The sequence below is a fragment of the Rhodococcus sp. IC4_135 genome, assembly GCF_011602025.1.
Classification (GTDB): Bacteria; Actinomycetota; Actinomycetes; order Mycobacteriales; family Mycobacteriaceae; genus Rhodococcus_F; species Rhodococcus_F baikonurensis.
This window is the reverse complement of sequence record NZ_JAAOLG010000002.1, coordinates 401288-631973: the sequence shown is the minus strand read 5'-3', so window position 1 is coordinate 631973 and position 230686 is coordinate 401288. Positions and strand designations below refer to the sequence as shown.

Annotated in this window: 212 protein-coding genes, 4 tRNA genes, 1 other RNA gene and 2 pseudogenes (2 of these 219 cut by a window edge); 145 read left to right on the top strand and 74 right to left on the bottom strand. The window is 63.2% G+C overall.

The window, feature by feature from the left end; translation table 11 throughout:
* Together raiA and secA are read left to right on the top strand one after the other, a co-directional pair.
* Window positions 1-72: the final stretch of a ribosome-associated translation inhibitor RaiA gene (gene raiA / locus G8767_RS07785; protein ID WP_003940893.1), read on the top strand. 609 nt of this gene lie to the left of the window's left edge; only the last 72 of its 681 coding nucleotides appear in the window; its start codon lies off the left edge, out of view; the stop codon is at window positions 70-72.
* A gap of 131 nt (window positions 73-203) precedes the next feature.
* Window positions 204-3047, top strand: a complete 2844-nt coding sequence (secA, locus tag G8767_RS07780; RefSeq protein WP_166809765.1) for a preprotein translocase subunit SecA — start codon at window positions 204-206, stop codon at window positions 3045-3047.
* Window positions 3048-3083: 36 nt separating this feature from the next.
* Here the strand turns inward: secA and G8767_RS07775 are convergent, their stop codons facing one another.
* Window positions 3084-3677 (bottom strand): Rv3235 family protein, encoded by a 594-nt coding sequence (locus tag G8767_RS07775; RefSeq protein WP_240951957.1) that lies wholly within the window; start codon window positions 3675-3677, stop codon window positions 3084-3086.
* A gap of 55 nt (window positions 3678-3732) precedes the next feature.
* Here G8767_RS07775 and G8767_RS07770 point away from each other — a divergent pair, with 55 nt between their 5' ends.
* From G8767_RS07770 to G8767_RS07745, 6 genes are all read left to right on the top strand, one after another.
* Window positions 3733-4158 carry an HAD-IA family hydrolase gene (locus G8767_RS07770; protein ID WP_166809763.1) on the top strand — a complete coding sequence of 142 codons (426 nt, stop codon included), beginning with the start codon at window positions 3733-3735 and terminating at the stop codon, window positions 4156-4158.
* Window positions 4152-5561, top strand: a complete 1410-nt coding sequence (locus G8767_RS07765) for a wax ester/triacylglycerol synthase family O-acyltransferase (protein WP_095969099.1) — start codon at window positions 4152-4154, stop codon at window positions 5559-5561. The genes G8767_RS07770 and G8767_RS07765 overlap by 7 nt, the downstream gene beginning before the upstream one ends.
* Window positions 5562-5584: 23 nt before the next feature.
* Window positions 5585-6085 carry a hypothetical protein gene (locus G8767_RS07760; RefSeq protein WP_020969223.1) on the top strand — a complete coding sequence of 167 codons (501 nt, stop codon included), beginning with the start codon at window positions 5585-5587 and terminating at the stop codon, window positions 6083-6085.
* Window positions 6086-6177: 92 nt separating this feature from the next.
* Window positions 6178-7296, top strand: coding sequence for a ferredoxin reductase (locus G8767_RS07755; RefSeq protein WP_003940928.1), 1119 nt, complete (start codon window positions 6178-6180; stop codon window positions 7294-7296).
* Between the two features lie 24 nt (window positions 7297-7320).
* The gene (locus G8767_RS07750; RefSeq protein WP_020907111.1) at window positions 7321-8583 is read left to right on the top strand and encodes an acyl-CoA desaturase; all 1263 of its coding nucleotides are present in this window, start codon (window positions 7321-7323) and stop codon (window positions 8581-8583) included.
* Window positions 8584-8721: 138 nt separating this feature from the next.
* Window positions 8722-9963: a fatty acid desaturase gene (locus G8767_RS07745; RefSeq protein WP_003940700.1), complete on the top strand. Its 1242-nt coding sequence runs from the start codon at window positions 8722-8724 to the stop codon at window positions 9961-9963.
* A 101-nt stretch (window positions 9964-10064) separates the two neighbouring features.
* On the opposite strand, the gene rsgA is transcribed toward G8767_RS07745, so the two are convergent.
* Window positions 10065-11102, bottom strand: a complete 1038-nt coding sequence (gene rsgA, locus G8767_RS07740) for a ribosome small subunit-dependent GTPase A (RefSeq protein ID WP_124566400.1) — start codon at window positions 11100-11102, stop codon at window positions 10065-10067.
* Window positions 11051-12364 (bottom strand): 3-phosphoshikimate 1-carboxyvinyltransferase, encoded by a 1314-nt coding sequence (gene aroA / locus G8767_RS07735; protein WP_166809762.1) that lies wholly within the window; start codon window positions 12362-12364, stop codon window positions 11051-11053. The genes rsgA and aroA overlap by 52 nt, the downstream gene beginning before the upstream one ends.
* Window positions 12365-12413: 49 nt before the next feature.
* Between aroA and G8767_RS07730 the strand changes: the two genes are divergently transcribed.
* Window positions 12414-13166, top strand: coding sequence for an SOS response-associated peptidase (locus tag G8767_RS07730; RefSeq protein WP_020969226.1), 753 nt, complete (start codon window positions 12414-12416; stop codon window positions 13164-13166).
* A gap of 3 nt (window positions 13167-13169) precedes the next feature.
* Here G8767_RS07730 and G8767_RS07725 read toward each other — a convergent pair whose 3' ends face one another.
* Both G8767_RS07725 and ybaK read right to left on the bottom strand, forming a co-directional pair.
* On the bottom strand, window positions 13170-13883 hold the full coding sequence (locus G8767_RS07725; protein WP_166809761.1) for an SIMPL domain-containing protein: 714 nt from the start codon (window positions 13881-13883) through the stop codon (window positions 13170-13172).
* A 24-nt stretch (window positions 13884-13907) separates the two neighbouring features.
* A complete protein-coding gene (ybaK, locus tag G8767_RS07720; RefSeq protein WP_166809760.1) occupies window positions 13908-14402 on the bottom strand; it encodes a Cys-tRNA(Pro) deacylase in 495 nt (164 codons plus the stop codon).
* Window positions 14403-14671: 269 nt separating this feature from the next.
* Between ybaK and G8767_RS07715 the strand changes: the two genes are divergently transcribed.
* From G8767_RS07715 to G8767_RS07700, 4 genes are all read left to right on the top strand, one after another.
* Window positions 14672-15307 carry a sigma-70 family RNA polymerase sigma factor gene (locus tag G8767_RS07715; RefSeq protein ID WP_021343724.1) on the top strand — a complete coding sequence of 212 codons (636 nt, stop codon included), beginning with the start codon at window positions 14672-14674 and terminating at the stop codon, window positions 15305-15307.
* Window positions 15304-15585, top strand: a complete 282-nt coding sequence (rsrA, locus tag G8767_RS07710; RefSeq protein ID WP_003940722.1) for a mycothiol system anti-sigma-R factor — start codon at window positions 15304-15306, stop codon at window positions 15583-15585. Before G8767_RS07715 ends, rsrA begins: the two co-directional genes overlap by 4 nt.
* Before the next feature lie 312 nt (window positions 15586-15897).
* Complete coding sequence (locus G8767_RS07705) at window positions 15898-16113, top strand: biotin/lipoyl-binding carrier protein (protein ID WP_007731208.1); 216 nt, start codon at window positions 15898-15900, stop codon at window positions 16111-16113.
* Window positions 16114-16121: 8 nt separating this feature from the next.
* Window positions 16122-17624, top strand: coding sequence for a sensor histidine kinase (locus G8767_RS07700; protein ID WP_166809759.1), 1503 nt, complete (start codon window positions 16122-16124; stop codon window positions 17622-17624).
* Window positions 17625-17743: 119 nt separating this feature from the next.
* Here the strand turns inward: G8767_RS07700 and G8767_RS07695 are convergent, their stop codons facing one another.
* Entirely contained in the window at window positions 17744-17998 is a 255-nt protein-coding gene (locus tag G8767_RS07695; RefSeq protein ID WP_003940950.1) for a WhiB family transcriptional regulator, read from the bottom strand.
* A 255-nt stretch (window positions 17999-18253) separates the two neighbouring features.
* Window positions 18254-19210, bottom strand: coding sequence for a diacylglycerol kinase family protein (locus G8767_RS07690; RefSeq protein WP_166809758.1), 957 nt, complete (start codon window positions 19208-19210; stop codon window positions 18254-18256).
* A gap of 41 nt (window positions 19211-19251) precedes the next feature.
* Here G8767_RS07690 and G8767_RS07685 point away from each other — a divergent pair, with 41 nt between their 5' ends.
* Complete coding sequence (locus G8767_RS07685; protein ID WP_124566395.1) at window positions 19252-19734, top strand: hypothetical protein; 483 nt, start codon at window positions 19252-19254, stop codon at window positions 19732-19734.
* A 4-nt stretch (window positions 19735-19738) separates the two neighbouring features.
* Here the strand turns inward: G8767_RS07685 and G8767_RS07680 are convergent, their stop codons facing one another.
* Window positions 19739-20218, bottom strand: coding sequence for a GNAT family N-acetyltransferase (locus G8767_RS07680; RefSeq protein WP_003940724.1), 480 nt, complete (start codon window positions 20216-20218; stop codon window positions 19739-19741).
* 17 nt (window positions 20219-20235) lie between these two features.
* Window positions 20236-20859, bottom strand: coding sequence for an acid phosphatase (locus tag G8767_RS07675; RefSeq protein WP_095969282.1), 624 nt, complete (start codon window positions 20857-20859; stop codon window positions 20236-20238).
* Between the two features lie 71 nt (window positions 20860-20930).
* Between G8767_RS07675 and G8767_RS07670 the strand changes: the two genes are divergently transcribed.
* Window positions 20931-21728 (top strand): AAA family ATPase, encoded by a 798-nt coding sequence (locus G8767_RS07670; protein WP_095969281.1) that lies wholly within the window; start codon window positions 20931-20933, stop codon window positions 21726-21728.
* Window positions 21729-21741: 13 nt separating this feature from the next.
* Here G8767_RS07670 and G8767_RS07665 read toward each other — a convergent pair whose 3' ends face one another.
* Both G8767_RS07665 and G8767_RS07660 read right to left on the bottom strand, forming a co-directional pair.
* Complete coding sequence (locus G8767_RS07665; RefSeq protein WP_166809757.1) at window positions 21742-22944, bottom strand: PQQ-binding-like beta-propeller repeat protein; 1203 nt, start codon at window positions 22942-22944, stop codon at window positions 21742-21744.
* A gap of 9 nt (window positions 22945-22953) precedes the next feature.
* On the bottom strand, window positions 22954-24558 hold the full coding sequence (locus G8767_RS07660; protein WP_166809818.1) for a DEAD/DEAH box helicase: 1605 nt from the start codon (window positions 24556-24558) through the stop codon (window positions 22954-22956).
* Window positions 24559-24935: 377 nt separating this feature from the next.
* On the opposite strand from G8767_RS07660, the gene G8767_RS07655 reads away from it, so the two are divergent.
* Both G8767_RS07655 and G8767_RS07650 read left to right on the top strand, forming a co-directional pair.
* Window positions 24936-25631 carry a ferritin-like fold-containing protein gene (locus G8767_RS07655; protein ID WP_166809817.1) on the top strand — a complete coding sequence of 232 codons (696 nt, stop codon included), beginning with the start codon at window positions 24936-24938 and terminating at the stop codon, window positions 25629-25631.
* Window positions 25632-25739: 108 nt separating this feature from the next.
* Window positions 25740-25970 (top strand): DUF3107 domain-containing protein, encoded by a 231-nt coding sequence (locus G8767_RS07650; RefSeq protein ID WP_003942312.1) that lies wholly within the window; start codon window positions 25740-25742, stop codon window positions 25968-25970.
* Between the two features lie 72 nt (window positions 25971-26042).
* Here G8767_RS07650 and G8767_RS07645 read toward each other — a convergent pair whose 3' ends face one another.
* Complete coding sequence (locus G8767_RS07645; protein ID WP_095969111.1) at window positions 26043-26714, bottom strand: TetR/AcrR family transcriptional regulator; 672 nt, start codon at window positions 26712-26714, stop codon at window positions 26043-26045.
* Window positions 26715-27087: 373 nt separating this feature from the next.
* On the opposite strand from G8767_RS07645, the gene G8767_RS07640 reads away from it, so the two are divergent.
* Genes G8767_RS07640 through G8767_RS07630 form a run of 3 tightly spaced genes read left to right on the top strand, consistent with a single transcriptional unit; the run spans window position 27088 to window position 30224 of the window.
* Window positions 27088-28089: a DUF3152 domain-containing protein gene (locus G8767_RS07640; RefSeq protein WP_095969112.1), complete on the top strand. Its 1002-nt coding sequence runs from the start codon at window positions 27088-27090 to the stop codon at window positions 28087-28089.
* Window positions 28090-28136: 47 nt separating this feature from the next.
* Window positions 28137-29324, top strand: a complete 1188-nt coding sequence (gene moeZ / locus G8767_RS07635) for an adenylyltransferase/sulfurtransferase MoeZ (protein ID WP_166809756.1) — start codon at window positions 28137-28139, stop codon at window positions 29322-29324.
* A gap of 45 nt (window positions 29325-29369) precedes the next feature.
* Window positions 29370-30224 (top strand): TIGR02569 family protein, encoded by an 855-nt coding sequence (locus G8767_RS07630; protein ID WP_007731227.1) that lies wholly within the window; start codon window positions 29370-29372, stop codon window positions 30222-30224.
* On the opposite strand, the gene G8767_RS07625 is transcribed toward G8767_RS07630, so the two are convergent.
* Window positions 30221-30901: a FadR/GntR family transcriptional regulator gene (locus G8767_RS07625; RefSeq protein WP_095969114.1), complete on the bottom strand. Its 681-nt coding sequence runs from the start codon at window positions 30899-30901 to the stop codon at window positions 30221-30223. The two genes, G8767_RS07630 and G8767_RS07625, sit on opposite strands and share 4 nt — an antisense overlap.
* 93 nt (window positions 30902-30994) lie before the next feature.
* On the opposite strand from G8767_RS07625, the gene G8767_RS07620 reads away from it, so the two are divergent.
* The 7 genes from G8767_RS07620 (at window position 30995) to G8767_RS07590 (ending at window position 39311) form a co-directional block, all read left to right on the top strand.
* On the top strand, window positions 30995-32257 hold the full coding sequence (locus tag G8767_RS07620) for an MFS transporter (protein WP_166809755.1): 1263 nt from the start codon (window positions 30995-30997) through the stop codon (window positions 32255-32257).
* A gap of 113 nt (window positions 32258-32370) precedes the next feature.
* A complete protein-coding gene (locus tag G8767_RS07615) occupies window positions 32371-33771 on the top strand; it encodes a nitrate/nitrite transporter (RefSeq protein WP_085989607.1) in 1401 nt (466 codons plus the stop codon).
* 46 nt (window positions 33772-33817) lie between these two features.
* A complete protein-coding gene (nirB, locus tag G8767_RS07610; RefSeq protein ID WP_166809754.1) occupies window positions 33818-36322 on the top strand; it encodes a nitrite reductase large subunit NirB in 2505 nt (834 codons plus the stop codon).
* 90 nt (window positions 36323-36412) lie between these two features.
* Entirely contained in the window at window positions 36413-36826 is a 414-nt protein-coding gene (gene nirD / locus G8767_RS07605; protein WP_166809753.1) for a nitrite reductase small subunit NirD, read from the top strand.
* Entirely contained in the window at window positions 36823-37983 is a 1161-nt protein-coding gene (locus G8767_RS07600) for a uroporphyrinogen-III synthase (protein WP_166809752.1), read from the top strand. The genes nirD and G8767_RS07600 overlap by 4 nt, the downstream gene beginning before the upstream one ends.
* Entirely contained in the window at window positions 37970-38719 is a 750-nt protein-coding gene (locus G8767_RS07595) for a sirohydrochlorin chelatase (protein ID WP_166809815.1), read from the top strand. The genes G8767_RS07600 and G8767_RS07595 overlap by 14 nt, the downstream gene beginning before the upstream one ends.
* Window positions 38664-39311, top strand: coding sequence for a maleylpyruvate isomerase family mycothiol-dependent enzyme (locus G8767_RS07590; RefSeq protein WP_095969120.1), 648 nt, complete (start codon window positions 38664-38666; stop codon window positions 39309-39311). The genes G8767_RS07595 and G8767_RS07590 overlap by 56 nt, the downstream gene beginning before the upstream one ends.
* A 31-nt stretch (window positions 39312-39342) precedes the next feature.
* Here G8767_RS07590 and G8767_RS07585 read toward each other — a convergent pair whose 3' ends face one another.
* A complete protein-coding gene (locus tag G8767_RS07585; RefSeq protein ID WP_095969121.1) occupies window positions 39343-40110 on the bottom strand; it encodes a hypothetical protein in 768 nt (255 codons plus the stop codon).
* 89 nt (window positions 40111-40199) lie between these two features.
* On the opposite strand from G8767_RS07585, the gene G8767_RS07580 reads away from it, so the two are divergent.
* Together G8767_RS07580 and G8767_RS07575 are read left to right on the top strand one after the other, a co-directional pair.
* A complete protein-coding gene (locus G8767_RS07580; RefSeq protein WP_124566388.1) occupies window positions 40200-40778 on the top strand; it encodes a hypothetical protein in 579 nt (192 codons plus the stop codon).
* Window positions 40775-41128 (top strand): hypothetical protein, encoded by a 354-nt coding sequence (locus tag G8767_RS07575; protein WP_095969123.1) that lies wholly within the window; start codon window positions 40775-40777, stop codon window positions 41126-41128. Before G8767_RS07580 ends, G8767_RS07575 begins: the two co-directional genes overlap by 4 nt.
* A gap of 5 nt (window positions 41129-41133) precedes the next feature.
* On the opposite strand, the gene G8767_RS07570 is transcribed toward G8767_RS07575, so the two are convergent.
* The 3 genes from G8767_RS07570 to G8767_RS07560 are packed head-to-tail and all read right to left on the bottom strand — an operon-like array spanning window position 41134 to window position 44024.
* Window positions 41134-42879, bottom strand: coding sequence for an NTP transferase domain-containing protein (locus G8767_RS07570; RefSeq protein ID WP_166809751.1), 1746 nt, complete (start codon window positions 42877-42879; stop codon window positions 41134-41136).
* Between the two features lie 49 nt (window positions 42880-42928).
* Window positions 42929-43225 (bottom strand): MGMT family protein, encoded by a 297-nt coding sequence (locus G8767_RS07565; protein ID WP_095969124.1) that lies wholly within the window; start codon window positions 43223-43225, stop codon window positions 42929-42931.
* Window positions 43226-43235: 10 nt separating this feature from the next.
* Entirely contained in the window at window positions 43236-44024 is a 789-nt protein-coding gene (locus tag G8767_RS07560; RefSeq protein ID WP_166809750.1) for an alpha/beta hydrolase, read from the bottom strand.
* Window positions 44025-44076: 52 nt separating this feature from the next.
* On the opposite strand from G8767_RS07560, the gene G8767_RS07555 reads away from it, so the two are divergent.
* Together G8767_RS07555 and G8767_RS07550 are read left to right on the top strand one after the other, a co-directional pair.
* On the top strand, window positions 44077-47439 hold the full coding sequence (locus G8767_RS07555) for an ATP-dependent DNA helicase (protein ID WP_166809749.1): 3363 nt from the start codon (window positions 44077-44079) through the stop codon (window positions 47437-47439).
* Complete coding sequence (locus G8767_RS07550; RefSeq protein WP_166809748.1) at window positions 47440-50832, top strand: ATP-dependent DNA helicase; 3393 nt, start codon at window positions 47440-47442, stop codon at window positions 50830-50832.
* Here G8767_RS07550 and G8767_RS07545 read toward each other — a convergent pair.
* Window positions 50829-51230 (bottom strand): hypothetical protein, encoded by a 402-nt coding sequence (locus tag G8767_RS07545; protein ID WP_095969128.1) that lies wholly within the window; start codon window positions 51228-51230, stop codon window positions 50829-50831. The two genes, G8767_RS07550 and G8767_RS07545, sit on opposite strands and share 4 nt — an antisense overlap.
* Before the next feature lie 157 nt (window positions 51231-51387).
* Here G8767_RS07545 and G8767_RS07540 point away from each other — a divergent pair, with 157 nt between their 5' ends.
* The gene (locus G8767_RS07540; protein WP_095969129.1) at window positions 51388-52455 is read left to right on the top strand and encodes a potassium channel family protein; all 1068 of its coding nucleotides are present in this window, start codon (window positions 51388-51390) and stop codon (window positions 52453-52455) included.
* 38 nt (window positions 52456-52493) lie between these two features.
* Window positions 52494-53393: an NAD(+) diphosphatase gene (gene nudC, locus G8767_RS07535; RefSeq protein ID WP_166809747.1), complete on the top strand. Its 900-nt coding sequence runs from the start codon at window positions 52494-52496 to the stop codon at window positions 53391-53393.
* Window positions 53394-53423: 30 nt separating this feature from the next.
* Here the strand turns inward: nudC and G8767_RS07530 are convergent, their stop codons facing one another.
* Complete coding sequence (locus tag G8767_RS07530; protein ID WP_003942350.1) at window positions 53424-53681, bottom strand: mycoredoxin; 258 nt, start codon at window positions 53679-53681, stop codon at window positions 53424-53426.
* Window positions 53682-53784: 103 nt separating this feature from the next.
* Here G8767_RS07530 and G8767_RS07525 point away from each other — a divergent pair, with 103 nt between their 5' ends.
* Complete coding sequence (locus tag G8767_RS07525; RefSeq protein WP_124566383.1) at window positions 53785-55923, top strand: ATP-dependent DNA helicase UvrD2; 2139 nt, start codon at window positions 53785-53787, stop codon at window positions 55921-55923.
* A gap of 513 nt (window positions 55924-56436) precedes the next feature.
* The gene (locus tag G8767_RS07520) at window positions 56437-56760 is read left to right on the top strand and encodes a WhiB family transcriptional regulator (RefSeq protein WP_095969131.1); all 324 of its coding nucleotides are present in this window, start codon (window positions 56437-56439) and stop codon (window positions 56758-56760) included.
* A gap of 68 nt (window positions 56761-56828) precedes the next feature.
* Here G8767_RS07520 and G8767_RS07515 read toward each other — a convergent pair whose 3' ends face one another.
* From G8767_RS07515 to G8767_RS07505, 3 genes are all read right to left on the bottom strand, one after another.
* The gene (locus G8767_RS07515; protein WP_166809746.1) at window positions 56829-58169 is read right to left on the bottom strand and encodes an AarF/UbiB family protein; all 1341 of its coding nucleotides are present in this window, start codon (window positions 58167-58169) and stop codon (window positions 56829-56831) included.
* 7 nt (window positions 58170-58176) lie between these two features.
* Window positions 58177-59115 carry a hypothetical protein gene (locus G8767_RS07510; RefSeq protein WP_095969132.1) on the bottom strand — a complete coding sequence of 313 codons (939 nt, stop codon included), beginning with the start codon at window positions 59113-59115 and terminating at the stop codon, window positions 58177-58179.
* 101 nt (window positions 59116-59216) lie between these two features.
* The gene (locus tag G8767_RS07505; protein WP_166809745.1) at window positions 59217-60617 is read right to left on the bottom strand and encodes a zinc-dependent metalloprotease; all 1401 of its coding nucleotides are present in this window, start codon (window positions 60615-60617) and stop codon (window positions 59217-59219) included.
* Window positions 60618-60740: 123 nt separating this feature from the next.
* Between G8767_RS07505 and G8767_RS07500 the strand changes: the two genes are divergently transcribed.
* Window positions 60741-61763 (top strand): PDZ domain-containing protein, encoded by a 1023-nt coding sequence (locus G8767_RS07500; RefSeq protein ID WP_185564396.1) that lies wholly within the window; start codon window positions 60741-60743, stop codon window positions 61761-61763.
* A 25-nt stretch (window positions 61764-61788) separates the two neighbouring features.
* Here G8767_RS07500 and G8767_RS07495 read toward each other — a convergent pair whose 3' ends face one another.
* On the bottom strand, window positions 61789-62376 hold the full coding sequence (locus G8767_RS07495; RefSeq protein WP_166809813.1) for a PPA1309 family protein: 588 nt from the start codon (window positions 62374-62376) through the stop codon (window positions 61789-61791).
* A 183-nt stretch (window positions 62377-62559) separates the two neighbouring features.
* Here G8767_RS07495 and G8767_RS07490 point away from each other — a divergent pair, with 183 nt between their 5' ends.
* Window positions 62560-65535 carry a UPF0182 family protein gene (locus G8767_RS07490; RefSeq protein ID WP_166809744.1) on the top strand — a complete coding sequence of 992 codons (2976 nt, stop codon included), beginning with the start codon at window positions 62560-62562 and terminating at the stop codon, window positions 65533-65535.
* A gap of 89 nt (window positions 65536-65624) precedes the next feature.
* Here the strand turns inward: G8767_RS07490 and G8767_RS07485 are convergent, their stop codons facing one another.
* A complete protein-coding gene (locus tag G8767_RS07485) occupies window positions 65625-66179 on the bottom strand; it encodes a transglycosylase family protein (protein WP_166809743.1) in 555 nt (184 codons plus the stop codon).
* Window positions 66180-66627: 448 nt separating this feature from the next.
* On the opposite strand from G8767_RS07485, the gene G8767_RS07480 reads away from it, so the two are divergent.
* Window positions 66628-66701, top strand: a tRNA-Met gene (locus G8767_RS07480).
* 73 nt (window positions 66702-66774) lie between these two features.
* Window positions 66775-67551: a lipase gene (locus tag G8767_RS07475; protein WP_166809742.1), complete on the top strand. Its 777-nt coding sequence runs from the start codon at window positions 66775-66777 to the stop codon at window positions 67549-67551.
* Between the two features lie 4 nt (window positions 67552-67555).
* Here G8767_RS07475 and G8767_RS07470 read toward each other — a convergent pair whose 3' ends face one another.
* Genes G8767_RS07470 through G8767_RS07455 form a run of 4 tightly spaced genes read right to left on the bottom strand, consistent with a single transcriptional unit; the run spans window position 67556 to window position 71000 of the window.
* Entirely contained in the window at window positions 67556-68200 is a 645-nt protein-coding gene (locus G8767_RS07470) for a GntR family transcriptional regulator (RefSeq protein ID WP_166809741.1), read from the bottom strand.
* A gap of 48 nt (window positions 68201-68248) precedes the next feature.
* Window positions 68249-69319 (bottom strand): isopenicillin N synthase family oxygenase, encoded by a 1071-nt coding sequence (locus G8767_RS07465; RefSeq protein ID WP_166809740.1) that lies wholly within the window; start codon window positions 69317-69319, stop codon window positions 68249-68251.
* Window positions 69316-70221 carry an ABC transporter permease gene (locus G8767_RS07460; protein ID WP_166809739.1) on the bottom strand — a complete coding sequence of 302 codons (906 nt, stop codon included), beginning with the start codon at window positions 70219-70221 and terminating at the stop codon, window positions 69316-69318. The genes G8767_RS07465 and G8767_RS07460 overlap by 4 nt, the downstream gene beginning before the upstream one ends.
* A complete protein-coding gene (locus G8767_RS07455) occupies window positions 70218-71000 on the bottom strand; it encodes an ABC transporter ATP-binding protein (protein ID WP_166809738.1) in 783 nt (260 codons plus the stop codon). Before G8767_RS07455 ends, G8767_RS07460 begins: the two co-directional genes overlap by 4 nt.
* A gap of 269 nt (window positions 71001-71269) precedes the next feature.
* On the opposite strand from G8767_RS07455, the gene G8767_RS07450 reads away from it, so the two are divergent.
* From G8767_RS07450 to G8767_RS07440, 3 genes are read left to right on the top strand one after another with little or no spacing between them, the layout of a single operon-like run.
* Window positions 71270-72442: an ABC transporter substrate-binding protein gene (locus G8767_RS07450; protein ID WP_095969141.1), complete on the top strand. Its 1173-nt coding sequence runs from the start codon at window positions 71270-71272 to the stop codon at window positions 72440-72442.
* Between the two features lie 15 nt (window positions 72443-72457).
* A complete protein-coding gene (locus tag G8767_RS07445) occupies window positions 72458-73435 on the top strand; it encodes a 2-oxoglutarate and iron-dependent oxygenase domain-containing protein (RefSeq protein WP_003942293.1) in 978 nt (325 codons plus the stop codon).
* A gap of 40 nt (window positions 73436-73475) precedes the next feature.
* Complete coding sequence (locus G8767_RS07440) at window positions 73476-74804, top strand: amidohydrolase family protein (protein WP_166809737.1); 1329 nt, start codon at window positions 73476-73478, stop codon at window positions 74802-74804.
* A 6-nt stretch (window positions 74805-74810) separates the two neighbouring features.
* On the opposite strand, the gene G8767_RS07435 is transcribed toward G8767_RS07440, so the two are convergent.
* From G8767_RS07435 to G8767_RS07425, 3 genes are all read right to left on the bottom strand, one after another.
* Complete coding sequence (locus tag G8767_RS07435) at window positions 74811-76445, bottom strand: acyl-CoA synthetase (RefSeq protein ID WP_095969144.1); 1635 nt, start codon at window positions 76443-76445, stop codon at window positions 74811-74813.
* Between the two features lie 173 nt (window positions 76446-76618).
* Entirely contained in the window at window positions 76619-77824 is a 1206-nt protein-coding gene (locus G8767_RS07430; protein WP_003942363.1) for an acyl-CoA dehydrogenase family protein, read from the bottom strand.
* Window positions 77825-77851: 27 nt separating this feature from the next.
* On the bottom strand, window positions 77852-79300 hold the full coding sequence (locus G8767_RS07425) for an acyl-CoA dehydrogenase family protein (RefSeq protein ID WP_124566575.1): 1449 nt from the start codon (window positions 79298-79300) through the stop codon (window positions 77852-77854).
* Between the two features lie 130 nt (window positions 79301-79430).
* Here G8767_RS07425 and G8767_RS07420 point away from each other — a divergent pair, with 130 nt between their 5' ends.
* Together G8767_RS07420 and G8767_RS07415 are read left to right on the top strand one after the other, a co-directional pair.
* The gene (locus G8767_RS07420; protein WP_206029085.1) at window positions 79431-80549 is read left to right on the top strand and encodes a histidine kinase; all 1119 of its coding nucleotides are present in this window, start codon (window positions 79431-79433) and stop codon (window positions 80547-80549) included.
* A complete protein-coding gene (locus tag G8767_RS07415) occupies window positions 80546-81184 on the top strand; it encodes a response regulator transcription factor (RefSeq protein ID WP_166809736.1) in 639 nt (212 codons plus the stop codon). Before G8767_RS07420 ends, G8767_RS07415 begins: the two co-directional genes overlap by 4 nt.
* Here G8767_RS07415 and G8767_RS07410 read toward each other — a convergent pair.
* The 3 genes from G8767_RS07410 to G8767_RS07400 all read right to left on the bottom strand — a co-directional run bounded on the left by G8767_RS07410 (window position 81178) and on the right by G8767_RS07400 (window position 84150).
* On the bottom strand, window positions 81178-82716 hold the full coding sequence (locus G8767_RS07410) for a multicopper oxidase domain-containing protein (RefSeq protein WP_166809735.1): 1539 nt from the start codon (window positions 82714-82716) through the stop codon (window positions 81178-81180). The two genes, G8767_RS07415 and G8767_RS07410, sit on opposite strands and share 7 nt — an antisense overlap.
* A 137-nt stretch (window positions 82717-82853) precedes the next feature.
* Window positions 82854-83636 carry a histidinol-phosphatase gene (gene hisN / locus G8767_RS07405; protein WP_166809734.1) on the bottom strand — a complete coding sequence of 261 codons (783 nt, stop codon included), beginning with the start codon at window positions 83634-83636 and terminating at the stop codon, window positions 82854-82856.
* A gap of 19 nt (window positions 83637-83655) precedes the next feature.
* The gene (locus tag G8767_RS07400) at window positions 83656-84150 is read right to left on the bottom strand and encodes a carbonic anhydrase (RefSeq protein ID WP_166809733.1); all 495 of its coding nucleotides are present in this window, start codon (window positions 84148-84150) and stop codon (window positions 83656-83658) included.
* A gap of 134 nt (window positions 84151-84284) precedes the next feature.
* Between G8767_RS07400 and prfB the strand changes: the two genes are divergently transcribed.
* From prfB to G8767_RS07365, 7 genes are all read left to right on the top strand, one after another.
* Window positions 84285-85391, top strand: coding sequence for a peptide chain release factor 2 (prfB, locus tag G8767_RS07395; protein ID WP_003942364.1), 1107 nt, complete (start codon window positions 84285-84287; stop codon window positions 85389-85391).
* 22 nt (window positions 85392-85413) lie between these two features.
* Window positions 85414-86298: a mechanosensitive ion channel family protein gene (locus tag G8767_RS07390; RefSeq protein WP_019747849.1), complete on the top strand. Its 885-nt coding sequence runs from the start codon at window positions 85414-85416 to the stop codon at window positions 86296-86298.
* Window positions 86295-86780 carry a hypothetical protein gene (locus G8767_RS07385; RefSeq protein WP_124566371.1) on the top strand — a complete coding sequence of 162 codons (486 nt, stop codon included), beginning with the start codon at window positions 86295-86297 and terminating at the stop codon, window positions 86778-86780. The genes G8767_RS07390 and G8767_RS07385 overlap by 4 nt, the downstream gene beginning before the upstream one ends.
* 62 nt (window positions 86781-86842) lie before the next feature.
* Window positions 86843-87532, top strand: a complete 690-nt coding sequence (ftsE, locus tag G8767_RS07380) for a cell division ATP-binding protein FtsE (protein ID WP_003942294.1) — start codon at window positions 86843-86845, stop codon at window positions 87530-87532.
* 81 nt (window positions 87533-87613) lie between these two features.
* The gene (gene ftsX / locus G8767_RS07375; protein ID WP_003942367.1) at window positions 87614-88519 is read left to right on the top strand and encodes a permease-like cell division protein FtsX; all 906 of its coding nucleotides are present in this window, start codon (window positions 87614-87616) and stop codon (window positions 88517-88519) included.
* Window positions 88520-88606: 87 nt separating this feature from the next.
* Window positions 88607-89080: an SsrA-binding protein SmpB gene (smpB, locus tag G8767_RS07370; RefSeq protein WP_003942330.1), complete on the top strand. Its 474-nt coding sequence runs from the start codon at window positions 88607-88609 to the stop codon at window positions 89078-89080.
* Window positions 89081-89088: 8 nt separating this feature from the next.
* Window positions 89089-89946 (top strand): DMT family transporter, encoded by an 858-nt coding sequence (locus tag G8767_RS07365; RefSeq protein ID WP_166809811.1) that lies wholly within the window; start codon window positions 89089-89091, stop codon window positions 89944-89946.
* A 15-nt stretch (window positions 89947-89961) separates the two neighbouring features.
* On the opposite strand, the gene G8767_RS07360 is transcribed toward G8767_RS07365, so the two are convergent.
* Window positions 89962-90546, bottom strand: coding sequence for an XRE family transcriptional regulator (locus G8767_RS07360; RefSeq protein ID WP_166809732.1), 585 nt, complete (start codon window positions 90544-90546; stop codon window positions 89962-89964).
* 65 nt (window positions 90547-90611) lie between these two features.
* Here G8767_RS07360 and G8767_RS07355 point away from each other — a divergent pair, with 65 nt between their 5' ends.
* The 3 genes from G8767_RS07355 (at window position 90612) to ssrA (ending at window position 93585) form a co-directional block, all read left to right on the top strand.
* Window positions 90612-91571, top strand: coding sequence for an NAD(P)/FAD-dependent oxidoreductase (locus G8767_RS07355; RefSeq protein WP_166809731.1), 960 nt, complete (start codon window positions 90612-90614; stop codon window positions 91569-91571).
* A gap of 20 nt (window positions 91572-91591) precedes the next feature.
* Window positions 91592-93148: an SDR family oxidoreductase gene (locus tag G8767_RS07350; RefSeq protein ID WP_166809730.1), complete on the top strand. Its 1557-nt coding sequence runs from the start codon at window positions 91592-91594 to the stop codon at window positions 93146-93148.
* Window positions 93149-93214: 66 nt separating this feature from the next.
* Window positions 93215-93585, top strand: a transfer-messenger RNA (tmRNA) gene (gene ssrA, locus G8767_RS07345).
* Between the two features lie 89 nt (window positions 93586-93674).
* Here ssrA and G8767_RS36510 read toward each other — a convergent pair.
* The 3 genes from G8767_RS36510 to G8767_RS07330 form a co-directional block, all read right to left on the bottom strand.
* Window positions 93675-94655, bottom strand: coding sequence for an alkaline phosphatase family protein (locus tag G8767_RS36510; protein WP_166809729.1), 981 nt, complete (start codon window positions 94653-94655; stop codon window positions 93675-93677).
* A gap of 101 nt (window positions 94656-94756) precedes the next feature.
* Window positions 94757-96022 (bottom strand): HNH endonuclease signature motif containing protein, encoded by a 1266-nt coding sequence (locus tag G8767_RS07335; RefSeq protein WP_166809728.1) that lies wholly within the window; start codon window positions 96020-96022, stop codon window positions 94757-94759.
* 111 nt (window positions 96023-96133) lie between these two features.
* On the bottom strand, window positions 96134-96949 hold the full coding sequence (locus tag G8767_RS07330) for a GNAT family N-acetyltransferase (RefSeq protein ID WP_346842963.1): 816 nt from the start codon (window positions 96947-96949) through the stop codon (window positions 96134-96136).
* A 53-nt stretch (window positions 96950-97002) separates the two neighbouring features.
* Between G8767_RS07330 and G8767_RS07325 the strand changes: the two genes are divergently transcribed.
* The 14 genes from G8767_RS07325 (at window position 97003) to G8767_RS07260 (ending at window position 109595) form a co-directional block, all read left to right on the top strand.
* Window positions 97003-97635 carry an alpha/beta fold hydrolase gene (locus tag G8767_RS07325; protein WP_166809727.1) on the top strand — a complete coding sequence of 211 codons (633 nt, stop codon included), beginning with the start codon at window positions 97003-97005 and terminating at the stop codon, window positions 97633-97635.
* On the top strand, window positions 97632-98912 hold the full coding sequence (locus G8767_RS07320) for an FAD-dependent oxidoreductase (protein ID WP_166809726.1): 1281 nt from the start codon (window positions 97632-97634) through the stop codon (window positions 98910-98912). The genes G8767_RS07325 and G8767_RS07320 overlap by 4 nt, the downstream gene beginning before the upstream one ends.
* Window positions 98909-99664, top strand: a complete 756-nt coding sequence (locus G8767_RS07315; RefSeq protein ID WP_346842962.1) for a DUF1365 domain-containing protein — start codon at window positions 98909-98911, stop codon at window positions 99662-99664. The genes G8767_RS07320 and G8767_RS07315 overlap by 4 nt, the downstream gene beginning before the upstream one ends.
* A complete protein-coding gene (locus G8767_RS07310) occupies window positions 99661-100950 on the top strand; it encodes a cyclopropane-fatty-acyl-phospholipid synthase family protein (protein WP_166809725.1) in 1290 nt (429 codons plus the stop codon). The genes G8767_RS07315 and G8767_RS07310 overlap by 4 nt, the downstream gene beginning before the upstream one ends.
* Entirely contained in the window at window positions 100947-102263 is a 1317-nt protein-coding gene (locus G8767_RS07305; protein ID WP_166809724.1) for a cyclopropane-fatty-acyl-phospholipid synthase family protein, read from the top strand. The genes G8767_RS07310 and G8767_RS07305 overlap by 4 nt, the downstream gene beginning before the upstream one ends.
* Entirely contained in the window at window positions 102260-103063 is an 804-nt protein-coding gene (locus G8767_RS07300) for a DUF1295 domain-containing protein (protein ID WP_166809723.1), read from the top strand. The genes G8767_RS07305 and G8767_RS07300 overlap by 4 nt, the downstream gene beginning before the upstream one ends.
* 23 nt (window positions 103064-103086) lie before the next feature.
* Window positions 103087-103464 (top strand): CrcB family protein, encoded by a 378-nt coding sequence (locus tag G8767_RS07295; protein ID WP_166809722.1) that lies wholly within the window; start codon window positions 103087-103089, stop codon window positions 103462-103464.
* Window positions 103461-103805 (top strand): fluoride efflux transporter CrcB, encoded by a 345-nt coding sequence (gene crcB, locus G8767_RS07290; protein WP_095969159.1) that lies wholly within the window; start codon window positions 103461-103463, stop codon window positions 103803-103805. Before G8767_RS07295 ends, crcB begins: the two co-directional genes overlap by 4 nt.
* 97 nt (window positions 103806-103902) lie before the next feature.
* Complete coding sequence (gene pgm, locus G8767_RS07285) at window positions 103903-105540, top strand: phosphoglucomutase (alpha-D-glucose-1,6-bisphosphate-dependent) (protein WP_095969160.1); 1638 nt, start codon at window positions 103903-103905, stop codon at window positions 105538-105540.
* A gap of 42 nt (window positions 105541-105582) precedes the next feature.
* Window positions 105583-106836 (top strand): MFS transporter, encoded by a 1254-nt coding sequence (locus G8767_RS07280; protein ID WP_124566358.1) that lies wholly within the window; start codon window positions 105583-105585, stop codon window positions 106834-106836.
* Between the two features lie 25 nt (window positions 106837-106861).
* Entirely contained in the window at window positions 106862-107350 is a 489-nt protein-coding gene (locus tag G8767_RS07275; RefSeq protein WP_095969162.1) for a MauE/DoxX family redox-associated membrane protein, read from the top strand.
* A 42-nt stretch (window positions 107351-107392) separates the two neighbouring features.
* Window positions 107393-108136: a DsbA family protein gene (locus G8767_RS07270; RefSeq protein ID WP_166809721.1), complete on the top strand. Its 744-nt coding sequence runs from the start codon at window positions 107393-107395 to the stop codon at window positions 108134-108136.
* A gap of 145 nt (window positions 108137-108281) precedes the next feature.
* Window positions 108282-108354 (top strand) — tRNA-Ala (locus tag G8767_RS07265).
* A gap of 125 nt (window positions 108355-108479) precedes the next feature.
* Complete coding sequence (locus tag G8767_RS07260; protein ID WP_166809720.1) at window positions 108480-109595, top strand: FAD-dependent oxidoreductase; 1116 nt, start codon at window positions 108480-108482, stop codon at window positions 109593-109595.
* Window positions 109596-109605: 10 nt separating this feature from the next.
* On the opposite strand, the gene G8767_RS07255 is transcribed toward G8767_RS07260, so the two are convergent.
* The gene (locus G8767_RS07255) at window positions 109606-112140 is read right to left on the bottom strand and encodes an alpha/beta fold hydrolase (RefSeq protein ID WP_166809719.1); all 2535 of its coding nucleotides are present in this window, start codon (window positions 112138-112140) and stop codon (window positions 109606-109608) included.
* Between the two features lie 178 nt (window positions 112141-112318).
* Between G8767_RS07255 and G8767_RS07250 the strand changes: the two genes are divergently transcribed.
* The 3 genes from G8767_RS07250 (at window position 112319) to bluB (ending at window position 114687) form a co-directional block, all read left to right on the top strand.
* Entirely contained in the window at window positions 112319-112921 is a 603-nt protein-coding gene (locus G8767_RS07250; RefSeq protein WP_095969166.1) for a lipocalin family protein, read from the top strand.
* 81 nt (window positions 112922-113002) lie between these two features.
* A complete protein-coding gene (locus G8767_RS07245) occupies window positions 113003-114061 on the top strand; it encodes a GTP-binding protein (RefSeq protein WP_166809718.1) in 1059 nt (352 codons plus the stop codon).
* Window positions 114058-114687, top strand: a complete 630-nt coding sequence (gene bluB / locus G8767_RS07240; RefSeq protein ID WP_166809717.1) for a 5,6-dimethylbenzimidazole synthase — start codon at window positions 114058-114060, stop codon at window positions 114685-114687. The genes G8767_RS07245 and bluB overlap by 4 nt, the downstream gene beginning before the upstream one ends.
* Before the next feature lie 15 nt (window positions 114688-114702).
* On the opposite strand, the gene G8767_RS07235 is transcribed toward bluB, so the two are convergent.
* From G8767_RS07235 to glp, 4 genes are all read right to left on the bottom strand, one after another.
* Complete coding sequence (locus tag G8767_RS07235) at window positions 114703-116142, bottom strand: DEAD/DEAH box helicase (RefSeq protein ID WP_042450056.1); 1440 nt, start codon at window positions 116140-116142, stop codon at window positions 114703-114705.
* A 228-nt stretch (window positions 116143-116370) separates the two neighbouring features.
* Window positions 116371-116784 carry a molybdenum cofactor biosynthesis protein MoaE gene (locus G8767_RS07230; protein ID WP_166809716.1) on the bottom strand — a complete coding sequence of 138 codons (414 nt, stop codon included), beginning with the start codon at window positions 116782-116784 and terminating at the stop codon, window positions 116371-116373.
* Window positions 116777-117763: a bifunctional molybdenum cofactor biosynthesis protein MoaC/MoaB gene (gene moaCB, locus G8767_RS07225; protein ID WP_166809715.1), complete on the bottom strand. Its 987-nt coding sequence runs from the start codon at window positions 117761-117763 to the stop codon at window positions 116777-116779. Before moaCB ends, G8767_RS07230 begins: the two co-directional genes overlap by 8 nt.
* Window positions 117764-117791: 28 nt before the next feature.
* The gene (gene glp, locus G8767_RS07220; RefSeq protein ID WP_166809714.1) at window positions 117792-118994 is read right to left on the bottom strand and encodes a gephyrin-like molybdotransferase Glp; all 1203 of its coding nucleotides are present in this window, start codon (window positions 118992-118994) and stop codon (window positions 117792-117794) included.
* A gap of 111 nt (window positions 118995-119105) precedes the next feature.
* On the opposite strand from glp, the gene moaA reads away from it, so the two are divergent.
* From moaA to G8767_RS07205, 3 genes are all read left to right on the top strand, one after another.
* A complete protein-coding gene (gene moaA / locus G8767_RS07215; RefSeq protein ID WP_020969279.1) occupies window positions 119106-120164 on the top strand; it encodes a GTP 3',8-cyclase MoaA in 1059 nt (352 codons plus the stop codon).
* On the top strand, window positions 120157-120414 hold the full coding sequence (locus G8767_RS07210; protein WP_003944706.1) for a MoaD/ThiS family protein: 258 nt from the start codon (window positions 120157-120159) through the stop codon (window positions 120412-120414). Before moaA ends, G8767_RS07210 begins: the two co-directional genes overlap by 8 nt.
* Before the next feature lie 314 nt (window positions 120415-120728).
* Window positions 120729-121484 carry a hypothetical protein gene (locus tag G8767_RS07205; protein ID WP_166809713.1) on the top strand — a complete coding sequence of 252 codons (756 nt, stop codon included), beginning with the start codon at window positions 120729-120731 and terminating at the stop codon, window positions 121482-121484.
* A 25-nt stretch (window positions 121485-121509) separates the two neighbouring features.
* Here G8767_RS07205 and nadE read toward each other — a convergent pair whose 3' ends face one another.
* Complete coding sequence (gene nadE / locus G8767_RS07200; RefSeq protein ID WP_166809712.1) at window positions 121510-122334, bottom strand: ammonia-dependent NAD(+) synthetase; 825 nt, start codon at window positions 122332-122334, stop codon at window positions 121510-121512.
* Between the two features lie 68 nt (window positions 122335-122402).
* Here nadE and G8767_RS07195 point away from each other — a divergent pair, with 68 nt between their 5' ends.
* Window positions 122403-122957 (top strand): nucleosidase, encoded by a 555-nt coding sequence (locus G8767_RS07195; protein ID WP_095969294.1) that lies wholly within the window; start codon window positions 122403-122405, stop codon window positions 122955-122957.
* A gap of 18 nt (window positions 122958-122975) precedes the next feature.
* On the opposite strand, the gene G8767_RS07190 is transcribed toward G8767_RS07195, so the two are convergent.
* A complete protein-coding gene (locus G8767_RS07190; protein WP_166809711.1) occupies window positions 122976-123755 on the bottom strand; it encodes an META domain-containing protein in 780 nt (259 codons plus the stop codon).
* Between the two features lie 35 nt (window positions 123756-123790).
* Window positions 123791-124390: a TetR/AcrR family transcriptional regulator gene (locus G8767_RS07185; RefSeq protein WP_166809710.1), complete on the bottom strand. Its 600-nt coding sequence runs from the start codon at window positions 124388-124390 to the stop codon at window positions 123791-123793.
* Between the two features lie 106 nt (window positions 124391-124496).
* On the opposite strand from G8767_RS07185, the gene G8767_RS07180 reads away from it, so the two are divergent.
* Window positions 124497-125063: an NAD(P)H-dependent oxidoreductase gene (locus G8767_RS07180; protein WP_166809709.1), complete on the top strand. Its 567-nt coding sequence runs from the start codon at window positions 124497-124499 to the stop codon at window positions 125061-125063.
* 72 nt (window positions 125064-125135) lie between these two features.
* On the opposite strand, the gene G8767_RS07175 is transcribed toward G8767_RS07180, so the two are convergent.
* Window positions 125136-125963: a siderophore-interacting protein gene (locus G8767_RS07175; protein ID WP_166809708.1), complete on the bottom strand. Its 828-nt coding sequence runs from the start codon at window positions 125961-125963 to the stop codon at window positions 125136-125138.
* A gap of 291 nt (window positions 125964-126254) precedes the next feature.
* Here G8767_RS07175 and nrdH point away from each other — a divergent pair, with 291 nt between their 5' ends.
* The 3 genes from nrdH (at window position 126255) to nrdE (ending at window position 129188) form a co-directional block, all read left to right on the top strand.
* Window positions 126255-126485 (top strand): glutaredoxin-like protein NrdH, encoded by a 231-nt coding sequence (gene nrdH / locus G8767_RS07170; RefSeq protein WP_003944717.1) that lies wholly within the window; start codon window positions 126255-126257, stop codon window positions 126483-126485.
* Window positions 126486-126567: 82 nt separating this feature from the next.
* On the top strand, window positions 126568-127047 hold the full coding sequence (nrdI, locus tag G8767_RS07165; RefSeq protein WP_166809707.1) for a class Ib ribonucleoside-diphosphate reductase assembly flavoprotein NrdI: 480 nt from the start codon (window positions 126568-126570) through the stop codon (window positions 127045-127047).
* Window positions 127048-127106: 59 nt separating this feature from the next.
* Window positions 127107-129188: a class 1b ribonucleoside-diphosphate reductase subunit alpha gene (gene nrdE / locus G8767_RS07160; RefSeq protein WP_228118113.1), complete on the top strand. Its 2082-nt coding sequence runs from the start codon at window positions 127107-127109 to the stop codon at window positions 129186-129188.
* An 82-nt stretch (window positions 129189-129270) separates the two neighbouring features.
* Here the strand turns inward: nrdE and G8767_RS07155 are convergent, their stop codons facing one another.
* Both G8767_RS07155 and G8767_RS07150 read right to left on the bottom strand, forming a co-directional pair.
* Window positions 129271-129483, bottom strand: a complete 213-nt coding sequence (locus G8767_RS07155) for a hypothetical protein (RefSeq protein ID WP_166809706.1) — start codon at window positions 129481-129483, stop codon at window positions 129271-129273.
* A 12-nt stretch (window positions 129484-129495) separates the two neighbouring features.
* Complete coding sequence (locus G8767_RS07150) at window positions 129496-130413, bottom strand: SPFH domain-containing protein (protein WP_172436491.1); 918 nt, start codon at window positions 130411-130413, stop codon at window positions 129496-129498.
* Between the two features lie 170 nt (window positions 130414-130583).
* Between G8767_RS07150 and nrdF the strand changes: the two genes are divergently transcribed.
* Window positions 130584-131549, top strand: coding sequence for a class 1b ribonucleoside-diphosphate reductase subunit beta (gene nrdF, locus G8767_RS07145; protein ID WP_003944744.1), 966 nt, complete (start codon window positions 130584-130586; stop codon window positions 131547-131549).
* Window positions 131550-131630: 81 nt separating this feature from the next.
* On the opposite strand, the gene G8767_RS07140 is transcribed toward nrdF, so the two are convergent.
* The 3 genes from G8767_RS07140 to G8767_RS07130 all read right to left on the bottom strand — a co-directional run bounded on the left by G8767_RS07140 (window position 131631) and on the right by G8767_RS07130 (window position 134310).
* Window positions 131631-132104, bottom strand: coding sequence for an NUDIX domain-containing protein (locus G8767_RS07140; protein ID WP_166809705.1), 474 nt, complete (start codon window positions 132102-132104; stop codon window positions 131631-131633).
* Window positions 132105-132170: 66 nt separating this feature from the next.
* On the bottom strand, window positions 132171-133265 hold the full coding sequence (locus G8767_RS07135; RefSeq protein ID WP_166809704.1) for an iron-siderophore ABC transporter substrate-binding protein: 1095 nt from the start codon (window positions 133263-133265) through the stop codon (window positions 132171-132173).
* Window positions 133266-133314: 49 nt separating this feature from the next.
* Complete coding sequence (locus G8767_RS07130; RefSeq protein ID WP_166809703.1) at window positions 133315-134310, bottom strand: iron-siderophore ABC transporter substrate-binding protein; 996 nt, start codon at window positions 134308-134310, stop codon at window positions 133315-133317.
* A gap of 350 nt (window positions 134311-134660) precedes the next feature.
* Here G8767_RS07130 and ctaD point away from each other — a divergent pair, with 350 nt between their 5' ends.
* The 4 genes from ctaD to G8767_RS35710 all read left to right on the top strand — a co-directional run bounded on the left by ctaD (window position 134661) and on the right by G8767_RS35710 (window position 139421).
* Complete coding sequence (gene ctaD, locus G8767_RS07125) at window positions 134661-136451, top strand: cytochrome c oxidase subunit I (protein WP_020907234.1); 1791 nt, start codon at window positions 134661-134663, stop codon at window positions 136449-136451.
* A gap of 116 nt (window positions 136452-136567) precedes the next feature.
* The gene (gene serB, locus G8767_RS07120) at window positions 136568-137788 is read left to right on the top strand and encodes a phosphoserine phosphatase SerB (RefSeq protein WP_020969288.1); all 1221 of its coding nucleotides are present in this window, start codon (window positions 136568-136570) and stop codon (window positions 137786-137788) included.
* A 53-nt stretch (window positions 137789-137841) separates the two neighbouring features.
* On the top strand, window positions 137842-138588 hold the full coding sequence (locus tag G8767_RS07115; protein WP_166809808.1) for a peptidyl-tRNA hydrolase: 747 nt from the start codon (window positions 137842-137844) through the stop codon (window positions 138586-138588).
* A gap of 38 nt (window positions 138589-138626) precedes the next feature.
* Window positions 138627-139421, top strand: coding sequence for a membrane protein (locus tag G8767_RS35710; protein ID WP_240952001.1), 795 nt, complete (start codon window positions 138627-138629; stop codon window positions 139419-139421).
* Here the strand turns inward: G8767_RS35710 and glgX are convergent.
* Window positions 139334-141376 (bottom strand): annotated as a pseudogene (gene glgX / locus G8767_RS07105) (glycogen debranching protein GlgX); the annotation flags it as partial. The gene G8767_RS35710 and the pseudogene glgX sit on opposite strands and share 88 nt — an antisense overlap.
* Before the next feature lie 51 nt (window positions 141377-141427).
* Between glgX and G8767_RS07100 the strand changes: the two are divergent.
* From G8767_RS07100 to G8767_RS07080, 5 genes are read left to right on the top strand one after another with little or no spacing between them, the layout of a single operon-like run.
* Window positions 141428-142249 (top strand): ABC transporter ATP-binding protein, encoded by an 822-nt coding sequence (locus tag G8767_RS07100; RefSeq protein ID WP_003944728.1) that lies wholly within the window; start codon window positions 141428-141430, stop codon window positions 142247-142249.
* Between the two features lie 56 nt (window positions 142250-142305).
* Window positions 142306-143124 (top strand): NUDIX domain-containing protein, encoded by an 819-nt coding sequence (locus G8767_RS07095; protein ID WP_095969181.1) that lies wholly within the window; start codon window positions 142306-142308, stop codon window positions 143122-143124.
* A 10-nt stretch (window positions 143125-143134) separates the two neighbouring features.
* Window positions 143135-143914 carry an enoyl-CoA hydratase-related protein gene (locus G8767_RS07090; protein ID WP_095969182.1) on the top strand — a complete coding sequence of 260 codons (780 nt, stop codon included), beginning with the start codon at window positions 143135-143137 and terminating at the stop codon, window positions 143912-143914.
* Between the two features lie 53 nt (window positions 143915-143967).
* A complete protein-coding gene (locus tag G8767_RS07085; protein WP_003944733.1) occupies window positions 143968-144984 on the top strand; it encodes a class I SAM-dependent methyltransferase in 1017 nt (338 codons plus the stop codon).
* 1 nt (window position 144985) lies between these two features.
* Complete coding sequence (locus G8767_RS07080) at window positions 144986-146143, top strand: class I SAM-dependent methyltransferase (protein ID WP_124566337.1); 1158 nt, start codon at window positions 144986-144988, stop codon at window positions 146141-146143.
* Window position 146144: 1 nt separating this feature from the next.
* Here the strand turns inward: G8767_RS07080 and G8767_RS07075 are convergent, their stop codons facing one another.
* Window positions 146145-147452: a PQQ-binding-like beta-propeller repeat protein gene (locus G8767_RS07075; protein WP_166809701.1), complete on the bottom strand. Its 1308-nt coding sequence runs from the start codon at window positions 147450-147452 to the stop codon at window positions 146145-146147.
* A 137-nt stretch (window positions 147453-147589) separates the two neighbouring features.
* On the opposite strand from G8767_RS07075, the gene G8767_RS07070 reads away from it, so the two are divergent.
* Together G8767_RS07070 and G8767_RS07065 are read left to right on the top strand one after the other, a co-directional pair.
* Window positions 147590-148354 (top strand): acyltransferase, encoded by a 765-nt coding sequence (locus G8767_RS07070; protein ID WP_166809700.1) that lies wholly within the window; start codon window positions 147590-147592, stop codon window positions 148352-148354.
* Window positions 148355-148451: 97 nt separating this feature from the next.
* The gene (locus G8767_RS07065; RefSeq protein WP_166809699.1) at window positions 148452-149087 is read left to right on the top strand and encodes a maleylpyruvate isomerase family mycothiol-dependent enzyme; all 636 of its coding nucleotides are present in this window, start codon (window positions 148452-148454) and stop codon (window positions 149085-149087) included.
* Window positions 149088-149097: 10 nt separating this feature from the next.
* Here the strand turns inward: G8767_RS07065 and G8767_RS07060 are convergent, their stop codons facing one another.
* Genes G8767_RS07060 through G8767_RS07050 form a run of 3 tightly spaced genes read right to left on the bottom strand, consistent with a single transcriptional unit; the run spans window position 149098 to window position 152743 of the window.
* Window positions 149098-150342: a glycosyltransferase family 4 protein gene (locus G8767_RS07060; RefSeq protein WP_020907242.1), complete on the bottom strand. Its 1245-nt coding sequence runs from the start codon at window positions 150340-150342 to the stop codon at window positions 149098-149100.
* Window positions 150339-151874 carry a glycoside hydrolase family 57 protein gene (locus G8767_RS07055; RefSeq protein WP_095969298.1) on the bottom strand — a complete coding sequence of 512 codons (1536 nt, stop codon included), beginning with the start codon at window positions 151872-151874 and terminating at the stop codon, window positions 150339-150341. The genes G8767_RS07060 and G8767_RS07055 overlap by 4 nt, the downstream gene beginning before the upstream one ends.
* Window positions 151875-151903: 29 nt before the next feature.
* Window positions 151904-152743, bottom strand: a complete 840-nt coding sequence (locus G8767_RS07050; protein ID WP_166809698.1) for a class I SAM-dependent methyltransferase — start codon at window positions 152741-152743, stop codon at window positions 151904-151906.
* Window positions 152744-153014: 271 nt separating this feature from the next.
* Between G8767_RS07050 and G8767_RS07045 the strand changes: the two genes are divergently transcribed.
* From G8767_RS07045 to G8767_RS07005, 9 genes are all read left to right on the top strand, one after another.
* Window positions 153015-153815 carry an electron transfer flavoprotein subunit beta/FixA family protein gene (locus G8767_RS07045; protein WP_003944754.1) on the top strand — a complete coding sequence of 267 codons (801 nt, stop codon included), beginning with the start codon at window positions 153015-153017 and terminating at the stop codon, window positions 153813-153815.
* Window positions 153816-153863: 48 nt separating this feature from the next.
* On the top strand, window positions 153864-154820 hold the full coding sequence (locus G8767_RS07040) for an electron transfer flavoprotein subunit alpha/FixB family protein (protein ID WP_003944698.1): 957 nt from the start codon (window positions 153864-153866) through the stop codon (window positions 154818-154820).
* A gap of 135 nt (window positions 154821-154955) precedes the next feature.
* Complete coding sequence (locus G8767_RS07035) at window positions 154956-155792, top strand: GNAT family N-acyltransferase (protein WP_095969188.1); 837 nt, start codon at window positions 154956-154958, stop codon at window positions 155790-155792.
* The gene (locus tag G8767_RS07030) at window positions 155792-156691 is read left to right on the top strand and encodes a lysophospholipid acyltransferase family protein (protein ID WP_166809697.1); all 900 of its coding nucleotides are present in this window, start codon (window positions 155792-155794) and stop codon (window positions 156689-156691) included. Before G8767_RS07035 ends, G8767_RS07030 begins: the two co-directional genes overlap by 1 nt.
* Window positions 156692-156743: 52 nt before the next feature.
* Window positions 156744-157973, top strand: a complete 1230-nt coding sequence (locus G8767_RS07025; protein ID WP_095969190.1) for a cysteine desulfurase family protein — start codon at window positions 156744-156746, stop codon at window positions 157971-157973.
* Complete coding sequence (gene mnmA, locus G8767_RS07020; protein ID WP_166809696.1) at window positions 157973-159085, top strand: tRNA 2-thiouridine(34) synthase MnmA; 1113 nt, start codon at window positions 157973-157975, stop codon at window positions 159083-159085. Before G8767_RS07025 ends, mnmA begins: the two co-directional genes overlap by 1 nt.
* The gene (locus tag G8767_RS07015) at window positions 159082-160104 is read left to right on the top strand and encodes a methionine synthase (RefSeq protein ID WP_166809695.1); all 1023 of its coding nucleotides are present in this window, start codon (window positions 159082-159084) and stop codon (window positions 160102-160104) included. The genes mnmA and G8767_RS07015 overlap by 4 nt, the downstream gene beginning before the upstream one ends.
* A gap of 48 nt (window positions 160105-160152) precedes the next feature.
* Window positions 160153-162255: an NAD-dependent DNA ligase LigA gene (gene ligA / locus G8767_RS07010; RefSeq protein WP_166809694.1), complete on the top strand. Its 2103-nt coding sequence runs from the start codon at window positions 160153-160155 to the stop codon at window positions 162253-162255.
* Between the two features lie 47 nt (window positions 162256-162302).
* Window positions 162303-162791: a GNAT family N-acetyltransferase gene (locus G8767_RS07005; protein WP_095969194.1), complete on the top strand. Its 489-nt coding sequence runs from the start codon at window positions 162303-162305 to the stop codon at window positions 162789-162791.
* Between the two features lie 13 nt (window positions 162792-162804).
* On the opposite strand, the gene G8767_RS07000 is transcribed toward G8767_RS07005, so the two are convergent.
* The gene (locus G8767_RS07000; protein WP_003944719.1) at window positions 162805-163455 is read right to left on the bottom strand and encodes an amino acid-binding protein; all 651 of its coding nucleotides are present in this window, start codon (window positions 163453-163455) and stop codon (window positions 162805-162807) included.
* Window positions 163456-163735: 280 nt separating this feature from the next.
* Here G8767_RS07000 and gatC point away from each other — a divergent pair, with 280 nt between their 5' ends.
* Together gatC and gatA are read left to right on the top strand one after the other, a co-directional pair.
* Window positions 163736-164035 carry an Asp-tRNA(Asn)/Glu-tRNA(Gln) amidotransferase subunit GatC gene (gatC, locus tag G8767_RS06995; protein ID WP_003944747.1) on the top strand — a complete coding sequence of 100 codons (300 nt, stop codon included), beginning with the start codon at window positions 163736-163738 and terminating at the stop codon, window positions 164033-164035.
* Window positions 164032-165510: an Asp-tRNA(Asn)/Glu-tRNA(Gln) amidotransferase subunit GatA gene (gatA, locus tag G8767_RS06990; RefSeq protein WP_166809693.1), complete on the top strand. Its 1479-nt coding sequence runs from the start codon at window positions 164032-164034 to the stop codon at window positions 165508-165510. The genes gatC and gatA overlap by 4 nt, the downstream gene beginning before the upstream one ends.
* A 57-nt stretch (window positions 165511-165567) precedes the next feature.
* Here gatA and G8767_RS06985 read toward each other — a convergent pair whose 3' ends face one another.
* Both G8767_RS06985 and G8767_RS06980 read right to left on the bottom strand, forming a co-directional pair.
* Window positions 165568-166968 carry an alpha/beta-hydrolase family protein gene (locus G8767_RS06985; protein WP_166809692.1) on the bottom strand — a complete coding sequence of 467 codons (1401 nt, stop codon included), beginning with the start codon at window positions 166966-166968 and terminating at the stop codon, window positions 165568-165570.
* Entirely contained in the window at window positions 166965-167639 is a 675-nt protein-coding gene (locus G8767_RS06980; protein WP_166809691.1) for a hypothetical protein, read from the bottom strand. Before G8767_RS06980 ends, G8767_RS06985 begins: the two co-directional genes overlap by 4 nt.
* A 164-nt stretch (window positions 167640-167803) precedes the next feature.
* On the opposite strand from G8767_RS06980, the gene G8767_RS06975 reads away from it, so the two are divergent.
* The 4 genes from G8767_RS06975 (at window position 167804) to gatB (ending at window position 172434) form a co-directional block, all read left to right on the top strand.
* The gene (locus G8767_RS06975; RefSeq protein WP_166809690.1) at window positions 167804-169078 is read left to right on the top strand and encodes a histidine kinase; all 1275 of its coding nucleotides are present in this window, start codon (window positions 167804-167806) and stop codon (window positions 169076-169078) included.
* A gap of 9 nt (window positions 169079-169087) precedes the next feature.
* Window positions 169088-169750 carry a response regulator transcription factor gene (locus G8767_RS06970; protein WP_007729374.1) on the top strand — a complete coding sequence of 221 codons (663 nt, stop codon included), beginning with the start codon at window positions 169088-169090 and terminating at the stop codon, window positions 169748-169750.
* 115 nt (window positions 169751-169865) lie between these two features.
* The gene (locus G8767_RS06965) at window positions 169866-170897 is read left to right on the top strand and encodes an ATP-dependent 6-phosphofructokinase (RefSeq protein WP_166809689.1); all 1032 of its coding nucleotides are present in this window, start codon (window positions 169866-169868) and stop codon (window positions 170895-170897) included.
* A 25-nt stretch (window positions 170898-170922) separates the two neighbouring features.
* The gene (gene gatB / locus G8767_RS06960; RefSeq protein ID WP_095969199.1) at window positions 170923-172434 is read left to right on the top strand and encodes an Asp-tRNA(Asn)/Glu-tRNA(Gln) amidotransferase subunit GatB; all 1512 of its coding nucleotides are present in this window, start codon (window positions 170923-170925) and stop codon (window positions 172432-172434) included.
* A 119-nt stretch (window positions 172435-172553) separates the two neighbouring features.
* Here gatB and G8767_RS06955 read toward each other — a convergent pair whose 3' ends face one another.
* Window positions 172554-173600 (bottom strand): NAD(P)-dependent alcohol dehydrogenase, encoded by a 1047-nt coding sequence (locus G8767_RS06955; protein WP_095969200.1) that lies wholly within the window; start codon window positions 173598-173600, stop codon window positions 172554-172556.
* Between the two features lie 139 nt (window positions 173601-173739).
* Window positions 173740-174870, bottom strand: coding sequence for a PQQ-dependent sugar dehydrogenase (locus G8767_RS06950; protein WP_095969201.1), 1131 nt, complete (start codon window positions 174868-174870; stop codon window positions 173740-173742).
* Between the two features lie 90 nt (window positions 174871-174960).
* Here G8767_RS06950 and G8767_RS06945 point away from each other — a divergent pair, with 90 nt between their 5' ends.
* Complete coding sequence (locus tag G8767_RS06945; RefSeq protein ID WP_095969202.1) at window positions 174961-175788, top strand: DoxX family protein; 828 nt, start codon at window positions 174961-174963, stop codon at window positions 175786-175788.
* Between the two features lie 68 nt (window positions 175789-175856).
* Here G8767_RS06945 and G8767_RS06940 read toward each other — a convergent pair whose 3' ends face one another.
* The 3 genes from G8767_RS06940 to G8767_RS06930 all read right to left on the bottom strand — a co-directional run bounded on the left by G8767_RS06940 (window position 175857) and on the right by G8767_RS06930 (window position 180460).
* Complete coding sequence (locus G8767_RS06940) at window positions 175857-177392, bottom strand: amino acid permease (protein ID WP_058038609.1); 1536 nt, start codon at window positions 177390-177392, stop codon at window positions 175857-175859.
* A gap of 623 nt (window positions 177393-178015) precedes the next feature.
* On the bottom strand, window positions 178016-179857 hold the full coding sequence (gene ilvD, locus G8767_RS06935) for a dihydroxy-acid dehydratase (protein ID WP_095969203.1): 1842 nt from the start codon (window positions 179855-179857) through the stop codon (window positions 178016-178018).
* Window positions 179858-179929: 72 nt separating this feature from the next.
* Window positions 179930-180460, bottom strand: coding sequence for a PH domain-containing protein (locus tag G8767_RS06930; RefSeq protein WP_095969204.1), 531 nt, complete (start codon window positions 180458-180460; stop codon window positions 179930-179932).
* A gap of 266 nt (window positions 180461-180726) precedes the next feature.
* Between G8767_RS06930 and G8767_RS06925 the strand changes: the two genes are divergently transcribed.
* The 15 genes and pseudogenes from G8767_RS06925 (at window position 180727) to G8767_RS06860 (ending at window position 198401) form a co-directional block, all read left to right on the top strand.
* A complete protein-coding gene (locus G8767_RS06925) occupies window positions 180727-182667 on the top strand; it encodes an acetolactate synthase large subunit (protein WP_030535411.1) in 1941 nt (646 codons plus the stop codon).
* Window positions 182664-183167, top strand: coding sequence for an acetolactate synthase small subunit (gene ilvN, locus G8767_RS06920; protein ID WP_003944718.1), 504 nt, complete (start codon window positions 182664-182666; stop codon window positions 183165-183167). The genes G8767_RS06925 and ilvN overlap by 4 nt, the downstream gene beginning before the upstream one ends.
* A 53-nt stretch (window positions 183168-183220) precedes the next feature.
* Window positions 183221-184222, top strand: coding sequence for a ketol-acid reductoisomerase (gene ilvC, locus G8767_RS06915; RefSeq protein ID WP_206029073.1), 1002 nt, complete (start codon window positions 183221-183223; stop codon window positions 184220-184222).
* A gap of 190 nt (window positions 184223-184412) precedes the next feature.
* On the top strand, window positions 184413-185945 hold the full coding sequence (locus tag G8767_RS06910; RefSeq protein ID WP_166809687.1) for an ATP-binding protein: 1533 nt from the start codon (window positions 184413-184415) through the stop codon (window positions 185943-185945).
* A complete protein-coding gene (locus G8767_RS06905) occupies window positions 185938-186918 on the top strand; it encodes a PD-(D/E)XK motif protein (RefSeq protein WP_166809686.1) in 981 nt (326 codons plus the stop codon). The genes G8767_RS06910 and G8767_RS06905 overlap by 8 nt, the downstream gene beginning before the upstream one ends.
* 17 nt (window positions 186919-186935) lie before the next feature.
* Window positions 186936-189899 (top strand): Z1 domain-containing protein, encoded by a 2964-nt coding sequence (locus G8767_RS06900; protein WP_166809685.1) that lies wholly within the window; start codon window positions 186936-186938, stop codon window positions 189897-189899.
* A 128-nt stretch (window positions 189900-190027) separates the two neighbouring features.
* Window positions 190028-190291 (top strand): annotated as a pseudogene (locus tag G8767_RS35705) (DNA cytosine methyltransferase); the annotation flags it as partial.
* Between the two features lie 219 nt (window positions 190292-190510).
* Window positions 190511-191122 (top strand): DNA cytosine methyltransferase, encoded by a 612-nt coding sequence (locus tag G8767_RS35700; RefSeq protein WP_240951996.1) that lies wholly within the window; start codon window positions 190511-190513, stop codon window positions 191120-191122.
* A 244-nt stretch (window positions 191123-191366) separates the two neighbouring features.
* Window positions 191367-192959, top strand: coding sequence for a phosphoglycerate dehydrogenase (gene serA / locus G8767_RS06890; RefSeq protein WP_124566328.1), 1593 nt, complete (start codon window positions 191367-191369; stop codon window positions 192957-192959).
* 74 nt (window positions 192960-193033) lie between these two features.
* The gene (locus G8767_RS06885; protein WP_166809683.1) at window positions 193034-194047 is read left to right on the top strand and encodes a 3-isopropylmalate dehydrogenase; all 1014 of its coding nucleotides are present in this window, start codon (window positions 193034-193036) and stop codon (window positions 194045-194047) included.
* An 84-nt stretch (window positions 194048-194131) separates the two neighbouring features.
* Window positions 194132-194905 (top strand): fumarylacetoacetate hydrolase family protein, encoded by a 774-nt coding sequence (locus tag G8767_RS06880; protein WP_095969206.1) that lies wholly within the window; start codon window positions 194132-194134, stop codon window positions 194903-194905.
* A gap of 390 nt (window positions 194906-195295) precedes the next feature.
* A complete protein-coding gene (locus G8767_RS06875) occupies window positions 195296-196456 on the top strand; it encodes an alkane 1-monooxygenase (RefSeq protein ID WP_095969207.1) in 1161 nt (386 codons plus the stop codon).
* Between the two features lie 73 nt (window positions 196457-196529).
* Entirely contained in the window at window positions 196530-198005 is a 1476-nt protein-coding gene (gene gltX, locus G8767_RS06870) for a glutamate--tRNA ligase (protein WP_095969208.1), read from the top strand.
* Between the two features lie 156 nt (window positions 198006-198161).
* Window positions 198162-198233, top strand: a tRNA-Gln gene (locus G8767_RS06865).
* A gap of 95 nt (window positions 198234-198328) precedes the next feature.
* Window positions 198329-198401: transfer RNA gene (locus G8767_RS06860), tRNA-Glu, on the top strand.
* Between the two features lie 139 nt (window positions 198402-198540).
* Here the strand turns inward: G8767_RS06860 and G8767_RS06855 are convergent.
* The 3 genes from G8767_RS06855 to G8767_RS06845 form a co-directional block, all read right to left on the bottom strand.
* Window positions 198541-198738 carry a DUF5302 domain-containing protein gene (locus G8767_RS06855; RefSeq protein WP_095969209.1) on the bottom strand — a complete coding sequence of 66 codons (198 nt, stop codon included), beginning with the start codon at window positions 198736-198738 and terminating at the stop codon, window positions 198541-198543.
* A 90-nt stretch (window positions 198739-198828) separates the two neighbouring features.
* Window positions 198829-199326 carry a PPOX class F420-dependent oxidoreductase gene (locus G8767_RS06850; RefSeq protein ID WP_166809682.1) on the bottom strand — a complete coding sequence of 166 codons (498 nt, stop codon included), beginning with the start codon at window positions 199324-199326 and terminating at the stop codon, window positions 198829-198831.
* A gap of 55 nt (window positions 199327-199381) precedes the next feature.
* Window positions 199382-200083: an IclR family transcriptional regulator gene (locus G8767_RS06845; protein ID WP_007729342.1), complete on the bottom strand. Its 702-nt coding sequence runs from the start codon at window positions 200081-200083 to the stop codon at window positions 199382-199384.
* 200 nt (window positions 200084-200283) lie between these two features.
* On the opposite strand from G8767_RS06845, the gene leuC reads away from it, so the two are divergent.
* The 3 genes from leuC (at window position 200284) to G8767_RS06830 (ending at window position 203186) form a co-directional block, all read left to right on the top strand.
* Window positions 200284-201705 (top strand): 3-isopropylmalate dehydratase large subunit, encoded by a 1422-nt coding sequence (gene leuC / locus G8767_RS06840; protein ID WP_124566326.1) that lies wholly within the window; start codon window positions 200284-200286, stop codon window positions 201703-201705.
* Window positions 201706-201733: 28 nt separating this feature from the next.
* Window positions 201734-202342, top strand: a complete 609-nt coding sequence (gene leuD / locus G8767_RS06835) for a 3-isopropylmalate dehydratase small subunit (RefSeq protein ID WP_095969213.1) — start codon at window positions 201734-201736, stop codon at window positions 202340-202342.
* Between the two features lie 157 nt (window positions 202343-202499).
* Complete coding sequence (locus G8767_RS06830; RefSeq protein WP_047271271.1) at window positions 202500-203186, top strand: HU family DNA-binding protein; 687 nt, start codon at window positions 202500-202502, stop codon at window positions 203184-203186.
* 167 nt (window positions 203187-203353) lie between these two features.
* On the opposite strand, the gene G8767_RS06825 is transcribed toward G8767_RS06830, so the two are convergent.
* Genes G8767_RS06825 through cofC form a run of 3 tightly spaced genes read right to left on the bottom strand, consistent with a single transcriptional unit; the run spans window position 203354 to window position 207342 of the window.
* Window positions 203354-204280, bottom strand: a complete 927-nt coding sequence (locus G8767_RS06825; RefSeq protein ID WP_166809681.1) for an NUDIX hydrolase — start codon at window positions 204278-204280, stop codon at window positions 203354-203356.
* Window positions 204281-204297: 17 nt separating this feature from the next.
* Complete coding sequence (locus tag G8767_RS06820) at window positions 204298-206541, bottom strand: RNA degradosome polyphosphate kinase (protein ID WP_095969215.1); 2244 nt, start codon at window positions 206539-206541, stop codon at window positions 204298-204300.
* A gap of 51 nt (window positions 206542-206592) precedes the next feature.
* A complete protein-coding gene (cofC, locus tag G8767_RS06815; RefSeq protein WP_095969216.1) occupies window positions 206593-207342 on the bottom strand; it encodes a 2-phospho-L-lactate guanylyltransferase in 750 nt (249 codons plus the stop codon).
* A 126-nt stretch (window positions 207343-207468) separates the two neighbouring features.
* Here cofC and G8767_RS06810 point away from each other — a divergent pair, with 126 nt between their 5' ends.
* From G8767_RS06810 to G8767_RS06800, 3 genes are all read left to right on the top strand, one after another.
* Window positions 207469-208467 (top strand): NAD(P)H-dependent glycerol-3-phosphate dehydrogenase, encoded by a 999-nt coding sequence (locus G8767_RS06810; protein ID WP_019747941.1) that lies wholly within the window; start codon window positions 207469-207471, stop codon window positions 208465-208467.
* A complete protein-coding gene (locus tag G8767_RS06805; RefSeq protein WP_166809680.1) occupies window positions 208464-209615 on the top strand; it encodes a cystathionine gamma-lyase in 1152 nt (383 codons plus the stop codon). The genes G8767_RS06810 and G8767_RS06805 overlap by 4 nt, the downstream gene beginning before the upstream one ends.
* Before the next feature lie 72 nt (window positions 209616-209687).
* A complete protein-coding gene (locus G8767_RS06800) occupies window positions 209688-210794 on the top strand; it encodes a D-alanine--D-alanine ligase family protein (RefSeq protein ID WP_039973089.1) in 1107 nt (368 codons plus the stop codon).
* Here G8767_RS06800 and G8767_RS06795 read toward each other — a convergent pair whose 3' ends face one another.
* Entirely contained in the window at window positions 210795-211487 is a 693-nt protein-coding gene (locus G8767_RS06795; protein ID WP_095969219.1) for a DUF3515 domain-containing protein, read from the bottom strand. It lies immediately after the preceding gene.
* Window positions 211488-211564: 77 nt separating this feature from the next.
* Here G8767_RS06795 and G8767_RS06790 point away from each other — a divergent pair, with 77 nt between their 5' ends.
* From G8767_RS06790 to G8767_RS06780, 3 genes are read left to right on the top strand one after another with little or no spacing between them, the layout of a single operon-like run.
* A complete protein-coding gene (locus G8767_RS06790; protein ID WP_166809679.1) occupies window positions 211565-212614 on the top strand; it encodes a thiamine-phosphate kinase in 1050 nt (349 codons plus the stop codon).
* A gap of 9 nt (window positions 212615-212623) precedes the next feature.
* Window positions 212624-213145 (top strand): gamma carbonic anhydrase family protein, encoded by a 522-nt coding sequence (locus G8767_RS06785; RefSeq protein WP_007729328.1) that lies wholly within the window; start codon window positions 212624-212626, stop codon window positions 213143-213145.
* Window positions 213145-213816, top strand: a complete 672-nt coding sequence (locus tag G8767_RS06780) for a uracil-DNA glycosylase (protein WP_095969221.1) — start codon at window positions 213145-213147, stop codon at window positions 213814-213816. Before G8767_RS06785 ends, G8767_RS06780 begins: the two co-directional genes overlap by 1 nt.
* Window positions 213817-213882: 66 nt before the next feature.
* Here the strand turns inward: G8767_RS06780 and G8767_RS06775 are convergent, their stop codons facing one another.
* Both G8767_RS06775 and rpmB read right to left on the bottom strand, forming a co-directional pair.
* Window positions 213883-214677, bottom strand: coding sequence for an enoyl-CoA hydratase-related protein (locus G8767_RS06775; protein WP_166809678.1), 795 nt, complete (start codon window positions 214675-214677; stop codon window positions 213883-213885).
* A 117-nt stretch (window positions 214678-214794) separates the two neighbouring features.
* Complete coding sequence (rpmB, locus tag G8767_RS06770; protein ID WP_003942669.1) at window positions 214795-214986, bottom strand: 50S ribosomal protein L28; 192 nt, start codon at window positions 214984-214986, stop codon at window positions 214795-214797.
* A 347-nt stretch (window positions 214987-215333) separates the two neighbouring features.
* On the opposite strand from rpmB, the gene G8767_RS06765 reads away from it, so the two are divergent.
* The 14 genes from G8767_RS06765 to smc form a co-directional block, all read left to right on the top strand.
* Window positions 215334-217043, top strand: coding sequence for a DAK2 domain-containing protein (locus G8767_RS06765; RefSeq protein ID WP_124566321.1), 1710 nt, complete (start codon window positions 215334-215336; stop codon window positions 217041-217043).
* Between the two features lie 73 nt (window positions 217044-217116).
* On the top strand, window positions 217117-219378 hold the full coding sequence (recG, locus tag G8767_RS06760; protein ID WP_166809807.1) for an ATP-dependent DNA helicase RecG: 2262 nt from the start codon (window positions 217117-217119) through the stop codon (window positions 219376-219378).
* A gap of 120 nt (window positions 219379-219498) precedes the next feature.
* Complete coding sequence (locus G8767_RS06755) at window positions 219499-222903, top strand: pyruvate carboxylase (RefSeq protein ID WP_095969223.1); 3405 nt, start codon at window positions 219499-219501, stop codon at window positions 222901-222903.
* Window positions 222900-223466 (top strand): 16S rRNA (guanine(966)-N(2))-methyltransferase RsmD, encoded by a 567-nt coding sequence (gene rsmD, locus G8767_RS06750; RefSeq protein WP_095969224.1) that lies wholly within the window; start codon window positions 222900-222902, stop codon window positions 223464-223466. Before G8767_RS06755 ends, rsmD begins: the two co-directional genes overlap by 4 nt.
* Complete coding sequence (gene coaD, locus G8767_RS06745) at window positions 223463-223957, top strand: pantetheine-phosphate adenylyltransferase (RefSeq protein WP_003942776.1); 495 nt, start codon at window positions 223463-223465, stop codon at window positions 223955-223957. Before rsmD ends, coaD begins: the two co-directional genes overlap by 4 nt.
* A 131-nt stretch (window positions 223958-224088) precedes the next feature.
* Window positions 224089-224850 carry a DivIVA domain-containing protein gene (locus tag G8767_RS06740; protein WP_166809806.1) on the top strand — a complete coding sequence of 254 codons (762 nt, stop codon included), beginning with the start codon at window positions 224089-224091 and terminating at the stop codon, window positions 224848-224850.
* Between the two features lie 189 nt (window positions 224851-225039).
* On the top strand, window positions 225040-225600 hold the full coding sequence (locus G8767_RS06735) for a YceD family protein (RefSeq protein WP_007729319.1): 561 nt from the start codon (window positions 225040-225042) through the stop codon (window positions 225598-225600).
* A 2-nt stretch (window positions 225601-225602) separates the two neighbouring features.
* Window positions 225603-225785: a 50S ribosomal protein L32 gene (gene rpmF, locus G8767_RS06730; RefSeq protein WP_007729318.1), complete on the top strand. Its 183-nt coding sequence runs from the start codon at window positions 225603-225605 to the stop codon at window positions 225783-225785.
* 19 nt (window positions 225786-225804) lie between these two features.
* Complete coding sequence (gene rnc / locus G8767_RS06725) at window positions 225805-226578, top strand: ribonuclease III (RefSeq protein ID WP_124566320.1); 774 nt, start codon at window positions 225805-225807, stop codon at window positions 226576-226578.
* Window positions 226579-226586: 8 nt separating this feature from the next.
* On the top strand, window positions 226587-227456 hold the full coding sequence (gene mutM / locus G8767_RS06720; RefSeq protein ID WP_095969227.1) for a bifunctional DNA-formamidopyrimidine glycosylase/DNA-(apurinic or apyrimidinic site) lyase: 870 nt from the start codon (window positions 226587-226589) through the stop codon (window positions 227454-227456).
* Window positions 227457-227498: 42 nt separating this feature from the next.
* On the top strand, window positions 227499-227951 hold the full coding sequence (locus tag G8767_RS06715) for an OsmC family protein (protein ID WP_095969228.1): 453 nt from the start codon (window positions 227499-227501) through the stop codon (window positions 227949-227951).
* Window positions 227951-228874: an SMP-30/gluconolactonase/LRE family protein gene (locus tag G8767_RS06710; RefSeq protein ID WP_166809677.1), complete on the top strand. Its 924-nt coding sequence runs from the start codon at window positions 227951-227953 to the stop codon at window positions 228872-228874. Before G8767_RS06715 ends, G8767_RS06710 begins: the two co-directional genes overlap by 1 nt.
* A gap of 5 nt (window positions 228875-228879) precedes the next feature.
* On the top strand, window positions 228880-229164 hold the full coding sequence (locus G8767_RS06705; RefSeq protein ID WP_019747956.1) for an acylphosphatase: 285 nt from the start codon (window positions 228880-228882) through the stop codon (window positions 229162-229164).
* 26 nt (window positions 229165-229190) lie between these two features.
* Window positions 229191-230686 carry the 5' portion of a chromosome segregation protein SMC gene (gene smc, locus G8767_RS06700; protein ID WP_166809676.1) on the top strand. It continues 2092 nt past the right edge of the window, so 1496 of the gene's 3588 nt are visible here — the first part of the coding sequence; it begins with the start codon at window positions 229191-229193; the stop codon falls past the right edge of the window.

The following is a 230686-nucleotide window of genomic DNA, read 5'->3' as shown; positions in this document are numbered from 1 at the left end:
AAGGAGTCGGACAAGCCGTCCGTCGTCTACCGTCGTCACGCTTTCGACTACGGATTGATCCGCCTGACATGACCCAATCGGTGGTGGGTTTGCTCGCTCGCCGCCGGTAGCGCCTACCATGGAATCCGGCCGGAGTTTTCGGACCCCGGCCGGATTTTCAGTGTGTGACCCCCTGTCGCCGAAGATTGAGGACGAAGAAGACTGTGCCGTCGCTGTCGCTATCGAAGCTGCTCCGTGTTGGTGAAGGTCGCATGGTCAAGCGGCTCAAGCACATCGCCGAGCATGTCGAATCTCTGTCGCCCGATGTCGAAGGCCTGACAGACGAGCAACTCAAAGCCAAGACCACCGAGTTCCGTGAGCGCTACGCCGCCGGGGAATCCCTCGACGAGCTGCTGCCCGAGGCATTCTCCGTGGCCCGCGAGGCGTCGTGGCGCGTGATCGACCAGAAGCACTTCCACGTGCAGATCATGGGTGGTGCGGCCCTGCACTTCGGCAACGTCGCCGAGATGAAGACCGGTGAGGGCAAGACCCTGACCTGCGTTCTTCCGGCATACCTCAACGCGATCGCCGGCGACGGCGTCCACGTGGTCACAGTCAACGACTACCTCGCCAAGCGTGACTCGGAGTGGATGGGCCGCGTTCACCGCGCCCTCGGCCTCGAGACCAGCGTGATTCTCTCGGGCATGACGCCGGCCGAGCGTCGCGTCGCCTACGCAGCGGACATCACCTACGGAACCAACAACGAGTTCGGTTTCGACTACTTGCGTGACAACATGACGCATTCGTTGGACGACCTGGTCCAGCGTGGCCATGCGTTCGCCATCGTGGACGAGGTCGACTCGATCCTCATCGACGAAGCCCGAACCCCGCTCATCATCTCGGGCCCGGCTGACGGCTCCAGCAAGTGGTACAGCGAATTCGCGCGCATCGCCCCGCTGCTGAAGAAGGACGTTCACTACGAGGTCGACATCCGCAAGCGCACCATCGGTGTGCACGAGGCGGGCGTCGAACTGGTCGAGGACCAGCTCGGTATCGACAACCTGTACGAAGCCGCGAATTCGCCGCTGGTGAGCTACCTGAACAACGCGATCAAGGCCAAAGAGCTCTACACCAAGGACAAGGACTACATCGTCCGTGACGGTGAGGTCATCATCGTCGACGAGTTCACCGGCCGCGTGCTGGTCGGCCGCCGCTACAACGAGGGCATGCACCAGGCGATCGAGGCCAAGGAGAAGGTGGAGATCAAGGCGGAGAATCAGACCCTCGCCACGATCACCTTGCAGAACTACTTCCGTCTGTACGACAAGTTGTCGGGCATGACGGGTACCGCCGAGACGGAAGCTGCCGAGCTTCATCAGACCTACACCCTCGGCGTGATTCCGATCCCGACCAACCGTCCGATGGTTCGAGTCGACAACGGCGACCTCATCTACAAGACCGAGGAAGCCAAATTCGACGCGGTGGTCGACGACGTCGTCGAGCGCCACGAGAACGGACAGCCCGTCCTCATCGGTACCACCAGCGTCGAGCGCTCGGAGTACTTGTCGAAGCAGTTCACCAAGCGCGGTGTCGCCCACAACGTCCTGAACGCGAAGTTCCACGAGAAGGAAGCGACCATCATCGCCGAGGCCGGTCGCTCCGGTGCGGTCACTGTCGCGACCAACATGGCCGGCCGCGGTACCGACGTCGTGCTCGGTGGTAACCCGGACATCATCGCCGACATCGCGCTGCGCAAGAAGGGCCTCGATCCGGTTACGACGCCGGACGAGTACGAGGCAGCGTGGGACGCAGTTCTGGACGAGGTCAAGGCCGAGGTCAAGGCCGACGCCGAGAAGGTCCGCGATGCCGGCGGCCTGTACGTCCTGGGCACCGAGCGTCACGAATCGCGTCGTATCGACAACCAGTTGCGTGGTCGTTCCGGACGTCAGGGTGATCCCGGCGAATCGCGGTTCTACCTCTCGCTCGGTGACGAGCTCATGCGCCGCTTCAACGGTTCGGCACTCGAGTCGATCATGACGCGCCTGAACCTGCCCGACGACGTCCCGATCGAAGCCAAGATGGTCTCGAAGGCCATCAAGAGTGCTCAGACCCAGGTGGAGCAGCAGAACTTCGAGATTCGCAAGAATGTCCTCAAGTACGACGAGGTCATGAACCAGCAGCGAACGGTCATCTACAAGGAGCGCCGCCAGATCCTCGAGGGTGAGGACATGGAAGGCCAGGTCGAGCAGATGATCACCGACGTGGTCACCGCTTACGTCGACGGCGCCACCGCTGAGGGATACGTCGAGGACTGGGATCTCGAGCAGCTGTGGACCGCGCTCAAGACGCTGTACCCGGTCGGTATCGATCACAAGACGTTGGCGGGGGAGGACGGCGCAGGCATCAACAGTGACCTGAGTCGTGACGACCTGCGAACCGCTTTGCTCGAAGACGCCCACGCGGCGTACAAGAAGCGTGAGGCCGAGATCGATGCGATCGCCGGCGAAAACGGTATGCGCGAACTCGAGCGTCGTGTCTTCCTCTCGGTCTTGGACCGCAAGTGGCGTGAGCATCTCTACGAGATGGATTACCTCAAGGAGGGAATCGGTCTGCGTGCGATGGCCCAGCGCGATCCATTGGTCGAGTACCAGCGCGAGGGTTACGACATGTTCATCGGCATGCTCGACGGATTGAAGGAAGAGTCCGTCGGATTCCTCTTCAATCTCCAGGTCGAGGCAGCGCCGGCTCAGCCCGCGAGCGGAATTTCCGTCACCGCAGGCTCGGCCGCCGCGGCGTCGGCCACGGCGCCCAAGCCGCTCCCGACGCAGGAAGCTGCGGCCAGGACTGTCGGAACTGCTGCCCCGACGGCGTTGCGCGCCAAGGGACTTGACGACGAAGGTCCGTCACGACTGACGTACACCGGCCCGGACGAGGACGGCAAGGCGAAGGCAACTCGCGGCTCGGCCGCCGACTCCGGTGACGGCGCCGCCTCGCGTCGCGAACGTCGTGAAGCAGCGCGGACGCAGTCGAAGAGCAATCGGGCTCCGAAGTCCAAGCGCAAGCGCTGAGCAACCAGCGCAGGTAGTACTCGGCAGGCTGGACGGTCACACCACGTGTAGTGCGGTGACCGTCCAGCCTGTTCCGTCTGTGCGGTCGATCCGACCCGCGACGGCAAACGTCTGCGTGCCTCGTGTGTACGTCGCACAGACTTCGGCGGTACTCTCCGACACTGCTTGAACGTGGGTGCGGTGAACAGCCGCGCCGCCCAGCTTTCGGGCCGAAAACTCCGAAGTGTAAAGTCGTGCAACAACTTCCAGGACGGACGGCGTCAACACGCCCTTGAGCTGTCGCGGATTTCGTCGTCGGTCGACGGTTTCGAGAACCAGGCGAAGCGATCGATTCCAGAAGATGTCGGCACCTGCCAAGCGCGGTGCCGGAGTGTGAGTGAACCCGGCACTGGGCGACGTTCCGTTGTGCGGCGACTTTCGCGGGCGATGCAGCATCCGGTCTGTTCGACACTGCATTCGGTCTGGCCGACACTGTGGCCGCACCAGCACGACGGTGTGTGCGTGCGGCTCGAAGTGCGGCGCCGGCTCGAGAATGATTGCGCAGTCCTGCTCCATGACATCCCCCCGGATGATCGTGCGTCCGAGATGGTCGTCTCGGACTTCGCTCCCCCGAGCGATGGTGAGAAGCATGACACGAAACGCTCGAGATGTCGCCGTGATCACCATCGCGACTTAGGGTGATGGCGTGCGGGGACTTCTGTTGGATGTCGGTGGCGTGCTGTTCGGTCCGGGATCGGATCTCGACGGTTTGAGCGCGGTCGTGCGCGCGGTGAGGGCCCGCGGAATCGTGACGGGAATCGTCAGCAACGATCCCGGCGGTGCCAATGCTCAGTGGTTGCGGGATCTCGGTGACGGGGTCTTGGTCGACGACGTGATCTTGTCCGGTGACGTCGAGATGGCGAAGCCCGGCGCCGAGATCTATCTGTTGGCGGCGAGTCGGTTAGGCGTCGATCCGGGGGAGTTCGTCTTCGTGGACGATCTCGAGGTGAACGTTCGCGCGGCGGTGGCCGTCGGGATGGTCGGGGTCCATCACGTCGGCTCGGAATCGACCATCGAGGAGTTGTCGATTCTGTTCGAGCTCGGCGAAGGAGGGGACACGAAGCCATGGTGAACAGACTGACCACTCAGGACGCGGCCTTCTACTTCCTCGAAGCCGGGACGACGCCGATGCATGTCGGCTCGTTGGGGATTTTCCGGCAATTGCGAAACGGGATCGATCACGAGGAATTGCTTCGCCTGGTCGAAGATCGGCTCGGATCGGTTCCGCGGTACCGCCAGAGAGTTCGTGAGGTGGCGTTCGGGCTGGCCCGCCCGGTGTGGGTGGACGACTCGGATTTCGACATCACGTATCACGTCCGTCGATCGGCTCTGCCCAAGCCGGGGTCCGACGAACAGCTGATGGATCTGATCGCGCGGCTGACGTCGAGACCTCTCGACAGCACGAGACCGTTGTGGGAGATGTACCTGGTCGAGGGTCTGAGCAGAAACAGATTTGCCATCTTCACGAAGTCCCATTCGTCGTTGGTGGACGGCGAGGCGGCTCCCGAGATCAGTCAGGTGATCTTCGATCCGGAGAAGAATCGAGCGCCCGGCCCCGAAGAATTGTGGATGCCCGCCAGGCCGCCGAGCGATACCAGCTTGTTGGTCAGTGCGCTGGCGGATCTCGTGACGAGTCCGGGGGAGGGGATCGCGCGGGCGCGTGCAGCGTTCAACGACGTGACCACGTCCGTCACCGAGGCGGTGAGCGCACTCGGAAAGCTCGCAGAAGTCGTTCGAACGGCGACGCAGGTTGCCCCGTCGAGCCCGCTCAACGCCACAATCTCGCGCAATCGACGCCTCGCGGTGGCCAAGACGTCACTCGAGGACTATCGACGCATTCGCGCGCGGTACGGGTGCGAGATCAACGACGTGATTCTGACCGTCATCGCTGGAGCGATGCGGAACTGGTTGCTCTCGCGTGGCGAGCCGGTGACCGAGGCGACCATCGTGCGGGCGATGGTGCCCATGTCGGTCTACACGGATGGCCCCGAGAGTCCCGACGTCGACGATCCGCAGGCGCCGGGACATGTTTCCTCGTTCCTCATCGACCTGCCTGTCGGTGAACCCAACGCTGTGGTTCGGCTCTCGCACGTGGCGCATGCGACGGAGGCATTCGCGCGTCAGGGTCGGCGAGTCACCGCGCAGACGATGGTGCGAATGTCCGGGTTTGCGCCGGCGACGCTGCATGCGATGAGCTCCCGGGCGGCCAGCAGTCTGTCGCAGCGAATGTTCAACTTGATGATCACCAATGCGCCAGGGCCGCAGTTCCCGCTCTACCTCGGCGGAGCTCGGATGCTGGAGATGTATCCGGTGTCGCCACTGCTCAAGAATCAGACACTCAGCATTGCCCTGACGTCGTACGACGGAAATGTCTACTACGGTTTGAATGCCGACCGTGACGCGATGTCGGACGTCGACGTCGTTCGTTCGCTGATCTTCGAGTCACTCGAGGAATTGACGGATGCGAGTCGGTGACGAACGAGCATGAAGGTGGTCTCATGAGGGTGTACGTACCGGCGACGGTCGAGATTTTGCAGAAGTTGGTCGCAGATCAGGAGTTCGACCCGATGAGCCGGACGGCTTTTGCGGTCACCCCGACGTTGCGTGAGTCGTACGCGGCGGGGGACGACGACGAGTTGGCCGAGGTCGCCATGGGTGAGGCTGCGCGTGCGTCGCTGCGGCTGATCGCCGGAACCGAGGGCGACGTCACCTTCCGGCGTGCTGTCGTTGCCGCCGACGTCGACGATGCCGATGTGAAGTTGCGGCCCGATCTCGACGATTCGGTAGTCCGATTGGCAGGTCCTGTCACGATGGCTCAGGTTGCATCTGTGCATGTCGACCTCGAACAGGCAGAATCGGACATCGAGCGCGCTGCTGGCATAGTCGACGCGGCGGATCTCGGTGATGCCGATGCCGAGTTCACGCTCGGCGACGCGGAGGACCACGAGTTGGCGTGGTACGCCGCGCAGGAGTTGCCGTTCTTGCTCGACCTGCTGTAAATGTGCTTACCGTCAAGTAACCTACGGTACCGTAACCTGATAACCTACGGTACCGTAGGCAGTGGGTTCGGAAGGTGAGAGGTGGAGGTCTGATGGGTCTGAAGGACTGGATCGAGGCACCGGCGGCGTCGGTAGTTCCGGCAGCGCGGTCGAAGCTCAATCTGCTTCGCGGTGCGGCGGCTCGGCTGACCACACCATTGCTTCCCGACGACTATCTGCACCTCGCAAATCCGTTGTGGTCCGCCCGCGAGCTGCGTGGTCAGATCGTCGAAGTCCGGCCCGAGACCACGGATTCGGCGACCATCGTCATCAAGCCGGGTTGGGGATTCGACTTCAACTACCAGCCGGGGCAGTACATCGGCATCGGCCTGCATATCGACGGCCGGTGGCACTGGCGGTCGTACTCACTCACTTCTCCTCCCAACTGGGAGAACAAGCGCATCTCCATCGCGGTCAAGGCCATGCCCGAGGGCTTCCTCTCGAGCCACCTCGTCAGCGGCGCGGTGCCGTCGGGAACCATCGTTCGACTGGCCACGCCGTCGGGCAACTTCGCGTTGCCTGATCCGCCGCCGGAGAAGATCCTGTTCATCACCGCGGGCAGTGGCATCACTCCGGTCATGGGCATGCTGCGGACGATGAACCGGCGCGGTCAATTGCCCGACGTCATGCACATCCACTCGGCTCCGACGGAATCCGACGTGATGTTCGCCGACGAACTCACGGCACTGCACGCAGAGCACGAGGACTTCGTGAGCCACGTTCAACTCACGCGCCGTGACGGAAAGTTCAAACTCAGTTCACTCGACACGGTCTGCCCCGACTGGCGTGAGCGCCATACCTGGGCGTGTGGACCACTTCCGTTGCTCGACGAGCTCGAAGACGTCTGGAAGGCGGAAGGCATCGAGGATCGACTCCACATGGAGCGGTTCGCGGTGTCGCGCATCGACGCTTCGGCGGACGGCGGCACGGTCACGTTCGAGAAATCGGGTAAGACGATCACCGTCGACGGCGCGACGACCCTTCTGGAGGCCGGCGAGCAGTCCGGTGCCTTGATGCCCTTCGGTTGCCGTATGGGCATCTGCCAGACGTGTGTCGTACCTCTCGTTGCCGGCCACGCGATCGATCTACGTTCGGGTAAACAGCACGCGGAGGGTGAGCGCATTCAGACGTGCATCTCCGCTGCCGCCGGCGACTGTACGCTGGACGCATAGCTTCTAGGCACACGGAGGACCACGGTGGCCATCACCGATATCAAAGAGTTTTCGCACCTCACCGAGGCCGATGTCGAAGCTCTCGGACGTGAACTCGATCAGATTCGACTCGACATCGAAGACTCTCGTGGAATCCGGGACGCCCGCTACATTCGTCGCGTCATTCGCGTCCAGCGGGCGTTGGAGCTCGGCGGGCGTATCGCGCTGTTCGGCAGTCGGTACCGACCGGCATGGCTGGTCGGTACGACCCTGCTGAGCCTGTCGAAAATCATCGAGAACATGGAACTCGGGCATAACGTCATGCACGGGCAATGGGACTGGATGAACGATCCCGAGATTCACTCCGTCTCGTGGGAGTGGGACCAGACCGGTCCTTCCGAGCACTGGAAGCGCGCCCACAACTACCAGCACCACACGTACACCAACGTCGTCGGGATGGACGAGGATCTCGGTTTCGGGATTCTGCGTATGACGCGTGACGAGCCGTGGAAGCCGATCAACCTGTTCCAGCCGATCGCCAACGTGATCTTGGCGGCCACGTTCGAGTGGGGCATCGCGCTGCACGACCTCACGGCGGCAGCCGAGTTGGAGGGCGCGGAAAAGGGACAACTGAACTCGCAGGCGAACAAAGACTTCGCGCGCAAGATCTTTCGTCAGGTGGGCAAGGACTTCATCTTGTTCCCGGCTCTGACGGGGCCGGCGTGGAAGTCGACCATGACGGCCAATGCCACCGCGAATCTCGTGCGCAACCTGTGGGCGTACGTCGTCATCTTCTGTGGCCACTTCCCGGACGGTGCCGAGAAGTTCACGGTTGCCGAATTCGAGCAGGAGACTCGTCACGAGTGGTACCTGCGCCAGATGCTCGGTAGTGCGAACTTCAATTCGGGCAAGCTCATGGGACTCATGAGCGGCAATCTGAGTTACCAGATCGAGCATCACGTGTTCCCTGATCTGCCGAGTAACCGCTATCCCGAAATCGCTGTGAAGATGCGTGCATTGTGCGAGAAGTTCGATCTCCCGTACACCACCGGTTCGCTCTTCAAGCAGTATCTTCTGGCTCTGCGCACGATCCACAAGTTGGCTTTGCCGGACAAGTGGCTGACCGCAACCTCGGACAATGCTCCGGAAACCTCTTCGGAACTACGGTTCCGCGACTCGGGATTCCGGGATGCAGCCATGGCGATGGTCGAGGACCTTCGTACGGATCCGGTCACCGGTAAGCGTCTCGGTTTGTTGACCGCACTCAAGTCACAGGCCCGTTCCCGCATGCCGAAGCGCCGGAAGTGATATAGGTTACATCGGGAAAAACCTAACCTACGGTGCCGTAAGTTACGCTACAGTAGGTGCAGTTGATCTGAACGATTCGCATTCATGATCGTTCTGCACTTACTACTTTGCGCCTAACTCACTGCTAGGAGGCTTTCCATGGCGATTGCAGATGTCAAGGAATACGCACATCTCACGGACGCCGACATCGAGGCGCTCGGCCGCGAACTCGACGCGATCCGTCGCGACATCGAGGAGTCGCGCGGCGAGAAGGACGCGCGCTACGTGCGCAACGTCATTCGCCTGCAGCGTTCGCTCGAAATCGGGGGCCGCGCAGTGCTTTTCGCCAGCCGTCGTCGTCCGGCGTGGCTTGCCGGAGTTGGACTGCTGACGCTCTCGAAGATCATCGAGAACATGGAACTCGGGCACAACGTGATGCACGGGCAGTGGGACTGGATGAACGACCCGGAGATCCACTCCACCTCGTGGGAGTGGGACGTCACCGGCCCGTCTGCACACTGGAAGCAGACCCACAACTACCTGCATCACAAGTACACCAACGTCCTCGGAATGGACGACGACGTCGGATACGGCCTCCTTCGCGTCACCCGCGATCAGCGCTGGAAGCCCTTCAATGCCGGCAACCTGGTCTACAACACGCTGCTCGCTCTGTTCTTCGAGTACGGCATCGCCGCTCAGCACCTCGAGCTGGGCAAGGTGGCCAAGGGCCGCGCCGACAAGGAAGAGACGCAGCGCAAGCTTCGCGAGGTCGGCGAGAAGATCGGCAAGCAGGTCCTGCGCGACTACGTCATCTACCCGGCCATCACCGGACCGGCGTGGAAGAGCACGTTGTCGGCCAACTTCACCGCCAACACCCTGCGGAACGTGTGGACCAACGCGGTCATCTTCTGCGGTCACTTCCCGGACGGTGCCGAGAAGTTCACCAAGGAAGACATCGACAAGGAAACACAGGCTCAGTGGTACCTGCGTCAGATGCTCGGCAGCGCCAACATCGAGGGCAGCGCGCTCATGGACTTCATGACTGGCAACCTGAGCTACCAGATCGAGCATCACCTGTTCCCCGATCTGCCCAGCAACCGCTACAAGGACATCGCGGTCACGGTGCGTCAGCTCGCGGACAAGTACGACTTGCCGTACACGACGGGCCCGCTTGCCGTGCAGTACGCCAAGTCCTGGCGCACCATCGCCAAGCTGTCGCTGCCGAACAAGTACCTCAAGGACACCGTCGACAATGCGCCCGAGACGGCGTCGGAGCGGATGTTCGACGGCGAACTGACGTCGACCGTCGATCCCGTGACCGGGCGTCGCAGCGGCCTCAAGAGCGCCATCGCACGCAAGCGTAAGAGCGGCAAGCTGCGCAGCCTCCTGGGCCTTCGCTGATTTCCCGCCTGCGCTGACCAGAACAGAAGCGGCCCGACACCATTCGATGGTGTCGGGCCGCTTTGCTGTTCTCGCGCTGGGGCGTCGTGCAGGGGTGTCGCTCAGTACTGATCGTTGGACTTGATCGCTTCCAGCAGTTGTCGCACCGCGACGACGCGTCGAGCTGATTTGCCCTCCAGCAGGTCGAGCTTGCATTCGGGATCCGCCGGCGGCCCCAGGTGTGTGCATCCGCGCGGGCAATCCTCGATCGCCGCGGCAAGGTCCGAGAATGCCGCCACCACATTCTCGGGTGAGATATGTGCAAGGCCGAACGAACGGATGCCGGGAGTGTCGATGACCCAGCCGCCGCCGGCGAGGGGGAGCGCCACCGATTGTGTCGACGTGTGCCGGCCCTTGCCGACGCCGGACACGATGCCGACCGCTCGATTGGCATCGGGGACAAGACGATTGACCAGTGTCGACTTTCCGACGCCGGAATGCCCGATCAGGGCGGTCAGCTTGTGCTCGAGGATCTGCGTCAGTTCGTCCAGTGGATCGTCGCGACCGGCGACGACCACTTGGATGTCGAGGTCGGCGAAAGTGCTCGCGAATTCCTCGGGTGGTTCGAGGTCGCTCTTGGTCAGGCAGACGATCGGTGTCAGGCCGCCCACGTAGGCGGCGACCAGTGCCCGCTCGACGAAGCCGGTGCGCGGTGGGGGATCGGCGAGTGCCACGACGATGAGTAACTGCTGGGCGTTCGCGACGACGATGCGTTCGAAGGGATCGGTGTCGTCCGCGGTTCGGCGCAGAACCGTCGAACGCTCGGAGACCCGGACGATGCGAGCCAGAGTATCGGTTTTACCCGACAGGTCGCCGACAATGTCCACCTGATCGCCGACGACGATCGGGGTGCGGCCCAACTCGCGGGCGCGCATCGTGACGATCAGCCGGTCGGGATCACCGCCGAGGACGCAACCCCAACGGCCACGATCCTTCGACACCACCATCCCCGATTCAGCCGAGAGATGTTCGGGCCGAGTTTTCGTACGGGGGCGGGATCCGCGTCCGGGGCGTACCCGGACGTCGGACTCGTCGTACTGCCGCGGACTCAGAAGCTTGCCTTCGGCGTCGCAGTCGAACTCTCGAGCATGTCGACCCACATGTTCTCGAAGCCGGGCAGTGTCTTGGCGGTGGTTCCTACATCGTCGACCTCGACGCCGTCGACGACCAGGCCGATGATCGCGCCGGCTGTTGCCATGCGGTGGTCGGCATACGAGAGCCATTGTCCGCCATGGAGTTCCGCGGGAACGATCGTCAGGCCGTCATCGGTTTCGGTGACGGAGCCGCCGAGCTTGTTGATCTCGTCGGCGAGGGCGGCCAGACGGTCGGTCTCGTGCCCGCGCAGGTGTGCAATACCTCGTAGATGCGAGGTGCCCTCGGCGAGAGCAGCCAGGGCCGCGACGGTGGGGGTCAGCTCTCCCACGTCGTGGAGATCGATGTCGATGCCGCGCAGTTTCTCCGGGCCGCGAACGGTCAGCACGCCGTCGGCAAGAGCGACGTCGGCGCCCATCGAGGCGAGGATCCCGCGGATCGCGTCGCCGGGTTGCGTGGTCGACGACGGCCACATCGGAACGCTGACGGTTCCGCCGATCACTGCGGCAGCGGCCAGGAACGGTGTGGCGTTGGAGAGATCGGGTTCGATCGCCCAGTCCACGGCGCGCACCGGCCCCGGTGCCACACGCCAGGTGTCCGCGTCACCGCCCGTGGCTGGTGTCGTCACGGAAACTCCGGCTTCGCGGAGCATCTCGACGGTCATGTCGATGTGCGGCATGGACGGGACGGGCTTGCCGTCGTGGTGGACGGTGACACCCTCGTCGAAGGCAGCAGCCGAGAGGAGGAGACCGGAGACGAACTGCGACGAACCGGATGCGTCGATGGTGACCGTCCCGCCGCGTAGGGATCCGGTTCCGGTGACGGTGAACGGGAGTGCGTCACCCTCGATGTGTGCGCCGAGACCGCGGAGGGCTTCCAAGATGGTGCCGAGCGGTCGTGTGCGTGCCTGCTCGTCGCCGTCGAAGCGAACGATGCCGTCGGCCATCGCGGCGAGCGGCGGCAGGAAGCGCATCACGGTGCCTGCCAGGCCGCAGTCGACCTCGCCGCCGCGCAGGGGCCCAGGGGTGATGCGAAGCGTGGTCGGATCGCCGGCTTCCTCGACGCCGATGCCGAGGTCACGCAGAGCTGCGATCATCAGGTCGGCGTCACGGCTGCGGAGTGCACCGGTGATCGTGGACGGGCCATCCGCAAGTGCGGCAAGAATCAGAGCTCGATTGGTGATGGACTTGGATCCGGGCAGCGTCACCACTGCATCGACGGGTGCTTGGGCCCTCGGGGCGCTCCACAGACTCAGACTCACATGGTCCATCTTCTCTCATCGGTGGGGGAATGGTCGAAACCGTGCCACCCTGGGTGTCATGTGCGGAAGGTATGCGACCACAGCGGACCCGGCCACCCTGGCGGTGGAACTCGATGCGCTCGACGAGACGGACCACTCGGCGCCCGTCGAAGCCGACTACAACGTGGCCCCCACGACCGAGGTGTTGACCGTCGTCGAACGCCACGATCGAGAGAACCCCGACAGCGATCCGACCAAGAGGATTCGGCGGATGCGGTGGGGATTGGTGCCGTCGTGGACCAAGGAGCTGGGCAAAGGCCCGGTCCTGTTCAACGCCCGCGCCGACTCGCTGGCGGAGAAGCCGGCGTTTCGGACCGCCTTCAAGTTCAAGCGTTGCCTGGTCCCCATGGACGGGTGGTACGAGTGGCAGACCGAGGCCACCGGCGGGAAGAAGGCCGCGAAGATTCCCTACTACATGCACCCCGACGACGGATCGCGGCTGTTCATGGCGGGCGTGTGGTCTGCCTGGCGGGACCCGAGGGTCGAGAACGCGAGCCCCGTCCTGAGCTGCTCGATCGTCACAGTCGACTCTCTCGGTCACCTCGAGCAGGTTCACGACCGCATGCCCCTCGCCCTGCCTCGTGACCGCTGGGAGGCGTGGCTCGATCCCGACAACACCGTCGATTCGGCCCTGCTCGAGCCGGTACCGGATCTCTTCGAACGAATCGACGTCGATCGAGTCCGGCCGCTGGTCAACAGTGTCAAGAACAACGGACACGAGTTGATCGAGCCGGACGTCGACCGTGCCGGCGAGCAGATCAGCCTGCTCTAGCAGTCAGCCGAGAGCCCAGGTAACGGTCACTTCGAACGAGACCTGCTGGGTTCCCGGGGCGAGAACCATGTCGGACATCGAGGCGTCGGGAGCGCGCATGGTCTGACCGCCACTCGTGTCGTGCGCCTCGGTGATGTTCACGACGTTCTCGAGCGAAGTGCCGGACAGATCCGCGTACTGCTCGGCACGGTTCTTCGCGTCCTCGAAAGCTCGGGTGCGGGCGTCGGCCAGAAGCTGAGAGTCGTCGTCGATGGCGAAGGCGACGTTGCCGAGCCGTGCCGCGTTTCCGCCCGCCGCGATGCCGGCGTCCAAGACAGAAGAGGCCTTGTCGAGATCGCGGACGACGATCCGTACCGAGTTGGTTGCCCGGTAGCCGGTCACGTTGCCGCCGATGAACGGTCCACCACTGGCGTCGTACTGCGGCTGGACGGACAGATCGCTTGTCTGCACGTCCTCGGGGGCCACGCCGGCGGCGACTATCGCGTCGATCATCTGACGGGCCTTGTCATTCGACTCGGAGACCGCTCCCGATACATCCGGGGCAACAACCTCGATGCCGATGTCGGCATTGAGGATGTCCGGCGCTCCGCGGACCTGCCCTGATCCGACTACCGTGACTTCCTTGGCGGCATTGTCCGAACTCCCGCAGGCCGTCAGCGAGACGGTGAGGGCTGCCGCTGCAGCGGTCAGTGCAAGAGTTTTCAGGTGTGGTCGCATGGTGAGACCGTAGCGACCGGATACTCAGCCCGCCGTGATTTGCGCCGTGACCGCGCCACTCAACTGCACGAGGTCCGTCGGAGCCAGCTCGATCTCGAGCCCGCGTCGACCGGCGCTGCAGAGAACGCGGTCCCAGTCGAGCGCCGACGCATCGATCACGGTCGGCAGTTTCTTGCGCTGGCCGAGCGGTGAGATGCCGCCGAAGACGTAGCCGCTCGAGCGCTCGGCTTCGGCGCGATCGGCCATGACTGCTTTGCTCGCACCGAGGGCAGCGGCCGCAGCCTTGAGTGAGAGCTTGTCCGGGACCGGCAGAACCGCGACGGCGAGCTTGCCGGTGTCGAGTTTGACTACCAGGGTCTTGAAGATCTGGGCAGCCTCGACGCCTGTCGACTCGGCCAGCGCGTCCACGGCTTCGTCGCCGAACGATTCGGCGCGAGGATCGTGGTCGTAGCTGTGGACTCGGTGCGGTGTCTTCGACTTGTCGAGAAGTACGGTCGCAGGGGTCGCTGTTCCGGCCATGAGGACACCCTATGCGGATCGACGGCAGGTGCATCCGACCAGGCCGGGAACAGAGTCGCAGACTCCCGTGTTGGTACCAGTTGATGAAACTTGTCCCGAGAAGCGAAGGAGCGACCGTGCTGGCTGTGTGTGAGCCACCACCGGCCCGTGGGTCGGATCTTCAGTTGGCGGTAACCTTGATCCCTACGGCTAGTGAAGGGATCAGAGTGCTGGAACACGACCGGCCCAAGGACGAACCGTCAGGGGTTAGCGAACCTGCCGACGGCGCAGTGTCCGAAACGCCCGAAACTGCGGATGAGTTGATTGCCCGGTTCGAGCGCGACGCGCTCCCGCTGCTCGACCAGTTGTACGGCGCTGCCTTGCGTATGACTCGGAATCCGGCTGATGCCGAGGATCTCGTGCAGGAGACGTACGTCAAGGCGTACACCGCTTTCCGCTCGTTCCGTGCCGGTACCAACCTGAAAGCCTGGCTGTACCGGATTCTCACCAACACCTACATCAACTCGTACCGTAAGAAGCAGCGCCAACCCGCGCAGTATCCGACGGACGAGATCACCGACTGGCAGTTGGCCGCGACCGCTGAGCACACGTCCACAGGTCTGCGTTCGGCCGAGGTGGAGGCGCTCGACGCGTTGCCCGACGACGACATCAAGGCGGCGCTGCAGTCGCTTCCCGAGGAATTCCGGATGGCGGTGTACTACGCCGATGTCGAAGGATTCCCGTACAAGGAGATCGCGGAGATCATGGGCACACCCATCGGAACGGTGATGTCGCGACTGCACCGTGGTCGCAAGCAATTGCGTGGTCTTCTGGCCGATGTCGCAAAGGACCGGGGATTCAATCGGGACGGCGCAGTCGACACAGCCACAGTCGCAGCCACCGAGACGGAAGGTGTCACACGATGAGTGAGCAGGACGAATTCGAAAGGCTCGACTGCTCGGCAGTCATCGCCGACGTCTGGTTGATGCTCGACGGTGAATGTGACGATTCCAGTCGTGCTCGCCTGCAACGTCATATCGACGATTGCGGATCGTGCCTCGAGGCCTACGGGATCGAAGAGAAGGTCAAGAGCCTGATCAACCGTAAGTGCGGCGGAGACCACGCGCCGGAAAGTCTGCGTCAGCGGCTCACCGTCGAGTTGCGTCGGACCATCGTCATAACGACTACCGAAACCGACAGCTAGCCCGTCAGCGACGATCTGAGCGGTAGTAGCGTAAGGCAGTAACGCCGAGGGGCGGGGAAGCAATGCTTCCCCGCCCCTCGGACGTTTTGTTGCGCTACATGTCAGGCGTTTGGACGCTTGCCATGGTTAGCGGCGTTGCCCTTACGGCTGCGCTTCTTACGACCACGCTTACCCATGATTGGTATCCCTTCTGTTTCTTTCGCGTCATTGTTTCACGCCGATGCCGGTGTGGTTCCATTGGCAGGTCGATCGAGTGATCCGTCGACGTATTTTCGTGGTCAGAGTGCAGTTCCGACAGAAGTGAGGTTCACGATGGCAGAAGACGTCCGCGCCGAGATGGTTTCGACGGTCTACCAGGTGGTCGTGAGCGAGGGAGACGTCGTTGCGGACGGCGACACCCTGGTCATCCTCGAATCCATGAAGATGGAGATTCCGGTCCTGGCCGAGGTTCCGGGAACGGTGACGACGGTGGGCGTCAAGGTCGGCGATGTCATTCAGCAAGGCGATCTGATCGCCGTGATCTCCTAAGTCGGACGATGTCCACTCTCAGTGACCTCCTCGCCGAACACACCGATCTCCCGGGTGCGGCGGTCGACCACCTCCAGCGCGTAGTGGGCGAGTGGCAACTGCTCGCCGACCTCTCCTTTGCCGATGTTCTTCTGTGGGTGGGCACCGAATCGGAGAAGACCCGTTCGGAGGGGTCGGTCATCTGCGTCGCGCACTGCCGGCCGACAACGGCATCGACGGCTTTTCCGGAGGACGCGGTCGGGACGGTCGTTTCCGAGTCCGAGCACCCGCAGGTTCTCCGCGCTCTCGTGGAGGGCCGCGTCGTTCGCGGCGAAGACGAGACGTGGCGTGAAGGAATGCCGCCACGTAAGGAAGCCGTTCCCGTGCGTCTGGACGGGCGCGTCATCGCGGTTCTGAGCCGCGACACCAACCTGTCGCACCAGCGAGCGCAGAGTCCGCTCGAGCTCGCGTATCTCGATTGCGCCGAAGACCTGTGTCAGATGATCAGCGACGGAACCTTCCCGATCCGAGAATCGCGCTCGGACACGAACTCGAGCCCACGTGCGGGCGACGGGTTCATCCGTCTCGACACCGAAGGCACCGTCGTCTACGCCAGCCCGAACGCGCTCTCGGCCTATCACCGGATGGGCTTGAGTTCGGATCTGGTGGGCCAAGATCTCGCGGCGTTGACCCGTTCGTTGGTCACCGACCCGTTCGAGTCTTCGGAAGCTGCGGGATACATCCGGGATACGTTGGCGGACAAGCCCGGTCGCCGTATGGAGATCGAGGCGCGCGGGGCGACCGTTCTGCTGCGAGCCCTGGTCCTCAAGCCGGGCGGTCGGCACGTCGGTGCTGCGGTCGTCGTCCGCGACGTCACCGAGGTCAAGCGTCGTGATCGCGCGCTCCTGAGCAAGGACGCGACCATCCGCGAGATTCACCACCGAGTGAAGAACAACCTGCAAACCGTCGCGGCGCTTCTGCGTCTACAGGCCAGACGAACCGGCAACGACGAAGCGCGACAAGCGTTGACAGAATCGGTGAGGCGCGTGACGTCCATCGCCCTCGTTCACGACACCTTGTCGATGTCGGTGGACGAAGAGGTGGATCTCGACGAGGTGATCGACCGGTTGGTTCCCATGCTCTCCGATGTCGCGGGAGTAGGTGTGCCGGTGACGATTCGGCGTGAGGGAAGTTTCGGAGTGTTCTCCGCCGAGCGTGCCACCCCGTTGGTCATGGTGCTGACGGAGTTGGTGCAGAACGCCATCGAGCACGCTTTCGATCCAGGTATTACCGGCACGGTCACATTGAGCGCCGAGCGTTCTGCACGCTGGTTGGACGTGATCATCCACGACAACGGGCGCGGGCTCCCGGAAAATTTCGACCTCGAGAAATCCGATCGCCTCGGACTGCAGATCGTTCGGACTTTGCTGGGCGCCGAACTCGGCGGCTCACTCGGACTGCACCCGGGGAGCGGCGGTGGCACCGACGCGGTTCTGCGTGTGCCGCTCGGTAGGCGTACTGCGCGTTACTGATTCGCGCATCGTTACTGATTCGAGCAGACAAAAAGCCCGGCACCATGTGGTGCCGGGCTGTCGTCTTCGACTGTGCGGAGGGGCTGTTCTCCGTCGCGAGTCGAACGTCTCGGTTCTACCTAGACGGAAGTGCGTGCACGGGTACGTGCGTTACGACGCTTGAGTGCGCGACGCTCGTCTTCGCTCATTCCGCCCCAGACGCCTGCATCCTGACCGGACTCGAGAGCCCAGGACAGGCACTCGGCGGTGACGGGGCAGCGGTTGCAGACAACCTTGGCATCAGCGATCTGAGCGAGGGCCGGTCCGCTGTTTCCCACCGGGAAGAACAGTTCGGGATCCTCGTCGCGACAGATTGCGTTGTGGCGCCAGTCCATCTTTTTTCGCTCCTTAATTGGGTGTGTATTCACACCATTTGGTACCAATGAGTTTGTGTGTGCGTCATCAATGTTTCCGCACTGTTACTTGTGAATGCTTTCACGAACTCGCGGTATGTCAATAGGTTTGAACGGGTTCGTGGGCCAACTCACTAATTTGTGACACACCTGACGGCCACCTGGGCGTCACCGGCATTTTACCCGATTTCGGCTATTCGGCACCAGAGTTTTTGCAGGTCAAACGTGTTGCCTGACTCACGTCGCAATCGGCGCGAACACTTCCAGTGCATCCGGGACCGAGGTGAATTCGACCTTTTCGCGAAGTCCGATGTAGTCGCCGTCCATCTGCAGTCCGATCGGTCGCGACGATTCGATGGTGATTGACGGGACGTCGTCGGTGCGGAGAAGAACCTTCGATTTCGGCTCGGCGCCGCGTGCGAGGAGCTGTCGCACAACCCGCAAGGACGGTAGGACTTTGGTGCTCGTCATGGCGAAGATGCCGAGTCCGCTGTCGAAAGTCGTTCCCGGATTGGTGTGTACGGGGCGCTCTTCCAGATATGTCCACGGGCTCGAGTTCGACACGAACGCGTAGTGGACTCCGGAGACGGGATCCTGTTCGGGAAGGTGGACGGTCAGTGCTGGTTCGGCTCGCTTGGCACGGAAGAACGCCGCGATTGCGGTTCGGACGTACCGGGCGGGTGTGGCGGCGTCACCGTTTTTGCGGCTGGCGTCGACGGCCTCGCAGACATCGGCGTCGAGGCCCATTCCGGCGTTGAACGTGAACCAACGGTTGTCGCAGTGTGCGAGTCCGATTCGGCGTCGCGTGCGCTCGGAGAGGAGGTCGACGAGTTGGTTCGTGGCATCGATCGGGTCGGCGGCGATACCGAGCGAGCGCGCGAAAACGTTTGCCGAGCCTCCGGGGACGACTGCGATCGTCGGGATCGGACCGACCGGAACCGATTTCATGGACGTGGGATGCGGTGACCCGAGCAGTCCGTTGACCACTTCGTTGACCGTGCCGTCGCCGCCGTGGACGATCACCGAGCCGAACCCGTCTTCGTGGGCTTCGCGCGCCAGTTCGGCAGCGTGTCCCCGATGTGTGGTGTGCGCCACAGTAAGTCGCACCCGACTCTCGAGGGCGTGTGCCAACAGGTCACGACCGGCAGCGGTGGTGGAGGTGGCATTGGGGTTGACGATCAGCAGTGCGCGCACGGGGCATGAGCCTATCCGGTGTCGTGTTCTAGGCTGGCCTCGTGCCGAATACCGCCAGTCCGAACGCCCTGCCCAAGACAGTCACATGGGCAGGTGCCCTCGTGACGCTGCAAGGGCTCGTTGCCGCCGGGTTCGCGATCGTCGCAGTGATTCGCGGTGCAACCGGCCACGATCAGAGCGTCACCAACGGATACGGATTTGCCGCCTGGGTCGCGATCCTCGGCGGCGCGGTGTTGGCTGCCGGTATAGCGCTGTTGACCGGTCGCCGGTGGGGCCGGGCCATCGCCGTCGTCGCCCAGCTGCTGCTCCTGCCGGTTGCCTGGTCGCTGCTGACCGATTCACATCAGGTTCCGCTCGGCATCGTTCTGGGTGTCGTCGTTCTCGGTGCCCTCGGCTGCCTGTTCTCGGCGCCGACGTCTCGGTGGATGGCAGCGGAGTACGGAGCCTATGCCGACGAGGCGTCATCGGACGAGGAACGTCCGGACGCCGAAGGAACCGGCGACACCGGGCGCAAGAAAGACTGAACTCCTACTCGGCCTCGGCCGCGAGCGCCCCGAGGTGGGTGCCGGTCAGGCGATACGTGGTCCACTCCGTCTTCGCGTCGGCACCGAGTGACTCGTAGAACTTGATCGAGGGGGTGTTCCAGTTGAGCACCGACCAGGACAGCCTGGTGTAGTCGTTGTCGGTGCACTCCTTGGCGAGCGCGGCCAGAAGAGCCTTCCCGTGCCCTGATCCGCGCTGGCTGGGCTTGACGTACAGGTCTTCGAGGTAGATGCCGTGCGCGCCGTCCCACGTGGAGAAATTGCGAAACCACAGCGCCATGCCGACGACGTCGTCGGCGGAATTCACAGCGACGTGCGCGAAGGCCGTCGCGGCCGGTCCGAACAAAGCCTCGCCGATCTGTTCCGCCTTCACGGTGCACTCGTCGAGGGCCTTCTGGTAGTCCGCCAACTCGTAGATCATGTCGGTGATCGGCTGGACGTCTGCGGGCGTGGCGCGTCGGATCATGCAGAGGATCTTAAGCCTCACGCCTCCACGAGCGGTGGCACGTTGTGGTGGAGGAGGTGAGTAGCCCCGTGCTCGTAACCGAGAACCGTGTATGCGCCGGGGGACAACGCGAAGCGCTTTCCTTCCGTCACGGGGAGCTCGAGCCAGCGAGCGATGAGTGCGCGTGAGAAGTGGCCGTGCCCGATCAGGATCACGTCCCGCTCGGGTAGCTGCGAACGCACCATCGACAGCACCATGTCGGTGCGGGCATGGATCTGGTCGGCCTGCTCGCCGCCGGGGCACGGGTGTGTCCAGACGGTCCAATCGGGCACCGTTGCCCGGATCTCGGGTGTCGTGAGGCCCTCGTAGTCCCCGTAGTCCCATTCCGACAGTGCATCCCAGGTTCGCTCCTCCGGCAGGCCGGCAAGATCACCCGTCAGCTGTGCGCGCAAACGCGGACTCGTCAGAATCATGGGATTGCGGAGGTCGAGTGTCCGCAGTCGGTTTCCGGTCGCGGTGGCCTGCATTTCGCCGAGCGGAGTCAGTGGAACCTCGGTCCGTCCGGTGTGTTTTCCGGTCCGTGCCCACTCGGTTTCACCGTGGCGCATCAGTACGACGCGAGCACCGAGAGGGATCGACGAGGGGGTGGACTGGGAGGTCATGTCGACCATCATTGCAGGCTGCCTCGCGTGTGTAGCTCGCCTCCTGGCGCGAAGTGCGCAAGGATCTACGTGTGACGACGGTTCTCGCAGTGGCGAATCAAAAGGGCGGCGTGGCTAAAACCACTACCGTCGCCTCTCTCGGTGCGGCTTTGTCCGCGCTCGGACAACGAGTCCTGGTGGTGGATCTCGACCCGCAGGGCTGCCTGACGTTCTCGCTCGGCCACAACCCGGATCGCCTCGAGCGTTCGGTCAACGAGGTCCTGGCGGGTGATCTCGACGCGGTCGACGCCGTGCTGAAGACGGACGACGGCATGGACCTGCTGCCGGCCACGATCGATCTCGCGGGCGCTGAAGCGTTGCTTCTGATGCGACCCGGCCGCGAGTTCGCGCTCAAGCGGGCGCTGTCTCCGCTCCTGGGTTCCTACGACGTCGTCATCATCGACTGCCCACCGTCGTTGGGTGTGCTCACACTCAACGGATTGACTGCGGCGCAGTCGGTTCTGGTTCCACTGCAATGCGAGACCCTGGCACACCGCGGCGTCGGACAGCTGCTGCGTACGGTTCGTGAAGTCCAAGCCATCACCAACCCGGATCTTGTTCTGCTCGGCGCACTTCCGACTCTGTACGACGCTCGAACCACGCATAGTCGCGACGTGCTCGCCGACGTCAGCGACCGTTACTCCCTCGCCGTTCTGGCGCCGCCGATCCCACGCACCGTCAAGTTCGCCGAGGCGTCCGCGTCGGGCGCGACGGTCCTCGCCGGACGAAAGAACAAGGGCGCGGATGCTTATCGCGAACTCGCCGACAATCTCGTAAAGCATTGGGCTGGAAACGAAGTCGTGACTTTCGCGCCGGAACTGGCGCTCTGAGGAAGGCGAGCTTCTAGCGCAGCGCGAACAAGGTATCGCCGCGCTGTTCCAGAATCGTCTCGCCCGCACTGGCGAGCACGATCGGTGTCGCCGTCTCACCGCGGTCGACGGCGATCATGCGCTGCACCGCTCCGTCCGACGGGCTGACGGCTGCAATGCCGCCCGGAACGGGGATGAGCATCTGACCGGCGACCATGCTTCCGGGCCCGGACGTTCCGTTGACGATCCACGTCGGAGCCAGATCGCTCAGTCGGAGGTTGACCGTCTGCGACCCGGTCCACCACGTGATCGAAGCCTTGTCGGCGTGGGTGCGAGCATCTTCGGTCACCGCTCCCTCGATCGGATAGTCGACGATCGGGCTGCCGGATCCGTCGAAAATGCTGATGCGAGAAACAGTTCCGTTGGCGGCGGGGAGGTAGACCGCCGTTTTCTCGCCGGCCACGGCCAGCAGGCGGGCGCCCTCGGAGTCGAGGAGAATCGAGGATCCGTACTCCTCGGGTTCCTGGGCGTCCTTGGGAGCGGGATTCATCACCGTCAACCTGTTGGAGGCTTCACCGGGGCAGCGTTCGAGTACCGAGACACGGTTGGCGCTCGACGCGGCGTCGAGCAGCGTGCATCCGGTGCGAGGTTGCTTGTTGGGATTGACCTTCGCGTCGACCCGGCCGTACTCGAGGGTTCGGACAAGGTCCGAGCGCCACAGTTCCATTCGCTCACTGCCGCGTGAGATCAGGTAGGTGCCGTCCGCCGACAAACTGACCGCGGAATCGGCGTCGCTGTTGCGCTGGTCTTTTCGGGCGCCGGTGTCCGCGACCAGTGACGTGACCTGGGAGCAACCGCGATCGTCCTGATAGACGCTGACGACGCGATCCCATGAACCGATCGCACCGCACAGGGGGATGTTGCGCGCGTAACGCCACACTTCTTCACCCGTTGCCGGATCGCGGCCGATCACTTCGGAGCCGTCGGCGGTGACGACGGCATTGCCGACGGTGATCGGCGACGACGAATCGGCACTGGGGGATTCCCACGTCTGCTTCAGGATGTCGGGCAACAACACCGACGTCGAGAGAGGCGGGAGTGACGTGTCTGCGGTGACCGAGGTGGTTCCGTGCGCATCACTGCGCAACCACACCACGGTCACCGCTACGACTACGGCCAGCGCGAGAGCCAGCGCACCGATCAGATCTGAGCGAGTACGCCTTTCGGGAGCCAGCACATCGGCAGCTTACTCTGCGGCGCCTGCCGTCGCGGTAGCCGCGGGGCGACGACGCCGACGGCGACGCGGCTTGGCTGCTCCGTCGTCGTCCGTGTTCTCGGCACCGGTTGCGGCGGGTGCCGAGGGGGGAGCGGTGGTCGCGGTAGCGGTGGCGGACGTCGCGGCGTCGGCCGAAGCGCCGGCGCGGGTGCGGCGACGGGTCCGGTTGCGGCGGGGAGCGGCCTTCTCTTCGTTGCCGTCGGAGTCGGTCGTCTTCGGCGCGTCGGCCTTGTCCGTTGCGGCTTTGTCGGTTGCAGCCTTCTCAGGCGCAGCCTTGGCCTTGCGAACAGTGCCCTTGGCGTCGGCCGGGATCGACAGCTCCTCGTAGAGGTGCGGCGAGCTCGAGTACGTCTCGACCGGATCGGGGATTCCGAGGCTCAGTGCCTTGTCGATGAGCTGCCAACGAGGGATGTCGTCCCAGTCGACCAGCGTGACGGCGATGCCGGTGCGTCCGGCGCGGCCGGTACGACCGATGCGGTGGACGTAGGTCTTCTCGTCTTCGGGGCACTGGTAGTTGATGACGTGAGTGACGTCGTCGATGTCGATACCGCGTGCAGCGACGTCGGTGGCGACGAGAACGTCGACCTTGCCGTTGCGGAAGCCCTTCAGTGCCTTTTCACGGGCGATCTGTCCGAGGTCGCCGTGGACCGCGCCGACGGAGAAACCACGCTCGGCGAGATCGTCGGCGACTTTCTGGGCGGTGCGCTTGGTACGGGTGAAGATCATCGTCGCGCCGCGGCCTTCGGCCTGCAGTACGCGGGCAACCATCTCGGCTTTGTCGAGAGCGTGCGCACGGTAGATGTGCTGGCTCGTGCGGTCGTGCACTGCGGAGGATTCGGCTTCCTCGGCGCGGATGTGCGTCGGCTGCGTCAGGAAGGTGCGGGCCAGAGTGATGATCGGGCCGGGCATCGTGGCCGAGAAGAGCATTGTCTGACGCTTGTCGGGGACCATGCCCATGAGGCGTTCGATGTCGGGGAGGAAGCCGAGGTCGAGCATTTCGTCGGCCTCGTCGAGGACGAGAACGCCGACCTTGCCCAGGATCAGGTGCGACTGGTTGGCGAGGTCGAGCAGGCGACCCGGGGTGCCGACGACAACGTCGACGCCCTTCTGGAGTGCCGAGATCTGCGCCTCGTACGGCCGGCCGCCGTAGATGGGCAGAACCTGCAGACCACGATCGCCGACTCGGAGGTACTTGCTGGCGTTCTCGAGGTCGCGGGCGACCTGGATGCACAGTTCGCGGGTGGGAACGATGATCAGCGCGCGGGGAGTGCCGTCGAGGACCGCCGTGCCGTTCTCGGCGGTGACGATGCGGTGCAGGAGCGGGACGCCGAAACCGAATGTCTTGCCCATACCGGTTCGTGCCTGACCGATGAGGTCGTCACCGGCGAGAGCCAACGGGAGGGTGAGTTCCTGGATGGCGAAGGTGCGCTCGATGCCGATCTCGTTCAGTGCGCGGACGATTTCGTCGCGGACACCGAGTTCGGCGAAGGTCGGGGGTACATGGGTGTCGTCGAGCTGGACGGAAACGGTGTTCTCGGTTGCTTCGTCTTCGTGGTCGACAGTGATCTTGCTCAGGGGACTAGCCTTTCCTCGTGGCGGTACGCACGCACAAGGTAAGGGGCCAGGCCGTAAGTCGGCCGATGTCGATGCCCTCTTTTTCTTCGGTCATGCCTACGCCTCAGCACTGAATTCCACTCGGACGAATTCGAACCGTCCGGCGATCTCGGCGAAGCGGGCAACAACCGTCGATGCAGGTGCGCGCACATTATCGGTGGGGTTCGTGTGAAGACAGCCGTCCCGGCTAACCAAATGGCCCGGGGGAACTGGCGAACTCCCAAGACCATTGTAGCTGCACGTTGTCCGTCCCTCGCGATGACATGTCGAAGATCACCGAATCGGACATGCGGTCCTCGGCAGTCGCGTCGGCCGTCGAAGCACTACAGTTCGTAGTCATGGGCGCACACGATCTTGATGCTTCGACGGACGCTGGAACCGGAGGCCGAGTCGCTTCCGATCACCCGGGCGTGATCGATTTGTTTGCCGTTCTCGCGTATGGCGAGATTTCGGCGTTCTACCGTTTGGCGGAAGACGCACAAATGGCTCCGGACCTGCGCGGCAAGGTGGCGTTTGCCAGCATGGCCGCCGCCGAGATGGACCACTTCGAGACTCTGGAAACGGCCCTGACGGAACGTGGCCACGAGATCTTTGCCGTCATGGATCCGTTCGTGCGCGCGCTCGACAACTATCACGCGTCGACGACGCCGTCGACGTGGCTGGAATCGCTCGTGAAGGCATATGTCGGAGACGGAATCGCTGCCGATTTCTATCGCGAGATCGGTCACTCCCTCCCGGCGGACGTCGCCGAGATCGTGGAGGACGTGCTCTCGCAGACGGGCCATTCGGAGTTCGTGGTGCTCGAGGTGAAGGCCGCGGTAGAGGCCAGCACCCGCGCCAAGGACCGGTTGATGCTGTGGGGACGCCGACTCCTCGGTGAGGCGATCACCCAGGCACAGTTCGTGCTGGCGCAGCGTGAGGACCTCACGGATCTGGTGATCTCGGCCTCCGGCGACCTCAACGGAGTTGTCGCGTTGTTCGACGGTATGCAGGCAAAGCACGCCGAGCGGATGGCGGTTCTCGGACTCGTCTAGGTGACGTGTTCGCTCTGGGCACAGCGTGCGGAGGAGCGTGGGCGGTCTCTGCTGCATTAGCCTTGCGTCGACAACGGATGTAATTCACGAACAGTTCGGAGGTTGACCGTGGAGGTCAAGATCGGTGTAATCGACAGCCCGCGTGAGCTCATCGTCAACAGCGAACAGACCCCTGACGAGGTCGAGACACTGGTCGCGGCCGTCCTCGGTGGCCGTGAGCCGGTTCTGGCACTGGTCGACGACAAGGGCCGCAAGTTCCTGGTGCAGGCTTCCCGTGTCGCGTACGTGGAGATCGGTCCGTCCGATATCCGCAAGGTCGGATTCGCGCCTACCGTCTGACGCGTAGCTGTAACAGCAGAAAGGGCGGGCAGTCGTGAGACTGCCCGCCCTTTCGCGTGTGAGTGTGGCCGATTACTTGGTTTCGGCTTGCAGTGGCACATGGGAGAGACCGCCCCACGCCAGGGTCACCGTGATTTCCACGGCCTCTTCCTTCGGGATCGGCCGCGCAGCTTCGAGCCAGTATCGAGCGGTGAACTGGCTGGCACCGACAAGACCGACCGCAAGAATGCGCGCGCGGTACGGATCGAGTCCGGAATCCTGGCTGACCAGGTCGAACACGGCGTCGACGCAGGCTTCGGTGGCTTGTTCGACGCGTGTCTGGACCTGAGGTTCGCCCATGATGTCGGACTCGAACACCAGGCGGAAGCCCTGGGAGTCGTTGTCGACGAAGTCGAAGAACGCCTGCACTGCGGCGCGGACACGCTGTTTGTTGTCCGTCGTCGATCGCAGGGCCTGGCGTACACCCGAGATGAGGCTGTCGACGTAACTCTGCAGGACTGCGACATACAGTTCGAGTTTGCCTGGGAAATGTTGGTACAGGACTGGCTTGCTGACACCCGCACATTCGGCGATCTCGTCCATGCCGGCCGAGTGGTACCCGTTCGCGACGAATACCTCGCTTGCAGCTGCGAGGAGCTGGAGGCGGCGCGCATCGCGGGGGAGTCGGGTGCTGCGACGTGTTCCGGCAGGCTTGCCAGCCGATGTACCGCGATCGGAGTCTGTCCGATCCGCGAGTTCTGTCATGTCGCTTCCAATCTGAGCAAAAGTAATTCGGTCGGCGCGCGGATCCGCGAGTCGCGTGTGCGTACCCGCCAGTATCCTCCGTCACACCGGTCGTAGCCGAATGAACGATACCGTGTGTCGGCCGGGCGAGTCGCGCGCGCCTCGGTGAGCGAGACCAGCAGTCTTTCTCGTTACAGGACGGGTTGCCATGACACGCCAGGACCAGCGGGTTTCGGTCAGCCCGGGCGAGCGACTTGCCGTGTGTGAGATTCTGGACGACGTGACTGACCCAGGGGGACCGCGCATGCGTGGACGAACTACGCAGAACCCTGAACGTGAGGAACGTCGAATGCGTAGCGGAACTGGAGCGCCTCGCGACGAACGTCGGCCAGAGGTGCCGGATGATCGTGCCTACGGCGAACGCGACTATCGCGGCATTTCTTCCCATCAGCCCTTGCGTGCCCAGTGGGATCCGACCAAACGAGAAGTGGGCCGAACCCCGCGTAACCCGCGGCCGGACCGGGCAGCGCGAAAGCAGAGCAAGCTCGGGCGCTTCGTCTCGACCTACGGCTGGCGTGCGTACGCGATTCCGGTTCTCGTGGTGCTCACCATCCTCGTCATCGTCGACGCCGTACGTCCGGACACCACCGACTCCGCGAGCAAGACGTCGGCCACCGCCGACCTCGCACACAGCACGGACGGAACCGACGTCATCGGCGCGCCGCCGGCCGGGGACGGAACTTTTGCGTCGTCGATACCGTCCGGCGCACTTCCCGACGGTGGTCCGTTCACCGTCGCGGGCGGCGGAACGTGGCACGTCGTACCGGGTACGACGGGCAAGGTGGGTCAGGGAACCGAACGCGAGTTCACGTACACGGTCGAGATCGAGGACGGCGTCGACACGACCGGCTTCGGCGGTGACGAATCGTACGGACGCATGGTCGATCAGACCCTGGCCAATCCGAAGAGTTGGACCAACGATCCCAAGGTCGCGTTCCGGCGTGTCGACGCGGGCGAGCCGGACTTCCGTATCTCCCTGACCTCGCAGATGACTATCCGCGAAGGCTGCGGATACGAAATCGAACTCGAAGGATCCTGCTACAACCCGAGCATGGACCGAGTCCTGCTCAACGAACCGCGATGGGTGCGAGGCGCCATTTCGTTCCAGGGTGACATCGGCTCGTATCGGCAGTATCAGATCAATCACGAGGTCGGCCATGCCATCGGATACGCCGCTCACCAGCCGTGCGAGACCGAAGGTGGGCTCGCACCGATCATGATGCAGCAGACCTTCGGAACTGCGAACAACGACATCGCTAGGCTTGATCCCGAGGGCGTCGTTCCGATGAACGGACTCACGTGCCGCTTCAATCCGTGGCCGTACCCCCGAGCGTGACCGGATCGAGAATCCCTGATCTCGTCTTGAACTAGGAGTGTTTCGCGGTGTCTGCAACACCCGTCGTATTGCCACCACTGGTGGAGCCGGCAGCCGAGTTGAGCCGGGAGGAAGTTGCCCGGTACAGCAGGCACCTGATCATCCCGAACGTCGGTATGACCGGCCAGAAGCGTCTCAAGAATGCACGGGTTCTGTTCATCGGCGCCGGTGGATTGGGTTCGCCTGCACTGCTCTATCTCGCGGCCGCGGGAGTGGGCACCATCGGGATCGTCGAGTTCGACGAGGTCGACATGTCGAACCTGCAGCGTCAGGTGATTCACGGACGCTCGGACGTCGGACGCCCCAAGGCGGTCAGCGCCCGCGAGTCGATTCTCGAGATCAACGAGCACGTCGACGTCCGATTGCACGAGTTCCGTCTGGACAACTCCAACGCGGTCCAGCTGTTTTCCGAGTACGACCTGATTCTCGACGGCACGGACAACTTCGCGACGCGGTACCTCGTCAACGATGCCGCAGTCATCGCCGGAAAGCCGTACGTGTGGGGCTCGATCTACCGCTTCGAGGGGCAGGTGTCGGTCTTCTGGGAAGACGCCCCGGACGGCGCGGGACTGAACTATCGCGACCTCTACCCGGAGGCCCCGCCGCCGGGCATGGTCCCCTCCTGTGCCGAGGGCGGTGTTCTCGGAGTCCTGCCCGCGACCGTCGGTTCGATCATGGCGACCGAGGCGGTCAAGCTCATCACCGGAATCGGTGAACCGCTTCTCGGACGCCTGATGATCTACGACGCACTGGCGATGACCTTCCGGACGATCCGCCTTCAGCGTGATCCGACCCGCGTGCCCGTCACCGCCTTGATCGACTACGACGCGTTCTGCGGTGTCGTGTCCGAAGAGGCGAGCGCTGCTGCCGTCGGTTCGACGATCACGGCGCCCGAACTGGAGGCCATGATCGGCGAGGGACGATCGATCGAGCTGGTCGACGTACGAGAACCGGTTGAATGGGACATCATGCATCTGCCGGGGGCAGTGCTGATCCCGAAGGACCGCATCCTTTCCGGTGAAGCTCTGGCGACGTTGCCGCAGAACAAGCAGATAGTGCTGTACTGCAAAACCGGCATCCGTTCGGCCGAGGCACTGGCCTTTCTCAAGAAAGCCGGTTTCTCCGACGCAGTTCATGTTCAAGGCGGCGCGATCGCCTGGGCGAACCAGGTGGATGCGAGTCTGCCGGTCTACTAGGCGCGCCTCGCGGGAGGCGGCGCCGCGCACCGGTAGCGTTGGGGTGTGAGCACAGGCCAACCTCCCCAGCACGTGTGCTCCACCTTCGGCCTCCGCGAAGTCGATCCCATCCCACTCGGTGCGGATTGGGACGGCGGGTGGCTGTGTGGAGACGTCGTCCTTTCAGCAGTTGCGGATCATGCCCGCGCAGCGTGGTCGGCGAAGGTGCGAGAGAACCTCGAAGTCGACGGCGTCCGGCTCGCTCGACCGGTCCGTTCGACCGACGGTCGTTACGTCGTCTCGGGCTGGCGCGCCGACACATTCATCGTCGGATCGCCGGAACCGCGTCACGACGAAGTGGTCTCGATGTCGTGCCGACTGCATGCGGCGACGGCCTCGCTCGAGCGCCCGCGCTTCCTTGCACAACCGCCGGTGCCGCCGTGGGCCGAGGTCGACGTATTCGTAGCCGCTGATCGCGCGGCGTGGGAAACGGTTCCACTGAGGATCGCGAAGGGTGTCGAGCAACTCGAGACGCCTACTCCGGACGGTCGCAAGAGTCTGGAACTGATTGCCGGACTCGCCACGTTGCGTAAGCCGGTGCAGAGCCCGGACCAGCTCGTGCACGGCGATCTGTTCGGAACAGTCTTGTTCTCGGGCAGTATGGCGCCCGGAATCACCGACATCACGCCGTACTGGCGGCCGGCTGCGTGGGCCGCCGCCGTCGCCGTGGTCGACGCGATATCGTGGGGCGGTGCCGACGAGGCACTGGTCGGCCGGTGGGAAGATCTCCCCGAGTGGCCGCAGATGCTTCTACGTGCGGTGATGTTCCGCTTGGCAGTTCATGTTCTGCATCCCCGCTCGACGGCGGACGCGTTCCCGGGGTTGGCCCGAACGTCCGACATCGTGCGCTTGCTGCTCTAGATCGGGGCGCCGGTACCGAAGTCCGAGACCAGGCCCTCGAACAATTCGCGTGCGGCGTTCGAGGCGGCCACGGTGTTCCCGTCGACGACAGCGTTGACGAGGTTCGCGTGCTGCGAGTGAAATCCCTCACCGGTCGCGTCGATGTGCTGTTGGATCGTGGTTTCGATGACCGGGAGCAGGGAGTCGTAGAACTCCAGGTAGACCTCGTTGTGGCTGGCCGCGACGATCGCTCGGTGCAGGGCGACGTCAGCAGTGGTGGCGGCGTCGACGTCCTGACCCTCCCACGAAGCGGTGCGAAGCGCGAGTAACCGCGTCAGTTCGGCGATGTCGTCTTCGGTTCGCCGTGCGGCGGCGAGGGTGGCCGCGGTGATGTCGAGTGCGCGCCGAAGTTCGAGTACATCCCGCTGGTGGGCGCCGGCAAAGTAGTTCCCCAGAGTGCCGCCGAGGTCGGAGACAGCAACGACGTAGGTGCCCGATCCCTGACGACGTTCCAGCATTCCGGCGTGAACGAGCGCCTGGACCGCCTCGCGCACGGTATTGCGACCGGTGCCGGTCAGCTCCGACAGTTCCGGTTCGGTGGGGATCTTGGAACCGATCGGCCAGGTTCCGCTTCGGATCTCGTTGCGGAGTTGTTCGGTGACCTGCGAGATGAGACTTGCGCGTCGAACGGGTTGCACGTGGTTGTTTCCTCGGGTCCGGGTTAGTGGTGTGAATGTGACGTTAGATTACCGCGCTTGTGCGAGTTCGTCCGGTCATCCTATGATTTGCCGGTGACTGCTCAACTGGAGAGAACCGAAACCCGCTCGTTGATACAAGGCCGTGTGCTCGTCTTCGCAGCGATTGCGATGTCTGCGCTCGTACTTCGACTTGCGGTGACCTCGTTCTCGCCCTTGGCGGCCGAGATTCGCGACGAGATCGGCTTCTCCGCCTCGATCGTCGGTGTCTTCGGCATGGTTCCGACCGCAATGTTCGCCATCTTCGGTCTCATCACTCCCGCCATCGCGAAACGTATCGGGCTCGAGCGAACGGCCCTCGTCGCGATGCTCATGGCCGGCGTCGGAATGCTGTTGCGTGCCATGATGTCTCAGACGTGGTCGTTGTTGGCCCTCTCGGCTCTGGCACTCGCAGGCATGGGAATCGGCAATGTCGTCATCCCGCCGTTGGTCAAGCGGTACTTCTCGGATCGCCTCGCCACCATGAGTTCGGTCTACATCGTGGCCGTGCAGATCGGCACCATCGTCCCGGCGTTCGTCGCAGTCCCGGTTGCCGACGCCTTCGGTTGGCGGTTCTCGATCGGCTGGTGGTCCGCCTTCGGATTCGCCGCAGCAGTGCCGTGGTTGATCACCCTCGCTCGCTCGCGCAAGGCACGCGCGAATGAAGCCGGGACCACCGACAATGCATCGGATTCGGTTGCAGCAGTAGCAGAACAGCCACGTGGTCAGGTCTGGCGTTCGCCCGTGGCCTGGGGTATGGCCGGTATGTTCGGCATGACCTCACTGATCACGTATTCGATGTTCACGTGGATTCCCTCGATCCTTCGTGATGCCGGCGCCAGTGACGCCTTCGGCGGAACGATGGTCGGCATGTTCTCGGTGATCGGACTCGTCGCAGCTTTCGGCGCACCGACGCTGTGCGCCCGCATGGCCAACCCGTTCCCCGTCGTGATCGCGTGCGCCGTCTGTTACCTCGTCGGAATGGGTGGACTCTACTTCGCCCCCATGGCCGCGCCGATCGTGTGGGTTGTGGTCCTGGGCCTCGGTCCGAGCACGTTCCCGATGTCGCTCACGCTGATCAATCTGCGGACGCGTTCGCATATCGGTTCCTCCGCGCTGTCCGGCTTCACCCAGGGCATCGGTTACTCCGTTGCCTGCCTCGGCCCGCTCCTGTTCGGCGTTTTTCACGACGTGTCCGGTGGATACGCTGCGCCGTTCGGCCTGCTCGTCGTTGCTGTGATCGTGGTGCTTCTGGGCGCCTACCAGGCATGTAAGCCTCGGATGCTCGAGGATTCCTGGCACGCACCGGCGAAGAACTAGCTCACACCCGGGTTCGTCACCGGGTGAGGATCAATTGACTTCGCGGTCATCGCGCGCAGCACCGGCGCAATAACCGTTTTCTACCTTTGGGTCTCCAACATATTCAGGAGGCCCTGGTGAGTCATTACATCGAGCATTGGGATGCAGAGGACGTCGACGCCTGGGAATCCGGCGGCAAGGACATCGCGAAGCGGAACCTGATCTGGTCAGTGGTAGCCGAACACGTCGGCTTCTCGATCTGGTCGATCTGGTCCGTGATGGTGTTGTTCATGCCGACGGATATCTACGGCATCGACGCGGCCGGAAAGTTCTTCCTCGTCGCAGTTCCCACACTTGTCGGGTCGGTCCTCCGTATTCCCTACACGGTTGCCACCGCACGGTTCGGCGGTCGTAACTGGACCGTCATGAGTGCGCTGTTCCTCTTCGTACCAACACTTCTCACGCTCTACCTGATGATGAACCCGGGTGCTTCGTACACCACGTTCATGTTGGTAGCGGCCACTGCCGGTATCGGCGGCGGCAACTTCGCGTCGTCGATGACCAACATCAATGCCTTCTACCCGCAGCGACTCAAGGGCTGGGCGCTCGGTCTCAACGCCGGCGGCGGCAACATCGGTGTGCCGATGATCCAGCTGATCGGTCTGCTGGTGATCGCCACCGTCGGTAACCGCGCTCCGTGGATCGTCTGCGCCGTCTATCTCGTGTTCATCGCGGCCGCTGCCGTCGGTGCCGCGCTGTTCATGGACAACCTGGGCAACCAGAAGTCGGACCTGCGCTCGATGGCCAAGGCGCTGAAGTTCTCCGAGTCGTGGGTGATCAGCTTCCTGTACATCGGTACGTTCGGTTCCTTCATCGGATTCAGCTTCGCCTTCGGTCAGGTTCTGCAGATCAACTTCCTCGCCGGTGGTGCAACTCCGGCCGCAGCGGCGCTGCATGCAGCACAGATCGCCTTCATCGGACCGCTCCTCGGTTCGATCGCTCGGCCCCTCGGCGGCAAACTGGCAGACCGCATCGGCGGCGGCAAGATCACGATGTGGACGTTTGTCGCCATGGCATTCGCTGCATCGATCCTCGTGACGGCCGGAACGATGGACGACAACACCGCGGGCGTCGCCAGTGCCGGAATCATGGTGACGTTCGTTCTCGGATTCATCGCCCTGTTCCTGCTCTCCGGCATCGGAAACGGATCCGTCTACAAGATGATCCCGGCGATCTTCGAGGCGAAGGCTCAGAGCTTCGACCACATGGATCGAAGCGAAAAGGCAACGTGGTCGCGCAGTATCTCCGGCGCTCTCATCGGATTTGCCGGTGCGGTAGGCGGTTTGGGTGGCGTCGGCATCAACCTGGTGCTGCGCGCGTCGTACAGCAGCCCCGCGAAGTCGGCGACCATGGCCTTCTGGGTCTTCCTGGCCTTCTACATCGCCTGCATCGCAGTCACCTGGTTCGTCTTCCTGCGTAAGCCGTCGACGCTGACCACAGACGTCGACGAGGCGAAGGTCGCAGTCACGGCGTGAGCGGTCCGCGGAATCTCAGAACTATCTCGTACCTCAGGAAGTAGGCGTGATGAGCAAGTCGGTTGTTGTCATCGGACACGGAATGGTCGGACACCGATTCGTCGAGGCACTGCGTTCGCGCGACGAAGCGAACACCTGGTCGGTGACCGTACTCTGCGACGAGCAGTACGCAGCGTACGACCGAGTCGGGCTGTCCTCGTACGTCGGAGCGTGGGACCCCAAGGAATTGGCACTGGCCGGCAACGATTACGTCGGTGACGGCCTGGTCGATCTTCGGGTGGGGGAAGGCGCGCTCTCGATCGACACAGATGCACGCACGGTCACGACGACCACCGGCGACACGATCTCCTACGACGCTCTGGTGATGGCGACCGGTTCGTATCCGTTCGTGCCTCCCGTGCCGGGGCACGACGGCGACGGATGTTTCGTCTACCGCACCCTCGACGACCTCGACGGTATCCGGGCCGCCGCCGAGAAGGCAGGTCCTGGCGCTGTCGGCGTCGTGGTCGGCGGTGGTCTTCTCGGACTCGAGGCCGCAAATGCTCTCTCGCTCATGGGAATGACGGCACACGTCGTCGAGCACAATGCGCGTCTGATGCCGATGCAGGTCGACGAGGGCGGCGGCGCACTGCTCGCTCGGCTCGTCACCGAACTCGGGCTCACTGTTCACACCGGAGTCGGGACGGCGGGAATTTCGCAGGCCGACAACGGAATCGTGGTCGAGCTGTCCGACGGCTCCACCATTGACGCGTCGCTGCTCGTCTTCTCGGCCGGAGTACGTCCGCGTGATCAGCTGGCTCGCGACGCCGGTATCGCTGTGGGTGAGCGCGGCGGCATCCTGACCGACCTCGGCTGTGTGACGTCGGACGAGAACGTCTATGCCGTCGGCGAATGTGCTGCGGTGGAAGGCCGTTGCTACGGTCTGGTCGCTCCCGGTTACACGACGGCCGAGATCGTGGCCGATCGTCTGCTCGGCGGCGCCGCGGATTTCCCGGGCGCCGACATGTCCACCAAACTCAAGCTCATGGGCGTGGACGTCGCCAGTTTCGGTGACGCGATGGCGACCTCACCGGGCGCTCTCGAAGTTGTCCTCAGCGACGCGTCCAAGGGGACGTACGCGAAGCTCGTGGTCTCCGATGACGCGAAGATCCTGCTAGGCGGCATTCTTGTCGGTGACGCATCGGCCTACGCGTCACTGCGCCCGCTGGTCGGTCGCGAACTACCCGGTGACCCGGCGACATTGATCTCGCCCGCGGGGGAGAAGCCGGGTGCAGGCTCGCTGCCCGACGACGCCGAGGTGTGCTCGTGCAACGCGGTGACGAAGGGCGCCATCTGCGGCGCAATCGCGGCCGGTGCCTGCGACATCGCTTCGGTGAAGGCGTGCACCAGTGCCGGAACCACCTGTGGCGGTTGCCTTCCCACCGTCAAGCAGCTGCTGGCTGATTCCGGCGTCGTGATGTCGAAGGCACTGTGCGAGCACTTCGCGCAGTCGAGGGCCGAGTTGTTCCAGATCGTGCAGTCGACGCAGACCAGAACCTTCTCGGCGCTGATCGCCAAGTACGGCAAGGGCGCAGGCTGCGACATCTGCAAGCCCGTAGTCGCTTCGATTCTGGCATCGACGGACTCCGATCACATCCTGCACCGCCAGCAGGCGTCGTTGCAGGACACCAACGATCACTTCCTCGCGAACATCCAGAAGAACGGTACGTACTCCGTGGTGCCTCGGATGCCTGGCGGCGAGGTGACGGGTGAGCAGCTCATCGTCATCGGCGAGGTGGCGCGTGACTTCGGCTTGTACACGAAGGTGACCGGCGGTCAGCGCATCGACTTGTTCGGTGCTCGCGTCGAACAGTTGCCCGCGATCTGGAAGCGTCTTGTCGACGCCGGGATGGAATCGGGTCAGGCATACGGCAAATCGCTCCGGACGGTCAAGAGCTGTGTGGGTTCGAGTTGGTGCCGCTACGGTGTCCAGGATTCCGTGGGTATGGCTGTCGACCTCGAGAACCGCTACCGCGGTCTGCGCTCGCCGCACAAGATCAAGTTCGGCGTCTCGGGTTGCGCGCGTGAATGCGCCGAAGCGCGAGGCAAGGACGTCGGCGTCATCGCGACGGAGAACGGTTGGAATCTGTATGTGGGCGGCAACGGCGGACAGTCGCCCAAACACGCTCAGCTGCTTGCCGGAGGCCTCGACGACGCGACGTTGGTCAAGTACATCGACCGCTACCTCATGTTCTACATCCGAACCGCCGATCGCCTCCAGCGCACGGCGCCGTGGGTCGAATCACTCGAAGGCGGACTCGATCATCTCAAGGCCGTGATTTGTGAAGACAGCCTGGGAATCGGTGAGGAACTCGAGGCGCTGATGGCCAAGCACGTCGAGGGGTACCAGGACGAATGGGCTGGTGTGCTGGGTGATCCGGAGAAACTGTCGAGGTTCGTCTCGTTCGTCAACGCACCGGAAGAAGCCGACCCGACGGTTGTGTTCGACGAGACCGGAGTGCGCAAGGTTCCGGTCCTGATGGGCATGCCGAGCATCCCCACGCGCCGGTAATAGTCGCGTAACCCGTGGGAAACACGGGATCCGTAGAAACGTAGACAAGAACCCGCGCGACGTTGTCGCCGGATCGACAGGAGGACTTCGATGAGTGTCATCGATGCGCAGATCGCCAAGCTGGATTCGGATCGACTCGAATGGACGTCGGCCTGCCCGCTGAGCCATCTGATCCCTGGGCGCGGGGTCGCCGTGCTTCTTCGCGGCGGCGAGCAGGTGGCACTGTTCCTGCTGGAGGACGGCACACTCCGGGCCGTCAGCAACTTCGATCCGTACGGCCGTGCCGCGGTGATGTCTCGCGGACTCGTCGGCGACCGGGACGGTGAATCGATCGTCGTTTCGCCGCTGCTCAAGCAGGCATTCTCACTGGTCGACGGCAGAGCGCTGGACGACTCCGCGGTCGCCCTGCCGGTTTACGGGGTTCGCGTGTGGGCCGGAGTGGTGCAGGTCCACAGCCTGCAGATGCAGGGCGTTCGCTCGACTGTTCACGATGCAGTCTCGTGAGTGACGACATGCCGTTGGCTGGATTCACGGTAGGTATCACCGCTTCGCGCCGCGCCGAGGAATTCGCGACGTTGCTGACCCGCCGGGGAGCGGATGTCGTTCACGCTCCGGCGATTCGAATCATCCCGCTCGCCGACGACCGCGAGCTTGAAAGGGTGACACAGCAGATCATCTCGGATCCTCCCGAGGTGGTCGTCGCCACCACCGGCATCGGGTTCCGTGGCTGGTTGGAAGCCGCCGACGGATGGGGCGAAGCCGAAAGTCTCGGCTCTGCGCTCGGTTCGGCTCGTCTGCTCGCGCGTGGGCCGAAGGCCAAGGGAGCAATCCGCGCGGCCGACCTTCGTGAAGAATGGTCACCGGCATCCGAGTCTTCCGCCGAAGTGCTCGAACATCTTCTTGCAGAAGGTGTCTCGGGAAAGAGAATCGCTGTGCAACTGCATGGCGCGACCACCGAGTGGGAGCCGATTCCCGACTTCTGTCAGGTGCTGCGCGAGGCCGGCGCCGAGGTCATCGCGGTTCCTGTCTATCGGTGGGAACCGCCGGAGGACCCTACGCTGCTCGACCGGATGATCGACGCCATCGCGTCAGCCGGAATCGACGCCGTCAGTTTCACGAGTGCGCCGGCCGTTGCGTCGATGCTGATGCGCGCCGACAAGACCGGGGATCTCGGCGACATGCTCGCGGCCATGCGAGGTCCGGTGGCGGCCATGTGCGTCGGCCCGGTCACCTCGGCGCCGCTCGAAGCGTTGAATGTACCGACCACAGCCCCGGCGCGGGCACGCCTGGGAGCGCTCGCGCGGCACATCGTCGACGAACTCCCGCAGCGAGCCAACAAGATTCAAGCCGGTGAACACGAAATCAGTATTCGTGGGGGGTGCGTCGTCGTGGACGGCGAAGTGAAGCAATTGCCCCCCGCTGCGATGTCGTTGATCCGCACACTCGGGGCCAGTCCCGGCCGGGTCGTCTCCCGCGACGAACTCCTTGCCTCCCTTCCCGGTGGCGGCGGAGACACTCACGCCGTCGAGACCGCCGTCGCCCGGTTGCGTGCGTGCCTCGGCGCCCCCAAAGCCGTTCAGACCGTGGTCAAGCGGGGCTATCGACTTGCCCTCGATCCCGGTGACTACATACAGAATCCAGGTGACTATGCAACCCGATGACGATGTCCTCGTACTGGTAGCGCACGGCACACGTAGTGCACGAGGCGTGGAAATGGTTGCCGCCCTGGCCGAAGCAGTCGGCAAGCGCGTCGGACGCACGCGCGTTGCCTTTGTCGATGTGCTCGGCCCGTCACCTTCGGAAGTCCTCCTTGACACTCCGGGGCGAGCGATTCTCGTACCGGCCTTCTTGGCGTCCGGCTACCACGTTCACACCGATGTTCGACGCGAAGTGGCGATCAGTGAGCACCCGACTGTGACTGTGACGCCCGCCCTCGGACCTGATCCGGCGCTTGCACGCGTGCTGCTCCGACGCTTGACCGAAGCGGGGTGGAATCCGGGTGACGCGATTGTGCTTGCGGCCGCCGGGTCCTCCGATGCGCGGGCGCTGCGAGACGTCGAGCGTGCCGCGCTGATGCTCGCCGAAGCGGCGGGGATCCGGGTGGACATCGGATACATCGCGACCGGGGAACCGAAGGTAGCCGATGTTGTTGCAGCAGCACGCGTTCGCGGCACGAAGCGAGTGTTCGTCGCCTCGTACCTCCTCGCGCACGGACTGTTCCACGAGCGGTTGCACGCGGCAGGGGCCGACGGTGTCACCGAACCACTTGGTGTCGACCAAGGAGTGGTGGACCTTGTCGTGAATCGGTATGAGAGTGCGCGAGGGGAACTAGTATCGCTGCATGACGTCTCACTCCATGACACCGACGTATGCCGACCTGGTCGCAGCAGTTCGTGAATCCGACGTCAAGGCACAGGCTCTCGTCGGTGCACTGACCGAAGAGCAAGCCCGTGAGTCGTCCGGGCTACCCGGTTGGAGTCGGGGACACGTCGTCACACACATGTCGCGCAACGCCGACGCGCTGGGCAGATTTGTTGCCGGTGTGCACAGCGGCGAGTCGGGGGAGATGTACCCCGGGGGACCCGACGCGCGCAATGCCGCAATCGAGGAAGGCGCCGATCGCCCGGCCGAGTTGTTGGCACTCGACTACCGCTTCTCGGGAACGAGGCTGGTCGACGCATTGGCTGACCTGCCGACGGATCGGCTGGACACTCCGGTTGCGTGGCGCAAACCTGTCACCGCATTCGATCTACCGATCCTGCGCTGGAACGAGATCGAGATTCACCTGATCGACCTCGACATTGGTTACACCTGCCACGACTGGCCCGCCGAATTCGTGGAATTCACTCTCGCCAGTCAATTGGGCGCATTGGAGACGGCTGTCCCGGGTGTACGAGTTCCTTCGCTGTCCGACGCGGAGACCTTGGCCTGGTTGGTCGGGAGGCCGACGAGAGTGGGGCTGCCTACCCTCCCGGCCTGGCCGTTCTGACAATCGTTCCGAGATCCAGCCGTGTCGAGGATTAGAACAGGGTGGGGGAGCTGACGTCGTTGCGTGCTTGGGCCAACCGCGCACTCCACCTTTTCACCAACCACATCTCGACGATCTCGGGTTGGGTGCCGGCCGCATAGGCCCAACTGTCGAGGAGTTCGCAGTACCGGCGGTAGCGGCGTGTCGTGAAGCCGGTGACGGAAGGATCCTCGAGCCAGCCCTCGTGGATGAGCGTCGAGACGCCGTACTGGTCGATCATCTGAGCGCGTCGGCCCTCGTCCTGCACGCCTACCGCCCACATGAAAGCGGCCATCAGCGATACCCCGACACCGGGGGTGAGCGGCCAGCCCGACCAGGTGTCGCGTCGGACTACCGGCATGGACTTGTTTTTCGAACAGTGATCGAGAATGGCTGTGATCTGGGTCAGCGGATCCTCGTCCTCGCGGTGATGCGGATTGAAGACGTTGGGGAATCTCCGCGTGAACCGTCTGCTCTCGTGCGAGCCCTGCCAGGCCGCACAGAGAAACAGCAGTCCGAGACCGTCATGCTCGGCGACGACGAGATCGCTCGACGGGCGAAGGTCGTTGCGTTGAACGATGGCTCGGCCTTCGGTGATCACTTTGCCGTCGAGATCACGCCCGCGCAGGCTGATGGTGTGGCCGGCGTCCTTCAAGTGTGCGTTCCACCAATCCAGGTCGACGGTGGCTTCGTCGTCGAGGACGTGCAGTGGAAAGGTGCGCGAGCGGCACCACTCGACCAATGCGTCCGGCGGTTCGAATCCTTCGTCGACACGATTCATGGCGCGATGATCCCACGAGTCTCCGACAGTAATTCGTGCGACGCGCAGTCCACCGGGATGGAACCGGACACTCGCGGTACGCTCCGCTCATGAAACTCGCGTCCTCGCAGGTGCGGTCGGCGCTGTGGACGGTAGCGATCGCCTTGACGGCCGCGAGTCTGAGCGGATGTATCGGTGCCGTCGATCGGATGGATTTCGACAACCAGATGCGTGAACGTGGTGGTGGGCTGACGTCGGAGTTGGTGCGGGACGGATTCGACAGCCTCGCACACAGTTACGGTGTCGGCGCAGTGTCGGTGACCAGCGTCGACATCAGCCCGATCGAGACGCTCGGGGTCACCGTTCGAGACCCCGGGAAGCCGTCACAGCTCGACCGGTTCTCTTTCGACGGCGTCATTCTCGGCGAGCCGAGTCCCGTGCAAGTCAGCGTCACCGACGACCTCGATGCTCGATCGTTCACGCTGGATCAAGTGCCGGCATTGTCGAATGTCGAGAAGTTGGTCGACGACGCGCTGGCGAGCAGCGGTGTCGACGACGGCGAAGTCACCGGGATCTCGGTCTCTCGCACCGAGGCGATACACGCTTCCGTGATGGTGGAATCCCCACGCTCGCGGGTGCTGGTGGTCTTCGAGCCTGACGGCACACCTTATCTGGTGCAGCCGCTGTGAGCCGCCGTATCGCTCCGTTGCTGATCTCCGTAGTGGTGATCGTGGTCGTGGGAATCTTTGCCGCACTGCTGTCTTCGGTGATCTGGCCCGGCCAGGTGGCTCACCTGGCGCCGATCTTCTGTGAAGATCCCACATCGAGCGCGATGGTCGTCTCCGATACCTTTACCGACGGCGACGGTACGTCCACCAATTTCACGCTGTATTGCGTCGGACCGCGTGGTCAGACCGTCGATGCCGGGTGGCTGCTGCCGTTCTTGGTGCTGTGGGGCGCGTATTCCCTGGTGCTCGCGATAGTTGTCGGCGTGATCGGGATGGCGGAGGTCAACCGGCGTAGGCGCCGAAACGACTGACCCGATCAGCGGGGGAGGACAACCACTTCGGCGAGGGCACCGTCTTGCGCGTGCGCCGGAACGAGAGCAAACGCGGAGCGCCCGATCATCCCCGCCAGGTGTGCAGTACGTACAGACGGATCGGCGCGCCAGCGGCCGTCGGTGGATTGTGTGACCGGCAACAGGCGTACCGCATCGGAACTCACCGCAGCAGCGTTCTCGATGATGCCGAGCAGTGGCGGAGGCGTCTCGCTCCCGGTCAGGGCGGCCACGACGGTAGGCAGCATCGTCAACAGGGTGGTCACCGCGGCGTACGGGTTGCCGGGGAGGCCGAGAACCACCCGGCCACTGGGCAGGACCGCCGTTATCTGAGATCCGCCCGGGCGCGAGGCGACTCGCCCGACAATCGTGCGAGCGCCGAGTCGATCGAGCGCACTGCGCATTTCGTCGGCAGCGCCGCCACCCGTCGCACCGATGACGACAAGCAGGTCCTGTTCGGTCGCATCAGCCAGTACACGCTCGAAACTGTCGGCCGTGTCGCGCAAGTGCGAATTCGACACGCACCGTACGCCGTTGCGTTCGAGCAGGTAGGGGAGAATCCCGCCCACGGAGTCGCGAGTCTGACCTTCCCGCAGTGGGCCGGTCCGGCGGATCTCGTCGCCGGTGACTACGACGCGTGCCCGGACCGGGCCACGGACGAGGGCGTCGAATACCTCGCCACTGGCAGCAGCGGAGATTACCGCCGGAGTCACCGCGGTACCGGTCGGAGCGATCGTGAATCCGGTGCTCCAGTCTTCTCCTCGTGGGCGAGCGTCGTTGCGGTGCGGCGCATCCGGTAGTCGACGCAGTGTTCGAGACGGTGCGTCGACGGACAGGTACTCGTCACGAATCACCGAGGTAGCGCCGGCAGGTAGGTGAGCTCCCGTGGCAATGCGGATCGCTTCGCCTTCGCGGAGGTCGAGTTGCCCGTCGGCGCCCGCGATGCGGATCTCGGTGCGCACCCGCCACGGACCATCGCCGGAGACGGCGTACCCGTCCATCGCCGAAACGTCTGACCTGGGGAGATCACCCAGGGCGACGAGAGGCTGCGCGAGCGTTGCTCCGAGACTGTCGGCGAGATCGGCCCGGTGCGGGGTTAGCGGAGTCAAGGCATTCGTGATGACGATGCGGGCTTGCTCGATCGTCAGGCGGGGATGGCTTCTCGCGCGATCGATGTCCGCCGGCGTGTCGCAGTCGGTGGTGCCCGCCACGCGTAGGGTCGAGAACGGCTCGGTGGCAAGCGCTTTCATCGGTTGATTCTCGAGCCCCGAACTCCGGCGCAGAGCAGCGAGGCGTTGTCGGAGTTCGCGAAGGGTCCACGCGGAGAACAGGAATTGGGTTCGGTTGTTCTCGTCCACCGCACACGTCACCGGATTGTCGGTCGATGTCGCAGCGATCAGCGCGTCGACCGATCCGGCCTCGACGTACGGCAGGTCGGATGCCAGCACCACCACCACGGCGTTCTCGGGTAACCGGGTCGCGGCCAACCCGGCCCAGATCGCCTCGACAGGGCCGGCGCCGGCCGGAGATTCCTGGGTCTGGGTGATGTGTGCAGCAAGTTCAGGTCGATGCGGGCCGACCACGACGACGGCGTCGAGATGCGCCGTCGCTGACAGCGCGATGTCGAGGAGTCTGCGGCCGTGCACGATCATGCCGGGTTTGTCGACGCCGCCCATTCGGGTCCCGCGACCACCCGCCAGAATGACGGCGGCGGTGGGCGGCGTGGTGGTCATGTCTCCATGCTGCCCCATGGCAGGGGCGACGACGACCGGTGACACGGGATCAGAAGTGATACCGAGCTTTCTTCAGGTCGATTCGACCGTCCTTGATCGGTACTCCTTCGAGTTCGAGCTTGGCGATCTGACGATGAGCCAGGTGTGCCGACGGTTTACCGGAGGCGCCGAGCACCCGGTGCCACGGCAAGTCGGCAGAGTCCGTCCGCATGATCCACCCGACCGTGCGAGCGCTGGAAAGTCCTGCGGCTTCGGCTATGTCGCCGTACGTCGCCACGAAACCGGCGGGAATCGAGGCGATGAGCCGCCTCACCTCTTCGATCTGCTCTTCCGTGGTGGTTGCCATCGTTGCCTCGTCAGAGCACTGTTCGGACGAGGTCTGCCACCTCGTCGGCCCGCACGTGCGGGACCATGTGGTCGCAGTCGAATTCGACGCTGGTGAGATTTTCACCGAGGTGTTCGGTCAAGGCTGCTCGGAACTCGTCGGTGACGTACGGCGGCTGAACCTTCATCGCCTGAACCAGCACGGTGGGCATCGACGACGGGGGCAGCACGATCGGGCGGGCAAGCTCTCCCCACGCGGTGACGACGGCCGGTGTGGACAGGCGCCAGTTGACGCGCCCGTTGCCCAGTCGGATCAGGTGCTCGGCCATCTCGACGTCGAGGTCCTGGGTGGGAACCTCACCCCACGAGCCGTGAATCTTCTCCGAGTACGCCTCGGCGGCATCGGTGTAATCCGGTGAGCCGATTGTGAGTTCGGCCACTTCCTGCATGAAATTCGGATCCAAGCCGATCGCCGGATCGAGCAGGACGAGACCACGAACGCGTTCCGGTTCGGTGGCAGCGAGGTGCAATGCCAGCATTCCGCCGAACGAATGCGCGAGAATCACCACCGGTCCGGTGGCATGTTCGTCGAGTGTCTCCAGCAAGCTCGCCACGTGGGATTCGAGGTTCCACGGGGGAGCCCAGGTCGAGCGCCCGTGACCGCGTAGATCGGGCGAGATCCAGCGTGCTTCGGGCAGTTGGTTCTCGGCCATCGACTGCCATCGTCGACCGTGACCCGTCAGGCCGTGCAGCGAGAGGATCTCAGGCGCCCCGGCGGGTCCGTAGAGATACGTATGGAGTGCAGACACACGAGCAATCATGCCGGATGCAGGCGATGTGTGAGTTGTCGGTGCGCTCTGGTGGAATGCCTGGGTGAGTGAGACGGCAACACGCAGCAAAGTGACCATTCCGCGGGCGCGGTTGGTGCACCGAACTGCGCCGTCTCGGACACCCCGAACGTGGGACGAAGGGACGGCCCGGCTGTTCGCGCCGCCGTCCGAGGATCCGTTCCAGCTCGCGTTCGGCCCTGCTTCATTCGGCTCGGCGGACGCCTGGAATCCCTGGCAGGTACTCGGCAGCCCCGGAACCGGCAAGACGTCCCTTCTCGTGGATCTGGCGGTGCAGAGGATCTCCGGTGGCGAAGACCCCGAATCGGTCCTGGTGCTGACGCAATCCCGTCGGGCTGCGACGCAGGTTCGTGAGCAGATCACAGCCGGATTGCTGGGGTACGAACAGGAACGCGGACCGCAGGCAACCCGTGAGCCGCTGGTACGCACCGTTCACTCCTACGCCTTTGCCGTGCTGCGGCTCCAAGCCGCCGCACACGGCAACGCGCCGCCACGATTGATCACCGGTGCCGAGCAGGACTCGGTACTGCGCGAGATGTTGCGTGGGGACATCGAGGACGGCGCACTGCGCTGGCCCGAGCGCCTACGTCCTGCGCTGGGTTTGAACGGTTTTGCCGTCGAACTCAGAGACTTGATGCTGCGCGCCAACGAGCGCGGGCTCGGTCCCGAAGATCTGGTCAAGCTCGGCAAGAAGCGCGGCCGCCCCGAGTGGGTGGCGGCCGGCCGGTTCGCCGAGGCTTACGAGCAGGGTGTGCTGCTGCGTGGCAGCGTGGGCGTCGAGGCCCCGGAGGCCACGGCGCCGGCACTCGACGCGGCCGAGTTGATCGGTGCGGCGTTGACGGCGTTCGCCACCGATCCCGAGCTCCTTCGCTCCGAGCGCGCCCGTATCCGGCACCTCCTGGTCGACGATGCACAGCATCTGGATCCGCAGGCGGCGCAACTGGTTCGACTGATCGGCACCGGCACTGCGGGCACGGTCGTAGCCGGCGATCCCGATCAGTCGGTCTTCGGATTCCGCGGTGCTGATTCGGCTTTTCTACTCGAACTCGCCGAGCGCGGAGACGAGCGCCAAGTCATCCTGCCCACCACGTTTCGCAACAATGCCGACGTCGCGTCGATCGCGGCCAAGATCGCTGCGCGACTGCCCGGCAACCTCGCTCACCGCATCGCGGTTCCGTCCGATCTCACCGATGAGGACCCGGGACGGGCGTCGGTGCGTGTTCTCGGTACGACGGCCAAGGAAGCGGCAGTCGTCGCAGATACCTTGCGCCGGGCGCATCTGCTGGACGGGATTGCGTGGTCCGACATGGCGGTTGTCGTGCGCTCGGTCCCACGCACCCTTGCCCCGCTACGGCGAGCTCTGCTCGCAGCGGGGGTACCCGTGACGACTGCTGCCACCGAGTTGCCGCTCGCCCGGCAACACGGAGTGTCCGGCCTGCTGCTGGTCCTCCGGGCGCTCGGCGGCGATCACTTCACCGGCGACGACGCCCTGGCCCTGATGGCCGGCCCCATCGGCGGCGCCGAACCGGTCACCCTGCGCCGGCTGCGTCGTGGTCTGCGCCGCGTCGAGTTGGCGTCGGGAAGTGATCGGGATTCGTCGGAGTTGTTGCGGCTCATCCTGATCGACGAGGATCGCGCGCAGTCCAAGCGGCTCATGGGCAAACTGACGGACGTCGAGGCTGCTGCGCTGAATCGCGTGCTGTCGGTCCTTCGCAAGGCCCGAGTACCGCTCGAGCGAGGTCTCGGGGTCGAGGAAGTTCTGTGGGCTGCCTGGCAGGCGACGGGCCTCGAACGGCGCTGGGCGGCTGCGTCGGCGCGCGGGGGACCGATCGGCTCACAAGCCGATCGCGACCTCGACGCCGTAGTCGCGCTCTTCGACGCCGCGGCCAACTACGTCGACCGGCTGCCGCGTTCGCAACTCGCCGGTTTCGTCGACTACTTGACCAGCCAGGAGATACCGACCGACTCGCGGAGCCGATCGGTCATCGCTCCCGACGCCGTCACCGTGGTCAGCGCTCACGCCGCAGCGGGGCGCGAATGGGCGGTCGTGGCGGTGGCGGGTGTGCAGGAGGGGCTCTGGCCGAGTTTGCGGGCACGCGGCTCGCTGCTGCGTACCGAAGCACTGATCGACCTGGTCAACGGAGTCTCCGACGGCAGTGACTCGGCCGCCGAACGACTCTCGCGAACCGCGCCGCTGCTGGCCGAGGAACGCCGGTTGTTCCTTGTCGCCTGTAGCCGTGCTCGTCGTCGCCTGCTGATCACCGCGGTCGAGTCGGCTTCGGGTGACACCGATCTGGTGCCTTCGCGTTTCGTGGACGAGTTGATCCGTGGCGACGCGTATTCGGATGATCCGACGTCCGATCTCGACGTCGTTGCACCCGAGACCGGGGATACCCGGGTTCTGTCGCTGCCCGCGCTGGTCGCACAGCTTCGCAGTGTGGTGTGTGATCCCGACATCGCGCATTTCGACCCAGAGAAGCATTCCCGTGCAGCTCGCCAGTTGGCGCGTCTGGCTGCCGCCGGAGTACGAGGCGCGCATCCGGATCAGTGGTACGGCACAGCAGAGCCGAGCACCGCGGCTCCCATGTGGCAACCCGAGGACGGACCGGTGTCACTCTCGCCGTCCACCATCGAGCTTCTCGAAACATGCCCGCTCCGATGGGTGTTCGAGCGTCATGGCGGCAGCGACGGAGACAATACCCACGCGATCGCCGGCACTCTCGTCCATACCCTGGTCCAGGCGCTGGCCGGTAGGATTCCGCCGGACCAGGTCGAGAAGGCGCTCGAAAATGCTTGGGAATCGATAGACCTGGGGTCGCAGTGGTATTCGCGCCGCGAGCTCAACCGAACTCGGGAGATGCTGGCGACGTTCACCGCTTGGATGAATGCAACTCGCGGTGAACTGACCGAAGTCGGCGTCGAGGTCGCGGTCGAGGGGGTCCTCGAACCGCGCGAAGAAGGAGCGCCCGCGGTCAAGCTTCGCGGCCGGATCGACCGGCTCGAGCGCGACACCGAAGGTCGTCCGGTGGTTGTCGACGTCAAGACTGCGCGAAACCCCGTCAGCAACGAGGCCGCGCAATCTCACGCGCAGTTGGCGGCGTACCAGGTCGCAGCGGCCGAAGGTGCGATTGCAGGCGAACCGGCCACACAACCCGGCGGTGCACGCCTGGTATTCGTGGCCAAGTCCAACAAGAAAGACGGTGCGGCGCAGCGAGTTCAGCCGCCGCTGACTGCCGAGGCCGTCGAGATGTGGCGAGACGTCATTCACAATGCTGCGGCAGCGACGCAGGGGCCCGAATACCTGGCCCGCGTCAACGACGGATGTAGACATTGCCCGGTGCGGTCGAGTTGCCCGGCACACGACGAGGGACGACAGGTGAGTAACTAAGTGGCTGCCGCAACGCCCAAGGCACGCCGACCGAAGATCGACCCTGTCGACCTGGCGGTTGCGCTCGGTCAGCACCCGCCGACGCCCGAGCAGGCGGCAGTGATCGCCGCACCGCTCGGTCCGACGTTGGTGGTCGCCGGTGCCGGTGCCGGTAAGACCGAAACGATGGCTGCTCGCGTCGTGTGGCTGGTGGCCAACGGCTTCGTCGATCCCGAGGCGGTTCTGGGCCTCACCTTCACGCGTAAAGCGGCGCAACAGCTCACCTCGCGAATCCGCAAGCGCTTGGCGCGGCTGGCGGGTTCGGACGTTCTGCGGGCACTCGACCCCACCGGCGGAGTGCGTTCCCGGATTCTGGCCGGCGAACCCGAAGTCAGTACCTACCACGCGTACGCGGGACGGTTGCTGTCCGAACACGGACTCCTCTTGCCCATCGAGCCCTCGGCGACGCTGTTGTCGGAGACCGAACTGTGGCAGGTTGCGCACCGCGTCGTGAGCGGTTGGGACAGCGATCTGGACACCGACAAGAATCCTGGGTCCATCACCGAAACCGTCCTGGCCCTTTCCGGTCAGTTGGCGGAGCATCTGGTCGATCCCGAGCAGTTGCTCGAGGCACACACCGAGTTGGACAAGCTGATCCACACTCTGCCTGCCGGCCCGAAACAGCGGGGTGGACCGAGCAAAGAGCTCTTGAATTACCTTGACGTGCAACATAAACGGATCGAGTTGCTGCCTCTCGTCGCCCGGTTGGGTGAGACACTGCGGCGTGAGGGGGCGTTGGACTTCGGAAGTCAGATGTCGTTGTCGGCACGGGTCGCCGCCGAGCATCCCGAGGTCGGGCAAACCGAGCGTGAGCGCTTTCGGGTAGTTCTTCTCGACGAGTACCAGGACACCGGCCACGCTCAGCGAGTGTTGTTGTCCTCGTTGTTCGGTGGGGGAGCCGACGGCCGCTTGGCGTTGACGGCCGTCGGTGATCCGATGCAGTCGATCTACGGTTGGCGCGGCGCGTCGGCGGCCAACCTGCCGCGGTTCGCAACCGACTTCCCGCTTGCCAACGGAAAACCGGCTCCGACACTCGAACTGCTCACCAGTTGGCGTAACCCGCCGGAGGCTCTCGAGCTGGCCAACCTGTCGTCGGCGCCGTTGCGTCGACGCGGCGTGGCTGTCAGCACTCTTCGTGCGCGGCCCGGAGCCGTCGCCGGAGACGTTCGACTGGCGTTGCTGGGCGACGTCGAACAGGAACGTCAGTGGGTGGCGGAGAAGATCGCCGGAGAATACGAGGCGGCACGTGCCGAAGACCGCCCGACGCCCACGGCAGCGGTGTTGATCCGCCGGAACGCCGATGCTGCTCCGCTGGCCGAAGCATTGCGGTCCAAGGGTCTGCCGGTCGAAGTGGTCGGACTCGGTGGGCTCCTGCACACACCGGAGGTGGCGGACGTGATCGCCATGCTCCGGGTGGTCGCCGATCCGCTGGCGGGCAGCGCTGCCGTTCGGCTGCTCACCGGCGCGCGATGGCAGATCGGCGCGAAGGATCTCGCCGCACTCTCTCAACGCTCCCGCGAACTTGCCATCTCCGCGGGATACGGAACGGCGGGTGCGGTCACCGACGCCGAGGCGCTCACCTCGGCGGTCCACGATGCTCTGCCCGGGGAGAACGCCGAGCAAGCAGGATTGGTCGACTCGATCTCCGATCCAGGCCCGGCAGAACGCTATTCGGCTCTCGGGTACACACGCATCAACGCGATAGCGGCAGAGTTGGCGTCGTTGCGCGAACGTATCGGCCAGCCGCTCACCGAATTGGTGGCGGAGGTCGAGCGGGTGCTCGGGATCGGAATCGAGGCGGGCGCGCGGACCCGCGTCGGTGTCGTCGGGACCGCAGGCCGCGAGCATCTCGACGCATTCGCCGACGTTGTCGCTAACTACGCGACGCGTCCAACGGCCAATCTGACCGGGATGCTGGCTTTCTTCGCGGCAGCCGAACAGATCGAAAAGGGCCTCACGCCAGGCGAAGTGGAGGTGGCGCCGGATCGGGTCCAGATCTTGACCGTGCACTCGGCGAAAGGGCTCGAATGGGAAGTGGTGGCGATCCCGCATGTCAGCGACGGGGTTTTCCCCTCGTCCACAGCGTCCGGATCGTGGCTCGGGGCGCTCGCCGAACTGCCACCGTCGTTGCGCGGTGACCGGGCCGTCGACGCGGATTCGGCGGACGGTGTGCCCGTGCTCGACCTCGAAGAGCTGTACAACCGCAAGGACCTCGAGAACGCCATCACGGCGCACAAGAAGGCGCTGTCCAACCGTCGACTGGACGAGGATCGGCGGTTGTTCTACGTCGCGCTGACCAGAACCGAACGGGCGCTGTTCATCTCGGCTCACCACTGGGCGGAATCCGGTTCGGAACCGAAGGGGCCTTCGGAGTTCCTGGACGAGCTGCAGCAGATGGTCACTGCCGAAAACGATCCCGCTGAAGCAGACTCGCACCGTGCGATCGGCGTCGTGGAGGAATGGGCACCGGCCCCGGAACCCGACACCGAGAACCCGTTGGCCTCCACGCCCCGAACCGCGCAGTGGCCGCCAGATCCGCTGGGTGCGCGCCGCGGCGCCGTCGAGGCCGGAGCCGCGAGCGTCCTGTCCGCTCTCGCATCGCTGCCGAACGACAGCGAGGAGACGGAAGAACCGGAGGACGATCCGGAGAACTGGGCCTCGGACGTCGACGTGCTCCTGGCCGAGCGTGAAGCCCGGGCGAACGCGCGTGCCGAAGTGATTCTCCCGGCGCAGCTTTCGGTGACTCAACTCGTCGACCTCAAGGCAGATCCGGACGAACTCGCGGCACGGCTTCGTAGGCCACTGCCGTACCCACCGAATCCGCTCGCTCGGCGAGGCACGGCTTTTCACGCCTGGATCGAGCGAAGGTTCGGTGCGACCCGGCTGTTGGATCTCGACGAGCTACCAGGCGCCGCGGATACCGGCGCGGGGCCCGAGACCGATCTGGTGAAGCTTCAGGATGCGTTCCTGCGGTCCCCGTGGGCCAATCGCAGTCCGATCGAAGTGGAGGTTCCCTTCGAAACATCCATTGCCGGAACGGTTTTGCGAGGTCGGATCGATGCGGTGTTCGCCGATCCCGACGGCGGGTGGACGGTGATCGACTGGAAGACCGGTGCCGAACCGTCGGCCGCCAACGAGGACGCTGTTGTCATGCAGTTGGCCGCGTACCGGGTGGCCTGGGCCGAATTGATGTCGGCCAGAGCTCGTTCGGCCGGGCGCAACGAACAGTTTCCCGCCGACAAGGTGCGGGCGGCGTTTCACTACGTTCGATCGGGTCGCACCATCGCCCCCGAGAACCTGCCGGACGGTGAGGCTCTCGCTCGCCTCATCCGAACGGCAGGCGCGCAAGATTAGCTTGCGTTTCGACGAGCCTTGAGTGCTTCGGTCACCAGCGGAACCTGCAGGGGGAGACGTGCGATCGAACCGATCTTCTGCGGTGTGGACGTCTTCGGGCTTCGGCACCAGTCGATCGCCATCTGGATGTTGGCCGGGAACACGGCAACAAAGAGCGCGGCGGCAAGGCCCGCGCCGAGCTTGCGGGTCTTCGGCACGGCCAAGGCAGCGCCGATCGCCAGTTCCGCGACGCCCGACACCTGGGTGTATGTGCGCGCTTGGCCGGGCAGCTGGCGCGGAACGGTGCTGTCGAAGAAGGAAGGCGCTACGAAATGCATGGTGCCGGCGCCGAGTAGGAGGGCCGACAAGCGAAGAGCTGCTGCTTGGCTGGGAGTGGACGTCGAACTGGTGAAAGGCATTTGCCCAGCCTGCCTCACGGTGGACCTTCTTGCCAGTATCGGCGCCCACAACCGGTGCGCTAATGGGCGCCCGAGTTCCGAAGTCGATCTTCGAGGGTTACGCTGCCTGCCGATGTCCGTGTAGTTATTTCGTAAATTCGAGTGAGAGAGTCGATGTATGGCCGGTAAGCTCCGGGCGCGTTTGACCAGGTCGGAAGCATTGACCGATCAGCCTGACTTCGCCCTTGTCGGGGTGCTGCGCATTCCCCAGCTACAGACCAGCCCGGCGCGGGCCATCTACAAGCGAGTTCTCATCGCTCTCGGTGCTCTCGCCGCCGCCGTCTTGATCGTGTACATCGATCGCGCCGGATACCGCGACGCGCAGGACAACGAGCTTTCGCTGCTCGACTGCATCTACTATGCGACGGTTTCGCTTTCGACCACCGGCTACGGCGACATCACTCCGTTCACGCCGTCGGCGCGCCTGGTCAACGTCCTGTTGATCACGCCACTTCGAATCTTCTTCTTGATCGTGTTGGTCGGAACCACACTTTCAGCTCTGACCGAGAGTTCGCGTCAGGCGTTCAAAATTCAGCGTTGGAGGCAGCACGTGCGTAATCACACCGTCGTCGTCGGATACGGGACCAAGGGGCGGACGGCAATCGAAGCAATGCTCGGTGACGGAGTACCGGCGTCGGAGATCGTGGTCGTGGACACCGATCAGACCGTCCTCGATTCCGCGGCGAGCAAGGGCCTGGTGACGGTGTTCGGTTCGGCGACGAAGTCGGACGTACTTCGCTTGGCCGGCGCACAGAACGCGTCGTCGATCATCGTGGCCACGAATCGTGACGACACCGCCGTTCTGGTGACCCTGACTGCGAGGGAAATCGCACCGAAAGCGAAGATTGCCGCGGCCATCCGTGAAGCCGACAACGCGCATCTGCTGCGTCAGTCCGGTGCGGACTCCGTCGTCGTCTCCTCGGAGACGGCAGGTCGGCTCCTCGGCATCGCGACCACGACGCCGACTGTCGTGGAGATGATCGAAGACCTTCTGACCCCGGAAGCCGGATTCGCGATCGCCGAGCGCGCCGTCGAGCGCGACGAGGTCGGCGGCTCTCCGCGTCATCTCTCCGACATCGTGCTCGGCGTCGTTCGCGACGGCCGCCTGGTTCGCGTCGGTTCGCCCGAGGTGGACGCTGTGGAGGAGAACGATCGCCTGCTGTACATCCGCCGCGTCACGAACTGAGTGTTACCGAGCTTCGTGCGCGCAGTAATGTCGTGAGCGTGAACGACTTCCAGCTGACCGAAACACCGCTGCTCTCACGCTCGAGCGTCGGCCGCGCCGAGGAATTGCGGTCGGATGCCGCTGCACTGACGACGGGTTGGGCGGATGCGCTGCTCCTTCGTGTGAATTCACGGGGGCAGGTCAAGGTGTCGCCGGAAGGTCAATTGGTCTTCGCCGAGGCAACCGAGTTGGGGCCCGAGCCGGTGCGCGGCGCGGTGTTCCTGGGAATTCGGGAGAATCGCCACGTCTGGGCGGTGCGAGTGTCGCTGCTCGCCGGCGCGTTGTCCGAACTGCGGATGCTCGGCGGAACACTCGACGACGCGGACGCCGGCTTGTTGACCGGCGCCGTCGCGATCCTCAACTGGCACGACAGTGCCGGATTCAGCGCTATCGACGGCGCACCGAGTGAACCCACCATGTCCGGATGGTCACGCATTTCCACGTCCACCGGTCACGAGGAGTTTCCCCGAACGGATCCGGCGGTCATCTGCCTGGTGCACGACGGCGGCGATCGAGTTCTACTCGCGCGTCAGCCGACCTGGCCGCAGCGGCGTTTCTCGATTCTCGCGGGATTCGTCGAGGCCGGTGAGTCTCTCGAAACCTGCGTTGTCCGCGAGATCAAGGAAGAAGTCGGTATCGACGTGCACAGCGTTCGATACCTCGGGAGCCAGCCCTGGCCGTTCCCTCGATCGGTCATGTTGGGCTTCGCCGCAATCGGCGACCCCGCCGCTCCGCTTCTGTTCGCGGACGGCGAGATCGCCGAGGGCACCTGGTTCACGAAGGACGAGGTGCGTTCCGCTCTCGAACTCGGCGACTGGGGTTCGGAAGCGGACGCGCCACTGCTGCTGCCCGGGTCGATCTCCATCGCTCGCGGAATGCTCGAGAGCTGGGTCAAGTAAGAGCCGGGTCAAGTAGCAGCCGGAGAAGATCTACAGACCCAGGGCCTGCTTCACCTGGTTGAGCGACGGGTTGGTCGCGACGCTGCCGTCGCCGTACTTCACGGTCGGAACGACGTGATTGCCACCGTTGACGCTGCCGACGAAATCGGCTGCCGCCGGATCGTTCTCGATGTCGATCTCGGTGTACTCGATCCCCGACGCATTGAGCTGCGTCTTGAGGCGGCGGCAGTAGCCGCACCATGTGGTCGAGTAGATGGTCAGGGCAGGCGCATTTTCGGTAGAAGTCACGGCCGATATAACACCACGACCGTGAGCGTTGTTCCGTATCGGGCCGTGTTCTCTTGCCCACATACCGTCGGGCGCGGCGTTCGGAGTGTCGGAACGTCCTGCCATGATGGTCCCCATGCCTGCGGACACCGGACTGGATCCAGAACAATCGGCCGCCGTGCTCGCGCCACGCGGCCCGGTGTGCGTCCTCGCGGGCGCTGGAACAGGCAAAACCCGAACGATCACGCGCCGGATCGCTCATCTGGTTGCCGACGGTCATGTGTCGGCCGGGCAGGTGCTTGCCGTGACATTCACCGCGCGCGCGGCCGGGGAAATGCGCGGGCGTCTTCGTGAGCTCGGCGTCGGTGGGAGTGGGCCGCAGGTGCAGGCTCGTACCTTCCACGCGGCCGCCCTCCGGCAACTGAAGTACTTCTGGCCGCAGGTGGTCGGTGACACGCCGTGGCGTCTGCTCGATCGAAAGTTCGCGGTCGTGAGCAGTGCCGCGGCCCGGGTGGGACTGTCCACCAGCACGGAAAGCGTCCGCGACCTCGCCAGTGAAATCGAATGGTCCAAGGCGTCGCTGATCGCGCCGGAGGACTACCCACGCGCGATAGCCAAGATTCGTCGCGAGGCGCCGGTCGATGCTGCCAAGGTGGCCCAGGTCTACGCGGCATACGAAGAACTGAAGGCTCGCGGCCAGGACGGCATGCTCCTCGATTTCGACGATCTCCTCCTTCACACAGCGGCTGCGCTCGAAGAGCATTCGACGGTTGCCGACGAGTTCCGCGAGCGGTATCGATGCTTCGTGGTCGACGAGTATCAGGACGTCACCCCGCTGCAGCAGCGCGTGCTCGACGCGTGGCTGGGGGACCGCGACGACCTGACCGTGGTGGGCGATGCAAATCAGACCATCTACTCCTTCACCGGCGCCACCCCGAACTATCTGTTGGACTTCTCCCGGAAGTTCCCCGAAGCGACCGTCGTTCGGCTCGAACGGGACTACCGCTCCACCCCTGAGGTCGTGTCGTTGGCCAACCGTGTGATCGGTGCGGCGCGCGGGCGGATCGCCGGGACGCGCCTGCAGTTGATCGGGCAACGAGCACCGGGCCCTGAACCGGAGTTCATGGAGTTCGACGACGAGCCGGCCGAGGCACTCGGGGTTGCGCGGGCGATCAAACGGCTGATCGCGGCAGGCACCCCCGCCGCCGAGATCGCTGTTCTGTACCGGATCAATGCTCAGTCCGAGGCGCACGAGCAGGCACTCACCAAGCTCGGCATCCCGTTCCAGGTGCGTGGCGGCGAGGGCTTCTTCACTCGCACCGAGGTTCGTCAGGCGGTGGCGGCGCTGCGTCAGGCTGCCGGACGAGACGACCTCCCCGAAGGCGCAGACAACGGCGAAGCACTGGTGTCACTGGTTCGTGCTGTACTCGCACCACTCGGTCTGACCAATGAAGAACCTTCGGGCACCCAGGCCCGCGAGCGCTGGGCGTCGCTCTCGGCTCTCGTGGCGCTGACCGAAGAACAACTCGTCCACGAACCCGAACTGTCGCTCACCGGGCTTCTACAAGAGCTCACAGCCCGAGCCGAGGCGCGGCACCCACCGACCGTGCAGGGCGTGACGTTGGCTTCGCTTCACGCCGCCAAGGGCCTCGAATGGGATGCGGTGTTCCTGGTCGGCCTCAATGACGGCACGCTGCCGATCCAACACGTTCTCGGCGACGCCAATTCGGGCGCCGACGACGTCGCCGTGGAGGAGGAGCGTCGGCTTCTGTACGTGGGGGTTACTCGCGCCCGCGAGCATCTGCAGCTGTCGTGGGCATTGGCTCGCAACGAGGGTGGCCGCAAGTCCCGTCGCCGGTCGAGGTTCCTCAACGGGCTCATTCCCGAGGACTCACCGGCTTCACGCGTAGCCGCGCCGTCGTCGGGGAACAAGAAGCGTCCGCGTTGCCGAGTCTGCGGCAAACCGTTGATCGGGACGTCGGCGACAATGCTCGGACGCTGCGAGAAGTGCCCGTCCAATGTCGACCTGGAATTGCTCGAACATCTCAAGGCTTGGCGTCTGGACAAATCCCGAGAACTCAAAGTTCCGGCTTATGTCGTCTTCAGCGACAACACGCTGATGGCTATTGCCGAACAACGACCACAAGACAATCGTGGACTGGTCTCGATTCCCGGAATCGGGCCGAAGAAACTCGACAATTTCGGCGAAGACGTACTAGCTGTCATTCGCGGTGAACTGCGAGCGGCAACACTCGATATCTGACAACACATCCGAATCGACAACCGTGAGTTGCATAACCGCAGGTAAAAAATAGGTTGTGCAGATTCGACGGATTCTCTACTCTGGTTTTCAGTGTTACGGGGCAACCTGTGCGCAGAAACTATCCGGACCGACACGAAATGGAGGTGGCAAAAAAATGACGAACTTGATCTCTTACGAAGCGTGCGCAAGCGCAAAGTTCGCTGTTGCCGCCCCCATGCTGCCGCGTGCAGCGGGATGGGCGCAGCATGCGTTCCGCCTGCGCCCTCAAGCAGCAGCAAAGAAAGCAGCTGTCGAGTCCGTGTTCTTAAGCCATCGAGGTATTCCTCGGTAGGACACATCCGTTCACTTACGGCCACGGACCCGCAGCCCCTGCGGACCGTGGCCTTTGTGTTGGATACTCCTCTTGATCTGGTTTCCGACTCGGCTCAGGTTCGCACCCATCGAACCCATATCGTGCGACACAGTTTCGCATCCGAGCACTAGGAGACCGAGTTGTCTGCCCAGACAATCCGCGTGGAATCCGAAAACTCCACCACTGCAGTAACTTCCACCGACGTCACTTCGGCTGCAGTCACGTTCATCGAGGCCGCGTCCACCCGCCGCGACCTGCCGTGCCGGGCATCCAACCCCGATCTCTGGTTCGCCGAAGCTCCGGCCGAACTCGAGCAGGCCAAGGCACTGTGCGCGCAGTGCCCCATCCGTTCCCGTTGTCTCAGTGCGGCTCTCGACCGCGCCGAGCCATGGGGGGTGTGGGGAGGCGAGATCCTCGATCAGGGGGCCGTCATAGCGCGCAAGAGACCGAGAGGGCGCCCACGCAAGCAACTTGTGTGCGCGTGAGAGCCCTGTTCGGCGGAGCCGGTGTCTCAGGCGGCGGAGCCGGTGTCTTAGGCGGCGGAGCCGGTGTCTTATTCGGCGGAGCCGGTTTCATCCAGAACCGGCTCCGCGAACCCGGGCAACCAGCGAGTCAGGATTTCCATGTACGGGGCATATGCGTCCAACTGGGCGCATATGCCGACCGAACCGAGAAGAACACGAAAGATCATCAAATACTCGGCCGGAAGGTTGAGTGCACGGGCCGTTCGGAACTGCGCACTGTTGAAGTCAGTGGCAGTTCCGGCGGCCTTTTGCAGCCACGCTCGAGTGAAGTGAAATGACTCGGTCTGGATCGGGTCGGTGAATGGTCGCAGGTAATCCGCGATCTCCTTGTCGGTCACTGTGCGTCCAGGAATCACGAAACCGTTGGCGCGCAACAACTCCGTCAATTCGTCGAATTGTTCCTCGACCGCCAAGCGCACCATCGTGCCGAGAACCCGCGGCAGCCCGTTCGGGAACGGCGCAGCAGCACCGAAGTCGATAACGCCGAGTCGACCGTCGTCGAGAAGCATGAAGTTGCCGGGGTGCGGATCACAGTGGAGCAAGCCGACACGGGCCGGAGACGCGAAGTGGAATTCGGCGAGCAGTGCACCGGCAGCATTGCGCTGCTCCGGCGTTCCGCTCTCGATGATTCTGGTCAGCGGGGTTGCCGTCATCCATTCGGTCACGACCACTTTCGGCGCGCTCGCCACGACGTGCGGGATCACGAACTGCGGATCGCCGTCGAACTCTTTGGCAAAAGCTCGCTGATTGTTCGCCTCGATCCGATAGTCGAGTTCTTCCTCCGTGCGTGCGGTGAACTCCTCGATCACGGGCCGCACATCGACCCCCGGCATGACCGAACCGAACAGGCCGGCAAATCTGCCCAAGGTCTTGAGATCGGCGCGCAGAGCTTCGTCGGCGCCGGGGTACTGAACTTTGACGGCTACATCGCGGCCGTCGGCCCAGACCGCTCGGTGAACCTGCCCGATGCTGGCCGACGCGGTCGGTTCGTCGTCGAACGACTGGAATCGGTCACGCCACTTGGTTCCGAGTTGTTGGTCGAGCATCTTGTGTACTTGCTTTGTCGGCAGTGGCGGGGCGGCGGCCTGAAGCTTGTTCAGCGACTCGCGGTACGGCTCCGCGAATTCCTCCGGAATTGCCGCCTCCATGACGCTGAGCGCTTGGCCCAGCTTCATCGCGCCGCCCTTGAGTTCGCCCAGCACCGCGAACAGTTGCTCGGCGGCCTTCGCGCTCAACTGCGCGTCGATCTCGCCTTTGTCGCCGCCGGCGAGCTTGCGTCCGAAGCCCATGGCGGCGCGACCGGCCATCCCCAAGGGGATGCTCGCGAGTTTGGCAGTACGGGCAGAACTCTTGCGTGGGATCTCGGACACCACACCATCATGTCTGACTGGGGCGTCCTTTGCCCGAAACAGGTGCCAGGTATTGGCAACTGCAGGATATTTGCCGAGGCCAGCGCCTGGTTGTGATCCGATACGGGCGCAGCGCGATCTCGAGCGTCGACGACAGACTGGCCGCAGTAGCCGCACTGGGCAGGTCCTCGACACCGGGTAGGTCCAGGGCACCGAGAGTCGCGTCGATCTCGGCCAAGGCGAGCGCGACACTTGCATGGATCATCGCTGATTCCGCGTGACCCGCGCTGCCGAGTAGCTGCGCGGACAGATGAAGCCAATGAGGGTCGAGTTCGGATCGGATGATGTCGGCGCACCGCAGGCAACTCGACCGACCTGGCAGGACCAGAGGGCCGACCACACCGTTACCGTCCCGGATGCGGACGGAAAGGTGGGGGAGTCCGCAGCGAACGAGATCGCTCACCAAACGTGGATCGGTGACGACGTCGTCGGCCAGGACCACCAGTTGCTCGTTCCACGAGCGCACGACATCGGTGTTGCGATACCCGCGCGAGCGACGCGTGCTGACTCCGCCGGTGACCAGTGCGCGCTCGACGGCGTCCGAGAGTGGACCGACGCCGTGGATCCGGACCGTCGCGGTGTTTCTGCGGGCAGTGTGGACGAAACCGGAATCGGCGAGTTGCGCGAGAAACTGCTCCGTCACCGACGTGGGAATCCCGCGCCTCGACGCTTCCCAGAGGATGGCCGCGCGGGATTTCGAGCCGTCCATCGTGCGCAGGATCGACTTCACTGCGCGAGCATCGACCCCGGCAGGCAGCGTCAGCAGGACGGCACGTCCGGGTGTCCATCCCAGCTGCAGTCGACCGTCCGGGCGCGACAGAACAGCGATCCGCGGGTCCCATCGGGGTCCCGCGGATCGCTGTGAAGTGCTGTTCTGTGTGGCGTCGTGTTGCCTGTCACCGGTCATCGTTCGATGCTGGCATGGCGTTCGTCCGGCGAGTCTGCCTCAGCGGCAGTTATCCACAGGCCGTCATCGTGGCTGATCTGCGAAAATGTGGCACAAAGAGATTACTTCTCTTCGTCGTCCTCGCGGGTCTTGTCCATCGCTTCCTCGGCCGCACGCTCTTTTGCCAGGACGGCTTCGAGCTGGGCGATCGGGTCGTCGAAATTGTCGGTGTCGCCGCCGCCGAGGACACGGGCGACAAACCCGTCCGGTGCGTCGAGATCGCTCGAATCAGGCATCAGGTCGGGATGTGACCAGACGCCGTCGCGAGTATCCATACCGGCTTCCGCGGTGAGCTTCTGCCACAATCCGGCCGCTTCGCGGACCTTACGAGGACGAAGTTCGAGTCCGACCAGCGTCGCAAAGGTCTGTTCGGCGGGGCCGCCGGTGGCACGGCGACGACGCAACGTCTCGCTCATCGCGGCAACACCGGGCAGTCGCTCGCCGAGTGCGGCGGTGACCACCGTCTCGACCCAACCCTCGACCAGCGCAAGCAGTGTCTCGAGACGTTCGAGAGCAGCCTTCTGCTCCGGAGTGTTCTGCGGCTCGAACGTGCCCTGCTGCATCAGCGCCTCGAGCTTGCTCGGATCGGTGAGAGCAGACGGGTCGAGGTCCTTGGCAAACTCTTCCATCGCCGAGAAATCCATCGTGATCCCGCGGGCGTACTCCTCGACTGTGGCGAGAACACGCTGGCGCAGCCACGGAACGTGACTGTAGAGGCGCTGATGGGCCGCTTCACGCGCGGCGAGGAACACGAGAACTTCCTGATGCGGCTGTTCGAGACCCTCACTGAACGCCTGAACCGCAGCGGGGAGAAGGGCCGCGGTGCCTTCGGGTCCGAGGGGCAAGCCGATGTCAGTGGAGGAGAGCACCTCGGTGGACAGTTGGCCGAGTGCCTGGCCCAATTGCGAGCCGAACGCGAGTCCACCCATCTGGCCGAGCATGCCCAGCATCGGGCCCGCCATCTGCTGCGCTTCGGCGGGAAGTCCTTGGACCCACATGCCCGCTACCTTCTCGGCCACCGGATCGCAGAGTCGCTTCCACGTGTCGATCGTGTTGTCGAGCCAGTCGTTGGGAGTCCAGGCGAGAGTGCGGCTCGCTCCGGCCGGGAGCGTTGTCGCTGCGTCCAGCCACATCTCGGCCAGGTGCGCGGCGTCGGCGATCGCCTTGACGTTGCCCTCGGTGATCGGTGTGACCGATCCGATCTGTTGGCGTGCCAGCTTCTTGGCGATGTCGTAGTTGACCGGGCCGGACGTACCGCCCTGGCCCATCGACGAGCCCATTCCGCTCAGCATCTGCCCGAACTGGGTGAGCATCTGGCCGAGTTGAGCCGGATCGAATCCCTCACCGCTCGCGCCGAACCCGAACGGCATGTCACCACCCCCGAACGGATTGCCACCCGCCGCGTTCTTGTCGCGATCGGGATCGTCGTCGGAGTTGGAGAAGCCGAACGGCATATTGCTCATACCTCAACGGTACAAGGCTCGAGCGGTCGGAGTCGCCCTCCGAGTCACGCTGACGGCGAACACGCGCGGCGCTCAGGCGGTGCGATCGGCGCTCTGGCGCCGTCGCGCTTTACTCTGGATCAGGTGAATCGACGGATAGTGACGCTCCTGGCCGCACTCGCACCCATCGTCGTGTTGGGAGTCGTCGGAACAATGGTCACTGTTCCTTATGTTGCACTCGGTCCGGGCCCCACCTTCAACACGCTCGGCGACGTCGACGGTAAGCCCGTCGTCGACATCCAGGGGACCGAGGTCGATCCCACCGACGGCAACCTCAACATGACAACGGTGTCGGTTCGCGACGGCCTCAACATCTTCGAAGCGTTCGGGCTGTGGGCGAGTGGCAGCAACGGACTCGTCCCACGCTCGGAGATCTATCCGCCCGAGAAGTCGAAGGAAGAGATCCAGCAGGCCAACACCGCCGATTTCCAGCAGTCCGAGGACAGCGCCGAGTTGGCTGCACTGCACTTTCTCGGCAAGCCGGTGGCACTCACTGTGTCCAAGGTGACTCCGGACGGCCCCGCTGCGGGTGCCCTGCAAGAGGGCGACGTCCTGGTCAAGATCGGCGACACTCCGGTAACCACCATCACCGGCGTTCAGGACACGGTCGGTGAGATCGCGCCCGGCACCGCGATCGACGTCACCGTCCTTCGTGAGGGTGTGGAGACCGTTGTGCCGGTCACGGTCGGGGCGCGGCCCAACAAGCCCGAATCGGGTTACCTCGGCGTCACGCCGAACGAGGTCCCGGACGTTCCCTTCACCGTGCAGTTCAATCTCGCCGACATCGGCGGTCCCTCTGCCGGACTGATGTTCACACTCGCCTTGGTCGACAAGCTGACTCCGGGGGAGCTCAACGGCGGAAAGTTCGTGGCCGGGACGGGCACCATCGACTCCGCCGGCGAAGTCGGTCCGATCGGCGGCATTCGGTACAAGTTGATCGCCGCCTCCGAAGCCGGTGCGGAGACCTTCCTCGTACCGGCCCAGAACTGTGACGAGGCGAAACAGAATGCGCCGGACGGGCTTCGACTCGTCAAGGTCGACAACCTGCCCGGCGCAGTGGACTCACTGGAGAGTCTCAACACGGGCGGCGACGCACCCCGCTGCTGAAAGCTGTTTGCAGAATAGAGAGCCGTCAGTCTTCGTCGACCTCGTCGAGCGTCGCGTACAGCGCGTGCACGAGGTGAGGTGCAAGACCGTCGTAGGTGAGCAGTTCCAAGTCGCCGTACGGATCCGCATCCTCGTCGGGACGCATCTGTAGAAGCGACAGCGAAGGACCGTCTCGCAGCACGCCGACGAACAGTCGCGCTTCGCGTCGATCGGGATGCGCGTTGGCAGTCAGTCGGGCGACCTCGTCCGCCGCGTGCTGATCGGTCAACACCGGCGCTGTCGCGTGATCGAGATCCGATTCCGCCTCGGGCGGCAGGACGACGATCTCCTGCACCAGGATGCAGCCCTGCACCGACTCGGGCCAATGGGTCGTAGCCAGGAACTCGTCGAGTGCGCGAGAACCGCCGATGATGTCCTCGGGAAGCGATTCCTGTTCGATCGGTGTGTATTCGGCGCCCTCGGCGAGTTGGTCGAGCAGTCCGGGCTCGGCCGCGGCGAGCATTTCGGTGGGCACCAACGCGTACAGCTTCGGCGGTTGATCCCAGCCTTCGGCGTCGATGTGGTCGACAACTTCATGAACGCACCGGGCGAGGGCACTCGGTGATCTGCTCATATTCTCTTCACTCACACGTTCATCCTCCCACCTTCTGTCCGTGTCCCCGCTCTCCGTGTTGTCAACCCGTGACCGTTGTTACGTAGAGTGGTCGGAAACGGCCAAGTCCACTCGGGCGTGGCCGCAGTGATCGATGCAATCGGTTGCGACGCCACGGCGTCGCCAAATCTTGGAGCGTGGCACGTGGGCATGCGGCCCCCCGCAGGTTTACCCTCTCTGTCCAGACGCAGTCGAATCTTGTTGGTGGTGGCTGTCGTAGTGGCGGCCTTGCTGCTCGTGGGGCCGCGACTGATCGGCATGTACACGGACTGGTTGTGGTTCGGTGAAGTCGGCTTCCGTGGTGTGTTCACCAAGGTTCTGCTGACGCGATTCGTACTCTTCCTCGTCGTCGGAATTGTCGTCGGAGCCATCGTGTGGCTCGCGATGCTTCTCGCGTACCGCGCGCGTCCGGTGTTCGTCCCGGTTTCCGGACCCAATGATCCGATCGCGCGCTACCGCACCACCGTCATGTCGCGGCTTCGTCTGTTCGGCGTGATCATTCCGGTGGCGATCGGCGTCTTGTCCGGTCTCATCGCGCAGGCAAACTGGGTCACCATCCAGTTGTTCCTCAACGGCCAGGCTTTCGGTATCACCGATCCGCAGTTCAACATGGACGTCAGCTTCTACACGTTCGATCTGCCGTTCTACCGTTTCGTGTTGAACTGGTTGTTCGTCTCGATCCTGCTTGCCTTCGTGGCAAATCTGATCACCCACTACGTTTTCGGTGGAATCAAATTGGCCGGACGGGCGGGGACGTTCACGACCGCCGCTCGTGTGCAGTTGGCCATCCTGGCGGGAACTTTCGTACTGCTCAAGGCCGTCGCCTACTGGCTCGATCGCTACTCGTTGCTTTCCAGCGGCCGTAAAGAGCCCACGTTCACCGGCCCGGGTTACACGGACATCATGGCTGTGCTCCCGGCAAAGCTGATATTGATGTCCATCGCGATCATCTGTGCCTTGGCGTTCTTTGCGGCGATCTTCACCCGCGACCTCCGTATCCCGGCTATGGCTGTTGCTCTGCTGGTTCTCTCGTCAGTGCTCGTCGGCGCAGTCTGGCCGATGATCGTCGAGCAGTTCTCCGTCAAGCCCAACGCGGCGGACAAGGAGAGCACGTACATCGAGCGGAACATCGCGGCTACCAGGCAGGCCTACGGAATCACGGACGACAAGGTCACCTATCAGCCTTACTCAGGTGACGGTGACGCGGTTCCGCGCGAAGTGCCGGCAGATGTCACCACTATTGCCAATGCTCGACTTCTCGACCCGAACATTCTGTCGCCCACCTTCACTCAGCAGCAACAGCGTCAGAACTTCTACGGGTTCCCACCCTCGCTCGACATCGATCGTTACGACATCGACGGAGAGATGCGCGACTACATCGTGGCGGCGCGTGAGATCTCACCGAACAACCTGCAGGGAAACCAGACGGACTGGATCAACAAGCACACCGTTTATACGCACGGTGACGGCTTGGTGGCCGCTCCGGCGAACAAGATCACTGCGCCGGTCCTCGACCCGACGAAGGACAACGCCAACAACAACAATGCGGGCTACCCGATCTACACGGTCAGCGACATCGCCTCGCAGGACGCGGGAACACAGGTCATCAAGGTCGATCAGCCGCGCATCTACTACGGCGAGGTCATCGGTCAAGGCGCTGACGATTACGCAATCGTCGGTGGTGCGGGTGGTTCGGAAGCTCGCGAGTACGACACCGAGCAGACCAAGTACACCTACACCGGTTCCGGTGGCGTCTCGATCGGAAACTGGGTCAATCGCCTGGCTTTCGCAGCGAAGTACACGGAGAGGAACATTCTCTTCTCGGGTGCCGTCGGTTCGGATTCCAAGATCATCTACAACCGTGATCCTCGCGATCGCGTCGGTCAGGTTGCTCCGTGGTTGACCACTGACGGAGATGCCTACCCGGCAGCAGTCGACGGCAAGATCGTCTGGATCGTCGATGCGTACACCACACTGGAGAACTATCCGTACGCACAGCGCAGTTCACTGGACGGACTGGTCGCGGACAGTGTGGATGCGACGACCGGCCGCTTGCTGCCGAAGAAGGAAGTGTCGTACATCCGCAACTCGGTCAAGGCAACCGTTGATGCCTACGACGGCACCGTGACGCTCTATCAGGTCGACGACAACGACCCGGTTCTCAATGCGTGGAAGGGCGTGTTCCCGGACACGGTCAAGCCACAGAGTGACATCTCGGACGATCTGCGGGCACACTTCCGCTACCCAGAAGACCTGTTCAAGGTCCAGCGAGAAATGTTGGCGAAGTACCACGTCGACAATCCGACCGAGTTCTTCACCAACAATGCTTTCTGGTCGGTGCCCAACGAGCCGACGGTCGAGAATTCGAAGGAGAACGAACCGCCTTACTACGTGATGGTGGGGGACCAGGAAACCGGCGCGCCGTCGTTCCGGCTCACAAGTCCGATGGTGGGATTCCAGCGAGACTTCCTGTCGGCCTACATCACCGTGAATTCGGATCCGAAGGACTACGGCAAGATCACTGTCCTGCAGTTGCCCGTCAACAAACAGACGCAGGGTCCGTCACAGTCGCAGAACTCGATGATCTCGGATGCTCGTGTGGGCTCGGAGAAGGCACTGCTGGAGAGAACCAACACGATCCGATACGGCAACCAGTTGGCCCTGCCGATCGCTGAGGGTGGAATTCTCTACGTCGAACCCATGTATACCGAGCGAAGTAACACGACGACCTCGTTCCCACAGCTCTCCCGAGTCCTCGTGAGTTACCAGGAGTCTGCGAAGGCAGGCAGCAGGGTTCGTGTCGGATACGCATCCACGTTGGCCGAGGCACTTGATCAGGTCTTCGACAATGGTGGAGCCGCCGGCGCTGCCACGGCACCGGGTGGAACTGCCACGACGGAACCGCCGGCGGGAACCGAGACCACCCCCGCACCGACGGCGCCGACGACGCCTACAGGTCCGGCATCATCGGAAGATGTGTCGAAGGCTCTGGCAGAGGTCAACGCTGCCATGGATGCGCTGAAGTCCGCGCAACAGAACGGTGACTTCAGTGGTTACGGAGCTGCGCTGGATCGTCTGCAGAAGGCGGTAGACGCTTACCAGGCGCTGCCGCCCAGCTAGTCGACATCGTTCGTGAGTCACAGAAGGCCCACCATCCGATCGGATGGTGGGCCTTCTTGTGTGCTCAGGGTGAAGCTGTGCGAGCTGAATCAGCGCAGTGCAGCAACGATCGGTGCGTTGGCATCGGCGAGCTGCTGGAACTGTGCGGCGAAGCCGTACTGGCCGGCGAGGTCACGAGCGGTGTCGTAAGCCTGCTGTGCGGCGGGCTTGAGCTCGGCCGGAATCTCGATGGCGGGAGCAACTGCTGGTGCCTCGGCGACGGGAGCCGGTGCTGCGGCGGGAGCCTCTTCGACTGCAGGCTCGCTCGCGACGGTCAGACGCTGGCCGCAGACGGGCCATGCGCCGGGGCCCTGGCTCTGCAGGGTGTTCTCGGCGACGCGGATCTGCTCTTCCTTGGAAGCGTTGGCCGGCGAGCCGGTGCCACCGTTGGCGGTCCAGGTGCTCTGCGAGAACTGCAGGCCGCCGTAATAGCCGTTTCCGGTGTTGATGTTCCAGTCGCCACCGCTCTCGCACTGTGCGACGCCGTCCCAGTTGTGGGTGGCTGCGGAAGCGGTGCCGGTGCTCATGGTGAGGGGCACTGCGACAAGTGCGCCGGCTACTGCCAATGTGCCGAATGCACGCTTGCTGATGCTGGTGTACGTCATGTCGGGGTAAATCCTCTCCGCGCTTGCTGACATCGGCGGGCCTGCGGGTCGCGGTGATGCTGACTTCCCGGGCGCTTGTCTCTCCGTGCCTCTGCCCCTCGAAGGTTTCGGGGGTTCCGATCCCGCGGGGCAGAGTCGAGCAGCGGCGGGTCGGCGTTCGCCCGGTTGATTCGGGCCGGGACCGACCGTACGGGAGCGCTGAACGAGGGTCGATTCGCGATTTTCCGGACTGCCCGGTCGGCTCTTGTAGGCGAATTTTGCAGTTTGCGCTGGTAGGGCCGTTCCGATGCGGTTTCGAGGTGTGTTCGTTACATACCTGTTATGTGTTGATCCTCACGAGTATTTTGTGAACCCAGTCACTCGAATTTGTGACTTTCAGGCGTGTATTTCGCTCCAGCGCAGGCGATTTGCGTTCCGTTCATCTGCTCGTGTAACTTTGTCCATGCATCGCGGGGTGGAGCAGCTCGGTAGCTCGCTGGGCTCATAACCCAGAGGTCGCAGGTTCAAATCCTGTCCCCGCTACTAGAAAAGGACCGCCGCACTGGATTCCAGTGCGGCGGTCCTTTTTTGCGTGCGTCCGTCGTAGGGTTGCGACGTGCGATTTTCGACGGTGCCCGTGTCTTCGGCAGTGACCGCTTTCCTCGTGACGGCTGCGTTGGTGCTCTCTGGTGGCATTGCCACCGCCGGTGGAGGGGGCGCGACAGGGAAACGCGTGGTCTTCATCGTTCCGGGCCAGCAGCTGTACAGCTCAGGCGAGGCACATCAGGCGCCTTACCGCGCCCTCGACGGGGCACTGAAGGATGCGGGCTACGAGACGCACTTCGTCGGTGCTCCCGGCAAAACGATTGCCGCAGATGCCGAATTGATCGCCGAGGCGATTCGTACCTACGCTGCTGACGCCACATATGTCGGCGTGGTCGCGCACAGCGCCGGCGGACTGAGTGCCCGGTACTACGCGAAGTTCCTCGGTGGCTCCGACACCGTGGATTCATTGGTCGCAATCGGAGCGCCGCAATACGGCAGCCCCGGTGGCTGCGTGCAAGGCCCTGTCGACGGTTACGACACCTGCATGTTCTCCGAGGTTCTGACCAAGCTGAACTCAGGTGAGGACACTCCTGGTTCCGCCTACTATTCGGTGGTACAGAGCTCGGGTGAGTGGGCGGACGGTCGGTTGGACGGGGGCCAGTGCCGGGTGTACATCGATGGCGTTCCCGGTGCCGGAACCGGAGCAGACCACCTCACCGAACTCGAGCATCCAGAGGTGCTCTCGGGAACGATCAGTGCGCTGGGACGCGACTGTGTCGGTTCGTTGGTGGACGAGAGCGACGGCGACATCGCCTGGCCGGACTCGTTGTTCCCGTCATTTCGGTGAGGCTTCAGGTCCGGGTTGTTCGGACGAGTAGCCCGGCTACGTGTGCGCTCGCGGCAGTTCTGGCTCCCAAGGCGTCACCCGATTCGATGGCCGCGACTATACGAGCGTGCTCGGTGACAGCGATCCGCCGATTGAGCTCGAGGCTCCACATGTCCGAACGGAAGAGATGTGATTGTCCGTCCAGTCGGTGAAGGGCTTCACTGAGCGGGTGATTGCACGCAGTCTCACGAATCAAGGTGTGGAACTCGAGGTCCAGCTTCGAATCCCGACGCTGATCCGGCGGGCTCTCGAGAAGTTCGCGTTGCACCTGCACCATCTTGTTCAGCTGTGACACGGTTTCGTGCGTGGCATTGGCTGTCGCGTGCAATGCCGCGAGACCGTCGAGAACCTCACGCACCTCGAAGACCGCGCGCAGCGACTCTGCGTCCAGTGAATCAACTTTTGCACCCGCATTTCGGGTGTGGACGGCGATGCCCTCGTAGATCAACTGCTGCACGGCCTCGCGGACCGGCGTTCGACTGACGTTGAGTTTGCTCGCCAGTGCGGGAACACTCAGTGGTGTCCCCGGCGCCAACTCTCCCGAAAAGATCAGTTCGCGAAGCGTTTCGTGCACGGACTCGGTGAGTAAAGCTCGTTCGGTGGTGGTCATCTTGTCCTCATTTCGATCCTGCACGATCTCGACCGTACCCGGGAGCGGCTATCCAGCGGCGCGCACTCGGTCAGCGCTGCGACTGTCGACCTCGGGCGCCGTCGCGCCTTTCAGTCCGGCCACTTTGGCCGCGATGTTCTCAGCGATCGTGATCGGCGGGTATCCCACTTCGCCCGGTGCGAGAGTCCCTGGCAGTGCTTCGATGACGGCGTCGTGGTTTCCGTCGAAAAAGAATGCAGCAGAGCGACGTCGGATGATCTGACCATCGACGACAGGTGGATCGACTCGGTGCACCGTCGAGCGCCATCGGTCGTTCGTCCAGCGTGCCATCGCGTCGCCGAGGTTGATCAAGAGTGCGCCGTCGGCAGGTTGGACGTCGTGCCATACGCCATCGGCACTCAGAACTTGAAGGCCCGGAACTTGATCTGCCCACAGGATGGTCAAGATTCCGAAGTCGGTGTGAGCGCCCATTCCCGTCATGTCGCCGGAGATGCGGATCTCACCCTCGGGCAGTGCGTAGTTGTTCATCTTCATCGCGTCGATCGAATGGTCGAGCATCGAATCGAAGTACCCGGGCTGCAATCCGAGGGCGTCGGTAAAGGCGCACATCAGGATTCGTGCCAAGCCCTGTGCATGACGGAAATACTCTTCGATGGCCGGTCGGAATCCGGGCGCGGCCACGGGCCAGGTGTTGGCGGCGTAGCTGGACTCGGGCAGGTCGACGCCCGGATAGTCGCTCACCTGCGTGCCCACGACTATCGCTTCGTAGAAATCGTTCATCTGGTTTGCAGAGGCGACGCCCAGGCTCATGCTGAGTGATTCCGACTTCGGTGGTGAGTAGCCACGGTTCTCGGACGAGGGACGGCGATAGTTGTTCTTCACCGTCAGTGGGAGAGCAAAGAATTCGTCGAGAGCGTCGGCCAGTCCGTCGGTCACCGATCGTGGAATGCCGTGTCCGACAATCTGTATGAATCCGACCTCCCGGCACGCACGATCGAGTTGGGCTGCGACCTCCGCGCAGGCAGTGCTGTTGGTTGCGTTCGCACCCGCTGCCTCGCCGCGGCGGTACGGGGTGATATCGATCGTAGGAATGTCGAAGACAGGAATTTCGTGGGTCATTTAAAGTCCTTGCGGCCGGACGTGTGCCACTTGCCGACGAGCACACGTGAGAGAAATCCAAAGGCAGAGAAGACGAGGACGCCGAACACCGACGCGATCACGATCGCGGCGATCAGATCCTCGGACTGAAGGCGGCTTCGGTAGACGTCGAGCAGGGTTCCGATCCCGGGTTGTCCTTTGGCGAAGAACATGTCGCCGATGATGGCACCGACCACAACGAGGCCGGAGGCGGTGCGAATGCCGGTGAGAATGGCCGGCATTGCCGCTCGCAGTTCGAGTTTCACCAGTCGATCCCACCGTGACGCTCGTCCGAGGGTGAAGAGTTCGTGCAATCCGCGATCGACCGACTGTAATCCGAAGTGTGTGTTGGTGATGATCGGGAAGGCTGCGATGAGAACACACACCAGAGTACGAGCGGTCATGCCGTAGCCGAACCAGAGGCCGATGAGAGGGACGATGGCAAGGATGGGAATGACTTGCAGAACAACGGCGTACGGATAGACGATCCGCTCGATCCACTTGGCTTGGCTCATCAACACGCCGGTTCCGACGCCGACTGCCACTGCGACGACGAAGCCGACCAGCGCAACCTGCGCCGTCACGGCGAGGGCTTCGAGCATGGGAGAGAGATGTTTCCAGTCGAGCAGCGACTTGGTCAGCACCTGACTCGGGGGCGGGAGGAGAAACCGGCGTTCGGGGGAGAGGACGAGGTAGCTGACGATCGACCACGCTGCGACCGCGCCGGCAAGTGAGAGCAACGGATAGAGCACCAGGGCGCCGAACGCTCTCATTCGAGAGGACCGTCGAGGCTGTACCTCGGCTTGGCTCGTTGTCGCAGAATCGGGGCGAACAACGGTAGGGCGTGTGGCGTTTTCTCGTTGAACCGCAAGAACTTCGGTCATCGTAGGCTCCCGTGCAGACTGGCCGAGATCTCGGCGACGTATTCGGTGTATCGGGCGTCGTAGCGCAGTTCCGGGCTACGCGGGTACGGGAAATCGATGTCCACGACCGAATGGATTCGTCCAGGCCGGGCGGTCATGACGACCACCTTGTTTGCGAGGTAGACGGCCTCGGATACCGAGTGCGTGATGAACATCGAGGTGAACCCCTTGTCGGTGTAGAGCCTTTGGAGCTCTACCTGCATCTCCAGTCGTGTCATCTCGTCGAGCGCACCAAAAGGTTCGTCGAGCAGCATCACAGCAGGTGCGAGAGTGAGCGCTCGCGCCAAAGAGACGCGCATCTTCATTCCGCCTGACAACGCATTGGGCAGTTGTTTCGCGAAGTCCACCAGGCCCACTGCGCGAATTGCCTCGTCGGCTCGCAATTTTCGCGCTGCTTTGTCGCCGCCACCGAGTTCGGCGGATAATTCGACGTTGGCCTGCACGGTTCGCCAGGGGAGGAGAGTCGGCTCCTGGAAGATGAAGCCAACTGATTCGGTGTCGAGGGCAACCGCTCCGCCGGTCGGTCGCTCGAGGCCGGCCGCCATGCGCAACAAAGTCGACTTGCCACAGCCGGAGGGCCCGACCACGGCGACGAAGTCTCCTCGCTCCACGTCCAGATCGATGCCGTCCAGCGCGACAGTGCCGGTATCGAACTTCTTGACGACGTCGGAAAAGACCATCTGCATCGGCGCGGTGAGCTTGCGAGCGTCGGCATCCTGCATCGTGTTCGCGAGTTCCATCTGAGCCTCCGGTTCGATAATGCATGCAAAAGTTCTTCAAGTTATAGGAACTATCTTAAATTGCATGTATGTCGTCTATGTTGCTGAATGTAAATGTGAGGTGACATTGCAGGTGAAGGTCGAACTACGGCGTGCGTTACCTGATGGAAACAACAAGTGCATTGCATGTAATCCAAGTGCTGCAGAGTGTGCTCATCGGATCACCCTGCCTGGTTCGCCCACATCCCAATTGTTTTCACGAAGGAGACGCTGTGTGTTCAAACCGCAAGATGCATTCCAATCGCAGAAGTGTGGGAGCGGCGGGCGCGGCACTGGCCTTGTGTGCAGCCATCGGATTGACTGCGTGCAGCTCCAGTGAGGCCGAGACGGCCAAGGCTGAATCTCTCGAACCAGCTGCTGAGGCTCAGAACCTGGCGGGACTCTGTCCGGAAAACGTTGTGGTTCAACTCCAATGGCAGCCGCAGTCGGATATGGGAGCGCTCTTCGAGATGCTCGGTCCCGGCTATTCGGTCGACACCGACGACAAGTCCGTCAGTGGGACTCTCGTCGCCGGAGGGAAGGACACCGGAGTCGACCTGACCTTGCGGGCCGGGGGACCGGCAATCGGATTCCAATCCGTCAGCTCCCAGATGTACGTCGACGATTCCATCACTCTCGGATTGGTGCACGGCGATCAGGTGATCGCGGCCGCGGCAAGTCAGCCCGTTGTGGCCGTCACGCCATTGCTCAAATACAGTCCGGCAATCCTCATGTGGGACAAAGAGTCGCATCCGGACTGGACGAGTGTTGCCGACATCGGCAAGTCCGACGCGAGTGTCGTCGTTTCCAAAGAGCAACTCTTTCCGCAGTGGCTCGTTGCGAAAGGACTACTGAAGCAGTCTCAGCTCGACACGAGCTACGACGGAGCTCCCTCGCGATTTGTCGGTGACCCGACCATCGCTCAGCAAGGATTCGCGAATTCGGAACCGTACACGTACGAGAAGGAGACGCCGGCGTGGGAGAAGCCGGTTTCCTATGACCTGCTGAAAGATTCGGGTTTCGACATCTACGCGTCCAATGTTTCCGTTCGTGCCGACAAGGTCGAGACACTCTCGCCGTGTTTGAGCAAGCTGGTTCCGATCATTCAGCAGGCCACCGCGGACTACATCACTGCGCCGGATACGGCGAATGCTGCCATTGTCGACGTCGTCTCGCAGGACGTGTCGTTCTCTCCCTACACCGAGGGTGAAGCAGCGTTCAGTGCCCAGCTCCTGAAAGAAAAAGGCCTGATCGCGAACGAGGCAGACGGATCTGTCGGCACGTTCGACATGACGCGAGTCGCCCACACCGTCGAAGAACTGAAGCCCATCCTGAACTCCGGGGGTGCGGCGATACCGCAGTCACTGACTGCTGAAGAGATCTACACCGACAAATTCACCGATCGGTCCATCGGAATCCGCTGAAGGAGCTGACAGCAAATGACGTACGACATGACAGAACTCAACCGCGAGACTCGCATGGGTGGCCTGGGCACGGAGACCACCGACCGCGAGGTCCGAAGAATCGATCTCTCGGACTTCGAGAACCGGCGAAGCGAGATCGCCGAGGAGTTGTGGTCGGCAGCGACCGACATCGGATTCTTTCAAATCGTCAATCACGGAATCGATCTGGACCAGGTCCGCGAGGCTTTCGCGGCGGCCGAGCGATTCTTTGCACTGCCCACTGAGGTCAAAGCGCAGTATCCGCTCAAGAAGGGTTTCAACTCCGGCTGGGAGAGCATGACGCAGGTGCGTCCCTCCATCGGAACACCTGATCAGAAAGAGTCCTACCAGGTGACCCGCCCGCATATGGGTGATCTGTGGCCCACTGCAGACGAATTGGGCGGATTCCGCGAAACGATCCTGGACTTCGAAGCCAAGTGCTGGGGCATTGCGATGGACCTGCTCTCGTGCTTCGCCGAGAAGCTGGGATTCGAACGAGACTTCTTCACCAGGGCACATGACCCGTCCGTGGACACCTACCAGAGCACACTGCGACTACTCCACTACTTCCCCCTTGCCGCCGACGCAGATGTCGAAGGGATGTGGCGTGCCGGAGCACACACCGATTTCGATTGCCTGACATTGCTTTTCCAGCGTGACGGTCAGGGCGGGTTGCAACTGTGCCCGGGCAAGGAGATGGACACCCAGGAATGGACGTCGGTGGTGCCGGCCGAGGAAGCGATCACCTGCAACATCGGCGACATGCTGATGAGATGGAGTGATGACGTCCTGCCGTCGAATTTTCATCGAGTCAAGAGTCCCGGAGTCACCGACTATCGGGGAGCCCGCTACAGCCTCGCGTTCTTCGCTCAGGCGAACCGCGACGTGACCATCGAGGGCCCAGCGGGCAAGTACCCGCCGATTACTGCCGAGGACTACATCGACCAGCGAGTACGCGCGAACTTCGCGCGTTGATCCGTATCCGTTCCGTCACACACTTCCAGGAGAACTGGCGATGACTACCGCGCCCAAGAACATGACCGACGCGATCATCCGGGACGTGACGTTGTACAGCGGCGGGCAATGGCTGACCGGCCGTGACGTCGTCGTCTCGAATGGGGTGGTCGAATCGATCGAGAAGTCGACCGGCACTGCCACACCTGGAAGTGTGGACGGCTCGGGGGCGTATCTGATCCCTGGGTTCGTCAACACACATACGCACCTTCAGCAGTCACTGATGCGTGGCATAGCCGAAGGGACACCGCTTCTCGAATGGCTACTCGCGGTCGCAGAAGAGTCGGTTCAGATCACGCCGGAGCGCGCATACGCGGCATCTGTCGCAGCCTCGCTGGAGGCATTGCGCAGCGGTACGACGGCCCTGGTCGAACACATGTGGCCGCACCCGTCCAGCGAGGTTCACGATGCCGTGATCCGGGCGTTGCACGACACCGGAATTCGAGCCGTGCTGGGACGCGGAACCGCAGACCGGGCGGACAAGACGAGGAAGTGGGGCTTCGATCCGCGGCTCATGCAACCACTCGGAGATGTTCTCGCACATACGGATCAGATGATGCGCGACGTTGTCGGTTCCCGCGTCGACGTGGCGGTCGCGGTACCGAACCCGCGTTCGCTGACCCCGGAGGGGATGTCGGAAGTGCGTGAGTTCGCGCAGGCTCGCGACCTGACGGTCTCGATTCACCTGCTCGAGACGCAGACCGACAACGCGATGTGTACCGAACACGCGGGCGTGAACGCGGTCGACTACCTGGATTCCCATGGGTTTTTGTGGGACCGGGTGCTGGCGGTCCACTGCGTGGAACTAGACGACCGTGGTCAGAAGGTGTTGGCGGAGCGCGGCGTCGGAGTGTCGTACAACCCCGTCAGCAACATGCGCCTCGGTAGCGGAATCGCGCCCGTCCCGAGTTTCCTCGACGCGGGGATCGCGGTGGGGTTGGGTGTGGACGGCGCAGCCAGCAACGACACTCAGGACATGCTCGAGACGCTGCGCACCGGTGCCTATGTGCAGCGAGCCGCGCGCGGCCGCGCCGACCTGTTCGGCTTCGAGGCCATGATCGACATCGCATCCGGCGGTGCAAACGCAGCACTCGGTCTGCCGGCCAGGTCTGGCGGGATCTCCGTGGGCGATCCCGCCGACCTCACCATGATTCGGTTCGAACGTGACTTCGGCTGCCTCCCGGTGCGAGATCCGGGCGCGTCCATTCTCACGACGGGCAGTCGTCAGATCGTGGACACGGTGTTCGTTGCGGGCGAGGTCGTGCTCCGCGACGGGCACTCCACGCGCGTCGACGAGGCGGAATTGATACGGACGCTCAGCGCGATGTGACCGTGCTCAGCCTTCGCTGATCTCCATCTCGATCAGGACGCGGCGCAACAGCTTTCCGGTGGCGTTGCGGGGAAGCTCGTCGATGAAGACGATCTCGCGGGGAACCTTGTAGCGCGCCAGATTCGACCGGACGTGATCCTTCAATTCCTCGGAGTTCTGGTCGGCGCCGTGAGCGACGACGACAAACGCTCGCAGGCGGTGACCGAAGTCGGCGTCCTCGACACCGATGACTGCCGCCTCCAGGACGTCCTCGCGGTCGGCGAGCAAGTTCTCGACTTCGAGCGGGTAGACGTTCTCGCCACCGGAGACGATCATGTCGTCGTCGCGGCCGTCGACGAAGAGGAGGCCGTTGGCGTCGAAGTGTCCGACGTCGCCGGTCGAGAGGAGTCCGTCGATACGTTCCTTGTCACGCCCGTCGGTGTATCCCTCGAAGCTCAGTCCGCTCGCGACGAAGATCCTGCCGATCGTGTGTGGGGTGGTGATCTTCTTGTTGTTCTCGTCGAACAGTTCGACGTGGCACGTCACCGGGGCTCGACCGGCGGTTCCCGGAGCGATGGTCAGATCCTCGGGTGTTGCGACCGTGGCCACTGCGACCTCGGTGGATCCGTACAGGTTGTAGAGGACGTACCCGAACGAGGCCGTGACTCGCTTGCACAGGTCGGGTGAGAGTGACGACCCTGCCGAGAAGATGATCTTCAGGTTCGACGTGTCGTACTGGGACAGCACTTCGGGACCGAGGTCGATGATGCGAGTGAGCATCGTCGGGACCACGACCAGACTGTCGCACTTGTACTGGGCGACAAGCTTGATCGTGTTCTCCGGATCGAACTTTCGATGCATGACGACGGTCTGGCCGAGTGCCAATGCGAGAGCGAACTGCGAGACGCCGGTTCCGTGGAAGGCGGGGGCCGCCATCATCATGGTTTGTCCGCGGCGCAACGGCACGCGGTCGAGGAATTGTGCCGACGCGAGAGGGGAGGTGTGGCCACGCGGCGCACCCTTGGGAGTTCCCGTAGTCCCGCTGGTGAGGAGGACGAAACCACCGTTCTTCTCGGGTGCCGGCACCGACGACGTGGTGCGTCCGGCGATGGCCTCGTCGAGAGTCGCTGCCGTGGAACCGTCAGCGGCCGTGCCCTCTGGCCAGGAACGATAGACGACGACGTCGTCCGGCAAGGCATCGGCGATGTCCGCGAACTCGTCGTCGTAGACGAAGGCGACCACCTTCTCCCGCGCGGCGACGTCCACGAGTTGGGGCCGTGCGAAGCCCGTGTTCATGAGAACGAGCTTTGTTCCGTTCTTCGCTGCCGCCAGCATGGTCAGGACCAAGCCTCGATGGTTACGGCACATCGCACCCATGACGGAGTCGGACGTGATGCCGTCGGCCTGCCACGCCCGGACCAACGCGTTGCTCTGACGCTCGAGCTCGGCATAGGTGATGGGTCCGCGTTCGTCGATGATCGCCACCGCGTCGTAGCCGCTCTCGGCGTGTGCATGGACCGGCCCGGCAAAGGGTCCGTACTTGTCCACGGCTGCAATGGATTTGAGCCCGCGATCGAGGCGAGGGAACGGGACGAGTCCGGCTCGGATCATGACCCCCGCCGCGCCGATGGTGTCAGTGACCTTGGTGACCAATCCGGGCATACGTGAACCTCTTCCGAGCGTCGTTGTAGGACTGATTACACACTAATGGGCAATCAGGTTTCGGTGGTGAAGTTTCACGATGGCGACCGAGCAGTCCGCCCCGCCACCTCGAAAGGTGGCGGGGCGGAGTGTGTCGGGATCGGGTCTGTGCGACCGTCACTTCAATTCGACCGTCACTTCAGTTCGGCGGACGACTTTCCGAGCAGGCGGCGTGCGACGATCAGCTGCTGGATCTGCTGGGTGCCCTCGAAGATGTCGAGAATCTTCGAGTCGCGGCCCCACTTCTCGAGCAACGGGCGTTGCGAGTAGCCGTAGGTGCCGGCCAACTCGACTGCCTTGAGCGTCACGTCGGTGCCGGTGCGGCCGGCCTTCGCCTTGGACATGGACGCTTCGAGCGAGTTCGGCTTCTTGTTGTCCGCCATCCACGCCGCGCGCAGAGACAGCAGGTACGCGGCCTCCCAATCGGCTTCCAAACGGATGAACTCGGCTGCAGCTGCATGCTGGTTGTAGACCGGTGTGTCGTAGGAGATCTCGACACCGGCTTCGGTCAAGATGCCGCGCAGTTCTTCGAGAGCTGCGCGTCCGACGCCGACGGCCATGGCTGCAACGAGGGGCCGGGTGTTGTCGAACGTCTGCATGACGCCGGCAAAGCCCTGCTCCACGTTGACCTCCGGGCTGCCGAGGATGTTGTCCGCGGGAATGCGGCAATCCTGGAGCAGGAGTACTGCGGTGTCGGAGGCCTTGATGCCCAGCTTGTGCTCGAGACGAGCAACGCTCAGGCCCGGTGCGTCACGCGGAACGACGAACGACTTGATGGCCGCTCGACCCTTCGACTTGTCGACCGACGCCCACACGACGATGTGCGTCGAACGCTCACCGGCGGTGACGAAGATCTTCTCGCCGTTGAGTACCCACTCGTCGCCGTCGAGAACGGCGGTGGTGGTCACTGCGGCGGAGTCGGAACCGAAACTCGGTTCGGTGATGGCCATCGACGCCCACACCTTGCCGAAACGTTCGAGCTGTTCGTCGGTGGACACTGCGGCGATCGCGGCGTTGCCGAGCCCCTGGTAGGGGATCGAGAGCATGAGTCCTACGTCGCCCCAAGATGTTTCGAGCGAGTTGAGGAGCGCAGACATGTTGCCGCCGTTGGCGTTGCCGCCCTTGGCGCTCGCGTCTGACCGTCCGCCACTGGCACCGCCGATGTCTCCACCGGAATCGGAGAGACCTTCGACCATGGCGGCCATGGTGTCGAGCTCGACGGGGTACTCGTGCTCAGCAAGATCGTACTTACGTGAGATGGGTCGGAAGATCTGCGCCGCGACCTGATGTGCCTGGTTCGCTGATGCTTTGAGCTTCTTGGGAAGTTCGAGGTTGATCATCGTGGTTCTCCTGGAAGTTCAGCGGCGTCAGATGAGGACGATGCCCTCGGCAACGCCGATGGCACGGAGGTCGCGGTACCAGCGCTCGACCGGGTGTTCCTTGGTGAAACCGTGTCCACCGAGGAGTTGCACACCGTCGAGGCCGATCTGCATGCCCTTCTCGGAAGCCAGCTTCCGGGCCAGAGCGGATTCGCGAGCGAAGGACAAGCCCTGCTCGGCGCGTGAAGCGCCGCGAAGCGTGACCAGACGCAGTCCGTCGAGTTCGATGCCGATGTTGGCGACCATGAATGCAACCGCCTGGCGGTGGCTGATCGGCTCGCCGAACGCTTCGCGCTCGTTGACGTACGGAATCACGTAGTCGAGAACTGCCTGGCTGGTTCCGACGGCCATGGACGCCCAACCGAGGCGGGCCAGTCGAATCGCGTCGGCATACTCGGCCTTGCGCTGATCGGCATCACCGTCGCCGAGCAGTGCGGACTCCGACACGGCGACGTCGGTGAGGATCAGGCGACCCAGACCGGCGGCGCGCAGACCCATGCTGGGATCTGCTTCGACGACGAGTCCCTTGGTGTCGGATTCGACGATGAAGAAGGACGGCTTGCCGTCGAGTTCTGCGGCGATGACGAAGAGTTCGGACGTAGCGGCGGCGGGCACCAAGCTCTTGACGCCGTTGAGCTTGTAGCCGCTGGGGGAGCGCACTGCCTTGGTCTGCAGGGCAAACGGATCGAACAGTGCGCGTGGTTCGTTGACCACCACTGCTGCGCCGGGGACCTGCTCGCCGGTGAAGGCCGGAAGGTAGGTCTTCTGCTGCGCGTCGGTGCCCCACTGCGTCAGTGCAACTGCAACGCCGCTGGGTGCGAGGATCGGAAGTGCAAGTCCCATGTCTCCGTGCGCAAGTGCTTCGGCAACAAGAGAATTGGTGACTGCGCCGCGATCGGCAGCTGCTCCGTCGAGTTCTTCGGGAACGTTGATCAGCGTGATACCGAGCTCGGCCGCGCGCTTGGAGAGATCGGCGGGTGCCTGCGCTGCGCCGTCGGCGTCGTGCGCTGCTGGACGCAGAATCTCAGCCGCGAACTCGCGCACCGTCTCGACGATCATCTTCTGGTCGTCGTCGGGGGTGAGGTCGAAGTAGTCGGCGTTCTTGCTCGGGTTGTCGGGCAGGCGCTTGGGTGCACCGTTGCCCGAGACCTTCTGGAATCCGCGAGTAGCGGCACCGAGGGTTTTGAAGCCCGTCTTGGTGCCCTCGTAGGTCACGCGATCGATGGTCTGACGCAGATTGAACTTCTCGGCCAGTTCCGAACCGGTGATCTTGGTAAGCACACGCATGGCTGCGCCCATGGCGTCGCGTTTGATCGGGTTCAGGCCGACGGCGGACGTGTCGCGGGGCGCACCCTTGGCGCCGCCGCGCTGCGCGCCCGATTCGCTGCGCTGAGCGCTCTTGTCGGGGGCAACACTGTCTTGCTTGGTCATGATCACCAGCTGTTTCTCGGTGTTGGGGCGTTGGACGATTCTTATCTTACTCATCAGTAAGGTCTGTTGTCGAGAAACCGCGAAATGATGCGCGTCATAGGCTCGAGGGGTGAACCGGACAGAGGTGCCAGATCGGATGCAGCGGTACGTGCGCTACGCACCGTTGGTGGTGGTCCCGTGCCTGTTGATTGCCAGCACATATCCGGGGGAGTATCGAGTTCCCGTCAGCTACTGGATTCTGTCGATGCTGTCGGCGCTCGCCTTCGTCGTCGGCCGTCGATGGCCGGTCTTCGCGTCCCTGGTCATCTCGGCGCTGGCTGTTCCGATGTTCGTTGCCGACGCCTGGGGACTGTCCGAACTGGTCCCGTATCTCGGGGCGGTCGCCGTCGTCGACGTCACGATGCGGGCCGAGCGTAGAGAAACAGTTGCCGTATCGGCAGCCGGATGGTGCGGTTCGGTGCTCGCGGGGATCTGGTTCGAATCTCACGAAGCATTCTTCTCTGTCACCACGGCTGTGAAAGTGCTTGCGTACGTGGGGTTGCCACTGCTGCTCGGACTGTATCTGCGCTCGCAGCGTGAATTGGCCGCGAACAATCTTGCGCAGACCCGCGCTGCGGAGCGCAGTGCGCTCGCCCGCGAACTGCACGACCTGGTTGCACACCACATGGCATCGATCGTCCTGAGAATCGGTGTGGCTCAACATGTCTTGGCACCCCAAGACGAGGCCGTGCGCGAGGTCCTCGCGGATGTGCGTGGGACTGCGTCCGATGCGCTGGCCGATATCCGTCGCCTCCTGGTCGCACTTCGTGATCCTTCGCTCGGTGAAGTCGCTCTGGTCGAGTCGGATGCCGTCGACGCGGAAATCGAGGCGGCGATAGATCGTGTGCGTGCGGCGGGTTTCGAGGTGCAGGCAGTCTTAGATACCCAGGGGAATGTCGGGTCAGGCGCAGCCGACCTCGACGCGATCGGGAGGCTGACGTTGTTGCGGGTGGTTCAGGAATCACTGACCAACGTCATGAAGCACGGCGACAAGAAGGGGCTGGTATCGGTCTCGGTCGGTCGCGACGACAACCGGGTGGACGTCAGAGTTGTCAACGACGTCGAGGGATCGCCCCGGAATGCAGGTCATGGCCTGGTGGGAATGCAGGAGCGCGCGGAGTTGGTCGGCGGCGAGATGACCGCCGGCACCAATAGTGACGGGAAATGGGAAGTGCACGTGAGTATTCCACTGGTCGTCTCGGGCGGTGTCTCGTGATCAGCGTGCTGATCGTCGACGACCAGCGACTGGTACGCGCCGGTTTGCGGATGCTGTGCGCGGCAGCCGAGGACATGACCGTGGCCGGTGAGGCGTCGAACGGCGTCGATGCGGTAGCGCTCGCTGCGGAACTGGATCCCGACGTGATTCTGATGGACTTGAGAATGCCCGGGCTGGACGGGATCGGTGCCACGCAGCAGATCGTCAAGGCAGGTCGACGAGCGCGAATTCTCGTGCTGACCACCTTCGACGACGACGATCATCTGTATCCCGCGCTCGCCGCGGGGGCCTCGGGGTTTTTCGTCAAGGACACCGAACCCGCCGAGTTGCTCGGTGCCATTCGGCGAATCGCCGAGGGTGAGATGGTGTTCACTCCGGAACTTCTCCGCCGCGTCGTGGATCGAGCGGTGATCGGTGGTATCGCAGACACGGCTGTGACAGAGAAGGTTCCGCTGACCGATCGCGAATCGCAGGTCCTCGCACTGGTTGCAGAAGGGAAGAGCAATCAGGAGATCGCGGACACGCTGCATCTGGGTGTGACCACGGTGAAGACGCACGTTGCGAACCTGATGTCGAAGACCGGTTGCGACAATCGGGTTCGCCTCGCCGTGTACCACTTGCAAAACTTTCAGTGACCGGAGTGCGAACCAGAAGAAGGCATCGGCATGTCCATCGGCATGTCCATCTGCATCGGAGCCGCCTTCTGTCCCGGTTCGAGGACGAGGAATTGGCCCATCATCCCTTGGTCCTCGTGCATCAGCAGGTGGCAGTGGAACATGTACGGGAACGTGGGATCGGTGTACTCGGACCACTGCAGTGCGACGCGAATCCTGCTGCCTGGCGGTGCGTAGACGGTGTCCTTGGGTCCGCGCAAGTGCGGCGGGGGAGTGCGACCGTCGACGTCGAGGATCTGGAACTGTACGTCGTGGACATGGAAATTGTGTGGCCAGTTGTCCTTGTTGGTGATCGTCCACACCTCGGTGGCGCCGACCTCGGCCTCGAAGTCGATGCGGTTCATGTCCATTCGTTGCCCGTTGATCATGTACCACTGCAGATCGAAGGTTCGGGACACGCTTGCCTTCGACGGATCGAGACGCGGCAGGGCGGCCAACTGCGCCGGGAGACTCGACCGTGACGCGCGGCTGGCGACCCCCCGCAGCTCGATGATGTCGAAGCGGTCGTTCATGCCGAAGTTCTCTGCGTCGGAGGCGCTCACGCCGCCGCCGTCCTCGATCGGGAACGACACCAGTGTGGTCGTCGCGCCGGGGTCGACGCGAACCACGATCTCGGCTCGTTCGCCGGGGCTGAGCTGAATCCGCTTGATCGGAATCGGTGATTCGAGCAGTCCGCCGTCGGTGGCGATCAGATCGAACGTCCGGTCGTCGGGGAACCCCAGGTTGTAGAGACGGCCGGAGGAGCCGTTCAGAATGCGCAACCGGACGACCCCGGTGGTGACGTCGAGGTAGGCGTCGGAGATGCCGTTGGTGACGATCGTGTCGCCGAGCAGGCCGATGTCGGTCGGATCTGATTCGTCGAAATTGCCGTCGGCGAGGAATCGACGGTCCTGGATTATCAGCGGAACATCGTCGACACCATAGGTTTTGGGGATGTCCAATGCCCGCGTGTCGGCATCGTCGATCAGGAACAGTCCGGCGAGACCGCGCTGCACGTGCCGCTCGGTGGATCCGTGCGGGTGTGGGTGATACCAGAGCGTCGACGCCGGCTGACCGATCGTCCACGCCGGTTCCCAGCGTCCGCCGGCTTCGATGGTCTGGTGCGGGCCACCGTCGTATCTGGCGGGCAGATGCATGCCGTGCCAATGGACGGTCGTGGGCTCTGCCAGTGTGTTGTCGATCGTGAATGCGACAGATTCTCCGCGTTCGGCGCGGACGGTCGGCCCCAGAATGGATCCGTTGAAACCCCAAGTGTCGGTGAGTTTTCCCGCGACGATCTCGGTAGTTCCGGTACCGGCACGAAGTGTGAAGTGGCGAACACCTGCGTCGTCGACGGTGGATTCGGCAAGCGGCGGAATCGGTAGCGGACGCGAAGTTCCGGCCACCGCCAGCGTGACGCTCTTCGCTGCCGGGTCGGCGCCGCAGCCCACCGCGAGCCCGAGGGGCGCGGCGGCCAGACCGAACAGAATCGTGCGCCTGGAAATCCGGTTCATCGTTCTCCTGGAAGTAGTGCGTGATCAACTACTTCCAGTCAACGGGCCGAGATGTCGTGCCGAATCCTGCCGACGGGCCTGTCGGAACTCCTCCCTCGGACCCTTGCGGCGGGTGGGAAGTTCTGGTACGCGGTTGGTTACCTCAGGCGAGCAAGTACGTCCTCGTGCAGCAGTCCGTTGGTGGCGACCGCGCTCCCGGCGTGCGGACCCGCGCCGCCGTCCAGATCGGTGAACGCGCCGCCGGCCTCACGGACCAATACGTCGAGCGCTGCCAGATCCCACAGGGAAACCTCGGGTTCGGCAGCAATGTCGACGGCACCCTCGGCCACGAGGCAGTAGGAGAAGAAGTCCCCGTAACCGCGCACGCGCCACACATGGTCGGTGAGTTCGACGAACTGATCGCGAATTCCGCGGTCCTTCCACCCGGAGAGGCTCGAGAAGCTCAGGCTCGCTGATTCGCTGCGGTCGACGGCGGATACCCGGATCGCCCGAGCGTCACCGTCTCCGAAAGACGTATGTGCGCCCAAACCTGTTGCCGCCCACCATCGTCGATTCAGTGCGGGTGCGCTCACGACGCCCACAACCGGTACACCGTCCTCGAGCAAGCTGATCAGCGTGGCCCACACCGGCACGTTGCGGACGAAGTTCTTGGTCCCGTCGATGGGGTCGACCACCCACTGCCTGCCCTCGAAGACTACGTCGCCGCCGAATTCTTCCCCCAGAACGGAATCTGCAGGGCGATGCTCACCGAGCGTCGCGCGCACTGCTCGCTCGACAGCCAGGTCGGCGTCGGAGACGGGGGTGAGGTCCGGCTTGTCGTCCACTCGAAGATCGAGTGCGCCGAAGCGGGCGCGAGTGATCGCGTCAGCCTCGTCGGCGATACGGAGGGCGAGTGCGAGGTCGGATGCGCGATCGGTCACGGGTACACAACCTACCTGCTCAAGCGGGGAGGACCTCGTTCAGCTTTCCGGTGGCGACGTCGAAGACGAATCCGCGTAGGGAGGTCGTCGCGGTGACGAACGGACTGTTCTCGATACGCTTCAACGACTGACGAACGTCCTCGTCGATGTCGGGGAACGATTCGGCAGCCCAGTTGGGTTTGATGCCGATCTCGTCCTGGATGGATCGCTTGAAGTCGTCGTCGGTGAACGTCAGCATTCCGCAGTCGGTGTGGTGGATGAGGATGATCTCGGTGGTTCCCAGCAGACGCTGGCTGATGGCCAGGGAACGGATTTCGTCGTCGGTGACGACTCCACCCGCATTGCGGATGACGTGCGATTCACCTTCCTCGATTCCCAGCACCCGATAGACGTCGAGACGGGCGTCCATGCACGCGAGAACGGCAACGTGTCGGCTGGGTGGGAGGGGGAGCGGTCCGGTGAACTGCTCGGCGTAGGCGGCGTTGTTCTGCAGGTATTCGTCGGTGACAGTCATCGTTCCAGTAGGTTCCCTCGGAGGGACGTTGGCAAGGCTTCCAGTCCCGGTGATCCCAATACGTGACGGACGGGGCGAGCCGAGAGGGTGACGCACGGCAGAGCCCAGGTCGGCACCCGGTAGCCTTGAGAACCGTGCATCCCGACGTAATTGCAGACCTGAACGCCCTCGACACCACCCTTCGCACCTGCGAATCGGTTGTGGACGTCGAGGAGCTGCGCCGACGCATCGACGAGCTCGAGCACCAGGCAGCCGACCCGGGTCTGTGGAACGACCAGGAACACGCCCAGCAGGTCACCAGCCAGCTCTCCCACGCTCAGGCCGAACTGCGCCGGATCGTGGCACTGCGCGAGCGACTCGACGAGATGCCGATCCTCTACGAACTGGCAGAAGACGAAGGCCCTGACGCAGTGGCCGATGCCGACGCCGAACGGGCCAGCCTGCGTGACGACATCGCGGCGATGGAAGTCAAGACCATGCTCTCGGGCGAGTACGACGAGCGCGACGCACTCATCAACATCCGCTCGGGTGCCGGCGGTATCGACGCTGCCGACTGGGCCGAGATGCTCATGCGCATGTACATCCGCTGGGCGGAGAAGCACGACTACGGCGTCGAGGTCTACGACACGTCGTACGCCGAAGAGGCCGGACTCAAGAGCGCGACGTTCGCGATCAAGGGCCCGTACACGTACGGCACGCTGTCCGTCGAGATGGGCACCCACCGGCTCGTTCGCATCAGCCCCTTCGACAACCAGGGGCGTCGCCAGACGTCGTTCGCCGAGGTCGAGGTCCTGCCCGTCGTCGAGACCACCGATCACATCGAGATCAACGAGAACGACATCCGCGTCGACGTCTACCGCTCGTCCGGTCCCGGTGGACAGTCCGTGAACACGACGGACTCCGCTGTTCGACTCACACACATCCCGACCGGAATCGTCGTCACCTGTCAGAACGAGAAGTCGCAGCTCCAGAACAAGGTGTCGGCGATGCGCGTCCTGCAGGCCAAGCTGCTCGCGGTCAAGCGTCAGGAAGAGCGCGCCGAGATGGATGCGCTCAAGGGCGACAGCGGCAGCTCGTGGGGTAACCAGATGCGCTCCTACGTTCTGCATCCGTACCAGATGGTCAAGGACCTGCGTACCGAGTACGAGGTCAACAACCCGTCGGCAGTGCTCGACGGCGACATCGACGGGTTCCTCGAGGCCGGCATCCGCTGGCGCATGAGCGAGAACCAGTCCGCATAGCGTTCGGATACCGAAAGGCACGATGACTTTACTCAGACCTGGGCAGAACCTGCTCGATTGGCTTCAAACCACCGGTTTGTCCGTCCTCATGACCGTGCTCGGCGCGATGATTCTCGCCCGGCTGGTCAGTTGGGGAGGCAACAAGGTCACCGACCAGATCGACTCCAACTATCAGTTGGGCGATGCGCTGGTTCGCTCCGAGGCGACCAAGCATCGTCACTCGGTCGCGCAGGTGATCACCTGGGTGGTCATCACGTTCATCTACGTGATCGCGACGCTGAAGGTTCTCGACCAACTGAACCTGCCGATCGGAAGTCTCGTGGCGCCGGCAACTGTTCTCGGTGCGGCGCTCGGTTTCGGTGCTCAACGCGTCGTGCAGGACATCCTTGCCGGCTTCTTCATCATCACCGAACGCCAGTACGGTTTCGGTGACACCGTCCGGCTTGCGATCACCGGCTCCTCCGACGACGCCGAAGGCGTTATCGAGGACGTGACCCTGCGCGTGACGCGGATGCGAAACTCCGACGGCGAGGTAATCACCGTTCCCAACGGCCAGATCGTGAAAGCGACCAACCTGTCCAAGGATTGGGCGCGCGCCGTCATCGACGTGCCGGTTCCGGCGACCGCGGACCTCACCCGAGTCAACGAGGTGCTTCGCCAGGTCGGAGTCGACGCGATGGCCGACCGTGGACTCAAGAAACTTCTGCTCGACGAGCCCACCGTCATGGGCGTCGAAAGCCTCGAGGTCGATCAGGTCAACGTGCGGATGGTCGCGCGAACGCTCCCTGGCAAACAGTTCCAGGTCGGACGCGCTCTTCGTGTCCGCGTCGCCGCGGCACTGCGACGACAGGGGATCACGGTGTCACCGGATCTGCACACCGCACGGACCGAGGAGGCGAGCGAATGACCGATCAGGAACCGCGCCGCGGACTCGACCGACTGTTTCACCTGGACTGGCTTCCGTCACGGCTCTTCGGTGGCCGGATGCGAACGTCGACCTTCATCCTCATCGTGGCGTGGCTGGCGACGTATCTGTTGCATACGTACCTCAATCCTGAGGAACAGCCCGCAGCCACACCGCCGCCCAGCGTGGACACGTCGCAGACCGAGCCGTACGTCGCTCCGTCGGTCAAACCGTCGACGACCACCCCCGTGCCGTCCTCGACCGAGCCGACGACCACATCCGAGACTCCGTCCTCGGAATCGAGCACGGGCAGTTCCGGTTCGCCGACGCCGACGTCGGGTCCCGCCCCGGCTCCGGGAAACGCCGAACAGTCCGCAACCACAGTGCCGACCACTCCGGCGACAACGACCGTCCCGCAACCTGGCGCGGCAATGCAGGCACCGACGTCGGTGCCGCAGTCACCTGAGACCACCGGTACCGGATAAGGACGAGGCTCGTCGCGCGTGGCGCCAAGGTCACCGTTAGATAACGGCTAGACTGGCTAGTTGTGATCAGCATGAAGAATGTGTCGAAGTCCTACAAGGCCTCCACCAGGCCGGCGCTCGACAAAGTCAGTGTGGAGGTGGAGAAGGGGGAGTTCGTCTTCCTCATCGGCCCCTCCGGCTCTGGCAAGTCGACGTTCATGCGATTGCTGCTCAAGATGGAGTCGCCCACGTCCGGCGATATCGAGGTCGCGGATTTCCACGTCAACAAGCTGGCGGCTCGCCGTGTGCCGAAGCTTCGTCAGAGCATGGGCTGTGTGTTCCAGGACTTCCGGTTGCTTCAGCAGAAGACGGTCTCCGAGAACGTGGCCTTCGCCCTGGAGGTCATCGGCAAACCCCGCAACGTCATCGCGCGCACTGTGCCCGAGGTCCTCGACATGGTCGGGCTGGCCGGAAAAGCCGATCGACTGCCTACCGAACTTTCCGGCGGTGAACAACAGCGCGTCGCCATCGCCCGCGCATTCGTGAACCGCCCGCTCGTGCTGCTCGCCGACGAGCCCACCGGCAACCTGGACCCCGAAACGAGCCAGGACATCATGCTGCTGCTCGAGCGGATCAACCGCACGGGTACCACCGTCGTGATGGCGACCCACGACCACCACATCGTCGACTCCATGCGTCGACGCGTCATCGAACTCGATCTCGGCAAGGTGACCAGAGACGAAGCGCGGGGTGTGTACGGCGTCGGCAGGTAGCGCCGACTACGACCACACGTCCCGTACGCCCACCGGTTGTCGTGAAACAACCGGCCTCTCGAAAAGGAATCGGATTCCCCGATGCGCGCCAGCTTTATTTTCAGCGAAGTCCTGACCGGCCTACGCCGCAACATCACGATGACCATCGCCATGATCTTGACGACGGCGATCTCCCTCGGCCTCTTCGGCGGTGGTCTGCTGGTCGTGCAGATGGCAGGCAAGACCCAGCAGATCTTCCTCGAACGCGTCGAGGTGCAGATCTTCCTGACCGACGACATCTCTTCGGCCGATCCCGGTTGCGAGCAGGAGATCTGCAGTTCGTTGCGCAAGGAACTCGAGCAGACGCCGTCCGTCGTCGCCGTTCAGTACCTCAACCGCGAAGACGCCGTGAAGGACGCCACCGAGCGCGTGTTCAAGGACCAGCCCGAACTGGCAGCGCTGGTGAGCCCGGACAGCTTCCCGGCGTCGTTCAAGGTCAAGCTCAGTGACCCGGAGCGATTCGGCGTCATCAACGACACCTTCGGTTCGCGGCCCGGCGTCGAGAGTGTGCTCAATCAGCGCGAGTTGGTGGACCGGCTCTTCAGCGTGCTGGGCGGAGTGCGCAACGCAGCGTTCGCGATCGCGATCGTCCAGGCGATCGCGGCCATCCTGCTGATCGCCAACATGGTCCAGATCGCGGCGTTCACGCGTCGTACCGAGGTCAACATCATGCGATTGGTCGGCGCGACGCGTTGGTACACCCAGCTTCCGTTCCTCCTCGAAGCCGTCGTTGCGGCCTTGATCGGTGCGGTGCTCGCCATCGCCGGACTGTTCACGGCGAAGAACGTCTTTATCGACGGGGTCCTGTCCGACGTCTACGAAGCCAACATCGTGGCGCGGATCTCCAACAGTGACGTGCTGTTCGTCTCGCCGATCCTCGTGCTTGCCGGTGTCGGTATGGCCGCGGTGACGGCGTACGTGACGCTGCGTCTGTACGTCCGCGAATAATCGGTTTGCACGAGCTTCTATGCTGGAACTGTATTTGACGGTAAGACAGTATTCGACAGCAAGACAGCGGACTGAGAGGCCCGGACAGTGAAGGAAAAGGGCCGCAAGGTCATTGCGACCAATCGCAAAGCACGTCACAACTACACGATCATCGACACCTACGAGGCCGGTATCGCGCTCGTCGGGACCGAGGTCAAGAGTCTGCGCGAAGGCAAGGCGTCGCTCGTCGACGCGTTCGCCACCGTGGACAACGGCGAAGTGTGGTTGCGCTCGTTGCACATTCCCGAGTACACGCAAGGCACGTGGAACAACCATTCGCCGCGTCGTACCCGAAAGCTCCTGCTGCACAAGCGTGAGATCGAGCACCTCGTCGGCAAGACCCGCGAGGGAAACCAGACACTGGTCCCGCTGTCGATGTACTTCAACGACGGCAAGGTCAAGGTCGAACTCGCACTGGCAAAGGGTAAGCAGGACTACGACAAGCGCCAGGACATGGCCAAGCGCACCGCCGAGCGCGAGGTGACCCGCGAGCTCGGTCGTCGTATCAAGGGCATGCGCTGACCTCCATCCTGCTTGCCCTCGTGGCGGCAGTTGCCTACGGAGTCAGCGACTTCGTCGGCGGAGTTGCGTCACGACGAGTTGCCGCACTCCGTGTGGTGATCGTCTCGTATCCGCTCTCGCTCGTCATCGTTCTGATCGCAGCACCTTTCGTTTCCGGCACGCTGACGCTGAACGGTTTGATCTGGGGCGCGATCGCGGGCGTCACGAGTGGTCTGGCGGTGTGGTGGTTCTATCTCGCCTTGGCGACCGGACCTATGTCTGTGGTCTCACCGCTGACAGCTGTTCTGGTGGCGGGTATTCCGGTGCTAGTCGGATTCGCCTTCGGCGAGCGGCCGGGGCTGATCGCGTACCTGGGTATCGCCGTCGCGCTGGTCGCCGTCGTCCTGGTCAGCCGCGAGTCGCCTGACGACACCGCGGGTGAGGTTGCCGGCGGAATCACTCTCCGCTTCACCAGACAGGTGGCGCTTCTGACGGTCGGAAGCGGTGGTGCATTTGCACTCTCGTTCATCGCACTTCACCAGATCGGCGAGGGCAGCGGGCTGTGGGCGTTGGCCGTGTCGCGGTGCGCCGCGACCGTCGTGGTGTGGTTGGTCGCGCTGGCGGCCGGTCACTTCGTTCTCCCACGAGGCGAGCCACTCAAGCTCGCGGTGTACGTCAGCGTCCTCGACGTCGTCGCGAACGGGACGATGATCTACGCCTTCCAAGGTGGAATGCTTTCACTGGTCAGTGTGATCGGTTCGCTGTATCCGGCTGCGACGGTTCTGCTCGCCATGGTGATGCTGGGCGAGCGGGTAAGCCGCGTGCAACAAGCGGGAATGCTGTTGGCGCTGGCGGCAGTCGGCATGATTGCCGTTGCGGGCGCCTGATTCGGTCCTGGCAGTTCAGCCGCGTCTGTCGGCCGGCGCTGCGCGTAGGTGAACACGCTCGCCCTGCTTGCCGAAGAGACTGATCGCCTCGGCAGGTCGGCCGTCGGCAGCGCTGATGCGGTGCGGAATGTGGGTGTCGAACTCGGCGGCCTCGCCTGCCCCCATGATGAAATCGCGGTCGCCGAGTTGGAGTCTGATGCGCCCGGACAGAACGTAGACCCACTCGTAGCCCTCGTGGGATCCCGGTTCGCGATCGTCGTCGGTGGGGGAGATGATCATCTTGTAGGCCTGGAGGTTGCCGGGCTGACTCGTCAGCGGAATGACCGTCATGCATCCGACCGTTCGCGGTTCTTCTCGAACGCGGGGGTCTTTGATCTTGCTGTTCACCAGGTCGTCCAACGGGACGCCGTGTGCCTTGGCGATCGGCAGTAGAAGCTCCAAGTTGGCTCGGCGAGTGCCGGATTCGAGTCTCGACAGTGTGCTGACGCTGATGTCGGTGGTCTTCGACAGGTCGGCCAGGGTCATGTCGGACTGCTGGCGCAACGCACGTAGGCGAGGGCCGATGCCGGCTAGAACGGCTTCGAACGATGTTTCGGTCATGGATCTATTTTGCCAAAGTAGCAACAGTGTTTGTCAAGAACGCGATCTCTTGTCATTCTGGATTCATGACGCAGAACTCATTCGACGTAGCAGTAATCGGAGCCGGCGCGGCAGGGCTGAACGCCGCACTCATCCTTGGTCAGGCACGCAGGTCCGTGATCGTCTTCGACAACGGATCACCACGGAACGCGGCCGCCGATCACATGAACGGATTCCTCTCCCGCGACGGCATGAACCCCGCCGAATTGCTGACCATCGGCCGAGGTGAAGTCCGCAAATTCGGCGGCGAGTTCCATGACGGCACAGTCGTCTCCGTGACACGGGACAGTGAGGATCTTTCGGCCGATTTCTCCGTCGAACTCGCTGACGGCAGCAAGATTCAGGTGCGCAAAGTCCTTGTTGCCACAGGTCTGACGGACCGTCTGCCGGTCGAACTCGAAGTCTTCGGCGAGCGTTGGGGCCGCGATGTGTTGCACTGCCCGTACTGCCACGGGTACGGCGTGCGTGATCAGCCGCTTGGCGTGATCGCCAAGAGTGCGGAATTTGCGATGCACCAGGCGCTCATGGTTCGCCAGTGGTCCGACGACGTGGTTCTCTTCCTCCATCGAATCACCGAACTGGGTTCCGAGGACCGGGAAAAGCTTGCAGCTCGCGGTATTTCGATCGTCGAGGGTGAGGTCGCCGGTCCCGTCGTCGAGGACGATCGGTTGGTGGGCGTGCGTTTGGCCGACAGCACTGTGGTCGCGCGTTCGGCGGTCTTTGTCGGTGGCGCCCTCACGATGGACCCCAACGATGCGATCTTGCGCGCATTCGGCGCATCGCGCGCCGAGACGATGATGGGCGATTTCGTGACGGTCGACATGATGGGGGCCACAAGCGTGCCCGGGGTGTTCGCCGCGGGCAACGTCGTCGACCCAGGTGCCCAGGTCATCATGGCCGCGGCCGCCGGGGCGAAGGCCGGAGCGGGCATCAACATGATGTTGACCAACGACGACCTCGAGGTTGCACTCGCGCTTCGCAGTTGAATTCTGCGTAGCGTGGGGTGATGGACGCAGTGAGAGTGTTGATCACGGGTGCGACCGGATACATCGGCGGCCGTCTTGCCCCTCGCCTGGTCGAAGAGGGCCATCATGTGCGTGTGGTGGTGAGAAGCCCCGAGAAACTACGCGATGTGCCCTGGCATGATTCGGTGGAGATCACGCGTGGGGATCTGACCGACAGTGATTCCCTCTCAGGTGTTTTCGACGATATCGACGTGGTCTACTACCTCGTTCATGCCATGGGTGGGGGAGGCTCGTTCTCCGATATCGACAAGCAGAGCGCGCAGAATGTGGCCGCCGCTGCGCGCGATGCGGGGGTGCGCCGGATCGTCTACCTGGGCGGGCTTCATCCGTCCGATCGGGAGCTGTCGACTCACCTGCAGTCTCGGCTCGAAGTTGGTCGGATCCTGCTCGACTCCGACGTTCCGACGGTTGTATTCCAGGCCGGCGTGGTGATCGGATCGGGATCGGCGTCCTTCGAAATGGTGCGCCACTTGACCAATCGACTTCCGGTGATGACCACACCCAAGTGGGTGCACAACAACATTCAGCCGATCGCCGTGCGTGACGTACTCCACTACTTGATCGCAGCCGCGGCGACGACGCCGGAGGTCAACCGCGCCTTCGACATCGGTGGGCCCGATGTCATGCAGTACGGCGAGATGATGAACACCTACGCCGACGTCGCAGGATTGGTACGCCGACGCATCCTCGTCCTGCCCGTCCTCACCCCGCGTCTGGCCGGTCACTGGGTGGGATTGGTCACGCCGATCCCGCGAGGTCTGGCGATGCCGCTGATCGAATCACTGCAGAACGACGCGGTGATGCACGATCACGACATCGACGACTTCATCCCGCCTCCGGCCGGTGGCCTCACGCCGTACCGGGAAGCAGTGCGTTTGGCGCTTCGCAAGATCGAGACCGGTGAGGTGGAGACGGCGTGGTCCGGTGCAACGATCGCGGGGGCTCCATCCGACCCTCTTCCGTCCGACCCGGATTGGGCCGGCGAAGCCGTCTACGTCGATCATCGCGAACGTGACTGCTCGGCGGATCCGAAAACCCTGTGGTCGGTGGTCGAGTCGATCGGCGGCGAGAATGGTTGGTATTCCTTCCCTTTGGCGTGGGCCATCCGGGGGTGGATGGACCGGGCGGTCGGCGGGGTCGGACTTCGCCGGGGTAGACGGGATCCACGTCGGCTCAACACCGGTGAAGCCCTGGACTTCTGGCGGGTCGAAGAAATCGATCGAGGCAAGTTGCTCCGATTGCGCGCCGAGATGAAGGTCCCGGGCGGAGCATGGTTGGAGTTGCGAGTGTCGGAAGGTCCGGCGGGTGCGGATGGACGGCCGGTGGGTTCACATCTCGATCAGCGTGCGGTCTTCTTCCCTCGCGGGTTGGCCGGCCGGGCGTACTGGTACTCGATCCTGCCTTTCCATGGAGTCGTCTTCCAGGGGATGATCACCAACATCACCGGTGCTGCCGAGCGTGAGATGGCTGCAGTTCAGGAAACGGCTGGGCTGCAGGAAACGGCTGGGGTGCAGGACACGGAAAGTGCCGCCGATTAATTGGTATGACTTCCGAACTTCGGCGCGTTATAGTGAATAGCCCCACGAAAGACGCGGGGCACACACGGGGCTGAACGGTTTCGACTGCGTGTGTTGAGTTAGGGGAAGCGTGTCGGTGCAGGCAAGAGACCACCGTAAGCGTCGCTGCAAACCTATAAGCGCCGATTCCAATCAGCGCGACTACGCTCTCGCTGCCTAAGTAGCGAAGCGTGTCTGTCAGCCCGGGGTTGCCCTCGACCCGGTTCCTGGCATCAGCTAGAGGGCTTTACTGTTCGGCTCGGTCACGGAGTCGGATGGGACATCAAACAGTGACTGGGATCGTCATCCTGGCTTGTTCGCGAGACTGGGAGATCCAAGTAGAGACTTAGCGAACTGCACACGGAGAAGCCCTAGCGATTCAACGTAGGACCCGGGTTCAATTCCCGGCAGCTCCACAACAGGTCGGGCCGGAGAGCACACGCTCTCCGGCCCGACCTCTTTGCTGTGGTGCTGCAGCACTCTGCTGAGCGTCGGTGTCTTCTCGAGATCAGGAGCCGAAGAATCCCAAGTCGATCGAGCCGACGAAGCCGGGAGCGTCCTTGGTCAGCGGCTTACCGTCCAGATCGGCAGGCAATGCGACACCCCGGCTCTGGAGGATGGTCGGAGTGATGTCGGCGATCGTGTACGAGTCGGTAGTCTTACCGGCTGCGTATCCCGCACCACGCGCGATGACGAATGTTGTTGCTTCCGCCGGTGTCTGACCTCCATGTCCGCCGGCGGGCTTGTGGCCGTGATCCGCAGTGACCAGAACGGTCCATTTCTCACCGGTCTTCGCAGCGCGCTGATCAACAGCATCGATGATCTTGCCTACCTGGGCGTCGACGGAGGCGATCGACTCTTCGTACGCAGCGTCGTTGGTGCCGCCGCTGTGCCCCGCGCCGTCCACCTGATCGAGTTGGGTGAAGATCAGGTCAGGTCCCTTGTCGGTGATGTCGCGGGCGACGGCGTCAGCCGTCGCAGCATCGGTGGCCGCTCCGGACCCTGCATCGGTAGTGGTGACGACAACGTCGGCTTTCGGCGTGCCGCTGGAGGCGATGTTGTCGATGCCACCCCAGGTGGAGATCGACTCGGTGAGCAGAGATGGCTGTGCTGTTTCCAACCGTGTGAACACGCTCGGGTAGAGATCGAAGCGGGCACCCGCGTACGTGTTGTCCTTGACGCCGTGCTTGGTGTCCCAGACTCCGGTCAGGATGGTCGACCACGACGGTCCGGAGATGGTGGTGTGGCCGAGGATGGAAGATTCTCCACTGGTTCCTTCGGCGATGAGCTTCTGGAGACGGGGAGCATCGGCGGTCTTGATGTGGCTGAGCATAGTGCCGTCGAGCCCGATGACAACTGTCTTCTCGGCGGCCGACGGATTGAGGTCGGACGATCCGGGAATTGCTGCGGCAGTTGCGGTTCCGGCAGCAACAGCGCCGGCGAGGAGGAGTGTGATAGCTGCTGAGGTGCGTGCGATTTTCTTGGTCACGCTAAAGATATTGCGATAGGACTAGACCAATTGCACTATCTGAATGCGAGGGTTGTCCGATTGTTCACGACGGATTCAGATTGGACTAGACCAATGTTTGCTCACGCGGCCCAGCCGTCGAGGATGACGCTGACCGCGTGATCGAGGTGGAGGGGCTCTCCGCCCCACGCCGGCACGATCGCGTCGTCGGGCACGTCCCCGCGCAATAGGTCATCGGCGAACCCCTCGGTTGGCGGTGCTGGGTCGATGACGTCGCCGTCGGCATAGCGAAACTCGAACTTCTGCTCGCCGAGTGCAGTGATCGTGAACAGGCCGTCGTGCAGCGCGCGGTGGCAGGTACCGCAAAGCATGATCAGGTTGTCCAAGTCCGTATTGCCGCCGCGTCCCCAGAATTTCACGTGATGTGCGTGCAGGAAGCGGGTCCGTCCGCATCCTGGTGTGCGGCAGCATCCGTCGCGGTAATTCAATGCCAACATCTGTTTGGCACTGACGACGCGGGTCCGCCGGCCCAGATTCAGAACGCATCCATCCTTTGTTGTTCCCAGGCGAAGCTTGGCATTGCAGAGCACTTCCTCGGCATCGTTTTCGGAGAGGGCGGGCCCGCTAGGAATGCGGACAGAGTCCGCTTCGTGGAAGAACACAACTTCGTTCGCGGCGGCCTTGGATGTGCGGTCTGCGGCCGCGGCGGTGGCGAGCTCAGCCATTGCGACGAGGCCCGGCCCGATGTTTCCGACGGGGTTCTTGGTGGCTGTCTCGTCGGCGGGGACGGTGGCGGTGGTTCGAGTGCGTTCACGTTCCGCCAGAGCTAACGCTGCGAGGATTCGGGCGCCGTCCTGCGCAGGCAGGCGTCCTTTGATGACGAACTCGCCCGTATCCGAGTCCCAATGCCAGCGGACTTGAAGATGTGCGGGCGCTTTGGTTTTGCCGGATTCGTTGTCGGTTGCTTTACGCAGGCCGGCAGCGAGACGATCGATCTGGGCTGCGGGCGCCTCGCAGCCGAACCGAACCATCTGCTTCTCGTTCGAAGGTGTCGTGACTCGCGTGAGTGCGCGAACCTTCGAGTACGACAGGCGGCCTTGTTCGAACGCCTTCCGCATCTCTGGCAATGATCGGAGTGCTTTGGCGACGCGAACATATTCGCGGCCGGTGTGCAGGCTCATTCCGCACTTCCATGACAGCCAGTGGGCGCAGGAGTGAAGTCCAGGGCCGGTCCAGCCGCGGTCTTCGTCGAATTTTGCGAGGAGGGTGAGGAATCGGGCGGTGGCTGCAGCGATCTGGCCGGCGAGGGCGCAGATTTCTGAGCCGAGCTGATCCACGTCGTCTCGGTTGGAACCCTGCGTTTCTTCATCGATCAGTGTTGCGTTCATGACTTGCCCCCCGGCCTGTCTCCGACGTCAATTCGAATGTACGTTCGACATTAGAGGTGGGTACCGACACACATTTCCGAACGGGGGCCGAAAGCGTCCCCGCGGGGACGTCTAACCGCTGCCGATCGAGTACTCGGTGTAGGTGCCGACGTCCTCGAAGCCGAGGTTTCGATAGAGCTGTGCGCCGTCGCTGGACCCCTGAAGTACGGCGGTTCGGGCACCTCGCTCGCGGGCGATGTCGAGTGCGGCAAGGGTGACCGCCGAGCCGAATCCGCGTCGGCGAGCCGTTTCGAGCGTGACGACGCCGTACAGTCCGGCGACGCCGGCCGCAAAATGGACCTCGGCTCCGGCGACGGGCTGGGAGTTCGCGTACCCCACGACGAATGAACTCCGCGAACGCTCATCGAGAGCGGCATCGGCGGTGTCTTCGAAGAAACCGATAACTGCGGCTGAGGGCGGCGACCAATTGGCGGCCATCACGGCGGCATAGTCGGCGAGCTGGGTACGAGTAGTCACCCGATGAACGGAGAGTTCTGGGACAGGCGTCGGATGAGGGACGACGTCAAGGTCCGCCGTCATCGCTCGTTCTTCCTCGGAGCTCAGACAGCCGAGGGCGGACAGGCGAGCCCCGAGGTCAGAGGGATTGTCGCGGGGTCCGGTCCACCAGGAGAACGGACGTCCGGTTGCTCGAATCGAGGCGAGGATGTCGATCAGTCGCCGATCTTCGGGCCCGTCGGCAGGTACGGCGAAGCGAGCACCAGCGATGATGTTGAACGTGTCGTCGGCGAGGCCGCTGTCTGCGACGACAACATCTGCAGTGACCGTGACCGATGCAGTCGGCAAGTGTTCATGCAGGTGGCAGGCATGGGAAACCAAGTTGGCGTCCATGGCGTCGAGGACGTCACCGACGAGTGCTTCATGATTCACAAAAGAAATTCTACGAACCCCATCCAAATGGTTTTCGGCTCCGAATGCCATGCATGACGCCCAACCGACGGCAACAGCAGGACGGTGACCAGCACCTGGTGGTGCTCGTGCTGCCTGGAGGTAAGGTCTCGAGCCATCGCCCGGCCAGGGCCTGGCATCTGTCCAACCTTCGGATGCGCCCGTTCACCGCTCAGCTTCGCCGCTCCGGTGTGAAAGCGGTGCAGGCTCGCTATCGGGTTCGTGGTTGGAATGGTGCCGAGCGCAGTCCGGTCGCCGACGCTCGCGCCGCACTCGACGCGATAACGAAACGTAATTCACAAGCTCAGGTGATTTTGCTGGGGCACTCGATGGGCGGGCGGGTCGCCGCCGATCTGTGTGGCGATCCGGCGGTGGTCGGTGTGGTTGCGCTGGCGCCGTGGTGGCCCGATGGAACGTCGGTGAATCTGCGTTCGGACACACCACTGGTTGTGCTCCACGGCACGGCCGACTCATGGACCGATCCGGCAGCGTCTCGTCGGAAAGTTGACGGACTGCAGAAGTCGGGTAAGTGCGCTGAATGGATCGGCATCGACGGCGCAGGCCACTTCATGTTCCGCCGCGTGGCGACCTGGCATCGCCTCGTCGCCGAGGCAGTCGCAGAAATCAGTCGCGGGGTAACCGCAACGAAGACGGGAGAACGACGATGAGTTCGGACAAGCGCAAGGTGGCCGTCGTCGGTAGTGGGGTCGCAGGTCTGACAGCGGCGTGGGTGCTGAGTAAGGACTGTGACGTCACCCTCTACGAAGCGGATTCACGGCTCGGTGGGCACGCGGACACCCATTCGGTCACCGACCCGGAAGGGCGAAGCCTCGCCATCGACACGGGGTTCATCGTCCACAACGATCGCACCTACCCGACATTGTTGCGATTGTTCGCAGAACTCGATGTGCCTACGCAGGAATCGGATATGAGTATGTCGGTCAGGTGTGGGGGTTGCGGGCTCGAGTACTCGGGAGGCCAAGGGTTGCGCGGCGTTCTGCCGACGCCGGGGCTGCTGGTGAATGGCAGTTTTCTGTCGATGTTGATGGAGGTCAAGCGCTTTCATCGCCGTGCCCGCGCCTTGCTCGACAACACGGATCCGTCGACACCCGACCAGACACTGGGAGTGTTCCTGCGCAGTGGACGGTTCTCCGACTACTTCACCGCTCACTTCATGACTCCGCTCGTGTCGGCAGTCTGGTCCTGTGATCCCGGCTCGGCGCTCAAATATCCCGCGCGATACCTGTTCTCGTTCCTCGATCACCACGGAATGCTGAGCGTCACCGGATCGCCGACCTGGCGAACAGTCACCGGTGGATCGGGCGAATACGTTCGCCTGGTTGCCAAGAGCGTCGGCGATATCCGTCTGAACACGCCGGTTCGCGCCATCCACCGATTCGACGATCGCGTCGACATCCGCGACGGCGACGACCAGATCCAGACCTTCGACGCAGTTGTCGTCGCAACGCATCCGCAGCAAGCGCTGAAGATCTTGGCGGATCCGACGCCTGCCGAATCCCAGGTCCTCGGCGCAATGCCGTACTCCGTCAACCTCACCCAACTTCACACCGACGAAAATGTGCTGCCCGGCAACACCAATGCGCGCGCGTCGTGGAACTACTACATCCCTGAATGCAACGCGAAGCCAGATCACGTTCTGGTCAGCTATGACATGACGAGGTTGCAGCGGCTGCCGGAGACCGGTCGGCGCTACCTAGTGACGTTGGGGGGAGACGAGATGGTGTCCCCGGAGTCGGTGATCGATCAGATGACCTACGAGCATCCGCAGTACACACCCACCTCCGTTGCCGCTCAAGCGCGGCTTCCCGAGTTGGACTCGGACGTGCTCGCGTTTGCCGGTGCGTACCACGGATGGGGCTTCCACGAGGACGGTGCACTGTCCGGCCTGCGCGCCGCCGAACGCGTCGGAGGTCGGTGGCCGTGACCACACCCCTGACCCCGCCCACACCCATCACGCCGTCCATCGTTCATACGAGCATCCGTCACGTACGAACGGAGCCGTTGCACAACGAGTTCGAGTACCGAAGCTACAGCTGGCTCGTCGACGTCGACGATTTGCCCGAGCTCCCGAAGGCTCTGCGACCCTTGGCGACATTCGACGCCGGGGATCACCTGGGCGACCCCACTCGATCGATTCGTGCCAACGTCGAGACGTTTCTGGCAGCCAACGGGGTGGAGTTCGCAGGCGGCCGCATCCTCATGCTTGCGAACGCACGTGTTCTCGGCCATGTGTTCAACCCGCTGAGTGTGTTCTGGTGTCTGAACGACGACGGCAGTCAGCGGTGCGTCGTGGCAGAGGTTCACAACACCTACGGCGAGCGACACTGCTACCTGCTCGAAACCGACGAACGTGGCGGGGCTCGCACGTCCAAAGAGTTCTACGTCTCTCCGTTCAACGATCTGGACGGCGAGTACCGGATGCGACTTCCGCTACCCGACACCGCGCTCGCGCTCTCGATAGTTCTGGCCCGTGACGGCAAGGCTCCATTCGTGGCCACGGTGTCCGGTCGTTGTGTGCCGGCGACGACGCGCGAGATCGTCCGCAGTGGGCTCGCCATCCCGCTGGCTCCGCTCCGAGTCGCCGCGCAGATCAGATTTCAAGGAATCCGGCTGTGGGCCAGGCGCTTACCCATCGTTCCCCGACCGCAACATCACCCGCAGGAGGCAGTGCAATGACCACAACCACTCTCGGCACCGAACCTTCCGCTCACACGATCGAAACCGAGCGGTGGCCGGGCGTCGCCACAGTGCCGAGCGGGCTCAAAGTGCGGGTTGCATCACCGGTTGCCCGCGCCCTGTTCCACAAGGCGGTAGCGCGTTTGCCACTGCGCGTCCAGATGCCCAACGGTGAGTTCTCCGGTGGCGGTAGCCCCGATTCGCCGTTGATGGTCATTCACCGCCCGGACGACTTCGCTGCTCGCGTGGGTGACAGTGGTTTGATCGGATTCGGCGAGTCGTACATGGCGGGCGATTGGGAAGCCTCCGACCTCACCGCGGTCCTGGAAGTCTTCGCCTCCCGTGTGGCGACGCTGATTCCTGACTTCCTGCAGCGGCTACGAGGCCTCTACATTCCGAAGCAGCCTCGCAGTGAGCGGAATTCGACGCAGAACACGCGCTCGAACATCTCCAGGCACTACGACCTCTCGAACGAGATGTTCGAGCTGTTCCTCGACGACACCATGACGTATTCCAGTGCTCTCTTCGAGGATCTGTCGGTAGGAGGTACCCCGTCGTGGAACGTGTTCGCAGCGGCGCAGCATCGGAAGATCGATCGCCTGCTGGACGGCGCGGGTGTCGGTCCAGGTTCGCGAGTGCTCGAAATCGGCACAGGCTGGGGAGAATTGGCGATACGAGCAGCCCAGCGCGGAGCAACGGTGCGCTCGGTGACACTGTCGGTCGAACAGCAGGAATTGGCAGCGAAACGCATAAGCGCTGCGGGACTGGCAGACCGCGTTCAGGTCGATCTTCTCGACTATCGGCAAGTACAGGGGGAGTACGACGCCGTTGTATCGGTCGAGATGATCGAGGCTGTCGGCCACCAGTACTGGGGAAGCTACTTCCAGACGATCGACGCCCTGCTGGCGCCGGGTGGACGCGCAGCGATCCAAGCGATCACCATGCCGCACGATCGAATGCTCGCGACCCGCAACACCTACACCTGGGTGCACAAGTACATCTTCCCCGGCGGATTTCTCCCGTCGGTGCGGGCGATCGAGGATGTGACAGAACGCATGACAACCCTCCGGGTGCGTGAGCGGATGTCGATGGGCGATCACTACGCGCAGACGTTGCGACTGTGGGACGAGCGTTTCAGTGCTCGCACCGACGAGGCGTCCGCGCTCGGATTCGATGCGGTGTTCGCGCGCATGTGGCATTTCTACCTCTGCTATTCCGAGGCGGGTTTCCGCTCGGGTTATCTCGACGTCCAGCAAATTGTTCTCGATCGGAGGAACCAGCGATGACTGCCACGATGGATCGAACGACGCACGGTACCGGCGTTGCGGGCCGTCTCTCGGACATCCTCAGTCCACTTGTGGGCGGCGAACTTCCGGTGCGGTTGACTGCATGGGACGGCAGCACAGCAGGTCCGGACGATGCTCCGAAAGTGACGCTCTACAGCCCGAACGTGTTGCGACGCTTGCTCTGGAATCCCGGCGAGTTGGGGGCAGCGCAGGCATATGTGCTCGGTGAACTCGACGTCGAAGGCGATCTCGGCGATGCGCTGACGCATGTGTGGAAGGTGGCTGCCGAGCGGGGACTCGGGTCGATCACCCCCACACCGTCGCTCGTCCTGGCTGCAGTCAAGGCTGCGCGGTCCTTCGGTGCTTTCGGGAGACCTCTGGCTCCACCGGCGTCGCAGGCTCAGGTGAAGGGTCGCTTGCACAGTCTCGCGCGCGACCGCGCGGCAATCGGGCACCACTACGATTTGTCGAACGATTTCTACCAACTGATCCTCGATGACAACATGGCCTACTCCTCGGGCTATTGGACTTCCGACGCACCGGACTACACACTCGAAGATTCACAGACGGACAAGCTGGACCTGGTGTGCCGCAAGGTCGGTCTCGATCGAGCGCGAGGCTTGCGGTTTCTCGATGTCGGCTGTGGCTGGGGCTCGCTGAGCCTGCACGCGGCGCGGGAGTACGGGGCTCGGGTCGTAGGTATCACGATCTCGGCGGAGCAGAAGGCTTTTGTCGACGCGAAGATCCGCGCACTCGGTTTGGAAGACTGGGTCGAGATCCGGCTCCAAGATTATCGAGAGATTCCCGACGGTCCTTTCGATGCGGTCGCGTCGATCGAGATGGGTGAGCACGTCGGGGAGGACAACTATCCGACGTACGTGAAAGCGCTCCACGACAACGTGATTGCCGGTGGCCGTGTGCTGATTCAACAGATGTCACGCACCGGCGCGCATCCCGGGGGAGGCCCGTTCATCGAGTCGTTCATCGCGCCGGACATGTACATGAGACCGGTGGGCCGCACCGTTGCGATGATCGAGGAAGGTGGACTCGAAGTCCGTGACGTCCACGCCCTGCGTGAGCACTACGTGCGGACCGTGGACGCGTGGATCGAGACCTTCGAATCGAACTGGGATCGCGTCGTGGATCTCGTCGGCGTCGAGGTCGCTCGGGTGTGGCGCCTCTACCTCGTCGGCGGCGGAATGGCATTTCGGGACGGCCGGATGGGCGTCGATCAGATTCTGTCGGTCCGGCCGCACGGTGACGGTCGATCGGGTATGGATTCGGTTCGGCCGCAGTGGGTGTCGCGGCGATGAACGGATTCGACTGGGGCGCATTCGGAGTGGTCACGCTCACGAGTCTGCTGGCGATCGCCGTCGGAATGGCAGTGACAGCGACGATCGGTGTACGGATCGGGCGCCACAATGTCGTCGACGTGTCGTGGGGCGCCGGCTTCGTTCTGATTGCGCTCGTGTCCGCGATAGTTGGAACCGGCGACCTCTGGCGCCGGTTGCTCATGCTTGCGCTGGTGGCGATCTGGGGTCTGCGGTTGGCGACGCACATGGCGATCCGATCGCGAGGCAAGGGTGAAGATCCGCGGTACGAAGAAATGCTCGGACGAGCGACGGGTAGCCGAACGCTGTATGCGCTCCGCAAGATCTATCTCACGCAGGGTATTTCGTTGTGGTTCGTCTCCCTGCCGATCCAGGTCGCGGCAGTATCGAACGGCAGCTTCGGACTTCTTGTCGTACTCGGTATCGCGCTGTGGATAGTAGGCGTCACGTTCGAGACGGTTGGCGACCGACAGATGGAGGAGTTCAAATCCGATCCGGGCAGCCGTGGCCACATCATGGATCAAGGTTTGTGGGCGTGGACACGGCATCCCAATTATTTCGGCGACGCGTGCGTCTGGTGGGGGATCTTCCTCGTCTCGGCTTCCGTGTGGCCGGGGGTGTTGACCGTTCTCTCTCCGATCGCCATGACGTACTTCCTGGTCTTCGCCACCGGAGCGCGGTTGCTCGAGCGACACATGGAACAGCGTCCGGGCTATCGCGAGTATCAGCAGCGGACAAGTTACTTCATTCCTCGCCCGCCGAAAGCCCGCTCCGGGACGTAGGCTCTTTCGCGTGAGGCCAGAGCATGGGTGATCTGAAACTGCCGGCTGCGGTAGGCGCGGTTGCCGTCGGTGGAGCGTTGGGTGCGCTCAGCCGCTACGGTTTGGGGGAGCTCTTTCCTCACATCTGGACGACGCTGGTCATCAACGTCGTCGGCTCGTTCGTGCTCGGCGTTCTCGCGGCCCTCCTCGTGCACAACAAGGCTGGGTACCTCTTTCTCGGCACCGGGTTCTGCGGAGGGTTCACCACCTTCTCGTCATTTGCGGTTCACGCGGTGACGGAGAGTCCATGGCGATCGATTCTCTATGTACTCGGGACGCTTGTCCCCGCGATCCTTGCCGCAGCATTGGGCAAAGGGCTCGGTGAGCGTTGGATCCGCACGCGGGACGGAGCGTCGGCATGACAGTTCTCCTGGTGGCGCTCGGCGGCGGCGCGGGTGCGAGTGGCCGGTACCTGTTGGCGCGGTATGTGCCCGCGTACAAGGGATTCCCGGCTGCGACGTTCGCCGCGAACGTGATCGGCTGCTTCCTCCTCGGATTGTTCACCGGAGCAGCTCTTTCCACCGAGATGGCCGCTCTCCTGGCGACAGGCTTCTGTGGTGGCCTGTCCACCTACTCGACCTTCGCGACGGAGAACGTGGGCATGGTCGAGCGGCGCCAGACGACGCTTTCGCTGATCTACATCGTCGTCAGTCTCATCGTCGGCTTGTCCGCTGCGTGGGTGGGGATCCAGATCACGGATTGACCGATCCGGCGCCGAGCGTGCACGCCACGCAGCCAGGGTAGACAATTGTCCACAGTCGCGTCGACACAGTGGTCGACCACCGGGCCGAGGGGGATTCGTGGCGCACGAACGAGCAGGACAAGTGGCTCTGCCAGAGGATCTGATCGACGTTCCTCATCTGGTTTCCGCGTATTACACGCGCACCCCGGATCCCGAGAACCCGATGCAGCAGGTACTTTTCGGCACCTCCGGACATCGCGGTTCCAGCCTCGATTCCGCCTTCAACGAAGCCCACATCCTGGCCACGACCCAGGCGATCGTCGAGTACCGCGCCTCGCAAGGTATCGACGGGCCGCTGTTCATCGGCCGGGACACACATGCGCTGTCCGAACCCGCCTGGCTGTCCGCGTTGGAAGTCCTCGTCGCCAACGACGTCGTCGTGCTGGTCGACTCACGCGACGCCTACACGCCCACCCCCGCTGTGAGCCACGCGATCTTGCGATACAACTCGACGGGGCCGGAAGCCAAGGCCGACGGCATCGTCGTGACGCCTTCGCACAACCCGCCGCGCGACGGTGGCTTCAAATACAACCCGCCACACGGTGGGCCCGCGGACACGGATGCGACGTCGGTTATCGCCGATCGAGCGAACGAGCTACTGCGCAAGGGGCTTTCCGGGGTACGGCGTGTCACGGCGGCGCAGGCACTGGACCGCGTCGAACGCTACGACTTCCTTCGCTACTACGTCGAAGACCTTCCCTCGGTCCTCAACCTCGATGCGATCCGCGACGCCGGAATCCGGATCGGTGCAGACCCACTCGGCGGTGCAAGCGTCGACTACTGGGGCGCGATTGCCGAAACTCATCGACTCGATCTCGAAGTGGTGAACCCTCTCGTCGATCCGACCTGGCGGTTCATGACGCTCGACACCGACGGCAAGATTCGCATGGATTGCTCGTCGCCCGACGCGATGGCCTCGCTGATCGGGATTCGGGATCGCTACGACATCGCGACCGGAAACGACGCAGACTCCGACCGCCACGGCATCGTCACGCCCGACGGCGGTTTGATGAACCCGAATCACTATCTCGCGGTTGCCATCGAGTATCTGTTCGCGAACCGACCAGGGTGGGGTGCAGACACCAAGGTGGGCAAGACACTCGTGAGTTCCTCGATGATCGATCGCGTGGTCAGCAGTTTGGGCCGCGAATTGCTCGAGGTTCCAGTCGGTTTCAAGTGGTTCGTTCCCGGTCTGCTCGACGGGTCTGTGGGATTCGGCGGCGAGGAAAGCGCCGGAGCGTCCTTCCTCCGCCATGACGGTTCGGTCTGGACGACGGACAAGGACGGCATCATCCTGGCGTTGCTCGCGTCGGAAATTACGGCGGTGACAGGAAAGTCTCCGTCGGCGCACTACGACGCGTTGGCTGAGAAGTTCGGGAGCCCGGCCTACGCACGGATCGATGCGCCGGCGACACGCGCACAGAAGGCAGTCTTGGCAAAACTGTCTCCCGATCAGGTGAGTGCGACCGAACTGGCGGGTGAACCGATCACGGCGACACTGACCGCGGCGCCTGGAAACGGCGCGGCGATCGGTGGTCTCAAGGTGACGACGGAGAGTGCATGGTTTGCAGCGAGGCCGTCCGGCACGGAGGACGTGTACAAGATCTATGCCGAGTCGATGAAGGGTGCCGATCATCTGGCGCAGGTTCAGGCAGCGGCCAAGGACTTGGTGTCCGGCGTCTTGAAGGCGAACTAGCTCGCGGAGCGTTCGTGTCGCCCGGCTAGAATCCCGGGCGACATGAAAACTCGTGCAGCCAAGCTGCCACAGGAAATTTGGGTACTGGTCGCCGCCAGCTTCGTCATCGCCCTCGGATTCGGATTGGTCGCTCCGGCGCTACCGCAGTTCGCGCGCAGCTTTGACGTATCGGTCACCGCCGCCACGATCGTGATCTCGTCTTTCGCATTCATGCGACTGGTGTTCGCGCCGATGAGCGGCACTTTGGTACAAAAGCTCGGTGAACGGCCGGTCTACATCGTCGGCCTTCTGATCGTCGCGGTGTCGACCGGTGCGTGCGCCTTCGCGGGGGAGTACTGGCAACTTCTGCTGTTCCGGTCTTTGGGCGGCATCGGGTCGACCATGTTCACCGTGTCGGCCCTCGGATTGATCATTCGCATGTCACCACCGGACAGCCGTGGACGCGTGTCCGGCCTGTACGCGACAAGCTTTCTCATGGGTTCGATCGGCGGCCCGCTGGTCGGTGGCGCGCTGTTGCAGTTCGGTCTGCGGATGCCGTTCATCATCTACGCGATTGCGCTGGTGATCGCCGCGCTCGTGGTCTTCGTGAGCCTGCGCGGGTCGCACCTGGCGTCACCGGACAAGGCCGTCGATGTGAAGTCGATGACTCTCACCGAAGGCCTCCAGTCGCCGGTGTACCGGGCCGCCCTCGGATCGAATCTCGCTTTCGGCGGCGTGATCTTCGGAGTTCGCGTTGCCATGGTTCCCCTGTTCGTCGTCGAATTCCTCGACCGGGACCCGTCGATTGCCGCCTACGCTCTCACGATCTTTGCCGTCGGAAATGCGTTGGTGTTGATCGTTTCCGGACGACTTTCGGACCGCTTCGGGCGTAAGCCCTTCGTCGTGAGCGGTCTGCTCATTTGTGGTCTGGGAACCATCGCAATGGGATTCACGGACAACCTCGTGCTGTTCTTTGCCATCGCTGCTGTGACGGGCGTCGGCTCCGGGCTCATGAGCCCGGCTCAGCAGGCAGCGGTTGCCGATGTCGTCGGGTCGACGGCCCGCGGCGGACCCGTTCTGGCGGTATTCCAGATGATGTCGGACATCGGCGGCGTAGTGGCACCGATTTGTGCCGGTCTGATCGCTCAGCATGTGTCGTACTCGGCAGCATTCGCCGTGATGGGGGCCGTAGTCGTCGTGTCGGCGACGGGTTGGTTGTTCGTCCCGTCGCGAACGAAGCCTGTCGAGTCCGTCGTCGAAGATCTGACCGATGTGACGGCGCTGACGGATACTCCTGCGCGGACAAACCTGGACTGACCGGGCATTCTGTACTCTCGATCGGGTGGCAATTCGTATCGTGAGTCTTGTAGCCCGATTGGGTTTGGCGGCCGTCTGGCTGATTTCCGGGGGGCTCAAATTCCTTGATCCCGTGCAGACGAAGATCGCGGTGCGTGCCTATCAACTCTTGCCCGAGTCACTGGTCGGTCCGGTGGCAACGGCGCTTCCCCTCGTCGAAATAGTCCTTGGTCTGCTCATTCTCGTCGGGCTGGCGGTGCGAGTATCCGCCGCAGTCTCGGTGGTGATTTTGACGGTTCTCATTGCGGTGATCATTTCGGTGTGGGCCAGAGGATTGTCCATCGACTGCGGATGTTTCGGCGGCGGAGGTGCAGCCGACGTCGGCGCTTGGGACTATCTGAAGGAGATTCTCCGGGACCTGGGCTTCTTGGCACTTGCCGTCTGGCTGCTCGTGTTCCCGCGTTCGCCGCTCGCATTGGGGCCGGGATCACGTGCGCCGTTCTCAGTGGATACTCAGTCTTCAGTGGCAAGGTAAGCAATCGGTAAATCGTTTCGACGCACGAAGGACTGCATCAGCGTGAGCACCAAGAGCAGCAAGAACAAATATTCGCCGGAACCGGTCTCGAGCCGCTCCACCTACATCATCGGTGGCCTCGCGGTGCTCGTGATCGCGGCCCTCGTCATCGGCGGTGTCTTGTGGACGAACAGCAAGAACAAGCCGCAGAACGACGGCTACGGCTCCGTGCAGAATTCCGAAGTTGCCGTCACGGTGCAGGACAACGGCGTGGTGCTGCTCGGCAAGCCCTCCGCCGCGACGACCATCGATCTCTTCGAGGATCCGCTGTGCCCGGCCTGCGCTGCGCTCGAGCACCTCAGTGGCCAGGCTCTCGCGGCCGCCGTCGACAACGGTGACGTCGCTGTTCGTTACCACATGCTGAACTTCCTCAACCGGGCGTCGGGCAGCGGTGACTACTCCACCCGGGCCGGCGCGGCGCTGCTGTGCGTCGCTCAGAGTGGCGACGCAATCGCGTACTCCGCATTCCACACGAAGCTCTTCGCTACCGACACGCAGCCTGCCGAGGGTGGCAGCAGCGACGACACCAACGACGAACTCGCCCAGATCGCTCGTGATGCGGGCGCATCCGACGACGTGGCAACCTGCATCTCTTCCGGTACCAACGTCGAAGCCGCCGCGGCCAACGCCGCAGCCGCCAGCCAGGCGCTCAAGGATGTCGGGTCCAACGGCACCCCCACGGTCGTGGCGAACGGCAAGATCGTTGACACGGGCAGCAGCGACTGGGTTTCCAAGCTCTCCTCCTGAGCGGAAGCGGCCGCTCCGACGAGGAGCGGCCGCCTCGCTCTGACCAGGCGATTTGTTGCCCAGGAGTCAAGTGGTGTAACTTTCTTCCAGCAAGCGGAAAGCAGTAAAGCCGCTGCGAGTTCGACTGTTAGAGTGAATTGAATACGGGGCTATGGCGCAGCTGGTAGCGCACCACACTGGCAGTGTGGGGGTCAGGGGTTCGAGTCCCCTTAGCTCCACCCGAACAATTGCTCTGCACCAATCGGTGCAGAGCATTTGTTGTTTCGTGCGCAATACTGTCCGCGATGAGGCTTGATCATCCCGTGCATTCTCGGCATGGGGACCGTCGGCGGAACGGAGAACCATGAGTGCACACGTGGTGATAATCGGGGCAGGATATGCGGGCGTCATGGCAGCGAAGCGACTGCTGCGAACTCGGTCGGACATCACGGTGAGCGTCGTGAATCCGCGCCCACACTTCGTGCAAAGAATCAGGCTCCATCAGATGATCGCAGCTGGCTACGACGCGACGGTCTCGTTCGACAGCGCATTACCGCATTCGGCACACCGAGTATTCGGAACGGTGACGGACATCGACGCCGCGGTCAGCAGGCTTACCCTCGACAACGGCATCGTGCTCGACTACGACTACTTGGTCTACGCAGTCGGAAGTAGGCAGTTGCCCAGCACGATCGTCGGGGCGGCAGAGCATGGGTACAGCGTCGCCGAATTCGAGGACGCGACCCGACTCGAATCCAGGCTGTCGACCCTCGACGAGAAGGCTGCCATCTGCGTTGTCGGCGGCGGTCTCACCGGAATCGAGACAGCCGCAGAATTGGCTGAGCAGCGAAGTAACCGAATCACTTTGGTGACGGGTGGAATCGTGGCCCCGGACCTGTCCGAGCGTGCGCGATCGGCAATTCTCAGAACGTTGACCGATCTCGGGGTCGATATCGTCAGCGAATCGCGGGTGACGCGGATCGACGGTTCGTCGTGCGAGCTCGCGGGTGGCATGCGGGTGGAGGCGGAGTGCACGATTCTCGCAACAGAATTCGGTGTCCCGGAGCTAGCCCGTCGAAGTGGCCTCCCCGTCGACGATCTCGGTCGCCTGAAACTGAACGACCGACTCGAATGCCCGTCCCATCCCGACATCGTCGGTGCGGGTGATGCGGTCACAGTCGGTGAGAACTCACTGAGAATGAGTTGTCAGGCCGCGATCCCCTTGGGAGTTCATGCGGCAGAAACGATCCTGCATCGACTCGACGGTTCCGCACCGCGCCCGGTGACTCCGAAGTTTGCAGGCAAGTGCATCAGTCTTGGTAGGCGGCACGGGGTGTTCCAGCGGACGACTCGCGTCGACGAGGCAACGAGGATGTTCATTGCAGGCAGGGCAGGTGCATTCGTCAAGGAAAGAGTCTGTTCGTCGACGACCGACTGGGCTGTCACCCCGCGCCGCTCTCTCTTCTACAGCTGGACATGAGCAGCGCTGGTCACGCTCGATCACAGACCCGATCGATGATCGCTGCAGTCTTGCGGACGTACGGTTGACGGACGACGTCTTCGTGACACGCGTCGACATCGTCGAAATCGAGTGAGCCCGTGGCGATGAGTGACCAGATCTCGCGTCCACGGTTGTTGGTGGCTCCACGGATCACCGTGACCGGCGCGGCGCATGCTCGTATCCGATGCTTCCGGAGCGCCTGGCCTCCGATGTAGAGGAACACAGTCCACTGGGTGGCCGGCGGGTACTGCAGAATGCCGGCGAAGAGTGTGCGGATCCACATAGCGGCGACGGTGCGTCTGGCCGGCTTCCATCGGGTATTGGTGGATGGCTGTGGGGCAAGGTCGACGATCGACGGATCCAAACTGATTCCGGCTCGGGTGGCCAGTCGGGTGGCAGTTTCGGTGGAGATTCTGGTGTCGAGAACGGTGACGTGCTCGACGGTGTCACCTGATTCGGACAGCTGTGTTGCCATTTCCAGCGCCACGTAGCCGCCGTACGAGTAGCCGGCCAGGAGGTATGGCCCGGTGGGCTGGATCTTCTTGATTTCGAATATGAAACGGCGTGCGCTTGCTTTCACCGACCGATCGGGCAGTCCGCGAGATTCGAAGCCGTGTGGCTGAAGTGCGTAGACCGGGCGATCGGTGTGGAGCGCTTTCGCCAGGGTGGACAGGGTCGTCGAGGGGCACCCCGCTCCGTTCATGATGAACAGCGGTCGCCCAGTCCCTTCGAGATTCAGTGGAACCATCGTGTTGTGACAGACGCGATCATCGGGATCTATTCTGCACCGATCTACCAGCGCTGCAAGTTCTTTGACGGTGCTCGCGGCCGCGAACTCCGCCGTCGTGATCCGGATCCGGAACATGTCGTGAATCTTTGCCACCACTTCGGTGGAAGCGAGCGAATCTCCGCCGAGTTCGAAGAAGTCGTCCTCACGGTCGACGGAATCGATGCCGAGAATCGACTCCCAGATCGAGGACAGCCACAATTCGGCGGGCCCGGCGAGAGTCGGTGGAGTGGAACGCACCTCGACGGACGGCAGCGTTGTTCGATCGACCTTTCCCCTCTCGTTGCGGGGCAACGCTGCCATCGGAACAAAATGTCGGGGAAGCATCCAGGCCGGCAGATTTCTCGCCAATTCGCGCCGCATCTCGGCGCCCGACCGTGCCATCACGGCTTTGTTCTGGACTACGTACGCAACGATCTCCGGTCGATCATTCTCGAGAACTGCACCCACGAAAACATCGGCGATGCCGGGAATTCGACGAATGTGCGACTCGACCTCCGTCGGCTCTACCAGGTATCCCCGAATCTTGACGGCGTCGTCGACGCGTCCTCGGAGTTGTAGTTCGCCGCGTTCGTCGATACGGCCTCGGTCACCGGTCCGGTAGATACCGACTCCGTCGCCGAGACGAGTGAATCGTGTTGCAGTGCGCTCGGGGTCGTTGTGGTAACCGTCGGCAAGATCGGTCGAGACAACCTGTATCTCGCCGATCTCTCCGTCGGGGAGAGGCACGCCGTTCACGTCGACGATCTGTACGTCCTTGCCGTCGCGGGCCCGTCCGGCCGGAACCACTCCGGCGGGTAGTTCGGAATGTGGCGGGAACTCGTTGTATGCGATGACACCTGTCTCGGTGGTGGCCAGCCAGTTGACGAACGTGACGCGAGCGAAGCCGTGACTGCGATGGCGCGCATAGTCTTCGCCGTGGACTGCTTCTCCGTACGTCACGACGACGCGGAGGGAACCGATCGAATCTTCTTTTGCTTCCTCGCCTTCGAGATCCGACCACACCCGAAGAAAGGATGGTGCACAGTGCGCAGTCGTGATCGAATTCTCGATCAGCCAGTCGTCGATGCCCGAGACGCCGTCGATACGTGGATCCCAGCAGAAGACCGTGACTCCGTTCATCAGCCCCATGATCAGTGCCGTGATTCCGGCGCCGAAACTGACGGGCAGCAGGTTCCCGATGTGATCGTCGGGTCGCAGGTCGATTGCCGCGGCAAGTTCGTCGGCCTTGTTCAGGCACATGGAGTGGCTCAGGACGACTCCCTTGGGCGTCCCACTGGTGCCTGACGTGAACGCGATCATGGCAGGGTCGGAACTGGACGGTTCGAGCGCGTTGTCGAAACGGAATCCGGTCGCCGCTGATTCGTCGAGGATCGATTGCAGCGCGACGGCCCCTGAGGTGCTCATGATGTGTGCGCGCCTGGCGTCGGGGAGTTGTGGGTCGATCATCACCAACGGTCGGCCGGAAATCAGAGTAGCGAGGATGGCGGGCACCGATTCGGCGGTTGGTTCGAGATCGACTGCAACCGGGCAGGCCCCCTGTGACCCGCGCAACCGAAGTTCGCGGACCAAAGCGTCGGTTCGAAGTTCGAGTTCGGCGAAAGTGATTCGGTCGCGCGGAGTCACGACGGCAACGGCGTCGTGCTGCATCGAGGTGACTCTGCGCCACCTCGACTCGATCGTCTCGTCGATGACTGCATAGCGAGTGCGTTCTAGACCTAAGTCGACAACCTTCATCACAGTAGCTCCGTCCGACTTTCAGCTATCTTTTAGCAAAGACTACATAAGGTTTGTGAAAGAGGTCCATAACAAACCGAAAGTAGTTTTCCATACGTCCCCATCCTTCAGGCCGACTGCTCCGAATACTTTGAGGAACCAATGCCGATCGAGCGTTGCGCAGACGAGGAGCAGTGACATGAAGTGGTCGGGGCGAAGTGCGATTGCGATTGCGGGAGTGTGTGCCGCAGTAACGATGTTTTCGGGAACCGCGCAGGCGGACCCACTCTGGGAGCCCCTGCAGCCGGTGCCGAATCTGGACGCCGCGCGCTACGTAGGGGAGTGGAACCAGGTGGCGGCGATTCCTCAGCCGTTCAACCTCGCGTGCGCGAAGGACACCCGGGCGAGTTACGGGCTGGTCGATTCCTCGAACGTGAGCGTGAAGAACACGTGTACGACGTGGACCGGTGAAGCCAACGAGATCGTCGGGAATGCCCGAGTTACCGATCCAGCAACGGGTGCTCAGTTGCATGTGAGCTTCCCGGGGGTGCCCACTCAGGAAAGCTTGGACGGTCCGCCGAACTACATCGTCACGTACATCGCCGACGACTATTCGTGGGCACTGGTGGGTGATCCACTCCGGCTTTCCGGGTTCGTGCTGTCACGGTCCCCGATTGTCGACGCGGCAGGCTGGAGCGAGATCCGCCGGGTCGCCGAATCCCGTGGTTACAACGCGTGCACGATCTTGACGTCACCGACCACCGAGGGTGCGTCGGACATCCGTCCGCTCTGCACGGTGTGAGCCTGCCGTCAGCGTGAGCCTTCCGAAGCCACACTCCACTACGATCATTGATCGGTAGGTGTGGTTTCGGAAGGTTGTGTGGTGGCGAAGAAGCAGATTCCCGTAATTGTCGTCGCAGGCTTTCTCGGTTCGGGCAAGACGACGCTGCTCAACCATCTTCTGCGCAACAACGACGGCGTACGCATCGGCGTGATCGTCAACGACTTCGGCTCCGTCAACATCGATTCGATGATGGTCGCCGGTCAAGTCGATTCGATGGTCTCTCTCAGCAACGGCTGTCTGTGCTGCGCTGTCGACGTCTCCGACATGGACGAGATGCTGAACAAGCTGGCGCACCGGCAATCCGGGATCGACGTGATTGTCATCGAGGCCAGCGGGTTGGCCGAGCCGCGGAACATGATTCGACTCGTCCTCGGAAGTGAGAACCCGTCCGTCGTCTACGGCGGCCTGGTGGTGGTGGTCGACGGAGCCAATTTTTCCACCGTTCGCAGCGAGCATCCCGAACTCGATCAACATGTCCGTCTGGCAGACCTGGTGGTAGTCAACAAGATCGACAGCGTTCCGGTCTCCGAGCGCGAGCGATTCACGGTCGGAATCCGTGAGTTGAACCCGCGAGCGCCGATTGTGGAAACATCACATTCGCGGGTAGACCCTGCTCTGCTGTTCGATACCGGAGAGGTGACCCCTCCGGCTCCGGGCGACCAATTGAGCCTGGATGAACTCCTGCGTGACGAGCGCGAGCACGAGCACGGGCACGAAGACGGCTCGTGTCATCACGATCACCTGCACCACCGTTACGAGTCGGTTGATTTCACATCGGAGGCGGCTCTCGACGCCAGGGCCCTGACGCATTTCCTCGAGAATCAACCGCCTGGCGTGTACCGCATCAAGGGATTCGTGAACTTCGAGATTCCTGGTTACACAGGGAAATTCGAGATCCAATCGGTGGGTGATCATGTTCGGATCACGCCGCTGCGGTGGAAGTCCGGCGAGCCTCGAACCACGCAACTGGTTGTGATCGGCACCGGGATGGACTCGGGAGCGGTCGGCAGCGCGCTCCGCAACTGCGTGCGCGAAGAAACGGTCGAACCGCACCCCGACGCCATGCTGGGATTGCACCGCTATACCGTCGGGGCGTGAGTGAATCAGCTGTATCCGTGTACGAAGCGATTCGGCGACGCCGAGACGTTCGCGCCGAGTTCTCGGGAGAGATCGTCCCCGACGAAACTCTGATGCGCATTCTCGACGCCGCTCATCGCGCGCCGAGCGTGGGAAACACGCAGCCGTGGGATTTTGTCGTCGTTCGGAATCCGGAGACGCTCGACACCTTCGCGGCACACGTCGCCGAAGCCCGGCTGAATTTCGCGCAGTCTTTGCCCGAGGATCGCCGCTCGACGTTCGACCCCATCAAGATCGAGGGAATCGCCGAGAGCGGTACCGGCATCGTCGTCACTTACGACCCGGCACGCGGTGGCCCCAACATCCTCGGCCGCCACACCGTCGACGACACCGGACTGTTCTCGGCGGTACTCGCAATTCAGAATTTGTGGCTCGCTGCGGTAGCCGAAGAGATCGGAATCGGCTGGGTCTCGTTCTACGACGAGAAGTACCTCACCGAACTCATGCGCATTCCGTCACCCGTTCGCCCCATTGCGTGGCTGTGCGTCGGGAAGGTGACTGAGTTTCAACAGGTTCCGGATCTCGAGCGTTTCGGATGGCGACAGCGCCGGCCATTGGCCGACGCTGTCCATTACGAAACCTATTGAGTTGTGTGGGGCGGCCTAGCGAGCGGGGCGGCCACCGGTGGAGCCTGCGGTGCGAGCGCCGCCGCCCGTGCGGGGACGGCGAGCGCCGCCGCCTGCATGTTCCTGACGGGCAGCTCCGCCGGTGCGAGCGCCGCGTGACTGACCGCCCTGTCCGGAGCGAGCCTGACCCGACCGTGCTGCGCCGCCGCGTCCACCCTGGCCGGCGGGACGCTGTCCGCGTCCACCGTTCGGCTGGGCCGGAGCCTTCGGAGCGGGTGTGACGTGCGGAGCGATGTCGCCGACCAACTTGACGACGTGCTCGGAGTTGGCAGTCGAACGAACCGGTGTCACCTTGATGGCTGCCTTCCGCATGAGGATCGCGAGATCCTTACGCTGCTCGGGCAGGACCACGGTGACCACGTCGCCGGCGCTGCCAGCGCGAGCGGTGCGACCACTGCGGTGCAGGTACGCCTTGTGCTCGGCGGGCGGATCGACGTGGACGACCAGTTCGACGTCGTCGACGTGGACGCCGCGTGCTGCGACGTCGGTGGCGACGAGGACGCGTGCTTCACCGGCGGAGAATGCTGCCAGGTTTCGGTCGCGAGCGGCCTGCGAGAGGTTACCGTGCAGGTCGACGGACGGGATACCCGACTCGGTGAGCTGTCGAGCCAACTTACGAGCCTGATGCTTGGTGCGCATGAACAGGATGCGACGACCGGTACCGGAAGCGAGCTTCTCGACCAGAGCCTTCTTCGCTTCGACGCCGTCGACGTCGAACACGTGGTGCGTCATCGCGGCGACGGGGGAGTTGGCCTCGTCGACCGAATGCATGACCTCGTTCTTGAGGAAACGCTTGACGAGCTTGTCGACGCCGTTGTCCAGCGTTGCCGAGAACAGTAGACGCTGCCCGTCCTGCGGCGTGGACGAGAGGATGCGGGTGACGACGGGCAGGAAGCCGAGGTCGGCCATGTGGTCGGCCTCGTCGAGCACGGTGATCTCGACGGCGTCGAGGCTGACGAATTTCTGCTTCATGAGGTCTTCGAGGCGCCCGGGGCAGGCGACGACGATGTCGACTCCGGCCTTGAGGGCCTGAACCTGGCGGTGCTGCGAGACGCCACCGAAGATCGTCGTCACGCGCAAGTCGTATGCCGCGGCCAACGGTTCGAGGGTTGCGGTGATCTGGGTGGCGAGCTCACGTGTGGGTGCGAGCACCAAGCCGAGCGGTCGACCCGGACGACGCTTTCCTCCGGACAGTTCGCCGGCGAGGCGGGAGACCATGGGGATGGAGAACGCGAGCGTCTTACCGCTTCCGGTCTTTCCACGACCCAGGACGTCGCGCCCCGAGAGAGTGTCGGGGAGGGTGTCGATCTGGATCGGGAACGGAGAAGTGATTCCGCCGTCTTCGAGAGCTTTCACCAGCGGTGCGCGCACGCCGAGGGCTGCGAAGGTGGTAGCGGGCGTAGAGATGTCAGACAAGTGTGTTCAGAGCCTTTCGGGCACGTGTTCGTGCCCGGATGCCGACACGGGAATGAACCGGTCGAACAATCAAGCACAGTGGTGGCGGCGCTGCCGGTCGGCAGGCTTCTTCGCCGTAAGAAGAGCGGGTGCGTTGAGCACTCAGCAAGAAATTTTGCGTTCTACGACGCTGGATGCCCGATTTCGGGCACCTAGTGATCGCAACTCTACCTTCCCGGAGTGTTCGACCTACAACCCGACCCATTCGGAGACGCCGTTCGCGAAGTGTTGGCGCTTCCAGATCGGTACCTCGTGCTTGATGCGCTCGACCAGTTCGGCGCACGCGGCAAATGCCTCCGCTCGGTGCGGGGCGGCGACGGCGGCCACCAGTGCGAGGTCGCCGATCTCGAGGTGTCCGACGCGATGGATCGCGGCAACCGGCAGGCCGGTCGAGGTGGCAACCTCTTGGCAGCACGTCTGGAGGAAGCGTTCGGCATCCGGATGGGCTTGGTACTCCAACGCTGAAACCGCTTGACCGCCATCGTGATTGCGTACCGTCCCGGTGAACACCACAACAGCACCGTTCTTCGGGCCGGCAACGGCGGCGTCGACGGTGTCTGCGTGAATCGGTTGCTCGGAGATCCGAGCCAGTAGCTCACTCATCGTGTGCTCCTCCGCCTGCGACCTGCGCGAGCAGGTGATCGATGATGGGTTCGAGGACGGTGAGACCGTCCTTCACTCCACCGGGAGAACCCGGAAGATTGACTATGACCGTCGTGCCTGTGAGACCTGCCACACCACGGCTCAGTGACGCGTGTGGGGTCTTTTCGAGGCCCTTCGTTCGGATAGCTTCTGCGACCCCGGGCAACTCACGGGTCAAGACTGCCCGGGTAGCTTCCGGCGTTGCATCCGTGGGGGAAGCGCCGGTGCCGCCGGTACTGATGACCAGCGACGGGGAGCCCTCTTTTGCGTCCGCAATGCCCGCTGCGATGTCCGCGTCGGCGTACACAAGCGGTCCACGCACCTCGAAGTCCCGCTCGCGTAGCCAGGCTGCGATCGTCGGACCGGTGGTGTCGGGTCTGGTGCCGTTCGCGCCACCGGTCGAAGCGACCAGCACGGTTGCGGATCGTGGCGAGGTGAAGGCGTGCGCCGGAGATGTCTGTGAGTTCTGAGTGTCGCGGGTCCAATGTCCGTGTTTACCACCGTCTTTGGTGAGCAGGCGAACACCGTTCATAGTGGCTCCGGGATCGACCGCTTTGACCATGTCGTGCAAGGTCAGGCCGGCTACCGCGACGGCGGTGAGTGCTTCCATCTCGACGCCGGTCTGTCCGCGAGTCTTTGCCGTCGCTTCGACGGTGATCGAGGTTTCGGTGAACCCGAATTCCACCTTGACCGACGAAAGCGCGAGCTGATGACACAACGGGATCAGCTCTGACGTCTTTTTTGCACCGGCGATTCCGGCAATGCGCGCGGTGGTGAGGACATCGGCCTTGGGCATGCCGTCGGCGCGGACGAGGCGAACTACCTCGGCGGTCGTGACGAGTTCACCGGCAGCGACGGCGATGCGCGTCGTCTCGGCCTTGGCGCTGACGTCGACCATGCGCGCTCGGCCTTCGCTGTCGACGTGTGTCAATTCGGTCATGAGTGTCCTTTGAATCAGATCGAGTGAATCAAATCGAGGAAGCCGAGAGCGGGAGGACATCGACGAGATCGCCCGCTCCGAGTTCGGTCACGGCAGCGGGGACGTCGATCAGGACGTCGGCCCACGCCATTGCTGCAACGAGGTGCGAGCCGGGTCCGGCCACGAGTTCGATACCGTCCGCAGTTCTACGCGCGCGCAGGAACTGGCGCTTGCCATCCACCGAACGTAGCGGTGCAGTCAGTGGCAGCCGTTCGCGCGGGATCTCGGGCAGACCCGCGGCCCGGCGCAGTTCGCCGCGGGCGAAGACCTCGAACGAGACCATCGTGCTGACCGGGTTGCCCGGGAAACTCAGTACCGGCACTTCGTTCACCACGGCGGTGCCTTGCGGGCCACCAGGTTGCATTGCGACGTGGCCGAAGTGTGCACCCAGAGGGGTGAGAGTTTCCTTCACCACCTCGAAGTCCCCCATGGACACCCCACCGGAGGTGAAAACCAGATCGGCGACCGAGGTTGCGTACGAGAGTAATTCGCGGAACTCGGCCGGGTCGTCGCTGCTTCGGGCGACGGATACGACATCGGCGCCGTTGGCTTCGGCCAATGTTGCCAAAGCTGGTCCGTTGGAATCGTAGATCTCGCCGGGTTCGAGAGTTGTTCCGGCACTTTTCAGTTCGGCGCCCGTCGTAATTATCGCGACCCGTGGCTTCGTGTACGTGTCGAGCGAGGCCAGGCCCACAGCGCTCAGCGCGGCGATATGGCGAGGTTCCAAGTGTGTTCCGGCCGTGACCAGTAGCATTCCGGCAGTGATGTCGCTGCCACGCTCGCGAACGAATTCGCCTACAGACCTGCCCCGTTCGATGGTGACCACGTGTTCGGTGACGCCCGTCGTGTCCTCGACGGGAACGACGGCGTCGGCACCCTCGGGGAGCGGCGCACCGGTCATGATGCGAAATGCCGATCCTGGAAGGTGTTTCGGTGGTTTTCCGCTTCCAGCGGCGATCACGCCTCGAACCGTCAGTGTGGTCGGAACCGAGGCCACAGAAGCAGCATCGACCGCATATCCGTCCATCTGTGAGTTGCGGAAGAGGGGCAGGTCCACCGGCGATGCGATATCCGAGCACGTTATGCGCCCCAACGCTTCTGCCGTCGGAACCGCCGACGGAGAGAGGGTGTGCAGGCCGGTGAGCAATCCGGAGATGTGCGCAGCGTGTTCCTCGACCGAACGCGCGCTCATGACAGTAACCTCGACAACCTCGACATGTTTTGATCCTAGGCGGTGTGGTCCGTCCGACACACGGAGTACGGCTTTCGGTCATACTGGAGCAATACGGAAGTTGGTGAAGTGATGACAGTGGTCTCGATGGGAATTCCCACCGTGCGGTTTGACGCTGCCTCCCTCGCCGGTCGTCCCGAGACGGATCTCCTGGTCGACAGGTTCGGGCGTGTTGCCAGAGATCTGCGAGTCTCGATCACCGAGAAGTGTTCACTTCGTTGCACCTATTGCATGCCGGAGGAAGGCTTGCCGGCCATCGCTGCGGAAGACCTTCTGAGTGCCGACGAGATCGTTCGAGTAGTCGGAATCGGTGTCGAACGAGTCGGTATTCGCGAGGTGAGGTTCACCGGCGGCGAACCGCTGATGCGTAGTGACCTCGAAAAGATCATCGCTGGGTGCGCCGCGCGCGTGCCAGGAATTCCACTTGCCATGACCACCAACGCCGTTGGGCTCGAACATCGTGCCGCAAAGCTGGCTGCAGCTGGTTTGACCCGCGTCAATGTTTCCCTGGATTCGGTTGATCGCGCCCACTTCGCGGAATTGACGCGTCGAGACAGGTTGCCTTCGGTTCTCGCGGGAATCCGAGCGGCCGCGGTGGCTGGCCTGGCGCCGCTCAAGGTAAATGCCGTTCTCATGCGCGAAACGCTCCACGGCGCGGCGGACCTTTTACAGTGGTGCCTCGACGCCGGAGTCGAATTGCGGTTCATCGAACAAATGCCTCTCGATGCAGACCATGCTTGGGCGCGCGAGAACATGGTGACTGCGGCTGAATTGCTGTCGGTATTGAGTGACCGTTTCGAATTGGCCGCAATCGGTCGCGAAGACCCGTCGGCTCCTGCTGAAGAATGGCGTGTCAACGGGACTGAAATGACGGTGGGGATCATCGCTTCGGTGACGCGCTCGTTCTGCAGTGATTGCGATCGGACGCGAATGACTGCAGAGGGGACAATTCGGTCATGTTTGTTCAGTGACCGTGAAGTTGATCTGCGTGCCGCGCTCAGGGCCGGAGCAAGTGACGACGAACTTGCGGATTTGTGGCGCGGTGCGATGTGGAACAAGTGGGCAGGGCACGGCATCGACGCCGCGGACTTCGTTCCGCCGGAAAGAAGTATGGGAGCGATCGGTGGCTGATCCGCATTCGATCTCGGTTCGTTACTTTGCTGCTGCAGCGGATGTATCCGGTTGCCGTAGCGAGGTAGTCGCCATTTCGCCCGACAACACACTTGCCGAGTTGGTGGCGGTCTTGGTCGGGCGATACGGACCGGAGATGGAGCGAGTGCTGTCGGTCTCGGCTTTCCTCGTCGGTGACGAGTTGACCCGCGACGTCTCTCGAGCCTCCGGTAGCGCTGTCGATATTCTTCCGCCTTTCGCTGGAGGCTAGTCCGAGAATTGCCGGCGTAGCTATTTGTGGGCTGCCGACGTATTGTCCTTTTTCGGTTTTCCGGTCCAAATATTTATATCTTGATCACTCCAGCTCGAGTGGCATCTATCTCCGTGCTCTCCATTGTTGGTCAATTGTCCAGCATTGGTCGTTTTGTTTAGTTTCTCCTACTTTTGGGGGAGCGAATGCACTTCTAATTGCCAAGGTGAATTGTCATCTGTTTGGATGACAAAAGAAATACCTTCGCTGTTGGTAATTGTCGACATGTGTTAATTTTGGCGCAATTCCACTCGAGATATGTGAAAGGTATTTCAATGTCGATTAATTCCACGCGCCGTGTCGGAGTCGTCGTAGCGCTCCTCGGGGCAGCTGCACTCACCGCTCCGGCAATTGCTACTGCGCTTCCGTCCACCGGTTCTCTCGGCTCTTCTGCGCCGGAAGCCTCGTGCTCGACCCTGTCCACCGAAGCGACGCCGAACGGGTGGGGCATCCCGTTCACCGACGAGAAGGATCAGACCGCGTCGTACTCGGCCGACAACGTTCTCGACAAGGACGGTTCACTGAAGCTGGCCGTCGACGGTACCGGCGATCGTTCGGTTTCCTACCATTCGGCCGGCGGTATCAAGCTGTCCGACGCAGTCGGCAAGGCGATCGGCTTTGCCGAGCGCGCCGCCACGCCGACTGCGGCGTTCCAGCTCCGCCTCACCGGAACCACCGGCGGAAGGTTCGAGAACGGATTCACCACCCTGGTGTGGGTCCCGGGACCCGACGCGACGCCGACGGCTGACGGCGGCGTTCACGCGGATCTCCAGAAGGGGGTGTGGTGGAGCACTCAGAACATCGACGGTGCCAAGGATCGCGTGTCCGTTCCGTTGGCAGACATCGTCGCCGCGAACCCGAACGCGGTGGTCGACCACTACGGCGTCAGTGTGGGCACCGGTTCCGCCGCCACGTCGACGCTGGTCGATGCAGTGCAGTTCAACGGATGCACCACCAACTTCGCGAAGAAGGATCCGGCTTCGGGAACAGGTTCGCTGGGCGACGTCTTCGGCAGCCTGTTCGGTAGCTAGTCGCTGGTAAAAGTACTGGTAGGAGTTACTTCCACCAGTCATCGAGTGGTGTGACCGGCACCGTGCGCTTGTGACGAGTGTTGGTGAACATCTTCTCGAGCTTTTCGGCTACCTCGGAGGAAACGTCCTTTCCTTCGAGGTAGTCGTCTATCTGGGAGTACGTGACGCCGAGGGCAACTTCGTCGGGCAGTGCGGGCCGGTCGTCCTCGAGGTCGGCGGTCGGCACCTTGCGCCACGTGCTCTCGGGTGCGCCCAATTCCTGCAGGAGCGCAGCGCCCTGACGTTTGCTCAGGCCGGTGAGCGGCGTGATGTCGACGCCGCCGTCACCGAATTTCGTGAAGAAGCCGGTGATCGCCTCCGCAGCATGGTCGGTACCGATTACCAGGTAGCCGAGCTGACCGGCAATCGCATACTGAATGACCATTCGTTCGCGCGCCTTGATGTTGCCGCGGACGAAGTCGCGCAGTTCACCGTTCCCCAACGCCTCGGAGGCCTCACGGGCGGTGGCGTCGGCACCTGGCTTGACGTTGACCGTGAGAGAGCGGTCCGGCTTGATGAATCCGAGTGCGATCTGAGCATCGGACTCGTCGGCCTGAGCACCGTAGGGGAGTCGAACAGCGACGAACTCGGCCTCGTGGCCTTCTTCGCGGAGTTCGGTGACCGCACGTTGGGCGAGGGCGCCGGCGAGCGTGCTGTCCTGACCGCCGCTGATTCCCAGAACGAATCCTTTGGCGGGGGTCGAGCGCACGTAGTCCTTCAGGAACTGGACTCGCGCGCGAACCTCCGCTGCGGCGTCGATTGTCGGCTTTGCGCCGAGTTCTTCGATGATGCTTTCACGCAGTGTGGCCATGAATGGACTCTAGCGATGTGAGCAGGCGCGCGCAGTGCCACCACAACGTGGGCGGTACGGTCGCGCACATGAGTGCGAACAACGTTCTGGTGGTCAGTGCGACGAAGTCGGAAGCGGCCTATGTGCCGCAAGGATACGAACTGCTGATCACAGGTATTGGAAAGGTCAGTGCTGCAACAGCAGTCGCCTCTGCTCTGGCTCGGTACGAGCGGGAAGATCTGCCACTGGTCGTCAACATCGGGACCGCCGGTGCGCTGCACGCGCACCACGGCGGCCTCTATGTTCCCGGCGTCGTCATCAATCACGACATCAGCAGCACCGCGATCCGAGCGCTGGGGCACGACGTCGCGGACCGTTTGGTGCTCGCCGACGGAGACGACTCCGTGCTGGCGACCGGCGACGCATTCATTGCCGACGCTGCGACCCGGGACGCCCTCGCTCAGCGAGCCGATCTGGTCGACATGGAGGGTTTTGCCATCGCCTTCGCCGCGCAGGCCGCGGGTGCCACCTGCCGGCTCGTCAAACACGTCAGCGACCATGCGGACGACTCGGCCCTGGACTGGCCCGCGATGATCGATGCCAGCGCCCGCGAATTGGGACGCTGGCTGGTGAACAACGTCTGATCAACCTGCAGCGTCCGATCAAGCCTGCGCAGTCAGTATCAATCCGGTGTTGTCGGGCTTGCGCAGGGTCAGCGTGTCGGCGTCGACGGTGTAGCTCACTTCACCGTCGAGTACTGCCAGGATCCGGCGCTCGATGTCCATGTTTTCCTCGGGGCAAGCCATACGCGTGGTTGCCATCGGCGTGAACGTGACTGTGGTGTCGGATACCTGGGCGCTTCCGGTCATGCGATTGCATCCGGTGGTTCCGCTGACCGAACCGTCTGCGGCAATCGTGAGTTCGGGAGCTGACGTCTCCAGAGCGAGGCTCGTACTGATCGCATCGGGACTGATGAGTGACGTGACGGTCCACGTCGTGCCCTGCAGAGGTCGATCCGGCGTGACGATCTTCTTGTCCTGCAGAGTCACTGTGGCGTCGTCCGATGTCAGGGTGAGGGTGTCGCCGTCGAGGCTCCACGTCGGCGCGGAGGTCAGCAATGTTGTTGTCCAGGTGTCGGATTCGGCGATGCCGGGAGGGCAGCCCATCATGGTCGATGCCATGGTGCCGGTGGTCAGCTTGCCGTCGGTGAACTCGATCGAGCCGTTTGCCGTGTTGCATCCGGCGCTCGCGGACACTCGACCCGCTTGGCTGAAATCGAGAGTCAGCGGGCCGCCGCCGGGAATTTGTGTTCCGTCGACGGAGGTCGAGATGAAGACGCGGCCGGAGGGGTCCGTCTTGTCCTCGGGGGAGTCGGACGAAGCGGAGCAACCGCTTACCGCGGCGATGGTCAGGAGGCCGATGACGGCAGCAGCGATGCGCATGGGCTCACATTAAGTGGTGGGACGGATCTGGGGAGTCAACATCGAGTAACGCGTCGGGCAAGGTCTTCCCAGCCGGCGGCAAGGCGCTCGGTGGTCATCCCGAGATCGCGGACCTGATGAAGGACGAGAGATGCTTCGAGCGGCGCCAACAGTGCTGACGCGAGCAGATCGAGGTCGCCCTCGACGCCGGCTCCTTGAAGAAGTCCGATGACGTGAGCGATGCCGAGCGCCCGGGCCGGACCGCCGAAACGGTATTCGGGAGCGTTCTCCGCAGCACGGAGGACTTCGCCTTGTACTTCCACCATGGCGATGCGGGCTCGTCCGAACGCGATGAGGCGCTCGATCGGCGGTGCGCCTGGGCCCAGTGGTGGGGGACCGAACATGAATGCCTGCTGCAGTTCTCGCTCGGTGTGATCGAGCAGTGCCTGCATCAGTCCCGATCGATTGCCGAAGCGTCGAAAAACTGTGCCCTTGCCCACACCGGCTCGGCAAGCGACGGCATCCATGGTGACCGCGTCGACACCTCGTTCGGCGACGAGGAGTGCTGCTGCGTCGAGCAGAAGTACGCGGTTACGTGCTGCGTCGCCGCGCTCGACCGGCGCGGCGCCGATCTGGGGGAGGGGGATTGCGCTCACGGGATCAGGTTACAGGGCCGGGGAATGTAAGTGGACCGCGGTCCGTTTAGTTGATATAACTTTCAACCGGAGCCACCAACCGCACCACTCTCGAAGGAATCTCGTTATGTCACAGACCAATGTTCTCGTTCTCGTCGGCAGCTTGCGCGCCGGATCCGTCAATCGCCAGCTTGCCGAGACGGCTGTGTCCGCCGCACCCGAGGGTGCCACGCTGACGGTCTTCGAAGGCCTCGCCGACGTCCCCTTCTACAACGAAGACATCGACGTCGAGGGTGCTTCCATTCCCGCTGTCGACGCATTGCGCTCCGCTGCGAGCGACGCTGACGCGTTCCTGCTCGTCACCCCCGAGTACAACGGCACCATCCCCGCAGTTCTGAAGAACGCCATCGACTGGATCTCGCGTCCGTACGGTGTCGGTGCAGTCAAGGACAAGGCTGTCGCAGTCATCAGCGCTTCGCCCAGCGGCAACGGCGCCAAGTGGGCTCACGAAGACACCACCAAGGCAGTCCGCATCGCCGGCGGCAAGGTCGTCGAGGACACCGCACTGAGCATCGGTGGAACCGGCGCACTGTTCGGTGAGCTGCACCCGCGTGAGAACGCAGAGGTGCTCGCTCAGGTCTCCAAGGTCGTCTCCGACCTCGTCGACGCCAGCAAGCAGCTCGTCAACGCGTAAACCGTTTCTCGAGTGAGGGCCATGCCGGAAGGTATGGCCCTCACTCGTATGCGAGCGAGGGCCATACGTCCGCTAGAGCCCTTCGCGTTCCATCGCGTCGTCGACGGCGTCGCGAACCGACTCGAAATCCTTGCCGGCCAACATCGCTTCGCCCATCGCGGCATCGATACGGTCGGCGACGACTGCGTACCGACGCTCCCAGTTCTCCTTGTCCTCCCGCCAGTAACCCATCACGTGCATGCGGGTTGCCGGGATTTCCCATGTTCGACGCAGATGGGCGCGGATGCGTCTGGCGGTCGCGGCCTCGACTGCGCACCAGATGTAGCCCTCGCCGGGAGGCATGCGAACGCCGGCCAATTCGGCGAGCAGTGAGTCTGCTTCCGCGATCCATCGGTAGTGAGCGTCGGCGCGTGTCGCGAACGTCTGTTGTTCGCTCGGCGCGGGCACTTGTGCAATGACGTGGATCGGTAGACCGTCGGGTGATTCTTCCAAGATCCGCCCGATCGCAGGCAGGGCGGCGTGATCGGCGACGAGTAGCAGCCAGTCGTACTCTGCCGGCGGCTTGAACCACCCGCTCGCAGTCGAGAGATGGACGGTCTCGCCCGGTTGCGCATTCTCGGCCCAGAGCGCAGCTCCGCCGTGGCCGTGGAGAACGAAGTCGATCTCCAGTTCGTTCTTCGAGGGCTGCCAGCGCCGGACCGTGTAACTACGGGCGTGAGGGGGATCGAGGGGGAATCTGACGAGCACCCGTTCGTCGGGGCTCCCGCTCGTCTCGAAGTCGCTCAGGCCCGCACCGCCGAAGGTGATTCTGCGCATCAGTGGTGTCACCTGCTGCGTTCTCGTCACGGTTGCCTGGTGGCGCGGAGCTTCGTCCTTCGGAGGTGTTTCCACGACGCTCATGGTAGGTCCGAGAAGTGGTTTTCAGATGCTGTCGAGCCCGCGACCGAAATGTGACGCGCGACACGCCGACGCGCCGGAAGTTGGGTGCGCTGAACAGGGGCGACCTGGGAATTTCAACGATGTGACTCACAACATCTCGCGTTATGTGTTTCTGTCGGCCACTAGGTGTAGTGTCTTGAGCACTGAGAGACCACAACGCGGAACGCCTCGAGCGAGACTCCGGCAATCGGTCGAATCGGTGCTGAACATCACTACATCGGCCTTTGTTGGCTAAGCGAAAGAGGGACTCTCATGAGCATCACCGTCTACACCAAGCCCGCTTGCGTTCAGTGCAATGCCACCTACCGCGCCCTCGACAAGGCCGGTCTCGAATACAACGTCATCGACATCACCGAGGATGCCGAAGCCCGCGACTACGTCATGGCTCTCGGGTACCTCCAGGCACCCATCGTGGTTGCCGGTGAAGATCACTGGTCGGGCTTCCGTCCCGATCGCATCAAGACCCTGACCGTCGCTGCTTGAAGCGCCGCAGTGTCGGCGGTGGAGACCTCCGCCGACACATCTGAGTAGTTCCGGGCACCGTACAAGAAAATGGTGACAACCGATGACTTCGCTGGTCTATTTTTCCAGCGTGTCGGAGAATACCCACCGATTCGTTCAACGTCTCGGCCTGCCTGCGACACGTATACCCATCCATGACCGTGACGGCTCATTTCGCGTAGACGAGCCCTATGTGCTGATTCTGCCCACCTATGGTGGCGGCGTCACCGTGACAGGGCGCGACACCAGTTGTGTGCCGAAGCCGGTCATTCGTTTTTTGAACAATCCACACAACAGGTCGTTGATCAGAGCAGTGATCGCGGCGGGAAACACCAATTTCGGTGAGTCCTTTTGCTATGCAGGAAACATCATTTCCCAGAAATGCCACGTTCCTTTTCTGTACCGGTTCGAACTCATGGGCACTGCCGAAGACGTCGACCGAGTACGAGAAGGCTTGGGGGAGTTCTGGAATCATCTCGAAACAGAGAAGGAGCACGGGCAGTGGCGCCAACCATCACTGACACGATCGCGGCAGGAAGCGTAGAGCGTGATGCACGCGGCGGCGATTCCACCAACGGTCTCGACTACCACGCACTCAATGCCATGCTCAACCTGTACGGCGCCAACGGTGAGATCCAGTTCGAGATGGATGTCGCTGCAGCCCGTCAGTACTTCTTGCAGCACGTCAACCAGAACACCGTGTTCTTCCACAATCTGGACGAGAAGCTGGACTACCTCGTCGAGGAAAACTACTACGAGCCCGAGGTTCTCGATCAGTACTCACGTACTTTCGTGAAGTTCCTGATAGATCACGCGTACGCCAAGAAGTTCCGCTTCCCGACGTTCCTGGGTGCATTCAAGTACTACACCTCCTACACGCTCAAGACCTTCGACGGTAAGCGCTACCTCGAGCGTTTCGAAGATCGTGTCTGCATGGTTGCGCTCACCCTGGCCGCAGGCAACGAAGACCTGGCCGTCGAACTCGTCGACGAGATCATCGCCGGACGCTTCCAGCCCGCCACCCCGACGTTCCTGAACTCGGGCAAGAAGCAGCGCGGCGAGCCCGTGTCCTGCTTCCTGCTTCGTATCGAAGACAACATGGAGTCCATCGGTCGCTCCATCAACTCGGCACTGCAGCTGTCCAAGCGCGGTGGCGGTGTTGCCTTGCTGCTCACCAACGTTCGTGAGCACGGCGCCCCGATCAAGAAGATCGAGAACCAGAGCTCGGGTGTCATCCCGATCATGAAGCTTCTCGAGGACTCGTTCTCCTACGCCAACCAGTTGGGTGCGCGTCAGGGCGCCGGCGCCGTGTACCTGCATGCGCACCACCCCGACATCTACCGCTTCCTCGACACCAAGCGTGAGAACGCCGACGAGAAGATCCGCATCAAGACGCTCTCTCTCGGCGTCGTGATCCCGGACATCACGTTCGAGCTCGCGAAGAAGAACGAGGACATGTACCTGTTCTCGCCGTACGACGTCGAGCGCATCTACGGAGTTCCGTTCTCCGACATCAACGTCTCCGAGAAGTACTACGAGATGGTCGACGACAAGCGAATTCGCAAGTCCAAGATCAAGGCTCGCGAGTTCTTTCAGACCGTCGCCGAATTGCAGTTCGAATCGGGCTACCCCTACATCATGTTCGAGGACACGGTGAACCGGGCAAACCCGATCGAAGGCAAGATCACGCACTCGAACCTGTGCTCGGAGATCCTGCAGGTTTCGACGCCTTCACTGTTCAACGACGACCTGTCCTACTCGAAGGTCGGCAAGGACATCTCCTGCAACCTGGGTTCGCTGAACATTGCGAAGACCATGGACTCGCCCGACTTCGCCAAGACCATCGAAGTGTCGATCCGCGGATTGACGGCAGTGTCCGACCAGACACACATCTACTCGGTGCCGTCGATCGAGCAGGGCAACAACGACTCTCACGCCATCGGCCTCGGTCAGATGAACCTGCACGGATACCTCGCTCGTGAGCGGATCTTCTACGGCAGCGAAGAAGGCATCGACTTCACGAACATCTACTTCTACACCGTGCTGTTCCACGCACTGCGTGCATCGAACAAGATCGCCATCGAGCGCGGCTCGTACTTCAAGGGTTTCCCGGAGTCGAAGTACGCCTCGGGTGAATTCTTCGACAAGTACACCGACCAGGTCTGGGAGCCTGCAACCGACAAGGTTCGCGGACTCTTCGCCGATGCGAAGCTGCACATCCCCACCCAGGACGATTGGCGTGAGCTGAAGGCTTCGGTTCAGAAGCACGGTATCTACAACCAGAACCTTCAGGCCGTCCCGCCGACCGGCTCGATCTCGTACATCAACTACTCCACCAGCTCCATCCACCCGGTGGCGTCGAAGATCGAGATCCGCAAGGAAGGCAAGATCGGTCGCGTCTACTACCCGGCGCCCTACCTGACCAACGACAACCTGGAGTACTACCAGGATGCCTACGAAATCGGGTACGAGAAGATCGTCGACACCTATGCTGCCGCAACGCAACACGTCGACCAGGGCCTGTCGCTGACACTGTTCTTCAAGGACACCGCCACCACGCGCGACATCAACAAGGCGCAGATCTACGCGTGGCGCAAGGGAATCAAGACGCTGTACTACATCCGTCTGCGTCAGATGGCACTCGAAGGCACCGAGGTCGAGGGCTGCGTTTCCTGCATGTTGTAAATGGCTTCGCCCCCGTGGACCTTTTCGGTAGTGACTGCTACCGAAAGGCTCACGGGGGCAGCTTGCTTTTCAGGCTTGCTCGTCAAGCCGGCGGGCGGCCTGGACCGTGCATCTTGCCGGCATTCTTCGGCATTCGACCGTGCTCGGTGAGTGCGCGCCGAAGGAGAAACTCGATCTGGGCGTTGGTACTTCGGAGATCGTCGGCGGCCCAGCGGGCAAGCGCGTAGTGCACCGCTGGGTCCAACCGAAGAAGGATCTTCTTACGCTCGGATCGCGGAGCTGGATCCGTGGCCATGTGGCCTTTCCTTTACTGGTAGAGCGAACCGGTGTTCAGCACCGGTTGTGCGTCGCGGTCGCCGCACAGCACGACCAGAAGGTTACTGATCATCGTCGCCTTGCGTTCCTCGTCGAGTTCGACGACGTGCTTTTCCTCGAGCTGCTTGAGTGCCATGTCGACCATGGACACCGCACCTTCGACGATCTGCTGACGGGCGGCGATGACAGCGCCCGCCTGCTGGCGCCGAAGCATTGCGCTGGCGATCTCCGGTGCATACGAGAGCCGGTTGATGCGCGTCTCGATCACTTCGACACCCGCCGCTCGTACGCGGGCGTGAACCTCCTCCGACAAGGTGGTCGTGATGATATCGGCGTTCTCGCGCAACGAGACTCGGCCTTCGGCGTCGTACGGATAGCTGCCGGCGATATGGCGGACGGCCGCCTCGGTCTGTACGGAGACGAACTCCTCGTAGTCGTCCACCTGGAACGAGGCGAGCGCTGTGTCGGCCACCTGCCAGACGACCACCGCCGAGATCTCGATGGGATTGCCGTCGGCGTCGTTCACCTTCGCCTGACCGGTCTCGTGGTTTCGGATACGCGTCGAGATCGATCGACGGACAGTCAGCGGATTTGTCCACCGCAGTCCCGGCGTGCGCAGGGTGCCGCTGTACGAGCTTCCCAGGAGTTGCAGAACTCGGGCTTGATTCGGTTGCACCAAGGTCAGACCCATCAGTAGCGGGAGTGACGCGATGAACAGCACCACTCCGACCGGAATCAGGGCGAAGAGTCCCAGAACTCCGCCAACGACGGACAGTGCGATTCCGGCCAGGAAGAGAAGTACGCCGCCGAGGAGCATCCAGCTGCCGGACAGGTCCCAGCCTGGGCGTTCGGCGATCGTTGTGGTGGCGACACCGGTCGGTTTCTCGGCCACGGTGGGTGTGCTGGTCATGCGAGACTCGCTTTCCATCGGTAAGTGATATTTAATTGATATCACATTTTTTGTACTCGTGGAGGGGCGCATGCGACACATGTTGTTGTGTTGGCATCGCGGACCCGACACAACGGGTAGTGTTCAGGCAAGCCAACATTCGGCAGTATCTCTCTCGCTAGGTAGGAATTATGGTCAAGCTGGTCAGTCGCGTTTCCGCCATCAACTGGAATCGCGTCCAGGACGAGAAGGACGCCGAGGTGTGGGATCGCCTCGTCAGCAACTTCTGGCTGCCCGAAAAGGTGCCGGTCTCCAACGACATCCCGTCCTGGGGAACGCTGACCGCGCAGGAGCAGCAGCTCACCATGCGCGTCTTCACGGGCCTGACGTTGCTCGACACCATTCAGGGAACCGTCGGCGCTGTCAGCCTCATCCCGGACGCGATCACCCCCCACGAAGAAGCGGTCTACACCAACATCGCCTTCATGGAATCGGTGCACGCCAAGAGCTACAGCTCGATCTTCTCGACGCTGTGCTCCACCCCCGACATCGACGACGCGTTCCGCTGGTCGGAGGAGAACCCGAACCTGCAACGCAAAGCGCAGATCGTTCTCGACTACTACAACGGCGAGTCGCCGCTCAAGCGCAAGGTCGCCTCGACGCTCCTCGAGAGCTTCCTCTTCTACTCCGGCTTCTACCTGCCGATGTACTGGTCATCACGCGCCAAGCTCACCAACACCGCAGACCTCATCCGCCTGATCATCCGCGACGAGGCCGTGCACGGTTACTACATCGGCTACAAGTACCAGAAGGGCCTCGAACAGCTCACCGAGGCCGAGCGTGAAGAGCTCAAGAACTACACGTTCGAGTTGCTCTTCGAGCTCTACGAGAACGAGGTCGACTACACCCAGGACCTCTACGACGGCGTCGGCCTGACCGAGGATGTCAAGAAGTTCCTGCGCTACAACGCCAACAAGGCGCTCAACAACCTCGGTTACGAAGGCCTCTTCCCGAAGGACGAGACGGACGTCAATCCGGCTATCCTGTCGGCACTTTCGCCGAATGCGGACGAGAATCACGACTTCTTCTCCGGCTCGGGTAGCTCCTACGTCATCGGCAAGGCCGTCAACACCGAAGACGACGACTGGGATTTCTAGAGCGACGACCCGCCTTTACATGCCGAAGCCCGACTCCTGCACACGCGGGAATCGGGCTTCGGTCATGTACGGGGGAGTGGACTAGCGCTGAAACCACGCTTCCGGCTTGTCCAGCAACGCTTTTGCGAGGCGCAGACGCGAGGTTTCCGTCATGTCCGACGGCAGTTCGCTCGGCGCGAACCACGCGACCTCGAGGTTTTCGTCGTCCGCCACGTGTGCATCTCCGCCGGTCCACCTGGCCAGGAAGCACACGTCGAGGTACTGAGTCACATCACCGTTGGGGTACGTAATGGGCTCTGTGACATCGACACTCGTGATCCGAATCAATTCGGCGTCGACGCCGGTTTCTTCCTTCGCCTCGCGCACCGCCGCCGACGACGGTTCCTCGCCAGGCTCGAGAACGCCGGACACAACGGCCCACTGACCGTTGTCGGCGCGGCGGGTGAGCAGGATCCGGCCGTTGTCGTCGCGGATCACGACGCTCACTCCGGACAGCCAGAGCGGCGCATGACCGACCTTCTCGCGCAGTGCGACAATGAATTCGGGAATCGGCATGATCAGAACCCGAACATCACAGTTGCGGCGAGCCGCCTCGAAGGTGGGAGTAGTCGTTCGTTCCGGTCAGCTTGCATATCCGTTCAAGGTTCCCTTCAAGTCCGCCAGTACGGCCCGGGCGGCAGTCATCCCGTTTCCGTTCCAGATGTCGTCTTCAGCGACGAACACACGCCGGTCGGTGGCAGCGGCGAGGTCCTGCCACTGGTCGCTCTTCATGATCTCGGTGCCGTAGGTCCGACCGTTCGGCCCGTCGAAGAGTACGTAGATCAAGTCACCTTCGGCGGCGCTGAGATCGTCGGCCGGAATCGGTGCTGTGGTCGCATCTGTCAATCGCTGCGCCGGTGGGCGCCGGACGCCGACGTCGCTGAGGATCTGTCCGGCGAAGGATGCGGGTCCCTCGATCTGCAGGTCCTTCGAACCGAACCGAACCACTGAAGCCTGCGTCTGCGATGCATTCAATGCGTCGCCAAGCTGCACGACGTCCTGCTGGTAGCGGTCGAGCTCCGTCGCAGCTGCGGACGAACGGCCCAGCGCCTGGCCGGCGAGCGCGAACTGCGCTTTCCAGAACACGGGATCGGAACCGGCGAACACGGTTGGGGCGATGGCGTCGAGTTGCCCGTACACACCGTCGGACGCCGGACTGGACCCGAGGATCAAGTCCGGCGCGGCGGCCTTCACGGCGTTGACGTCGGGTGCGCTCACGGGGCCGACGCTCGGAATCTCCGATATACCGAAACCGAGGTACGACGGTTGAGGCGAGTCGACGCCGGTCGCGGCGCCGACTACCCGCTCCCACAGACCGAGGGCGCACACGGCGTCCATCGAGACGCTGTCGAGGACCACGATCCGTTGGGGATCGGAAGGAACCTCGGTTTCGCCCGCAGTGTGTACGACTCGACGCTTCACCTCAGGGCCGGCACCCGGGTCGGCCTGCGTCGGCGTCGGGCACGCGGTGGCGGTGTCGCGTTCGATGCCCATCACGCCGGCACCGGCGATCGACGTAGTGGTCCGGACGATGGTGCTCGCGGGATCGTCCGACGAGTCGGACGAGCAACCGCCGAGGACGAGCATCGTGGCGGCGATCCCCAGGATCGAGACACGACGAACGGACGTGCGGGCGATCGTGCGTGAGAGAACAGACGTGCGTGAGAGAACAGACAAGTCGACGGCTTCCTGTGTGAGCGGGCGCCGTTCAGGTTAGCCGTTCGACTCAGCTGTTCTGCTTGTCCACCTCGAACGTGTCCGAGAGGTCGTCGAGGATCATGTGGGCGCCCTGGATGCTGACCGGCGACATCCACCGTGAATCGTCCACGTCGACCTTGCGTCCTCGAAGGGTCTGCCACAGCGGGCTCTCGAGGAACGGCTTCGCAGCTTCGGCGCTCTTGCCCTCGGCGTCCTGCCAGGTGCTGATGAAGATGACGTCCGCGTCGGCTTCGTTGATCAGCTCGGGGCTGATCTTCATCATGATGTTGCCGGCATCGGCGGGGTCGGGCCCCTGGTTGTCCGGGCGCTTCAATCCGGCGTCCTGAAGGACGATGCCGCTGAAGGAAGTGGTGCGGTAGAGGCGAGCCGTCGGTTCACCGGCGAATCGGACCACCGAGATGACCGGGTTGTTCGCCTTCTCGTTGATTTCCTTGCCGACTGCAGTCGCTCGAGTTTCGTATTCGGCGATTTTCGCCTCGCCCAGCGATTCCTTGCCCAACGCTTCACCGACCAGGCGGATGTTGTCCTTCCACGTCGGACCGGTCGTCTGGGTGAAGACAGTGGGCGCGATCGCGGACAGTTGGTCGTAGTTCTTCCCGTCGCGGACCTCGGCGGAGATGATGAGGTCCGGTTGCAGTGCGGCGATCTTCTCGAGGCTCGCGCTGCTGACAGTGCCGACCGAGACGGCGTCCGCGGCGAATTCGTCCCTGGAGGATCCGAGGTAGTCGGGCAGACCGGGCTCGCGGTAGTCGACGTAGCCGACGAGCGGGGATTCGAGGAGGAGGACGGCGTCGGTGAAGCTGTTGTCGAGCGCGACGATCCGCTGGGGTGCGGCCGGGATTTCGGTGCTTCCACGGAAGTGCTCGACGGTACGGGGGAATGCGCCCGACTCGGTCGAGGTGGTGGCTGCAGCGGGCTCGTCGTTACTCGAGCAGGCTGGAACGACCAAGGCGATCGAGGCTGCGACCGCTACCAGCGCGGCCCGGCGGGGAAAGAATTTCACTGATTGACTCCTGAGATGAGTTAGGCGAGGGTGACCTTATCAGTGGAGGAGTTGGCCGAAAACGGACACCGGCCGAATTCTTCGACGGGTACGACACGCCGATTCGGAAGTGGCTTCGGACTCCCGAGGGAACATAAACCGCAGGTCGTTCGTTCGGTGCCGTGAAAAACGGATGCTCGAGTACGACGCAGAGTAGGACCGGGTCGCGGTGCCTCGGAGTCACGGTCTACGATTCGATGAGCGCAAGCCAGAAGCCGTTGTCCGCAGCCCGGGCGACGGACCCTGCGGGCGCAACCAAGGGCTCTTTGACGGAGTCTGCGGAGCGACCAAAGGCACATTCAGGAGGATCAGTGACTGCCGTAGCGCCCCAGCCAGTCCCCACGATAGCGCCGGCCAGGCCTTACCCGCCGCGGCAGGGACCCAAGGGCTCATTCATTTTCAAGATGATCACGACCACCGATCCCAAGGTGCTCGGAATCATGTACTTGGCGACTTCCATCGCCTTCTTCCTCATCGGTGGCCTCATGGCACTGATGATGCGTGCCGAACTTGCTGTACCCGGTATGCAGTTCCTTTCCAACGAACAGTTCAATCAGCTGTTCACCATGCACGGCACGATCATGCTGCTGCTGTACGCGACCCCGATCGTCTTCGGTTTCGCGAACTACATTCTTCCGCTCCAGATCGGTGCACCCGACGTCGCCTTCCCGCGTCTGAACGCGTTCAGCTACTGGCTGTACCTGTTCGGCGCGATCATCACGACGGCCGGATTCGTCACGCCCGGTGGCGCAGCAGACTTCGGTTGGACGGCATACACGCCGCTGACCAGCGCGCTGCACAGCCCCGGCGTCGGCGCCGACCTGTGGGTCTTGGGTCTGGCTGTCGCCGGCCTCGGCACCATCCTCGGTGGCGTCAACATGGTCACCACCGTGATCTGCCTGCGCGCACCCGGTATGACCATGTTCCGCATGCCGATCTTCACCTGGAACATCTTCATCACCAGCATCCTGATCCTGCTGGCGTTCCCGCTGCTGACCGCTGCATTCATGGGCCTGTTCGTCGACCGCCATCTCGGTGGACACATCTTCGACCCGGCAACGGGCGGTGTGCTCCTGTGGCAGCACCTGTTCTGGTTCTTCGGTCACCCCGAGGTGTACATCATCGCGCTGCCGTTCTTCGGCATCGTTTCGGAGATCTTCCCGGTCTTCAGCCGTAAGCCGATCTTCGGCTACAGCGGTCTGGTGTACGCAACGTTGGCCATTGCCGCTCTCTCGATCGCTGTGTGGGCTCACCACATGTACGCAACCGGCGCTGTCCTCCTGCCGTACTTCTCGTTCATGACGTTCCTGATCGCCGTGCCGACAGGCGTGAAGATCTTCAACTGGATCGGAACGATGTGGAAGGGGCAATTGACCTTCGAATCGCCGATGCTGTTCTCGATCGGCTTCCTGATCACCTTCCTCTTCGGTGGTCTGTCGGGTGTCATCCTCGCGAGCCCGCCGCTCGACTTCCACGTCACCGACAGCTACTTCGTCGTCGCCCACTTCCACTACGTGGTCTTCGGTACGGTCGTGTTCGCCACGTACGCCGGTATCTACTTCTGGTTCCCGAAGATGACCGGTCGCATGATGGACGAGCGCCTCGGCAAGTGGCACTTCTGGACCACGTTCGTCGGTTTCCACGGCACGTTCCTCGTTCAGCACTGGCTCGGTGCCGAAGGTATGCCGCGTCGGTACGCCGACTACCTGCCCTCGGACGGATTCACGGTTCTGAACTCGGTGTCCACGATCTTCGCCTTCGTACTCGGTGCCTCGACGCTGCCGTTCATCTGGAACGTCTTCAAGAGTTACCGCTACGGCGAAGTGGTCACCGTCGACGATCCGTGGGGTTACGGAAACTCGTTGGAGTGGGCGACCACCTGCCCGCCGCCGCGTCACAACTTCACCGAGTTGCCGCGCATCCGTAGCGAGCGTCCGGCGTTCGAGCTGCACTACCCGCACATGGTGGAGCGGATGCGCGCAGAAGCGCACGTCGGCCCCGGTCACGGCGGGAAGAACGCCAGCACCGTGCTCGAAGATGCTCGTCACGAGCCGCTGACAGTCGGGGACGAAGGCGACCCCGGCACCGACAGCCGCTCCTGAGCGAAGTAACACACTGAAGTAATCAGCGAAGGCCCCGCCCGAGTAACGGGTGGGGCCTTTCGCTTGGCACAATAGTGACGATCAAGACGCGAACGAAGAAACGATCGGAGTTTTCGGTGGGTGCCTCTGACACCACTGTTCTGGTGACTGTGACCGGGCCGGACCGCCCTGGCGTCACCTCGGTACTGTTCGCGGCGCTGTCGCGGCACGATGTGCGTCTGCTCGACGTGGAGCAGGTGGTGATTCGAGGTCGACTGACACTCGGGGTCATGGTGGCCTGCCCGAACGATCCCGAAGCTCTTCAGGAAGAGCTCGAACAGGCGATGGCGACGGTCGGAATGAACGTCGACATCGAAATCGGTGCCGATCCCGGGCGACCTGCAGTGTCCACTCACGCCGTCGTTGTTCTCGGCAGCCCGGTCAATGCTCGCGCCATGCGCTCGGTAGCACGCGAACTCGCGAAGCAGGGCGCCAACATCGACTCCATCCGTGGTGTCGCCGATTATCCGGTCACCGGCCTCGAACTCAGCGTCAGCGCTGCCGATACTGTCGACGGCGACGCGAAACTGCGTACCGGACTCGCCGAGGTCGCCGCTCTCGAAAACGTCGACATCGCAGTCGAGCGCGCAGGTCTCGCTCGCCGTGCCAAGCGTCTGATCGTGTTCGACGTGGACTCGACGCTCGTTCAGGGCGAAGTCATCGAGATGCTCGCCGCGAAGGCCGGAGTCGAGGACGAGGTCCGCGCCGTCACCGAAGCTGCGATGCGCGGCGAGATCGACTTCACCGAATCACTGCACCAGCGTGTGGCGACACTCGCCGGACTCGACGCCTCCGTCATCGACGAGGTGGCAGAGAGCATCGAACTGACGCCGGGAGCGCGCACCACGATTCGCACCCTGCGCCGCCTCGGATTCCACTGCGGCGTGGTGTCCGGCGGTTTCCGCCAGGTCATCGAAGGCCTCGCACACGAACTCGAACTGGACTTCGTGCACGCCAACACCCTCGAGATCGTCGATGGCAAGCTGACCGGACGTGTGATCGGTGAAATCGTCGACCGCGCTGCGAAGGCCGTCGCGCTGCGCAAGTTCGCCGATCAGGTCGGTGTTCCGATGGAACAGACCGTCGCTGTCGGTGACGGTGCCAACGACATCGACATGCTCAACGCCGCAGGCCTGGGTGTGGCGTTCAACGCCAAGCCTGCGTTGCGGGAGGTCGCGGACGCGGCTTTGTCGCATCCCTTCCTCGATGCTGTGCTGTTCATTCTCGGTGTGACCCGCGACGAGGTCGAGGCTGCGGACGCCGTCGACGGTGGCGTACGACGCGTACCGATTCCATGAGTTCCGATCCAGCAGTCAGTTCCGATCCAGCAGTCAGTTCCGATCCAGCTGTGATGTCCGGCCCCGATTCTCGCTGGCGCGAGCGCCACGCGGTGTTGACTGCTGGCTACGGTGGGCGAGACGACCCCGCGGATCCGGCGCTGGTGCTGGCCATGCCGATCGTTCTCCACATTCCGAAGGCAGATCCGCCCAAGCGCACCGCACTGCTCGAGGCTGCCGCAACGGCGGCAGTGGCGCTGTGTCTGGACGAACGCGTCGGGTTCACCGAAGACGGGGAGCCCGGCCCGTGGCACGAGGACTATTCGGCGTGGGTGGGTGCCCGGATCCGGAAAGTGTCTCGCCGAGCGCGTGGAGTCCAGTGGCTCGCCGCGCAAGAGGTGCCGGGAATCACCGTCGACGTGGATGGCGCCCAGGCGAGGGCTCTGGTTCCCGGGCCGGTCGGAGAACTGGACCCGCGAATCAAGAAGTTGCAGATCGGTGGCACCGACCTCGAGCACGACGAGCCTGGCGAGCCCGAGCCTGGCATTCCGGTGCTGTGGATCGACTCGGCGCTCGAGATGACGGTAGGCAAGGCGTCGGCACAGGTCGGGCATGCCTCGATGTTGTTGGCAGCGGCCATGTCCGAGAAACAGTGCTGGGCATGGGCGCAGAACGACTTCCGTTGCTCGGTACGCGACGCAAGTCCGAAACAGTGGGCCGAGGCAGTAGGACGATTGAAGAGGTCGGAGGCCGTCGCGGTGCGCGATGCGGGGTTCACGGAAGTGGCACCAGGCTCCATGACAGTCATCGCTGTTCCGTAGAGACCTCACCCGACCAGTCCAGTGTCGGCAACTTGGCTATGGATGAACAGTCCAGTGGCCTTCAAGATGGTCGAGTGCTGATACGGAGATTCGCCTCGCTGTTCGTCGGTCTGTGGTTGTACGGCTTCTCGATGGCCATGATGATCACTGCCGGCCTCGGACTGGACCCCTGGGATGTGTTTCATCAGGGTGTGGCCGAGCATGTTTCGCTCAGTTTCGGTGTGATCACTGCCATTACCGGTGCGGTGGTACTGCTGCTCTGGATTCCGATCCGTCAGCGGCCAGGATTCGGCACGGTCGCGAATGTCGTTGTCATTGCAATCTCGGTGGATACTTCACTGGCCTTCTTGCCGGTCTTCGATTCCATGCCAGTTCGTGCCGCGATCATGGTCGCGGGCATCCTCCTCAATGGTCTGGCCAGCGTTCTCTACATCGGCGCAGGCATGGGGCCGGGTCCCCGCGACGGGTTGATGACAGGACTGGTCGCGCGCACCGGCTTGTCGGTCAGGCTCGTGCGTACCAGCATCGAAATCGCGGTCCTCGCTACCGGATGGCTTCTCGGTGGAACCGTTGGCGTCGGAACCGTGTTGTACGCCTTCGGGATCGGGCCGACCATTCAATTCCTGATCAAGGTGCTGCCGGATTCCATGACAGCAGCGGTTACCGGCGGACGTGACACCGAACGTAAGGCCAAGACCGTGGGTCCGGTCAACGAGATCTCGGTGCCGACGGGAACTTCCGCCGTGGAGGCAGGTTCGCCGGTCGGTGACGCCGAATCGAACGATGCAGTCAAGGTGCCGTCGAACCATTCCGGAGTGCCGACCGTGACCTGAACCGGTCCGCCGGAATGCAGAATCAGGAGCCAACTGTCGTCACCGAGCGGGCGCCCGGTCCGAGTGTGAGACCGAACGTCGGCTCCGTCGATCCAGGCCTGCAGCGTTCGGTGACTCTCGTCGTACCATGCGGTGTCGTCGAACTCGACGCCGGCAGAGTCGAACCAGACGAGGTCCGGGTGCTCCAGTCTCCTTCTGCCTTCGAAGAATTCGGGCTGACGCAACGCCGGTGCCGCTCGGCGTAACCCGAACGCTCGGGAGACGAACTGCACCAACGACTGATCGGCCCTCGCCCAGTCCAGTGCCCACGAATCGGTTGGGGAGGCAAGTGTGGGAACACAATACGCGTTGTTGTTTCCGCCCAGGCTGTGGCCGAACTCGTCTCCGGCGGTGAGCATCGGTGTGCCTGTCGACAGCACGAGTGTGGCCAGTAGCGCCCGTACGTGACGTGCCCTGGCGTCCTGAATCTCGGGATCGGTGCTCGGGCCTTCGATTCCGTGGTTGAACGAATCGTTGTGATCGGCGCCGTCACGATTGTCTTCACCGTTGGCCTCGTTGTGCTTGTGGTTGTATGCCACGAGATCGGCGGCGGTGAACCCGTCGTGCGCCGTGACGAAGTTGATCGACGCCCAGGGGCGACGGCCGCTGCCGGCAAAGATGTCCTCGGAACCGGCGAGGCGCGACGCGACCTTCCGAACGCTGGAGCCGCCGTTCCAGAACTGGCGAATGGTGCTGCGGTACTTGTCGTTCCATTCCGACCACTGGAGTCCGAAGTTTCCGACCTGGTAACCGTCGGCCGTCGCATCCCACGGTTCGGCGATGAGCTTGCACCGAGTCAGGACCGGATCGGAGGAGATGGCGGACAGGATGGACGCGCGCTGGTCGAAGGCCCCGCCGCGCGGCCGACCCAACGCGCTCGCGAGATCGAATCGGAAGCCGTCGACACCCATTTCGGTGGCCCAGTAACGGAGGCTGTCCGTGATCATGCGGACGGCGATGGGGGAGCAGGCGTCGACCGTGTTGCCGCACCCGGTCAGATCGATGTCGCGGCCGTTGCCGTCGAGAAGGTAGTAGCCAGGGCCGTCCAAACCTCGCCAGCTGACACTGATTCCGTCGACGCTCTGCTCGCAGGTGTGGTTGTAGACGACGTCGAGGATGACCTCGATGCCTGCCGCGTGGAGTGCGTCGACCATGATCCGGAACTCGGTGACTTCGCCGCCCGGAGTCGCCGCGTATCCGGGATGTGGGGCGAAGTACGACGCCGTCGAGTATCCCCAGTGATTGCGCATCCCTCGCTCGCGGACGCTGTGTTCGGTCAGAAACGCCTGTACGGGAAGCAGTTCCACGGCGGTGACGCCGAGTGCGACGAGGTGATCGATCACAGCCGGTGCCGTCAGGCCGAGGTACGTTCCGCGGTGGGCGGCGGGAACTCCTGGATGAGCGGCGGTGTATGCGCCGACATGCAGTTCGTAGATCACGCTTTCCTCCCACGGCGTCTCGAGGCGGGCCGAGGCGGGAGCGAGGCCGGGAGTCACCACGGACAGCGGCACGTGGCCGAGCGAGTCGAGCGTCGACGGGTCGCCGAAAGGATCGTCGGCGTACGACAGGAGGGCGCGGTGGTCACCGAGTTCCCCTTCGATGCGGCGCGCCCACGGATCGATGAGCAGCTTGTGTGGATTCAGTCTCAGTCCGGCACGCGGATTCCACGGGCCGCTCGCCCGAATTCCGTACCGCTGCCCCGCGCCGATCCCGGCGATGATCCCGTGCCAGATTCCGTACGTGTGTTGCCGGAGTTCGACGCGATCTTCGTTTCCGTCCTGGTCGATCAGGCAGATCTGGACGCTCGACGCAGCTGGTGCGTGGACCGCGAACTGGGTTCCGGAGTCCACGATGTGGGCGCCGAGTGGGAATGGAGACCCGGGCGTCGGGGCGGGAGTTTCGATGAGAGGCGACACGCAAGATGATCCTGCCGTGAACGGCCGGAGAATGTGCGGGAAGATGTTCGGGTGCCGCTACCTGATCCAGATCTGCTCATCGATTTCGACAACGTACTCATCCGCCGGGGAGGGTCCACTCTCGTGGGGCCCGTCACCTGGAAAGTGGAGCTGGACGAGCGATGGGTGGTGCTCGGACCCAACGGTGCCGGCAAGACGTCGCTGCTGCGAATCGCAGCCGGTGAAACTTTCCCGACCAGCGGTTCTGCCCACCTCCTCGGTGAAGTTCTCGGCAAGGTCGACGTCAACGAGTTGCGCCCGCGAATCGGACTGTCCTCGTCGTCGTTGGCGAACCGGGTGCCCGGCGACGAGAAGGTCAGCGACCTCGTCGTGTCGGCCGGCTACGCCGTCCTCGGTCGGTGGCGCGAGGAGTACGAATCCATGGACACCTCGCGTGCTGTGGAGATGCTCGAAAGCCTCGGCGCCGAGCACCTGGCGGATCGGACGTACGGGACGCTTTCCGAAGGCGAGCGCAAGCGAGTCCTCATCGCGCGAGCCCTGATGACCGATCCCGAACTTCTTCTTCTGGACGAGCCCGCCGCTGGGCTCGACCTCGGTGGCCGTGAGGAACTCGTGGCCAGACTCGCAGAACTGGCTGCCGATCCGGACGCCCCGGCTACCGTTCTGATCACCCATCACGTCGAGGAAATCCCGCCGGGCTTCACGCACGCACTCCTTCTCAAGGAAGGTGAGGTCGTCTCCCAGGGTCTTCTGGACGACGTGATCACCGCCGAAAATCTGAGCGCGGCATTCAGCCAGTCCATCAGCCTCGACAAGGCGGACGGCCGATACTTCGCGCGACGTGCGAGGCCGTCCGGAGCTCATCGCGCGTGAGCGTCAGTGGGACCTGAAATGCGGCCCAGATCACAGATCGCGTAGGTTCGCGAAGCATGGCTAATGAGAATGCAAACGCTGTCCCCGAGCCCAAGGATGCGTCGACCGTCATCTTGGTGCGCGATGCCGAATCCGGTATCGAGATCTTCCTGCTTCAACGAGTGCAGGGGATGGCGTTCGCCGGGGGCATGACGGTCTTCCCCGGCGGCGGCGTCGACAAGTCCGATGCGACGGCCGAGGTCGAGTGGGCCGGCCCTTCCGTCGAGTGGTGGGCCGAGCGATTCAGCACGGATGTGGCTCGGGCGAAGGCTCTCGTCTTGGCTGCGGTGCGGGAAACTTTCGAGGAGTGCGGCGTCCTGCTCGCCGGACCGACCGCGGACACCGTCGTCGCGGACACGGCCGGCTACGCACAGGACCGCGTTGCTCTCGAAAAGCACGAGCTGTCGTTCAGCGATTTCCTGAAGAAGGAGAACTTGGTCCTGCGAACGGATCTGCTGCGGCCGTGGGCGAACTGGATCACGCCGGTGGGCGAGACACGCCGCTACGACACCCGATTCTTCGTCGCAGCGTCACCGACCGGACAGATCGCGGACGGGGTCACCTCCGAGGCCGCCGAGGTGCGTTGGCAGAGCCCGCAGGACGCGCTGGCGCACTGGCGGGAGGGTGGCAGCATCCTGTTGCCGCCGACGTGGAGCCAGCTGACCGAATTGGCCAAGTTCAGCTCGGTGGCGGAGATACTCGCAGCCGAGCCGGAGATCCCCGTCATCCTGCCGACGCTGATCACCGACGAGGAAACGCTGCGCGTCGAATTCCCGAACCAGGACGGTTACTACACCGCCGGACCGCATCCGTGGTCGATCAAGGTGGCAAAGTAGATTCTCGATCATGGCTGAATTTGTGACTCTCGAAGTTTCCGAAGGCATCGGCACCATCCGTCTGGCGCGCCCGCCTATGAACGCGCTGAACCGTCAGGTCCAGGACGAGTTGGCTGCTGCTGCGCACGCCGCGACCGTCGACAAGGCAGTCAAGGCAGTCATCGTCTACGGCGGCGAGAAGGTTTTTGCTGCCGGCGCCGACGTCAAGGAAATGGCCGAGATGGACTACGGCCAGATCCGTGACGCGATCGGCGGCATGCAGGCAGGACTCGGCGCCGTGGCGTCCATCCCGAAGCCGACCGTCGCCGCGATCACCGGATACGCACTCGGTGGCGGTCTCGAAGTTGCACTGTCGGCCGATCGCCGGATCGTCGGAGACAACGCCAAGCTCGGAGTTCCGGAGATTCTGCTCGGAATCATTCCCGGTGGCGGCGGAACGCAGCGCCTCGCTCGGCTGATCGGTCCGGCCAAGGCCAAGGATCTGGTCTTCAGCGGCCGTTTCGTCGGTGCCGACGAGGCGTTGGCCATCGGTTTGGTCGACGAGGTCGTCGCTCCCGACGACGTCTACACCGCGGCCCGGACATGGGCCTCGCAGTTTGTCGGGGGAGCGTCACGCGCGTTGGCTGCTGCCAAGGCAGCCATCGACGAAGGTCTGAACACCGACCTGGAATCCGGCCTCAAGATCGAGCAGCATCTGTTCGCCGGATTGTTCGCGACCAAGGATCAGACGATCGGCATGGAGTCGTTCATCGCCAACGGTCCGGGCAAGGCCGAGTTCACGGGCGAGTAGGCTCCCCTAAACTAGAACTTGTTCATCTCTTACCAGCGAGTAGGATAGCCGCCATGACAGCCAGCCCGAATGACGACGCAACCGTCACGCCGCCCGCCGCTACCGACACCTCGGTAGTCGACCCCGCGCCGCGGCCGCACGCCACGGCCGAAGAGGTCGAGGCCGCTCGTAAGGACACCAAGCTCGCTCAGGTGCTCTACCATGACTGGGAAGCCGAAACCTACGACGACAAGTGGTCCATCTCGTACGACGAGCGCTGCATCGACTACGCACGTGGTCGTTTCGACGCCGTCGCGGGCGACCAGCCGCTCCCGTACGAGCGCGCCCTCGAACTGGGTTGCGGCACCGGATTCTTCCTCCTGAACCTGATGCAGGGTGGAGTCGCGAAGACCGGTTCGGTCACCGACCTCTCGCCCGGCATGGTCAAGGTCGCACTGCGCAATGCCGAAAGCCTCGGCCTGCCGGTCGACGGCCGTGTTGCCGATGCCGAGACCATTCCGTACGAGGACAACACCTTCGACCTGGTGGTCGGCCACGCCGTGCTGCACCACATCCCGGACGTGGAGAAGTCGCTGCGCGAGGTCCTCCGTGTTCTCAAGCCCGGCGGCCGTTTCGTCTTCGCCGGTGAGCCCACGACTGTCGGCAACTTCTACGCCCGCTGGCTCGGCCGCGCGACGTGGGAAGCAACCACACGCGTGACCAAGCTGCCGTTCCTGGCAGATTGGCGTCGCCCGCAGGAGGAGCTCGACGAGTCTTCGCGAGCAGCAGCTCTCGAGGCTGTCGTCGACATCCACACGTTCGACCCCACGGACCTCGAGAACATGGCGAAGTCCGCCGGCGCCGATCAGGTCCACGCTGCCACCGAGGAATTCGCCGCGGCGCTGCTCGGCTGGCCGGTCCGTACCTTCGAGGCGGCTGTTCCGCCGGAGAAGCTCGGTTGGGGCTGGGGGCGTTTCGCTTTCGGTGGCTGGAAGACGCTCAGCTGGGTCGACGAGAAGGTGCTCCGCCACGTCGTTCCTCGCGGATTCTTCTACAACGTCATGATCACCGGCGTGAAGCCCGGCAACTGAATTGGGTTATGACTTCACCCTCGGCGACGTCGACTATCTCGGAAGTGATTCCGGCGTAGCTGCCTTGGCCGAGGTGGATCAGCTCGAACTGTCCACGCGTACGCGTCTGGCCGACATCGGCCGGGCGCGTACGCGTTTCGGTGATCACATGCCTGCGCTCGTGGACACTGTCCTGCTTCGACGCAAAGCCGCTGCGAAACTGCCCGGCAGTGATCAGTGGCTGTTCACGGACGACGCGATGCAGCAGGCCACTCCCGGCGTCGTGGCGGCGCACCGCGCGCAGCGTCTGATCGGGCGCGACGTCCACGACGTGACGTGCTCGATCGGCGCCGAACTGCACGCCTTGACCGGAGTTGCGCATCGCGTGATCGGCAGCGACATCGATTCCGTCCGGCTGGCGATGGCGCAGCGCAATGTACCGAGTGCAGCGTTGTTGCGTGCCGACGCACTCCGCCCGACGACACGCGAGACCGTCGTACTGGCGGACCCGGCGCGGCGATCGGGCGGTCGTCGCACTCACGATCCCGCAGCCCTGATGCCGCCGTTACCGGACCTCATCGAGGCGTACTCCGGCCGTGATCTCGCCGTGAAGTGCGCTCCCGGACTCGATTTCGACAACCTCGGCTGGGCCGGCGAAGTCGAGGTCGTCTCGCTCGACGGCGGAGTCAAGGAAGCTTGCCTGTGGTCGACGGGACTGGCCGAGTCCGGCGTCACGCGTCGAGCTTCGGTGCTTCGCTCCGACGGGAGCGGGTGGGCGATCACCGACGCCGAGGACGACGTTATTCCGGAGCAGGCTCCGGGGGAGTGGATCATCGACCCGGACGGAGCGGTAGTGCGCGCAGGCCTGGTGCGCCACTACGCGGCCAGACACGGCCTGTGGCAGCTCGATCCGCGGATCGCCTATCTGACCGGCGACAGCGTCCCTGAGGGAGTTCGAGGATTCCGGATCCTCGAGCAGATCAAGTACTCGGAGAAACTGCTCAAACAGACGCTGTCCAAGAGGGACTGCGGTGTGGCCGAAATTTTGGTGCGAGGAGTCGACGTCGATCCGGCAGTGCTGCGTCCACGGCTCAAGCTCAAGGGCTCGCTTGCGCTGAGCGTCGTGATCGTGCGGATCGGACGATCGGCGTCGGCCTTCATCTGTGAGGCGTCCCGCTAGCTCACTTGAAGACGAACAGCTCACCGATTGCGCTGGGCGTCAACACTTCACCCTTCGGACCGATGGAGGTGCCGACGGTGAAGCCGACCGCTCCGGGCAGCGTGTCCTGATCCACCGTCTCACCGGTCTCGGTGTCGAAGGTGATCAGGCTCAGTCCGTTCTCACCCTCGCGGACGACGGTGTAGCCGGTGTTGCCGGCGGTCTGCGCCGGAACGCCCAATTGCAGAAGGTCTTTGCGTTCCCAGGCGAGTTCGGCGTGATCTCCCTCGTCGCGCACGGCAAGGAGGTGACCCTTGTCGCCGCCGGCGGGGATGATCAAACCGTCGTCGGACGTCGAGGCACTACCGGCCGAGTTGAAGCCGATGTCGTAACTCCATCTGGTGTCACCGGTTTCGGCGTCCACCGCCCACAGCGACCCGTTGTTGTCGGTGGCGTACACGGTCTTGCCGTCCTTCGACAGGTCCGGGCTCGACGCCGTCCCACCGGGAAGCGCGTCGGTGGACCACTCGCGGGTGATGGACGGATTGTCACCGCCCGTGTACTTCATGGCGACCAGATCGGCTGCCTGAGAACTGGGTCCGTAGAAGGTGAAGTAGAACTTGCCGGTGCCCAGGTCGACTGCCGGCGTATTGGCCACCGGGCAGCCGGCGGTACCGAGGAAGCACTCGTTCAAACCCTTGTTGTCGGGAATGAGTTCTGCATTCGAGCCCTGGTCGATCGACGGCGGCGGGATCAGGTCGAACGACGGAAGAACTTTTGCGCCGGTCTGCGGGTTGAGCACGTTGATCTGACCCAGCTGGGTGATGAACAACAGGTTTCCGTCGCCGGTGAACTGCGACGAGAGGGGAGTGCCCACAACGAGCGTGCGCCAACGCAATTGACCCGTCTCGGTGAAGGACATCATCGCGCCGCTCTCGCCGACGTAGACATTGGTGGCCGTGTCGACGACGGGCGTCGAGGCGACTACTCCGTCGTTGAGTCGAGCGCACCACTTCTTGCGACCCGAATCCATCTGGAAAGAAAAGAGATTGCAGCCGTTCTCGGTGCGGGCGGTGACGAAACTCTGGCCGTTCGCGGCCACCGACGCGTACGCGGCAACCGGACCGCCGAGGGGGCGTGACCACGCGAACTCGACATCGCGTGAACCGGTGACCGGGCTCGTGTCGCTGTTGCGGGCGTCGGCGTGCATGGCCGGCCAACCCGCCGACGCGTACCGGTCCACCCGTCCGTCGTCGCTGCCGCAACCGGCGATCAGGACCGCAACGATCGCCGTCGACACCATCACGGACGACCGTAGGACCCGCCGCATCACAATCTCCCTGCCTTCACTTCGTCAAGAGCCTTCGGTAACTGCACAAGCCCGGAGCAGAGACTATCCCGACCGGGGCAACGTGACGGGGCACACCCCGAGGGTCGGTGAGTCGGCCCCACGTAGGCTGAACACTCATGACGAGCATGTGGGGCGCACCGTTGCGCACTCGATGGCGGGGATCACGCCGCAACGACAGCGATCAGGCCAAGTTCTTGACCGTCGATTCCCTCAAATGGGTTCTGGCGAACAAGGCGTACACACCCTGGTACCTGGTGCGGTACTACCGTCTCGCCAAGTTCAAGATGGCCAACCCGCACGTGATCCTGCGCGGCATGGTGTTCCTCGGCAAGAACGTCGAAATCCATTCCACCCCCGATCTGTCCCGCCTCGAGATCGGGCGCTGGGTACACATCGGCGACGGCAACGCGATCCGTTGCCACGAAGGTTCGCTGCGCATCGGCGACAAGGTCGTCTTCGGCAAGGACAACGTCGTCAACACCTATCTCGACATCGAAATCGGTGCGTCGACGCTCGTAGCCGACTGGTGCTACATCTGCGACTTCGACCACCGCATGGACGACGTCAACACACCGATCAAGGACCAAGGCATCGTCAAGGGCCCCGTCCGTATCGGCCCGGACACCTGGGTGGCAGCGAAAGTCACCGTGCTGCGAAACACCCGCGTCGGACGTGGTTGTGTTCTCGGTGCGCACGCCGTCGTCAAGGGAGACATCCCGGATTACAGCATCGCCGTCGGCTCGCCCGCAAAGGCGGTCAAGAACCGTAAGTCCGATTGGGAAGCCGGCGCTGCCGATCGTGCGAAGTACATCGCGGCACTCGAGGACATCGCACGCAAGAAGGCTGCTGCGGACGCTGCCGACGCGTCGTCGACGCCTTAGCTCACGTTCTGACAGAACCAGCGATTACTTTCGGCGCCGCCACCGGTCTGTATCGGTATCGGCGCCGAAAGTCTGCGCCGGTGAAAGGAGTGCGGACATGAGCGAACAGACACCCGAATGGGTCGTGGCGCAGCGCCGCGAACTGGTGGGATTTCTCGAAGGCCTGAGCACGGAGCAGTGGAACGCGCCGACCCTGTGCGACGGGTGGCGGGTCCGCGAAGTGATCGCGCACATCACCATGCCCTACCGATACTCGGCGCCGCGATTCGTCGTGGAAATGGTCAAGTCACGCGGAAACTTCAACAAGATGTCGAATCGGCGAGCGCTCGCCGACGCGTCGGAAGTCGGTGAGCAACAATTGCTTGCCTCGCTTCGCGACAACGTTGCACACCCGTGGAAGCCGCCGGGTGGTGGCTTCGAGGGTGCACTCTCGCACGACGTGATCCACGGTCAGGACATTCGCGTGGCACTCGGCGACGATTACGTGGTGCCGGAAGACCGGCTCACTCGCGTGCTCAGCGGACTCTCGCCCAAAACCGTGAAGTATTTCGGGACGGACCTCGACGGCGCTCGGTTGCGCGCCGACGACCGAGACTGGACGTACGGTGCCGGCGCCGAGGTCCACGGAGCGGCGCAGGATCTGCTGCTGGTGCTGTGCGGCCGGATGATGCCACCCGGCCATCTGCTCGGGGACGCGAGTTCTCGCTTCACCGCGCCACTCCCGATCCGCTGAGGTCAGCGCTTCAGCGGCCGGGTAGCGGACGCTCGGGGATCTGCGGACGAGCCAACGGCTGCCGCACCCGACGCTTTGCGCCCGCGTAGACGTGCGCAGTCTCCTCGGCGACCTGATGCCAGTCGAAGTCCGATGTCAGGCGTGCGCGGGCGGCCACTGCCCGTTCCTGCGCCCCGGCGGGATCGTCGAGAACCTCGCGGACAGCCGAGGTGAGCCCGGCGATGTCGCCCGGTTGGAAGGACATCCCCGTCACCCCGTCGACGACGGCTTCGCCCAGTCCGCCTGCGGTGGACGTGATCAGCGGAGTGCCGGCTGCCGCCGCTTCGAGGGCGATGATCCCGAAGGGCTCGTAGCGGGACGGCAGGACGATGGCGTCCGCTCCGTGCAGCCAGCTGAGCAGTTCGGTGTGATCGAGGTTGCCGAGAAAGTCCACTGCCCGCGCGACGCGATGAGTCCGCGCCTGTTGGTAGAGCCACGTGAACTGGGTGCCTTCGCCCGCGATCGCGAGGGTCGTGCCGGGGTGGCTACGACGGATTCGGGGGAGAGCCGCGATGGCGTCCTGCACGCCCTTCTCGTATTCCAGGCGGCCGACGAAGAGGAGTTTCGGCGGTCCGGACCGCGGTCCACGTTCGCGAAAGTTCCACGTGGTCACGTCGATTCCGTTGCGGATGACGGTGATCGGCGGAAGCGTCGGGCCGTAGAGCTCGGTCACTTCTTCCTGCATGGACGCCGAACAGGTTATGAGAGAGTCGGATTCGTTTGCCAGCCACCACTCGACGGAGTGGACCTGGCGGTTGATGCGTCCGGAGATCCAGCCGCTGTGGCGACCCGCCTCGGTGGCATGGAGTGTGGAAACCAGTGGGACGTCATAGAATTCGGCAAGGGCGATAGCCGGATGTGCGACCAGCCAGTCGTGCGCGTGTACGACGTCCGGCTGCCAGCCCTCGCCCACTCCCGGCTTGTGCAGCGCCATCCCGGCGCGGACCATCGCGTGACCCATCGCGAGGGTCCACGCGAGCATGTCCTCACCGAAGACGAAGTGAGCGGGGTCTTCGGCCACCGCGACGACAAGGACGCCTTCGGAGATGTGCGTGACCGTCGGGTGCGTGGACGCATCGGTGCCGGACGGTCGCCGTGAGAGGACCACAACCTCGTGGCCTGCAGCCGCAAGCTCGGTGGCGAGATGGTGGACGTGGCGACCGAGCCCGCCCACGACGACCGGTGGGTACTCCCACGAGACGATGAGAATCTTCACGACGCACTCCCGTTCGCCAGTTCCGTGTCGGGCAGACGGCGTGCATCCAGACCTGGGAACAATCCGTCGGCACGATTCCAGCCTTCGGCAAGGCGCTCGGCGACGGTGTCGCGGCCGGAAACCACCGCTTCGGAGATTTCCCTGGTCGCGTGGGCGTGCTTGTGTGCGCGTTCGCGGGCGTACCCCGCGGCCGAATCCTTGCTCACCATGAATGCCCAATCGCTCGAAACTGTCATCAGTGTCTCGCGAAGTACCTGATCGTTGACGCGGTTTCGCAGTTCCGGGCGGCCGGGAGCGTTGTCGCGTCCGCGAGACTTGTCCACGGTGGTGAGGGCAGTCTCGACTACTTCGGAGTTCAGTTGCACGAGGTCGGACACCTGATCGCCGGCCCACACGCGCCAGTCCTTGCCCGATCCCCAGGACGAATCCTCGAGTTGAACGGGTTCGCCGACGTATCCCGATGCCTTGGCGTCAGCGAGGGTCCCGACGCGAATTCCCGCCTCCGGGAGCGCGCGCAGGAGCTTTTCGAGCCACTGCGGACCTTCGTGCCACCAGTGCCCGAACAGTTCCGTGTCGAAAGCCGCGACCACGAGGGCGTCGCGGCCGATACGGGCGGACTCACTGCGCAGACGCGCCCGAACGGTTTCGACGAAGTCGGCAACATGCTTGTCGACGGCGGCGGCAGCGAGTTCGGGGTCGTACGGCAACTTGTCGGCGGAGTCGACGGTCCGTCCGGTGACCCGCGACGGCTTGAGGCCCGTCTCGTGGTCGTAGGTGTGGAAGTCGCGGTAAGCAGCGTGACCCGGGTATCCGGATTTCGGGGACCAGACGCGGTAGCTGACCTGCAGGTCGCGGCCGAAGGCAACCACGTCGGATTCACGAACCGGGCGGCCGAGGGACGTGTCGCCGCGCAAGGCGGGACCGTCGACCATGAAGTGGGTGACGCCTGCTTCGGCGTACCCGCGCTCCATACCCGGTGTGTACCCGCACTCGGGTCCCCAGATCCCGGTCGGAGTGTGGCTCCACCGGGCATGCGCGTCGGCGAGACCCTCGCGGAGAGAGAAGGCCCGCAAGCGAGGATCGAGCAGGGGTTGGAACGGGTGGGCCAGCGGCCCGCCGAGAAGCTCGAAGGCCTCGCGATCGATGAGGTCCCGGAACACCGGGGAAGCGCCGTGCTGCCAGTGAGTCTCGAAATCCTCCAGAGCGGCGGCTGACGCCCGGTGTTCGCGCGCGCCGAGTTCGCGGTGCGCCGCGTCCGGCATCCCGGCGGCTTCGTGGGCACGGATCTGCCAGTTGCCGAGCCAGTGATGCATCCCGGCGAGGCAGTGGGGATCGTCCAACTGAGCCGCGAGCACCGGCGTGATTCCCAGTGTCAGCAGGTGCGATCGGCCCTCGTCGGCCAGGCGTCGAAGCGCGGCGGCAAGCGGAATGTACGACGCAGCCCAGGACTGGTAGATCCATTCCTCGCCGACGGGCCATCTGCCGTGGTTGGCGAGCCACGGCAGATGGGAGTGCAGAACCAGGGCGAACATCCCCGGTTCGGTGACGGGTGTTGCGTTACTCACTCGCCGGTTTCCTTCACAGCGGTGTCCTTCACAGCGGTGTCCTTCACTGCGGTGTCCTTCACTGCGGTGTCCTTCACTGCGATGGCGACAAGGTCGAGGCTGTCGTCGATGTCGGGTTCGCTGATGCTGAAGTCGTCGACGGTGATGCCCTCGACGTCGCGGGTGAGATCTTCCGGCCAGGGCTCGCCGGCCAACGCGCGGTCGATCTGCGCGTTGATGAACGATCCGCCGTGCTTCGCGTCGAGTTCCTTCAGACGCGAACCGTGGTGGACGCCGGTCATCAACTGAACGCGGAATCCGGCGTCTTCGAGCAATTCGGTCATTTCGGCGGCGTTGAGCTCACGAGTGTGGAAGGGGTTGAGCGGCGTGTCGCGGCCGGGGGAGAAGGTGATCCGGTTGGGGGTACTGATGAGAAGTTCGCCGCCGGGAGCGAGAACGCGGAAGCACTCGCGCAGGAACTGACCCTGATCCCACAGGTGCTCGATCACCTGGAAATTGACGACGACGTCAACCGAGTTGTCGGCCAGTGGAAGCTCGGCGAGATTGCCGTGGAGCATCTCGACGCGAGGGTAGCGCGCACGGACGTGTTCGACTGCGGAGATGTCGTAGTCCAGGCCCGTAACCTTCGTTGCGACGTCCGCAATCATGTTGGCGCCGTAGCCTTCTCCGGAGCCGGCCTCGAGAACTCGGCGGTCCGTGCAGCGCTCCAGAAGTGCGCGGTACACCACTTCGTGGCGCCGGAACCAGTAGTTCTCCTCGGGGATTCCTGGCACGGTTCGTTCGCCCGTCAAGGGCAGGGGTGCGTCCTCGTGGTTGCTGACACTCGTTTCACTCACCCGTGCGAGATTAGTGCCATCCGAGTAGAACGTGTTCGCCGTGGTCCAGATCACTGCTGTCAATTCCTGTTCGTGCCGTTATGGTGGACGAGGTTCCACGTTAAGTTACCCACCGGTAACTTAACGTGGGGTAATCTAACGCACAGCCGACGTGAACCGAGAAATCCGCCCGTGGGGAGACCTGTCGGACTCTCTTTTCGGACGCTCGGACTGCGCGAGCACCACAGACGATTTATCAGGTGAATTACACACAGGAGGTCGACGAAGACCCATGACGAATATCGTTGTTTTGATCAAGCAGGTCCCCGACACATGGTCCGAGCGCAAGCTGACCGACGGCGACTACACGCTTGACCGTGAAGCCGCCGACGCAGTCCTCGACGAGATCAACGAGCGCTCCGTCGAAGAAGCACTCCTCATCAAGGAAGCTCAGGGCGGTGAGGTAACGGTGCTGTCCGCAGGTCCCGACCGCGCCACCGACGCTATCCGCAAGGCTCTGTCGATGGGCGCCGACAAGGCCGTCCACATCAACGACCCGGCACTGCACGGCTCCGACGCGATCCAGACCGCATGGACGCTCGCTGCTGCTCTCGGACAGATCACCTTCGAGAACGACGAGCCTGCCGACCTGATCATCGCCGGCAACGAGGCCACCGACGGCCGCGTCGGCGCTGTTCCGGCCATCATCGCCGAGTACCTGGGCATCCCGCAGCTCACGCAGCTGCGCAAGGTCGTCGTCGCCGACGGCAAGATCACCGGTGAGCGCGAGACCGACGAGGGCGTCTTCGGCCTCGAGGCTTCGCTGCCCGCGATCGTCTCGGTCACCGAGAAGATCAACGAGCCGCGCTTCCCGTCCTTCAAGGGCATCATGGCCGCGAAGAAGAAGGAAGTTCTCGTCTACACGCTGGCCGACCTCGGAGTCGATCCGGAGACCGTCGGTGTTGCGAACGCCGGCACCACCGTGACGTCCTCCACCCCGAAGCCCCCCCGTACCGCTGGTGAGCGCATCGTCGACGAGGGAGACGGTGGCACCAAGATTGCCGCTTACCTCGTCAGCAACAAGGTCATCTGACCGCGCCCTTCTAGACATCCAGCAGAAGAACTCAGGGAGAGTTAAGTCATGGCAGAAGTACTTGTGCTCGTAGAGCACGCAGAGGGTGCGCTGAAGAAGGTCAGCACCGAACTCATCACCGCTGCACGCGCACTCGGTGAGCCGTCGGCAGTTGTCGCCGGCCCCGCGGGCACCGCAGCAAAGCTCGCCGACGCTCTGGCAGCAGCCGGCGCCGAGAAGATCTACGTCGCCGAGTCCGACGACATCGACGGCTACCTCGTCACCCCCAAGGTCGACGTTCTCGCCGCTCTGGTCGAGTCCACCAGCCCGGCAGCGGTCATCACCGCCGCCGGCACCGAGGGCAAAGAGGTTGCCGGTCGTCTGGCCGCACGTCTGGGCTCCGGACTGCTGACCGACGTCATCGAGATCAAGGCTGACGGCACCGGCGTCCACTCCATCTTCGGTGGCGCGTTCACCGTCGAGGCCAAGGCCAACGGCGACGTTCCCGTCTACTCGGTTCGCCCGGGTGCAGTCGAGGCTGCTCCGCAGGCCGGCGCAGGCGAGCAGATCACCGTCGAGGTTCCGGCTCAGGACGAGAGTGCCGTCAAGGTCACCTCGCGTGAGCCCATCGTCGGCGGCGACCGCCCCGAGCTCACCGAGGCCTCGGTTGTCGTCTCCGGTGGACGTGGCGTCGGCAGCGCGGACAAGTTCTCCGTCGTCGAAGAGCTGGCCGATTCCCTCGGCGCTGCAGTCGGTGCTTCGCGTGCCGCTGTGGACTCGGGTTACTACCCCGGACAGTTCCAGGTCGGTCAGACCGGTAAGACGGTCTCGCCGCAGCTGTACATCGCGCTCGGCATTTCCGGTGCCATCCAGCACCGTGCCGGCATGCAGACGTCCAAGACCATCGTCGCGGTCAACAAGGACGAAGAGGCACCCATCTTCGAGATCGCCGACTTCGGCATCGTGGGCGACCTGTTCAACGTCGCACCGCAGCTCACCGAAGCTGTGAAGTCCCACAAGGGCTAAAAAGCACAAACTGCTGTGCGCCTTTATCAACCCCCCGCGGTTGATAAAGGCGCACAGTGCTTTATTCACCCGGCCTGCATCGGCATGTCACTTCGTCGATACCGAGATGCCGTTCGCGCTCGATAAACCTTGCGCATGACAATTACGTCAGTCCTTCGCTCCGCGAGTGACAATCTCGGCCGTGAGGTCGCCCAGCCGAGATATTCCCTGATCGTCTCCTCCGACCGCGAGCATCGTGTCGCAGCGCAGCGCCTTCGATACCGAGTGTTCGCCTCCGAGCCAGGCTTCTCCCTCCCGGCCTCGGCCGGCGTGTTCGAGCTCGACGCCGACGCCTTCGACGAATTCTGTGATCATCTTCTCGTTCGCGACAACATCACCGAGGAGTACGTCGGCTGCTACCGAATGCTGCCGCCGGATTCCGCTGCGGCCGCGGGTGGGTATTACACCGCAACGGAATTCGACATCTCCGCGCTCGATCCGGTGGCGAACAGAATCGTCGAAATGGGTCGCGCGTGCGTCGATCCCGCTCACCGCACCGGATCCGTCCTCAGCCTGATGTGGTCAGGCATCCTGCACTACCTCGAATTGACCGGATACGAGTGGGTGATGGGCTGCGTCTCCGTGCCCGTCCTCCCGAGCCCCGATTCAATCGCCGGCGCCGATGTCCGCGGCGTCCGTGACTTCGTGATGAACAAACACGCCAGTCCGGCGTCACGGCGGGTGACTCCACGAAACCCGGTGGTCCTCGGCGGTCTGACGCTCGACGAGATTGCCGCACCGGAACGCGTCACGATGCCGCCGTTGCTTCGTGGCTACTTGCGGATGGGCGCGACGATCTGCGGGGAACCTGCTCACGATCCCGAGTTCGGTGTGGCCGATTTTGTTGCGCTGCAAGGCCTTCACTCCGCCAACAAGCGCTACCTCGAACGGCTGCGATCGGCGGCCGCCGCGCACGAATCGGGGATCGGCTGATGACCGCGACGTTGCCGTACTGGGTGCCGACGAGCCCCTGCGGCGACGGGTGCCTACCCGCGGACGCACCCCGTGTGTCGAGTATCACCGTGATGGCCCGCGGGGTCATGGTCGGCGCCGCACTGGTGACTGCGCCGGTGCTTTCGGCCGGTTGGCTGCTCCCGCGCGCTTGGCGTACGGAGATGCAGCGCGGATACTCGCGGGCGCTGCTGCGTTGCCTGGGGATGAAGCTCACGGTCGACGATCAGCGGTTGGGGCGCGCCGAACCGGCGGGCGTGATGGTTGTCGCCGGCCACGTGTCGTGGACCGACGTCCTCGTCGCGAGTGCCGTTGCCCCGGCCAACTTCGTCGCCCGTGCCGACTTGCTCGACTGGGCAGTGCTCGGTGGTCTCGCGCGCCGGATGCGCGTCGTCCCCATCGATCGCGCTCGACTGCGTGAACTTCCCGGAACCGTCGACGTCGTTCGCGAGCGCCTGCAGCGCGGTGTCCGTGTGATGGTGTTTCCCGAGGGAACGACCTGGTGCGGCCGGGCGTACGGCGGTTTTCGCCCGGCGATGTTCCAAGCTGCCGTCGACGCCGAATGCCCGGTTCAGCCCATGGCGATCCGCTACGAGAACGCCGACGGTTCCCTGTGCACCGGACCGTGCTTTGTCGGCACCGAAACGATCGGTCAGTCCATCCGCCGGATCCTGCGTCAGAAGAACGTCGAGGTGAAGGTCAGGCTGGCTCCACTCGAGGAGGCAGGGGAGTGTCGAATCGACCTCGCACAGCGATGCGAGAGAGCCGTACGGGGCGTCGAAACCATCGATCTGGCAGCTCACGACATCTTCGACCCCGCGCCGGAACTCGTGCCACAAGCCGTGGGACAAATCGATCCCTCCCCGGCGATGACCGCGTAGCCTCCTGAGCGAGGCTGGGCGAACTCTCGTGCTGGGCTATCCTTGTCAAGCCATGACTCTGCCTGCACACAGTGCCCACGCCGGATTTCCGGTGTACCTCGATCATGCCGCCACGACTCCGATGTCGGCAGCCGCTATCGAGGCGATGACCGATACCTTCAAAACCGTGGGCAACGCGTCCTCGCTGCACGGCTCCGGCCGTGCGGCCCGGCGCCGCGTCGAGGAATCGCGCGAGTCGATCGCCGCGAGCCTGGGTGCGCGGCCGTCGGAGGTCATCTTCACCTCCGGAGGAACCGAGAGCGACAATCTCGCGGTCAAGGGCATCTACTGGGCTCGCCGTGACGCCGATCCGCGACGCACTCGAATTCTGGCCAGCTCCGTCGAGCATCATGCGGTGCTCGACGCCGTCGAGTGGCTCGAGCAGCACGAGGGCGCGCGTGTGACGTGGTTGCCGGTCGACGAGAACGGTGTCGTCGACCCGAAGACGTTGCGCGACGAGCTGTCCGTCCACGCCGACGAGGTGGCACTCGTGACGGTGATGTGGGCCAACAACGAGGTCGGCTCGATCATGCCGATCATGGAGTTGGCAGAGGTCGCGGCAGAGTTCGAGATTCCGATGCACAGCGACGCGGTCCAGGCCGTTGCGCAATTGCCCGTCGATTTCGCGGCGAGCAAGTTGTCCGCGCTGAGCATCGCGGCACATAAGTTCGGTGGTCCGCACGGCGTCGGCGCACTGCTGCTCGGACGCCAGGTTCCCTGTGTGCCGCTCCTTCACGGCGGCGGACACGAACGTGATCTGCGTTCGGGCACTCCGGATACTGCGGGTGTTGTCGGGATGGCTGCTGCGCTGCGCGCGAATGTCGAGAACTTCGATTCCAGCACAAGGGAATTGGCACAGTTGCGCGATCGGTTGATAGACGGAGTCCTGGAGATCCTTCCCGAGTCGGTACTCAACGGCCCGACCGGATCCGATCGGCTTCCCGGTAACGCGCACTTCACCTTTCCCGGTTGCGAGGGCGATTCGCTGTTGATGCTCCTCGACGCGGCCGGTATCGAATGTTCCACCGGTTCGGCCTGCACCGCTGGTGTGGCCCGGGCCAGCCACGTATTGATCGCGATGGGCGTCGAATCGTCTGTCGCGCGTGGCTCCCTGAGATTTTCGCTCGGACATACGTCGAGTGTCACCGATGTGGACGCGCTGATCGCTGCGCTTCCACAAGTAGTAGAGCGCGCTCGGGCCGCCGGTCTTGCCGGCGCCGGTTCGCGTGGAGGGGATCGCTGATGCGAGTACTCGCAGCCATGAGCGGAGGCGTCGACTCCGCTGTCGCCGCCGCCCGAGCCGTTGCCGCCGGACATGACGTCGTCGGTGTTCATCTTGCGCTGTCCACGGCGCCGGGCGCATTGCGGACGGGTTCGCGTGGTTGCTGCTCGAAGGAAGATGCCGGCGACGCCAGGCGCGCTGCCGACGTCCTCGGAATACCCTTCTACGTCTGGGATTTCGCCGATCGTTTCAAGGAAGACGTGATCGACGACTTCGTGGCGTCGTACGCAGCGGGTGAGACCCCCAATCCGTGCCTGCGGTGCAACGAGAAGATCAAATTCACCGCACTGGCCGATCGTGCGGTCGCTCTCGGTTTCGATGCCGTGGCGACGGGTCACTACGCGCGCCTCGAAGACGGCGTCCTGCGCCGGGCGGTTGATGCGGACAAGGATCAGTCGTACGTCCTCGGTGTGCTGACTGCTGATCAGCTTTCGCGGGCGATGTTCCCGATCGGTGACACACCGAAGGAACAGATCCGCGAGGAAGCCGCCGAACGAGGCCTGGCTGTGGCGAACAAGCCTGACAGCCATGACATCTGCTTCATCCCGACCGGCGATACTCGAGCATTCCTGGGTGCGCGGATCGGCGTTCGTCCCGGAAGCGTCGTCGACGCCGATTCGGGTGAGGTCCTCGCTGCGCACGACGGCGTACACGGTTTCACGATCGGACAGCGCAAGGGGCTCGGCGTCGAAGGTCCCGCGGGTGACGGCCGTCCGCGGTACGTGACTGCGATCGAGCCCGAAACCGGAACGGTACGGGTCGGTTCGGCCAAGAATCTCGACGTCTGGGCCATCTCGGCCCAGCGCGCGATCTGGACTTCGGGCCAAGCGCCGCAAGGCCCCGTCGAGTGCATGGTGCAGGTTCGTGCGCACGGCGGATTGGCGCAGGCCGTTGCGGAGGCCGTCGATGACGGTACTTCAACCGGCGGTATCGCGATTTCGTTGCGCGAACCACTGACCGGCGTCGCGAAGGGACAGGCCGTCGTGTTGTATCGCCCCGACAGCGAACTGGGCGACCAGGTTCTCGGCAGTGGCACCATCTCCGGCACCGAATCCGAGCCGAACGCACTGTGACACAGCAGGTTTCCATCGGTGGCCTCGTCACCGGAATCGGATCCTGGCCGGGCACGGACGCCCGCGAAAGTGCCGCAACCATCCTCGGTGAACTGGGCGGTTTCCCACACCTGGTGGAGTTGCCGGGTCGCGGTCTCGGCGCTGACATGGTCGGCCGGGCGGGGGCCATTTTGGTCGACATCAACCTCGACGCCTCGACGCGTGCCTATCGCGTCGTGCCGCGGAGGGGCAACGTCGCGAAGCGCGCCGAGGACTTCCTGAACCAGGATCTCGACGCACTCGAGGAAGCCTGGGAATCGGCCCGCCTCGTCGGCGGAGACCACGTCGTCAAGCTCCAAGCTGCCGGCCCGCTGACACTCGGCGCCGAGATCGAGGTCGTGAACGGTTCGCGAGTTCTCGTCGACCGCGGGGCGCTGCGTGACATCGCCGAATCACTGGGTGAGGGTCTCGCGCGACACGCGGCCGAGGTCACACGCCGGACCGGCGCCAAGGTCGTGATCCAGTTGGACGAGCCTCAGATCGCGGCAGTGCTGGCCGGTTCGCTGCCCGGGCGTACCAAGATGGAAAGCGTTCCGGCTCTGCCGGAACCCGAGGCGCTGGCGGTGCTCGACTCGACGATCAGCGGTTGCGGGCTGCCGACAATCGTTCACAGCTGCGCTGCCGACATGCCGTGGGATCTACTGAGGCGAAGCCAGGCGTTCGGCGTGAGCTTCGACATGTCGCTCGTCGGTTCTCGTGATCTCGACGGCATCGGCCAGTTGTTCGACGCCGGCAAGGAATTGGCGCTCGGTCTGGTTCCTTCCGCCCCGCCGGAAAAGCCGGTGACGTGGAAAGAGTGCGCGATGCCCGCCGTCACCCTGATCGATCGTCTCGGCTTCTCGCGCGAACTCCTGCAGACCCAGGTCGCGGTAACCCCAAGCTGTGGTCTTGCGGGTGCGAGCCTCGAGTGGAGTCGCGCCGCCCTTCGGCTGTGCACTGACGTCGGTAAGGCATTGGTGGACGATCCGTCGGCATTCTGATGTGTGGAGTCATGGGGTGTGTCGGTGTGAACCGATATTCTCCTAGCTGTGACTGAAACCGCGGATGCAATGCAGCCAGCGCCCAACGAGGCGCGCGAGCAGTGGACGGAGCTGGCCGAAGAGGTACGCCAGCATCAGTTCCGCTACTACGTTCGTGATGCGCCCGTCATTTCGGACGGTGCATTCGACACATTGCTCGGGCAGCTCAATGCTCTCGAAGAGCGGTACCCGGATCTGCGGACTCCCGACTCGCCGACGCAATTGGTCGGAGGCGGATTCGCGACGGACTTCACGTCCGTCGATCACCTCGAGCGGATGCTCAGTCTCGACAACGTCTTCGACGAGTCCGAACTCCGCGGGTGGATCGCCAAGGTAGAGCAGGAAACCGGTCCGGAACTGCACTATCTGTGTGAGGTGAAAATCGACGGTGTCGCGCTCAACCTCGTCTACGAAAACGGCAAACTCGTGCGCGCCGCAACCCGCGGCGACGGCCGCACAGGCGAGTTGGTCACACTCAACGCCCTGACGATCAACGACATCCCGGAGCGGCTCACCGCCACGGACGAGTACCCGATCCCGAGCCTGCTCGAGGTACGCGGTGAGGTGTTCTTCCGCCTCGAGGACTTCGCGGCACTCAACGCCTCCCTGGTCGAGGAGGGCAAGGCGCCGTTCGCCAATCCGCGCAACTCCGCGGCGGGATCCCTGCGTCAGAAGAATCCGGCTGTCACCGCGCGTCGTCGTCTCGGCATGATCTGCCACGGGCTCGGGCGTATGGAAGGTTTCGAGCCGGCGTCGCAATACGACGCTTACGTGGCCCTCTCAGCGTGGGGTCTTCCGGTGTCCACGCACACCTCGCGGGTGGTCGGCGCCGACGCGGTGGTCGAGAAGATGAAGTACTGGGGAGAACATCGCCACGACGTCGAGCACGAGATCGACGGCCTGGTGGTCAAGGTCGACGAGATGTCGTTGCATCGTCGTCTGGGGACCACGTCACGCGCACCACGGTGGGCGATCGCGTACAAGTACCCACCGGAAGAGGTAACGACCAAGCTCCTCGACATCCGGGTCAGCGTCGGTCGCACGGGTCGTGTGACGCCGTTCGCGTACATGGAACCCGTCACAGTGGCGGGATCCACTGTGTCCTTGGCCACGCTGCACAACGGATCCGAGGTCAAGCGCAAGGGTGTGCTGATCGGCGACACCGTGGTGTTGCGTAAGGCCGGTGACGTCATCCCCGAGGTTCTCGGTCCCGTGGCAGACGTGCGCGACGGTACTGAGCGCGAGTTCGTGATGCCGACGCACTGCCCCGAGTGCGGCACGTTGTTGGCACCCGCGAAAGAGGGCGACGTCGACGTGCGGTGCCCCAATCAGCAGTACTGCCCGGCGCAGTTGCGCGAGCGCGTGTTCCACGTCTCGGGGCGCGGTGCATTCGACATCGAGGTGCTCGGTTACGAGGCCGCGACCGGGCTGTTGGAGGCGAAGGTCATCGGTGACGAGGGTGATCTCTTCTCACTCGACGCCGAGAAACTGATCGAGGTTCCGATCTTCCGCACCAATGCGGGAGCCCTGTCCGCAAACGGAAAACGCTTGCTGGCCAACCTGGATTCGGCCAAGGACAAGCCGCTGTGGAGAGTGCTTGTGGCACTGTCGATTCGGCACGTCGGCCCCACTGCCGCGAGGGCGTTGGCCGGCGAATTCGGCTCGCTGCAACGCATTCGGGAAGCGTCGGTCGACGAGTTGGCTGCAGTCGACGGCGTCGGATCCACAATCGCCGCCGCTGTTGTGGAGTGGTTCTCCGTCGACTGGCACCAGCAGATCGTCGACAAGTGGGCTTCGGCGGGAGTGCGCATGGAGGACGAACGAGACGACTCGATTCCGCGCAATCTCGAGGGCCTCTCGATCGTCGTCACCGGTTCGCTCGAGACGTACTCGCGAGATCAGGCGAAGGAAGCGATTCTGGTGCGCGGGGGCAAGGCCGCGGGTTCGGTGTCGAAGAAGACTGCGTTTGTCGTCGTGGGTGAAGCGCCCGGTTCCAAGCACGACAAAGCAGTCGAATTGGGTGTGCCGGTGCTCGACGAAGACGGCTTCCGGCGGTTGCTCGAAGATGGCCCGGATGCGGTCGCGCCCACCGAATTGGACGAATCAGAGTGACTTTGTCCGATTTCTGAGATTGGCGTGCAGGGTGCGATAGTGACGCCATGATCGAGATTCGTGAAGTTCTACCGGCTGAGTTCGAGACCGTCGGTGAACTGACTGTGCAGTCGTACGTGGGTGGCGGATTCGTCGCCGACGGATCCCCGTACGCGGAGCGCCTGCGCGACACCGCAACTCGGGTGGAGCAGGGACGGGTACTGGTTGCCGTTCTCGGCGACGAGGTCGTTGGCTCGTTGACGATCGCCGAACCCGGCACGCCCTTCGCGGATGTTGCGCAGAAGGGCGAACTCGAGTTCCGCATGCTCGCGGTCTCACCGCAAGCTCGGGGATCGGGCGCCGGAACGGCACTGGTTCGCGCCGTGATCGCCGAGGCCTACGATCGCGGCGATCACTCGGTGGTCATCTCGACGCAACCCGAGATGGTCGATGCGCGTCGCATCTACGACCGCAACGGTTTCGTCCCTGATCCCGAGCGGGCGTGGGAGCCGATTCGCGGTATGGAACTGACCGTCATGGTTCGCGGTCTCGCCTGATTACCCAGCCTGGTCAACCCAGGACCGTCGCCACGATTCCCGCGAGATAGCCGAGGCGGGCTATCTCCGAAGGGCGGAATTCAGGCCCACCAGGGCGACCGAGCATGAGGACTCGATTGCCGGAGCCGAGAGGTGCGGCAGCGAGGCTGGTGTTCATGTCGCGCCATACGTCCGGAACCCAGTCGGCCTCGCCGTCGAGGGCGGTGGGCTTGTCCAGTGGCATCCACGGAATGTCGGTGGCATGGGTTTCCGGCGCGCCGGCGCTACCGACGACGCGGTACGCACCGTGCTTGCCGATGTCCGCGACGACGCACCAACCGACTCGCAGTACACGCGGCGCGCCGTCGACGAGGACCTGTAGTCGATCGTTTCGGGCCGTCGCAACGGAATCGATGAGTTCGAGCTCACGGTGAGTGTCGAGAATCCCGGCGTAGGGGCGGATCGAATCGACCAGCACGTCCGGTAGGTGCTCGGCAGCGGTGATCAAGGTGTCGGGCAGCGCGCCCGGTTCGACGTCGACCACGAGATCGTCGATGGCAAAACCGTCGCCTCGTTCCACGACGTCGAGGGAGAGGATGTCTGCGCCCACCGAACCGAGCGCTACGGCGAGAGCGCCGAGGCTGCCGGGTCGATCGGGCAGTTGGACGCGAAGCAGGTACGACACGTGCGTGCCTTTCGCTGATCGGTTCTCGCCCGGATCACGTCGACCCGGGTCTGACTCATCTTTGCACTTGCTCAACCTGCGATGGTGGGCGCCGCGGCGGCGTCACGCCAGATGCACATGCTTGTCACACGAGCGAAACACACCGCCGGAATCCGGCGTGGCGATCGACACAGTGAGAGTGCTCGTCGTTCGGTACTGCAGGCGTGCTTACAGGTCTGTCGCGGCGAGCAACTAGGCTGAACCGGCAATGTTCACGTCCTCTTCCGAAAGGGGCCCCGCGGTGCCTGCCATCTCCCGTGACGAGGTCGCGCACCTCGCGCGGCTGTCCAGACTCGCCCTGTCCGATGCCGAACTCGACGAGTTCGCCGGTCAGTTGGATTCGATTCTCAACCACGTCAAGGTGGTCACCGAGGTCGCGGCCGACGACGTCCCGCCCATGGCGAACCCCAATGCCGTCACCAACGTGACGCGCCCCGACGTGATCGTGCCCGGATTGACCCCCGAGCAGGCATTGTCCGGAGCACCCGCAGTCGAACAGGATCGCTTTGCGGTTCCGCAGATCCTTGGAGAGGGCGAATGACCGATCTGACCACGCTGGACGCCGCTGAGCTGGCCGGCAAGATCCACTCGCGTGAGGTGTCCTCGGTAGAGGTCACGCAGGCGCATCTCGACCGCATCGCTGCTGTCGACACCGAGTACCACGCGTTCCTGCACGTTGCAGGCGAACAGGCTCTCGAAGCCGCCGCAGCAGTGGACAACTCGCTCGCAGGCGGAAACGAACCCGCTTCGGCACTCGCCGGTGTTCCGATCGCGTTGAAGGACATCTTCACCACGACGGACATGCCGACCACCTGTGCGTCGAAGATTCTCGAAGGCTGGGTCGCGCCGTACGACGCGACTCTGACCTCGAAGCTGCGCGCGGCCGGCATCCCGATCCTCGGCAAGACGAACCTCGACGAGTTCGCGATGGGCTCTTCGACCGAGAACTCGGCCTTCGGCCCGACGCGCAACCCGTGGGACGTCACCCGCATCCCCGGTGGTTCGGGCGGCGGTAGCGCAGCGGCGCTCGCGTCCCGTCAGGCCCCGCTGGCCATCGGCACCGACACCGGCGGTTCGATCCGTCAGCCCGCTGCGGTCACCGCGACGGTCGGAACCAAGCCGACGTACGGGACTGTCTCACGCTTCGGACTCGTCGCGTGCGCCTCCTCGCTCGATCAGGGCGGCCCCTGTGGTCGTACCGTGCTCGACACCGCTCTGCTGCACGAGGTCATCGCCGGGCACGATCCGCGTGACTCCACGTCCATCGACGCCCCCGTGCGTCCGGTGGTCGCTGCGGCACGTGAAGGTGCAGCCGGCGACCTGCGCGGCGTCAAGGTCGGTGTGGTCAAGGAACTTCACTCCGACAGCTACCAGCCCGGCGTCATCGCTTCCTTCGACGCCGCCGTCGAGCAGCTCGAGGCGCTCGGTGCCGAGGTTGTCGAGGTCTCGTGCCCGAGCTTCGAGCACGCACTCGCGTCGTACTACCTGGTGCTGCCCAGTGAGGTCTCGTCCAACCTGGCCCGCTTCGACGCGATGCGCTACGGACTGCGCGTCGACGAAGGCAACATGAGTGCCGACCAGGTCATGGCGGCAACCCGCGCCGCCGGTTTCGGTCCGGAGGTCAAGCGCCGCATCATGATCGGTACCTACGCACTGTCTTCGGGATACTACGACGCCTACTACGGTTCGGCGCTCAAGGTCCGCACGCTCATCGCGCGCGATTTCGACAAGGCCTACGAGAAGGTAGACGTACTGGTCTCGCCGACCAGCCCGTTCACGCCGTGGAAGTTGGGGGAGAAGGTCGGCGACCCGCTGGCCATGTATCTCTCCGACCTGTGCACTTTGCCGACCAACCTGGCCGGACACTGCGCGATGTCGGTGCCCTCGGGGCTGTCGGCGGACGACAACCTGCCGGTGGGCTTGCAGATCATGGCGCCCGCCATGGCTGACGAGCGCCTCTACCGCGTCGGTGCCGCCTACGAAGCTGCTCGCGGCCCGATTGCAACTGCGGTCTGACCTGTTTGCTGTGCGCCTTTATTAACCCCCCGCGGTTAATAAAGGCGCACAGCAGTTTCAGGAGCACGTCCCCAAAGCTGTTCCCTGATCGGTTCCGTAGCGATGGCCGTGGCCGGCGGGGACACCGAGCGAACCGAGCATGTCGACGGTGGTCTGCACGAACGTGACGCCCGGGATCCACTGAGGAATCGGTGCATCCTGGGCCGCTCGGCTCAGATCCGGCTTCTGCGTCGCGAGGGCGGGCGACCACCACACCACCGGGTCGGACGTGTTCGCGAGGACGGTTGCGCCGTCCGTTCGTGTCGCGCCGGCCGGGGGACCGGCCCACAACACGTCGCACGGGACGATGGGACTGCCCGCGGACAAAGCCTCGGTCAGTGCGGCGCTGCCCCCGACGGCGCCGAGGCTCTGTCCGTAGAGGAACAGGTCCGGTCGATCCTCGGCGGGCATCGCGGCGATGTGGCTGCCGACAGCCGTGAACAGGGCGGTGGCTGATTCTTCGGCGTCGTCGCGGCTGAACAGGAATGTCGCCCAGCTGGGTGCGTCGGAGTATTGCTGTCCGACGATCGCGACGTCCCCGCCGAACCGTTGCTCGATACCGTCGACGGCGTGGGTGTCGATCCACCCCGAGCCGGTCGGAACGGCCACCACGACGCTGTTGCGGGCAAAGCCGCCGACGCGATCGAGTTCGCTCACCGCGAGAGCGGCACGTGACGTGGCGTCGGGTGCGGAATCCAGACCGGCATAGACGCGCACCGAGTCTTCGCCGGCAGCGACGAACTTGCGTCCCTCCGCCCCCATCGACGTCCACGAGATCAGAGAATCGGGGCCGCCCGACCCGGACGCCGAAAGTGGCTGCGTCAGAGCGGCGTCGATGTACGAGTTGGACTTGTCGAACGAATCGGCGAGACCGTTCCAGACGGCAGGGCCGACGACCAATTGCACTCCGAGGACTCCCATGACCAGGGCGCCCACACTCCGCGCGAAACCCATCCACCGCAGCGCCTTCGACATCCCGACCCCGATGCCCCAGAGGCCAAGTGCGGTCAGCGCGGCAATGCAACCCGCCTCCACCCAGTGGAGCAGTCCGGCAGGCGGTGCCCCCATCGCTGCTCGCAACGAACTCTGCCAACCGGCGGCGGCGAACATCGCTACGGCGGTGGCGGCCGTCGACAGTCCGAACGCGCAGATGCGCCAATGACGTTCGTCGAATCCGGCCTTGACGCGATCGGGCACGAGCGGACGGGCGATCGCGGAGAACACCCACACCGTCAGCAGCCCGACCGCGACGAGCAGTCCGCTGAACACACCCTGGAGTGCGGCTGATCTCGGCAGCAGTCCTGGGGCCAGCGAGATGGCGGACATCGCTGCCACGGCGACACTCGTGGACACTCGAGGGACCGCCAGCGCCCCGACTCGGGCTAGTACGGGGGTCCGTGACGCATTCAGAACGCTCATGCTGCAATCGCTTTCGGGGAGATGGAGAACTCGTTCGACGGGGCGAGGCGCCGCGACCGCATGAGGGTGAAGCCGAGGGCGGAAACAGCAAGAACTCCGGCCGTGCCGTAACCGAATCCAGATTCCGTGACCGGTGTCAGATAGCTTTGGCGCCAGGAGTTTCCGTTCACCGCCGTGACGGCTACATCGGCCATCGCGAAGCAATACCCACGTGAGAGAAAGGACGTCCGGTCTTCACAGGCCGCATGCATTCGCTCGTCGAGCTGACCGTCGAGGACCTGCCGGGCCCACGGCCCCAGTTCCGTTCCGTGTGAATGCGCGTAGCGGAGTAGGTCGTACCCGAGATCGTGTGCTTTGCAGGCCGAGTCGAATTCGTCGGGCAGTGGGACCGGGGACGAGCAGTCGCCGTGGGAATTGGCGAGGTATCCGTCGACCACAGTGGGGGTGTAGCCGGCAAATGCGGCGAAATCTGCCGGGATGGTGGTCGCAGCGTCAGAGGCATTCGCGGTAGTCACGGTGGCGATGGCCCTGGATGCGTTCGAATTCTCGGTGCGCGGCGACTCGGCGCCGCTCGCTCCGGCGGTGACGGTAATCGCTGCCGTTGCAGCCAAGGCCAAGGCAGCCCAGGTACCGCCGCTTCGAGAGAGGTCTTTCACTCGGGTGATCCGCATGCCGTTCACGCTATGAACGGACAATCCTGGCGGTCATCGCTCTGTGGAGGGGTTCTCCGGCGCGCGATCGGGTGAGAATTCCCTCCCCTGTGATACCTCGGAGGTAGGGGGATCTCACTCTGCAGTATGAGGACTTTCGGGGTTCACCTTCATAGGCTTGACGAGTGATCAAGGTCCGAAGGAAGAACAGGGGCGCACCGGATGTGTCCGCGCCGACATACGCCACTGCTGGGTCGATGCTGTCCGGCCTCGACGGGGCGGTAGTACATTCGGAGAAGGTTCGCCGCGCAACCAGTTTCGTGGCGCGCGGTCAGTTCTGGAACATCGTCATCGTCGTGATCACTCTGATCCTCTATTCGATTGCCTGGCCGACACTGCAACTGACGCATCATGTTTCGCCGCCGATCATGCCCTTCGTCGCCGCGTTGGCGGCATTTCCGTTCGTCCTGATCCGGATCAACGCTCCGTTGGGTTGGGCGGTGTCGGCGGTCTCGGCGCTGATCATCCCGTTGGTGTTCGACAACACTCCCGGTTACGACTACCCGTGGCAGGTCGTCCACATCATCGTGCTGATGTCATTGCTGGCCGCAGTGAGCCTGCGGGCGCCCATTCAGGTTGTCGGTGTCGCCTGGATCGCCACGGTGCTGCTCTTCCTCGGCAACGCCCCGGGAAGCGACGGAGCCGGTTGGGCCGTCGGGCTGAGCGCGCTGGTGGTCTTCTGCCTGTTGATCCGCTGGTTGGTTCTCTCGCGCCGCCAGTTGGCCAAGCAGGAGGAAGTCAGTGAACTCGAACGCACTCGACGCACGATCCTCGAGGAGAAGGCGCGGATCGCCCGCGACTTGCACGACATCGTGGCCCATCACATGTCGATGGTGGTCGTGCAAGCGCAGAGCGCGCCCTACCGGCTCGATGCAGTCACCCCGGAGATCCGAACGGAATTCGAATCGATAAGTGAGACAGGGCGGGCAGCGCTCAACGAGATCCGCGGCCTCCTCGGAGTCCTGCGCAGCGACGGGGACACCGTGGTGACGGCTCCGCAACCGGGCGTCGACCAGTTGGACGAACTGTTGCTCGGCAGTACCCGTGCCGGACTTCCGGTGTCGTGGCGAGTCGACGGCGATCGGGCGTCGGTCTCGGAATCCACGGGCCTTGCGCTCTACCGGATCATTCAGGAGTCGATCACCAACGCGGCCAGGCATTCACCCGGCGGGCCCATCGAGGTCGCCGTGGCCTTCGGTCCGCAATCGGTGAGCGCGTACGTGAACAACGGACCTTCGCCATTGGGCGGCAATCAGCACTCGGCGTCGGAAACCACTGGTGGCAACGGAATCCGCGGTATGCGTGAGCGGGCTTCGGCGGTGGGCGGCATGCTGCTGGCAAACCGGCGAGAGGATGGAGGGTTCGAGGTCCGGGCCGAGTTGCCGTCGATGCCCGCCTAGGCTGTCCGAGTGCCCATCACAGTATTCATCGCAGACGACCAGGCGATGGTTCGACAAGGGTTCGGAGCCCTACTCTCCGCCCAGCCCGACATCAGCGTGATCGGCGATGCGCCGGACGGCAAGATCGCCGTCGCCGAGGTTGCGCGTCTGCGCCCGGATGTGGTGTTGATGGATGTTCGTATGCCCGAGATGAACGGACTCGACGCTGCCCGCCAGATTCTGTCCGCCGGGTGGGAACCACCGGTGCGAGTTCTCATGCTCACCACTTTCGACATCGACGACTACGTCTACGAGGCACTGAGCGTCGGGGCGAGCGGGTTCATGCTCAAGGACGCACCGGCCGAGGAACTGATTCGGGCGGTACGCGTCGTCGCCGAAGGGCAGGCCTTGTTGGCCCCGACGGTGACGCGGCGTCTGATCGCCGATGTGACGAGTCGCCGGGCGGCCCCGCGCGCACGACCCGCAGCGCTCGACGCGTTGACCCCGCGTGAGCGTGAGGTCCTCGAATTGATCGCCCGCGGGCTGTCCAACGTCGAGATCGCCGAGCGTTTGTTCGTCGCCGAACAAACGGTCAAGACCCATGTCGGGAAGGTGCTGTCCAAGCTCGATCTGCGCGATCGTGCCCAGGCAGTCGTGTTGGCCTACGAAAGCGGGCTCGTCACGCCGGGCTAGTGCTCTCGCTCGGCGCGGCGTTGCGGCTCGGCAACGCCGCTATCCTGCGGCAATACGGTGACTGGGGGAAGATGGACATCAAGATCCACAATCCGGTCACGAGAGGTGCTGCACTATGCGAATCGGAATCCTCACGGGCGGCGGCGACTGCCCGGGCTTGAACGCGGTCATCCGCGCCGTCGTACGTACGTCGGCCGGTCGTTACGGCAGTACCGTGGTCGGATTCCGGGACGGTTGGCGAGGACTGCTCGAGGACCGCAAGGTGCCACTCGACTCCGACGACCGCATCAATCGCATCCTCACCCGCGGCGGCACGATCCTCGGCACAGCTCGCGTGAACCCCGACAAACTCCGCGCGGGCCTCGATCAGATCAAACAGACCCTCGACGACAACGGGATCGACGTCCTGATCCCGATCGGTGGCGAAGGCACACTGACCGCGGCCAGTTGGCTCTCCGAGAGCGGCGTGCCCGTGATCGGCGTGCCCAAGACGATCGACAACGACATCGACTGCACCGACGTGACTTTCGGCTTCGACACCGCCTTGGCCGTCGCGACCGACGCCATCGACAGGCTCCACACCACGGCCGAATCTCACCAGCGCGTCATGCTCGTCGAGGTCATGGGCCGGCACGCGGGCTGGATCGCGCTGCAAGCCGGACTGGCGTCGGGGGCACACCTGACTCTGGTTCCGGAACAGCCGTTCGACGTCGACGAGGTGTGCGCGATGGTCAAGAAGCGCTTCCAGCGTGGCGACTCCCACTTCATCTGCGTCTTGGCTGAAGGTGCGATGCCCGATCCCGCGTCGATGACTTTGCGTGAGGGCGGCATCGACGAGTTCGGCCACAAGATCTTCACCGGCGTCGCGCAGCAGCTCGGCAACGAGATCGAGCGCCGCATCGGCAAGGAAGTTCGCACCACAGTCCTCGGACACATTCAGCGCGGCGGTACCCCGACGCCGCACGACCGCATCCTCGCCACTCGCTTCGGAGTTCACGCCACCGACGCAGCTCACCGCGGAGATTTCGGTCAGATGGTCGCGTTGCACGGAACGTCCATCGACCTCGTTCCACTCGCCGAGGCGACACGCAAGCTCAAGACGGTGCCCAAGGAGCGCTACGAGGAGGCAGCCGCATTCTTCGGCTGAGCCGCGGACGCATAAACTGATCACCATGACTGCTGTCGATGCGCCCGACATCCTCGATTACGACGAAGTACTGACCAAGTACGAGCCTGTGATGGGTATGGAGGTGCACGTAGAACTCGGCACCGCGACCAAGATGTTCTGCCCGTGCCCCACCGAGTTCGGTGCCGAACCCAATACCCAGGTGTGCCCGGTCTGTCTGGGCATGCCCGGTTCGTTGCCGGTGGTGAACGCAGCCGCTGTCGAGTCCGCGATCCGGATCGGCCTTGCGCTCAACTGCTCCATCACGCCGTGGGGCAGATTCGCGCGCAAGAACTACTTCTACCCGGATCAGCCGAAGAACTACCAGATCTCCCAGTACGACGAGCCGATCGCCACCGAGGGCTACCTCGACGTGATCCTCGACGACGGCACGACGTGGCGCGTGGAGATCGAACGTGCGCACATGGAGGAGGACACCGGTAAGTCCCTCCACGTCGGTGGCGCTACCGGCCGTATCCACGGTGCGAGCCACTCACTGCTCGACTACAACCGTGCGGGTGTGCCGCTGGTCGAGATCGTCACCAAGACCATCCACGGTGCCGGTGAGCGCGCTCCCGAGGTTGCTCGTGCGTACGTGACGGCGCTTCGTGATCTGCTCAAATCACTCGACGTCTCCGACGTGCGCATGGATCAGGGATCTATGCGCTGCGACGCCAACATCTCGCTGATGCCGATCGGCGCCAAGGAACTCGGAACGCGTACCGAGACCAAGAACGTCAACTCCCTCAAGAGCGTCGAGGTCGCAGTTCGCTACGAAATGCGCCGTCAGGCAGCAGTTCTCGACGCCGGTGGTGAGGTCATCCAGGAGACCCGCCACTTCCAGGAGGCCGACGGCACCACCGCTGCCGGACGCCGCAAGGAAACGGCCGAGGACTACCGCTACTTCCCGGAACCGGATCTCGAGCCAGTCGCTCCGAGCGCCGAGTGGGTCGAAGAACTGCGCGGCACCTTGCCGGAGCTTCCCTGGATTCGCCGCGCGCGGATCCAGAAGGACTGGGGAATTTCCGACGAGGTCATGCGAGACCTCGTCAATGCCGGTGCCATCGATCTGGTGATCGCGACCACCGAGGCCGGTGCTTCGCCCGAGGCAGCGCGCTCGTGGTGGCTGTCTTACCTCTCGCAGCAGGCAAACACCCGCGGCGTCGAACTCGGTGCTCTGCCGATCACCCCGGCGCAGGTTGCGCAGGTCGTAGCTCTCATCGACAGCGGCAAGCTCAACAACAAGGTCGCTCGCCAGGTCGTCGATCACGTCCTCGACGGTGAGGGCGATCCGGAGCAGGTTGTCGCGGCCCACCCGGAATTGGTCGTCGAACGTGACGAAACCAAGCTCAAGGCGGCCGTCGACGAAGCACTCGCAGCCAACCCCGACATCGCCGACAAGATCCGCAGTGGCAAGGTCCAGGCCGCCGGAAAGATCGTCGGCGACGTCATGAAGGCCACTCGTGGGCAGGCAGACGCGGCTCGTGTGAAGGAACTTGTCATCGAGGCGTGCAGCTAGCGCACACTGAATTTCTGACACTGATGCCCGGCCGAAACGAATTCGGCCGGGCATCAGTGTTTTTCCGCAGTGGGTTTTACCGCAGTGGTTTTCTCCGCGGTCGTTCCACCACCGTCGATCTACAGACCAGGAACCACAACCGCGCGGCCGCTGAGCGTTCCGGCGGCCAGTCGTCGATACGCTTCGGCTCCGTTGTCGAGGCTGAAGGTCTCCACCGCGATGTCGAAGATGCCGGCGTGCGCCAGGTCGATCAATTCGATCAGCTCGTTGCGGGCACCCCAGTACGGAACTGTCACCGAAGCCTCGTAAGGACTCTGGAAGAACCCGACCTTGGCGTGGGCCTGACCGTCACCGATCCCGACGATGGTGACGTCGGATCCGACACCGGCGACGGCCATCGCGGTGTCGATGGTGGGCTGATAGCCCACGAAGTCGAGAACCAGTGCGGCGCCCTGACTTCCGGTGATCTTGCGGACGTTCTCCGCCGCGTCCTTGTCGGACAGAACCACTTCGTGAGCGCCTACCTTGGTTGCCAGTTCGAGCTTGTCCGCGCTCACGTCGAGTGCGATGACAGTTGCTGCCGAGAGGTGGCGGAGGAGTTGGATGGCGACGTGGCCGAGACCACCGGTTCCGATGACAACTGCGTACGAGCCTCCGCGAAGTTTCGGCAGTGAACGCTTGATCGCGTGGTACGGCGTCAGGCCGGCGTCGGTCAGTGGCACTGTCTTGATCGGGTCGAGGTCGCCGATCGGGACGAGATGGCGAGGTGAATCGACGATCATGAACTCGGCCAACGCGCCGGGGGCGCCGAGTCCGGGAGGATTGATGCCGAGTTCTTGTGCGCGAGAACAGTAGTTTTCCAGTCCCTGCGAGCAGTGCCAACAGTTGCCGCAACCCCAAGGCCCGTAGACGACGACATTGGTTCCGATGTCGAGTCCTTCGACACCGTCGCCGACGGCCGCGACCTTGCCCGCGCCTTCGTGACCGAGCGTGAGCGGAAGGCCGTAGGTGTACTGCTCTTCCGGCAGGCTCATGATGAAGTCGTCCGAATGGCAGACGCCGGCAGCGGTCACTTCCAGGAGCACTTCACCTGGACCGGGCTCGGGTTTGGGAATCTCCGTGAGTTCGGGTTCTGCGCCGATTCTCGTGTACTGGATTGCCTTCATGCCGACTCCTTTGTCGTGGTTGGCCAACCGGTCCTGGCAAATGCGTGGTGTTTAGCCCCGCTAACAAAAGAGTACGCATCTGTGCATGTTCGGTCACGGGATCCGTGACCGAACAGACATGGCGCTCGGCGATCGCGGCTCAGTCGATCCCGCCGCTGCCACTCGGCATCGGGATCTTGACCACCTTGTCGTCGTTCGGTCCCGGCTCGCCCGCGGTCTTGTTGATCGTGCTCGCCCACATCAAACCGTCGGATCCGAGCGCCAAACCGCCCAGTTGGCCGTACGTGTCTTTCGCCACTGCCGACGGTGCGGTCGTGACTGCTCCTGTTCCCGGATCGGCGGCCAGCGCCGAGATCGCTTTGCCGGCCCCCAACGCGACAGCTACCACTCCCTGCGCCGCGATGCACCCGCCGACTCCGGGTCGGTCGGGCCATGTCCACGCGGGGGATGTCACCGTGCCGTCGGCGCCGACGCGTTGGAGGCGATCTTCGAGAGTGGTTCGGTCGGTGACCCACGTCGCGATGCCTGGATCGACACATACGCCGCCGCCGTTTCCGATTCCGGACAGAACAACTTCCGGGCGAGGCGGCGCAGCGTTGGGCGTCAACGATCGGACTCGCAACAGCTTCCCCGCCAACGAGCCGGGATCCTGAGCAACCGCAGGGTTGCCGGTATCGCCAGTCAGGACCATGAGCTGATCGGGTGCCGCGAATTCCAGCGATCCACCGTTGCCACTCGCACCGCGCGGAATTCCGCCGAGGACCTCCTTGGCGGTGTCACCGGGAGCAATACGGACCACCCGGTTGTCGGTTCCGGTGGTGACGTAGGCGTAGATCAGGTTGTCTTCGACAAATGTGGGGGAGAGGGCGATATCGAGCAGTCCGCCGTCGCCGCTGCCGTCGACGTCGATTTTGGCGACCTCGACCGGTGTCGTGTTGGGCGCTACCTGCATGATCCGGCCGGTCCGCCGTTCGGCGACCAGTCCGGAGTTCCCGTCCGGGAGTGTGACGAGCCCACCGGTGGTGTCGAGACAGGTTGCGATCACGGCGGTGTCGGCGTCCTGACACGGCCCGAGAGGGCCGGTCCGCGGCGCCGGCGGCGTGGTCGACGGCGGCGGGTTCTCCGGCTGTACTTCGGCGCTGGCCTGGTTGGTCGGTTCGGGTGTGAACGGCGAGGCAGTCGATTCGTCGAAGTCGGCGCAACCTGCGAGCAACGATGTCCCGAGCATCAGAGCCAGTGCGCCCAGCGCTGCATGCCTACCCGTAGTCATGCCCAAGACGTTACGTAACGCACGGCAGATGCCGCCACGCCGGACCAAGGTTCCCCGTCGAGTTCGTGAATCGGCCATAGGCTCACCTACGTGACTGACGAGCGAAAAGATCCCAGCGAGTTGTCGGATGCGGACAAGCCGACGGGCAATGTGTCCAGTCCGTATGATTCGCCCACCGAACAATTTCCGACGGTGAGCGCCAAGAATCCGTTGCCGCGAACCGACGACGATCTCGATTTCGGTTCCACGAACGCCAATTCCCTGACCGAGCAGATACCGACGTACCGAGCACCGGGTGCGGATCAGCCGACAGTAGCTCTCGAGCGCGAGACGGCGTACGACGCTCCGATCGCTGCCGTCCCCACCGCCGAAGCGGTGGCAGGTACCACCGAGACTCCGCGGGGCCGAGGCACTCTCGATCTGGGCCTGCTTGCACTGCGGTTGGCCGTCGGCGGAACCGCGCTGGTGCACGGGTTGCAGAAGTTGACCGGTATCTGGAACGGGCCGGGTCTCGGCGGGTTCGAGACGATGCTGGCCGACGCCGGGTTCCAGCAGGCGAAATGGATGGCGATACTCGGTGCCGTCGGTGAGGTCGCCGGTGGTGCGCTCCTCATCCTCGGGTTGCTGACTCCCGTTGCGGCGGCGTCGGTTCTTGCGGTGATGATCAACGCGTGGGCGCTGCGTCAGGCCAGTGCCCCCGGCCTCGAGTACTTTGCCCCTGACGGCACCGAATACGAGATGCTGCTCGGAATCTGTGCGGGCGTCATCATTTTGACGGGCCCGGGTCGTATTGCGCTCGACGGTCGTCGTGGCTGGGCAACCCGCCCGTTTGTCGGATCGCTCGTGGTCTTGATCCTCGGTATCGCTGCCGGCGTCTGCACCTGGATCTTTCTGAACGGCGCCAATCCGCTCATCTGAAACTCGCGTCGTCGAACAAACGAACCGCCGCTCTCCGAATCGGAGAGCGGCGGTTCGTTTGTGAAGGATCAGTCCTTGACGAGTACCGGGTCGGCGTTCGCGGACGGGATGGCTGTTCCGTCCTTGAGCTTGCGACCGAGGACCGACTTGCGGTGACCGTAGGCGAAGTAGACGACAACACCGATGGCCATCCAGACGAGGAACCGGATCCAGGTCTCGACCGAGAGGTTGAGCATCAGCCAACCGCAGGCGAGCACGGCGACGATCGGAACGAACGGCACCAGTGGGACGCGGAATCCGCGCGGCAGGTCGGGGCGGGTGCGGCGCAGGACGATGACGCCGACACAAACCAGGACGAAAGCGAACAGCGTTCCGATGTTGACCATCTCTTCGAGTGTGCCCATCGGGAAGAAGGCTGCCAGGACGGCGACGATGCCACCGACGATCAACGTGATGCGCATCGGGATGCCCTTGGCGTTGGTCTTGGCCAGGCTGCGCGGCATGAGGCCGTCACGGGACATCGCGAAGAGGACACGGGTCTGGCCGAGCATCATGACCATGACAACTGTTGTGAGGCCGGCCAGGCCACCGAAGTTGATGGCGGTTTGTGCCCAACCGATTCCGTTGGCCTCGAATGCGGTTGCGAGGGTGGCGCTGGAATCGCCGACGAGAGGACTGCCGTCCTTGAGTTCGGTGTACTTGACCATGCCGGTGAGGACGAGTGTGACGGCAACGTAGAGAACGGTGACGATGGCGAGCGAGCCGAAGATTCCGCGCGGCAACGACTTCTGCGGGTTCTTGGTTTCCTCGGCCGTGGTGGCGACGACGTCGAAGCCGATGAAGGCAAAGAACACGAGGCTGGCTGCTGCGAGCAATCCGTAAGCGCCGTAGCTACTTCCGCCTGCACCGGTCAGCCAGGAGAACAAGGTCTGATGGATTCCGCTTGCAGAGCTCTCGGTTCCTTCGGACGGCGGGATGAAGGGGGAGTAGTTCTCCTTCTTGATGTAGAACGCGCCCACGACGATGACGAGCAGAACTACTGCGATCTTGATCGCGGTGATGATTGCGGAGACTCGCGAGGAAACCTTGGTGCCGATCGCGAGGATCAGAGTGATCGCGCCGATGATGAGCAGCGCGCCCCAGTCGAAGCTGATCGAACCGATGTGGGCGGTGGTGCTGCCGCTGGCCCCGATGACATTGCCGAGGTAGAGCGACCAACCCTTGCCGACGACTGCGGAGGCGAGAGCGAACTCGAGGATGAGGTCCCAGCCGATGATCCAGGCGGCGAACTCACCGAACGTCGCGTAGGAGAACGTGTATGCGCTGCCTGCGACGGGAACGGTGGAGGCGAACTCCGCGTAACACAGCGCGGCAAGGCCACAGGCGATCGCAGCGAGAACGAATGCCAGTGAAATCGAGGGTCCTGCGACATTGCCTGCGGTTCGAGCAGTCAGCGTGAAGATGCCTGCACCGATGACGACGGCGACTCCGAATACCGTGAGGTCCTTCGCGGTCAGTTCCTTCTTGAGCTTTGTCTCAGGCTCGTCGGTGTCCGCGATCGATTGCTCGACGGATTTGGTGCGCCATATGCCGACTCCGGGCATGTATTGCTCCTTGGTTGTTTCCCGTCGACCTTGTGGGTGACGGGCGGTGGCTGACTGTCGTCGTTGTGATGTGCGTCTCAGCGACCTGATGAGGGAACCACTGGTGAGCGCTGTGTGCAAGTCAGCTCACTCGAACTGACCTAAATGATCACCTGACTGAAAGTCATCCCCCCTCATGTATCTGAATTGATCAGCTGGTGTCTGGAACCCTACGTCCAAGTGAATTCGCTCACGAGCCGGACGCGCGATTCGGTCTGAAATGTCTGATAGCTCATATCGTTCCGTTGGTGCTCCGCGTGTCGCCCGGTTATTCGGTACCTGTCGGTCGGTCTTGCTGTCGACGAGTTGCATCAACCCATCCCGTTTTGGAAGTGCGGTGTGGGTTCTGCAAACTGTTCACCCGTATCGGGGCGACAGGCGGGTTGGGGAACCCGACTCTGTCGATCCTCTGCAGTCGCCTGTTGGCGAGCATCTCGTGGAGCTGAGTTGGTTGCAGCACGTCCGACTGCCCGAAAACCTTGTGCGGCTGTCACATCGGCTACGAGCATCTCGATCCGTGCGCTGACAGAAAAGATCCCCGGCCGAAAAGCGGCCGGGGATCTTTTTTCGATTCGTGGCAGAACTTACGGAACGTAGCGGACCGCGCCCTTGTCGGCGGACGTTGCCAGAGCGGCGTAGGCGCGCAGTGCTGTCGTCACGGTGCGCTGACGATCGACCGGCTGCCACGGGCGCTCGGAGGCGTCCATCTTGGCACGTCGCTCGGCGAGGACGTCGTCGTCGACAAGGATCTCGAGCGTGCGCGAGGCGACGTCGATGCGAACCTGATCGCCGTTCTGGACGAGTCCGATGACTCCGCCTGCGGCAGCCTCGGGGGAGATGTGGCCGATGGACAGCCCGGAAGTTCCGCCCGAGAAACGACCGTCGGTGATCAGTGCGCATTCCTTACCGAGGCCTGCGCCCTTGAGGAAGGCAGTGGGGTGCAGCATTTCCTGCATGCCGGGGCCGCCCTTGGGGCCTTCGTAACGCACGACGAGAACGTCGCCGGCCTTGATCTTCTTCTGCAAGATGACCGAGACGGCTTCTTCTTGGGATTCGACGACGAGCGCCGGGCCCTGGAAGGTGAACAGTTCCTCGTCGATGCCGGCCGTCTTGAGGATTGCGCCGTCGAGTGCGATGTTGCCGCGCAGGACAACCAGGCCGCCTTCCACGGTGTAGGCGTTCTCGACGTCGCGGATGCAGCCGCCGGCCGCATCGGTGTCGAGGGCTGACCAACGGTTGTCCGTGGAGAACGGTTCGATGGTGCGCACGCCGCCGGGAGCCGCGTGGAAAAGTTCGATCGCCTCGTCGGTTGCCTTGCCGGAGCGGATGTCCCAGTCGTCGAGCCACTGGTCGAAGCTCTTGGTATGGACGGTGGACACATCGGTTTCGAGGAGTCCGCCGCGGCGAAGCTCACCGAGCAGCGCGGGGATTCCGCCGGCACGGTGGACGTCCTCCATGTGGTAATCCGAGTTGGGGGAGACCTTGGACAGGCACGGCACCTTGCGGCTGATCGCGTCGATGGTGTCGAGGTCGAAGTCGACCTCGCCCTCCTGTGCCGCAGCCAGCGTGTGCAGGACGGTGTTGGTGGAACCGCCCATAGCGACGTCGAGAGCCATTGCGTTGCGGAACGCTGCCGGTGTCGCGATGTTGCGCGGCAGCACCGACTCGTCGCCGTCGCGGTAGTACTTGAGTGCAGCCTCGACCACGGTGGTGCCCGCACGAGAGAAGAGTGCGTGACGAGCCTTGTGAGTTGCCAGCGTGGAGCCGTTGCCCGGCAATGCGAGGCCGAGGGCTTCGGTCAGGCAGTTCATGGAGTTGGCGGTGAACATGCCCGAGCACGAGCCGCACGTCGGGCACGCGCTGCGCTCGACCTCGTCGAGGCCTTCGTCGGACACGGCATCGTTGGCAGAGGCGGAGATCGCGGTGATGAGGTCGGTGGGGGCTTGGGCCACGCCGCCGACGACCACTGCCTTACCGGCCTCCATCGGACCACCGGAGACGAAGACAGTCGGGATGTTCAGACGCATCGCGGCGTTGAGCATGCCGGGAGTGATCTTGTCGCAGTTCGAGATACACACCAGTGCGTCGGCCGTGTGGGCGTTTGCCATGTACTCGACCGAGTCGGCGATGATCTCGCGGCTCGGGAGCGAGTAGAGCATTCCGCCGTGGCCCATTGCGATGCCGTCGTCGACTGCGATGGTGTGGAACTCACGAGCGACGCCGCCGGCCGCGCTGATGGCCTCGGCAACGATCTCGCCCACGTTCTTGAGATGCACGTGGCCGGGTACGAACTGGGTGTACGAGTTCGCTACGGCAACGATCGGCTTACCGAAGTCGGAATCCGTCATTCCTGTGGCGCGCCACAGGGATCGGGCTCCGGCAGCATTACGTCCGATGGTGGTGGTGCGTGACCTCAACGGGGGCATGGGCGTGTTCCTTATGTGATCGTTGCTGGTCCACTCAAATAGAAGCGAGGGCCTTTCAACGCTACTCGCGTGCTACTGGCGCTTCTCTTCGGGCTGGACCGAACCGTTGTCGGCGTTGTCGGACTCGACCCCGGATTCTGCTTCCGATTCTGCCGCTGCTTCTTCTTCGGCTTCCTTGGCGGCGAAGGCTTCTGCCGCCGATGCGTAGGGATCGGTGATGCGGCCGCCGCTGGCGATCGCGATCTCGGGAAGTCTGACGAAGCTGACCGCAGGCAGGGTCACCTCGGTTCCGTCGGTGAGTTCCGCGCGCGCCCAGCTGCGCTTCGGGAAGCGGAAACCCTTGACGTCGTCCCAGGCGAGGGTGCGCTTGGAGAATGTCGAGCGGACCTCGAGGCCGTCGGGGCTGACGGTGGTGCGCAGTCGCGCGACGAGATAGACGGCGATGATCGGAAGGATCAGCAACCAGCTGAAGGCGACGGGCCACCCGAAGATCGGGAAGCTGACCGCGAACAGAAGGAATGCGCACGCCATGTAAGCGAGCTGCGAAATGCGGATGACGTGCCGAAGTGGTTTCGGCGTGTGGGATGATTGAGCCGGTGGCACGGGCTGCTGCGAAGTTGACACCTCTACATCTTCGCATTGCAGCCGATGTATCTCAGATTCTGGGACGGTCGACTCACCAAGTTTGCCGTTCGCGACTAGCGCCTCTACTGTCGAGTGCGTGAAACAGAATGAGTTGCTCGTAATCGGCCGGCGCGTCGTCGCCTGAGTCGATTTTTCAACTCACCAGATAACGACGCGCCACCCTCGCTCAGCAGATGCTGACGGGGGTTTTTTGTTGCCCGGAGCCAGAATCAGAGGATTTCCCAGTGAGCGCACCAACAGCACGGCCTCAACCCACGCCGCGCAAGTCAGGGACACCGAGCCCGACAACCGCGGCTGCCGCAACCCAGACGGCCAACCGTCGCCAGCTCCCGCCTGAGCGGGTAACCGGCGCCCAGTCTGTGGTTCGCGCCCTCGAAGAGCTCGAGGTCGACACGGTATTCGGCATTCCCGGCGGTGCCGTGCTCCCGGTCTACGACCCACTCTTCGATTCGGTCAAGGTCCGCCACGTGCTCGTGCGCCACGAGCAGGGTGCAGGCCACGCTGCTACCGGCTACGCCCAGGCGACCGGCAAGGTCGGCGTGTGCATGGCTACCTCGGGTCCCGGTGCGACCAACCTGGTCACGCCACTGGCCGACGCGCAGATGGACTCCGTTCCGATCGTCGCGATCACCGGACAGGTGGCGCGCTCGCTGATCGGTACCGACGGCTTCCAGGAAGCCGACATCTCAGGCATCACGATGCCGGTCACCAAGCACAACTTCCTGATCACCGACGCGATCGATATCCCGCGCATCATGGCCGAGGCCTTCTACCTCGCGGCCAGTGGTCGCCCCGGCGCCGTCCTGGTCGATATCCCCAAGGACATCCTGCAGTCGCAGACCACGTTCTCGTGGCCGCCGGAGATGCGTCTGCCGGGCTACCGCCCGGTCACCAAGCCGCACGGCAAGCAGGTTCGCGAAGCTGCGCGTCTGATCGCCGACGCCAAGTCGCCGGTTCTGTACGTCGGTGGCGGCGTCATCAAGTCCGACTCCTCGCCGGAGCTGCTCGAATTGGCCGAGCTGACGGGTATCCCCGTCGTCACCACGCTGATGGCCCGCGGCGCGTTCCCGGACAGTCACGACCTCAACTGCGGTATGCCCGGCATGCACGGCACCGTCGCCGCGGTCGCCGCTCTGCAGCGTAGCGATCTCCTGATCACCCTCGGCGCGCGTTTCGACGACCGCGTCACCGGTCAGCTGAATTCCTTCGCGCCCGACGCCAAGGTCATCCATGCCGACATCGACCCGGCCGAGATCGGCAAGAACCGTTACGCCGACGTCCCGATCGTGGGCGATTGCAAAGAGGTCATCACCGAACTCATCGAGGCGATCCGTGCCGACATGGCCACGGGCACCACGTTCGACCTCACCGAGTGGTGGGCGTACCTGAACGACATCCGTCGTACGTACCCGCTGAGCTACGACCGCCCCACCGACGGTCAGCTGAGCCCGGAGTACGTCATCCAAACCGTCGGCAAGCTCGCCGGACCGGATGCCATCTACTGCGCCGGCGTCGGTCAGCACCAGATGTGGGCCGCGCAGTTCGTCGGTTACGAGAAGCCGCGCACGTGGCTCAACTCGGGCGGACTGGGCACCATGGGGTACGCGGTTCCCGCAGCCATGGGCGCCAAGATGGGCATGCCCGACACCGAGGTGTGGGCGATCGACGGCGACGGCTGCTTCCAGATGACCAATCAGGAACTCGCAACCTGCGCACTCGAAGGTATCCCGATCAAGGTTGCCCTCATCAACAACGGCAACCTCGGCATGGTGCGTCAGTGGCAGACACTCTTCTACGAAGAGCGCTACTCCAACACCAACCTCGGAACGCACGGCGCCATCCGCATCCCCGACTTCGTGAAGCTCGCAGAAGCATTGGGCTGCCACGGAATTCGTGTCGAGCGTGAAGAAGATGTCGAAGCTGCGATCCGTGAGGCGCAGTCCATCAACGACAAGCCTGTCGTGATCGACTTCATCGTCACCGCCGACGCGCAGGTGTGGCCGATGGTCGCTGCCGGAACGAGCAACGACGAAATCATGGCGGCCCGGGGCATCCGGCCGCTGTTCGACGACGACGAGGCAGTTGCCGAGCCCGCCGTCATCCACGAAGCCATGTCACGCGAGCAAGCCGGACCCGCCGCGGGCACAGGGGAGGATCAGAAGTGAGCACCAGTCACACCCTCAGTGTTCTCGTCGAGGACAAGCCAGGCGTGCTGGCTCGCGTCTCCGCACTTTTCTCCCGCCGCGGATTCAACATCGAATCCCTCGCGGTGGGCGGAACCGAGATCCCCGAGATCTCACGAATGACCATCGTCGTCACGGTCGACGAGTTCCCTCTCGAGCAGGTGACGAAGCAGCTCAACAAGCTGATCAACGTCATCAAGATCGTCGAGCAGGACGGTGAAGCATCCGTCGCTCGCGAGCTCGTGCTCATCAAGGTGCGCGCAGATGCAAGCGTGCGCACGCAGGTCATCGAAACGGTGAACCTGTTCCGCGCCAAGGTGATCGACGTCTCCCCGGAGTCCGTCACCATCGAGGCGACCGGTACTCGGTCCAAGCTGGATGCCCTGCTGCGGATGCTTGATCCGTACGGTATCCGGGAGATCGTTCAGTCCGGGGTCGTGGCAGTCGGTCGAGGGCCGAAGTCGATCACGGCCACCCGCTAGTACTTTTAGACACGTAAAAATCCAAGGAGAGGTTGAGAACTGTGGCAGTCGAGATGTTCTACGACGACGATGCCGATCTGTCGATCATTCAGGGCCGCAAGGTTGCTGTGATCGGCTACGGAAGCCAGGGCCACGCCCATTCGCTGAGCCTGCGCGACTCGGGCGTCGATGTGCGCATCGGCCTCAAGGAGGGCTCCAAGTCCCGCGAAAAGGCACAGGAGCAGGGACTGACGGTCGGTACGCCGGCCGAGGTTTCCGAGTGGGCCGACGTCATCATGGTGCTCGCACCTGACACCGCTCAGGCGAGCATTTTCACAAACGACATCGAGCCGAACCTCAAGGACGGCGACGCGCTGTTCTTCGGTCACGGCCTGAACATTCACTTCGACCTGATCAAGGCTCCGGAGTTCGTCACCGTCGGTATGGTCGCTCCCAAGGGACCCGGCCACCTGGTGCGTCGTCAGTTCGTCGACGGCAAGGGCGTTCCCGCGCTCATCGCCATCGACCAGGATCCCAAGGGTGAAGGCCAGGCTCTCGCTCTGTCCTACGCCAAGGGCATCGGCGGAACCCGCGCAGGCGTCATCAAGACCACGTTCAAGGAAGAGACCGAGACGGACCTCTTCGGCGAGCAGGCTGTGCTGTGCGGCGGCACCGAGGAACTGGTCAAGACCGGTTTCGAGGTCATGGTCGAGGCCGGCTACGCACCCGAGATGGCGTACTTCGAGGTTCTGCACGAGCTCAAGCTCATCGTCGACCTCATGTACGAGGGTGGCATCGCCCGCATGAACTACTCGGTGTCCGACACCGCTGAGTTCGGTGGATACCTCTCCGGCCCGCGCGTCATCGACGCTGGCACCAAGGAGCGCATGAAGGCGATCCTGGCCGACATCCAGTCCGGCGAGTTCACCCGTCGTCTGGTTGCCAACGTCGAGAACGGCAACACCGAGCTCGAGGGCCTGCGCAAGGCCAACGCCGAGCACCCCATCGAGGTCACCGGCAAGAAGCTGCGCGACCTGATGAGCTGGGTCGATCGTCCGATCACCGAAACGGCGTAATTAAGCTGTTTCGGCGCAAGCTGATTCGCTGGCCCGGTACCGCATTGCGGTACCGGGCCAGCGTCGTTTGGTGGGATCGGTAGTCTGTGTGAAAATCCCTCCGACCCCATCGTCATGTCGCCAAATTCTTTGGCTAGTTCTCCTATATTGTCCTCCCAAGATAGTGAATTCTTCTTGAATCAGGATGGATATGGCGAGCGACTGGAAATTCGAAGTTCCGACAACGGGAAGCAAGGTTCTCCCTCCAGACGCGCGGTATATGGAGGCGTTGAGTAGCCAGGGTTACGGCTTCGATGTTGCGATCGCCGACTTGGTCGATAATTCGATCGACGCGGGCGCGAAGGACGTCGTCATACACTTCGTCCGCGAAGGTGATCGATTAGTCAGCTTGTTGGTTATCGACGACGGTGACGGCATGACCGAAGAGCAATTGGATGTCGCAATGACCGTTGGTGGGCGTCGTGATTATCAAGACCAAGCTCTCGGCATGTTTGGGACGGGATTAAAATCAGCGTCGCTGAGTCATGCGTCGTCCGTGACAGTCGTAAGCAAGACTCGCACTACGCGGCCAGTTGGACGACGATGGATGATGTCGCGCGCAGTTGCCGGCTTCGAGTGTGACATTGTCGAACTGGACTACGCGCAGAGTTTGATCGACCGATACAACGGATGCCCGATCGTGTGGAACGGAACAGTGATCCGGTGGGATGGGGTCAAGAACTTCCCAAGCTCGGGCGGCGGTGGTCAGACGGATCGATATCTTCACCGTACGATCAACAAACTGGCCCTTCATCTGGGTCTCTATTTCCATCGTTTTCTGGCAAAGGATGGATTTAACATCACCATCGCTGTTGAGGACGTGGTGACGGGTACCGAGTACATGAACTTCGGCGTGGTTGCGCTTGACCCATTCGGATATCCGGTTTCTGGTAATCCGGATTATCCGCGTTCGTTCACCGCGCAGGTTCCCTCCAGCGGTGAAATTGAGTTCGAAGCTCACATATGGGTACCGAAATCAACGCGCGACGAGTACAAAGCTGTGGGGTCGGTGATGGAACGGCAGGGATTCTATTTCTATCGGCACAACCGGCTCGTGCAGGGTGGCGGTTGGAATAATTTCCGTCAACCCGATCAGCATCTTGCCCTCGCGCGAGTCGTGATTGACTTGCCTCCGGGGTCAGGCGACGCTTTCCGGCTAAGTGTGAAGAAGGAGGGTGTCGAGATGTCTCCGGAAGTTGTTGCAGCTCTCGAGACCGCCACCAGTGCCGACGGCACGGTGTTCACTCAGTACGTCGCCGATGCAGAGACGGTATACCGTGAGGCACGGAAACGTTCGGGGCAGACCCGAAAGGCCGTAATCGGGCCAGGCAAGGGAATCGACGCGAGTGTCCGAGAGACGATAGAGGATGAGTTGCCGTTGCTTGTCGGTGAAGAACCGATCTCAGTTCGATGGCAGTCCCTTGAGAACAGCGTCTTCTTCGAGATTGACCGAGAAAATCGGGCGATCTTGCTCAACCAGTTCTATCGGGCCGCACTCTTGGGTGGTCGTCGTGGCACGCTGAATGATGCTCCGCTTGTGAAGTCACTCATGTATCTCATGCTCCATCAGTTGTTCGAGAAGGAATACAGCGGACCGCGAGAGAAGGACAACCTGCAATTGTGGCAGGCAGTGCTGGTTTCAGCGGCGCGGGCGGAGTTGGACCGGATGACCGAGAATGACTGACAAAGCTACTCCCGGCGTTTTGGAGTGGTCGACAGTGGAGCATTACCTCGCTGAACGACTGGCTGCGAGCTATCGGCTGTCGCAAGTAGCGTCGCATCCGATCGTGACATATGAAATAGGCGACGATGGGCAGGAAGTCGCCCTTTGCGTGGAGCTTGAGCGTTCGCAGCAAGCGCCAAGCACACGGCTTCCGGCGATTCACGTCGATCGCATCTTGCATCGTGGCCTTCGTATGGCACGGATCCGTACGACTCAATCGGAACTGACGCGCGACTTTCATGACCTGGCATTATCGATCTCGAATCGCATTGTCATCGAAGGGTATTCACTGGACCGAGCGTTCAACGAGACGATTCGGTCATGGAGTGCCCTCTTGGATCCCGGCCAGGCGGCAACTGCGAAGCGCCGGATTGGACTGCATGGAGAAATCGCGGTTTTGATGGCAGTTGGCGAGCGTTTCGGGTGGCGTTTGGCCGTTGAATCGTGGACCGGTCCGAAGAGCGAGGAGCATGACTTTGTGCTGCCTGACTTCGATCTCGAGGTCAAAACCACAACGTCGGAGCGACGTGTTCACACCATCCATGGAATTGGGCAGCTCGATTCGTCTCCAGGGCGTCCGCTATCGCTGATCTCGATACGAATGACGCGCGGCGGAGCGGTGGGTCGGACGCTTGCACAGTCGATCACAGCTGTTCAAACAGCACTGGCGTCCGAGGGCGTCGAGGTACAGGCTAAATTTGCGCGAGCTCTAAGTGAAAGTGGTTGGACGGACGGTTCATCAGCGGACGAGCGCTGGATCTTAAGGGACGAACCATTGGTTCTTGATTCAAAAGATGTTCCTTGCGTCGATTTTGCGGGAGTGCCTGATAAATTTCGGGACCGAATTCTCGCAATGCGCTACGACATTGACGTGACTGGTATCGAGCAACAGACCGATCCACCTGTCGATCTTAAAGACCTCCACCTACCCTGACTGACGAGGACTTGTAAATGAACGATATCGATCAGATTCGAATTGATCTTCACACCGCGGCGCTGGCTGACATGGATGCCAGTCGGCCGAAGAAACTTTTGCGTGCCTTGGCGTACCAAGCGGAGGAACTCTCCCCGACTGTCGAGAATCTTGTATCTGAAGAGGATTTTTGTATAACACTGAAGTCAGCGCAGTCAGTTGATCCGATTATCGAGAAATGGCGCCGACAGCTAACTCGATGGGATTTTATTAACAATCCAATCTGGTCGAAGTCCGAGTCTCGCACCGATTCTCGGCGCAAGGAAATCTATGACTATCTGGGATTGAGTGAGGACACCCGGACCTTGCTCAGCCAGTTAATTCCGATCGCAACAATTGACCGACCTGTGGTTGTTAGCGAGGAGTTCGAGCCCTGGTACCTGCCAGATACCACACACAGTGACGGGTGGTACTGGACAGCGTACCGGAAGCTCCTGCTTGACAAAGGCTGGTCCAACGAGGCGGTCGCTAGCCTCGATGAGGCTTCGAATCAAGTTGTGGAGCGACTGGCGAATCCAACCAATGTTGACACCTACCAGTCCAAGGGTTTGGTCGTTGGCTATGTTCAGTCCGGCAAGACGGCTAATTTTACCGGTGTTATATCGAAAGCGGTGGATGCGGGCTACAGGTTGGTAATTGTTCTAGGTGGCACACTGAACGTGTTGCGCCGGCAGACTCAACGCCGCCTCGACATGGAACTAGTCGGTCGGGAAAATATCTTGCGCGGAACTAATGAATATGAATCCGACTACGCCGATGATCCAGCCTGGAGCCAGGATAAGTTCCTAAAGTTTGGCGAGAGGCCTTCGGTGCTCGGGGCGTTCGATATCATTCGAATGACGACGCGGGAAAAGGACTACGAGGCACTGCTGCAGGGCATCGAAGCATTAGAGGTTGAGAAGAAGGACCGCTCGCTACCGCTGTATGATCCCAAGAACCTTCACTCCTCTTCGGTTCGGTTGATGGTTGTCAAGAAGAATAAAGATGTTCTGACGAAGCTCGTCAAGGACCTCAGACGGCTAACTACACCTTTGTCTGAAATTCCCGTGCTGATTATAGACGACGAATCTGACGAAGCGTCGGTTAATACTTCAAACTTGGCGAAACCTAACGCTGAGCGCACCGCCATAAATGTTAAAATCGGCGAGTTGCTAAAAATGTTACCACGCGCGCAGTATGTTGGCTACACCGCAACTCCATTCGCCAATGTTTTCATTGATCCAAGCGATGCAGAGGATATTTTTCCGAAGGACTTCATTCTTTCGTTGCCTCGGCCGATCGGTTATATGGGCGCACGGGACTTTCACGATTTAGACTCGGCAATTCCTGCCCGAGATCGCACAATCTTCAACTCGAATGAGAAGGCTCATGTTCGGGACATTGTCACGCTCGATGACGAAGATGACGACTGCCTGCAAAAAGCGATGGATATGTTTGTATTGTCCGCCGCAGTTAAGCTGTATCGTGAGGCAGAGGGTGGTTTAGGTGATGGACATTTCCCGCATCACACGATGCTCATTCATGAATCCAGGCTTACGGACGATCATCGGGAGTTATTGGGTCGGGTGTCTAAGTTGTGGTGGAATTCCGGCTACACGAGTGCTGGCGGACATGCTAGGCTTCGTGAACTTTTCGACACCGACATGTCTCCGGTATCTGTCGCTCGATCAGGGGCGCACGCAATTCCGAAGTCGTATGACGAGTTACTGAAGTATGTCGGTCCGGCCGCCTTCCGTATTGGTGGTGACCTTAAGCCAATCATTGTTGTTAACGGTGATAAGTATCTTGATACTGGCGATGCGGACTTTGACAAGCGCTCGATCTGGAAAATTCTCATCGGTGGACAGAAGCTGTCACGTGGGTTCACTGTCGAGGGTTTGACGGTGACGTATTTTCGTCGTAATGCCACCTCAGTGTCCGCATTGATGCAGATGGGACGTTGGTTCGGGTTCCGTGAAGGCTACCAAGATCTCGTTCGACTTTACCTCGGTCGTGAGGAAACAGTAGGCAAGAAGAGCGTTGATCTTTATGAGTCTTTCGAAGCTATCTGCCTCGACGAAGAGAGTTTCCGCTCGGAGTTAGCGCGGTACTCGCAGATGGAGGACGGCCGAGCGCTGATAACACCTGCGCAGGTGCCGCCGCTGGTCTCGCAGCATCTTCCTTCGTTAAAGCCGACCAGTGTAAACAAGATGTACAACGCGCAGTTGGTTGAAATGGCGAGTCCGGGGGAGTGGCGGGAGTTGACTGCATATCCCAAGAAAGTGACGGACCTCCGTGTCAACACGGCGTTGTGGACACCCATTCTGGAATCGTTGTCGTCTTTGTCCTCGCCGATCAAGATCGAGACGTCGAATGTCGAGTCCGATGAAGAAACGGTCGCTCTAGGGTTTTCGGCCTTGGCGGGCCGGATTGGCAGTGACCAGATTCTTGAGGTTTTCCACAGTTTGCGGTGGTGGGCACCCTCCCAGTTCTTGCCGCATCTCGCATACCTACGTGGAATTACGGATAGTGGGCTTGTAGATGATTGGCTCGTCCTGGCTCCCCAACATAATGCTGTGAAATCAGGCAACGGGTCAGCGCAGGTTGCGGACTGGGGTACCAAACATTCATATTCGTATTTCTCACGAGACCGACGACGAGACCCCTTGTTTGGGGCCATCAGCGACCCGAAGCATCGTCCAGGTCCGGTAAAGATTGCGCACAACAAGGTGAAGTGGGCAGAAGGTGACACGTCTCGAACTGGCGTGGTGGTGATCTACCCAATCCTGGAACAGTTGAATAGGCCGGAGCGTGGTTCAGTTAATAACCTAGATCCCGGCAAGGTTGTTATGGCTTTCTCCTTCGTTCCACCGTTGACAGCCCGTCGAGGTGCCGAACCACTACGGTTCACCACGCTCGACTCGTCAAGTCGTCGACCGATCATCGACGTTGTACCGGGCTGAGTGAGGCCGGTTGGGGGCGGCTTCGGACGTGCCAGGTGGGTTGGCGGCCCGAGGCAGCCACGTAAGCGGTCAAGCAGCCAAGTTAGCGATTCAAATTGTGTCGCTTGGGGCCACTAGTATCTGCTCACATGTCACCGAGTGCAGCCCCGCCGCCGTTCCAGACAGCACAGATGGTGGATCTATTCGCAGGCCCTGGCGGGTTGGATGTCGCAGCGCGATGGCTGGGCGTACCGGTCGTCGGGATCGAGTGGGATCCGAACGCTTGCGAGACACGAGCAAACGCTGGCTTACTGACTCAGCCCGGTGATGTTCGCGATTTTGGGCCGGAGTTATTTCCCGGAGCTCGGTATCTTGCGGGTGGGCCGCCATGCCAGACCTTCACGGTTGCGGGTTCGGGAGCTGGTCGGAAGGCTCTCGATCGGGTAGTCGGCTTCATCAAGCGCATGGCGTCCGACGAGGATGTTTCGGACGACGTTGGTGAATTAGATGATGAGAGGACAGGCTTGGTTCTGGAGCCCCTGCGGTGGGCTTTGAAGGCGAATGAACTTGGTCGACCCTATGAGGTGATTGTGCTCGAACAGGTGCCAGCGGTATTGCCTGTTTGGGAGGCGATGGGTGAGGCGCTTGAGGGATTCGGGTATTCGTCCAAATGTGAGGTGCTGCATACGGAGGAGTTCGGAGTTCCACAGACCAGGCGACGAGCGGTTCTCGTGGCGCGCAAGATCGGCAAGCCGAAGCTTCCTGAAGCGACGCATCGCCGATACAAACGAGGTGCTGAGCGCAGCGAAGGAACGCCAGGTTTATTGGAGTGGCAGACGATGGGCGATGCACTCGGCGAGCGTGGGCAGTTCGTAGTGATATCCAATTACGGCAGTGGGGGCGTTTCGACTGCTCGTGGGCGGCGCACCTCCGAGCAACCAGCGTTCACGGTTACCGGGAAAGTCTCACGGAATCGAGTCACATCACCGCAAGGCGTCGAAACGCGCCGGTTCAGCCATTCGGAGGCAGGTCGGTTGCAGACATTCCCGCCTGATTACCCGTGGTCCGGTCGAGACATTGCTCAGCAGATTGGGAATGCGATACCACCCCGGTTGGCTGCCCACGTACTCGCCTCGGCGTTGTTCGACGGCAAACTCGAGGACGAGTCACTGACGGCCGCTACTGATAGTTCATGGAAAGCGCACAGTGAGATGACACCCACTCTGGTCCCGATTCCGCTGTAGCCGTTTGCGATTCGACGTACCGCTGGCCGGGGAATCGCAGTTTCGGTTGTTCGCTCGTCCGCGAAACCGTTGTCGATACGAGGATGGACCGAGCAAAAGCCATAGCCCACATCCTGTCGAGAATTCGCCCTCGAAAGTGTCCACTATGTGGTATTGCCTACCGCGTTGTGGATTCGAAGTCAGCGCGCACTAAACTATCGGTGGTTAAACCACCTTCACACCCACCTAATCAGGGAGTTTGCACGTGAGCCAGCCTGGCCGTCCCGTTGTTCTGATCGCCGACAAGCTCGCGCCGTCCACAGTCGAGGCGCTCGGTGACGGTGTGGAGGTGCGTTGGGTCGACGGACCTGACCGCCCGGCGCTGCTCGCCGCGGTACCCGAGGCCGACGCGATTCTCGTTCGTTCCGCCACCACCGTCGACGCCGAGGTTCTGGCCGCCGGCACCAAGCTGAAGATCATCGGCCGCGCCGGTGTCGGCCTGGACAACGTCGAGATCCCCGCAGCCACCGAGCGCGGCGTGATGGTCGTCAACGCACCGACCTCCAACATTCACTCCGCTGCCGAGCACGCTGTCGCGCTCCTCATGTCGACCGCTCGCCAGATTCCCGCAGCAGACAAGACCCTGCGTGAGAACACCTGGAAGCGAAGCAAGTTCAACGGTGTCGAGATCCTCGGTAAGACCGTCGGTGTCGTCGGACTCGGCCGTATCGGCCAGCTCTTCGCGCAGCGTCTCGCCGCGTTCGAGACCACCATCATCGCGTACGACCCCTACCTGCCCGCAGCGCGCGCAGCGCAGCTCGGCATCGAACTGGTCACCATCGACGAGCTCGTCGAGCGCGCCGACTTCATCTCCGTGCACCTGCCCAAGACCAAGGAAACGGCCGGCCTGATCAACGCCGAGCGCCTGGCCAAGGCCAAGGACGGCGTCATCATCGTCAACGCCGCCCGCGGTGGTCTGATCGACGAAGATGCGCTTTACGACGCACTGGTCTCCGGCAAGGTCCGCGGCGCCGGCCTCGACGTGTTCAGCACCGAGCCGTGCACCGATTCCAAGCTCTTCGAGCTCGACAACGTCGTTGTCACCCCGCACCTCGGCGCATCGACGTCCGAGGCTCAGGACCGCGCAGGCATCGACGTGGCCAAGAGCGTTCTCCTCGCTCTGGCAGGCGAATTCGTTCCCGAGGCTGTCAACGTCTCCGGCGGACCCGTCGGCGAAGAAGTTGCTCCGTGGCTCGAGCTGGTCCGCAAGCTCGGTCTCCTCGCGGCGACGCTGTCGCCTGAAGCTGTCCAGACCGTGCAGGTTGTCGCCACCGGCGAGCTGTCGGCCGAAACCGTCGACATCCTCGGCCTGGCTGCACTGCGCGGCGTGTTCTCCGCCAGCAGCGACGAGGCCGTCACGTTCGTCAACGCTCCGGCACTTGCCGAGCAGCGTGGCGTGACCGTGTCGGTCGAGAAGCACTCCGAGGCACTGGCTCATCGCAGCGCGGTCGAGGTTCGTGCAGTTGCGGCTGACGGCACGGTCACGTCGGTCACGGGCGCACTCACCGGCCTGCAGCAGGTCGAGAAGATCGTCAACATCAACGGACGCAGCTTCGACCTGCGCGCCGAGGGTCACAACATCGTCGTCCACTACAGCGATCGCCCGGGCGTTCTCGGTGTGCTCGGTACCGTTCTCGGTAACGCTGGCGTCGACATCCTGGCTGCAGCACTGAGCCAGGACGCCGAAGGCGAAGGCGCAACGGTCATCCTGCGTGTCGACCGCGTCGTCGGTGACACCGAGGTCGAGGCAATCGTCTCGCAGCTCGACGCTCGCGTCGCCCAGGTCGACCTTTCCTGATTGTTTTTGCTGTGCGCCTTTATTAACCGCCCGCGGTTAATAAAGGCGCACAGTTCTACTGAGATGAGGACTTCATGAAGCTTGCGGTCATTCCGGGCGACGGAATCGGTGTCGAGGTCACAGCCGAAGCACTCAAGGTGCTCGGCAAGTTGGTTCCGGATCTGGAAACCACCGAATACGATCTCGGTGCCCGTCGCTACAACGCCACCGGCGAATTGCTCCCGGCGGACGAGCTGGACCAGATCCGTCAACACGACGCAATCCTGTTGGGCGCCATCGGTGACCCGCGGATCGTCGCGCCTGGCATCCTCGAGCGTGGTCTGCTGCTGAACATGCGTTTCCAGCTCGATCATCACGTGAATCTTCGCCCCGCTCAGCTGTATCCGGGTGCGCTGTCGCCGTTGGCGGCCCAGCCTGAGATCGACTTCGTCGTGGTTCGTGAAGGCACCGAAGGCCCGTACACCGGTAACGGTGGCGCCATCCGCGTCGGCACCGATCACGAGATCGCGACCGAGGTGTCGATCAACACGTGGTTCGGCGCCGAGCGTGTTGTTCGTTATGCATTTGCGTTGGCGCAGACACGTTCCAAGCACCTCACACTGATCCACAAGACCAACGTGCTTTCCAACGCGGGCGCGATCTGGACACGTGCGATCGAGACCGTCGGAGCCGAGTACCCGGACGTCGAAACCGCGTACTGCCACATCGATGCTGCCACCATCTACATGGTCACCGACCCGTCGCGCTTCGACGTCATCGTCACGGACAACCTCTTCGGTGACATCATCACCGACCTCGCCGGCGCGGTGACCGGTGGAATCGGTTTGGCCGCAAGCGGAAACATCGACGCGTCGGGGGCCAACCCCTCGATGTTCGAGCCCGTTCACGGTAGTGCCCCGGACATCGCCGGCAAGGGAATCGCAGATCCCACCGCCGCGATCCTCTCGGCCGCACTGCTTCTTCGCCATCTCGGGCGCGAGGACGACGCCGCTCGGGTGGAGGCTGTGGTCGCTGCTGACCTGGCTACCCGCGGCAAAGGCCCCATCTCCACGACGGAGATCGGCGACCGGATCACCGCAGCGCTGTAAGGATTTCTTTCACGAGACTGACGCGCGTAAGCCTTTCGGCTTGCGCGCGTCAGTCGTTTCCGACACCCCGATAGACTGGCCGGCATGCGTCTTGGTCGAATTGCCAGTCCCGATGGTGTTGCGTTCGTCAGTATCGAAGGTGAAGAGGATGCTCTCGTCGCCAAGGAAATTGCGGAGCACCCGTTCGGGAACCCTACATTTACCGGCCGAAGTTGGCCGCTCGCCGATGTTCGTCTGCTGGCTCCGATTCTCGCCAGCAAGGTGATCTGCATCGGCAAGAATTATGCAGATCACATCGCGGAGATGGGCGGCGAAGCCCCCGCGGATCCCGTGATCTTCCTCAAGCCCAATACGTCCATCGTCGGCCCGGGTGCCCCGATCGTCTTGCCTCCCACCTCCAACGAGGTGCACTTCGAGGGTGAACTCGCGGTAGTCATCGGTCAACCGTGCAAGGACGTTCCGGCGGCAAAGGCGTTGAGCGTGGTTCTCGGCTACACGATCGCCAACGACGTGTCGGCACGAGATCATCAGCGTCACGACGGGCAGTGGACGCGCGCGAAGGGGCACGACACCTTCTGCCCACTCGGTCCGTGGATCGAGACCAGCCTGGATGCGTCCGACGTCGACATCAAGACCGAGGTGAACGGTCAGGTCAAGCAGGACAGCAGCACCGCATTCCTACTTCACGACATTCCGAAGATCATCGAGTGGATCTCGGCGGTGATGACCCTCCTGCCCGGCGACGTCATCCTCACCGGCACCCCCGCCGGAGTGGGCCCGATCGTCGACGGTGATTCGGTGTCGGTCACGGTCTCGGGGATCGGCACGCTCACCAACCCGGTGACCGCCAAGAAGTGATCTAACCCGGTTCTTTCAGTCATGTGACTACGGAGGCCCCATCCCAACTGGATGGGGCCTCCGTCGTGGTGTGAGTCGAGAGGTGTCTGTCGAAGAAAAGTTGCAAGATAGTAACTATCGCCGGGGGATTGATGGGGATTACCTTTCGGATCGAGATGATCAGGCCCTGGGACTGACCTGCGAGTTTTGTGAGCCAGGCGAAGCTTCGCCACTGATCCTCCTGGCGTTATGTCTGAATTGATCAGGTTGGGAGGGTTCGCCCCTCGGTTTGCTGCCACGGCCCGTAACAGACCAAATTCCCTGAAATGTAACGCTGAGCAGTAGGGTGACCGATAACTGGATAGAAGCCGATGGGGCAATCGAGTGGATTGCGCAGAAACGTGGTGATACATGACGACCTTCGCGGAAGCCTCCCGGTCAGCGACAGGGGAAGCACGAAACGGGCAGCGGCCCGTGTGGCGAGACAAGAAGCGCTACCTGTGGCCGTTGGGTTTGCTGGTTCCTCTCAGTCCGTTCGCTGCGTGGTTCCTGGTCGACAAATTCAGCCTTGGGCTCTTCTGGGCCATCGGGGCCTGGCTCATCGTGATCGTCATTCCCCTCATCGATCTCCTGGCCGGCGAAGACGGGAACAGCCCGCCGGACGAAGCGATTCCGCATCTGCAGGAGGATCGTTTCTACCGCTGGTGCACGTATCTGTTCCTGCCCCTCCAATACGTCGGTCTCGTGTTCGTCGCCTGGTGCTGGGTGAACGCGCCGATGGCGGCGGGGGAGAAGTTCGCGCTCGCGATGACCGCCGGCGTGGTTGCCGGTGTGGGGATCAACGCGGCACATGAATTGGGGCACAAGAGCGAAAAGCTCGAGAAGTGGCTCGCGAAAGTAGCGCTGGCGCAGTCCTTCTACGGCCATTTCTACGTCGAGCACAACCATGGTCACCACGTCCGTGTTGCGACGCCGGAGGATCCTGCCAGTTCGCGATACAAGGAGAATTTCTGGTTCTTCTTGCCGCGCAGTGTCATCGGCGGCCTGCGCTCGGGATGGCGGATCGAAAGCGCTCGTCTGAAGCGTCAAGGGAGGCGGACCTGGAGTTACCGTAACAACATCCTGAACGCGTGGGCGATGAGTGTCGTGTTGTTCGGCAGTTTGATCGCAGTGTTCGGGTGGGAAATCGCACCGTGGTTGGCCGTTCAGGCTATTGCCGGTTTCACATTCCTCGAGACCGCGAACTATCTCGAGCATTACGGATTGCTTCGTGCCAAGAGGCCTGACGGCTCGTACGTTCGCTGCTCTCCTGAGGACAGTTGGAACAGCGACCACGTCGTCAGCAACCTTTTCCTCTATCAACTTCAGCGTCACAGCGACCATCACGCGAATCCGCGTCTGCGGTACCAGAGCCTGCGAAGTGCGGCCGAAGCTCCGCAACTTCCAGCGGGTTACGCGGTCATGATCGTGTGCGCCTGGGTGCCGCCGCTGTGGCGAAAGGTGATGGACAAGCGCCTACTTGCCTACTACGACGGTGACATGACGCGAATCAACGTCCTACCGGGTAGGTGATCGGGGGCGTGGAGGAAGCGCTACCGGACTAACCTGTAGTACGACCATCCATCATCGCCGAGCCAAGTGAGCCATGACCAACAGCGAAGTACGCGTCCGTTTCTGCCCGTCACCCACCGGAACCCCGCACGTAGGTTTGGTGCGCACAGCCTTGTTCAACTGGGCGTTCGCACGACACCACGGCGGCACATTCGTGTTCCGTATCGAAGACACCGATGCGCAGCGCGACAGTGAAGAGTCCTACCAGGCCATCCTCGACGCCCTCCGCTGGTTGGGGCTCAACTGGGACGAGGGCCCGGAGGTCGGTGGACCGCACGCGCCGTATCGCCAGTCCGAGCGTCGTGACCTGCATCTCGACGTCGTGGCCAAGTTGCTGGCCGCGGGTGAGGCATACGAGTCCTTCTCGACCAACGAGGAAGTCGAAGCGCGGCACAAGGCTGCCGGCCGCGACCCGAAGCTCGGATACGACAACTTCGATCGCGACCTGAGCGACGAGCAGCGCGCTGCGTACGTCGCCGAGGGACGCAAGCCCGTCGTCCGACTCCGCATGCCCGATCACGATCTGACTTGGAACGACTTGGTGCGCGGCGAGACCACGTTCAAGGCCGGCACCGTTCCGGACTTCGCGCTGACTCGCGGTAACGGTATTCCGCTGTACACGTTGGTCAACCCGGTCGACGACGCGTTGATGAAGATCACCCATGTACTGCGCGGCGAAGATCTGTTGTCCTCGACTCCGCGTCAGCTCGCGCTGTACGAGGCATTGATCCGCATCGGTGTTGCCGATTTCACACCGTCGTTCGGGCACTTGCCTTTCGTGATGGGTCAGGGCAACAAGAAGCTGTCCAAGCGCGATCCCGAGTCGAACCTCTTCATCCACCGCGATCGCGGCTTCATCCCCGAGGGATTGCTGAACTACCTGGCTCTGCTCGGGTGGAGCATCGCTGACGATCACGACGTCTTCTCACTCGACGAGATGGTTGCGGCCTTCGACGTCTCCAAGGTCAACTCCAACCCAGCGCGCTTCGACCAGAAGAAGGCCGACGCGATCAATGCCGAGCACATTCGCCTGCTCGAGCCGGCCGACTTCGCGGGCCGCCTGAAGTCGTTCCTGGTGGAACACGGCCATATCGGCGCCGACGTCGACGAAGCGACGTTCACTGTTGCGGCGGACCTCGTGCAGACGCGCATCGTCGTCCTGTCCGACGCGTGGGATCTGCTGAAATTCCTGTTCGTCGACGAGGGGTCGTTTGCTCTCGATCCGGCCGCGGCGGCAAAGAACCTGAAGGAAGATGCCGGTCCGGTTCTGGACGCGTCTCTTGCGGCGCTCGATGCCACTTCGGAGTGGACGGCGGCCAGTATCGAGGAAGCACTCAAGAAGGCCCTCATCGAGGATCTGGAGCTCAAACCGCGTAAGGCCTTCGCTCCGGTTCGGGTCGCGATCACGGGCTCTCACATCAGCCCTCCGCTGTACGAGTCGATGGAATTGCTCGGTCGTGAGGTCTCGCTTGCTCGGTTGCGCGCGGGTAGGGCAGCGGTAACCGCCTAGATCGGACGGTCCTCCGGCCGAAAATGAAGCAAAAACCTCCTGTGACCATACGATTTGGTATTTGGGGCAGGGGTACTGGTAATCTTCTTTTCGGCCGGAGACGAGCCGCCGAGCACAACAGCGAAGCGGATCGGGCAAGGCTGGTGAGCAAGACCTTGGGGTATGGTGTAATTGGCAACACAGCGGTTTCTGGTACCGCCATTCTAGGTTCGAGTCCTGGTACCCCAGCGGAAATCCGGTCGATTTTGTGGCCGGACTCAGACAAGCTAGGCTTGCTGAGCATCCAAGAGCAAGACTGAATACCACGTTCAAAAGCGTGTCCTGGCCCCGTCGTCTAGCGGCCTAGGACGCCGCCCTCTCAAGGCGGTAGCGCGGGTTCGAATCCCGTCGGGGCTACAAAGGAAAGACCCTCCGATCATTGATCGGAGGGTCTTTTCGTTTGTGTGGAAATGTTTGCCTGCCATGCGAAAAACGATCACCCCCAGTCGAATTCGACTGGGGGTGATCGTCATCTCACTCTGTTGTCCTCGATCGGCTATCCGCTCTTACGGCGGAACTCCCGCTTGTGATCGGCCGGGCCATGCGTGTTGTGGACCTTGGACTGTCCGTCGCGATGGTCAGTCGATTTGGCGTTCTGATGATTCTTCCGTTCGAGGGCCTCACGGAACTTTCGTTTGGTCTCCTCCGATTGGGATTCGGATTCGGACGGGGTATTGCTGTCGAGATCGCTCATATGCTCACTCCTTGTTGTTGGGCCTGTTGGTGAAACTACGCCGGCCCGAATTCGAAAGCTCGTGAATTTTCGCTTTACGAATCTCGGGCTCTACGACGGTGGTGCAGTAGAACCGGAAAGCGGGATCGCGGGCATCCCGAGCTTGCGGTGATCCCACGAACGAGTTCGATCGGGAACGAACCGCACCGCGACGCGTTTGTGGAGCATTGCGTCGACGGCCGGGCGGAGATCCTCGGTGTACGGGCCGGTGTATCGCTCCCAGACGCTGATTCCCACGGCGAAGAGGGCTTCGGGATCCTCGACGATCATTCCGGTGCCCTCCATCGATACGCCTCGGAGTGTGTCGTACGTCAGACCGTCTTCGATCAGGACGGACATACGGGGGTCCCGGCGAAGGTTGACCGCCTTCTGCGATTTGGCTTTGGTCTCGAACCAGATTTCGCCGTCGACTATTGCGAACCACATCGCGATCAGGTGAGGCATTCCGTCGGCGCTCAACGTCGCCATCGTTGCCGTACGGCTCTTTTCGACGAAGCTCGAAATTTCGGCCTCGGTCATCGTGATCTGACTACGCTGTTTTCCTGCCATGGTCGCGTCGTACTCCTACGTGCTCGAGGATCTGAAGACCTTACTGTGTCACGAATTACAGACGCTTGTGGAGCGCTTCGGCAGCTGCGAGAAGGTCGGCCGCCCAGCGGGCTCCCGGTCGTCGACCCATCCGATCGATGGGGCCGGAGACCGAAATCGCGGCAATGACAGCGCCTGCCGAGTCTCGGACAGGAGCCGCGACGCTGGCGACACCGGGCTCACGTTCGGCCGCGCTCTGAGCCCAGCCGCGCCGGCGAACCTCGAGGAGCACTCGTTCGCCGAACGACGCATCAGCGAGGACGGTCCGTTGGGTTTGTGGATCTGCCCATGCGAGAAGGACCTTGGCGCCGGAACCGGCATTCATCGGCAGTCGGGCTCCGACGAGCACCGTGTCACGCAGGCCGGTCGGCGGTTCCATCGACGCGACGCAGATGCGTTGGGTGCCTTCCCGACGGTACAGCTGGACGCTTTCGCCGGTGATTTCGCGAAGGCGGGGGAGGATGAGTCCGGCCGCTGCAATGAGTGGATCATTAGCGGTGGCAGCGAGTTCGGCGAGCCCGGGCCCTGGGCACCACTGACCGTCCGAATCGCGAGTGAGGAGTCGATGGACTTCGAGACCGACGGCGAGTCTGTGGGCGGTCGCGCGCGGCAAACCGGTTCGTGCACAGAGTTCGGTGAGGCTGCACGGTTCCTCAGCTACTGCATGAAGCACGCCCATTGCTTTGTCCAGGACGCCGATGCCGCTATGCTGTCTCATAGGTCGATACCAGTTTCTCGCATAGTGGGATGATAGCGCATTTCCTGGTGGGCTAGCGCATTTCAGGATGAGCTAGCGCATTTCCTCGGAGGTGGCGCAAGTTCCGAAAGGGACAGTCTGAATCTGCTGCGGAGGCTGGGGACCTACTTCACGCGCGGCGGGCCAGCCCGTAGTCCGCCGACGCGAGGCTACGTACAGAGGTGGAAGACATGGCACAGAAAGCACGCACTCTCGCCGAGAAGGTGTGGGACGACCACGTTGTCGTGAAAGGGGAGGGGCAGGATCCCGACCTCATCTACATCGATCTCCACCTCGTTCACGAAGTGACGAGCCCGCAGGCATTCGACGGACTTCGCTTGGCGGGTCGCCAGTTGCGCCGCCCTGACCTGACGATCGCCACCGAGGACCACAACGTCCCGACGATCGACATCGACAAGCCCATTGCCGATCCCGTGTCCAAGACTCAGGTAGACACCTTGCGCCGAAATTGTGAGGAGTTCGGAGTTCGCTTGCACCGCATGGGCGATCTCGATCAGGGCATCGTGCATGTGGTCGGACCGCAGCTCGGCCTGACTCAGCCCGGAACCACCGTGGTGTGCGGTGACAGTCATACGTCGACGCACGGCGCATTCGGTGCGCTCGCAATGGGAATCGGCACGAGCGAGGTCGAGCACGTGATGGCGACGCAGACATTGTCGTTGCGCCCCTTCAAGACCATGGCGATCACGGTCGACGGCGAGCTGCCTCCCGGTGTCACGAGTAAGGACTTGATCCTCGCCGTCATCGCCAAGATCGGCACCGGCGGCGGCCAGGGCTACGTCCTGGAGTACCGCGGTGAGGCCATTCGCAAACTGTCGATGGAAGCTCGTATGACCATCTGCAACATGTCGATCGAGGCCGGAGCCCGTGCGGGCATGATCGCACCGGACGAGACCACTTACGAGTTCATCAAGGGCCGTCCGCATGCACCGTCGGGCGCAGAGTGGGACGAAGCCGTCGCCGCGTGGGAGCTGCTCAAGACCGACGAGGGTGCGGAATTCGACAACGAGGTCCACATCGACGCAAGCGCATTGACGCCTTTCGTCACCTGGGGAACCAATCCGGGACAGGGTGCGCCACTCGGTGACCGTGTGCCCGATCCCGAACTCATCGTCGACGAGAGCGAGCGTCAGGCAGCTGAGAAGGCGCTCACCTACATGGGTCTCGACGCCGGTATGCCGCTTCGGGATGTTGCTGTCGACACCGTGTTCGTCGGTTCGTGCACCAACGGACGGATCGAAGATCTGCGCGCAGTAGCCGAGGTGCTCGAAGGTCGCCATGTGGCAGAGGGCGTTCGGATGCTCATCGTTCCCGGTTCGATGCGGGTGCGTGCTCAAGCCGAAAGTGAAGGTCTCGGTGAGATCTTCACAGCGGCAGGGGCGGAATGGCGTCAGGCCGGTTGTTCGATGTGCTTGGGAATGAACCCTGACCAGCTTGCTCCCGGCGAGCGCTCGGCATCGACGTCCAACCGGAATTTCGAAGGCCGACAGGGTAAAGGCGGTCGGACCCATCTGGTTTCCCCGCTCGTCGCGGCGGCCACGGCGGTCCGCGGAACGCTCTCGGCACCGGCCGATCTGGTCTGACCCACTTACCTTCTCTAGGAGAATTTCGATGGAATCCTTTACCACGCACAAGGGTATCGGCGTCCCGCTGCGACGCTCGAATGTCGATACCGATCAGATCATCCCCGCCGTGTACCTGAAACGGGTGACGCGCACGGGATTCGAGGACGGGCTGTTTGCAGGCTGGCGTACCGACCCCAACTTCATTCTCAATCTGGCTCCGTACGACAAGGGAAGTGTCCTCGTAGCCGGCCCCGATTTCGGCACGGGCTCTTCGCGTGAGCACGCCGTGTGGGCTCTCTCGGACTTCGGATTTCGAGTCGTCATCGCTTCCCGGTTCGCCGACATCTTCCGCGGGAACGCCGGAAAAGCCGGTCTCGTGGCGGCACAGGTCGAGCAGAGCGACGTCGAATTGCTCTGGAAGTTGCTCGAAGAGCAGCCCGGACTGGAATTGGCAGTAGATCTCGAGAATCGGACCGTGAGCGCCGGAACTACGGTGGTGCCGTTCAATATTGACGACTACACACGGTGGCGTCTGCTGGAGGGTCTCGACGACATCGGACTGACATTGCGGCAGGTAGAAGCGATTTCCGAGTTCGAAAAGTCAAGGCCTTCATGGAAACCGACTACCCTTCCAGCCCGAATTTCGCAGGGCTGAACCGAAATCCGCGACTCCGCGCGGGAAGAGAAATAGGTCACCATTTCGCAGTCACGTTGAATGAGAATTGGCGTGGCACATAGACTCTTGCCGTTATCAGGTTTACCGTGGTTCTCAGTCGGTCCGACGGTGGACCACAATTAGCGGAGGAATTTCAATGAACAAGGCAGAGCTCATCGATGTTCTGACTGAAAAGCTGGGTTCGGACAGGCGCACAGCGACCGACGCAGTGGAGCACGTCGTGGACACCATCGTCCGCGCCGTCCACCGTGGCGAGAGCGTGACCATCACCGGCTTCGGAGTCTTCGAGCAGCGTCGTCGTGCAGCACGTGTTGCACGCAACCCGCGTACGGGCGAGACCGTCAAGGTCAAGCCGACGTCGGTTCCGGCTTTCCGTCCGGGTGCGCAGTTCAAGGCTGTTATCGCTGGTGGACAGAAGCTTCCGGCCACCGGCCCGGCAGTCAAGCGTGGCGTAGCAGCACCGGCCACCAAGGCTGCAGCCAAGAAGGCTGCTGCCAAGAAGACCGCAGCCAAGAAGGCTCCGGCAAAGAAGGCTCCGGCCAAGACCGCAGCCAAGAAGACGGTTGCCGCGAAGGCTCCCGCCAAGAAGGCTCCGGCCAAGACCGCAGCCAAGAAGACGGTTGCCACCAAGGCTCCCGCCAAGAAGGCTCCGGCCAAGACCGCAGCCAAGAAGACGGTTGCCACCAAGGCTCCCGCCAAGAAGGCTCCGGCCAAGACCGCAGCCAAGGCTCCGGCCAAGAAGGCTCCGGCCAAGAAGGCTCCCGCCAAGACCGCAGCCAAGAAGGCTCCGGCCAAGAAGGCTCCGGCCAAGCGCGCAAAGTAGTCGCGTTCGGGTGAAAAACCCGATGCCGTAAGACAAAGAGGTGCAGCCGCGGATCAGATCCGCGGCTGCACCTCTTTTTGCTGCCTGGGAGAAAGTGTGAATTCTCCTGTGTTTCAGTGCTTTGCAAAACTACCGACTCGAGCTGGGTGTCGGTTGGTCCAAATCCCTCAGGAGTTGGCGACTTTGGGGAGCGGGCTGTCGAGGTGATCGGCGGCAACCAGACGGCCGTCGAGGAATGAGAGCACCCAAGTGCTCGCCTTACGGTTGCGTGCGGAGGGCAGTGTTACACCGGCCGTATCTGCCCACCAGCGCATCAAATCGGGGATGACGCCTCCTTGGCTGCAGATCACGGGAGTGCCCTCCATCGCGGCGATCTGCAGCGCACGTGCCCTGGCGGCCTCGGGATCGGCCTCGTAACCTTCTTCGGTCAGAAGAGGTTCCGTCGAAACTTCGACACCCAATGCCTCCGCCAATGGCATTACGGTGTCGACGCAGCGCGTACGGTCAGCCGCGAAAACCGAATCGGCTCCGAAGATTTTCAGCTGTTCGACCAAGGCGGCGGATTGCTCTTTGCCCTTGGCGTCGAGTGGACGCACATTGTCGTCGCCCTTGTACCGCTTACGGCTTCCAGCTTTTGCGTGGCGGACGAGCAATACCGTTTTCGTGTCCGGCCGAATGGAAACGAAGCGGCGAAGAATCATCCGATCCATCGGGTAGGAAAGATGATCGGCGACCTCGGCGACCGGAAGCCAATAGAGAACATCTACTTCGTTATTCGGCCCGAAATCTCCGTCTACTGCTTCGGCCGACCAGTATTCGACCCGTTTGAGTTTGCGATGTCCCGGGATCGGGTACGTCACGCCACCGAGGTGCCTTCCGAAACGTCCGGTGATCGAGGTCTCTTCGCGGACCTCGCGAACTGCCGCGGTCAAGAAGGTCTCGCCGGGATCGAGCTTTCCTTTGGGGAATGACCAGTCGTCGTACTTCGGTCGATGTACGACGGCGATCTCGATGGCGGAAGGATCCTGGGGAGCCTTCCGCCACAGAACCGCGCCTGCGGCAAAGATGTTGGCTTTGACCGGCTTGTCGCTCATTGTGTGATCCGAGCCCGTCAAGACCCGCTGGCGGTGCGGCTGCGCATCAACGACTGTTGATGCTCACGTACGTCCTCGCCGCGTTCGGGGGCAGCGACCCAACTCCCGTCCGGATGCAGTACCCAGCAGCGAGTTCGGGGATCGAGCGCGGAGTCGAAGATGTCACCGAGCTGCTTCGACAGTTTCGGGTCCTTGACCTGCACCATGACCTCGACGCGGCGATCGAGGTTGCGGTGCATCATGTCTGCGCTGCCGATCCAGAACTCGTCGGCCGAGCGGAAATGGAACATTCGCGAGTGTTCCAGGAAGCGTCCGAGAATGGAACGTACTTCGATGTTTTCGCTGAGGCCGGGAACGCCCGGCTTGAGCGCGCAGATTCCGCGGACCACGATCTCGACGGGGATACCGGCCTTGGACGCGCGGTACAACGCGTCGATGACCTGCTCGTCGACCAATGCGTTGGCTTTCAAGCGGATACCGGCCTCGCGGCCTGCGAGCTTGTGCGCGATCTCGTTGTCGATCCGCTCGATGATCCCGCGTCGAACCCCGTACGGCGCAACGAGAAGGTTGCGGTAACTCGTCTTTCGGGAGTATCCGGTCAGCGAGTTGAAGAGGTCGGTGAGGTCCGCACCGATCTCCGGTGCTGCGGTGAGCAATCCGACGTCCTCGTACATACGCGCGGTCTTCGGGTTGTAGTTGCCGGTGCCGATGTGGCAGTAACGCCGAATGGTCGAGCCCTCTCGCCTGACGACGAGGCAAGTCTTGCAGTGAGTCTTGAGACCGACCAAACCGTAGACGACGTGAACGCCGGCCTGTTCGAGTTTGCGTGCCCACTTGATGTTGGCCTGCTCGTCGAAACGCGCCTTGATCTCCACCAGCGCGACAACCTGCTTGCCGGCTTCGGCGGCGTCGATCAGTGCGTTGACGATGGGGGAGTCGCCGGAAGTGCGGTACAGGGTCTGCTTGATCGCGAGTACCTGCGGGTCGGCGGCGGCCTGTTCGATGAAGCGTTGAACGCTTGTGGAAAACGAGTCGTAGGGATGGTGGACGAGCACGTCGCCTTCGCGCAGGGTCGAGAAGACGCTCTTCGGAGTCTCGCGCTCACCGAACGCCGGATGCGTCGCCGGGACGAACGGCGCGTCCTTGAGAGCCGGGCGGTCGACGGCGTAAACCTGCCAGAGGCAGGACAAGTCGAGCAGACCGGAAACCTCGATCACGTCGGCCGGATCGACGTCGAGTTCACGCAGAAGCAGTTCGAGCATGTGCTCGGTCATGTCGTCGGCAACTTCGAGTCGAACGGGTGAACCGAAACGGCGACGCGCCAATTCACGTTCGAGCGCCTGCAGCAGATCCTCGTCCCGATCCTCTTCGACCTCGAAATCGGCGTTGCGTGTTATTCGGAAAGCGTGATGTTCGACGATTTCCATTCCGGGGAACAGCACGTCCAGATGAGCCGAAATCAGTTCTTCCATCGGGAGGAACGAATCGATGGTGGACGAAGACGTCGTGCTCTTGACTCGCACGAACCGTCCGACGTTGTCGGGAACCTTGACGCGAGCGAAGTGTTCGCCGCGGGTGACGGAGTCCTTCACCGTCACGGCGAGGTTGAGGCTCAGTCCGCTGATGTAGGGGAACGGGTGAGCGTGATCGACTGCCAACGGCGTCAGTACCGGGAAGACCTGCTCGTGGAAATGTGCCGAGAGTCGGCCGTGGTCATCGGCGCTGAGATCGGCCCACCGAACGATCGAAATGCCCTCTGCCGCCAGGGCAGGGCGGACCGAGTCGAGAAACACGTGCGCGTGCTTGTCGGCGAGTTCCTGGGTGCGACGCGCGATGAGCGCCAATTGTTCGCGTGGGGAGAGGCCGTCGGCGGACCTGACCGACAGTCCGGTCTCGTCGCGGCGCTTGAGTCCGGCGACCCGGACCATGAAAAATTCGTCGAGATTGGAAGCGAAGATGGCGAGGAACTTTGCGCGTTCGAGCAACGGCAGTGACTCGTCGGCGGCCAATGCGAGAACACGGGCATTGAAATCGAGCCAGCTGAGTTCGCGGTTGAGGTAACGATCCTCGGGGAGCCCGACGAGCAATTCGGGTAGCTCTGCCTTGGTAGCTGCAGGGGGCGCGCCCGGGATGTTGGTGGCGACCGCGACGGCCTGAGATCGCGGCGAGGTGGCCGCGCCGTTCTCGTGCCGGCCGGAGCTGTGGTCTCCGTCCGACTGGTCTTCGGAAATACGGTTTTCGAGTGCTTCGCCATTGCTCACTCGTCGATCATCCCCCACAATCGCGCGGTCCGACAATCGATGAAAGAAAATTCATCGGCTGTTCGACGGCGTGGCCTTGAGTCTGGTCAACGAAGCCGATGTCGCGGGGCCTACTCCCAGTGCTCGCACAGTGCTGAGATCGGCATGGGTGTCGACGTCGGTGCGCAGTCCCGGCCATTGGCCGTTGAGTGGACGAGCACCTGAATTAGTATGTCCAAGTGCAGATTCCGGTCCGAATCGAGGGTCGAGCGCACTCTCTCCACACGCAAACAATGCGGAGGTGCCGGTGCCGTGATGATCGACGACGACGGAACGTCCGCCGCTTCGGGCGTCGGCCACGGCCTCCGTCAGTTCGCTTGGTTGCATGGCGGGCAAGTCGGCTTGCAGCACAACGAGGTCGACCACTCCGCGCTTGGCTCGGATATCGGCGGCCGCTGCACTCAGCGCCGCATTGAGGGTTTCCTCCGTGCGCGGTGTTGTGCCGTTGGTTCGGTCGCCGTCGGGAGCTGGATCGGCGTAGACAGTCACGCCGACGGAATATGCAAGGGCGGCAACGGTGGGGTCTGGGGTGACCACTGTGACGCTGTCGATGGCCGAGACGGCTGCGACGGTGGCGAGGGTGTCGTGAAGCATGGCCAACACCAGGTCTGCACGCGCGTCCGAGTCGAGTTCGCCCGCGAGGCGGGACTTGGCCGATCTCAAGGACTTGACGGCCACTATCGCATGCATGGGGCGTTCGATCTCCGTGCGCGCATGCGGTGTCTCCACGACGTGTGGGTACGGGGGTTCCGCGCTGTCCATCCCTCGATCTTGCCAGTCATCACGCTCGGTGTCCGCGGCTGCCCACCGCAGTGCACCACAGGCGATACTCTGTGCAGACGATTTTTCTGGCGGCGACCCGCTTCGCCGGGTAGACGGGGTGAGCGTGTGAGTAAGGCAGCTGTATTGGGCGCAGGTTCGTGGGGAACGGCGTTGGCGAAGGTGATGGCCGAGGCCGGAACCGACGTGACGATGTGGGCCAGGCGTGAAGAGGTCGCGAAGCGCATCGACACCACGCACGAGAACAGCGACTATCTGCCAGGCATTGCTTTGCCTTCGTCGATTCGCGCGACCCACCACCACGAGGAGGCGATGGCAGGCGCTGACTTCATCGTGCTGGCGGTTCCCTCGCAGTCGCTACGGGGAAACCTGGAGCAGTGGAAGGGCTCGATCGGACCCGATGCGACTCTGCTGAGTCTGGCCAAGGGAATCGAGACCGGGACGCTCATGCGCATGAGCCAGGTCATCGTGTCGGTGACCGGTGTGGAACCGGGGCGCGTCGCGGTGCTCTCGGGCCCGAATCTTGCACACGAGATCGCCAGCGGGCAGCCCGCGGCGACGGTGATCGCCTGCTCGGATTCCTCGCGTGCCCTCGCTCTCCAGGATGCTTGCGCTACCGGCTATTTCAGGCCGTACACCAATTCCGACGTCATCGGTTGTGAGATCGGCGGTGCGTGCAAGAACGTGATCGCACTGGCCTGTGGCATGGCCGCCGGTAGTGGGTTCGGCGACAACACGGTTGCCAGCATCATCACCCGCGGGCTCGCCGAAACAATCCGGCTCGGTGTTGCGCTCGGAGCCAAGGCGTCGACTCTCGCAGGCTTGGCGGGTGTCGGTGATCTGGTAGCGACCTGCACGTCCGAGTTGTCGCGAAACCGGACGTTCGGAGAGCGGCTCGGACGGGGCGGGTCGATGGAGTCGGCGCAGAAGGCAACCAACGGTCAGGTCGCCGAGGGCGTGAAGTCGTGCACGTCGGTACGCGCACTCGCTGCCGGATACGACGTGGAGATGCCGTTGACCGACGCGGTCCATCGGGTGTGCCACGAAGGCATGGCCGTCAGCGATGCGATCGGTCAGTTGCTCGGACGCCGGACGAAGCCGGAATGAGTGAAATCGGTATGAGTCATCGCGGGGACTACGGGGATTCGACGCGCAGCGTGAGCGCCGTCGCGCGCGAACACGCCGCGGGCCAGCCCATGCAGCTTGGGCCGATATTCGCTGCGCCGTACCAACTTTCGCCCGAGGAAGGCTCCGAGTCCGATACCTACGCTCGTGCATCGAACCCGGGTTGGCGCGGACTCGAATCAGCGCTCGCGGCGCTCGAAGGAGCGGACTACGCCCTCGTCATGGGATCGGGAATGTCCGCGATCACCGCGACCTTGCGCAGCGTGCTCGTCACCGGAGATACCGTCGTCGTGCCCTCGGACGGGTACTACCAGGTGCGGTTGTACGCGAACGAGCGCCTCGCGCCGTTGGGGATCACGGTTCGCGAAGTTTCGACTCTGCAGATGGGCGACGCGAGCTTCGCGGATCTGCTCGCCGCGTCGCCGGGCCGCGTGGTCGTCGTCGCCGAGACGCCGTCCAACCCGGTGCTGGACGTGGTCGACCTTCGCGTGCTCGCCGACGTGTGCCACCGATCGGGCGCGCTGCTGATCGTCGACAACACGACTGCGACACCGCTGGGACAGTGCCCGCTCGAATTGGGTGCCGACATCGTCGTGGCCAGCGGTACCAAGGCCCTCAGCGGGCACAGTGACCTCCTGATGGGTTACGTCGCCACCTCCGATGGGGCGGTGAGTCAGCGAATCGAGCGTGAGCGACTTCTTTCGGGAACAGTGCTCGGCCCCTTCGAGACGTGGCTTGCGCACCGCAGTCTCGGCACGGCAGGCCTGCGATTCGGACGTCAGTGCGACAACGCGCTGGCCCTGGCCGAGATGTTGGCGGGACACAAAGCGGTCCGGTCCGTTCGTTACCCGGGCCTTCGCGGTGACCCGTCCTTCGCAACGGCATCCGGTCAGATGAATCGATTCGGCGGACTGGTGAGCGTCGAACTGGATTCGGCTCAGGCATTCCACTCGTTCGTCGAAGCGAGCGCGCTCGTCACGGCCGCCACCAGCTTCGGCGGGATCCACACGACGGCGGATCGCCGTGCGCGCTGGGGCGATCCGGTCAGTGCGGGTTTTGTCCGAATCGCTTGTGGCATCGAGGACACCGCCGATCTTCTGGCCGACATCGAGCGTGCGCTCGACGCGTGAGCGGACCACGTCGATGATTTCGGGTCCGGCCCGATCGCGTGCCGAAGTCGATTCGGCGGTACGGTTTGACGCGTGAACAGCAGCCGTACCCGCGTGGCCGTGATCTTCGGTGGCCGGAGCAATGAGCATTCAGTGTCCTGTGTTTCCGCCGGAAGCGTCCTGAGCAACCTCGACCCCGATCGGTACGACGTCGTACCGATCGGCATCACCGTCGACGGTTCCTGGGTGCTCGGTTCGAGCGACCCCAGCTCCCTCGCGATCAGCGGGCGCGCACTGCCGTCGGTCGACAAGGACGGAACGTCGGTGGTCCTCAGCGCGGACCCCACCCGCGAGGGCGAAGTCATCTCCTTCGACGGGTCGGACGCCGGTGCTGTGCTCGCGTCGGTCGACGTCGTGTTCCCCGTTCTGCATGGGGCTTACGGCGAAGACGGCACCATTCAGGGTCTGCTCGAACTTGCCGGGGTTCCGTACGTCGGGCCCGGAGTCCTGGCCAGCGCCGCCGGCATGGACAAAGAATTCACGAAGAAGCTTCTTGCTGCTGAAGGACTTCCCGTCGGAGTGCAGGTCGTGCTTCGACCGGGAACCGCAACGCTGACCGAAGAGCAGAAGGCGGAGTTGGGCCTTCCGGTTTTCGTGAAGCCCGCTCGTGGAGGCTCGTCCATCGGCATCACTCGGGTGAGCAATTGGGACGGTCTGGACGGGGCGATTGCTCATGCACGCCTGCACGATCCCAAGGTGATCGTCGAAGGCGCGATTATCGGCCGCGAGGTGGAATGCGGCGTCCTCGAATTCCCGAACGGCGACGTCAAGGCGAGTGTGGTCGCCGAGATCCGGATGCCGGATTCCGACGCCGATTCGGACGCGTTCTACGACTTCGACACCAAGTACCTCGACGACGTCTGTGAATTCGACATCCCTGCGAAACTCGACGAGTCGGTGAGCGACCAGATCAGGGAGCTTGCAGTCCGCGCGTTCAAGGCCCTCGATTGCCAAGGACTCTCGCGAGTCGACTTCTTCGTCACGGCCGACGGCCCGGTGATCAACGAGATCAACACGATGCCCGGGTTCACCTCCATCTCGATGTACCCGAAGATGTGGAACGCCACCGGAATCGATTACCGCACTTTGATTTCGACACTGGTCGACACCGCCATCGCTCGAGGCACCGGCCTTCGCTGATCAGGGAACCGCGACCGGTGCCGGGTCGAGAGGCTTCTGTTCGAGAGTCGCCGTGATGGTGTCGGAGATCTCCTGAATCGGCGTCGGGCCGGTCCCGTCGGGGATCGTGATACCGATGTACTCGCCGCGGTCTACGGCAAACCACGTGCTCGCCGCCAGACCGATGTCGGTTCCCGAGACCTGGAACCACTGCACGCCGTTGACGACCTGTAGCGCTGCCGCCTGATCGAACTCGGACGGACGGTCGAGCCCGCAGCGCAGCACGATCGGCTCACCTTCGCTGCGCTGCCAAGCGGCGGCTCCGACCGGAGCAGGTTCCACCAACTCCGCTTTCGTGAAGTCGTCGATCTTGTCGGGAAGCGCATCGAGAAGGGAAACGCAGGCCTCCGACTCTGCAGCCGGTGCCGGCACGGGACCGAGCGCCACGGGCGAGAGTTCGGGGTTGTTTCCCGCGACGACGGCTGCGATCACCACTCCGACGATCAGGGCCACCGGGAGCGCGATGGCGGTCGCGATCAGTGCCGGACTGCGGCGCTCGGACGGATCGTCGTCGCCGTCGGGGTCGATGTCGGTGTTGTCTGCGGTGGAAGTGTTTTCTGCCATGCTCAGTTCTTCGCTCGGGTCCTGGTCCAGTCGATCGGCGGTCTTGTCACTTCTGAGGACACGGCGGTGAATCGGTAGGATTGCCGACACACGCGTGAGCTTGCAGAAGCATTCACGACCACAGCTAGAAGGTACCGCAGGCCGCTTACGAGCGAATTGCGTCGGCATTGGAGACACTCATCGCATCATCGGAGTTCGCTGCATCATCGGAGTTCGCTGCATCATCGGGGCTCGCTGCATCATCGGAGTTCGGGTCAGAGCACACCGTCGAACAGGTGGGGGAGTTCGACGTGATCGCGCGCTCTCTCGTCGGCCGAATCCAACCGGTCACCACTGAATTGGGGCCGGGGGACGATGCCGCGATCGTGACCTCCGGTGACGGTCGCGTCGTCGTCTCGTCCGACATGCTGGTCGAAGGTCGACATTTCCGAATGGACTGGTCTTCGCCGCGGGACATCGGCCGCAAGGCGGTGGCCCAGAACGCTGCCGACGTGGTGTCGATGGGAGCGAGGCCGACGGCATTCACCGTGTCTCTGGGGTGCCCACCGTCGACTCCCGTCGACGTGGTCGACGGGATCTCGGCCGGGATCTGGGACGCGGCAACCGATCTGGGAGCCGGTGTAGTCGGCGGAGACCTCGTCCAATCACCGGTGATCGTCGTGTCGGTGACCGTACTCGGCGATCTCGGCGGCCGTCCGGCAGTGCTGCGGTCGGGAGCGAAGGTCGGTGACAGGATCGCGGTCGCCGGGTTGTTCGGTTGCTCGGCAGCGGGTTTGGCCCTACTTCTCGACGAAGCGGAGGGCTTTCCGGATTTGCTTGCTTCTCATCGGGTTCCGAATCCGCCCTATGAATCGGCTTGGGCGGCGGCAGGATCAGCACATTCGATGACCGACGTATCCGACGGATTGATCGCGGATCTTCGACATCTTGCAGAGGCATCGGACGTGCGGTTCGACATCTTCTCGGCGACGGTTCCGACCTCACCCGACGTCGCGTCGGCGTCCGAGGTCCTCGACGTCGATCCGCTGGACTGGATCCTCTCCGGTGGTGAAGATCACGGATTTGCAGCAACTTTCGGGCCGGAAGTCGAGATTCCTTCGGGGTGGACTGTGATCGGTGAGGTCGTCGGCGGGTCCGGTGTGACGGTCGACGGTTCCCTCCGCGAGAGCGGCGGAGGTTGGCACAGCTTTTCGACCACCGGCACCACCGCGGTATAGGTTGCTTTCATGGCTGTATATGCACTAGGAGACAGAGTTCCGGACATCCATCCGGACGCGTACGTCCACCCGGACGCGGTGGTGATCGGCGCCGTGACTCTCGCGGCGGGAACCTCTATCTGGCCGCAAGCGGTATTGCGTGGTGACTATGGAACCATTTCGGTGGGAATCGGATCCAACATCCAGGACGGAACCGTCATCCACTGCACCGCCATCGATGCAACCGTCATCGGCTCCGGTTGCGTCGTTGGCCACAACGCGCACATCGAGGGGTCGACCATCGAGGACCACTGCCTGATCGCATCGGGGTCAGTTGTTCTCAACGGTACGGTGATCGGGACGGGGTCGATCGTCGCCGCTGGTGCGGTGGTGGCCAACAAGATGCAGGTTCCGCCGCGCAGCATGGCACTCGGTGTGCCGGCCAAGGTCCGTGCGGGATACGAGGTTCCGCTCGGTCACCTCGACGGGAACGTCAAGATGTACGCAGCCAATGCGGCGTACTACCGCGACGCGTTGCGCAGGCTCGACTGATGGCCCCGCTTGCAGAGATCGTCGATCCGGGGTGGGCGCGGGCACTCGAACCGGTCTCGGAGCAGATCTCCGCGATGGGTAAGTTCTTGCGCGACGAGATCGCTGCGGGACGGGAGTATCTGCCTGCGGGAGAGAACGTCTTGCGTGCATTCACGAACCCGTTCGACGACGTTCGGGTGCTGATTGTCGGTCAAGACCCCTATCCGACGCCCGGTCATGCTGTCGGGTTGAGCTTTTCGGTTGCCCCGGACGTGCGGCCGGTTCCGCGAAGCCTCGGCAACATCTACAAGGAGTATCACCAGGATCTCGGGTTGCCGATACCGCCGAACGGCGATCTGACGCCGTGGTCGAAACAAGGTGTGCTGCTTCTCAATCGCGTTCTCACCGTGCAGCCTGGGCAAGCCGCTTCTCATCGCAAGAAGGGCTGGGAACCGGTCACCGAGCAGGCTATCCGCGCTCTGGTCGCGCGGTCGTCGCCGATGGTGGCGATCTTGTGGGGTCGGGACGCGGCCACCCTCGCGCCGATGCTCGGCGACACACCGATCATCGAATCCGCGCACCCGTCACCGCTTTCGGCCTCGCGCGGTTTCTTCGGTTCGCGCCCGTTCAGTCGTGCGAACGAACTCTTGACCGGACTGGGAGCCGATCCGGTCGACTGGAATCTGGGCTGATCGAACTGCGTCTGCACTCACCTGGCATGCCGAACGTCGTGGCGCGACGTTCGGCATGCCGCTGACTTACGCCTGCTTCGCGGAAGTGAAATCGGGGCGACGCTTTTCGACGAATGCGTCGACACCTTCGCGGCCGATCGGGCTGTTCGCCGCGAGGGCGATGGACGCAGCTTCGGCGTCGAGTTGCTCGGCAAGCGAGTTCGTCCGTGACGAACGCAGCAGCGCTTTGATTCCCGAGTACGACGTGCTCGGCCCGTTGGCCAAGGCGCGGGCGAGGCGAGCCGCCTCTTCCTGAACCTCGTCGTCGCCCACGAGTCGCGTGAGAATCCCCAGGCGGACGGCTTCGTCGCCACCGATCACCGAATCGTTGAGAAGAATCTCGCGAGCGCGTGCCGCACCGACGATGCGGGGGAGTGTCCACGACATCCCGCCGTCCGGGGTGAAACCGATGGAGGGGTAGGCAGGGCGAAGCTTGGTGCCGGTTCCGCCGATCGCGACGTCGCCGAGGCAGACCAGGCTCATTCCGGCGCCGGCTGCCCATCCGTGGACTCCGGCGACCACCGGAGCGGTCGCGGCGTCGAGCGCGCGTACGAACACGTGGAAGACGCGGGCAACTTCGGCCACGTACTCGCCGCGGTCGGGGGCTGCTGCGAATGCACGGACGTTGCCGCCGGCACAGAAGTTTGCGCCCTCGCCGACCAGAAGGATGCTCCCGATGTCGTTTCCGACTGTCTCGAGCGCCTGCGCGCCCTGAACCAGTCCTTCGTCGTCGAGTGAGGTGCCGTTGGCGGCGGTGGAAATGGTGATGCGGAGTACGCCCTCGTCGAGGGTCACTTTGCTCAGGTCATCGATAGAAGTCACTCAACGCACATTACGGGTGCCCGACAGCCAAACGAAACACGGGGACACATAGATACAGCTCTGCCCCCGTCACCGAAGTGACGGGGGCAGAGCCTGCAATAGTTTGTGCTCGGGCAATCAGCCCCGAGCGACCTTGCCTGCCTTCAGGCAGGAGGTGCACACGTTGACCTTACGGGTGTTACCCGGGGCAACCTCGGTACGAACAGACTGAATGTTCGGGTTCCAGCGACGATTGGTACGCCGGTGCGAGTGCGAGACCGACTTACCGAAGCCGGGCCCCTTGGCGCATACGTCGCAGACGGCAGCCATAGTCGCGAACTCCTTGTTAGAAATGAATATTGAAGTGGTTACCCTACACGGTAGGGCAGCCAGAATTACAATCCGAATATACTCGACTTCGAACCGATCCTTGACCGCTCACTGTGCAGTCGAACGTGAAAACAGTCAATCAGCAACAAACAATGTGCAGCATTATTTCGTGTAGCCCGTTCGAGGCAACCGTGTAAGAGTAACCGCTTCCGGCCCGAATGGCCAAACCGCCCGGTAGTCACGGTTGCGCCGAAGCGTCGGACTACCCTCGACTGCACCGATCGCCGATCTCGTTTTCGTCGCGGTCAGTCAGTCGTCAGTCTTTCCGTCGTGGAAGGGAACCGTCAGTGGGGGAAGTGCAACGCGTCGCCGATGAAGTGGAATCCGTCGCGGACGGCCATCTGCTGCGGCGCTGGGCCCGTCGGGCGGTCGACAGCCTCCAGAAACGTCGTGGAGAGATCAACAGCCTCAACGTCTTTCCCATCCCTGATTCGGATACCGGCACCAACCTGTTGTTCACGATGCGAGCTGCCCTCGATTCCGCCGAGACGATCGAGGACGACGTCCGCAGTGCCGGTCGCGTCGCCAACGCTCTGGCTCGGGGCGCGGTATCGGGTGCCAGGGGCAATTCCGGAGTGATCTTGTCCCAGGTGATCCGGGGCATTGCCGAGAGCGTCCACGGCGAGCACATCGACGGCCGTAGCTTTGCGAACTCGCTGACAACGGCGACGGCGCTGGCCTCTCGGGCTGTCTCCGATCTGGTGGAAGGCACCATCGTCACGGTTTTGCGCGCGTCGGGGGAGGCGGCGCAGGAGTGCGTCGACACCAGGACGCCGAGTGGCGAGGACCTTGCTTCCGTGGTTGCCGCCGCTGCCGATGCGGCTGCGGTCGCGTTGAACAAGACCCCGGAGCAACTGGACGTTCTGGCCTCCGCCGGGGTGGTCGATGCCGGGGGATTCGGACTCGTTCTGATTCTCGACGCATTTGTCGAGGTGGTGACCGGGAAAGCGCAGGTTCGCGAGGATCTGGGGACGCCGGACCCGAAGTCGAGCGCAGTTGTCGACGTCAGCGCTTTCGATCACGATTGGGCTCACAAGAGCCCGATCGAATGTGGTGATCACTCGGAACAGGATTTCGAGGTCATGTACCTCGTCGACGACTCGGACGACGATCGCATGACGGCGCTGCGCACGCGGCTGTCCGTCCTCGGGGATTCGACGGTCATCGTCAGCGACGGCTTCGGTGGCTGGTCGGTGCACGTGCATTGCTGCGATGCCGGCGCTGCCGTCGAGGCAGGTCTCGAGGCCGGGAAGGTACACGGTATTCGCATCAGCAGTTTTCTCGTCGACGAACGAGACCAGCTGGTGGCACGGGCGGAGAGGCGATTCCCCGGCGCCGGCGCGCGCGGCGTACTGGCTGTCGTCGCCGGTGACAGTGCGGCGGCGTTGTTCGAGAGTGAGGGCGCGACGGTTCTTCGGTGCGACGACGCGCCGGTGACACGCGCGCAACTGCTCGGCCGAATCCGTCAGATGGAGCGAAGCGAAGTTCTGGTGCTTCCGAACGGAGCTTTGACCGCTCAGGAACTGGTCGCAGTCAGTGCCGCTGCCCGCGATCCGCTTCACCAGGTTCTGCTGCTGTCGACATCGTCGATGGTCCAGGGCCTGGCGGCCCTCGCCGTTCACGACGCTCAGCGCAACGTCGCCGACGACGGCTTCACGATGTCCGAGGCCGCAGCTGCGACTCGCTGGGGATCGCTGCGCATTGCCGTCGAACGCTCGCTGACGTACGTCGGGACCTGTGACCCGGGTGACGCGATCGGTCTGATGGGGCACGAGGTGGTGCTCATCGGACCCGACGTCGCGGAGTCGAGTGCGAGACTGGTCGACCTTGCGCTCGGATCCGGTGGCGAACTCGTGACCCTACTCATGGGTGCGGACGCGCCGGACGACCTGGCCGGGCAACTCGAGGCACACGTGATCGCGCATCACCCGGGCGTCGACGTGCTCGTCTATCAGGGTGATCAGCCGGGTGACCTGTTCCAGTTGGGTGTGGAGTGATCGAACCGGGTCTGTCGGTGACTACTGATATACGAACACATGTGCTTACCGCGACACTGTGCTGGAGGAACTGATGGCGACGCTCGCCGACCCGCTCGATCGGCTGCTGGGAAAGAAGACCGCGGACGCGCTCGACGAGGCATTCGAGATCCGGACGGTCGAGGACCTGCTGCGTCACTACCCACATCGGTACGCGTCGGCAGGCAAGGAACTTGCCGAGAAGGAGCCGCCCGAGGGTGAGCACATCACCATCATCGCGCGGGTGGCGTCGGCGGCCGTCGTGAAGATGAAGAACCGTCCGGGGCAGATGTTGCGAGTATCGCTGGCCACTGATTCGCAGACCGTCGACGTCACGTTCTTCAACCCGCAGAAGGTGCGGCACGTCATCAAGCCCGGCGTGCGGGCGATGTTCTCCGGGACGGTGAAGTACTTCCGCGGCAAGTGGTCTCTCACTCATCCGAGCTACCTGATCCTGCCGGAAGCTCGTGTCGGCGAGGAGGATTCGGTGGTTCCCCTGGCGTCTATCAAGGGAGCCGGTGACCTTGCGGGCCTGGCTCGCGCAAATCAGGATCCCGGCGCCGAACTCGATCTGTCCGTCTTCGACCGCGCATTGATCCCGCTGTATCCGGCGACCCGCGAGGTCGAGAGTTGGACCATCATGCGGTGCGTGCGGCAAGTACTCGACCAACTCGATCCGATCGAGGAGCCGTTACCTGACGAGACCAGGGCGGAACACGGATTCATCGGTTTGGACGAGGCGCTGCGTACCGTTCACCTCCCGGATACCAAGGAAGACATCGAACGAGCACAGGATCGTCTGCGTTTCGACGAGGCGCTGTCTCTGCAGTTGGTCCTCGCGATGCGTCGTCACGACAACTCCGAGCGTGTGGCTCCGGCCTGCGCTCCGGTTGCCGGCGGGATCGCGGATCAGTTCGAGGAGATGCTCCCGTTCACTCTGACGGAGGGACAGCAAGCAGTCGCCGAGGAGATCTCCGGCGACCTCGCCCGCCCACACCCGATGAGCCGGCTTCTCCAAGGCGAGGTCGGGTCAGGCAAGACGATCGTGGCTCTGCGCGCGATGCTGCAGGTCGTCGATGCGGGGTATCAGTGTGCGTTGCTCGCACCCACCGAGGTCCTGGCAAACCAGCACGCGCGATCACTGCGCAAGATGATGGGCCCGCTGGCCGCAGGCGGTGAGCTCGGTTCGGCCGAACATTCCACCCGGATCGCCCTTTTGACCGGCTCGCTGCCTGTGGCTGCGAAGCGCGCAGCGCTGCTCGAAGCCGTGACCGGCGACGCCGGGATCGTCATCGGTACCCATGCACTCATTCAGGACAACGTGGAGTTCTTCAACCTCGGCATGGTTGTGGTCGACGAGCAGCACCGCTTCGGTGTCGAGCAACGTGATCAATTGCGATCACGTGCCCGCGAAGGACTGAGTCCGCATCTGCTGGTGATGACGGCAACGCCGATTCCGCGAACCATCGCCATGACGGTGCTCGGCGACCTCGAGGTATCGACCCTGCGAGAGCTTCCGCGTGGGCGAACCCCGATCAAGAGCAGTGTCGTGCCCGCGAAGCAGAAGCCGCAGTGGGTGGATCGGGCATGGGAACGAATCCGTGAGGACGTCGCGGACGGTCGTCAGGCGTATGTCGTGTGCTCGCGGATCGGCGACGGTGAGCAGGGCGCAGGCGAAGACCAGTTCACCGAGGAGAAGCAGCCGGAGACCAAGTCGGCGGTCGACGTCTTCGCGGAGCTGTCGAGCGGTCCGCTGGCCGACCTGCGAGTGGGGTTACTGCACGGTCGACTGCCTTCCGACGAAAAAGACGTCGTGATGAGCGCGTTCAACGTCGGTGACATAGACGTCCTTGTCTGTACGACCGTCGTCGAAGTCGGTGTCGACGTTCCGAACGCGACGGTGATGGTGATCGTCGACGCCGAGCGGTTCGGCGTCAGTCAGCTCCATCAGCTGCGCGGACGAGTCGGTCGAGGCAAACACCAGGGACTGTGCATCCTCGTCACCGGAAGCAATCCCGGCGGACCGGCGTACGAGCGGCTCTCGGCGGTGGCAGCGACCAACGACGGGTTCGAACTGGCTCAACTCGACCTCGCGACCAGACGTGAAGGAGACATCCTCGGTGCGGCGCAGTCGGGCACAACCTCGAATCTGCGACTGCTTTCCCTCATGGCCCACGGGGACATCCTCGAGTCCGCCAGGGAGTTCGCTCAGGGAATCGTCGACTCCGATCCGTCGCTCGAGGGTCATCCCGCCCTCGCTTCCATGGTGACCGCTGCCCTGGACTCCGACCGGATCGAGTACCTCGAGAAGTCGTGACGGGTATGACGACAAGCTGAAATCGAATAGCACGAGGACCGCCGGGTTGGTTTCTCGATTCAGTCCGAAATATGAGACTCCGCATGTAGACGCAAGATGAAATCGGGGTAGTTTTCTCGAATGTTCTCCAAAGTGCTCGTCGCGAACCGCGGCGAAATTGCGATCCGTGCCTTCCGCGCCGCCTACGAACTAGGTGCCGGAACCGTCGCGGTGTTCCCGTACGAGGATCGGAACTCGATCCACCGTCTCAAGGCAGACGAGAGCTACCAGATCGGGGAGAAGGGTCACCCCGTTCGCGCCTATCTCTCGGTCGAGGAAATCGTCGCCGCCGCCAAGAGCGCCGGAGCCGACGCCATCTACCCCGGTTACGGCTTCCTCTCCGAGAACCCGGATCTGTCGGCGGCGTGCGCCGAGGCAGGCATCAAGTTCGTCGGCCCGTCCGCCGAGATCCTCGAGTTGACTGGTAACAAGGCTCGGGCCATCGCAGCGGCAAAGGCCGCCGGCCTGCCGGTGCTCGCGTCCTCGGAGCCGTCAGCGGACATCGACGAGTTGCTCGCGGCCGCCGAGGACATGACCTTCCCGATCTTCGTCAAGGCCGTCGCAGGCGGCGGTGGACGCGGAATGCGCCGCGTTGCGGAGCGCTCACAACTCAAGGAAGCGATCGAAGCCGCAGCGCGCGAAGCGGAATCGGCCTTCGGCGATTCGACGGTCTTCCTCGAGCAGGCCGTCATCGACCCCCGCCACATCGAGGTGCAGATCCTCGCCGACGAGCAGGGCAACGTCATCCACCTCTTCGAGCGTGACTGCTCGCTGCAGCGTCGCCACCAGAAGGTGATCGAGCTCGCGCCGGCGCCCAATCTCTCGGAAGAGTTGCGCGCCAAGATCTGTGCCGACGCCGTCGCCTTCGCGAAGGAGATCGGGTACACGTGCGCGGGCACCGTCGAGTTCCTTCTCGACAAGCGCGGCAATCACGTCTTCATCGAGATGAACCCGCGAATTCAGGTGGAGCACACCGTCACCGAAGAAGTGACGGACGTAGACCTCGTCCAGTCGCAGCTCAAGATCGCGTCCGGTTCGACGCTTGCAGAACTTGGTCTGTCACAGGACACGATCAAGCTCCGCGGCGCCGCACTGCAGTGCCGCATCACGACCGAGGATCCGGCCAACGGATTCCGCCCCGACACGGGCCGCATCACCGCGTACCGCACCCCGGGCGGAGCCGGTATCCGACTCGACGGCGGCGCCACGCTCGGAGCCGAGGTCGGAGCGTACTTCGACTCGATGCTGGTCAAGCTCACCTGCCGTGGTCGCGACCTCGAAGCCGCTGTCGCGAGGGCTCGCCGCGCGGTCACCGAGTTCCGCATTCGTGGCGTCTCGACCAACATTCCGTTCCTGCAGGCGGTTCTCGACGACCCGGACTTCCGTGCCGGACGCGTGACGACCTCCTTCATCGAGGAACGTCCGCAGCTGCTGACCCTGCGTTCCTCCGCCGACCGAGGCACCAAGATCCTGACCTACCTCGCCGACGTGACGGTCAACAAGCCGCACGGTGAGCGACCCTCGGCGGTGTACCCGCAGGACAAGCTGCCCAAGATCGATCTTTCGACGCCTCCTCCTGCCGGTAGCCGTCAGCGCCTGCTCGAACTCGGACCCGAAGGTTTCGCGAAGGCACTGCGCGAACAGAAGGCCGTGGGCGTCACCGACACCACCTTCCGTGACGCGCACCAGTCGTTGTTGGCCACGCGAGTTCGAACCAGCGGACTGCTCGGAGTAGCCGGGCACGTGGCCCGGCTGACTCCGGAACTGCTCTCGATCGAAGCCTGGGGCGGCGCCACTTACGATGTGGGACTTCGCTTCCTGCACGAGGATCCGTGGTACCGGCTCGCCGCACTCCGCGAGGCGATCCCGAACATCTGCCTCCAGATGCTTCTTCGCGGCCGAAACACGGTGGGCTACACGCCGTATCCCGAAAAGGTCACGCGCGCATTCGTTCAGGAAGCCACCGACACCGGCATCGACATCTTCCGAATCTTCGACGCGCTCAACAACGTCGACCAGATGCGCCCTGCCATCGACGCGGTGCGTGAGACCGGAACGGCCCTCGCCGAGGTGGCGTTGAGCTACACCGGTGATCTGTCGGATCCGAACGAAACTCTGTACACGCTCGACTACTACCTGAAGCTGGCCGAAGAGATCGTCGACGCCGGTGCTCACGTGCTCGCGATCAAGGACATGGCAGGCCTGCTGCGTGCTCCGGCGGCTACCAAGCTGGTGACAGCTCTACGCAGCAACTTCGATCTGCCGGTTCACGTTCACACACACGACACTCCCGGTGGACAGTTGGCCACGTACTTCGCAGCATGGCAGGCGGGCGCCGACGCGGTCGACGGTGCTTCCGCGGCACTGGCCGGAACCACCAGCCAGCCTGCTCTCTCGGCCATCGTTGCCGCCGCTGCGCACTCCGAGTTCGACACCGGACTGAACCTGCAGAACGTGTGCGACCTCGAGCCGTACTGGGAGGCGCTGCGAAAGGTGTACGCGCCGTTCGAATCCGGACTGCCGGCTCCGACGGGACGCGTGTACACGCACGAGATTCCGGGCGGCCAACTCTCCAATCTCCGGACCCAGGCCGTTGCTCTCGGCCTCGGCGACCGGTTCGAAGAGGTCGAAGCCAAGTACGCCGACGCAGACCGCATGCTTGGACATCTTGTGAAGGTGACGCCGTCGTCGAAGGTCGTCGGCGACCTCGCGCTCCATCTTGTCGGCGCCGGCGTGCCTTCGGAGGAGTTCGCCGCAGATCCGGCGAAGTTCGACATCCCCGACTCCGTGGTGGGCTTCCTGCGCGGTGAACTCGGTACGCCTCCCGGTGGCTGGCCGGAACCGTTCCGCAGCAAGGCCCTCGAAGGACGTGGCCAGGCCAAGCCGGAAGCGACGCTCTCCGCCGAGGACGAGGTGCTGCTCGAGGGCTCGTCGAAGGACCGTCAGGCGACGCTGAACCGTCTGCTGTTCCCCGGCCCGACAAAGGAATTCCTCGAGCACCGCGAGAAGTACGGTGACACGTCGCGGCTTTCGGCAAACCAGTTCTTCTACGGGTTGCGGCGCGGCGACGAGCACCGCGTCGAGTTGGCTCCCGGCGTGGAGCTGATCATCGGTCTCGAAGCGATCTCCGAGCCCGACGAGCGCGGCTATCGCACTGTCATGTGCATCCTGAACGGCCAGCTGCGCCCGGTCTCGATCCGTGATCGCTCCATTGCCAGTGACGTACCGGTGGCGGAGAAGGCCGACAAGAACAACCCGGGCCACGTGGCGGCACCGTTCGCGGGTGTCGTGACGCTCGCGGTGAAGGAAGGCCAGAAGATCGAGGCCGGCGACACCGTGGCCACGATCGAAGCGATGAAGATGGAAGCGGCGATCACCTCGCCGCGCGCCGGCGTCGTATCGCGGATCGCGATCAGCGCCGTCCAACAGGTCGAGGGCGGAGACCTGCTGGTAGTCGTCTCGACGGGGGAGAGCGCCGCAGAGTGACACGCATCATCTCGGGACTCGCGGGCGGTCGACGCCTGCGAGTCCCGCCGAGCGGCACCCGTCCCACGTCGGATCGGGTTCGCGAGGCGCTGTTCAGTGCTCTCGAAGCGCGCATCGATCTCGAAGGGTGCGCGGTTCTCGACCTCTTCGCTGGTTCGGGTGCTCTGGGCCTCGAAGCGCTTTCGCGGGGGGCCGAGCACGTCGTTCTCGTGGAATCGGATGCCAAGGCTGCTGCCGTCATCAAGGCGAACATCGGCACTGTCGCGTTGCCGGGAGCGACGGTTCGCGCCGCTCCGGTCGCGGCCGTGGTCTCGGGTCCGAGCGCGCGTGAATACGACATCGTGATCGCGGACCCGCCGTACGCGGTGACCGACGATGCCGTCGTGTCCATGCTCACTGATCTGCAGGCCAACAAATGGGTGGGGGAGGGCACGATCGTCGTACTCGAACGTTCGTCGCGCTCGCCGGAGACCGTGTGGCCGCAGGGCTACGAGCCGATCAAGGCCAAGAACTACGGTGAAGCCCGCATCGAGCTGGCCACCTGCTACGGTCTGGACTCATGACTGGCGCCGTCTGCCCCGGATCCTTCGACCCCGTGACCAACGGTCACCTCGACGTAATCGGAAGAGTTGCTGCGCAATTCGACGAGGTCGTGGTCACCGTGCTGATCAACAAGAGCAAGCGTGGCATGTTCACGATCGACGAGCGGATCGAGATGCTCGAAGACGCGACGAGTCACCTGCCCAACGTTCGCGTCACGTCGTGGCACGGACTGCTGGTCGACTATGCGAAACAAGAAGGCCTCAGCGCGATAGTCAAGGGTCTGCGCGGCGCGAACGACTTCGATTACGAGCTGCAGATGGCTCAGATGAATCAGAAGCTCACCGGCGTCGACACACTGTTCGTCGCCACGAATCCTACGTACAGCTACCTGTCGAGTTCTCTGGTGAAGGAAGTCGCGACCTTCGGCGGCGACGTCTCCGACATGTTGCCCGCCAAGGTGCATTCTCGGCTACTCGCGCGTATCGCCGAGCGAGCAGCCGAAAACAGCTGATCCCCGACACACCGACCACGACGACACCCCGTTGGCTGTTCTTCCGGCAAACTTGGACAGGAACGGGCACAGGTCCGAGTGGACCGGTGACGATGTGGGCCGATTTCGGCCGGTAGAGATTGGGGTTGCTTGTGTACCGCGTATTCGAGGCACTGGACGAACTGGTCGCAATTGTCGAAGAGGCGCGCGGTGTTCCCATGACCGCGGGGTGTGTGGTGCCTCGCGGTGACGTACTCGAGCTGCTCGACGACGTACGGGACGCAATTCCGAGCGAGCTGGACGACGCTCAGGACGTCCTCGATCATCGGGACAAATTGGTCGGTGACGCGCGAGCAACCGCCGAGAAGACGGTCAGCAGTGCCAATGCCGAGGCAACGTCGACTGTCGAGAATGCACGCGACGACGCCGACCGGATTCTGTCCGATGCCAAGGCTCAGGCCGATCGCATGGTTGCCGAAGCGCGCGCACACGCCGATCAGTTGGTCGAGGACGCCGAGGCAGAAGCGGAACGGACCGTCACCGACGGCCGTCGTGAGTACGACGCCGTCACCGGCCGGGCGCGTGCCGAGGCCGATCGGATGATCGAGTCCGGCCAGGCATCGTACGAGCATTCGGTGGCGGAGGGAACGGCAGAGCAGGCTCGTCTGGTGTCGCAGACCGAGGTAGTCCAGTCAGCTCACGCGGAATCCGCGCGAGTGATCGATGCCGCTCACGCGGAGTCCGACAGGATGCGTTCGGAGTGTGATCTGTACGTCGACACCAAGTTGGCCGAATTCGAAGAGTTCCTCACCGGAACCGTTCGATCGGTCGGGCGTGGTCGCCAACAGCTTCGTACGGGTTCGGGAGTTCCCGATTACCAGGACGACGATCGTCGTTCGGAGCGTCGTCGCTAGAGCGAACGAGACAGTCGAAGGTGGGTCGTCCGATATGGGGCGGCCCACTTTTTCGTGGACGGAATTGGGATTTGCCTTGTCGCTGCCGTATTGTGGAGTGGTTGCCCATACCAGTTTCAACAGTTAGGTGAGTTCTCTTTGTCAACGCATCGTCGTAGTTCGTCGCATCAGTCAAGTGATGCGGGATTTTTGCTGGACACGGTCAAGCTCGGTCGTCGTCCAGGGTCGATGCGTACCGTCGAGAGAACAATTCAGTCCCCGAACCGTATCGGTCTCGATCTGATCGCGATCGAAGCGGGCGCGGACATAGATCTCGATCTTCGTCTCGAAGCAGTGTCCGAAGGTGTTCTCGTCACCGGAAACGTGCATGCACCCACCAAGGGTGAATGCTCGCGGTGCCTCGAACCTTTCACCGACACCGTGGACATCTATCTCACGGAGTTGTTCGCATACCCGGACAGCACCACCGAGGAGACGACGGAAGAGGGAGAGGTCTACGCGGTCGAAGACGACGAAATCGACCTCGAACCGGTCATCGTCGATGCAGTCGGGCTGGCGCTTCCGCTCCAGCCTCTGTGCAGTGACGATTGCCTGGGATTGTGCTCAGAATGTGGCATTCGCCTGGCGATTGCGGAATCTGGGCATGGGCATGACATACTTGATCCTCGCTGGGCTGGTCTCGCGGCCAAATTTGGCGTGGAATCAAACACCAGCGAAAATCTTGTGATCACCGAAGCCGAGGAGAAGTAGAAGTGGCTGTCCCCAAGCGCAAAATGTCGCGATCCAACACGCGGTCGCGTCGTAGCCAGTGGAAGACCACTGTGCCCACCCTCGTTACCTGCCCCAACCGTGGCTGTGGCGAGCAGACCCTTCCCCACATCGCATGCCCGTCATGCGGTACTTACAAGGGCCGCCAGGTAACCGCTGCTGTCTAGTTCTCCCCGGAGAAAGACTATGACGAGCGAAAATACAGTTTCAGCCGCCGGCGGCGAGGGCAATCACGACAAGCTCCTCGCCGCTGTCGGCGTAGATATAGAGCCCGGTCTTCTGACCCTGGCCCTCACGCACCGCTCGTACGCGTACGAGAACGGCGGACTGCCCACGAACGAGCGCCTCGAGTTCCTCGGGGATTCCGTTCTCGGCGTCACGGTGACCGAAAATCTCTATCTGTCCCACCCGGACAAATCCGAAGGTGACCTGGCGAAGATTCGTGCCAGCGTGGTCAACATGCATGCACTCGCCGAGGTTGCCAGGACTCTGGGCGAAGGTGGACTCGGAGCGCACCTGCTGCTGGGTAAGGGTGAGGAAATGACGGGCGGCCGTGACAAGCCGTCCATCCTCGCCGACGGTATGGAGTCGATTCTCGGCGCCATCCACCTGCAGCACGGCATCGAGACCGCGCGACGCGTTGTTCTCGATCTGTTCGACGATCTACTTACTCGCGCACCGCTTCTGGGCGCGGGTCTGGATTGGAAGACGAGTCTGCAGGAACTGACCGCAGAACACGGTGCCGGAGTTCCCGTCTACGAGATCACCGCTACCGGACCCGATCACGACAAGGAATTCACGGCCACCGTTCTCATCAGTGGCAAGCCCTTGGGCGTCGGTGTCGGTCGTTCCAAGAAGGAAGCCGAGCAGAAGGCAGCAAGTTCGGCATGGAAGACGATGTCGGAGAATGCCGCTGCAACCGCAGTCGCTGCTGACGGCCCGTCTGATCTCGCCGGCTGAGTTCACTCTTGCCTGAACTTCCCGAAGTCGAAGTCGTTCGCCGCGGCCTACAGTCTCATGCTGTAGGTGCGGCGATCGAGGCCGTCGAGGTACTCCATCCCCGCGCGATCAGGCGCCACATTCTCGGTTCCGATGACTTGATCGGCCAACTCACCGGGCAGACCATCGCTTCGGCAGAGCGTCGCGGCAAGTATCTGTGGCTGGTTCTCGAGCCTGCCGGTGTCGGACTGGTGGTTCATCTCGGGATGAGCGGACAGATGTTGGTCCAGCCCCCGACAGTCGACTGGGAAAAGCACCTACGCATTCGGTTGGCCCTCGATTCCGGGGCTGATCTCCGATTCGTCGATCAGCGAACCTTCGGTGGCTGGTCGATTTCCCCCCTCGTCGAGGTCGACGGAACGATGCTGCCCGAGTCGGTGGCGCACATCGCTCGCGATCCCATGGATGCCGCGTTCGATCTCGAATCCGTCGTGAAAGTCCTGCGGGGCAAGCACACCGAGATCAAGCGCGCGATTCTCGACCAGACGGTGGTCTCCGGAATCGGAAACATCTACGCCGACGAATCATTGTGGCGAGCAAAGATTCACGGCAACCGAATCGCCGAAACGCTCACCAGGCCCAAACTTCGAGAACTGTTGACCGCGGCGCACTCGGTGATGGGCGAAGCGCTCGATCAGGGCGGTACGTCCTTCGACGCGCTGTACGTGAACGTCAACGGGGAGTCCGGCTACTTCGACCGGTCACTGTCGGCGTACGGGCAGGAGAATCTTCCGTGCCCGCGATGCGGCGCGCCGATCAAGCGTGAGAAGTTCATGAATCGATCGTCGTTCAGCTGCCCGCGGTGTCAGCCGACCCCGAGGGCACGGCGAATCGCCTAGGTCTCCCGCCCCGTCGGTTCGGCGGAGTGGCAAGATTGCGTCATGGCTGAACAGACTGCTGACAACGCTGCAACCGCCCCGGCTCACACGGAACTATGGGTCGAGCGCACCGGAACCCGCCTCTACACCGGCAAGAGTTCGCGCGGCGCAGAGGTTCTCATCGGCTCCGAATCGGTGCCAGGAGTGTTCACACCCGGGGAACTTCTCAAGATCGCTCTGGCTGCCTGCACCGGTATGAGCTCCGACTTCCCGATCTCTCGCCGCCTCGGTGACAACTACGACGCGACGGTCCGAGTGTCCGGTGCCGCCGATCGTGACAACGAGGTCTATCCGCAGCTCGACGAGGTTCTCGAACTCGACCTCAGCGAGTTGGATGCCGAAGCGCAGCAGCGCCTCATCACTCTCGTCGAGCGTTCCGTCGACAAGGTGTGCACGGTCGGGCGCACTCTCAAGGCCGGAACCAAGGTCACACTGTCGTTCGACACGGAAGCCTGATGTCCCGCGCGGGCAGCGTTGTCGCTGCGATCGCACTGGGTTCCGTTGTGGCGGTGAGTGCTCCGGCGCAGGCCTCGGTGCCGGCCGGCGGCTCACCCGGAGGTTGCGGTTCGTGGACGTCGAGCGTCGTGACGAGTGGTGCGGGCATGCTCGAGAATCTCGAGTTCGACGGAAACGGATCGATGGTGTTGTCGCAGTCCGCTCTGATCGGGCCGGGTGCACTGCTGAAAGTGGCGCCGGACGGAACACGGACACCTTTGGTCGGTGACGTCACAGGGCCTGGCGGACTGGTCGCGCGTGACGGTTCCGTGTACTTCACCACGGGTAACTCGACTGTCTCGGGGCTGTTCGGAGTCGCCGACGGCAGCCTCCGCAAGGTCGACGTGGCAGACGGATCGGTGACAACGATTGCCGACGGACTGGTGATGCCGAACGGGCTTGTGCCGCTGGACGATAACCGCTTCCTCACTGCTCGCACACTCACCAGGCCGGGGCTCACGGTCGTCAACGGTGACGGAACGAGTTCGATCGTTCGTGAAGACCTCGGCACCGTCGACGGCCTCGCACGCTCCGGTTCGACGATCTACGTGACGACGACCTTCGACATGGTGACTGCCGTCCACGTCCTCGACGCAGACGATCTGGGCGGGCCGGTGCGAACGATCACGCTCCCCGGATTCGGTCCGGCAAACATGGCTGACGATCTGACCGTCGGACCGGACGGCGCGCTGTACGTCGCATTCAATGCCGGCGGCAAAGTTGTTCGCGTCGATCCGAATTCGGGATCTTCGTGTGAGATCGCCTCAGGTCTTCCGTTCACGTCCGCGGTGAAGTTCGGCGCCGGCCCGGGCTGGGATCCCAACTCGCTCTACACCACCGGTTTCCTGGGTGAGGTTCACCGTCTCGAACGTGTGGCGGGCTGAACGTCGTGACTGAGACACCGCCTGTGCGACTGACGGCGTGGGTTCACGGATACGTTCAAGGCGTCGGGTTTCGCTGGTGGACCAGGGCTCGCGCTCTCGAACTCGGGTTGATCGGATATGCGTCGAACCAACGCGACGGTCGAGTGCTCGTCGTGGCAGAAGGCGAACGCACGCAACTCGAGCGTTTGTTGGAGTTGCTGCGCTCGGGAACCACCCCGGGCACGGTGGATCTCGTGGTCGACAGCTGGGACCCCGCAAGGGGTGACCTGACAGGGTTCGTCGAACGCTGACCTGTTTGGCGGTAAAGTTTCCCCCCATGCACCTCAAGAGTCTGACACTCAAGGGATTCAAATCCTTTGCGTCGGCAACGACTCTTCGGTTCGAGCCGGGGATCACCTGTGTCGTCGGCCCGAACGGCTCGGGTAAATCCAACGTCGTCGATGCGTTGACGTGGGTGATGGGCGAGCAGGGCGCGAAAGCGCTGCGCGGCGGCAAGATGGAAGACGTCATCTTTGCCGGCACCTCCGGTCGAGCACCGCTGGGCCGCGCCGAAGTGACCCTGACCATCGACAACGCCGACGGCGCGCTCCCGATCGAGTACTCCGAGGTGTCGATCACGCGCCGTATGTTTCGCGACGGCGCGGGGGAGTACGAGATCAATGGTTCGTCCTGCCGCCTGATGGACGTTCAGGAACTGCTCAGCGACTCGGGTATCGGCCGCGAAATGCATGTCATCGTCGGGCAGGGACGGCTCGCCGCGATCCTCGAATCCCGCCCCGAGGATCGACGCGCCTTCATCGAAGAAGCCGCGGGAGTTCTCAAACATCGCCGCCGCAAGGAAAAAGCGGTGCGCAAGCTCGATTCCATGCAGGCCAATCTCGCTCGACTCAGTGACCTCACCGCGGAACTGCGTCGGCAACTCAAACCGCTGGGGCGCCAAGCCGAGGTTGCTCGGCGAGCACAGACGGTCCAGGCTGACCTGCGTGATGCAAAGATGCGGCTGGCCGCTGACGACTTGGTGACCCGTCGAACTCAACTGAACGACCAGGCGCAGGACGAGAAAGCGGCCCGTGAACAGCACAACCAGGTGGCGGCCGCGCTCGACGAGGCCAACCTCGAACTCGGGCGTCAGGAGCAAGCTCTCGCTCGACTGACTCCGGGATCGGAAGCCGCCGCGCAGAGTTGGTTCCAACTCTCTGCGCTTGCCGAACGAGTCAACGCCACCGTGCGCATCGCCCGCGAGCGTGCACGCCATCTCGACTCCGAACCCGTCGGCAACCGCGGCCAGGACCCGGAAGAGATGGAAGCGCGAGCCGAACGTCTTGCGGCCGAGGAGGCCGAACTCCTCGAAGGCGTAGAAATCGCGCGAGCGGCGGCGGAAGCTGCTCGGGACCAGCTGGCAGCCACCGAAGATGCTGCAGCAGAAGCGGAACGGGCGCACATGGCGGAAGTTCGTGCCGTCGCCGACCGCCGTGAAGGACTTGCTCGACTCTCCGGCCAGGTCGACACTCTGCGTACCCGCGTCGAATCCGTCGACGCGGAAGTTTCTCGACTGACCGAGGCGATCGACGAGGCCCGTCTGCGTGGGGATGCCGCACAAGCCGAGTTCGACACGGTGCAGGAAAGCATCGGGGACCTCGACGCCGGTGAAGTCGGCCTCGACACCAATCATGAACGGGCAGTCGAAGCTCTCGAGATGATCGACGCACGCGTCGAAGAACTTCGCGAGGAAGAAAAGACGAGCGGGCAACGCATCGCTTCGCTCCGTGCGCGAATCGAAGCGCTGTCGATGGGCTTGCAGCGCAAGGACGG

Excerpts from the sequence above, each read along its gene's own strand:
- G8767_RS06850 (WP_166809682.1), bottom strand. The coding sequence starts at position 199,326 with ATGGCAGGAAAACAGCGTAGTCAGATCACGATGACCGAGGCCGAAATT.
- G8767_RS07745 (WP_003940700.1), top strand. The coding sequence starts at position 8,722 with ATGGCGATTGCAGATGTCAAGGAATACGCACATCTCACGGACGCCGAC.
- G8767_RS06845 (WP_007729342.1), bottom strand. The coding sequence starts at position 200,083 with ATGAGACAGCATAGCGGCATCGGCGTCCTGGACAAAGCAATGGGCGTG.
- G8767_RS06755 (WP_095969223.1), top strand. The coding sequence starts at position 219,499 with ATGTTCTCCAAAGTGCTCGTCGCGAACCGCGGCGAAATTGCGATCCGT.
- G8767_RS07580 (WP_124566388.1), top strand. The coding sequence starts at position 40,200 with ATGAAACTCGCGTCCTCGCAGGTGCGGTCGGCGCTGTGGACGGTAGCG.
- G8767_RS07300 (WP_166809723.1), top strand. The coding sequence starts at position 102,260 with ATGAACGGATTCGACTGGGGCGCATTCGGAGTGGTCACGCTCACGAGT.
- G8767_RS06825 (WP_166809681.1), bottom strand. The coding sequence starts at position 204,280 with ATGAGCGACAAGCCGGTCAAAGCCAACATCTTTGCCGCAGGCGCGGTT.
- G8767_RS06855 (WP_095969209.1), bottom strand. The coding sequence starts at position 198,738 with ATGAGCGATCTCGACAGCAATACCCCGTCCGAATCCGAATCCCAATCG.
- G8767_RS07025 (WP_095969190.1), top strand. The coding sequence starts at position 156,744 with ATGACTCTGCCTGCACACAGTGCCCACGCCGGATTTCCGGTGTACCTC.
- G8767_RS07485 (WP_166809743.1), bottom strand. The coding sequence starts at position 66,179 with ATGACGTACACCAGCATCAGCAAGCGTGCATTCGGCACATTGGCAGTA.
- recG (WP_166809807.1), top strand. The coding sequence starts at position 217,117 with ATGGCGACGCTCGCCGACCCGCTCGATCGGCTGCTGGGAAAGAAGACC.
- G8767_RS07355 (WP_166809731.1), top strand. The coding sequence starts at position 90,612 with ATGACGCAGAACTCATTCGACGTAGCAGTAATCGGAGCCGGCGCGGCA.
- G8767_RS07730 (WP_020969226.1), top strand. The coding sequence starts at position 12,414 with ATGTGCGGAAGGTATGCGACCACAGCGGACCCGGCCACCCTGGCGGTG.
- ilvC (WP_206029073.1), top strand. The coding sequence starts at position 183,221 with ATGTTCTACGACGACGATGCCGATCTGTCGATCATTCAGGGCCGCAAG.
- G8767_RS07445 (WP_003942293.1), top strand. The coding sequence starts at position 72,458 with ATGACGTACGACATGACAGAACTCAACCGCGAGACTCGCATGGGTGGC.
- G8767_RS07335 (WP_166809728.1), bottom strand. The coding sequence starts at position 96,022 with ATGAACGCAACACTGATCGATGAAGAAACGCAGGGTTCCAACCGAGAC.
- glp (WP_166809714.1), bottom strand. The coding sequence starts at position 118,994 with ATGAGCGCGCGTTCGGTCGAGGAACACGCTGCGCACATCTCCGGATTG.
- moaA (WP_020969279.1), top strand. The coding sequence starts at position 119,106 with ATGACAGTGGTCTCGATGGGAATTCCCACCGTGCGGTTTGACGCTGCC.
- G8767_RS07045 (WP_003944754.1), top strand. The coding sequence starts at position 153,015 with ATGACGAATATCGTTGTTTTGATCAAGCAGGTCCCCGACACATGGTCC.
- rnc (WP_124566320.1), top strand. The coding sequence starts at position 225,805 with ATGACGAGCGAAAATACAGTTTCAGCCGCCGGCGGCGAGGGCAATCAC.
- G8767_RS07645 (WP_095969111.1), bottom strand. The coding sequence starts at position 26,714 with ATGACAGAACTCGCGGATCGGACAGACTCCGATCGCGGTACATCGGCT.
- G8767_RS06965 (WP_166809689.1), top strand. The coding sequence starts at position 169,866 with ATGCGAATCGGAATCCTCACGGGCGGCGGCGACTGCCCGGGCTTGAAC.
- G8767_RS07470 (WP_166809741.1), bottom strand. The coding sequence starts at position 68,200 with ATGACCACCACCGAACGAGCTTTACTCACCGAGTCCGTGCACGAAACG.
- G8767_RS07085 (WP_003944733.1), top strand. The coding sequence starts at position 143,968 with ATGACAGCCAGCCCGAATGACGACGCAACCGTCACGCCGCCCGCCGCT.
- G8767_RS07075 (WP_166809701.1), bottom strand. The coding sequence starts at position 147,452 with ATGCGGCGGGTCCTACGGTCGTCCGTGATGGTGTCGACGGCGATCGTT.
- G8767_RS06780 (WP_095969221.1), top strand. The coding sequence starts at position 213,145 with ATGGCCCCGCTTGCAGAGATCGTCGATCCGGGGTGGGCGCGGGCACTC.
- G8767_RS07505 (WP_166809745.1), bottom strand. The coding sequence starts at position 60,617 with ATGAGCAATATGCCGTTCGGCTTCTCCAACTCCGACGACGATCCCGAT.
- G8767_RS07700 (WP_166809759.1), top strand. The coding sequence starts at position 16,122 with ATGTCCACTCTCAGTGACCTCCTCGCCGAACACACCGATCTCCCGGGT.
- G8767_RS07560 (WP_166809750.1), bottom strand. The coding sequence starts at position 44,024 with ATGATTGCTCGTGTGTCTGCACTCCATACGTATCTCTACGGACCCGCC.
- G8767_RS07175 (WP_166809708.1), bottom strand. The coding sequence starts at position 125,963 with ATGAGCGTCGTGGAAACACCTCCGAAGGACGAAGCTCCGCGCCACCAG.
- G8767_RS07545 (WP_095969128.1), bottom strand. The coding sequence starts at position 51,230 with ATGCCTTTCACCAGTTCGACGTCCACTCCCAGCCAAGCAGCAGCTCTT.
- G8767_RS07195 (WP_095969294.1), top strand. The coding sequence starts at position 122,403 with ATGAGTGCGAACAACGTTCTGGTGGTCAGTGCGACGAAGTCGGAAGCG.
- G8767_RS06950 (WP_095969201.1), bottom strand. The coding sequence starts at position 174,870 with ATGACTACGGGTAGGCATGCAGCGCTGGGCGCACTGGCTCTGATGCTC.
- G8767_RS07055 (WP_095969298.1), bottom strand. The coding sequence starts at position 151,874 with ATGTTCGCCCTGGTTCTGCACTCCCATCTGCCGTGGCTCGCCAACCAC.
- G8767_RS07525 (WP_124566383.1), top strand. The coding sequence starts at position 53,785 with ATGATGGTCCCCATGCCTGCGGACACCGGACTGGATCCAGAACAATCG.
- G8767_RS07400 (WP_166809733.1), bottom strand. The coding sequence starts at position 84,150 with ATGACTGTCACCGACGAATACCTGCAGAACAACGCCGCCTACGCCGAG.
- G8767_RS06875 (WP_095969207.1), top strand. The coding sequence starts at position 195,296 with ATGACGACCTTCGCGGAAGCCTCCCGGTCAGCGACAGGGGAAGCACGA.
- G8767_RS07385 (WP_124566371.1), top strand. The coding sequence starts at position 86,295 with ATGACCGATCAGGAACCGCGCCGCGGACTCGACCGACTGTTTCACCTG.
- G8767_RS07360 (WP_166809732.1), bottom strand. The coding sequence starts at position 90,546 with ATGACCGAAACATCGTTCGAAGCCGTTCTAGCCGGCATCGGCCCTCGC.
- G8767_RS07765 (WP_095969099.1), top strand. The coding sequence starts at position 4,152 with ATGGTGAACAGACTGACCACTCAGGACGCGGCCTTCTACTTCCTCGAA.
- G8767_RS07325 (WP_166809727.1), top strand. The coding sequence starts at position 97,003 with ATGACGCCCAACCGACGGCAACAGCAGGACGGTGACCAGCACCTGGTG.
- G8767_RS07595 (WP_166809815.1), top strand. The coding sequence starts at position 37,970 with ATGCAACCCGATGACGATGTCCTCGTACTGGTAGCGCACGGCACACGT.
- G8767_RS07090 (WP_095969182.1), top strand. The coding sequence starts at position 143,135 with ATGGCTGAATTTGTGACTCTCGAAGTTTCCGAAGGCATCGGCACCATC.
- G8767_RS06980 (WP_166809691.1), bottom strand. The coding sequence starts at position 167,639 with ATGCGGATCACCCGAGTGAAAGACCTCTCTCGAAGCGGCGGTACCTGG.
- G8767_RS07070 (WP_166809700.1), top strand. The coding sequence starts at position 147,590 with ATGACGAGCATGTGGGGCGCACCGTTGCGCACTCGATGGCGGGGATCA.
- G8767_RS07350 (WP_166809730.1), top strand. The coding sequence starts at position 91,592 with ATGGACGCAGTGAGAGTGTTGATCACGGGTGCGACCGGATACATCGGC.
- G8767_RS07455 (WP_166809738.1), bottom strand. The coding sequence starts at position 71,000 with ATGGAACTCGCGAACACGATGCAGGATGCCGACGCTCGCAAGCTCACC.
- G8767_RS07065 (WP_166809699.1), top strand. The coding sequence starts at position 148,452 with ATGAGCGAACAGACACCCGAATGGGTCGTGGCGCAGCGCCGCGAACTG.
- G8767_RS06885 (WP_166809683.1), top strand. The coding sequence starts at position 193,034 with ATGAAGCTTGCGGTCATTCCGGGCGACGGAATCGGTGTCGAGGTCACA.
- crcB (WP_095969159.1), top strand. The coding sequence starts at position 103,461 with ATGACAGTTCTCCTGGTGGCGCTCGGCGGCGGCGCGGGTGCGAGTGGC.
- G8767_RS06900 (WP_166809685.1), top strand. The coding sequence starts at position 186,936 with ATGAACGATATCGATCAGATTCGAATTGATCTTCACACCGCGGCGCTG.
- G8767_RS07465 (WP_166809740.1), bottom strand. The coding sequence starts at position 69,319 with ATGACCCACGAAATTCCTGTCTTCGACATTCCTACGATCGATATCACC.
- G8767_RS07155 (WP_166809706.1), bottom strand. The coding sequence starts at position 129,483 with ATGGCCACGGATCCAGCTCCGCGATCCGAGCGTAAGAAGATCCTTCTT.
- G8767_RS07775 (WP_240951957.1), bottom strand. The coding sequence starts at position 3,677 with ATGCTTCTCACCATCGCTCGGGGGAGCGAAGTCCGAGACGACCATCTC.
- G8767_RS35710 (WP_240952001.1), top strand. The coding sequence starts at position 138,627 with ATGGATGAACAGTCCAGTGGCCTTCAAGATGGTCGAGTGCTGATACGG.
- ilvD (WP_095969203.1), bottom strand. The coding sequence starts at position 179,857 with ATGCCCCCGTTGAGGTCACGCACCACCACCATCGGACGTAATGCTGCC.
- G8767_RS06955 (WP_095969200.1), bottom strand. The coding sequence starts at position 173,600 with ATGAAGGCAATCCAGTACACGAGAATCGGCGCAGAACCCGAACTCACG.
- G8767_RS07565 (WP_095969124.1), bottom strand. The coding sequence starts at position 43,225 with ATGGCAACCACCACGGAAGAGCAGATCGAAGAGGTGAGGCGGCTCATC.
- G8767_RS06985 (WP_166809692.1), bottom strand. The coding sequence starts at position 166,968 with ATGAGCGTTCTGAATGCGTCACGGACCCCCGTACTAGCCCGAGTCGGG.
- G8767_RS06785 (WP_007729328.1), top strand. The coding sequence starts at position 212,624 with ATGGCTGTATATGCACTAGGAGACAGAGTTCCGGACATCCATCCGGAC.
- G8767_RS07655 (WP_166809817.1), top strand. The coding sequence starts at position 24,936 with ATGGGCGCACACGATCTTGATGCTTCGACGGACGCTGGAACCGGAGGC.
- G8767_RS07590 (WP_095969120.1), top strand. The coding sequence starts at position 38,664 with ATGACGTCTCACTCCATGACACCGACGTATGCCGACCTGGTCGCAGCA.
- G8767_RS07095 (WP_095969181.1), top strand. The coding sequence starts at position 142,306 with ATGGCTAATGAGAATGCAAACGCTGTCCCCGAGCCCAAGGATGCGTCG.
- moaCB (WP_166809715.1), bottom strand. The coding sequence starts at position 117,763 with ATGACCGAATTGACACACGTCGACAGCGAAGGCCGAGCGCGCATGGTC.
- G8767_RS07005 (WP_095969194.1), top strand. The coding sequence starts at position 162,303 with ATGATCGAGATTCGTGAAGTTCTACCGGCTGAGTTCGAGACCGTCGGT.
- G8767_RS07305 (WP_166809724.1), top strand. The coding sequence starts at position 100,947 with ATGACTGCCACGATGGATCGAACGACGCACGGTACCGGCGTTGCGGGC.
- gatA (WP_166809693.1), top strand. The coding sequence starts at position 164,032 with ATGACCGATCTGACCACGCTGGACGCCGCTGAGCTGGCCGGCAAGATC.
- rpmB (WP_003942669.1), bottom strand. The coding sequence starts at position 214,986 with ATGGCTGCCGTCTGCGACGTATGCGCCAAGGGGCCCGGCTTCGGTAAG.
- G8767_RS06715 (WP_095969228.1), top strand. The coding sequence starts at position 227,499 with ATGGCTGAACAGACTGCTGACAACGCTGCAACCGCCCCGGCTCACACG.
- G8767_RS07310 (WP_166809725.1), top strand. The coding sequence starts at position 99,661 with ATGACCACAACCACTCTCGGCACCGAACCTTCCGCTCACACGATCGAA.
- G8767_RS07260 (WP_166809720.1), top strand. The coding sequence starts at position 108,480 with ATGAGTGCACACGTGGTGATAATCGGGGCAGGATATGCGGGCGTCATG.
- G8767_RS35700 (WP_240951996.1), top strand. The coding sequence starts at position 190,511 with ATGGGTGAGGCGCTTGAGGGATTCGGGTATTCGTCCAAATGTGAGGTG.
- ybaK (WP_166809760.1), bottom strand. The coding sequence starts at position 14,402 with ATGGCCGGAACAGCGACCCCTGCGACCGTACTTCTCGACAAGTCGAAG.
- G8767_RS07695 (WP_003940950.1), bottom strand. The coding sequence starts at position 17,998 with ATGGACTGGCGCCACAACGCAATCTGTCGCGACGAGGATCCCGAACTG.
- G8767_RS07230 (WP_166809716.1), bottom strand. The coding sequence starts at position 116,784 with ATGAGTGAGCTACTGGCTCGGATCTCCGAGCAACCGATTCACGCAGAC.
- G8767_RS07725 (WP_166809761.1), bottom strand. The coding sequence starts at position 13,883 with ATGCGACCACACCTGAAAACTCTTGCACTGACCGCTGCAGCGGCAGCC.
- nrdI (WP_166809707.1), top strand. The coding sequence starts at position 126,568 with ATGACTTCGCTGGTCTATTTTTCCAGCGTGTCGGAGAATACCCACCGA.
- G8767_RS07420 (WP_206029085.1), top strand. The coding sequence starts at position 79,431 with ATGCAGCGGTACGTGCGCTACGCACCGTTGGTGGTGGTCCCGTGCCTG.
- G8767_RS07410 (WP_166809735.1), bottom strand. The coding sequence starts at position 82,716 with ATGAACCGGATTTCCAGGCGCACGATTCTGTTCGGTCTGGCCGCCGCG.
- G8767_RS07435 (WP_095969144.1), bottom strand. The coding sequence starts at position 76,445 with ATGCCCGGATTGGTCACCAAGGTCACTGACACCATCGGCGCGGCGGGG.
- G8767_RS07450 (WP_095969141.1), top strand. The coding sequence starts at position 71,270 with ATGCATTCCAATCGCAGAAGTGTGGGAGCGGCGGGCGCGGCACTGGCC.
- nrdH (WP_003944717.1), top strand. The coding sequence starts at position 126,255 with ATGAGCATCACCGTCTACACCAAGCCCGCTTGCGTTCAGTGCAATGCC.
- G8767_RS07755 (WP_003940928.1), top strand. The coding sequence starts at position 6,178 with ATGGGTCTGAAGGACTGGATCGAGGCACCGGCGGCGTCGGTAGTTCCG.
- G8767_RS07705 (WP_007731208.1), top strand. The coding sequence starts at position 15,898 with ATGGCAGAAGACGTCCGCGCCGAGATGGTTTCGACGGTCTACCAGGTG.
- G8767_RS06830 (WP_047271271.1), top strand. The coding sequence starts at position 202,500 with ATGAACAAGGCAGAGCTCATCGATGTTCTGACTGAAAAGCTGGGTTCG.
- G8767_RS07430 (WP_003942363.1), bottom strand. The coding sequence starts at position 77,824 with ATGATCAACCTCGAACTTCCCAAGAAGCTCAAAGCATCAGCGAACCAG.
- gltX (WP_095969208.1), top strand. The coding sequence starts at position 196,530 with ATGACCAACAGCGAAGTACGCGTCCGTTTCTGCCCGTCACCCACCGGA.
- G8767_RS06880 (WP_095969206.1), top strand. The coding sequence starts at position 194,132 with ATGCGTCTTGGTCGAATTGCCAGTCCCGATGGTGTTGCGTTCGTCAGT.
- cofC (WP_095969216.1), bottom strand. The coding sequence starts at position 207,342 with ATGGACAGCGCGGAACCCCCGTACCCACACGTCGTGGAGACACCGCAT.
- G8767_RS07495 (WP_166809813.1), bottom strand. The coding sequence starts at position 62,376 with ATGAGCAGATCACCGAGTGCCCTCGCCCGGTGCGTTCATGAAGTTGTC.
- rsrA (WP_003940722.1), top strand. The coding sequence starts at position 15,304 with ATGAGTGAGCAGGACGAATTCGAAAGGCTCGACTGCTCGGCAGTCATC.
- mnmA (WP_166809696.1), top strand. The coding sequence starts at position 157,973 with ATGCGAGTACTCGCAGCCATGAGCGGAGGCGTCGACTCCGCTGTCGCC.
- G8767_RS07585 (WP_095969121.1), bottom strand. The coding sequence starts at position 40,110 with ATGAATCGTGTCGACGAAGGATTCGAACCGCCGGACGCATTGGTCGAG.
- nrdF (WP_003944744.1), top strand. The coding sequence starts at position 130,584 with ATGGTCAAGCTGGTCAGTCGCGTTTCCGCCATCAACTGGAATCGCGTC.
- nrdE (WP_228118113.1), top strand. The coding sequence starts at position 127,107 with ATGCTCAACCTGTACGGCGCCAACGGTGAGATCCAGTTCGAGATGGAT.
- G8767_RS06940 (WP_058038609.1), bottom strand. The coding sequence starts at position 177,392 with ATGCCCGGAGTCGGCATATGGCGCACCAAATCCGTCGAGCAATCGATC.
- G8767_RS07115 (WP_166809808.1), top strand. The coding sequence starts at position 137,842 with ATGTCCGGCCCCGATTCTCGCTGGCGCGAGCGCCACGCGGTGTTGACT.
- G8767_RS07205 (WP_166809713.1), top strand. The coding sequence starts at position 120,729 with ATGTCGATTAATTCCACGCGCCGTGTCGGAGTCGTCGTAGCGCTCCTC.
- G8767_RS06805 (WP_166809680.1), top strand. The coding sequence starts at position 208,464 with ATGAGTGAAATCGGTATGAGTCATCGCGGGGACTACGGGGATTCGACG.
- G8767_RS07250 (WP_095969166.1), top strand. The coding sequence starts at position 112,319 with ATGAAGTGGTCGGGGCGAAGTGCGATTGCGATTGCGGGAGTGTGTGCC.
- G8767_RS07255 (WP_166809719.1), bottom strand. The coding sequence starts at position 112,140 with ATGAAGGTTGTCGACTTAGGTCTAGAACGCACTCGCTATGCAGTCATC.
- G8767_RS07390 (WP_019747849.1), top strand. The coding sequence starts at position 85,414 with ATGACTTTACTCAGACCTGGGCAGAACCTGCTCGATTGGCTTCAAACC.
- G8767_RS07190 (WP_166809711.1), bottom strand. The coding sequence starts at position 123,755 with ATGCGCATCGCTGCTGCCGTCATCGGCCTCCTGACCATCGCCGCGGTA.
- G8767_RS06905 (WP_166809686.1), top strand. The coding sequence starts at position 185,938 with ATGACTGACAAAGCTACTCCCGGCGTTTTGGAGTGGTCGACAGTGGAG.
- leuD (WP_095969213.1), top strand. The coding sequence starts at position 201,734 with ATGGAATCCTTTACCACGCACAAGGGTATCGGCGTCCCGCTGCGACGC.
- G8767_RS07140 (WP_166809705.1), bottom strand. The coding sequence starts at position 132,104 with ATGCCGATTCCCGAATTCATTGTCGCACTGCGCGAGAAGGTCGGTCAT.
- G8767_RS07510 (WP_095969132.1), bottom strand. The coding sequence starts at position 59,115 with ATGACCGGTGACAGGCAACACGACGCCACACAGAACAGCACTTCACAG.
- G8767_RS07280 (WP_124566358.1), top strand. The coding sequence starts at position 105,583 with ATGAAAACTCGTGCAGCCAAGCTGCCACAGGAAATTTGGGTACTGGTC.
- ftsX (WP_003942367.1), top strand. The coding sequence starts at position 87,614 with ATGCGCGCCAGCTTTATTTTCAGCGAAGTCCTGACCGGCCTACGCCGC.
- aroA (WP_166809762.1), bottom strand. The coding sequence starts at position 12,364 with ATGGACCATGTGAGTCTGAGTCTGTGGAGCGCCCCGAGGGCCCAAGCA.
- G8767_RS06910 (WP_166809687.1), top strand. The coding sequence starts at position 184,413 with ATGGCGAGCGACTGGAAATTCGAAGTTCCGACAACGGGAAGCAAGGTT.
- nirD (WP_166809753.1), top strand. The coding sequence starts at position 36,413 with ATGAGTGTCATCGATGCGCAGATCGCCAAGCTGGATTCGGATCGACTC.
- G8767_RS07760 (WP_020969223.1), top strand. The coding sequence starts at position 5,585 with ATGAGGGTGTACGTACCGGCGACGGTCGAGATTTTGCAGAAGTTGGTC.
- G8767_RS07680 (WP_003940724.1), bottom strand. The coding sequence starts at position 20,218 with ATGATCCGACGCGCCACGCCCGCAGACGTCCAGCCGATCACCGACATG.
- G8767_RS07030 (WP_166809697.1), top strand. The coding sequence starts at position 155,792 with ATGACCGCGACGTTGCCGTACTGGGTGCCGACGAGCCCCTGCGGCGAC.
- G8767_RS07180 (WP_166809709.1), top strand. The coding sequence starts at position 124,497 with ATGTCACAGACCAATGTTCTCGTTCTCGTCGGCAGCTTGCGCGCCGGA.
- G8767_RS07320 (WP_166809726.1), top strand. The coding sequence starts at position 97,632 with ATGAGTTCGGACAAGCGCAAGGTGGCCGTCGTCGGTAGTGGGGTCGCA.
- G8767_RS06710 (WP_166809677.1), top strand. The coding sequence starts at position 227,951 with ATGTCCCGCGCGGGCAGCGTTGTCGCTGCGATCGCACTGGGTTCCGTT.
- G8767_RS07540 (WP_095969129.1), top strand. The coding sequence starts at position 51,388 with ATGGCCGGTAAGCTCCGGGCGCGTTTGACCAGGTCGGAAGCATTGACC.
- G8767_RS07150 (WP_172436491.1), bottom strand. The coding sequence starts at position 130,413 with ATGACCAGCACACCCACCGTGGCCGAGAAACCGACCGGTGTCGCCACC.
- gatB (WP_095969199.1), top strand. The coding sequence starts at position 170,923 with ATGACTGCTGTCGATGCGCCCGACATCCTCGATTACGACGAAGTACTG.
- G8767_RS07570 (WP_166809751.1), bottom strand. The coding sequence starts at position 42,879 with ATGACCACCACGCCGCCCACCGCCGCCGTCATTCTGGCGGGTGGTCGC.
- G8767_RS07295 (WP_166809722.1), top strand. The coding sequence starts at position 103,087 with ATGGGTGATCTGAAACTGCCGGCTGCGGTAGGCGCGGTTGCCGTCGGT.
- G8767_RS07675 (WP_095969282.1), bottom strand. The coding sequence starts at position 20,859 with ATGACCTCCCAGTCCACCCCCTCGTCGATCCCTCTCGGTGCTCGCGTC.
- coaD (WP_003942776.1), top strand. The coding sequence starts at position 223,463 with ATGACTGGCGCCGTCTGCCCCGGATCCTTCGACCCCGTGACCAACGGT.
- G8767_RS07035 (WP_095969188.1), top strand. The coding sequence starts at position 154,956 with ATGACAATTACGTCAGTCCTTCGCTCCGCGAGTGACAATCTCGGCCGT.
- G8767_RS07460 (WP_166809739.1), bottom strand. The coding sequence starts at position 70,221 with ATGACCGAAGTTCTTGCGGTTCAACGAGAAAACGCCACACGCCCTACC.
- G8767_RS07040 (WP_003944698.1), top strand. The coding sequence starts at position 153,864 with ATGGCAGAAGTACTTGTGCTCGTAGAGCACGCAGAGGGTGCGCTGAAG.
- G8767_RS07440 (WP_166809737.1), top strand. The coding sequence starts at position 73,476 with ATGACTACCGCGCCCAAGAACATGACCGACGCGATCATCCGGGACGTG.
- nadE (WP_166809712.1), bottom strand. The coding sequence starts at position 122,334 with ATGGCCACACTGCGTGAAAGCATCATCGAAGAACTCGGCGCAAAGCCG.